The organism is Aeromonas sp. S2(2024) (assembly GCF_041402505.1).
Lineage (GTDB): Bacteria > Pseudomonadota > Gammaproteobacteria > Enterobacterales > Aeromonadaceae > Aeromonas > Aeromonas media.
Window position 1 is genome coordinate 1 of record NZ_JBGLRL010000005.1, and the last position, 230686, is coordinate 230686.

At 60.9% G+C, this 230686-nt stretch carries 199 protein-coding genes, 2 tRNA genes, 2 other RNA genes and 1 riboswitch (1 of these 204 cut by a window edge); of the genes, 134 read left to right on the forward strand and 69 right to left on the reverse strand.

From position 1 onward, the window contains the following. The 3 genes from ACB039_RS07020 to ACB039_RS07030 form a co-directional block, all read left to right on the forward strand. The coding region (locus ACB039_RS07020; RefSeq protein WP_371165375.1) for a type I secretion C-terminal target domain-containing protein at positions 1 to 1651 on the forward strand (1651 nt) is incomplete at its 5' end. Positions 1652 to 1740: 89 nt separating this feature from the next. Next, positions 1741 to 2298, forward strand: a complete 558-nt coding sequence (locus tag ACB039_RS07025; protein WP_371165376.1) for a hypothetical protein — start codon at positions 1741 to 1743, stop codon at positions 2296 to 2298. Positions 2299 to 2353: 55 nt separating this feature from the next. Then, positions 2354 to 3055, forward strand: a complete 702-nt coding sequence (locus ACB039_RS07030; protein ID WP_005332865.1) for an SIMPL domain-containing protein — start codon at positions 2354 to 2356, stop codon at positions 3053 to 3055. Positions 3056 to 3283: 228 nt separating this feature from the next. On the opposite strand, the gene ACB039_RS07035 is transcribed toward ACB039_RS07030, so the two are convergent. Continuing rightward, complete coding sequence (locus tag ACB039_RS07035) at positions 3284 to 4660, reverse strand: amino acid permease (RefSeq protein WP_005332864.1); 1377 nt, start codon at positions 4658 to 4660, stop codon at positions 3284 to 3286. A 356-nt stretch (positions 4661 to 5016) separates the two neighbouring features. On the opposite strand from ACB039_RS07035, the gene ACB039_RS07040 reads away from it, so the two are divergent. Continuing rightward, positions 5017 to 5310: a hypothetical protein gene (locus ACB039_RS07040; protein WP_317842399.1), complete on the forward strand. Its 294-nt coding sequence runs from the start codon at positions 5017 to 5019 to the stop codon at positions 5308 to 5310. Between the two features lie 110 nt (positions 5311 to 5420). Here ACB039_RS07040 and ACB039_RS07045 read toward each other — a convergent pair whose 3' ends face one another. Then, the gene (locus ACB039_RS07045; RefSeq protein WP_139751838.1) at positions 5421 to 6233 is read right to left on the reverse strand and encodes a pyruvate, water dikinase regulatory protein; all 813 of its coding nucleotides are present in this window, start codon (positions 6231 to 6233) and stop codon (positions 5421 to 5423) included. Positions 6234 to 6541: 308 nt separating this feature from the next. Here ACB039_RS07045 and ppsA point away from each other — a divergent pair, with 308 nt between their 5' ends. Together ppsA and modF are read left to right on the forward strand one after the other, a co-directional pair. Further along, positions 6542 to 8914 (forward strand): phosphoenolpyruvate synthase, encoded by a 2373-nt coding sequence (ppsA, locus tag ACB039_RS07050; RefSeq protein ID WP_371165377.1) that lies wholly within the window; start codon positions 6542 to 6544, stop codon positions 8912 to 8914. Between the two features lie 118 nt (positions 8915 to 9032). Further along, positions 9033 to 10499, forward strand: a complete 1467-nt coding sequence (gene modF / locus ACB039_RS07055; protein WP_371165378.1) for a molybdate ABC transporter ATP-binding protein ModF — start codon at positions 9033 to 9035, stop codon at positions 10497 to 10499. Here the strand turns inward: modF and ACB039_RS07060 are convergent. From ACB039_RS07060 to ACB039_RS07070, 3 genes are all read right to left on the reverse strand, one after another. Next, complete coding sequence (locus ACB039_RS07060) at positions 10491 to 10691, reverse strand: hypothetical protein (RefSeq protein WP_232534670.1); 201 nt, start codon at positions 10689 to 10691, stop codon at positions 10491 to 10493. The genes modF and ACB039_RS07060 overlap by 9 nt on opposite strands. 5 nt (positions 10692 to 10696) lie before the next feature. Next, positions 10697 to 11236, reverse strand: coding sequence for an isochorismatase family protein (locus ACB039_RS07065; protein WP_371165379.1), 540 nt, complete (start codon positions 11234 to 11236; stop codon positions 10697 to 10699). 84 nt (positions 11237 to 11320) lie between these two features. Continuing rightward, the gene (locus tag ACB039_RS07070; protein ID WP_043129389.1) at positions 11321 to 11707 is read right to left on the reverse strand and encodes a VOC family protein; all 387 of its coding nucleotides are present in this window, start codon (positions 11705 to 11707) and stop codon (positions 11321 to 11323) included. A 342-nt stretch (positions 11708 to 12049) separates the two neighbouring features. On the opposite strand from ACB039_RS07070, the gene ACB039_RS07075 reads away from it, so the two are divergent. Continuing rightward, positions 12050 to 12871, forward strand: coding sequence for a MetQ/NlpA family ABC transporter substrate-binding protein (locus tag ACB039_RS07075; protein WP_182310105.1), 822 nt, complete (start codon positions 12050 to 12052; stop codon positions 12869 to 12871). A gap of 74 nt (positions 12872 to 12945) precedes the next feature. On the opposite strand, the gene ACB039_RS07080 is transcribed toward ACB039_RS07075, so the two are convergent. Further along, entirely contained in the window at positions 12946 to 13668 is a 723-nt protein-coding gene (locus tag ACB039_RS07080; RefSeq protein WP_371165380.1) for a phosphatase PAP2 family protein, read from the reverse strand. Positions 13669 to 13961: 293 nt separating this feature from the next. Here ACB039_RS07080 and ACB039_RS07085 point away from each other — a divergent pair, with 293 nt between their 5' ends. The 7 genes from ACB039_RS07085 (at position 13962) to dedD (ending at position 22729) form a co-directional block, all read left to right on the forward strand. Then, positions 13962 to 15083, forward strand: coding sequence for a 4-phosphoerythronate dehydrogenase (locus ACB039_RS07085; RefSeq protein WP_371165381.1), 1122 nt, complete (start codon positions 13962 to 13964; stop codon positions 15081 to 15083). A 154-nt stretch (positions 15084 to 15237) separates the two neighbouring features. Further along, complete coding sequence (locus ACB039_RS07090; RefSeq protein WP_371165382.1) at positions 15238 to 16254, forward strand: aspartate-semialdehyde dehydrogenase; 1017 nt, start codon at positions 15238 to 15240, stop codon at positions 16252 to 16254. A gap of 315 nt (positions 16255 to 16569) precedes the next feature. Then, positions 16570 to 18657 carry a FimV/HubP family polar landmark protein gene (locus ACB039_RS07095; RefSeq protein ID WP_371165383.1) on the forward strand — a complete coding sequence of 696 codons (2088 nt, stop codon included), beginning with the start codon at positions 16570 to 16572 and terminating at the stop codon, positions 18655 to 18657. 160 nt (positions 18658 to 18817) lie between these two features. Then, positions 18818 to 19627 carry a tRNA pseudouridine(38-40) synthase TruA gene (truA, locus tag ACB039_RS07100; protein WP_042648411.1) on the forward strand — a complete coding sequence of 270 codons (810 nt, stop codon included), beginning with the start codon at positions 18818 to 18820 and terminating at the stop codon, positions 19625 to 19627. 118 nt (positions 19628 to 19745) lie between these two features. Continuing rightward, on the forward strand, positions 19746 to 20609 hold the full coding sequence (accD, locus tag ACB039_RS07105) for an acetyl-CoA carboxylase, carboxyltransferase subunit beta (RefSeq protein WP_005329453.1): 864 nt from the start codon (positions 19746 to 19748) through the stop codon (positions 20607 to 20609). A 2-nt stretch (positions 20610 to 20611) separates the two neighbouring features. Continuing rightward, positions 20612 to 21871 (forward strand): bifunctional tetrahydrofolate synthase/dihydrofolate synthase, encoded by a 1260-nt coding sequence (gene folC / locus ACB039_RS07110; protein WP_371165384.1) that lies wholly within the window; start codon positions 20612 to 20614, stop codon positions 21869 to 21871. A 66-nt stretch (positions 21872 to 21937) separates the two neighbouring features. After that, entirely contained in the window at positions 21938 to 22729 is a 792-nt protein-coding gene (gene dedD / locus ACB039_RS07115; RefSeq protein WP_371165385.1) for a cell division protein DedD, read from the forward strand. A gap of 98 nt (positions 22730 to 22827) precedes the next feature. Here the strand turns inward: dedD and ACB039_RS07120 are convergent, their stop codons facing one another. The 3 genes from ACB039_RS07120 to ACB039_RS07130 form a co-directional block, all read right to left on the reverse strand. Then, positions 22828 to 23184, reverse strand: coding sequence for a TusE/DsrC/DsvC family sulfur relay protein (locus ACB039_RS07120; protein ID WP_139751578.1), 357 nt, complete (start codon positions 23182 to 23184; stop codon positions 22828 to 22830). Positions 23185 to 23338: 154 nt separating this feature from the next. Further along, positions 23339 to 25474: a YccS family putative transporter gene (yccS, locus tag ACB039_RS07125; RefSeq protein WP_041205973.1), complete on the reverse strand. Its 2136-nt coding sequence runs from the start codon at positions 25472 to 25474 to the stop codon at positions 23339 to 23341. A gap of 268 nt (positions 25475 to 25742) precedes the next feature. Beyond that, complete coding sequence (locus ACB039_RS07130) at positions 25743 to 26399, reverse strand: Bax inhibitor-1/YccA family protein (RefSeq protein ID WP_005329464.1); 657 nt, start codon at positions 26397 to 26399, stop codon at positions 25743 to 25745. 347 nt (positions 26400 to 26746) lie between these two features. Between ACB039_RS07130 and ACB039_RS07135 the strand changes: the two genes are divergently transcribed. Further along, the gene (locus tag ACB039_RS07135) at positions 26747 to 27058 is read left to right on the forward strand and encodes a DUF6719 family protein (protein ID WP_139751579.1); all 312 of its coding nucleotides are present in this window, start codon (positions 26747 to 26749) and stop codon (positions 27056 to 27058) included. Between the two features lie 66 nt (positions 27059 to 27124). Here ACB039_RS07135 and prpF read toward each other — a convergent pair whose 3' ends face one another. From prpF to prpB, 4 genes are all read right to left on the reverse strand, one after another. Continuing rightward, complete coding sequence (gene prpF, locus ACB039_RS07140) at positions 27125 to 28327, reverse strand: 2-methylaconitate cis-trans isomerase PrpF (RefSeq protein WP_005329468.1); 1203 nt, start codon at positions 28325 to 28327, stop codon at positions 27125 to 27127. A 65-nt stretch (positions 28328 to 28392) separates the two neighbouring features. Further along, positions 28393 to 31017 carry a Fe/S-dependent 2-methylisocitrate dehydratase AcnD gene (gene acnD, locus ACB039_RS07145; RefSeq protein ID WP_371165386.1) on the reverse strand — a complete coding sequence of 875 codons (2625 nt, stop codon included), beginning with the start codon at positions 31015 to 31017 and terminating at the stop codon, positions 28393 to 28395. Further along, the gene (gene prpC / locus ACB039_RS07150; RefSeq protein ID WP_042648406.1) at positions 31017 to 32174 is read right to left on the reverse strand and encodes a 2-methylcitrate synthase; all 1158 of its coding nucleotides are present in this window, start codon (positions 32172 to 32174) and stop codon (positions 31017 to 31019) included. The genes acnD and prpC overlap by 1 nt, the downstream gene beginning before the upstream one ends. 64 nt (positions 32175 to 32238) lie before the next feature. Beyond that, a complete protein-coding gene (gene prpB / locus ACB039_RS07155; RefSeq protein WP_042648405.1) occupies positions 32239 to 33138 on the reverse strand; it encodes a methylisocitrate lyase in 900 nt (299 codons plus the stop codon). 369 nt (positions 33139 to 33507) lie between these two features. On the opposite strand from prpB, the gene ACB039_RS07160 reads away from it, so the two are divergent. From ACB039_RS07160 to ACB039_RS07215, 12 genes are all read left to right on the forward strand, one after another. Next, positions 33508 to 34488, forward strand: a complete 981-nt coding sequence (locus ACB039_RS07160; RefSeq protein WP_182788548.1) for a quinone oxidoreductase — start codon at positions 33508 to 33510, stop codon at positions 34486 to 34488. Positions 34489 to 34562: 74 nt separating this feature from the next. Further along, a complete protein-coding gene (locus tag ACB039_RS07165; protein WP_371165387.1) occupies positions 34563 to 35411 on the forward strand; it encodes a TauD/TfdA dioxygenase family protein in 849 nt (282 codons plus the stop codon). Between the two features lie 74 nt (positions 35412 to 35485). Then, on the forward strand, positions 35486 to 36535 hold the full coding sequence (locus tag ACB039_RS07170; RefSeq protein ID WP_042648403.1) for a 3-keto-5-aminohexanoate cleavage protein: 1050 nt from the start codon (positions 35486 to 35488) through the stop codon (positions 36533 to 36535). Between the two features lie 189 nt (positions 36536 to 36724). After that, positions 36725 to 38047 carry an MFS transporter gene (locus tag ACB039_RS07175; protein ID WP_371165388.1) on the forward strand — a complete coding sequence of 441 codons (1323 nt, stop codon included), beginning with the start codon at positions 36725 to 36727 and terminating at the stop codon, positions 38045 to 38047. Then, positions 38044 to 39024 carry a DsbA family protein gene (locus ACB039_RS07180; RefSeq protein WP_371165389.1) on the forward strand — a complete coding sequence of 327 codons (981 nt, stop codon included), beginning with the start codon at positions 38044 to 38046 and terminating at the stop codon, positions 39022 to 39024. The genes ACB039_RS07175 and ACB039_RS07180 overlap by 4 nt, the downstream gene beginning before the upstream one ends. After that, positions 39012 to 40037, forward strand: coding sequence for a YeiH family protein (locus tag ACB039_RS07185; protein ID WP_171268889.1), 1026 nt, complete (start codon positions 39012 to 39014; stop codon positions 40035 to 40037). Before ACB039_RS07180 ends, ACB039_RS07185 begins: the two co-directional genes overlap by 13 nt. 144 nt (positions 40038 to 40181) lie before the next feature. Continuing rightward, positions 40182 to 40877, forward strand: coding sequence for a CoA transferase subunit A (locus tag ACB039_RS07190; protein ID WP_005329499.1), 696 nt, complete (start codon positions 40182 to 40184; stop codon positions 40875 to 40877). Positions 40878 to 40879: 2 nt separating this feature from the next. Then, on the forward strand, positions 40880 to 41509 hold the full coding sequence (locus ACB039_RS07195; protein WP_182788552.1) for a CoA transferase subunit B: 630 nt from the start codon (positions 40880 to 40882) through the stop codon (positions 41507 to 41509). 463 nt (positions 41510 to 41972) lie between these two features. Beyond that, the gene (locus tag ACB039_RS07200; protein ID WP_317842424.1) at positions 41973 to 43868 is read left to right on the forward strand and encodes a DUF1302 domain-containing protein; all 1896 of its coding nucleotides are present in this window, start codon (positions 41973 to 41975) and stop codon (positions 43866 to 43868) included. A 28-nt stretch (positions 43869 to 43896) separates the two neighbouring features. After that, a complete protein-coding gene (locus tag ACB039_RS07205) occupies positions 43897 to 45255 on the forward strand; it encodes a DUF1329 domain-containing protein (RefSeq protein ID WP_268421589.1) in 1359 nt (452 codons plus the stop codon). An 87-nt stretch (positions 45256 to 45342) separates the two neighbouring features. After that, positions 45343 to 46404, forward strand: a complete 1062-nt coding sequence (locus tag ACB039_RS07210) for a YCF48-related protein (RefSeq protein WP_317842425.1) — start codon at positions 45343 to 45345, stop codon at positions 46402 to 46404. 69 nt (positions 46405 to 46473) lie between these two features. After that, positions 46474 to 48972 carry an MMPL family transporter gene (locus ACB039_RS07215; RefSeq protein ID WP_317842426.1) on the forward strand — a complete coding sequence of 833 codons (2499 nt, stop codon included), beginning with the start codon at positions 46474 to 46476 and terminating at the stop codon, positions 48970 to 48972. Positions 48973 to 49056: 84 nt separating this feature from the next. On the opposite strand, the gene ACB039_RS07220 is transcribed toward ACB039_RS07215, so the two are convergent. Then, the gene (locus ACB039_RS07220) at positions 49057 to 50103 is read right to left on the reverse strand and encodes an AraC family transcriptional regulator (RefSeq protein ID WP_005329527.1); all 1047 of its coding nucleotides are present in this window, start codon (positions 50101 to 50103) and stop codon (positions 49057 to 49059) included. Positions 50104 to 50419: 316 nt separating this feature from the next. Here ACB039_RS07220 and ACB039_RS07225 point away from each other — a divergent pair, with 316 nt between their 5' ends. The 3 genes from ACB039_RS07225 (at position 50420) to ACB039_RS07235 (ending at position 54397) form a co-directional block, all read left to right on the forward strand. Next, on the forward strand, positions 50420 to 51004 hold the full coding sequence (locus ACB039_RS07225) for an alpha/beta hydrolase (RefSeq protein WP_226172458.1): 585 nt from the start codon (positions 50420 to 50422) through the stop codon (positions 51002 to 51004). A gap of 59 nt (positions 51005 to 51063) precedes the next feature. Next, positions 51064 to 52722 carry a fatty acid--CoA ligase gene (locus tag ACB039_RS07230; RefSeq protein WP_226172459.1) on the forward strand — a complete coding sequence of 553 codons (1659 nt, stop codon included), beginning with the start codon at positions 51064 to 51066 and terminating at the stop codon, positions 52720 to 52722. A 121-nt stretch (positions 52723 to 52843) separates the two neighbouring features. Further along, complete coding sequence (locus ACB039_RS07235; RefSeq protein ID WP_371165390.1) at positions 52844 to 54397, forward strand: methyl-accepting chemotaxis protein; 1554 nt, start codon at positions 52844 to 52846, stop codon at positions 54395 to 54397. A gap of 95 nt (positions 54398 to 54492) precedes the next feature. Here ACB039_RS07235 and ACB039_RS07240 read toward each other — a convergent pair whose 3' ends face one another. Continuing rightward, positions 54493 to 56085 (reverse strand): ABC transporter substrate-binding protein, encoded by a 1593-nt coding sequence (locus ACB039_RS07240; protein WP_371165391.1) that lies wholly within the window; start codon positions 56083 to 56085, stop codon positions 54493 to 54495. Between the two features lie 87 nt (positions 56086 to 56172). Here ACB039_RS07240 and ACB039_RS07245 point away from each other — a divergent pair, with 87 nt between their 5' ends. The 6 genes from ACB039_RS07245 (at position 56173) to maiA (ending at position 61756) form a co-directional block, all read left to right on the forward strand. Further along, positions 56173 to 56817, forward strand: a complete 645-nt coding sequence (locus ACB039_RS07245) for a TIGR01621 family pseudouridine synthase (RefSeq protein ID WP_371165392.1) — start codon at positions 56173 to 56175, stop codon at positions 56815 to 56817. Beyond that, a complete protein-coding gene (locus tag ACB039_RS07250; RefSeq protein ID WP_371165458.1) occupies positions 56817 to 57464 on the forward strand; it encodes an HAD family hydrolase in 648 nt (215 codons plus the stop codon). The genes ACB039_RS07245 and ACB039_RS07250 overlap by 1 nt, the downstream gene beginning before the upstream one ends. Before the next feature lie 238 nt (positions 57465 to 57702). Continuing rightward, the gene (gene hppD, locus ACB039_RS07255) at positions 57703 to 58833 is read left to right on the forward strand and encodes a 4-hydroxyphenylpyruvate dioxygenase (RefSeq protein ID WP_371165393.1); all 1131 of its coding nucleotides are present in this window, start codon (positions 57703 to 57705) and stop codon (positions 58831 to 58833) included. 50 nt (positions 58834 to 58883) lie between these two features. Beyond that, on the forward strand, positions 58884 to 60035 hold the full coding sequence (locus ACB039_RS07260) for a homogentisate 1,2-dioxygenase (protein ID WP_226172467.1): 1152 nt from the start codon (positions 58884 to 58886) through the stop codon (positions 60033 to 60035). A 10-nt stretch (positions 60036 to 60045) separates the two neighbouring features. Then, positions 60046 to 61044 (forward strand): fumarylacetoacetate hydrolase family protein, encoded by a 999-nt coding sequence (locus ACB039_RS07265; protein ID WP_371165394.1) that lies wholly within the window; start codon positions 60046 to 60048, stop codon positions 61042 to 61044. Between the two features lie 73 nt (positions 61045 to 61117). Continuing rightward, positions 61118 to 61756, forward strand: a complete 639-nt coding sequence (maiA, locus tag ACB039_RS07270) for a maleylacetoacetate isomerase (RefSeq protein ID WP_371165395.1) — start codon at positions 61118 to 61120, stop codon at positions 61754 to 61756. A gap of 78 nt (positions 61757 to 61834) precedes the next feature. Here maiA and ACB039_RS07275 read toward each other — a convergent pair whose 3' ends face one another. The 4 genes from ACB039_RS07275 to ACB039_RS07290 all read right to left on the reverse strand — a co-directional run bounded on the left by ACB039_RS07275 (position 61835) and on the right by ACB039_RS07290 (position 65605). Next, the gene (locus ACB039_RS07275; protein ID WP_226172472.1) at positions 61835 to 62335 is read right to left on the reverse strand and encodes a thioredoxin family protein; all 501 of its coding nucleotides are present in this window, start codon (positions 62333 to 62335) and stop codon (positions 61835 to 61837) included. Between the two features lie 178 nt (positions 62336 to 62513). After that, positions 62514 to 64178: an asparagine synthase B gene (gene asnB / locus ACB039_RS07280; protein ID WP_371165396.1), complete on the reverse strand. Its 1665-nt coding sequence runs from the start codon at positions 64176 to 64178 to the stop codon at positions 62514 to 62516. A 193-nt stretch (positions 64179 to 64371) separates the two neighbouring features. Next, complete coding sequence (locus ACB039_RS07285) at positions 64372 to 64740, reverse strand: cupin domain-containing protein (RefSeq protein WP_205641951.1); 369 nt, start codon at positions 64738 to 64740, stop codon at positions 64372 to 64374. 115 nt (positions 64741 to 64855) lie between these two features. Beyond that, positions 64856 to 65605: an HAD-IIA family hydrolase gene (locus ACB039_RS07290; RefSeq protein WP_005302324.1), complete on the reverse strand. Its 750-nt coding sequence runs from the start codon at positions 65603 to 65605 to the stop codon at positions 64856 to 64858. Between the two features lie 201 nt (positions 65606 to 65806). Between ACB039_RS07290 and ACB039_RS07295 the strand changes: the two genes are divergently transcribed. After that, positions 65807 to 66826: an adenosine deaminase gene (locus ACB039_RS07295; RefSeq protein ID WP_371165397.1), complete on the forward strand. Its 1020-nt coding sequence runs from the start codon at positions 65807 to 65809 to the stop codon at positions 66824 to 66826. Between the two features lie 70 nt (positions 66827 to 66896). Here ACB039_RS07295 and ACB039_RS07300 read toward each other — a convergent pair whose 3' ends face one another. The 3 genes from ACB039_RS07300 to ACB039_RS07310 all read right to left on the reverse strand — a co-directional run bounded on the left by ACB039_RS07300 (position 66897) and on the right by ACB039_RS07310 (position 70969). Next, the gene (locus tag ACB039_RS07300; protein WP_371165398.1) at positions 66897 to 68018 is read right to left on the reverse strand and encodes an alkene reductase; all 1122 of its coding nucleotides are present in this window, start codon (positions 68016 to 68018) and stop codon (positions 66897 to 66899) included. A 156-nt stretch (positions 68019 to 68174) separates the two neighbouring features. Beyond that, positions 68175 to 69725: a TerC family protein gene (locus ACB039_RS07305; protein ID WP_106886532.1), complete on the reverse strand. Its 1551-nt coding sequence runs from the start codon at positions 69723 to 69725 to the stop codon at positions 68175 to 68177. A gap of 317 nt (positions 69726 to 70042) precedes the next feature. Continuing rightward, positions 70043 to 70969 (reverse strand): cation diffusion facilitator family transporter, encoded by a 927-nt coding sequence (locus ACB039_RS07310; RefSeq protein WP_371165399.1) that lies wholly within the window; start codon positions 70967 to 70969, stop codon positions 70043 to 70045. Between the two features lie 169 nt (positions 70970 to 71138). Between ACB039_RS07310 and ACB039_RS07315 the strand changes: the two genes are divergently transcribed. From ACB039_RS07315 to ACB039_RS07340, 6 genes are all read left to right on the forward strand, one after another. Continuing rightward, entirely contained in the window at positions 71139 to 74201 is a 3063-nt protein-coding gene (locus ACB039_RS07315) for an FAD-binding and (Fe-S)-binding domain-containing protein (protein ID WP_371165400.1), read from the forward strand. After that, positions 74201 to 74689, forward strand: a complete 489-nt coding sequence (locus ACB039_RS07320; protein WP_042649317.1) for a hypothetical protein — start codon at positions 74201 to 74203, stop codon at positions 74687 to 74689. Before ACB039_RS07315 ends, ACB039_RS07320 begins: the two co-directional genes overlap by 1 nt. Positions 74690 to 74785: 96 nt before the next feature. Further along, positions 74786 to 75247, forward strand: coding sequence for a hotdog fold thioesterase (locus tag ACB039_RS07325; protein WP_042649316.1), 462 nt, complete (start codon positions 74786 to 74788; stop codon positions 75245 to 75247). Between the two features lie 181 nt (positions 75248 to 75428). After that, a complete protein-coding gene (locus ACB039_RS07330; protein ID WP_041205964.1) occupies positions 75429 to 77315 on the forward strand; it encodes a DEAD/DEAH box helicase in 1887 nt (628 codons plus the stop codon). Positions 77316 to 77524: 209 nt separating this feature from the next. Next, positions 77525 to 78442 (forward strand): LysR family transcriptional regulator, encoded by a 918-nt coding sequence (locus ACB039_RS07335; protein ID WP_005330213.1) that lies wholly within the window; start codon positions 77525 to 77527, stop codon positions 78440 to 78442. Positions 78443 to 78546: 104 nt separating this feature from the next. Continuing rightward, on the forward strand, positions 78547 to 79752 hold the full coding sequence (locus tag ACB039_RS07340; RefSeq protein ID WP_049832188.1) for an MFS transporter: 1206 nt from the start codon (positions 78547 to 78549) through the stop codon (positions 79750 to 79752). A 65-nt stretch (positions 79753 to 79817) separates the two neighbouring features. On the opposite strand, the gene ACB039_RS07345 is transcribed toward ACB039_RS07340, so the two are convergent. After that, positions 79818 to 81140, reverse strand: coding sequence for a Na+/H+ antiporter family protein (locus ACB039_RS07345; protein ID WP_041205963.1), 1323 nt, complete (start codon positions 81138 to 81140; stop codon positions 79818 to 79820). A gap of 272 nt (positions 81141 to 81412) precedes the next feature. Further along, positions 81413 to 82075, reverse strand: a complete 663-nt coding sequence (rnt, locus tag ACB039_RS07350; RefSeq protein WP_005330208.1) for a ribonuclease T — start codon at positions 82073 to 82075, stop codon at positions 81413 to 81415. A 146-nt stretch (positions 82076 to 82221) separates the two neighbouring features. On the opposite strand from rnt, the gene ACB039_RS07355 reads away from it, so the two are divergent. Both ACB039_RS07355 and ACB039_RS07360 read left to right on the forward strand, forming a co-directional pair. Further along, a complete protein-coding gene (locus tag ACB039_RS07355; protein ID WP_042649310.1) occupies positions 82222 to 84195 on the forward strand; it encodes a methyl-accepting chemotaxis protein in 1974 nt (657 codons plus the stop codon). 67 nt (positions 84196 to 84262) lie between these two features. Beyond that, on the forward strand, positions 84263 to 85138 hold the full coding sequence (locus ACB039_RS07360) for an OmpA family protein (RefSeq protein ID WP_041205962.1): 876 nt from the start codon (positions 84263 to 84265) through the stop codon (positions 85136 to 85138). A 180-nt stretch (positions 85139 to 85318) separates the two neighbouring features. On the opposite strand, the gene suhB is transcribed toward ACB039_RS07360, so the two are convergent. Next, positions 85319 to 86122 (reverse strand): inositol-1-monophosphatase, encoded by an 804-nt coding sequence (gene suhB, locus ACB039_RS07365; protein ID WP_005326757.1) that lies wholly within the window; start codon positions 86120 to 86122, stop codon positions 85319 to 85321. Positions 86123 to 86322: 200 nt separating this feature from the next. On the opposite strand from suhB, the gene ACB039_RS07370 reads away from it, so the two are divergent. From ACB039_RS07370 to emrD, 8 genes are all read left to right on the forward strand, one after another. Next, a complete protein-coding gene (locus ACB039_RS07370; protein ID WP_182310071.1) occupies positions 86323 to 86778 on the forward strand; it encodes a hypothetical protein in 456 nt (151 codons plus the stop codon). 129 nt (positions 86779 to 86907) lie between these two features. Then, a complete protein-coding gene (locus ACB039_RS07375) occupies positions 86908 to 87090 on the forward strand; it encodes a glutathione S-transferase N-terminal domain-containing protein (protein WP_005326753.1) in 183 nt (60 codons plus the stop codon). A gap of 186 nt (positions 87091 to 87276) precedes the next feature. Beyond that, positions 87277 to 87939, forward strand: coding sequence for a glutathione S-transferase family protein (locus tag ACB039_RS07380; protein WP_005326750.1), 663 nt, complete (start codon positions 87277 to 87279; stop codon positions 87937 to 87939). A 200-nt stretch (positions 87940 to 88139) separates the two neighbouring features. Next, complete coding sequence (locus tag ACB039_RS07385) at positions 88140 to 89666, forward strand: ABC transporter substrate-binding protein (RefSeq protein WP_371165401.1); 1527 nt, start codon at positions 88140 to 88142, stop codon at positions 89664 to 89666. Beyond that, positions 89663 to 90625, forward strand: coding sequence for an ABC transporter permease (locus tag ACB039_RS07390; protein ID WP_371165402.1), 963 nt, complete (start codon positions 89663 to 89665; stop codon positions 90623 to 90625). Before ACB039_RS07385 ends, ACB039_RS07390 begins: the two co-directional genes overlap by 4 nt. 2 nt (positions 90626 to 90627) lie before the next feature. Beyond that, positions 90628 to 91434 carry an ABC transporter permease gene (locus ACB039_RS07395; RefSeq protein WP_371165403.1) on the forward strand — a complete coding sequence of 269 codons (807 nt, stop codon included), beginning with the start codon at positions 90628 to 90630 and terminating at the stop codon, positions 91432 to 91434. Then, on the forward strand, positions 91431 to 92861 hold the full coding sequence (locus ACB039_RS07400) for an ABC transporter ATP-binding protein (RefSeq protein ID WP_371165404.1): 1431 nt from the start codon (positions 91431 to 91433) through the stop codon (positions 92859 to 92861). The genes ACB039_RS07395 and ACB039_RS07400 overlap by 4 nt, the downstream gene beginning before the upstream one ends. A 288-nt stretch (positions 92862 to 93149) precedes the next feature. Then, positions 93150 to 94349, forward strand: a complete 1200-nt coding sequence (gene emrD / locus ACB039_RS07405; protein ID WP_371165405.1) for a multidrug efflux MFS transporter EmrD — start codon at positions 93150 to 93152, stop codon at positions 94347 to 94349. A 133-nt stretch (positions 94350 to 94482) separates the two neighbouring features. On the opposite strand, the gene ssrS is transcribed toward emrD, so the two are convergent. Further along, positions 94483 to 94665: non-coding RNA, 6S RNA (ssrS, locus tag ACB039_RS07410), on the reverse strand. Positions 94666 to 94681: 16 nt separating this feature from the next. Further along, positions 94682 to 95014: a cell division protein ZapA gene (zapA, locus tag ACB039_RS07415; RefSeq protein ID WP_041205956.1), complete on the reverse strand. Its 333-nt coding sequence runs from the start codon at positions 95012 to 95014 to the stop codon at positions 94682 to 94684. A gap of 173 nt (positions 95015 to 95187) precedes the next feature. Here zapA and ACB039_RS07420 point away from each other — a divergent pair, with 173 nt between their 5' ends. From ACB039_RS07420 to ACB039_RS07505, 18 genes are all read left to right on the forward strand, one after another. Continuing rightward, complete coding sequence (locus tag ACB039_RS07420) at positions 95188 to 95757, forward strand: UPF0149 family protein (RefSeq protein ID WP_005329276.1); 570 nt, start codon at positions 95188 to 95190, stop codon at positions 95755 to 95757. A gap of 208 nt (positions 95758 to 95965) precedes the next feature. Further along, positions 95966 to 97189, forward strand: coding sequence for a 2-octaprenyl-6-methoxyphenyl hydroxylase (ubiH, locus tag ACB039_RS07425; RefSeq protein WP_371165406.1), 1224 nt, complete (start codon positions 95966 to 95968; stop codon positions 97187 to 97189). Between the two features lie 99 nt (positions 97190 to 97288). Next, positions 97289 to 98509: an FAD-dependent 2-octaprenylphenol hydroxylase gene (locus ACB039_RS07430; protein WP_371165407.1), complete on the forward strand. Its 1221-nt coding sequence runs from the start codon at positions 97289 to 97291 to the stop codon at positions 98507 to 98509. 387 nt (positions 98510 to 98896) lie between these two features. Further along, positions 98897 to 99994, forward strand: a complete 1098-nt coding sequence (gene gcvT, locus ACB039_RS07435) for a glycine cleavage system aminomethyltransferase GcvT (protein ID WP_371165408.1) — start codon at positions 98897 to 98899, stop codon at positions 99992 to 99994. A 78-nt stretch (positions 99995 to 100072) separates the two neighbouring features. Then, positions 100073 to 100462 carry a glycine cleavage system protein GcvH gene (gene gcvH, locus ACB039_RS07440; protein ID WP_005329287.1) on the forward strand — a complete coding sequence of 130 codons (390 nt, stop codon included), beginning with the start codon at positions 100073 to 100075 and terminating at the stop codon, positions 100460 to 100462. Positions 100463 to 100681: 219 nt separating this feature from the next. Further along, positions 100682 to 103558: an aminomethyl-transferring glycine dehydrogenase gene (gcvP, locus tag ACB039_RS07445; RefSeq protein WP_371165409.1), complete on the forward strand. Its 2877-nt coding sequence runs from the start codon at positions 100682 to 100684 to the stop codon at positions 103556 to 103558. 335 nt (positions 103559 to 103893) lie between these two features. Further along, positions 103894 to 104508 carry a restriction endonuclease subunit S gene (locus ACB039_RS07450; RefSeq protein WP_371165410.1) on the forward strand — a complete coding sequence of 205 codons (615 nt, stop codon included), beginning with the start codon at positions 103894 to 103896 and terminating at the stop codon, positions 104506 to 104508. Between the two features lie 13 nt (positions 104509 to 104521). After that, a complete protein-coding gene (locus ACB039_RS07455; RefSeq protein ID WP_371165411.1) occupies positions 104522 to 106045 on the forward strand; it encodes a type I restriction-modification system subunit M in 1524 nt (507 codons plus the stop codon). Further along, a complete protein-coding gene (locus ACB039_RS07460) occupies positions 106035 to 107294 on the forward strand; it encodes a restriction endonuclease subunit S (protein WP_371165412.1) in 1260 nt (419 codons plus the stop codon). Before ACB039_RS07455 ends, ACB039_RS07460 begins: the two co-directional genes overlap by 11 nt. A 13-nt stretch (positions 107295 to 107307) precedes the next feature. Then, on the forward strand, positions 107308 to 108846 hold the full coding sequence (locus ACB039_RS07465) for a hypothetical protein (protein ID WP_371165413.1): 1539 nt from the start codon (positions 107308 to 107310) through the stop codon (positions 108844 to 108846). A 2-nt stretch (positions 108847 to 108848) separates the two neighbouring features. Then, positions 108849 to 112154: a type I restriction endonuclease subunit R gene (locus ACB039_RS07470; protein WP_371165414.1), complete on the forward strand. Its 3306-nt coding sequence runs from the start codon at positions 108849 to 108851 to the stop codon at positions 112152 to 112154. A gap of 4 nt (positions 112155 to 112158) precedes the next feature. Beyond that, a complete protein-coding gene (locus ACB039_RS07475) occupies positions 112159 to 112950 on the forward strand; it encodes a M48 family metallopeptidase (RefSeq protein ID WP_041999433.1) in 792 nt (263 codons plus the stop codon). A gap of 440 nt (positions 112951 to 113390) precedes the next feature. Further along, positions 113391 to 114263, forward strand: a complete 873-nt coding sequence (locus tag ACB039_RS07480) for a TnsA endonuclease N-terminal domain-containing protein (RefSeq protein WP_041999436.1) — start codon at positions 113391 to 113393, stop codon at positions 114261 to 114263. A 10-nt stretch (positions 114264 to 114273) separates the two neighbouring features. Next, positions 114274 to 116442 (forward strand): transposase, encoded by a 2169-nt coding sequence (locus ACB039_RS07485; protein ID WP_371165415.1) that lies wholly within the window; start codon positions 114274 to 114276, stop codon positions 116440 to 116442. Further along, complete coding sequence (locus ACB039_RS07490; RefSeq protein ID WP_041999445.1) at positions 116439 to 117887, forward strand: ATP-binding protein; 1449 nt, start codon at positions 116439 to 116441, stop codon at positions 117885 to 117887. Before ACB039_RS07485 ends, ACB039_RS07490 begins: the two co-directional genes overlap by 4 nt. Further along, positions 117884 to 118843 carry a TniQ family protein gene (locus tag ACB039_RS07495; RefSeq protein ID WP_024946122.1) on the forward strand — a complete coding sequence of 320 codons (960 nt, stop codon included), beginning with the start codon at positions 117884 to 117886 and terminating at the stop codon, positions 118841 to 118843. The genes ACB039_RS07490 and ACB039_RS07495 overlap by 4 nt, the downstream gene beginning before the upstream one ends. A gap of 4 nt (positions 118844 to 118847) precedes the next feature. Beyond that, positions 118848 to 120464 carry a TnsD family Tn7-like transposition protein gene (locus ACB039_RS07500; RefSeq protein WP_324042550.1) on the forward strand — a complete coding sequence of 539 codons (1617 nt, stop codon included), beginning with the start codon at positions 118848 to 118850 and terminating at the stop codon, positions 120462 to 120464. Positions 120465 to 120518: 54 nt separating this feature from the next. Further along, positions 120519 to 120818, forward strand: a complete 300-nt coding sequence (locus ACB039_RS07505) for a hypothetical protein (RefSeq protein WP_024946124.1) — start codon at positions 120519 to 120521, stop codon at positions 120816 to 120818. Positions 120819 to 121068: 250 nt separating this feature from the next. On the opposite strand, the gene ACB039_RS07510 is transcribed toward ACB039_RS07505, so the two are convergent. Beyond that, positions 121069 to 121566: an antitoxin Xre/MbcA/ParS toxin-binding domain-containing protein gene (locus ACB039_RS07510; protein ID WP_333563458.1), complete on the reverse strand. Its 498-nt coding sequence runs from the start codon at positions 121564 to 121566 to the stop codon at positions 121069 to 121071. Positions 121567 to 121763: 197 nt separating this feature from the next. Between ACB039_RS07510 and zorA1 the strand changes: the two genes are divergently transcribed. The 5 genes from zorA1 to ACB039_RS07535 all read left to right on the forward strand — a co-directional run bounded on the left by zorA1 (position 121764) and on the right by ACB039_RS07535 (position 134637). Further along, entirely contained in the window at positions 121764 to 123965 is a 2202-nt protein-coding gene (gene zorA1 / locus ACB039_RS07515) for a type I Zorya anti-phage system protein ZorA1 (RefSeq protein WP_371165416.1), read from the forward strand. A gap of 11 nt (positions 123966 to 123976) precedes the next feature. Next, positions 123977 to 124720, forward strand: coding sequence for a type I Zorya anti-phage system protein ZorB1 (zorB1, locus tag ACB039_RS07520; protein ID WP_024946483.1), 744 nt, complete (start codon positions 123977 to 123979; stop codon positions 124718 to 124720). Beyond that, positions 124720 to 126480: a type I Zorya anti-phage system protein ZorC gene (zorC, locus tag ACB039_RS07525; RefSeq protein ID WP_041999544.1), complete on the forward strand. Its 1761-nt coding sequence runs from the start codon at positions 124720 to 124722 to the stop codon at positions 126478 to 126480. The genes zorB1 and zorC overlap by 1 nt, the downstream gene beginning before the upstream one ends. Further along, entirely contained in the window at positions 126480 to 129716 is a 3237-nt protein-coding gene (gene zorD / locus ACB039_RS07530) for a type I Zorya anti-phage system protein ZorD (protein ID WP_041999541.1), read from the forward strand. Before zorC ends, zorD begins: the two co-directional genes overlap by 1 nt. Before the next feature lie 574 nt (positions 129717 to 130290). Then, complete coding sequence (locus ACB039_RS07535) at positions 130291 to 134637, forward strand: NACHT domain-containing NTPase (protein ID WP_371165417.1); 4347 nt, start codon at positions 130291 to 130293, stop codon at positions 134635 to 134637. A 145-nt stretch (positions 134638 to 134782) separates the two neighbouring features. Here the strand turns inward: ACB039_RS07535 and ACB039_RS07540 are convergent, their stop codons facing one another. Further along, positions 134783 to 135268 (reverse strand): VOC family protein, encoded by a 486-nt coding sequence (locus ACB039_RS07540; RefSeq protein WP_371165418.1) that lies wholly within the window; start codon positions 135266 to 135268, stop codon positions 134783 to 134785. 219 nt (positions 135269 to 135487) lie between these two features. Here ACB039_RS07540 and ACB039_RS07545 point away from each other — a divergent pair, with 219 nt between their 5' ends. Further along, positions 135488 to 136243, forward strand: a complete 756-nt coding sequence (locus ACB039_RS07545) for a class I SAM-dependent methyltransferase (protein ID WP_371165419.1) — start codon at positions 135488 to 135490, stop codon at positions 136241 to 136243. A 121-nt stretch (positions 136244 to 136364) separates the two neighbouring features. Here ACB039_RS07545 and ACB039_RS07550 read toward each other — a convergent pair whose 3' ends face one another. After that, the gene (locus ACB039_RS07550) at positions 136365 to 136610 is read right to left on the reverse strand and encodes a hypothetical protein (RefSeq protein WP_005324333.1); all 246 of its coding nucleotides are present in this window, start codon (positions 136608 to 136610) and stop codon (positions 136365 to 136367) included. 116 nt (positions 136611 to 136726) lie between these two features. Between ACB039_RS07550 and ACB039_RS07555 the strand changes: the two genes are divergently transcribed. Further along, positions 136727 to 138028, forward strand: coding sequence for an MFS transporter (locus tag ACB039_RS07555; protein ID WP_371165420.1), 1302 nt, complete (start codon positions 136727 to 136729; stop codon positions 138026 to 138028). Between the two features lie 75 nt (positions 138029 to 138103). Here the strand turns inward: ACB039_RS07555 and ahpF are convergent, their stop codons facing one another. The 3 genes from ahpF to ACB039_RS07570 form a co-directional block, all read right to left on the reverse strand. After that, the gene (gene ahpF, locus ACB039_RS07560; protein ID WP_371165421.1) at positions 138104 to 139690 is read right to left on the reverse strand and encodes an alkyl hydroperoxide reductase subunit F; all 1587 of its coding nucleotides are present in this window, start codon (positions 139688 to 139690) and stop codon (positions 138104 to 138106) included. A 141-nt stretch (positions 139691 to 139831) separates the two neighbouring features. Continuing rightward, entirely contained in the window at positions 139832 to 140398 is a 567-nt protein-coding gene (gene ahpC / locus ACB039_RS07565; protein ID WP_218409939.1) for an alkyl hydroperoxide reductase subunit C, read from the reverse strand. Between the two features lie 642 nt (positions 140399 to 141040). Continuing rightward, positions 141041 to 141487, reverse strand: coding sequence for a CBS domain-containing protein (locus tag ACB039_RS07570; RefSeq protein WP_005324325.1), 447 nt, complete (start codon positions 141485 to 141487; stop codon positions 141041 to 141043). A 274-nt stretch (positions 141488 to 141761) separates the two neighbouring features. Here ACB039_RS07570 and queA point away from each other — a divergent pair, with 274 nt between their 5' ends. The 7 genes from queA (at position 141762) to nlpI (ending at position 148797) form a co-directional block, all read left to right on the forward strand. Then, positions 141762 to 142829 (forward strand): tRNA preQ1(34) S-adenosylmethionine ribosyltransferase-isomerase QueA, encoded by a 1068-nt coding sequence (queA, locus tag ACB039_RS07575; RefSeq protein WP_283941054.1) that lies wholly within the window; start codon positions 141762 to 141764, stop codon positions 142827 to 142829. Positions 142830 to 142947: 118 nt separating this feature from the next. After that, positions 142948 to 144084, forward strand: a complete 1137-nt coding sequence (gene tgt, locus ACB039_RS07580; protein WP_005324320.1) for a tRNA guanosine(34) transglycosylase Tgt — start codon at positions 142948 to 142950, stop codon at positions 144082 to 144084. Between the two features lie 50 nt (positions 144085 to 144134). After that, positions 144135 to 144470, forward strand: coding sequence for a preprotein translocase subunit YajC (gene yajC / locus ACB039_RS07585; RefSeq protein ID WP_041205953.1), 336 nt, complete (start codon positions 144135 to 144137; stop codon positions 144468 to 144470). An 18-nt stretch (positions 144471 to 144488) separates the two neighbouring features. Beyond that, positions 144489 to 146342 carry a protein translocase subunit SecD gene (gene secD / locus ACB039_RS07590; RefSeq protein ID WP_371165422.1) on the forward strand — a complete coding sequence of 618 codons (1854 nt, stop codon included), beginning with the start codon at positions 144489 to 144491 and terminating at the stop codon, positions 146340 to 146342. A 9-nt stretch (positions 146343 to 146351) separates the two neighbouring features. Continuing rightward, entirely contained in the window at positions 146352 to 147299 is a 948-nt protein-coding gene (secF, locus tag ACB039_RS07595; RefSeq protein WP_182310057.1) for a protein translocase subunit SecF, read from the forward strand. 106 nt (positions 147300 to 147405) lie between these two features. After that, on the forward strand, positions 147406 to 147774 hold the full coding sequence (locus ACB039_RS07600; protein WP_371165423.1) for a rhodanese-like domain-containing protein: 369 nt from the start codon (positions 147406 to 147408) through the stop codon (positions 147772 to 147774). Positions 147775 to 147864: 90 nt separating this feature from the next. Further along, positions 147865 to 148797: a lipoprotein NlpI gene (nlpI, locus tag ACB039_RS07605; RefSeq protein WP_284069885.1), complete on the forward strand. Its 933-nt coding sequence runs from the start codon at positions 147865 to 147867 to the stop codon at positions 148795 to 148797. A 76-nt stretch (positions 148798 to 148873) separates the two neighbouring features. On the opposite strand, the gene ACB039_RS07610 is transcribed toward nlpI, so the two are convergent. Both ACB039_RS07610 and ACB039_RS07615 read right to left on the reverse strand, forming a co-directional pair. Next, positions 148874 to 149746: a U32 family peptidase gene (locus ACB039_RS07610; protein WP_371165424.1), complete on the reverse strand. Its 873-nt coding sequence runs from the start codon at positions 149744 to 149746 to the stop codon at positions 148874 to 148876. A gap of 12 nt (positions 149747 to 149758) precedes the next feature. Then, positions 149759 to 150754 (reverse strand): peptidase U32 family protein, encoded by a 996-nt coding sequence (locus tag ACB039_RS07615; RefSeq protein ID WP_371165425.1) that lies wholly within the window; start codon positions 150752 to 150754, stop codon positions 149759 to 149761. Between the two features lie 190 nt (positions 150755 to 150944). On the opposite strand from ACB039_RS07615, the gene ACB039_RS07620 reads away from it, so the two are divergent. Beyond that, positions 150945 to 151460: an SCP2 sterol-binding domain-containing protein gene (locus ACB039_RS07620; protein ID WP_218409935.1), complete on the forward strand. Its 516-nt coding sequence runs from the start codon at positions 150945 to 150947 to the stop codon at positions 151458 to 151460. On the opposite strand, the gene ACB039_RS07625 is transcribed toward ACB039_RS07620, so the two are convergent. Further along, positions 151425 to 151841, reverse strand: coding sequence for a hypothetical protein (locus tag ACB039_RS07625; RefSeq protein ID WP_371165426.1), 417 nt, complete (start codon positions 151839 to 151841; stop codon positions 151425 to 151427). The two genes, ACB039_RS07620 and ACB039_RS07625, sit on opposite strands and share 36 nt — an antisense overlap. Before the next feature lie 184 nt (positions 151842 to 152025). Here ACB039_RS07625 and trmJ point away from each other — a divergent pair, with 184 nt between their 5' ends. From trmJ to ACB039_RS07725, 20 genes are all read left to right on the forward strand, one after another. Next, positions 152026 to 152760: a tRNA (cytosine(32)/uridine(32)-2'-O)-methyltransferase TrmJ gene (gene trmJ / locus ACB039_RS07630; RefSeq protein ID WP_182788629.1), complete on the forward strand. Its 735-nt coding sequence runs from the start codon at positions 152026 to 152028 to the stop codon at positions 152758 to 152760. Positions 152761 to 152853: 93 nt separating this feature from the next. Next, positions 152854 to 153357: a Fe-S cluster assembly transcriptional regulator IscR gene (iscR, locus tag ACB039_RS07635; RefSeq protein ID WP_025327241.1), complete on the forward strand. Its 504-nt coding sequence runs from the start codon at positions 152854 to 152856 to the stop codon at positions 153355 to 153357. A 52-nt stretch (positions 153358 to 153409) separates the two neighbouring features. Further along, the gene (locus ACB039_RS07640) at positions 153410 to 154624 is read left to right on the forward strand and encodes an IscS subfamily cysteine desulfurase (protein WP_041205949.1); all 1215 of its coding nucleotides are present in this window, start codon (positions 153410 to 153412) and stop codon (positions 154622 to 154624) included. A 54-nt stretch (positions 154625 to 154678) separates the two neighbouring features. Continuing rightward, a complete protein-coding gene (gene iscU / locus ACB039_RS07645) occupies positions 154679 to 155062 on the forward strand; it encodes a Fe-S cluster assembly scaffold IscU (RefSeq protein WP_005299770.1) in 384 nt (127 codons plus the stop codon). A gap of 15 nt (positions 155063 to 155077) precedes the next feature. Beyond that, positions 155078 to 155401 carry an iron-sulfur cluster assembly protein IscA gene (gene iscA, locus ACB039_RS07650; RefSeq protein WP_005324290.1) on the forward strand — a complete coding sequence of 108 codons (324 nt, stop codon included), beginning with the start codon at positions 155078 to 155080 and terminating at the stop codon, positions 155399 to 155401. An 86-nt stretch (positions 155402 to 155487) separates the two neighbouring features. Beyond that, on the forward strand, positions 155488 to 156006 hold the full coding sequence (hscB, locus tag ACB039_RS07655) for a co-chaperone HscB (protein WP_005324288.1): 519 nt from the start codon (positions 155488 to 155490) through the stop codon (positions 156004 to 156006). 28 nt (positions 156007 to 156034) lie between these two features. Continuing rightward, on the forward strand, positions 156035 to 157891 hold the full coding sequence (gene hscA / locus ACB039_RS07660; protein ID WP_182788631.1) for a Fe-S protein assembly chaperone HscA: 1857 nt from the start codon (positions 156035 to 156037) through the stop codon (positions 157889 to 157891). A 1-nt stretch (position 157892) separates the two neighbouring features. Next, a complete protein-coding gene (gene fdx / locus ACB039_RS07665; protein ID WP_005324284.1) occupies positions 157893 to 158231 on the forward strand; it encodes an ISC system 2Fe-2S type ferredoxin in 339 nt (112 codons plus the stop codon). Between the two features lie 159 nt (positions 158232 to 158390). Next, a complete protein-coding gene (gene pepB, locus ACB039_RS07670) occupies positions 158391 to 159695 on the forward strand; it encodes an aminopeptidase PepB (protein ID WP_182788633.1) in 1305 nt (434 codons plus the stop codon). Next, a complete protein-coding gene (gene pepB / locus ACB039_RS07675) occupies positions 159692 to 160984 on the forward strand; it encodes an aminopeptidase PepB (RefSeq protein WP_005324282.1) in 1293 nt (430 codons plus the stop codon). The genes pepB (ACB039_RS07670) and pepB (ACB039_RS07675) overlap by 4 nt, the downstream gene beginning before the upstream one ends. 270 nt (positions 160985 to 161254) lie before the next feature. Beyond that, the gene (gene ndk, locus ACB039_RS07680; protein ID WP_005324280.1) at positions 161255 to 161683 is read left to right on the forward strand and encodes a nucleoside-diphosphate kinase; all 429 of its coding nucleotides are present in this window, start codon (positions 161255 to 161257) and stop codon (positions 161681 to 161683) included. A gap of 168 nt (positions 161684 to 161851) precedes the next feature. Then, the gene (locus tag ACB039_RS07685) at positions 161852 to 162955 is read left to right on the forward strand and encodes a bifunctional tRNA (adenosine(37)-C2)-methyltransferase TrmG/ribosomal RNA large subunit methyltransferase RlmN (protein WP_041205947.1); all 1104 of its coding nucleotides are present in this window, start codon (positions 161852 to 161854) and stop codon (positions 162953 to 162955) included. A 12-nt stretch (positions 162956 to 162967) separates the two neighbouring features. Beyond that, a complete protein-coding gene (gene tapF, locus ACB039_RS07690) occupies positions 162968 to 163759 on the forward strand; it encodes a PilW family type IVa pilus biogenesis/stability lipoprotein TapF (protein ID WP_081805703.1) in 792 nt (263 codons plus the stop codon). Beyond that, complete coding sequence (gene rodZ / locus ACB039_RS07695; protein WP_371165427.1) at positions 163749 to 164678, forward strand: cytoskeleton protein RodZ; 930 nt, start codon at positions 163749 to 163751, stop codon at positions 164676 to 164678. The genes tapF and rodZ overlap by 11 nt, the downstream gene beginning before the upstream one ends. Before the next feature lie 10 nt (positions 164679 to 164688). After that, positions 164689 to 165804 (forward strand): flavodoxin-dependent (E)-4-hydroxy-3-methylbut-2-enyl-diphosphate synthase, encoded by a 1116-nt coding sequence (gene ispG / locus ACB039_RS07700; protein ID WP_005324272.1) that lies wholly within the window; start codon positions 164689 to 164691, stop codon positions 165802 to 165804. Positions 165805 to 165943: 139 nt separating this feature from the next. Further along, positions 165944 to 167221: a histidine--tRNA ligase gene (hisS, locus tag ACB039_RS07705; protein WP_043131699.1), complete on the forward strand. Its 1278-nt coding sequence runs from the start codon at positions 165944 to 165946 to the stop codon at positions 167219 to 167221. 3 nt (positions 167222 to 167224) lie between these two features. Next, positions 167225 to 167875, forward strand: a complete 651-nt coding sequence (locus ACB039_RS07710; protein ID WP_270823429.1) for a tetratricopeptide repeat protein — start codon at positions 167225 to 167227, stop codon at positions 167873 to 167875. Further along, positions 167868 to 169052 carry an outer membrane protein assembly factor BamB gene (gene bamB / locus ACB039_RS07715; protein WP_270823430.1) on the forward strand — a complete coding sequence of 395 codons (1185 nt, stop codon included), beginning with the start codon at positions 167868 to 167870 and terminating at the stop codon, positions 169050 to 169052. Before ACB039_RS07710 ends, bamB begins: the two co-directional genes overlap by 8 nt. A 74-nt stretch (positions 169053 to 169126) precedes the next feature. After that, on the forward strand, positions 169127 to 170623 hold the full coding sequence (gene der / locus ACB039_RS07720) for a ribosome biogenesis GTPase Der (protein ID WP_041205938.1): 1497 nt from the start codon (positions 169127 to 169129) through the stop codon (positions 170621 to 170623). Between the two features lie 86 nt (positions 170624 to 170709). Then, positions 170710 to 170940, forward strand: coding sequence for a zinc ribbon domain-containing protein (locus tag ACB039_RS07725; RefSeq protein ID WP_042650463.1), 231 nt, complete (start codon positions 170710 to 170712; stop codon positions 170938 to 170940). A 343-nt stretch (positions 170941 to 171283) separates the two neighbouring features. On the opposite strand, the gene mltF is transcribed toward ACB039_RS07725, so the two are convergent. Beyond that, positions 171284 to 172777: a membrane-bound lytic murein transglycosylase MltF gene (mltF, locus tag ACB039_RS07730; protein WP_268434663.1), complete on the reverse strand. Its 1494-nt coding sequence runs from the start codon at positions 172775 to 172777 to the stop codon at positions 171284 to 171286. 149 nt (positions 172778 to 172926) lie between these two features. On the opposite strand from mltF, the gene purL reads away from it, so the two are divergent. Further along, positions 172927 to 176820: a phosphoribosylformylglycinamidine synthase gene (purL, locus tag ACB039_RS07735; RefSeq protein WP_371165428.1), complete on the forward strand. Its 3894-nt coding sequence runs from the start codon at positions 172927 to 172929 to the stop codon at positions 176818 to 176820. Between the two features lie 260 nt (positions 176821 to 177080). Here purL and nuoN read toward each other — a convergent pair whose 3' ends face one another. The 15 genes from nuoN to ACB039_RS07810 form a co-directional block, all read right to left on the reverse strand. Continuing rightward, a complete protein-coding gene (nuoN, locus tag ACB039_RS07740; protein WP_042650465.1) occupies positions 177081 to 178544 on the reverse strand; it encodes an NADH-quinone oxidoreductase subunit NuoN in 1464 nt (487 codons plus the stop codon). A gap of 49 nt (positions 178545 to 178593) precedes the next feature. Then, positions 178594 to 180111, reverse strand: a complete 1518-nt coding sequence (gene nuoM, locus ACB039_RS07745; protein WP_270823433.1) for an NADH-quinone oxidoreductase subunit M — start codon at positions 180109 to 180111, stop codon at positions 178594 to 178596. A gap of 68 nt (positions 180112 to 180179) precedes the next feature. Next, entirely contained in the window at positions 180180 to 182027 is a 1848-nt protein-coding gene (nuoL, locus tag ACB039_RS07750) for an NADH-quinone oxidoreductase subunit L (protein ID WP_171268900.1), read from the reverse strand. Next, positions 182024 to 182332 carry an NADH-quinone oxidoreductase subunit NuoK gene (gene nuoK, locus ACB039_RS07755; RefSeq protein ID WP_005314891.1) on the reverse strand — a complete coding sequence of 103 codons (309 nt, stop codon included), beginning with the start codon at positions 182330 to 182332 and terminating at the stop codon, positions 182024 to 182026. Before nuoK ends, nuoL begins: the two co-directional genes overlap by 4 nt. Then, positions 182329 to 182880, reverse strand: a complete 552-nt coding sequence (gene nuoJ, locus ACB039_RS07760; RefSeq protein ID WP_171268901.1) for an NADH-quinone oxidoreductase subunit J — start codon at positions 182878 to 182880, stop codon at positions 182329 to 182331. The genes nuoK and nuoJ overlap by 4 nt, the downstream gene beginning before the upstream one ends. A 9-nt stretch (positions 182881 to 182889) precedes the next feature. Further along, positions 182890 to 183432 carry an NADH-quinone oxidoreductase subunit NuoI gene (gene nuoI / locus ACB039_RS07765; protein ID WP_371165429.1) on the reverse strand — a complete coding sequence of 181 codons (543 nt, stop codon included), beginning with the start codon at positions 183430 to 183432 and terminating at the stop codon, positions 182890 to 182892. Positions 183433 to 183439: 7 nt separating this feature from the next. Further along, positions 183440 to 184408, reverse strand: coding sequence for an NADH-quinone oxidoreductase subunit NuoH (nuoH, locus tag ACB039_RS07770; protein WP_025327220.1), 969 nt, complete (start codon positions 184406 to 184408; stop codon positions 183440 to 183442). Then, positions 184405 to 187134 carry an NADH-quinone oxidoreductase subunit NuoG gene (nuoG, locus tag ACB039_RS07775; RefSeq protein ID WP_371165430.1) on the reverse strand — a complete coding sequence of 910 codons (2730 nt, stop codon included), beginning with the start codon at positions 187132 to 187134 and terminating at the stop codon, positions 184405 to 184407. Before nuoG ends, nuoH begins: the two co-directional genes overlap by 4 nt. Before the next feature lie 58 nt (positions 187135 to 187192). Next, positions 187193 to 188578: an NADH-quinone oxidoreductase subunit NuoF gene (gene nuoF, locus ACB039_RS07780; protein ID WP_171268903.1), complete on the reverse strand. Its 1386-nt coding sequence runs from the start codon at positions 188576 to 188578 to the stop codon at positions 187193 to 187195. Then, a complete protein-coding gene (gene nuoE / locus ACB039_RS07785) occupies positions 188575 to 189114 on the reverse strand; it encodes an NADH-quinone oxidoreductase subunit NuoE (RefSeq protein ID WP_371165431.1) in 540 nt (179 codons plus the stop codon). Before nuoE ends, nuoF begins: the two co-directional genes overlap by 4 nt. Before the next feature lie 72 nt (positions 189115 to 189186). Further along, on the reverse strand, positions 189187 to 190992 hold the full coding sequence (gene nuoC / locus ACB039_RS07790; RefSeq protein WP_171268904.1) for an NADH-quinone oxidoreductase subunit C/D: 1806 nt from the start codon (positions 190990 to 190992) through the stop codon (positions 189187 to 189189). Positions 190993 to 190994: 2 nt separating this feature from the next. Further along, a complete protein-coding gene (locus tag ACB039_RS07795; RefSeq protein WP_005324228.1) occupies positions 190995 to 191669 on the reverse strand; it encodes an NADH-quinone oxidoreductase subunit B family protein in 675 nt (224 codons plus the stop codon). 29 nt (positions 191670 to 191698) lie between these two features. Further along, positions 191699 to 192103: an NADH-quinone oxidoreductase subunit A gene (locus ACB039_RS07800; RefSeq protein WP_025327214.1), complete on the reverse strand. Its 405-nt coding sequence runs from the start codon at positions 192101 to 192103 to the stop codon at positions 191699 to 191701. 258 nt (positions 192104 to 192361) lie between these two features. Next, the gene (locus tag ACB039_RS07805) at positions 192362 to 193240 is read right to left on the reverse strand and encodes a flagellar motor protein MotB (RefSeq protein WP_041205921.1); all 879 of its coding nucleotides are present in this window, start codon (positions 193238 to 193240) and stop codon (positions 192362 to 192364) included. Next, complete coding sequence (locus ACB039_RS07810; RefSeq protein ID WP_041205919.1) at positions 193215 to 193973, reverse strand: flagellar motor protein; 759 nt, start codon at positions 193971 to 193973, stop codon at positions 193215 to 193217. Before ACB039_RS07810 ends, ACB039_RS07805 begins: the two co-directional genes overlap by 26 nt. Before the next feature lie 103 nt (positions 193974 to 194076). Between ACB039_RS07810 and ACB039_RS07815 the strand changes: the two genes are divergently transcribed. Next, positions 194077 to 194340, forward strand: a complete 264-nt coding sequence (locus ACB039_RS07815; RefSeq protein ID WP_041205916.1) for a hypothetical protein — start codon at positions 194077 to 194079, stop codon at positions 194338 to 194340. Here ACB039_RS07815 and ACB039_RS07820 read toward each other — a convergent pair. The 6 genes from ACB039_RS07820 to mepA form a co-directional block, all read right to left on the reverse strand. Then, positions 194332 to 194460: non-coding RNA, RtT sRNA (locus ACB039_RS07820), on the reverse strand. The genes ACB039_RS07815 and ACB039_RS07820 overlap by 9 nt on opposite strands. 56 nt (positions 194461 to 194516) lie before the next feature. After that, positions 194517 to 194604 (reverse strand) — tRNA-Ser (locus ACB039_RS07825). 177 nt (positions 194605 to 194781) lie between these two features. Further along, a complete protein-coding gene (locus ACB039_RS07830; RefSeq protein ID WP_041205604.1) occupies positions 194782 to 195399 on the reverse strand; it encodes a TPM domain-containing protein in 618 nt (205 codons plus the stop codon). A gap of 22 nt (positions 195400 to 195421) precedes the next feature. Further along, positions 195422 to 196156: a YgcG family protein gene (locus ACB039_RS07835; RefSeq protein WP_041205605.1), complete on the reverse strand. Its 735-nt coding sequence runs from the start codon at positions 196154 to 196156 to the stop codon at positions 195422 to 195424. Beyond that, positions 196153 to 196758, reverse strand: a complete 606-nt coding sequence (locus tag ACB039_RS07840) for a LemA family protein (RefSeq protein WP_005327761.1) — start codon at positions 196756 to 196758, stop codon at positions 196153 to 196155. The genes ACB039_RS07835 and ACB039_RS07840 overlap by 4 nt, the downstream gene beginning before the upstream one ends. 42 nt (positions 196759 to 196800) lie before the next feature. Then, on the reverse strand, positions 196801 to 197544 hold the full coding sequence (gene mepA, locus ACB039_RS07845; RefSeq protein WP_005327763.1) for a penicillin-insensitive murein endopeptidase: 744 nt from the start codon (positions 197542 to 197544) through the stop codon (positions 196801 to 196803). A gap of 164 nt (positions 197545 to 197708) precedes the next feature. Between mepA and ACB039_RS07850 the strand changes: the two genes are divergently transcribed. Both ACB039_RS07850 and ACB039_RS07855 read left to right on the forward strand, forming a co-directional pair. Continuing rightward, complete coding sequence (locus ACB039_RS07850; RefSeq protein WP_041205606.1) at positions 197709 to 198251, forward strand: hypothetical protein; 543 nt, start codon at positions 197709 to 197711, stop codon at positions 198249 to 198251. A 211-nt stretch (positions 198252 to 198462) separates the two neighbouring features. After that, a complete protein-coding gene (locus ACB039_RS07855; protein ID WP_081805676.1) occupies positions 198463 to 198741 on the forward strand; it encodes an RNA-binding protein in 279 nt (92 codons plus the stop codon). A 76-nt stretch (positions 198742 to 198817) separates the two neighbouring features. Here the strand turns inward: ACB039_RS07855 and ACB039_RS07860 are convergent, their stop codons facing one another. Beyond that, positions 198818 to 199717, reverse strand: coding sequence for an aldo/keto reductase family oxidoreductase (locus ACB039_RS07860; RefSeq protein ID WP_041205607.1), 900 nt, complete (start codon positions 199715 to 199717; stop codon positions 198818 to 198820). 170 nt (positions 199718 to 199887) lie between these two features. On the opposite strand from ACB039_RS07860, the gene ACB039_RS07865 reads away from it, so the two are divergent. The 3 genes from ACB039_RS07865 to ltaE all read left to right on the forward strand — a co-directional run bounded on the left by ACB039_RS07865 (position 199888) and on the right by ltaE (position 202178). Continuing rightward, entirely contained in the window at positions 199888 to 200295 is a 408-nt protein-coding gene (locus ACB039_RS07865; protein WP_041205608.1) for a hypothetical protein, read from the forward strand. A 72-nt stretch (positions 200296 to 200367) separates the two neighbouring features. Further along, the gene (locus ACB039_RS07870) at positions 200368 to 201075 is read left to right on the forward strand and encodes a hypothetical protein (protein WP_005327776.1); all 708 of its coding nucleotides are present in this window, start codon (positions 200368 to 200370) and stop codon (positions 201073 to 201075) included. A gap of 86 nt (positions 201076 to 201161) precedes the next feature. Continuing rightward, positions 201162 to 202178 carry a low-specificity L-threonine aldolase gene (gene ltaE / locus ACB039_RS07875; RefSeq protein WP_005327779.1) on the forward strand — a complete coding sequence of 339 codons (1017 nt, stop codon included), beginning with the start codon at positions 201162 to 201164 and terminating at the stop codon, positions 202176 to 202178. A gap of 67 nt (positions 202179 to 202245) precedes the next feature. Here ltaE and ACB039_RS07880 read toward each other — a convergent pair whose 3' ends face one another. From ACB039_RS07880 to ACB039_RS07895, 4 genes are all read right to left on the reverse strand, one after another. Continuing rightward, the gene (locus ACB039_RS07880) at positions 202246 to 202677 is read right to left on the reverse strand and encodes a PAS domain-containing protein (RefSeq protein WP_371165432.1); all 432 of its coding nucleotides are present in this window, start codon (positions 202675 to 202677) and stop codon (positions 202246 to 202248) included. Between the two features lie 106 nt (positions 202678 to 202783). After that, positions 202784 to 203800: a response regulator gene (locus ACB039_RS07885; RefSeq protein WP_005327786.1), complete on the reverse strand. Its 1017-nt coding sequence runs from the start codon at positions 203798 to 203800 to the stop codon at positions 202784 to 202786. A gap of 46 nt (positions 203801 to 203846) precedes the next feature. Next, positions 203847 to 204791, reverse strand: coding sequence for a LysR family transcriptional regulator (locus ACB039_RS07890; protein WP_182788659.1), 945 nt, complete (start codon positions 204789 to 204791; stop codon positions 203847 to 203849). Between the two features lie 77 nt (positions 204792 to 204868). After that, positions 204869 to 205570 carry a DUF2982 domain-containing protein gene (locus ACB039_RS07895; RefSeq protein WP_041206904.1) on the reverse strand — a complete coding sequence of 234 codons (702 nt, stop codon included), beginning with the start codon at positions 205568 to 205570 and terminating at the stop codon, positions 204869 to 204871. 168 nt (positions 205571 to 205738) lie between these two features. Between ACB039_RS07895 and ACB039_RS07900 the strand changes: the two genes are divergently transcribed. The 5 genes from ACB039_RS07900 to ACB039_RS07920 all read left to right on the forward strand — a co-directional run bounded on the left by ACB039_RS07900 (position 205739) and on the right by ACB039_RS07920 (position 211660). Further along, positions 205739 to 207679 (forward strand): bifunctional diguanylate cyclase/phosphodiesterase, encoded by a 1941-nt coding sequence (locus ACB039_RS07900; RefSeq protein WP_005327794.1) that lies wholly within the window; start codon positions 205739 to 205741, stop codon positions 207677 to 207679. A 153-nt stretch (positions 207680 to 207832) separates the two neighbouring features. Next, positions 207833 to 209395 (forward strand): AbgT family transporter, encoded by a 1563-nt coding sequence (locus ACB039_RS07905; protein WP_041205609.1) that lies wholly within the window; start codon positions 207833 to 207835, stop codon positions 209393 to 209395. Positions 209396 to 209462: 67 nt separating this feature from the next. Continuing rightward, positions 209463 to 210188, forward strand: a complete 726-nt coding sequence (nfsA, locus tag ACB039_RS07910; protein WP_005327800.1) for an oxygen-insensitive NADPH nitroreductase — start codon at positions 209463 to 209465, stop codon at positions 210186 to 210188. A gap of 159 nt (positions 210189 to 210347) precedes the next feature. Further along, a complete protein-coding gene (locus tag ACB039_RS07915) occupies positions 210348 to 211112 on the forward strand; it encodes a hypothetical protein (RefSeq protein WP_042650272.1) in 765 nt (254 codons plus the stop codon). Next, positions 211106 to 211660 carry a VOC family protein gene (locus ACB039_RS07920; RefSeq protein WP_041205611.1) on the forward strand — a complete coding sequence of 185 codons (555 nt, stop codon included), beginning with the start codon at positions 211106 to 211108 and terminating at the stop codon, positions 211658 to 211660. Before ACB039_RS07915 ends, ACB039_RS07920 begins: the two co-directional genes overlap by 7 nt. Positions 211661 to 211675: 15 nt before the next feature. Here the strand turns inward: ACB039_RS07920 and ACB039_RS07925 are convergent, their stop codons facing one another. Beyond that, on the reverse strand, positions 211676 to 212893 hold the full coding sequence (locus tag ACB039_RS07925; protein ID WP_182788663.1) for an MFS transporter: 1218 nt from the start codon (positions 212891 to 212893) through the stop codon (positions 211676 to 211678). Between the two features lie 93 nt (positions 212894 to 212986). Here ACB039_RS07925 and ACB039_RS07930 point away from each other — a divergent pair, with 93 nt between their 5' ends. After that, positions 212987 to 213913: a LysR family transcriptional regulator gene (locus ACB039_RS07930; RefSeq protein ID WP_005327813.1), complete on the forward strand. Its 927-nt coding sequence runs from the start codon at positions 212987 to 212989 to the stop codon at positions 213911 to 213913. Between the two features lie 71 nt (positions 213914 to 213984). On the opposite strand, the gene ribA is transcribed toward ACB039_RS07930, so the two are convergent. Continuing rightward, positions 213985 to 214578: a GTP cyclohydrolase II gene (gene ribA, locus ACB039_RS07935; RefSeq protein ID WP_005327814.1), complete on the reverse strand. Its 594-nt coding sequence runs from the start codon at positions 214576 to 214578 to the stop codon at positions 213985 to 213987. A gap of 262 nt (positions 214579 to 214840) precedes the next feature. On the opposite strand from ribA, the gene cmk reads away from it, so the two are divergent. The 6 genes from cmk (at position 214841) to pyrF (ending at position 220141) form a co-directional block, all read left to right on the forward strand. Continuing rightward, positions 214841 to 215533, forward strand: coding sequence for a (d)CMP kinase (gene cmk / locus ACB039_RS07940; RefSeq protein WP_005327815.1), 693 nt, complete (start codon positions 214841 to 214843; stop codon positions 215531 to 215533). A gap of 93 nt (positions 215534 to 215626) precedes the next feature. Continuing rightward, complete coding sequence (rpsA, locus tag ACB039_RS07945) at positions 215627 to 217297, forward strand: 30S ribosomal protein S1 (protein ID WP_005327816.1); 1671 nt, start codon at positions 215627 to 215629, stop codon at positions 217295 to 217297. A gap of 92 nt (positions 217298 to 217389) precedes the next feature. Then, entirely contained in the window at positions 217390 to 217674 is a 285-nt protein-coding gene (gene ihfB, locus ACB039_RS07950) for an integration host factor subunit beta (RefSeq protein WP_005299934.1), read from the forward strand. A 156-nt stretch (positions 217675 to 217830) separates the two neighbouring features. Beyond that, entirely contained in the window at positions 217831 to 218115 is a 285-nt protein-coding gene (locus tag ACB039_RS07955) for a LapA family protein (protein WP_042652349.1), read from the forward strand. Positions 218116 to 218124: 9 nt separating this feature from the next. Then, complete coding sequence (gene lapB, locus ACB039_RS07960) at positions 218125 to 219291, forward strand: lipopolysaccharide assembly protein LapB (RefSeq protein ID WP_371165433.1); 1167 nt, start codon at positions 218125 to 218127, stop codon at positions 219289 to 219291. A 151-nt stretch (positions 219292 to 219442) separates the two neighbouring features. Continuing rightward, a complete protein-coding gene (pyrF, locus tag ACB039_RS07965; protein ID WP_005327821.1) occupies positions 219443 to 220141 on the forward strand; it encodes an orotidine-5'-phosphate decarboxylase in 699 nt (232 codons plus the stop codon). A gap of 111 nt (positions 220142 to 220252) precedes the next feature. On the opposite strand, the gene rrtA is transcribed toward pyrF, so the two are convergent. Next, positions 220253 to 220831: a rhombosortase gene (gene rrtA, locus ACB039_RS07970; RefSeq protein WP_232092377.1), complete on the reverse strand. Its 579-nt coding sequence runs from the start codon at positions 220829 to 220831 to the stop codon at positions 220253 to 220255. Here rrtA and ACB039_RS07975 point away from each other — a divergent pair. From ACB039_RS07975 to ACB039_RS07995, 5 genes are all read left to right on the forward strand, one after another. Beyond that, on the forward strand, positions 220797 to 221441 hold the full coding sequence (locus ACB039_RS07975) for a tRNA-uridine aminocarboxypropyltransferase (protein WP_371165434.1): 645 nt from the start codon (positions 220797 to 220799) through the stop codon (positions 221439 to 221441). The two genes, rrtA and ACB039_RS07975, sit on opposite strands and share 35 nt — an antisense overlap. Positions 221442 to 221469: 28 nt before the next feature. After that, positions 221470 to 222159, forward strand: coding sequence for a 7-cyano-7-deazaguanine synthase QueC (gene queC, locus ACB039_RS07980; protein WP_041206906.1), 690 nt, complete (start codon positions 221470 to 221472; stop codon positions 222157 to 222159). Between the two features lie 61 nt (positions 222160 to 222220). Further along, positions 222221 to 222892, forward strand: a complete 672-nt coding sequence (gene queE / locus ACB039_RS07985; RefSeq protein ID WP_371165435.1) for a 7-carboxy-7-deazaguanine synthase QueE — start codon at positions 222221 to 222223, stop codon at positions 222890 to 222892. Position 222893: 1 nt separating this feature from the next. After that, entirely contained in the window at positions 222894 to 223124 is a 231-nt protein-coding gene (locus tag ACB039_RS07990; RefSeq protein ID WP_371165436.1) for a DUF3820 family protein, read from the forward strand. After that, positions 223121 to 223684: a cob(I)yrinic acid a,c-diamide adenosyltransferase gene (locus tag ACB039_RS07995; RefSeq protein WP_226172594.1), complete on the forward strand. Its 564-nt coding sequence runs from the start codon at positions 223121 to 223123 to the stop codon at positions 223682 to 223684. The genes ACB039_RS07990 and ACB039_RS07995 overlap by 4 nt, the downstream gene beginning before the upstream one ends. 71 nt (positions 223685 to 223755) lie before the next feature. On the opposite strand, the gene ACB039_RS08000 is transcribed toward ACB039_RS07995, so the two are convergent. Beyond that, positions 223756 to 224160, reverse strand: a complete 405-nt coding sequence (locus ACB039_RS08000) for an H-NS family nucleoid-associated regulatory protein (RefSeq protein ID WP_025327182.1) — start codon at positions 224158 to 224160, stop codon at positions 223756 to 223758. A gap of 320 nt (positions 224161 to 224480) precedes the next feature. After that, positions 224481 to 224652: riboswitch (Lysine riboswitch) on the forward strand. Between the two features lie 85 nt (positions 224653 to 224737). Between ACB039_RS08000 and ACB039_RS08005 the strand changes: the two genes are divergently transcribed. Further along, the gene (locus ACB039_RS08005; RefSeq protein WP_371165437.1) at positions 224738 to 226318 is read left to right on the forward strand and encodes a Na+/H+ antiporter NhaC family protein; all 1581 of its coding nucleotides are present in this window, start codon (positions 224738 to 224740) and stop codon (positions 226316 to 226318) included. An 87-nt stretch (positions 226319 to 226405) separates the two neighbouring features. After that, entirely contained in the window at positions 226406 to 226987 is a 582-nt protein-coding gene (locus tag ACB039_RS08010) for a thymidine kinase (protein WP_371165438.1), read from the forward strand. A gap of 54 nt (positions 226988 to 227041) precedes the next feature. On the opposite strand, the gene ACB039_RS08015 is transcribed toward ACB039_RS08010, so the two are convergent. Next, complete coding sequence (locus tag ACB039_RS08015) at positions 227042 to 228379, reverse strand: flavohemoglobin expression-modulating QEGLA motif protein (RefSeq protein WP_371165439.1); 1338 nt, start codon at positions 228377 to 228379, stop codon at positions 227042 to 227044. Positions 228380 to 228538: 159 nt separating this feature from the next. Between ACB039_RS08015 and ACB039_RS08020 the strand changes: the two genes are divergently transcribed. Then, a complete protein-coding gene (locus ACB039_RS08020) occupies positions 228539 to 228994 on the forward strand; it encodes a YbjN domain-containing protein (protein ID WP_171268927.1) in 456 nt (151 codons plus the stop codon). Positions 228995 to 229140: 146 nt separating this feature from the next. Further along, a tRNA-Ser gene (locus ACB039_RS08025) sits at positions 229141 to 229228 on the forward strand. 225 nt (positions 229229 to 229453) lie between these two features. Here ACB039_RS08025 and katG read toward each other — a convergent pair. Beyond that, on the reverse strand, positions 229454 to 230686 hold the 3' portion of the coding sequence (gene katG / locus ACB039_RS08030; RefSeq protein ID WP_317842479.1) for a catalase/peroxidase HPI. It continues 942 nt past the right edge of the window; 1233 of the gene's 2175 nt are visible here — the last part of the coding sequence; its start codon lies off the right edge, out of view — the gene reads right to left on this strand; the stop codon is at positions 229454 to 229456.

Here is a 230686-nt window from a genome sequence, read left to right on the forward strand (position 1 = left end):
CTACACCCTGAGCGGGACCATCGACAACGACAGCAAGGCGGGTGCAACGGGCACCGGGTTTGACGACAGCATCACCATCGGGGTGAACGGGGTGGGCGGCACCAGTGCCAGCGACCAGTTAATTGTGCGCATCGTGGACGACGTGCCGACGCTGGGCAGCTTTATGTCAGGTTTCATGGCAAATGAACCACTGACATCCCTCAAGGGGTTCTTTGATGTAGAGCCGGGAGCTGATGGCCTGTCTGCCTTCAACATCACTGGGCCAGCCATAACTGGTGTGAGTTATAGCTCATCCAGTGCATACAATCTGGATGGCAGTTTGCTGAGTACCACCTTGTTGGCAAGCGCCAGTGGGAGTGGCTTGTTCTCCTTGACCGTGTTTGCTGACGGGCATTATCAGTTCAATCTGATCAACTCGGAGGTCGCCCGTGACGAGACGTTCTCGTTGTTGAATCTCACGGCAGGAGGGCCGCAGCCATGGGTACAAACGGCGGATGGGCGGATAGAGTTTACGGGTACCAGTAATGGTGTGAACTCTTCTACCCAGGGTTTTGGTGTCGACAACCAGTTCCTGGGCAATGGTGAGAGTGTCACCATGGAGTTTCATAATGTGGGGGCGGCTGGTGACAACCCTTCTACATCCGATCCCAAGTTGATCGATAAATTGACGCTGACCAATAACAGTATCAATGGTTCTTTGACCATACAGTGGACTGCTGTAAACACCCTACTGGATCCGTCCGACCCTCTCTATACCCAAACGGGCACCATGGTGGTGAGTGGTACGAGTACGGTGATTGATCCTTCGATCAGCTTCAACGTAGTAACTATTACAGGTATCAGTGGATCAGGACAAGGTGTGCGTTTTACGGAAGCAATTGTCTCGACACGGATTTTGCCTGCTGATCAGGATCTGTCTTTTGGCATTCAAGGAACGGATGGAGACGGTGATACAACGGCCACTTCGACTCTCCACATTGGCGTCGTATCGGGGGATGGGAGTTATACCCTGACAGGCACTGGCGGTGATGATGTTCTCGCGGGCAGCTCACAAGATGATGTGATCTCCGGCGGTGGGGGACATGACTTGGTGGATTACAGCGACGACGGCGCTGCGCATACCATCAATCTGCTCACTGGTACCGGTTCTGGGGGCGATGCAGAAGGAGATACCTATAGCTCCATCGAAGGTGCGATTGGTGGATCTGGCAGTGATACTCTGATCGGCAACACAGCAGATAATTTACTGATTGGCGGGTTGGGCAACGATATCCTGACAGGAGGAGATGGCAAGGATACCTTCAAGTGGCTAGCAGGGGAGGCCGATGGCAGTGTGGACAAGATAACCGACTTCACCTTGGGTTCGGGCAGTAATGGTGATGTGCTGGATCTGTCGCAATTACTGGACAATGTGCCGGGCAGTGCCAGCAATAGTGAGTTAGCCAGTACCCTCAACAGCTATCTGACGTTTGATACGGTCAATAACAAGTTGACTATCGATACCAATGGCAGCACTGCAGGTGGTGGGCAATTGACGGTTATGTTCCAGGGGGGGCCGGATCTGACCCATGGTGGCACCATCACCACAAACCAGGCCATTATTGAGCAATTGCTTAACGATGGTAACCTCAAGATAGATCCGCACCCCTGATGACGCAGATGGAGGGCAGGCTTGCCTGCCCTCTGTTGCTTGTGAATGAAGGGCGTTAAGATAGGCAGGATCGAAGATGTGAGGGAAATATGGAACCATTCAACTGGGTCGACATCGATGGTATTCGCTACAGCTGGGACGGACAGGACAACATCGTCTGTTCGGGCCGGTTTGGCTATCAGGCCACGATGACGGGGAACAAGATAAACGCCCTGGATCTGGAGAGCGAGGATGGTGAGGTCGCGGGAGCGCTCAATGTGGATTTCGCTGCATCGAGCATCAGCTTCACGCCAGCAGAGGACGCACCCTTGCCCCACATGGTGGTGCTGGTTGGCCACGAGCTGGGGCAACAGGAGTATTCACTGCAGAGTCTGAGCGACAGTTCCTTGCAGGATCTGCTTGGTCATGGGGATGACTTTGACTGGAGCTCGCTGGCGGTTGTCACGGCATCAGACCCGGTATTGCCATCCCAAGGTCATGTTCTGTCGTGGGACTCCTTTCATTTCGAAGAAGACTCGCTGCTGGGTGCCCAGGGGCCAGGCCCCGTGCTTGCGAGCCATGGTAGCCCGCTGGCAGGCGAGATCAGCATCAACATTGACATGACCAATCAGGTGCTGGATCAGATTCCCCCATTGCACGATATATGAATCCCAATCGACGACGGGCATAATGGCCTCCATCTAATCGACGGAGGTTTTTTCTATGTGGCGTCCCCTTCTTACCCTGTCTGCGCTCGTTATCAGTGCTCCGCTGCTTGCCATCGAGGTCCCCGAAGCCCCTCATCTGGTAGTCAGTGGCTATGCGGAGCAGAAGGCCGAGCCCGATATGCTGACGCTCAATGTTGCCGTCACCGCGCTGGAAAAACAGGGCATCAAGGCCAAGCAGCAGGTCGATACCAAGGTGGCCGCATTCTTTGGTCAACTGGAGAACCTCGGCATCAAGCGCAGCGATGTGGAGGCCGGCAATCTGGTGATCTCCCCCGAATACCAGTACCCGCAGAACAAGCAGCCCGAGATGGTGGGTTACCGAGCCCAGCGCCAGTTGGCCGTCAAACTCTACCAGCTCGACAAGCTGAGCCAGTTGATGGACACCGCCCTCAAGGCAGGCCTGGAATCTGTCTCCCAGATTGAGTACGGCCTCAAGTCGCCTCAGGTCATCAAGGAGCAGGCGCGTCTTGGTGCGGTGGCAGACGCTACCAGCAAGGCAGAATCTCTGGCCAAGGCCTTTGGCATGAAACTTGGCAAGGTGTACAGCGTGGAGTACCGCAACAGCTCTCCCATGCCGATATATAGCCGTGCCATGAAGGCTGCCGCTGCACCCGCCGCCGACATGGCGGAGAATAGCTACCAACAGCAGCAGATCAGCATCACAGATAACGTGGAAGCCGTCTTCCTGCTGGAATGATGGACTGCAAAACTAATCCTGATCTCCCCAAACCCGAGGCTCCTGTCTCGGGTTTGTCGTTATGGAGTCCCTGCTCATGGAAGTTAAATGGCAATGCCCGGTGGCGTCCCTCAGCTGTGCATGCCAGAGGCAGGGGAGTGATGGACCGCTTCGCTGTTGCCGGGGGGATGGAGCACATAAAAAAATGCCGGTCAGTGACCGGCATTTTCGTAAGAGAAGCGGAGAGACTTAGCCCAGATTGGTGGCTATCCGTTCTTGGCGCTTCTGCTTGAACAGATAGCCCAGGCCCAGCACCAGTACCCAGGCCGGGATCAGCTCGACCGAGATGCGGGTGCCATCGTTCATGTACATGATCACCAGAATGGCGGCCATGAAGGCGAGGCAGAGATAGTTGCCAAACGGACTCCACAGTGCCTTGAACTTGGTAGTCACCCCTTCGGCAGCCTTGACCTTGCGGAACTTGAGGTGGGCGAGGCTGATCATGGCCCAGTTGATGACCAGGGCGGAGACCACCAGCGACATCAATAGGCCGAAAGCCTTGCCCGGGATCAGGTAGTTGATCAGCACGCACAGCAAGGTGGCTGCTGCCGAGATGGTGATGGCGGTCAGGGGAACACCGCTCTTGTTGGTCTTGAGCAGTGCCTTGGGGCCGTTGCCCTGCTTGGCCAGGCCAAACAGCATGCGGCTGTTGCAGTAGACACAGCTGTTGTAGACGGAGAGCGCGGCAGTCAGCACCACCAGGTTCAGCACGTTGGCCACCAGGTTGCTGTCCAGGGCATGGAAAATCATCACGAACGGACTGCCGCCTTCGACCACCTTGCCCCAGGGGTAGAGGGAGAGCAGCACGGTCAGGGCGCCAATGTAGAAGATCAGGATGCGGTAGATCACCTGATTGGTGGCCTTGGGAATGCTCTTCTCGGGATTATCCGCTTCCGCCGCCGTGATGCCGACCAGCTCCAGACCGCCGAAGGAGAACATGATGAAGGCCATGGCCATTACCAGGCCGCCCACGCCGTTGGGGAAGAAGCCTCCCTGAGCCCACAGGTTGCTGACCGTGGCCTCGGGACCGCCGGTGCCGGAGAACAGCAGGTAACCGCCGAAGCCTATCATGCCGAGGATAGCCACGACCTTGATGATGGCAAACCAGAACTCCATCTCGCCGAACGCCTTGACGTTGGAGAGGTTGATGGCGTTGATCAGCACGAAGAAGAAGGCCGCCGACATCCAGGTCGGGATCTCGGGCCACCAATACTGCACGTAGATGCCGACCGCCGTCAGCTCCGCCATGCTCACCAGCACATAGAGCACCCAGTAGTTCCAGCCGGAGGCGAAGCCAGCGAAGTCACCCCAATACTTGTAGGCGAAGTGGCTAAATGAACCGGCCACCGGCTCTTCCACCACCATCTCGCCGAGCTGGCGCATGATGAGGAAGGCGATGAAGCCGCCGATGGCATAGCCAAGCAGCACCGAGGGGCCTGCCATCTTGATGGTGTCGGCAATGCCGAGGAACAGGCCGGTACCGATGGCACCGCCCAGTGCGATGAGCTGGATGTGGCGGTTTTTCAGGCCGCGCTTCAGCTCTTCGCCGTCTTGTTGAAGATCCATTCTTCCTTCCTTACGTCGCTGAATTCACTCGTCTCGCGCCCCGTCTGCCATGGCACCTCCTGTGCCAGGCGCGGCATCTTGTGCCGAAAACGTGACGAAATCCGTATTAATATCGTTACGGTTTGCCGCGCACTGTTTTTTGTAGCGGCTACCAACCCGAGCAGAATAGTGATAATCGACCGTTTGTGCACCTGTTTTCCTCATCATTGGTTTGCTTTGTGGGCAATGTTCAGGTTTTTCATGATCTGGAAAGGGGTTTTGGAAGTGATTGCTGGTTTTGTAGTCGGTTGGTCTTGGGGTTATTGACCTGCTGGGGATTTGATGCACTAGTAGCCGTTTTTCAAGGAAGGACTCATATGATCGAAGGTATTGTCGGTGGCTTGCTGCTCGCAGCGCTCTGGCTGGGAGTCTGGCTATCCCCCATGTTGCTGACCATGGCGGCGGCCTGTCTCATGGTCTGGGGATGGCAGGGGGCGGATTATCTGGTGAACAGCATCGCCATGGTGCTGACGCTCGCCGCCGTGCTGGGCCTGCTTCCCGCCTGCTGGTTGAGCGAACGGGTACGCAAACGCCATGGTTTGCTGCGCTTTCATGGCATGTTGATGAACAATCGGGAGCTCAACAAGCCAGCTTCCCGCCCTCGCCCCTGAGCCTCATGACGCCGACGGACCCGCTGGCGTCATTTCTCCCTGTCTTTCTGTTTCGTTATCTTGCCACTGGGCTGTCGATACGCGCGTTTATCCTGCCTTTTTTATGTTATCTAGCAGAGCTGGCGACGAAGGCCGGTTGCTTCCAGGATCTTGGCGCTGATCTCTTCCACCGAGTGGGAGCTGGTGTCGAGGAAGCGGATCGCCTCCTGGCGAAACAGCCGCTCCACGCTCGCCAGCTCCTGTTCGCACTGCTCAAGAGAGGAGTAGCGACTGTTGGCGCGGCGCTGATTGCGGATCTCGTGCAGTCGCTGGGGAGCGATGGTGAGGCCGAACAGTTTGTGGCGGTTGGCCTTGAGGGGGGTTGGCAGTACCAGCGAACCCATGTCCTGCTCGATGAAAGGGTAGTTGGCGGCGCGAATGCCAAACTGCAGCGCCAGATAGAGGCTGGTCGGCGTCTTGCCGCAGCGGGAGACCCCAATGAGGATGATGTCCGCCTCGTCATACTCCTTGGTGGTGATGCCATCATCGTTGCTCAAGGCAAAGTTCACCGCCTCGATGCGATCGTCGTAGAGCTTGCGGTTCTCCATACCATGGGTGCGGTGCAGCCTGGGCTCGGCCTTGATACCGAGCTCCTGCTCGAGGGGGCTCACGAAGGTATTGAGAAAATCGTGACTGCTGGTCTGGGCCTTGAGTACCTCTTCCCGTACCAGGGGGTCGACTATGGTGTGAAACAGAATGGGGCGCACCCCGGTCTGGCGAAACTGCTCATCGATGCGAGCCCGCACCTGGCGCGCCTTTTCCAGGGTCTCCACGAAGGGAATAGTGACCTGTTCGAAGACCAGCGGAAACTGGCTCAACACTGCATGGCCGAACACCTCGGCGGTGATGGCGGTGCCATCGGATACATAGAATACGGTGTGCACAGCGGACTCCTGTGGTGTGCTCCTGGGGGGTTGAGAGCATTAAGTATCTCTCGAAACCATATCTCTTTTGTCAACAGGTCTGCCATTCCCAAGTTGTGAACTCGCTTGCAAACCTGAGTCGTTACCTTTTTGTGTCGGTATTGTAGAATGCCTGTGTCAAACGGCCATCCTCAACTCTTGCTCGGGGATTTTTTTGACAATAAGTAGAAAACGTTTTCATGGTCGTTGGCAACAGACACTAACAAAAACACACGACTTGGCACAGCAGGTGCGTTGACACCCTGGCCCACCAACCTGGAGACATGCAAATGCAACAGTACGTACTTTGGTACGAACAGCTCGGTATGCAGGACGTAGAGCGCGTCGGCGGCAAGAATGCATCCCTTGGCGAGATGATCAGCAACCTCTCCGGTGCCGGCGTGTCCGTACCGGGCGGTTTTGCGACCACCGCCTTTGCGTTTAACGAGTTTCTGGAGTTAAGCGGCCTCAACGGCAAGATCCACGACCTGCTCGACAGCCTGGACGTGGACGACATCGCCGCCCTCAACAAGGCCGGCCAGCAGATCCGTGACTGGGTGGTGGATGCCCCCTTCCAGCCCGCGCTGGAGCAGGCCGTGCGTGCTGCCTACGATAAGCTGAGCGCCGGGCTTGAAGCCTCCTTTGCGGTCCGCTCCTCCGCCACCGCCGAGGACATGCCGGATGCCTCCTTCGCCGGTCAGCAGGAGACCTTCCTCAACGTGCGCGGCATTGATGCCGTCATGACCGCCATCAAGCATGTGTTTGCCTCCCTGTTCAACGATCGCGCTATCTCCTACCGGGTGCATCAGGGGTACGATCACAAAGGGGTGGCGCTCTCCGCCGGGGTGCAGCGCATGGTGCGCTCTGATCTCGCCGCTTCCGGCGTCATGTTCACCCTGGATACCGAGTCCGGCTTCAACGACGTGGTCTTCATCACCGGTGCTCAGGGCCTGGGGGAGATGGTGGTGCAGGGGGCCGTCAACCCGGACGAGTTCTATGTGCACAAGCCGACCCTCAAGGCTGGTCGCCCCGCGGTGGTGCGCAAGACGCTGGGCTCCAAGCTCATCAAGATGACCTATTCCGAGGACGCCGGTCACGGCCGTCAGGTGAAGATCGTCGACACCGTGGAGGCCGAGCGCAACCGCTTCTGCATCACGGACGAGGAGGTGATGGCGCTGGCCAAGCAAGCCCTCATCATCGAACAGCACTACGGCCGCCCGATGGACATCGAGTGGGCCAAGGATGGTCAGGACGGTCAGCTCTACATCGTCCAGGCGCGCCCGGAGACCGTACGCAGCCGCCAGGAGGCGAACACGCTCGAACGCTTTGCCCTGAAGCAATCTGGCAAGGTGTTGATCGAGGGGCGCGCCATCGGCCACAAGATTGGGTCGGGCCCGGCGCGGGTCATCAGCTCCATCAGCCAGATGGACGAGGTACAGCCCGGCGATGTCTTGGTCACCGACATGACCGACCCGGACTGGGAGCCCATCATGAAACGGGCCTCCGCCATCGTCACCAATCGGGGTGGGCGTACCTGTCACGCCGCCATCATCGCCCGTGAGCTGGGCATCCCGGCCGTGGTCGGCTGTGGCGATGCCACCGACCGCATCGAGGCAGGTCAGCTCATCACGGTTTCTTGCGCGGAAGGGGACACCGGCTTCATCTACGACGGCGAGCTCGACTTCGACGTAGCGGTGACCGAAGTGGGCAATATGCCGCCCTTGCCCATCAAGATCATGATGAACGTCGGCAATCCGGACAGGGCATTTGATTTTGCCCAGTTGCCCAATGCCGGTGTGGGGCTGGCGCGGCTCGAGTTCATCATCAACCGTATGATAGGTGTGCACCCCAAGGCCCTGCTGGAATTCGACCAACAGACCCCCGAGCTCAAGGCCACCATCACCAAGATGATCGCGGGTTACGACAGCCCCCGTGAATACTATGTGGCCAAGCTGAGTGAAGGCATTGCCACCCTGGCCGCCGCCTTCTGGCCGGAGCGGGTCATCGTGCGGATGTCGGACTTCAAGTCCAACGAATACGCCAACCTGGTGGGGGGGCGCGGCTACGAGCCCCACGAAGAGAACCCCATGATCGGCTTCCGTGGCGCTTCCCGCTACATCGCCGACAGCTTCCGTCCCTGCTTCGCCCTCGAATGCGAGGCGATGAAACGGGTGCGCGACGTCATGGGCCTGACCAACGTCGAGGTGATGATCCCCTTCGTACGCACCGTCGGTGAGGCTGAGCAGGTGGTGGAGATCCTGGCCGAGAACGGCCTGCGCCGCGGCGAGCGGGGCCTGAAAGTCATCATGATGTGCGAACTGCCCTCCAATGCCCTGCTGGCGGACAAGTTCCTCGAGCACTTCGACGGCTTCTCCATCGGTTCTAACGACATGACCCAGTTGACCCTGGGGCTGGATCGGGATTCGGGCCTCATCGCCCACCTGTTCGATGAGCGCAACGAGGCGGTCAAGGCACTGCTGGCCATGGCCATCACCGCCGCCCGCAAGGCGGGCAAGTACGTGGGTATCTGCGGCCAGGGGCCGTCCGATCACCCGGACTTCGCCGCCTGGCTGGTCGAGCAGGGGATCGACTCTGTGTCCCTCAACCCGGATACCGTGGTCGACACCTGGCTCTATCTGGCCGAACAACACAAGGCTGGCTAAGCCCGTCCCCCGCTTTTCAATGACACGGCGCCGCAAGGGCGCCGTTTTTTTGATAGCGCAATTTTCTGGTACAAGGGAGAGGGAGCAAGGTGCTCCGCACGAATCACAGGACGACCCCATGACCTCATTGCAGTGGCAATCCGCCGCCCTGGCCCTTCATGGCCATCACACTCTGGTTATTCCAGAACTTTGTCTCACCCCGCAGGACTGCTGGGCCTTCGTCGGCAGCAATGGCAGCGGCAAGACGGCGCTGGCCTACGCCCTGTGCGGCGAGCTGGCCGTCCGTGCAGGGGAGGTGACTGGCCGGGTGAGGGCCGTGCGCCTCTCCTTCGAGTCGCAGCAGCAGTTGGGGGAGCTGGACTGGCAGCGGCGCAACACCGACATGCTGGGGGAAGAGGAGGAAGCGGGCTATCGGGTGTCGACCCTGATGCTGGAGACGGGGGGAGAGGAGGTGCAAGCCCGATCGCTGCTGGCGCGCTTCGGCATCGAGTCCCTGTGGGAGCGCCCCTATCGCTATCTTTCGAGCGGGGAGGGGCGCAAGTTGCTGCTGGCCCGCGCCCTGCTGGGGCGACCCGAGCTGCTGGTGCTGGACGAGCCCTTTGATGGGCTGGATCAGGGGGCCAGGGTCTCCCTGATGTCGCTGCTGGCGCACCTGGTGAGCGAGGGGCAGCGCCTGGTGGTGATCGTCAACCGTTTCGACGAGATCCCGCCCTTCGCCACTCACCTCGGCCTGCTCGGCGAACGCCGCCTGCTGCTGGCGGAGGAGCGCGATGCCGTGCTCTGCAGCCGGGAGGTGGCCCAGCTGGCGCGCGCCGAGGGGCAGAGCCCGCAGCTGCCCCCTCCGCTTGTGGTGCCCACGCCCCTGCCCGCCGGCCCCCGGGTACAGATGCGCGCCTTGCGCGTCGCCTACGGGGAGCAGGTCATCATCGACGGGCTCGACTGGACCATAGAGGAGGGAGAGCACTGGCAACTGGTGGGGCCCAACGGTGCCGGCAAGTCGACCCTGCTCGCCCTCATCACAGGGGATCATCCGCAGGGGTACAGCAATGATCTGCGCCTGTTCGGAGTGCGCCGGGGCAGTGGCGAGAGCATCTGGGAGATCAAGCGCCACATCGGCCTGGTGAGCCCGGCCCTGCATCTGGACTATCGCGTCAATTGCTCGGTGCAGGCGGTGGTCCTCTCCGGCTTTTATGACTCCATCGGCCTCTATACCCACCCGGGGGATCGCCAGCTGGCGCTCGCCGACCAGTGGCTGCTCCTGCTGGGGCTAAAGGAGCAGGGGGCGCAGCCCTTTCACTCCCTCTCCTTCGGCCAGCAGCGCCTGGTGCTCATCGCCCGGGCCCTGGTCAAGCATCCGCCGTTGCTCATCCTGGACGAGCCCCTGCAGGGGCTGGATCCCTTGAACCGCCACCTGGTGCGGGAGATGGTGGTGCGCCTCATAGGGGAAGGTACCCAGTTGCTGTTCGTCTCCCATCACCCCGAGGATGCGCCCCCCGGCCTCACCCACCGGCTGAGCTTCGTGTCAAACGGCGTGGGGGGTTATCGCTATCTGCAGGAGCGGCTGGGGGGAAGGGAGCTAGTTTGAGTAGTCTGACCAATCCAGGGGTACGAGTGGGGGATAGCCGAGCAGCAGCCACCAGATCGCATAGAAGAGAACTGCGCCCATACAGAGCCAACCCAGGTAGCGGCGCGTCACCACGATGCCGAGTATGGTCACGGCAAGTGCGATCTGGAGGGCGTACAGACCAAACATAAAGGGCGCCATATTGTCCATCATGACGGTCACTTCACCAGGGAGAGGATCTGGCGAAACGCCGGATGGCGGCAATCCCCCATCAGCTCGTAGAGACACATCTCCACCGAGGTGAGGGATGCGCCCCGGGCCGCCAGCTGGCCGATGGCGAGCTCCCGGTTGGCGGCAGTGCGGGATGACACCGCATCCACCACCAGAGAGACCCGGGCGCCGCTCGCCAAGAGCCCCAGCACGCTCTGGTAGACGCAGATATGGGCCTCAATGCCGCACACCAGCCAGTGGCCGACCCCGCTCTCGGCCAGCGTGGTCGCCACGGCGGGCTCCCCCAGGGCGCCGAAGCTGTATTTGGCCAGCACAAGGGTGCCCGCCTGCAGCGGCTGCAACTCGGGCACTGTGGCGCCGAGCTTGTCCGGGTTCTGCTCCAGCCAGATGACCGGCAGGTCCAGCGCCTTGGCTCCCTGCACCAGCCGGGCCGTGTTGGCGATGAGCGACTCGCTCCCCTCCACCAGGCGGGCCAGCTTGCCCTGGATATCGACCACCAGCAGGCCGGTGTCGCGGTTTTCAAGCATGATTTTCTCCTTTGTTTGTGGCGAGCTTCCCGGCCCCGAGCTCAAAGACGCCGGGCTCCTGCTGACAAGCTGCACGGCGCCTCTTCACGCGCTCGCCATACCAGGGGGGTCAAGGTAGGCCAGGGCCTCTATGTTGTTGCCGTCCGGATCGCGCAGGAAGGCGGCGTAGTAATTGGGGGCATAGTGGGGGCGCAGCCCCGGCTGCCCGTTGCAGACAAAGCCGGCCCTGACGCCAGCCTGATGAAACTCATCCACCTGCGCTGCGCTGCTTGCCGCGAAGGCGAGATGGCAGGGGGCACCCTGTTCGCCCCGCTCTATCAGGAAGCCCACCTTGTCGTGACCAACGCGGCCGAAACCTGCGGCGTCTTTGTCTGCCCATTTGAGTGCTATCAAGAGGGGCGCCAGCACGGTTGCATAGAAGCGTCGGCAGTCGTCGACGCGCACCACCTTGATTTCAACATGATCGAACACTGTCACTCCTTGTTCTGTCTGTGGGCTGAGCAGGCTCTTGGCACCCTGATCGGATCCCGTGATGATGGGTATCGAATGACCACAATAAGCCGGTTTTGCGTCAAGCGGGGAGAGTGCAAGCAGCATAACTGCGTGCTCTGTCAAAGATTTCTCATCCAGGGGCCGGATGGGTTTTGCCTCTCTTTGGCCAAGCTTGCCCGGTTTTGTTGCTTGGCGAAGGGAAAAAGCTCTGTTATGGTGTCTCTATATAGCCGTTTGGATGGCTAGATGGTTGTGGTGTCGGCCTTCATGATGACACCCGCGGCCCCACCATTTTGATGATCATTTCGACAGGGAGTTTCTATGCAGCGTCGTTCCTTCTTCACCCTCTCCGCCCTCGCGCTGCTCGCCAGCAGCCTGCCGCTGTCCGCCTTTGCCATCGATGAGGCGAAGAAAGAGATAGTGATAGGCACCACGGTCGGGGACTTCGCCGACATGGTAACCGACTCCATCAAGCCGCAGCTGGAAGCCAAGGGTTACAAGGTCAAACTGGTGGAGTTCACCGACTACGTGACCCCCAACATCGCCCTGGCGGACGGGTCGCTGGACGTCAACTGCTTCCAGCACAAGCCCTATCTGGAGAGCTTCTCCAAAGACAGGGGCCTCTCCCTGGCACCCATTACCCAGGTACCGACCGGCCCAATGGGGCTCTACGCCGGCAAGCTGGGGGATCTCAAGGCCCTGAAAGAGGGCAGCACCGTCGCCATTCCCAACGACCCCACCAACCAGGCGCGGGCCCTGCTGATGCTGCAGGACCTGGGCTGGCTGACCCTCAAAGAGGGGATCAACCCCCTCAAGGCGAGTGAATTCGATGTGGTGAAGAACCCCCACGACATCAAGCTGGTGTTGCTGGAGGCGGCGCAACTGCCCCGCTCCCGTGAAGACGTGGACTTCTCCGTCATCAACGGCAACTTCGCCGCCTCGAGCGGGATCCCGTTCAGCACGGGTCTTTTCCTGGAACGCAGCTATGACTTCATCAACTGGGTGGTGGTCAAAGGGGCCGATGCGGACAAACCGTTCGCCAAGGATGTGGCGGCGGCCTACAACTCCCCCGAGTTCAAGGCCTATGCCGCCAAACGCTTCGTCGGCTACAAATACCCCCAGGGCTGGCAGAGCCAGAGCTGAGAGCAGAGCCAGGGCTGAGGGCAGCACCTGCGATAAAAAAAGGGCACCAGGGTGCCCGTTTTTTATTTGGGAGGTCAGTAATGGCGCAACCACCAGCGGGCGGCCACGAGGGCGGTGAGGCTGCCAAGCAGGGCGCTCGCCAGCACGTCCAGGGGCCAGTGCATGCCGATCAGGGTGCGCGACAGGCCGATGCCGATGGCCCAGAGCGGCAGCAGCCAGACCCCGGCGGGGGCCCGGGCCAGCCAGATCAGCCCGAAGAACTGGGCCAGACTCATGGCGGCGATGCTGTGGCCGGAGGGGAAGGCGTAGTTCACCTCCGTCTGCCAGTGGTGGCCGAGCCAGGCGGGCAGCGCCAGCAACTGGGTCGCGGCATGGATCTGTTCGCTGCGAAGCGCGCTGCTGCCAGAATAAAACTGGCGGATGGCGGGGATAAGCTCCTGGCTCTCCAGCCAGAGCAGATAGGGCCTTGGCTCCTCGGTCAGCTGCTTGATCAGGCTCTTGATGATCCAGTCGCTCGCCAGCGTAGTAAAGAAGGCGCCCGCGAGGGCCAGCAGGGCGGTGTGGCCGAGCGTCAGCTTGTGTCGGGTCAGCAGCAGCAGGGCGGCGATGGTGATGGCAAGGCCGGGCAGGTCCACCATGCGGGTGAGGGCGTAGGGCCACCAGAGCCAGTCCGATTGCAGGGCACTCGTCATGAAGGGCTGCCAGGGCAGGCAGACGAGCAGCAGCAGCGGCAGCAGCAGTATGGCGTTGAAACCAAGCACCAGGCTGCGTGGCAACGAAGAGGCATGAGTCGGCATGGGAGGGCTCATAACAGGTGCGCATGACAGGGGCGGATGATAAAGAGGCGTCATTGTGCCAGCATGGCCCCCCTGGTCAAGGCAGGGAAGGCGAGGGCAACATGTTGTTACATATGAGTGCCGCGCCTCATCCATGGATGCCCGGGAGCCCGCTTCGATACTCTGGCTTCCTGTGGCTCCAAGAGAGCGGCGCACTCTTTGTCCATGACAACCCGAGAACAAGCCTCTGAAAATTCGATGCGTTTGGGCTAGAATGGCGCGCCTGTGGCCGGTTGTGGATGAGAAGAGAGCGGATGAAGATCGTCGTTGATGAAAATATGCCCCATGCCTGCGAGCTGTTTGCCGAATTTGGCGAAGTCGTGCCCCTGCCCGGGCGGCAGATAGGGGCGGCGGATCTGCAGGATGCCGACGTGCTGCTGGTGCGCTCGGTGACCCGGGTCGATGCCGGGCTGCTCGCCAGCTGCCCGCGGCTCGGCTTCGTCGGCACCGCCACCATAGGCACGGATCACATCGACACCGCTCTCCTGGCCGAACGGGGCATCCCCTTCTTCAGTGCCCCCGGCTGCAACAAGTATTCGGTGGGCGACTATGTGCTCTCGGCCCTGCTGGTGCTGGCGGAGCGCCATGAGCTCAGCCTCGATCAGATGAGCCTCGCCGTCATCGGCGCCGGCAACACAGGGGAGTGCGTGGCGGGCAAGGCAGAGGCGCTCGGCATGCGGGTGCTGCGCTGCGATCCGCCGCGGGCGTGCACTGAGGGCGGTGCAGGTTTTGTCGATTATCAGACGGCGCTTGGGGCCGACATCGTCAGCTTCCATGTGCCACTGACCCGCTCCGGGGACGATGTCACCTTCCACCTGCTGGGGCAGCGGGAGATAGCCGCCCGTCCGGCCGGGCAGATCCTCATCAATGCCTCCCGAGGCGAGGTGTGGGACAACCAGGCCCTGCTCGCCCGCCAGCAGAGCCAGGCGCCGCTCAAGCTGGTGATGGATGTGTGGGAAGGGGAGCCCGAGCCGCTCGCCGCCCTGGTGCCCCATACCGAACTCGCGACCCCGCACATCGCCGGCTACAGCCTGGAGGGCAAGGCTCGCGGCACCTGGATGCTCTATCAGGCGCTCTGCCAGCAGCTGGGGCGCACGGCGCGCCAGGATCTGCAATCCCTGCTGCCCGCCCCCGAGGTGCGCGAGCTGACGCCGGGTCAGCCCGCCGATCAGGGGTTGATCAAGCAGCTGGTGCATCTGATTTATGACGTGCGCCGGGACGATGCCCGCTTTCGCAACCGGATCGGGTTGCCCGGCAGCTTCGATGGGCAGCGCAAGGACTACCCGGAGCGGCGCGAGCTCTCCTCCTTGCACCTGAAGGGCCCCTTTGCCTGCGACAGGCTGGCCCGACTGGGTTTTGCCATCTCGCCAAAATAAACCGGAATTCATGCGGGGGCTCCGATCATCGGATCGGGGCCCTCCGTTTCGGCCCGGCACCCTGCCGGCCGACCATCAGACAGATCACGCCTGCCACCCCTGATGCCGACCCGGTCGGCCTCATCGGCGGGCAATATCACAGGAGAGAACATCAGTGAGTCAACAATTCAACGTAGCTGTACTGGGCGCGAGCGGCGCCGTAGGTCAGGCCATGATCGAGATCCTGGAGGAGCGCGCCTTCCCGGTCGCCACCCTCTACCCCCTGGCCTCCAGCCGCAGCGCTGGCGATACCGTGCGCTTTGGCGGCAAGAACATCGAGATCAAGGATGTCGAGGAGTTTGACTGGAGCCAGGTGCAGATCGCGCTCTTCTCCGCCGGTGCCGAGGTCTCGGCCAGGTGGGCGCCCATCGCGGCCGAGCAGGGCTGCATCGTCATCGACAACACCTCCTGCTTCCGTTATGACGAAGACATTCCCCTGGTGATCCCGGAAGTGAACCCGGAGGCCCTGGCGGATTTTCGCAACCGCAACATCATCGCCAACCCCAACTGCTCCACCATCCAGATGCTGGTTGCCCTCAAGCCCCTGCAGGACGAGGTGGGCATAGCCCGCATCAACGTGGCGACCTACCAGTCCGTTTCCGGCTCTGGCAAGGAAGGGGTGAGCGAACTGGCCGGCCAGACCGCCCATCTGCTCAACGGCCGTCCGGTGGAGCCGACTATCTATCCGCAGCAGATCGCCTTTAACCTGATCCCGCAGATCGACAGCTTCACCGACAACGGTTACACCCGTGAAGAGATGAAGATGGTGTGGGAGACCCAGAAGATCCTGGGGGATGCCAGCATCGCCGTGAACCCCACTTGCGTGCGCGTGCCGGTGTTCTACGGTCACGCCGAGGCGGTCCACGTCGAGCTGCACCAGCCGCTGGACGCAGAGCAAGTCAAGGAGCTGCTGCGCAATGCCCCCGGCGTCACCCTGTTTGACGACGATGCCGACTACCCGACCCCGGTGCGCGACGCCACCGGCAAGGACGAGGTACTGGTCGGCCGGGTACGCCAGGATATTTCTCATCCGAGCGGTATCAATATGTGGATCGTGGCCGATAACGTTCGTAAGGGCGCGGCGACCAACAGCGTGCAGATCGCCGAGCTGCTGGTGCGCGACTACCTCTGAGGCCGTTTTGCGGCCAGTGGCGGGGAGGGAACCCCGCCCGAGGAGGTGAGCCAGGGTTCCGGGATGTGACCGGGGGCGCACTCTCCGGTTTTAAGAATGTCGCGTGATATCAGTGGACTAGGTTTTTTTCTACACTCGGGTTCACGTCTGGGACTCACATCTGGTGTGGATCGGGTTCGCGCCTGATAGACGCCGGACGCAAAATGTGTCGGATCGCTGGCTTGAGACCGGCGGCTGATTTATATTGAGCCGATTGTTTTGGGGTAACTATCCAGATTTTTCAATGTGATAGGGCCATCATACGAAGGAACGAATATGGGACATTCCCGCATAACGCTGGCAACGCTACTCGCATTGGGTCTTCTGGGCACGGCTCATGCCGACGAGGCGGGGCGAGAGCCTTTCTTTGTCGAGCTCAAGGGCCCGGACGGTGCCGCGCCTCCTGTCGTTCAACCTCAGGCCCAGCCCGTGGCGCCGGCCCAGCCTGTTGCCAGGGCTCAGCCCATAGTGCGTCAGGCGCCCAGCGCGGCGGCGGGCAGCTATGGCCCTGTTCGTTCTACCGATACCCTCTGGAGCCTGGCGAGCAAGCATCGCCCCTCCAACCGGGTGACCGTCTACCAGACCATGGTGGCGATCTATGACAAGAATCCCCGCAGTTTTGCCGACGGCAACATCAACCACATCCTGGTGGGATCCCGCATTCTGCTGCCAAGCGCCGCCGAGGCGGGCCGCATCACGGACGCCGAGGCCCGCCGCCGCTTCAACAGCGACAACGCCAGCTGGAAGGGGCTGAGCCCCAAATACCTGGCCGAGAAGCAGATCCATCCGGTGGCGACCAAGCCGGCCGCCAGCGCGCCGGTCAAGGCCGTGGCCAAGGCGGCCCCCCTTCCGACGGCCGCCCCTAAGGTGAGTGCACCCCAGGCGGCGACCGAGGTGACGGCGATCGCCAAGGCAGCAGTCCCGGTGGCGAGTACCGCCGCGCCGACCGCTGCCCCGGCCCCCTTGCCGATCAGTGCCGCGACCGTGGTGGGCAAACCCTCCACCGAGATGGCGCTGGCGCTGGAAGATGCCAACGCCCAGCTCGGTCAGGTTACCGAGATGAACCACAGGCTCAAGCTGCGCCTGCAAGCCCTGACAGAAGAGGTGGAGACCCTCAAGGCCCAGTTGCAGGATCAGACTGCACTGCAAAAAGAGGTGGCAGAACTCAAGGCCAAGCCGGTACCGCCCGTGGTGGCCCCCGAGCCCAAGCAGAACTGGGTAATGGAACTGCTCGCCTCGCCGCTGAACCTCGCCATGATCATCCTGCTGCCCGTGCTGCTGGTGTTGGCGCTGGTGACGCTCTGGCTGCGTGCCCGCGCCCGCCGCGAATTGGAAGAGCAGGAAAAGAGCCTGTCCGAGTCCACCTCCATGGTGATGGGGGAGGAGAGCAGCGAGTTTGACCAGTTGATGACGGTCGGCATCGCCGATGACGAACCCATGCACCCCATGGCGGATCTCAATGGGCCGGCTGGCAATGGCAGCCAGGAGGGGGTAAATGCCTCCACTGACGTCATCTTCAGCGATGACGAGGTGGCCCTGTCCGCCTTCGATGTGGAGCCTGCGGTGACGACGGCCAACCGCGATCCGGATCTGGTGCCCGAGCTCGATCTGGCTCTCGACGGAGACTTTGATCTGCCTTCGGCCCCTGAGCTTGATCTCTCCGGCGAGTCCGATGCCAGAGCCCGGGCCAGCGACGAGATCATGAGCGAGGAGGAGCTGCAAGCGGCCCTGTTTGCCGAGCTGGACGCCGATCTCGAGGCCGATCTGAGCCTGGCGCAGGAGCAGAGCCGAAGCCAGCGGGATACGGAACTCGCCAACTTTGATCTCAGCGATCTCGAGACCGGCTTCCAGGAGCCTGCCACCGACACCGCTGCCCGAGGCGACGACGCCTATGGCAAGGATGATATCGATGACATGCTGGCTGAACTCGGGCTGGAGCCCACCAAGCCGGCGGCGCCGGCCTGGGATCCCAACGAGCTGGCCCTGGCGGACTTCGAGGATGCCTTCACCGAGGTGGAGCACCATCAGGGCGATCTGACGCCTCGTGAGCAGGCGCAGGCGAACGACTACGTGGAGATAGACAAGCTGCTGGCCGAGGCCAACGCCAGCAGCTCGGAGCAGGAGCCCTACCAGGGCTTCTCCCTGGACGTGGGGCTGGATGGCTTCCCCGAGGTGTTGCCGGAATCCACCGGGTTCGATGTGGATGCCGATGACGGCGGCGTGGGGGCCAAGCTGGATCTGGCCCGCGCCTACCTCGAGATCGACGACAAGGAGAGTGCCCGCGAACTGCTGCAAGAGGCGGCGGCCCAAGGCAGCGAGCACCAGCGCAGCGAAGCCGAGAAGCTCCTCAGGCGCCTGGGGTGATCCCCTTTGCCGGTGATCAACACAGAGGGCAGCCCGCGGGCTGCCCTTTTTCATGTTGGCCACTGGCACGGGATGCCTGCCCGGTCTGGGACTTTTGGGCCCAAGGGCGTATAATCCGGCCCGTTTCTTTCATCCTTTCCCCACAAGACAAGATTCATCCATGCGAATTGCCCTAGGTATTGAATACGACGGCAGCCGGTATTTCGGCTGGCAGCGTCAGCGCGAAGTGATCAGCGTGCAGGCCGAACTGGAAAAAGCCCTCAGCCGCATCGCCAACCACCCCGTCTCCATCCAGTGCGCCGGTCGTACCGATGCCGGGGTGCACGCCACCGGTCAGGTGATCCATTTCGATACCGAGGCGAACCGCGCCGAGGGCGCCTGGACCCTGGGGCTCAACTCCAACCTGCCGCCGGACATTGCCGTGCGCTGGGTCAAGGAGGTGGACGAGAGCTTCCACGCCCGCTTCAGCGCCACCGCCCGTCGCTACCGTTATGTCATCTACAACCACAACTTCCGCCCGGCCATCCTCGGCAGCGGCGTCAGCCACTATCACGAGACCATAGATGCCGACCTGATGCACCAGGCGGGCCAGAGCCTGCTGGGTGAGCATGACTTCAGCACCTTCCGCGCCATCGCCTGCCAGTCCAACACCCCCTGGCGCAACGTGACCCACCTGTGCGTCAGCCGCTCCGGCCCCTACATAGTGCTCGATATCAAGGCCAACGCCTTCCTGCACCACATGGTGCGCAACATCACCGGCTCCCTGCTGCTGGTGGGGCAGGGACTCAAACCCGTGGAGTGGATAGCCGAGGTGCTGGCGGCCAGGGATCGTAACCTGGCGGGGCCGACCGCCAAGGCGGGGGGGCTTTATCTGGTGGACGTGGACTACCCGGCAGAGTTTGCCCTGCCGCAGTTGCCGCTTGGCCCGCTGTGGCTGCCGGACTCGGCACCGGGTACGACCAGTTTTTAGTAACTGGGCCCGAAAATTTGTGGTTTAATGATCCGTCATTTATTGCCATCGAGCCGTAAGTCATTGAACAATCAAGGCCCGATGCGTTTTGTCAGGCACAAAAGCATTAAGGAATTCCATGAGCTGGCTTGAGAAGATCCTTCCCAAGAGCAAGATCACTACACCGCGTCGTCACAACATTCCGGAAGGGGTGTGGACCAAGTGTACCGCTTGCGAACAGGTGCTCTACCGGGCAGAACTGGAGCGCAATCTCGAAGTGTGCCCCAAGTGTGATCATCATATGCGGATCAGCGCCCGCGCCCGCCTCGAGAGCTTCCTCGACGAGCAGGGCCGCACCGAGATCGGTGCCGAGCTGGAGCCGCAGGACATCTTGAAATTCAAGGATTCCAAGCGCTACAAGGATCGTTTGTCTGCCGCTCAGAAAGAGACGGGAGAAAAAGATGCGCTGGTGGTGATGAAGGGGACCCTCAAGGGGGTACCGGTCGTCGCCTGTTCATTCGAGTTCTCCTTCATCGGTGGCTCCATGTCCTCCGTGGTCGGTGCCCGCTTCGTGCGCGCCGTCGAGGAGAGCATCAAGGAAGGTCGCGGCCTGGTCTGCTTCTCCACCTCCGGTGGGGCGCGGATGCAGGAGGCGCTGTTCTCCCTGATGCAGATGGCCAAGACCAGTGCGGCGCTCGACAGGCTCACCAAGGCGGGTTTGCCCTTCATCTCCGTGCTGACCGACCCCACCATGGGGGGCGTCTCCGCCAGTCTGGCGATGCTGGGTGACATCAACGTGGGCGAGCCCAAGGCGCTGATCGGCTTCGCCGGTCCCCGCGTCATCGAGCAGACAGTGCGCGAGAAGCTGCCGGAAGGCTTCCAGCGCTCTGAGTTTCTGCTGGAGAAGGGCGCCATCGATCTCATCATCGACCGCCGCGAAATGCGCAACCGTCTGGCCGGCCTGCTGGCCAAACTGATGAACACTCAGGTCATCGAAGACTGAACATGAGTTCGCACATGCAACAATCTCAAAGCCGGTCGCTGGTCGACTGGCTTTCTTATTTGGAACAGATCCACCCGGTCAACATCGACATGGGTCTGGATCGGGTCGGCGCCGTTGCCCGGCGCATGGGTCTTACCCAGTTGCCGTTCAAGGTGATCACGGTGGCGGGCACCAACGGCAAGGGCTCCTCCTGCGCCATGGCCGCCAGCATACTGATGGCCGCAGGTTACAAGGTGGGGGTCTACTCTTCGCCGCACCTGCTGCGCTTTACCGAACGGGTGCGCATCGACGGGGCCGAGCTTTCTGACAACGAGCACTGCGCCGCCTTTGCCGAGGTGGAAGCGGCCCGCGGCGAGATAGCGCTGACCTTCTTCGAGTTCGCCACCCTGGCGGGCCTGTGGCTCTTCTGTCGCGCCGCCCCCGACGTGCTGCTGCTGGAAGTGGGGCTGGGCGGTCGGCTGGATGCCACCAATGTGGTGGAATCCGATGTGTCCATGATCACCTCTATTGCGCTGGATCACTGCGACTGGCTCGGCGATACCCGCGAAGCGGTAGCGGTGGAGAAGGCCGGGGTGTATCGGGCGGGCAAACCCGCCATCAGCGGGGAGCCCAATCCGCCGACCACCATCGCCAGCGAAGCGGCGCGCCTCGGCGCCTGCCTGCGCCAGGTCGGCCGCGACTTCCACGGCGATGAGCAGGATTCCGGCTGGGATTACCACGGCCTGAACCACTGGCTGGGGCTGCCCAAACCGGCCCTGCCGCTGATGAACGCGGTCACCGTGCTGGCGGCGCTGGAATCCCTCGGCTTGCCACTGCCTGAGTCTGCCATCCGTGACGGGCTGGCCAATGCCCGGCTGGCGGGGCGGATGCAGCAGTTGCAAAACGACCCCCTGGTTATCGTCGATGTGGCCCACAATCCCCATTCGGCGGCTTATCTGGCGAGCCAGCTGCGCCAGATCCCCTGCAAGGGCAAGCGCCGCGCCGTGGTCGGCATGCTCAAGGACAAGGACATGGCAGGGTCGCTGGCCGAACTCGACGGCCTCATCGACCAGTGGTTCCTGGCGAGCCTCACCGGCCCGCGCGCCGCCACTGCAGAGCAGCTTGCCGCTGCCCTCGGGGACGGACAGGGATCGGCGGCGACCTTTGACGGCGTGAGTGCGGCTTATGGTGCCGCCATGGCCGCATCGAGTCCTGATGATATGGTTATCGTCTTTGGTTCGTTTTACACTGTCGCCGATGTGCTGGCCGGGCAGCCGGCCTGATGAATCCGGCCATCATCGTTGTCCATAAAAAGCAGCAGGTTCTAAGCAACATGGGTGGAAATTAACTTGGCTTCGAAGTTTCAAAATAGATTGGTGGGGACCGTCATCCTGGTCGCCCTGGTTGTCATCTTTCTGCCGGATCTGATGGACGGCAACAAGCTGGAGCAGAAGGAGGAGGCGTTTGCCAAGATCCCGCTGCGCCCTGAGCTCGAGCCCGCCAAGCCCGCCTTGCAGGTCTCTGCCGCCAGTACCCTGCCGGCTGATCACCTGGCGAGCCAGCAGCAGGCCTCTGCCGCCACCCAATGGCAGGTGGAAGAGATCGGGGATACGGTGACTCTGGCTGCCAATCAGGCCTCTGCTGCCGCCCAGGCACAGCCAGCGACCCAGACTGCGGCCAAGCCTGAGCCCAAACCCGTGCCCAAGCCCAAGCCCGAGGTAGTGGCCAAGAAACCGGTGGAGCAACCCAAGCCCAAGCCGGTGCCGCCCAAGCCGGTCGAGGTGAAGAAGCCGGTGGAGAGCAAGCCGCAGGCGGGCCAGATCAAGTCTATGGACGATCTCATCGCGAGCAAGATGACGACCCAGGCGGTCACGCCGGCACCTGCGGCGGCAGCCCCGGCACAGGGCAGCTGGATCCTGCAGCTCGGCGCCTTCAAGAATGCTGACAGCGTCAATGCCCTGGTGGGCAAGCTGAGGGCGGCCGGCTACTCGGCCCAGACCTCGCCGAGAACGCCGGTGCAGGGGCAGATCAACCGGGTCTTTATCGGGCCGGATGTCTCCAAGGCCAAGCTGCAGGGCATGCAGAGCAGGATAAGCCAGATGACAGGGCTGAGCGGCTCCGTGGTGGCCTACAACCCCTGATGCAGGTTTGACGAACGCCGAACACAAAAATACCGCGCCTCGCGCGGTATTTTTTTGGCTCCCATTGATGGTCGCTCAGCGAGGCGCGGGGCAGCTCTTTAGATGCACTTCACCGGCTTGGGCAGGCCGGCGATCTTGGTGGCCTGCTTGGCGGGCCCCTCGGGGAACAGCTTGTAGAGGTAGCGGCTGTTGCCCTTCTCCGGGCCGTACTGTTTCTCCATCGCCTTGACCAGGGCGCGGATGGCGGGGGAGGTGTTGAACTCCAGATAGAAGGCCCGCACGAAGCGCACCACTTCCCAGTGCGGCTCCTCCAGCACTATGCCCTCCTGCTCGGCCAATACCAGCGCCAACCCCTCGCTCCACTCTTCGCTATGGCGCAGATAGCCTTTGGCATCGGTCTCGATGAGTTGGCCGTTGAAATGCAGCTGATGGTGTTCGGACGGGTGCTCGGACATGGAGGCTCCTCGGGCTGTCGGGATTGGGCGGGCATGGTAGCGCCTTGATCTTCGGCGAGCAACCGGCGCAGACGCGCCAGGGGGCATAATTCACCGGGCAGGGCCGTCGCCCCGCCCGGTGTGCGTTCTCTGGACTGGTGGCTTTCTTCGCCCGTCAGACGTTGCCTTGCCGGGTGAGCAGCTGGCCGTCGTTGGCCAGCATCAGCAACTCGTCCGCCAGTTGACTGATGAGGGTGAGCTGCTGCGTCAGCATCAGCTGCTCCTCGCTGCTGTCCGGGGTGATGGCCGGGCATGGTCCCTCGAGTCGGGCCGGTATCTCACCCGCCAGATGGCCGGCGGCCCGCTCCAGGGTATGGCTGATGTGGCGGCTGATGTCGTCAAGGCCCTCGATGGGCTCCAGCCTGTCCCGATGGGCCCCGAGCGCCGAGATGTAGGAGAGCAGGGCGTGGTTGCGCCAGGTGAGGGTGAAGCAGAGATCGAGGAAGCGGCGGCGCTTGCTCGGCTCCACCAGCATGCTCTGCCAGGCCATTGCCAGCTCGCTGTCGGCCAGGTGGGCACACTTGCGGGCCACCCGGTAGTCGAGGGACTCGTCGCGCTGGCGGTGCAGGCTGGTGAGTACCGCCGACAGATAGCGCGCGTTGGCCGAGAGGGAGTTGGCAATCAGGGTCGGCAGCCGCTTGTATTGCCAGTCCGGCCAGAGCCAGGCCACCAGGGCGTAGGAGAGCAGGCAGCCGAGCAGGGTATCGAGCAGGCGCGGCCCCAGGATGGCGAAGCCGATGCCGTCCAGCAGGTTGAACGCCATCAGCACGTAGAGGGTGATGAAGCAGACGGCGGCGCTGTAGTTGCTGCGCACCTGGGTGAAGAACAGGAAGGCGGCCAGCCCCATGATCCCCAGTTGCAGGTGCAGCTCGGGGAAGAGCCAGAGCACGGGCACGCCTATCAAGATGCCGGCGAAGGTGCCGAGCATCCGCTGCACCAGCCGGCGCCGGGTGGCACTGTAGCTCGGCTGGCAGACGAACAGCACCGTCAGCAGTATCCAGTAGCCCTTGTCCAGGTTGAAGGCCTGCAGTATGCCGTAACCCACCACCAGCCCCAGCGACAGTCGCAGGGCGTGGCGAAACACCATGGAGTTCGGGGTCAGGTGCTGCTTGAGCAGGGTCAGCAGCGGCAAGGAGGCTGGCCTTGCGAGCGGCGGCAGGCTGGCAGGAGGGGCAGCGGGGTTTTGCAGCTCCTCGGCGCTGGCCAGCAGCTCGTTGATGCTGGCCAGGTTGCGGCGCAGGAACTTCATCGGCGTCAGCAGTGTCTTGGGATAGTGCTGCTTGAGATGGGTGAACTCCAGCTGATCGCCGAGGGCCTCCAGCGTCCAGTGGATGCGCTTGTGATGGGCATAGGGCTTGTGCACCAGGATGGCGTAACCGAGTCGCTGGCACGCCTCCGAGAGCTGCAGGAACACCTCCTGGAAGCCGTCGAGGACGATGCCCTGCTTGAGCTCCGCTTCCAGCTTGCTGTAGGGGTAGTGGCTGGAGGTGGCCCGCTCCTGGATCTCCAGCGCCAGCAGGTAGAGCCGCAGCAGGCCGGCGAGCTCGGGCGCCGCCTGATGGCGGGTACTGAGACGGGCATTGAGCGCCGTCTTGGTCAGATTCAGGGCATTGACCAGGTTGATGTTGAGCTGGGCCAGGTTGTGGCGAATGGCCTGGGCGCCGTGCTCGTCAGCCGGGAAGAAGCGGGATTTTTCCAGCAGGTAGCGGCCGAGGGCGAAATAGCTCTGGGCGAGCTGCTCGTGCAGCGTCTTGTAGGGCAGCAGCCAGAGCCAGACCAGCGACACCAGGCCATACCAGAGGGCGCCCGCGCCGAGCGCCAGCGGCTGGTAGAAGAGATCCGGCGCCTTGGCGGCCCCCAGCATGGTGTAGATGGCGATGAGCAGGGAGCCGAAGCTGATGGTGGCGTAACGTTGCCCGAGCGCCCCCACCATCACGAAGAGGAAGGTGGATCCCGCGAGCCCAAGGGCAAACAGCCAGGGGGTGGGGAAGAGGTACTGCACGCACAGGGAGGCGAACAGGAAGCAGACCAGCGTCATGGCGAGGTTCTTGACCCGGCCCCAGAGGCTGTCGTCGGTCTCGGCGATGGCGCCCGCCACGACCCCGAGGGAGAGCAGCACGGTGAGCTGGATGTCGCCGGTGGCCAGGGCGAAGGCGAGCAGCCCCAGGATGGCCAGCAGCACCTTGAGGGCGAAGTAGATATGGCTGTCAGACAGCAGGCGGCGCAGCAGGCCCGCGAGATCAATGGGCATGGGGAACACTGTCCTTGTGTGCAGGGGCATCGGCAGCGTGAGCAATCAGTAAGCGGTGCCGCAGATCGGCAGAAACCATGGGCATGGGATAGATGCAACCCTTGAGCGAATCGAAAGCGAGAGAATAGCCGGTTGGCTACGAAAGAGCCCTGATCCAAATCAGGGCCGGGTTCTTCATACCGGTTTTGTACTGACGCCTTCACCCTAGCAGGGGAGGAGGACAATAAAAACCCCGCCGTAGCGGGGTTTTGTTCATCAGAAACAGCGCTTAGTTGCGGTTGCCGCCAAGCAGGCTCAGCAGACTCAGGAAGATGTTGTAGATGGAGACATACAGGGTCACGGTGGCGGAGATGTAGTTGGTCTCGCCGCCGCGCACTATCTGCTGGGTGGTCAGCAGGATGGCGCCGGAGGAGAACAGCATGAACATGGCGGACAGGGCCAGGCTCAGGGCGCTCATCTGCAGGAAGATGTTGGCGACCATGGCCACCAGCAGCACCCAGAAACCGACGAACAGCATGCCGCCGATGAAGGAGAGGTCACGCTTGGTGGTCAGGGCGTAGGCCGACAGACCGAAGAAGGTGAGCGCGGTGCCGCCAAGGGCCGTCATCACTATCTCGCCGCCGCCATTGTTCATGTACATGTTGATGATGGGGCCCAGGCTGTAGCCCATCAGGCCGGTCAGGGCGAAGGTGAACACCAGCCCCATGCCGTTGTCACGGTTCTTCTCGGTCAGGAACATCAGTCCGTAGACACCGATGAGGAAGATGGCCCAGTGCAGGGGCGGCATGTTCATGACGGTGGCGACCCCGGCAACCACGGCAGAGAAGCCAAGAGTGAGGGAGAGCAGCATATAGGTATTGCGCAGCACCTTGTTGGTGTCGCGCACGGCACCCTGGGTGCCAGTGTAGATAGAACGGGTATCCATCTTGATGTCCTCTTGATTTCCGGGGTGAGGCGGCAGATTCCGCTTCGTTAACGCATTGTATGCACTGAATGTGTGGATGACGAGCGCTGATTTCAAGCGCCCCCCAACTGTGTCGGCTCCTACTATTCCAGAGCAAAGATGTATTGCGCATGAACAAGGGGGCGAAGGTGCTCCGTCAGCCAGGCCTGGGCCCTGTGATTGTGCCGGTCCTTGCTGTGTCTGGAATCGTCACAGCGCCGCCCTGGATGGCTGTCGGCCCGGGGGGATGGCTGGCACACTGCCGGTGTCAGGGGCGCATGGGTGCAGGCGTGCCGATGCATGTAACAGATCATGACAGGGAGTGGCAGATGGTTGTCATATGGAAGAGAGTGGTGTTGTCAGGGGCGCTGTTGCTGGTGGGTCTGGTGTCGGGTTGCAGTGTCCTTGCCCCGACCCCCATCACCTATCTGAGTCAGGATCCTGCACCGGGCATCCTCCCTTATGGGAAGGTCGCCTATGTGGACGATGGCAAGTGCCCGGCTGGCCAGGTGAAGAGGTTGATCGGTGGCGATGCGAAGAAGAGTATCCCGCGCCGTGTGGAGTGCGTGGCGCGTCCGCAACCACAGGCGGATGAGTGGTGGAGCAGCCCCGTCAGCGGCCAGGGGGAGATCACTCCTTGAAGTGAACATCATCACAAAGAGGCCCAGGCAATCGCTTGGGCCTCTTTCATGCCGGTGGCGAAAGGGCTAGAAGGCATCCCCCGGCACCCGCACCCAGCCTTCCATCAGGATGCGGGCGGAGCGCGACATCACCGCCTTGGTGACCGTCCACTGTCCCTCTATCTGCCGCGCCTCAGCCCCCACCCGCAAGGTGCCGGAGGGATGGCCGAAGCGCACCGCCTCGCGCTCGCCGCCACCGGCCGCCAGGTTGACGAGGGTGCCGGGAATGGCCGCCGCGGCGCCGATGGCCACGGCGCAGGTGCCCATCATGGCGTGATGCAGCTTGCCCATGGAGAGCGCCCGCACCAGCAGATCGATCTCATCGTCCTTCACCTCCTTGCCGCTGGCGGTGCGGTAATCCTTCGCCGGCGCGACGAAGGCAATTTTCGGCGTGTGCTGGCGGGTCGCTGCCTCTTCTGCAGTCTTGATTAGCCCCATGCGCAGGGCCCCGGCGATGCGGATCTGCTCGAAGCGGGCCAGTGCCTCGGGGTCGCCGTTGATCTGCTCGCGTAGCTCAGTGCCTTCATAGCCAATATCTTCGGCGTTGACGAACACCGTCGGGATACCTGCGCTGATCAGGGTGGCTTTTAATGTGCCTATGCCCGGCACCTCCAGTTCATCGATCAGATTGCCGGTGGGGAAGAGGGCGCCGCCGTCCTCGCCATCCTCGGAGGGGTCAAGAAACTCCAGCACGATTTCGGCGGCGGGGAAGGTGACCCCGTCCAGCTCGAACGCGCCTGTCTCCTGAACCTGACGGTTCGTCACCGGCACATGGGCAACGATGGTCTTGCCAATGTTGGCCTGCCAGATCCGCACCACGCAGGTGCCGTTGTCGGGGATGCGGACCGGATCCACCAGCCCGGCGTGGATGGCGAAGGCGCCCGCGGCGGTGGAGAGGTTGCCGCAGTTGCCGCTCCAGTCCACGAACGCCTTGTCGATGGCTATCTGGCCGTATAAATAGTCCACGTCGTGATCCGGTTGGCTGCTCTTGGAGAGGATCACGCACTTGCTGGTGGAGGAGGTGGCGCCCCCCATGCCGTCCATGTGGGCCGAATAGGGGTCGGGGCTGCCGATCACCCGCAGGAAGAGCGCATCGCGGGCCGGGCCGGGCACCTGGCAGCGCTCGGGCAGATCAGATAAGCGGAAGAAGACGCCCTTGCTGGTGCCGCCGCGAATATAGGTGGCCGGGATTCTGACTTGAGGTGCGTGAGTCGAAGAGAGTGGGGCCATAGAAGTTGTCCTGATCGTGCTTGTTCGGGATAGAAGACGGCAGCCAGGGGGCTGCCGTCTTGACGTTAGGCCTGGCTTGCCGCCTGTTGCGCCGTCGACGCCAGGAAGTCCTGGGCGAAGCGTTGCAGCACACCGCCAGCCTCGTAGACCGAGACCTCCTCGGCGGTGTCGAGGCGGCAGGTCATGGGCACCTCGACCACCTCGCCGCTGCGACGGCGGACAACGAGGGTGAGATCGGCGCGAGGCTGGCGCTCCCCCACCACATCGTAGGTCTCGGTGCCGTCCAGCCCAAGAGTGAGGCGGCTGGTGCCCGGCTTGAACTCCAGCGGCAGCACCCCCATGCCGATGAGGTTGGTGCGATGAATGCGCTCGAAACCTTCCGCCGCGATGGCCTCCACCCCGGCCAGCCGCACCCCCTTGGCCGCCCAGTCACGGGACGAGCCCTGACCGTAGTCGGCGCCGGCGACGATGATCAACGGCTGCTTGCGCGCCATGTAGGTTTCGATGGCTTCCCACATCCGCATCACCCGGCCTTCCGGCTCGACCCGGGCGAGCGACCCCTTCTTCACCGCGCCGTTCACCACCGCCATCTCGTTGACCAGCTGGGGGTTGGCGAAGGTGGCGCGCTGGGCGGTCAGGTGATCGCCGCGGTGGGTGGCGTAGGAGTTGAAGTCTTCCTCCGGCAGGCCCATCTTCGCCAGGTACTCACCCGCCGCGCTGCTGCGCAGTATGGCATTGGAGGGGGAGAGGTGGTCTGTGGTGATGTTGTCCGGCAGCAGCGCCAGCGGCCGCATCCCCTTGAGGGTGCGCTCACCCGCCAAGGCACCCTCCCAATAGGGCGGGCGGCGGATATAGGTGCTTTGGGGGCGCCAGTCGTACAGGGGCGCCACCTTGGGGCCGTTCTCTTCCTCGAGGGTGAACATGGGAATGTAGACCTGACGGAACTGGGCCGGCTTCACCGAGGACTTGACCACGGCGTCGATCTCTTCGTCCGACGGCCAGATGTCTTTGAGGCGAACGTCCTTGCCGTCCACCACCCCGAGCACGTCCTTCTCGATGTCGAAGCGGATGGTGCCGGCGATGGCGTAGGCCACCACCAGCGGCGGGGAGGCGAGGAATGCCTGCTTGGCATAGGGGTGGATGCGGCCGTCGAAGTTGCGGTTGCCCGACAGCACGGCGGTGGCGTAAAGGTCGCGATCGATGATCTCCTGCTGGATGGCAGGATCCAAGGCGCCGGACATGCCGTTGCAGGTGGTGCAGGCGAAGGCCACCACGCCGAAGCCGAGTGCGGCAAGCTCGTCGTCCAGCCCCGCCTCTTTGAGGTAAAGCGCGATTGTCTTGGAGCCGGGGGCCAGGGAGGATTTGACCCAGGGCTTACGGGTGAGGCCGAGCCTGTTGGCGTTGCGCGCCAAGAGGCCTGCGGCAATCACGTTGCGCGGGTTGCTGGTGTTGGTGCAACTGGTGATGGCGGCGATGACGACGGCGCCATCCGGCAGCAGGCCGTCCGCCTCCTGGGCGCGGGCGCGGTCCAGATCCACCGCGATGCCGCGCGTGGCCAGCTCGGCCACCGGCAGGCGGCGATGGGGGTTGGAGGGGCCGGCCAGGGTACGTACCACGGTCGACAAGTCGAAGTGCAGCACGCGCTCGTACTGGGCATCCACCAGGGCATCGGCCCAGAGGCCGGCCTCCTTGGCGTAGGTCTCCACCAGCCTGACCTGCTCGTCATCACGACCGGTGAGTTTGAGGTAGTCGAGGGTCTGCTGGTCGATGAAGAACATGGCCGCGGTGGCGCCATATTCCGGCGCCATGTTGGAGATGGTGGCGCGATCGCCGAGGGTCAGGGCGGCGGCGCCCTCGCCACGGAACTCCAGGTAGGCGCCGACCACCTTCTGCTGGCGCAGGAATTCGGTGAGCGACAGCACCAGATCCGTGGCGGTGATGCCGGGTTGCGGCTTGCCGGTCAGCTCCACACCGACGATCTCCGGCAGCCGCATCCAGGAGGCGCGGCCCAGCATCACGTTCTCGGCCTCTAACCCACCGACCCCGACGGCTATGACGCCGAGGGCATCCACGTGGGGGGTGTGGCTGTCGGTGCCGACGCAGGTATCCGGATAGGCCAGGCCGCGATCGGCGTGGATGACAGGGGACATCTTCTCCAGGTTGATCTGGTGCATGATGCCGTTGCCTGGCGGGATCACCTCGATGTTCTTGAACGCCTGCTTGGTCCAGTTGATGAAGTGGAAGCGATCCTCGTTGCGGCGATCCTCGATGGCGCGGTTCTTCTCGAATGCCTGCGGGTCGAAGCCGCCGCACTCCACGGCGAGGGAATGGTCGACGATGAGCTGCACCGGCACCACGGGATTGACCTGGGCGGGATCCCCCCCCTGATCGGCGATGGCGTCACGCAGCCCGGCCAAGTCCACCAGGGCGGTCTGGCCCAGGATGTCGTGGCACACCACGCGCGCCGGGAACCAGGGGAAGTCGCGCTCGCGCTTGCCATGGACTATCTGGCCGAGGCACTCGCCGAGGATGGCCGGATCGCACCGACGCACCAGGTTCTCGGCATGGACGCGGGCGGTGTAGGAGAGCCTGTCCCAGGCGCCGGGGGTGATGGCGTTCACCGCCTCCCTGGCATCGAAGTAGTCAAGCACCGTGCCTGGCAGGGGCTTGCGGTATTGAGTGTTGATCATCACTTGCGCTCCTTGAGCGGCACGAACACCAGGTCTTCCGGGCCGACGTAGTTGGCGCTCGGGCGGATGATCTTGCCGTCGATGCGCTGCTCGATGACGTGAGCGGACCAGCCGGAGGTGCGGGCGATGACGAACAGCGGGGTGAACATGGCGGTGGGCACCCCCATCATGTGGTAGCTGACGGCGCTGAACCAGTCGAGGTTCGGGAACATCTTCTTGGCCTCCCACATGGTGGACTCCAGCCGCTCGGCGATGTCGAACATCTTGGTGTTGTGCTGCTCCAGGCTGAGCGCGCGGGCCACCTCCTTGATCACCTTGTTGCGGGGATCGGAGACGGTGTAGACCGGGTGGCCGAAACCGATGACCACCTCTTTCTTCTCGATGCGGGCACGGATGTCGGCCTCGGCCTCGTCCGGATTCTCGTAGCGTTTCTGGATCTCGAAGGCCACCTCGTTGGCGCCGCCGTGTTTGGGCCCGCGCAGGGCACCGATGGCGCCGGTGATGCAGGAGAACATGTCGGAGCCGGTGCCGGCGATGACGCGGCCGGTGAAGGTGGAGGCGTTGAACTCGTGCTCGGCATAGAGGATGAGGGAGGTGTGCATGGCGCGCACCCAGGAGTCACGGGGCTTTTCGCCGTGCAGCAGGTGCAGGAAGTGGCCGCCGATGGAGTCGTCGTCGGTCTCCACATGGATGCGCTTGCCGTTGTGGCTGAAGTGGTACCAGTAGAGCAGCACGGACCCCAGGCAGGCCATCAGCTTGTCGGCGATGTCCCGGGCACCCGGGTGGTTGTGATCGTCCTTCTCCGGCGAGAGGCAGCCCAGCACCGAGACGGCGGTGCGCATCACGTCCATGGGGTGGGCGGAGGGGGGCAGCTGCTCCAGGGCGGTCCTGACCCCGGTGGGCAGGCCGCGCAGAGCCTTGAGCTTGGCCTTGTAGGCGGCCAGCTCGGCCACATTGGGCAAATGGCCGTGCACCAGCAGGTGGGCGATCTCTTCAAATTCGCAGCTGGTGGCCACATCCAGGATGTCGTAGCCACGGTAGTGCAGGTCGTTGCCGGAGAGGCCCACGGTACACAGGGCGGTATTGCCGGCGGCGGTGCCGGAGAGGGCGACGGATTTCTTCGGCTTGAAGCCGGTGGTTTCGGGAATGGCGCTCATCACATGTTTCCTCATTCAGTCCGTTGAAGCGCCGGCCGCCAGCATGAGACGGCCGGTCGCCGTGTTATTCCTTGGTAGACAGGTCCTGGGTAAACAGCCTGTCCAGGGTCTGCTCGTAGTGGTGGTAGCCGAGGAAGTCGTAGAGGGACTCCCGGGTCTGCATGGTGTCGACCACGGCGCGCTGGTGGCCATCGCGGCGCAACTGCTGATAGACGTTGAGGGCGGCCTGGTTGGCGGCGCGGGTGGCGCTCAGGGGGTAGAGCACCATGTCGACGCCGTGGGCGGCGAGCGCTTCCTTGTCAAACAGCTCGGTCTTGCCGAACTCGGTCATGTTGGCGAGGATCGGCACCCCGGCTGCCTGCTTGAAGCGGTCGTACTGGCCCAGTTCGGTGACCGCCTCGGCGAAGATCATGTCGGCGCCTGCTTCCACATAGGCGGCGGCGCGCTCCAGCGCCGAGCCCAGCCCTTCCACCGCCAGGGCGTCGGTGCGGGCCATGATGACGAAGTGTTCATCTCGGCGGGCATCCACCGCCGCCTTGATCCTGTCCACCATCTCGGCGATGGAGACCACCGCCTTGTTCGGCCTGTGGCCACAGCGTTTCTGGGCCACCTGATCCTCCATGTGGACGGCGGCCACCCCACCGCGCTCGAAGGCGCGGACGGTACGGGCGATGTTGAAGGCGCCGCCCCAGCCGGTGTCGATGTCTACCAGCAGGGGGATCTCGGTGGCAGCGGTGATGCGCTCGGCATCGATGAGCACGTCGTTCATGGAGGTCATGCCCAGATCCGGCAGGCCATAAGAGGCGTTGGCCACCCCGGCGCCGGAGAGGTAGAGGGCCTTGAAGCCGCTGCGTTCGGCCATCAGCGCCATATAGGCGTTGATGGTGCCAACGATCTGCAGGGGTTTCTCATTGGCCAGCGCGGTGCGAAAACGCGCCCCGGCCGAGGGGGACAAGTTAGACATAGTGACTCCTTTCATGCTGCTCATGTTTCGCTGTGAATAGAACCATCTCACACTACGTTGACGTTAACGTCAATTATGCTTAGGTCCAAGGCCCGTCAATCTGCGGGTACAGGTGGCCCCTCTTTTGATAACTACTTGCCATTCAATTGGATAGCTCTTGATGCCCCAGGTGCGCCGGGTCAATGGCATGACGCTGCCATGGGGAGCAGGGCCGATTCTGTCGTCTTCCACGAGGGGGGGCAACGAATTCGAAGGGGGGTGTCATGAGATGAAAAGTGGCTGTCGCCCGATGCAAAGCGGACGTTTACGTAAACCCCTAGATTCACTCTGGACGATGTTTTCACCCATGAATGAATCTGGAGAACAGCCATGGCCAACGCCATTCGCTTTTATGAAACCGGGGGGCCCGAGGTCCTGCGTTATGAAGAGGTCAGTGTTGGCGAGCCCGGGCCGGGCCAGGTGCGCCTGCGCCACGCGGCGGTCGGTCTGAACTATGCCGACACCTATTTTCGCAACGGCACCTACCCCATCCCCATGCCAAACGGCCTCGGCGTCGAGGCGGCCGGTGTCGTGGAAGCGCTGGGCGAGGGGGTGACCAACGTCGCCGTCGGGGATCGCGTCACCTACACCGGCTTCATCAATACCCTTGGCGCCTATGCCACCCAGCGCCTGATCCCGGCCGCGCCGCTCATCCGCCTGCCAGACAGCATCTCCTGCGAGACCGCCGCCGCCATGACCATGCGCGGCCTCACCTCCGCCTACCTGATGCGCCGCATCCACGCCTTCAAGCCCGGTGACAGCATCTTGCTGCACGCCGCGGCGGGCGGGGTCGGCCTCATCGTCGCCCAGTGGGCCAAGCTGCTGGGGCTGACGGTGATCGGCACCGTCTCGAGCGACGCCAAGGCCGACGTGGCCCGGGCCCATGGCTGCGACTTCACCATCGACTACAGCCGGGAAGACGTGGCGACCCGGGTGCGTGCCCTGACCGGCGGCGCCGGAGTCGACGTGGTGTTTGACAGCGTCGGCAAGAGCACCTTCATCGGGTCGCTCGATTCCCTCAAGCGCCGTGGCCTCATGGTCTGCGTCGGCACCGCCTCCGGCCCCATCGAGGGTTTCAACCCCCAGTTGCTGGCCATGAAGGGATCCCTCTATCTGACCCGTCCGGCCCTGGCGGACTACATCGCCGACCCGGCCGAGAAGGAGGCGCTGGCCGGCGAGCTGTTCGATCACGTGGCCAGCGGCCGGATCAAGATCGAGGTCAACCAGAAGTACGAGCTGCAGGACGCGGCGCAGGCCCACCGGGATCTGGAGTCGCGCCAGACCACGGGCTCCTCCGTCTTCATCATCTAGGCCACGGATCTCAGGCCAGCCCGCACTCAAGGGCGGCGCCTGAGCGCACCGACTTGTCATTCAGGGAGAGAGACATGCGTGTAGAACAACTGACCTGCCATATCGGCGCCGAACTGAGCGGCGTGCGCCTGGCGGACGCCGTTCATGATGAAGGGCTGTTCGCCGAGCTCCACACCCTCCTGCTCAGGCACAGAGTGCTGTTTTTGCGTCAGCAGGAGATCAGCCGGGCCGATCACGTGGCCTTCGCCCGCCGCTTCGGCGAGCTGGAGGATCACCCGGTGGCGGGCAGCGATCCAGATCACCCCGGCCTGGTGCGTATCTACAAGTCGCCGGATGTGCCGAGTGATCGCTACGAGAACGCCTGGCACACCGATGCCACCTGGCGTGCCCAACCCCCCATGGGATGCGTGCTGCGCTGCGTGGAGTGCCCACCCGTGGGGGGCGACACCCTCTGGGCCAACATGGTGGTGGCCTACGAGCAGCTGCCTGACGAGATCAAGCAGAAGATCGCTGGTCTGCGTGCCCGTCACAGCATAGAGGCGAGCTTCGGGGCGGCCATGCCCCCCCCGAAGCGGCTCGCCTTGAAGGCGCAGTTTCCGGATGCGGAGCACCCCGTGGTGCGCACCCACCCGGAGACGGACGAGAAGATCCTGTTCGTCAACGCCTTCGCGACCCATTTCACCAACTACCACACGCCGGCCCACGTGCGGGTCGGCCAGGACTACAGCATGGGAGGCAGCGATCTGCTGCGTTACCTCATCAGTCAGGCCTATATCCCGGAATATCAGGTGCGCTGGCGCTGGCAGCCGGGCAGCGTGGCCATCTGGGACAACCGCAGCACCCAGCATTATGCCGCCATGGACTACCCCCCCAGCCATCGCAAGATGGAGCGGGCCGGGATCATGGGTGACACCCCCTTCTGATAGACAGGCTCTGATCAACGATGCCCGGGCGAGTGGATCGTCCGGGCACAGCTTCACCTCAAGGAGAGAAACAGATGCAATTTTTTGACGATTCCCTGCACCCGGAAAACATGGAGAAGGTGGTCATCACCGTGGCCCCCTATGGCCCTGAGTGGGCGCCGGGCGACTTCCCGGAAGACATCCCGGTGACCATGGAGGAGCAAGTCCAGAAGGCGGTGGAGTGCTACGAGGCCGGTGCCACCGTGCTGCACCTGCACGTGCGCGAGCTGGACGGCACCGGCTCCAAGCGCCTGTCCAAATTCAACGAGCTGATCGCTGGGGTACGCAAGGCGGTGCCGGACATGATCATCCAGGTCGGCGGCTCCATCTCCTTCGCCCCGGAAGGCGAGGGGGAGGCGGCCAAGTGGCTCTCCGATGACACCCGCCACATGCTGGCGGAGCTGACCCCGAAACCGGATCAGGTCACGGTGGCCATCAACACCACCCAGATGAACATTATGGAGCTGCTCTATCCGGAGTACCTGGCAGGCACGTCGCTGGCGAACCCGGCCTACCAGGCCGCCTACAGCGAGATGACGGTGCCGGCCGGCCCGGCCTGGGTGGCGGAGCACCTCAAGCGCCTGATGGCCAGCGGCATCCAGCCTCACTTCCAGCTGACCGGCATGCACGCCCTCGAGACCCTGGAGCGCCTGGTGCGCAAGGGGGTCTACATGGGCCCGCTGAACCTCACCTGGATCGGCATCGGCGGCGGCTTCGACGGCCCCAACCCGTTCAACTTCATGAACTTCGTCCATCGTGCGCCGGACGGTGCCTGCGTCACCGCCGAGTCTCTGCTGAAAAACGTGCTGCCGTTCAACATGATGGCCATGGCCATGGGGTTGCACCCCCGCTGCGGCATCGAGGACACCATCATAGGCCAGCACGGTCAGCGCATGAGCTCGGTGGAGCAGATCCGCCAGTGCGTGCGCGTCGCCCACGAGCTGGGGCGCGAGGTGGCCAATGGCAAGGAGGCCCGCGCCATCTACCGCATCGGCGTGCAGTACGACAGCATCGAGGAGACCCTGCTGGCCAATGGCATGGCGCCGAACCGCGTCCCTGGCCAGCTCGGTGTGCCGCAGCGCTGAGCCAGATGGGTCGCGGTATGAAAAACCCGCACCGCGACCCGTCAACTCTGTTTGCCAAAGGGCGGCAGCCCTTGCACTATGCAGCACCCAGCAAAACTGAGCGATGCATCAGTAGTGGGTGCCCGGTGGCTCCGGCCACCGGTGCCCTGACCGGGATCCTGCCCAACTTGAAGTAGCACGAGGGATTGTATGGCTACGTATCATATCGATGACGACCCCCAGGCCGGCAAGGTTGCCGTGCCCCGTCGTTATGCCTGGATAGTGTTTGCGCTGACCTTCGGTCTGCTCATCTCAGATTACATGTCGCGCCAGGTGCTCAACGCCGTCTTCCCCATGCTCAAGGGGGAGTGGGCGCTCTCCGACACCCAACTGGGGCTGCTCAGTGGCATAGTGGCGCTGATGGTCGGCCTCTTGACCTTTCCGCTCTCCCTGCTCGCCGACAGGTTCGGCCGGGTCAAGAGCCTGGCCATGATGGCCGCGCTCTGGAGCCTGGCGACCCTGGGCTGCGCCCTGGCTCAGGACTATGAGCAGATGTTCATCGCCCGCTTCCTGGTGGGGGTGGGGGAGGCCGCCTACGGCAGCGTCGGCATCGCCGTGGTGGTCTCGGTGTTCCCGCGGGAGATGCGGGCCACCCTCTCCGGCGCCTTCATCTCCGGCGGCATGTTCGGCTCCGTGCTCGGCATGGCCACCGGGGGCGTGCTGGCGCATTTCCTCGGCTGGCGCTGGGCCTTCGCCGGCATGGCGCTGTTCGGTCTGGTGCTGGCGGCCCTCTATCCCCTCATCGTCAAGGAGGCGCGGATCTCCCAGACCAGCCGGGCGGCACGGGGGAACACGGAGGCGGGTCGCAATCCCCTGCGCAGCCTCTACTCCAGCCGCTCGGTGATCTCGGCCTATGTGGGCAGTGGTCTGCAACTGTTCGTCGGTGGCACCGTCATCGTCTGGATGCCGAGCTATTTCAACCGTTACTACGGACTGGACACGGACAAGGCGGGGCTCATGGCCGCCATCATAGTGCTGTGCAGCGGGGCCGGCATGATCCTCTGCGGCATGCTGAGCGATCGGCTGTGCCGCAACCGGCCGGATCGCAAGATAAGCCTCGCCATCGCCTACTGCCTCGGCAGCTGTGCCCTGCTCTCCCTGGCGTTTGCCCTGCCGGCCGGGTTGCCCCAGCTGCTGCTGATCGGTCTGGGAATGTTCATCGCCACCGGCACCTCCGGCCCCGCCGGTGCCATGGTGGCGAACCTGACCCACGCCAGCATCCACGGCACCGCCTTCGCGACCCTGACGCTGGCCAACAACCTGCTTGGCCTCGCGCCCGGTCCCTTCATCACCGGCAAGGTGTCAGACCACATCGGTCTGGACAACGCCTTCCAGCTGGTGCCCCTCATCAGTGTCGCGGCGGCGGTGGTCTTCTTCTACGGCAAGCGCCACTACCACAAGGATGTGGCCAGGCTCGAAGGTGACGCCCGCCTGGTCACCACCGGCCCCCAGGGCAGCGAGGTGAGGGCATGACGCTCAGCATCGAGGTCTATTTCGATTTCATCTGTCCCTGGTGTCTCATCGGCAAGCGTCAGCTGGATCAGGCGCTGGCCCAGTTGCGGGTGGCGCAGCCCGAGGTGCAGGTTGCCGTGAGCTGGCGCGGGGTGCAGCTGCTGCCCGCGCTGCCGGTGCAGGGGGAGGCGTTTCACGATTTCTATCTGCGGCGCCTTGGCAGCGAGCAGGGGATGAGCCTGCGTCAGGCCCAGGTGCGACAGGCGGCGGCCAGCGTCGGCGTAGAGCTGGACTTTGGCAAGATCCCCCGCATGCCGAACACCGCCGATGCCCACCGCCTGTGGCAACGGGCCTGCCAGCTCGGCAGCCCGTCCCAGTGCGAGGCGTTGCTGGAGTCCCTGTTCGCCAGCCACTTCCTGCACGGTGGGGATCTGGGGGATGGCAGTACCCTGCTGGGGCTGGCCGAGGCGGCCGGTTTCTCGTCCGCCGAGCTGGTGAGCAGCCTGCAGGGGGATGGTACCCCCTTCCTTGGCACCGCCGAGGGGGCCGCCAGCCAGGGGGTTCCGAGCTTCGTGCTGGGAGGACGGGTCCTCTCCGGAGCCCAGCCGGTGGAGCGCCTGCTCGCCAGCCTGCGCCAGGCCGTCGCGGCGGCGGCCCGGACGTCGGCGACACGGATTGCGGTGCCTGCCGAACGGGTGCCTGCGCCGGGCAAGCGGATCCTCATCGAGGCTGAGGGCAAGAGCCTGGTGCTGTTCAACGTCGATGGCCGTTTCCACGCCATCGATGACGGCTGTCCCCATCAGGGGGCGTCCCTGTGCGGCGGCCGGCTGGAGGGGGAGGTGATCCAGTGCTGTGCCCACGGCCTGCGCTTCAACCTGAACACCGGCTATCTGCTGGGCTCCACCCAGCTCAGAGTCAACTGTTACCCGGTCGAGCGGGCGGGTGACCAGCTCCATATCGTCATTCCACAAGAGGACGCCGCTTCATGCACGCGTTGAACCCCACCGCCACTGCCCGTTTCTCGCGGGTACGCGAGCTGGCCCCCGGCATGGCGGTCAGCATCACGGTGGCGGCCGCCGCCACCTTCCTGTCCGAACACTACGGGGCTCCCGTGCTGCTGTTCGCCCTGCTGCTCGGCATGGGGTTGAACTTCCTCAGCGCCGAGGGGACCTGCAAGGCCGGCATCGAATTCACCGCGCGCAGCGTGCTACGCATCGGGGTCGCCCTGCTCGGCATGCGCATCACCCTGGGCCAGATCGCCGAGCTGGGCTGGATGCCGGTGTTGCTGGTGGTCACCCTGGTGGTGGTCACCATAGGCCTGTCGGTGGTCGCCGCCAAGGCGATGGGCTTCCAGCGCCTGTTTGGCATGCTGACCGGCGGGGCTACCGCCATCTGTGGCGCCTCCGCCGCCCTGGCCCTGGCCGCCTCCCTGCCGAGCCATCCCCAGAAGGAGCGAGCCACCCTGTTCACCGTGATCGGGGTCTCGGTGCTCTCGACCCTGGCGATGATCCTCTACCCCATGATCGCCCGCTATTTCGAGCTGACACCGGTGGAGGCCGGGGTCTTCCTCGGCGCCACCATCCACGACGTTGCCCAGGTGGTGGGAGCCGGCTACAGCATGTCCACCGAGACCGGGGATGTGGCCACCGTGGTCAAGCTGATGCGGGTCGCCATGCTGCTGCCGGTGATCGTCGTCGCCGCCATGATCACCCGCAGGCAGGGGGCGGATCCTGCCTCCGGCAAGCGTCCGCCCCTGCTGCCGCTGTTCGCCGTCGGCTTCCTGGTGCTGGCCTGCATCAACAGCACAGGCCTGGTGCCCGCCATGGTTCAGGGAGGGGTCAACGAGCTGTCGCGCTGGTGCCTGGTGATCGCCATCGCCGCCATCGGCATGAAAACCCAGCTGAAAGAGCTGGCGGCCGTCGGCATCAAGCCCATCCTGCTGATGGTGGGGGAGACCGCCTTCCTGGTCGCCCTGGTGCTGACCCTGATGCATTGGGGCATCAAGCCATAACGTACGGAGAAACCCCGACCCTGGTCCTCCTCTCACAGGGGGCTGGGAGGGGCGGGGAGACAGGTCCAATCAAGACGCCCCGTCATTGAAGAAGAGCAAACGCCCCCGTGGCCAACGGACTAGCCAGAGAGCAGAGAGGTATTTATGAACAAGGTTTATCCCAGCGCCCAGGCCGCCCTTGGCGATCTGGTGCAGGACGATATCACCATCGCCTCGGGGGGCTTCGGCCTGTGCGGCATTCCCGAACAGCTTATCGAGGCGCTGCGCCAGAGCGGCAAGCGCGGCTTCACCATCATCAGCAACAATTGCGGGGTGGATGAGTTCGGCCTCGGGCCGCTGCTCCATAGCCGCCAGATCAGGAAGATGATCTCCTCCTACGTGGGGGGCAACAAGGAGTTCGAGCGCCAGTACCTCGCGGGGGAGCTTGAGCTGGAGTTCACCCCCCAGGGGACGCTGGCGGAGAAGCTGCGGGCCGGCGGCGCCGGCATCCCCGCCTTCTTCACCCGCACCGGTTACGGCACCCTGATTGCGGAAGGCAAGGAGACCCGCCAGTTCGACGGCGAGTGGTATGTGATGGAGCACGCCCTGACGGCGGACCTGGCCCTCATCAAGGGGGCCAGAGCGGATCGGGCGGGCAACCTGATGTTCAACAAGACCGCGCGTAACTTCAACCCGCTCTGCGCCAAGGCGGGACGGATCTGCGTGGCCGAGGTGGAGGAGATAGTCGAGGTCGGCGAGCTGGGCCCCGACGAGATCCACCTGCCCGGCATCTATGTGCAGCGGCTGGTGCTGAACCCCCATCCCGAGAAACGCATCGAAGTGCGGACAGTGAGGAGCTGACGATGGCCTGGACCCGTGAAGAGATGGCGCAGCGCGCCGCAAAGGAGCTGCAGGACGGCTTCTACGTCAACCTGGGGATCGGCCTGCCGACCCTGGTGGCCAACTACATCCCGGACGGCATGGAGGTGTGGCTGCAGAGCGAGAACGGCCTGCTCGGCATCGGCCCCTTCCCCGGCGAAGAGGAGCTCGATCCCGATCTCATCAACGCCGGCAAGCAGACCATCACCACATTGCCCGGCAGCAGCTTCTTCGACAGCGCCGAGAGTTTTGCCATGATCCGCGGCGGCCACATCAACCTGGCCCTGCTCGGGGCCATGCAGGTCTCAGAGCGCGGCGATCTCGCGAACTGGATGATCCCGGGCAAGATGGTCAAGGGCATGGGGGGCGCCATGGATCTGGTGGCCGGCGTCAAGCGGGTGGTGGTGCTGATGGAGCACTGCGCCAAGAACGGAGAGCACAAGATACTGGAGTGGTGCTCCCTGCCGCTGACCGGGGTCGGCGTGGTGGATCGCATCATCAGCGATCTCGCCGTGCTGGACGTGACCCCCACCGGCCTTCGCCTGGTGGAGCTGGCCCCCGGCATCGAGTTCGAGGCGCTGCAGGCCGCCACCGGCTGCGCCATCGCGCGCTGATCGTCGGACTGTCGGTGGGGAGGGGGCCTGGCCTTTCCCCGCCGTTTTTATGTCTGACACCCGTCTCCCCTTCGTCCTGACTCTTCCCCACGCATCCTGCCCATCCCGCCAGACAGGCAAACAGGCCCGTAATCGGGGTTGTCTGGCACCGCTTTGGGCGCCCTTTGCCATCCTCCGCCGGCGCTGTCATCAAATGAAAAGTGGCTGACGTTCAATGGCAAGCGTGGCCCCGGGGGGAGGCCTTACAGTCGGCACACAAGAGAGAAAAACCGAGCTCATCAGCGTGAGCGACACCCCGGGGCCGATGCAAAAACAGAGCTGCATCCTCGAGTGCCAAACAAGGTGGTGCGCCATCAGCCAGGTCATCTCGCTTGCATCAATGCAAAGCCAACGGAAACGGCGAGCAAACAGATAACAACAACTAAATCAGATGACGACACTCGGAGAGACTGTAATGGATTACATGCACACGAGTCATGGTTGCGGCGTCCTGCGCCTCAGCCTGCTGGCGACGGCCATTGCGGCCGTCCTCATGCCCACCGTTCAGGCGGTCGAAGTCGATACCGGAAGCGAAGAGTGGTCCGTTCGCTTCGACAACACCGGCAAGTTCAACTACGGCGTGCGCACCGAGAGTGCCGACGAGCGGATGCTCGCCACCCCGAACAACAACGATGGGGATTACAACTTCAAGGATGCCGGCGATACCGTCACCACCCGCTTCGATCTGCTGACCGAGCTGGACGTGGTGAACAAGGGCAACACTGGCTTTCGCATCAGCGCCGCCAGCTGGTATGACTACGCCTATCGTGACGTCGGCGCTGACGAGAACCCCTTCATCAACGGCAACAGCGCCAGCTCCGGCATCGTCGGGCAGCCCCCGGTGGCGGGCAACCGTCATCTGAGCGACTATGCCGACCGCTATTACCATGGCCCCTCCGGCGAGCTGCTCGACGCCTTCGTGTTCCACAACATGGAGCTGGGTGACGAGTCCCTGCTCGGGGTCAAGATAGGGCAGCACAACCTCTACTGGGGAGAAACCCTGCTGAGCCCGGTACACGCCCTCAGCTATGGCCAGTCGGGGCTCGATCTCGCGAAGCTGGCGGCCTCCCCGGGGACGGAAGCGAAAGAGCTGTTCGTGCCCCGCAACCAGGTTTCCGCCTCCTTCACCCTGAACCCGGAATGGACCTTCGCCGCCCAGTATTTCCTGGACTGGAACGCCGCCCGCCTGCCGGAAGCCGGCACCTATTATGGCAGCTCCGATCTGGTGGGCTTCGGTGCCCAGTCCTTCCTGCTGGGCCACACCGGCGGGCAGGGCCTCGCCGGACCGAGCGGCACCCTCAGCAACATTCGCCGGGGGGATGACATCGAGCCGGGCAAGCACGGCGACTGGGGCATCATGGCCAAGTGGTCCCCCGAGGTGCTGGATGCGACCCTGGGGGCCTTCTACCGCCGCACCGCCGACATCCTGCCCCAGGCGGTGCTCGATGCCCGTGGCCTCAGTGTCCGTGGTGCCACCGCCAACCCGATCCTCAACCTGCGCAATTCGATCTCGACCACCAGCTACTCCATGGCCTATGGCGACGACATCGACATCTTCGGCCTGAGCCTCTCCAAGGACGTGGCCGGGGTCAGCGTCGGCAGCGATCTGAACTACCGCCACAAGATGCCGCTCTCCAGCATCCCGGCCCTGCTCAGCGCCCCGGGCCCGGGCGGGCTGGCCGCCGGCCTGGGCGCCCTGCCTCCCCGCAATGCCGACACCGGGGTGATCACCGATGACTCCGATGGCTATGGCGCCACCGGCGATACCCTGCACTGGACCCTCAACGGCCTGATGACCATCGCCGACACGGCGCTGTTCGACGGGGCCGCCCTGCTCGGCGAGCTCTACTACAGCAACCTGCTGAGCCTGGATGACCACAACAAGGCGCTCTACAAGGGGGAGGACAGCTACACCGGCATCGACAAGCCGACCCGCGATAACTGGGGGCTGGCGGTCAACTTCACGCCGATCTGGTACCAGGTCTTGCCGGGTGTCGACATGAGCATGCCGCTCTCGGTGAACTGGGGGCTGGCGGGGATCTCTCCGGTCCAGGCGGGCGGGGCGAAAGATACCGGGAGTTACGCGGTGGGCCTCGGCGCCACCCTCTACAACCAGTACTTCGTCGATCTGAAATACGTGGACTCCTTTGGCGAGTCTGCCGAGTGCAATGACGGTGCCGAGGATGGCACCACGCCCAACGCCCTCGATGGCGCCCAGCGCAACACCTGTTATGCCGGTGGTTACGCCTCTTTCTCCGGTGGCGGTGCCACTACGGAAGACAGAGGTGCCCTCTACCTGACCCTGAAGACCACTTACTGAGTCAAGCGACCGAGTCGGAGAACGAGATATGACATTCAACAAGACCATGCTGACCGCCGCCCTCACCCTGGCCCTCGCAGGCCAGGCGCTGGCCGCCGTCTCCAGCAGTGAAGCACAGCAGCTCGGCACCAGCCTGACCCAGGTGGGTGCCGACGCGGCCGCCAATGCCGACGGCAGCATCCCTGCCTACAGCGGGGGGCTGACCACGCCCCCCGCCGGCTTCAAGGCCGGTGACAGCATGCGCCCGGATCCTTATGCGGGCGAGCAGCCGCTGCAGGTGATCACCGGCAAGAACGCGGCGCAATACCAGGGGGCGCTGACCGCCACTACGGCGGAGCTGCTCAAGCGCTTCCCGGACTTCCGGGTGGACGTTTATCCGACCCATCGCAGCGTGGCGCTGCCCCAGGCGGTGCTGGATAACACCAAGCAGAACGCGCTGAACGCCACCACCCTGGCGGGGGGCATGGCGGTGGACAAGGTGTTGCCGGGCATTCCCTTCCCGATCCCCAAGAGCGGGGCCGAGGCGATGTGGAACTTCCTGCTGCGCTACCAGGGGGTGAACATCGCCACCAAGTACGACTCCTGGAACGTCGATTCTGCCGGGGTCGCGGCCCTCTCCACCACGGGGCAGGCCTTCATCAACTACGCCATCTACGAGGACATGACCAAGCCCATCTCGGCCAAAGACACCTACTACCAGATGAAGCTCCATTACACGGGGCCGGCCCGGCGCGCCGGCGAGGCCATCATGCTGCGCGATGCCGCCAACCCCCTGGAGCAGCCGCGCAAGGCCTGGCAGTACCTGCCGGGGCAGCGCCGGGTCAAGCTGGCGCCGAACCTGGCCTATGACACCCCGAACCCGGGCACCTCGGGGGCGGGCACCTATGACGATGTGTTCGTGTTCAACGGCGCGCTGGACCGCTTCGACTGGAAGCTGGTGGGCAAGCAGGAGATGATCGTGCCCTACAACACCTATCGACTGACCTATCAGCCCGATGCCAGTGCCCTGACCACCCCGAACTTCCTGTCACCGGATCACGTGCGCTGGGAGAAACACAGGGTCTGGGTGGTGGAGGGCAGCCTCAAGGCCGGGGAGCGCCACATCTATGCCAAGCGTCGCTTCTACCTGGACGAAGACAGCTGGGTGGCGCTGGCCTCCGATCAGTACGACGCCCGTGGTCAGCTCTATCGTGGCTCCTTTGCCTTCCTGAGCCAGAGCTACGACAAGGAGACTCCGGATGCGACGCCCTTCATGATCTATGACTTGGTGGCGGGCAGCTACAACATCAACGGCGTGGTGGGTCCCTACGGCGGCATCAAGTACGGCACCTCCCTGTCGAAGGCGAAGTGGTCGCCGGAGTCTCTGGCCGGGGCGGGGATCCGCTGACGCTGACGGGAACCAGGCTCGCCGCAGGCGAGCCCGGCTCCCGGCTGTTCGTGCCGGCGTCCCCGGCGCATGTGGAGACAAGGACGTATGGGTTCATTCAACAAGTTGGTGCTGTGCTGCGCCCTGCTGATGCAGGGTGCCGTGCTGGCGTCTGAATACATCGACGTGCTGGATCTGCCAGCCAAGCCGAGCGCCCTGGCCCGGCACAGCCCTCTGCTGGATCTGACCCGTGCCGGGTCGCGGCTGGTGGCGGTGGGGCAGCGGGGTCACATCCTCTACTCCGACGACGAAGGCAAGGGCTGGCAGCAGGCCAGGGTGCCGGTGAGTTCGGATCTGAACGCCGTCGTCTTCCCCACTCCCGAGCAGGGCTGGGCGGTGGGGGGGGATGGCGTGGTGCTGCACAGCCAGGATGGCGGCACCAGCTGGCAAAAACAGCTGGATGGCCGCCAGATCGGGGAACTGGTCTTGCGTCATTACACGGCGCTGGCCCGTACCGAGCCGGACAGCGCGCAGTGGCCGCAATGGGTGGCGGAGGGCCAGCGCCTGGTGGAGGAGGGGGCCGACAAGCCGCTGCTCGACGTCTGGTTCCAGGATGACAGGGTCGGCTACGTGGTCGGGGTCTTCAACCTGATACTGCGCACCCAGGATGGTGGCCAAAGCTGGACGCCGCTGCAGGATCGCACCGACAACCCCCAGGGGCTGCACCTCAATGCCATCGCCCGGGCCGGTGACGACCTCTATCTCGTGGGTGAGCAGGGCCTGCTGCGCAAGTGGGACTCGGGGACGCAGCGCTTCGTCTCCTTGCCAAGTCCCTATGACGGTAGCTTCTTCGGCCTCATCGGCCGACCCGGCGAGCTGCTGATCTACGGGCTGCGCGGCCATGCCTATCGCAGCACGGATGACGGCCAGCACTGGGTACGGCTGGCCAGTCCGCTGCCCATCAGCATCAGCACCGCGATGCAGGGGGCCGATGGCCAGTTCCGCCTGTTTACCCAGGCCGGTCACATGCTGCTCCAGCGTGGCAACGAGCCGCTCACGCTGCTGCCCCAGGCCGAGCCATCGCCGGTGGCGGGCGCCGCCCTGACCGCCGATGGCACCCTGGCGCTGGTGGGCAGCCGCGGGGTGCGCATGCCGACTGCGGCCAAATAACGTGTGTGAAAGCAGGTCGTCACCGGATGACGGCCCCATAACGATAACGAGGATCCAGAGATGGGCCATGTGAAGCAAGATGCAATGCCGGTGATCCGCGAGTTGGCACAGTTCGACAGGCACTCCGGCAACCTGCTGGAGCGGCTGGTGTTCAATCATAGAGCCCTGTTCATGTTATTGATGACACTGGCGACCCTGGTGTTTGGCTACATGGGGACGACCCGCCTGGCGCTGGCACCCAGCTTCGAGAAGATGATCCCCCAGAGCCAGCCCTACATCAAAAACTTCCTGGAGAACCGGGACTCCCTGCGTGGCCTCGGCAACTCGGTGCGGGTGGTGGTGGAGAATACCCGGGGGGACATCTTCGACCCCGACTATCTCGGCGTACTTAAACGGGTCAATGACGAGCTGTTCCTGACGGAAGGGGTCGACCGGGCCTGGATGAAGTCCCTGTGGAGCCCGGCGGTGCGCTGGACCGAGGTGACCGAGGAGGGGTTCCAGGGCGGGCCCGTGATGCCGGATGCCTATCAGGGCAAGCCAGCCGACATCGAGCAACTGCGCCAGAACATCAACCGGGCCGGCATCGTCGGCAGCCTGGTGGCGAGCGACTTCAAGTCCAGCATGCTGATCGTGCCCCTGCTGGACAAGGCATCGGCCACCGGCAAGCCCCTCGATTACCATGCCTTTTCCCAGCGCATCGAGCAGCTGCGCAGCCAGATTGAATTTGACGGCAAGCCGCACCAGGCGGGGGAGGAGGGGACGGGTCAGTACAAGATCCGGGTGATCGGTTTTGCCAAGCTGGTGGGGGATCTCATCGATGGCCTCATTCAGGTGATCCTCTTCTTCGCCCTGGCGGTAGTCACCTCGCTCGTCATCATCTTCCTCTACACCCGCTGCGTGCGCAGTACCCTGCTGGTGGTGGGCTGCTCGCTCATCGCCGTGGTGTGGCAGCTTGGGCTGGTCGCCTGGCTGGGGTACGCCATCGATCCCTACTCGGTGCTGGTGCCCTTCCTCATCTTCGCCATCGGGGTCTCCCACGCGGCCCAGAAGATGAACGGCATCATGCAGGACATCGCCCGTGGCACCCACCGCCAGATAGCGGCGCGCTATACCTTCCGCCGCCTCTTCCTGGCCGGGGTCACGGCGCTGCTCGCCGACGCGGTGGGCTTCGCCGTGCTGATGCTGATCGACATCCCGGTCATTCAGGATCTCGCCATCACCGCCAGCATCGGGGTGGCCGTGCTCATCTTCACCTCCCTGCTGCTGATGCCGGTAGCCCTCTCCTATGTGGGGGTGGGCCGCAAGGCGGCCGAGCGAGCGCTCAGGATAGAGACCCACGCCGCCGCCAACCAGGGGTTCGGCAGACTCTGGGCGCTGCTGGATCGCTGCACCGAGCGCAAGTGGGCCACCGTTGTGGTTCTGCTGGGTCTGGCCATGGGAATAGGCGGCTACCTGGTGAGCCTGAACCTGAAAGTGGGCGATCTGGACAGCGGGGCCCCCGAGCTGCGCGCGGATTCCCGCTACAACAGGGACAACGCCTACATCACCGGCCACTACGCCCTCTCGAGCGATCTCTTTGCCGTCATGATCAAGACGGCGCCGGAGGGGTGCCTCGACTACCGGACCCTGATCCTGGCCGATCGCCTGGGGTGGGAGCTGCAGCAGCATCCCGGCGTACAGGCCACCAGCTCGCTGGTCAACGCGGTGCGTCAGATCACCGCCGGCACCTATGAGGGCAACCCCAGGCTCGCCAGCCTCCAGCGTAACCAGAACGTGCTGAACTATGCCGCCCAGCAGGCCTCGGTGAACACCCCGGAGTTGTTCAACACCGACTGCTCCCTGATGCCGGTGATCGCGTACTTGAAGGATCACAAGGCCGAGACCCTGAGCGGCGTGGTGGCCATCGCCGAGCGGTTTGCCGAGGAGAACGGCACCGCGGATCGCCAGTTCCTGCTCGCCGCGGGCAGTGCCGGCATCGAGGCCGCCACCAACATGGTGGTGCATGAGGCCAACCGCACCATGTTACTTTACGTCTATCTGGCGGTGACCCTGTTCTGCCTCATCACCTTTCGCAGCTGGCGGGCGACCGTGGTGGCGCTGGTGCCCCTCATGCTTACCTCGGTGCTGTGCGAGGCGCTGATGGTATTCATGGGGATCGGCGTCAAGGTGGCGACCCTGCCGGTTATTGCGCTCGGGGTCGGCATCGGAGTGGACTACGCGCTCTACCTGCTGAGCGTGCAACTGCACCATCAGCGCCAGGGCATGTCACTGGTGGACGCTTATCGCCAGGCCGTGGCCTTCACCGGCCGGGTGGTGGGGCTGGTGGGGATCACCCTGGCCGCCGGTGTGGTGGGCTGGATCTGGTCTCCCATCAAGTTCCAGGCCGACATGGGCATACTGCTCACCTTCATGTTCCTGTGGAACATGCTGGGGGCCCTGATCGGGGTGCCGGCGCTCTCCTACTTCCTGCTGTCCGGTACCGGGGCGGCAGCGACCCGTGCATACCGGGAGGGGGATGTTCAAGAGGGCGGCAAGCCCTGCACCCCGGTGGGCGCCGACGCCAGCTAGCAAGACGACAGAACATGCAGAAGGAGAAAAAGAGCAGGGAGGCTGGATGCCTCCCTGCTCTCGTCTGGCCAATGCTCAGCAGTCTCAGCCGTAGGCGAGGCCGGCGCGTGCGGGTTGCGCCACCACGCCCTTGTGGCGGGAGCGCCAGGTGGCCGGCGGCATGCCGAACTGGGCGTTGAACCAGCGGGTGAAGGAGCTGGGCATGGAGTAGCCCAGCATGTCGGCGATGTGGCCGAGGGAGTAGCCGGAGTTTTGCAGATAACGCATCACCAGATCCCGGCGAACGTCGTTGACCAGTTCGCTGAAGGTGGCGCCGCTCTCTTCCAGATGGCGCTGCAGGGTGCGCACGTTCATCCCCAGGGTGCGGGCGATCTGCTCTATGGTGGCGCGCCCCATGGGCAGCAGCAGGTAGACGGCCTTGCGTACGTCGGTCAGCAGGGATTGCTGGGTCTCCACCAGCAGGGTGTCGAGGTACTGGCGGGCATGGCGGGCCATGGCCTGGTTGGCCAGGGGATTCGGAATGTCCAGATCGGCGGCGTGACAGACGATGCCGTTGAACTCGCTGCCAAACTCCAGCTTGCAGCCGAACAGTCGCTTGTGGATGGCGAGGTCCGCCGGCGCATCATGGGTGAAGTTGACGCTGATGGGATGCCAGTTGGCGCCGACCCCGACCTGGGCCGCACAGAAGCGATACATGACGCCGACCGCGAGCTCGGTGGCCTGGCGCGACGGCATGGGGGCGTCGGTGATGATCTCCTCGCGAATGATCACCGCCTTGCCCGCCTCCTCGATGAAGATGGCCAGGGCATTATTGAACAGGTGAATGTACTGGACTATGACCTGCAAGGCCTCGCGCAGGTTGGGCTGGTAGCTCAGCAGCAGGCTTACCTCGCCAAAGTCCGACAGCTGACGATGCTCCGCCATGCGCAGGCCCAGGCTCTGGCAGTTCCCGGTCCGGGCGGACAGCTCGAGCAGGTTGACGATGGTGGAGACGGGGATGCGCTGGTTGGGCACATCCAGAATGGAGGCGCTGAGGCCGGCTTGCGACAACAGGTTGGGGGTATTGAGGCCCAGCTGGCGGGCGATGTCGAGATAATTGGTGAGGGTGGCGGCTCTGGCAAGGAGGGTCATGATGCAATTTCCATGGCGACAGCTCATCTGCTGGTTGCTTGTTGTTAACTGGTTTTTATCATTTCATTTACAAGTTGGAAAGTGCTTATTAACTGATCTGTTAGTCTCGGGTGTCATGTGATGACCCTGTCCGTCAACCAACTTCATGGTCTTTCGAGTCCCGTTCTGCACAGACCTCTGATCCTCAGGTCACCCGGCTCCTGTCATATAAAGACAACTTCATGGCATCCAAGGTAAAGCAGCCGGGGAGCTGGCACCTTACTGTGGTCTTGATGTCATCCGGCCGTCGCCGGAGCGCCTGAACAGGGGAAGAGAGATGAAGGCATTTCAACCCGAGGCCACCGTATTGATCGTGCCCGGCCTGCGTGGGCATGTGGCAGACCATTGGCAGACTCTGCTCGCCGAGGGGCTTGAGAAGGTGGTGACAGTGCCGCCTTTAGGCTCTGACACGCTGAGCTGCCAGGCCAGGGTCGAGGCCATCGCACAGACGCTGGAGCGCATCGACGGCCCGGTGATCCTGGTGGCTCACAGCGCCGGGGTGCTGATGGTGGCTCACTGGGTGGCGCAACAGGGCGCAACCCGGTGTCGCCATTCCATCCGTGGCGCCCTGCTGGTAACGCCACCGGATCTGGACGCCAGCTGGCCATCCCATTATCCGAGTTCCCACGCCATGCAGGCCGGGGGCTGGCACCCGCTACCGCGCATGAAGCTGCCGTTCCCGAGCCTGGTGGTGATGAGCCACAACGACCCCCTGGCGAGCCCGGAGGCGGTGCGTGCCCTGGCCCTGGACTGGGGCAGCGAGCTGGTGGATGCCGGGGCGGTGGGACACCTCAACCCGGCGAGCGGATTTGGTCCCTGGCCCCAGGCCGAAGCCTTGCTCGGGCGTCTCGACGCCCGCTAACCCCATTGCGAGGGGAGGGATGCCTCCCTGCGCCCAAACACGAATCGGAAGGAGTCCGTATGGTGAAGACAAGGATCATACCGCCAGCCCAGGGAGCCCATGCTTATCCGCTGCTGATCAAGAGCCTGCTGCTATCCGGGGTGCGCCAACACCCGGACCGGGAGATCGTCTACGCAGATCGGCTGCGCTATGACTATCGCACCCTCAATCAGCGGATCCACCGTCTCGCCAACCTGCTGACGGCCTCGGGCATAGGGCCGGGGGACACGGTCGCCCTGCTGGACTGGGACAGTCATCGCTCCCTCGAGTGCTTCTTCGCCGTGCCCATGACAGGCGCCGTGCTGCACACGGTGAATGTGCGTCTCTCGCCGGAGCAGATCGCCTTCACCATGCACCACGCCGAGGATCATCTGGTGCTGGTCCATGACGACTTTCTGCCCATGATGGACAGCATCAAGGACAAGCTGCCCACGGTGCGCGGCTATATCCGGCTGACCGATGGGGAGTCGCCTTCCACCGGTCTGCCGCTGCTCGGAGAGTACGAGACCCTGTTGGCGGGGGCGGACGACCAGTTCGACTTCCCCGACTTCGATGAAAATTCGGTGGCGACCCTGTTCTACACCACGGGTACCACGGGGGATCCCAAGGGGGTCTACTTCAGCCACCGTCAGCTGGTGCTGCACACCCTGAATGAACTGGGCACCCTGGCGGCCCATGCGGGCCAGTCGTTGCTGCGCTCCGACGACGTCTACATGCCGATCACCCCCATGTTTCACGTCCATGCCTGGGGCGTCCCTTATGTGGCGACCATGCTGGGGGTGAAGCAGGTCTATCCGGGACGTTACGAGCCAGACAAGCTGGTGCGGCTCTACCGCGACGAGGGGGTGAGTTTCTCCCACTGTGTGCCGACCATCTTGCAGATGATCCTCGACTGCGAGGAGGCCAGACAGACCTCGTTCGAGGGGTGGAAGATGCTGCTGGGGGGCAGTGCGCTGCCGCTCGGACTGGCGACCCAGGCCCATCGACAGGGGATCCTGGTGCACGCCGGTTACGGCATGTCGGAGACCTGCCCGCTGCTGTGCGTGGTGCACCTGACCGAGGCGGAGCTGGCGCTGCCCATGGCCGAGCAACTGCCGCTGCGGATCCGCACCGGCAAGCCCATCGGGCTGGTGGACTTGCGCATCATCGATGAGGAGGGCCGGGCGCTGGCTCACGATGGCCAGACCATGGGGGAGATAGTGGTGCGTGCTCCCTGGCTGGCCCAGGGCTACCTGAAAGAGCCGGACAAGGGGGCAGAGCTCTGGCAGGGGGGCTGGCTGCACACGGGGGACATGGCCTCGATCACCCCGAACGGCACGGTCGAGATCAAGGATCGCATCAAGGATGTGATCAAGACCGGGGGAGAGTGGATAAGCTCCCTCGCGCTGGAGAGTCTCATCAGCGCCCATGCCGCCGTCCATGCGGTGGCCGTGATCGGGGTGCCGGATGCGCAGTGGGGAGAGCGGCCCCTGGCCCTGGTGGTCGGCAAGGAGGGATCGCATCTGGATGCGCAGGCCATCAAGACCCACCTGCAGGGGTTCGTCGACAGCGGCCGCATCAATCGCTGGGCCATTCCACGCCAGATCCGCATCGTGCAGGAGATCCCCAAGACCAGTGTCGGCAAGGTGAACAAGAAGCTGATCCGGGAGCGTGAATGCCGTCCGGTGGCTGAGAACTGAGGGCGCCGTCATAGATTCAGAGGAAGGCCTCTCAGCCATCCCCACTGCCTGAGGGGCCGCGTTGGCCTGGCCGCCATGGCTTGACTACGCTCACTGAGTTATCACACAAGAGGCGTGCGCCATGAACAGAACCCAGATTCATCTCGTTGATGAAGAGGTGGATTTTCCGTCCAATGAACAGTTGGTCTCCACCACGGATCTGCAGGGGGTCATTACTTATGCCAATGATCACTTCTGCCGGGTTGCGGGATACAGCAGGGCCGAGATGATAGGTCAGCACCACAACATGGTGCGTCATCCCGACATGCCCAAGGCAGCCTTTGCCGATCTCTGGGGCAAGCTCAAGCAGGGCAAACCCTGGCGCGGCATGGTGAAGAACCGCTGCAAGGATGGTCGCTACTACTGGGTCGACGCCTATGTCACCCCCATCTTCGAGCAGGGGCGGATAAGCGGTTATCAGTCGGTACGCAATCGGGCCGAGCCCGCGATGAAGGCCGTCGCCGCCGCAACCTACGGGAGATTGAGGGCGGTGGAGCAGGGGGATCGCAAGGCGGGCCTGAGCCTGCGCCCCGTGCGCCATGGGCTGGCCATCGCCGGGCTCCTGTCGATGCTGGCGGCGGGTGCCTATCTGACCGGGCCCTTGGGGGCCTTGTTTATGCTGCTGCCCCTTTTGTGGCTTGGCCTCCTCTATCGCCACGCCATCATCACCACCCCCCGCTATCTGCAACAGCTGGCCGAGGAGTACGACAGCCTGACCCGGCTCATCTACTCGGGGGATGAACCCAGCGCCATCGCCGATTTCCACATCAAGCTGCTGCAGGCCAGGATCCGCACAGTGCTCGGGCGGGTGGACGATGCGACCCTCTCCCTGCAGGATCTGGCGGTCCATCTCAAGACGGCCTCCAGCGAGGCGAGCGCCGACATCGCCGAGCAGGACATCCAGACCCAGCAGGTGGCGACCGCCATCACCGAGATGGCGGCGACGGCCCATGAGATAGCCCGCAACATCCAGGAGACCGACAACCAGATTGCCCAAGCCAAGGTGCACTGCCAGCATACCGATCAGCAGCTGAAGGATACCCAGCACAGGGTCACCGAGCTGGCTACCCAGGCCGAACACGCCTTCACGGCGGCGGTGGCGCTGGCGGAGGAGTCGGATCGCATCGGGGTGCTGATGAGCGAGATCCAGGGCATCGCGGATCAGACCAATCTGCTGGCCCTCAACGCCGCCATCGAGGCGGCCCGGGCAGGGGAGCAGGGGCGTGGTTTCGCCGTGGTGGCTGACGAGGTGCGTACCCTCTCTACCCGTACCCACAAGGCGACCGAGCAGATCCAGGGCAGCATAGGGCAGATCCAGCGTACCCTGAATGGCTGGAAGGGGATGATGCAACAGAATCTGGAGCAGACCCAGTCCTGTGTGACCCTGACCCGGCAGGGGTCACAGAGCCTGCATCAGGTGTTGACGGAGATAGAGCGGGTAGTGGATCTGTCGACCCAGATCTCGGCGGCGGCCGAGCAGCAGCAGGCGGTGGTGGAGGACATCAGCCGAAACGTCAACGCCATCTCCCAGCACTCCCACACCAACAGCAACAAGATGCACGACATGGATGCCTCAAGCGACATTCTGCTCACCAAGGCGCGCCAGCTCAAATCCCTGGGGCAGACCTTCGGCTGACGTCCGCCTCGAGCAAACACAAGATGACAATAAGGCCACCCTGGGGTGGCCTTATTGCATGGGCGCTGTGGGTGGCCCCGCCGTTGATGGCACTGTCAGCTGGATTGCTCCGCCAGCGCAATGAAGCCGCCGTTCTTGTCGCAATACATGGCCCTGTCCGCCTGGATGAGCCATTGCTCCGGGCTCCAGCCGCTCTGGTAGTGACTGACCCCGATGCTGATCCCGACCTGCATGGGCTGGCCATTGACCACGAACGGGGCCTCCATGGCCTGCCGGATCACCTCGGTGACCTCCTCTGCCTGATGGGTGTTGTAGCCGGGTAACAGCAGAATGAACTCATCTCCCGCCAGGCGAGCGAAAAAACGGTGATGGCCGATGGCATCGTTGATCCGCTGAGCCAGCTGGCAGAGGAGCGCATCCCCCTGGCTGTGGCCAAAGTTGTCATTGATGCGCTTGAAGTCATCGAGATCACAGAACAGCAGGCAGCCGGGGCTGTCGCTCTTTACCTGTGCTTTCAACTGCTCCATCAGGTTCAGGCGATTGGGCAATCCGGTGAGGGGATCGCGCCTGGCCAACAGCAGTATCTCCTGCTCCCGCTGCTTGCGCAGGGCCACCTCCCGGTAGAGTCGCTTGTTGTTGGCGAGCAGATAGAGAGCGAGCAGCAGTATGATGCTGCCGACCCCCAGGCTCAGCAAGAACCAGGGGCGCCAGAAGATCCACTGCTCGGAGGGGGCCTGATAGAGAAAACGGGTCAGTGGCACCGGCTTTGGAACCAGCCCTATTTCGACCAGTTGCTGCATGATGTGGGCGAAGCGATCCGGATTCATATACCCGATCTCCACATAGAGCGGCTGTATCATCTCCTTGCTCATCTGCAGCTCGTACTCCATGTGGGCCTGGCTGCGGTTGACGCCATACTCCTTGCGCAGCAGGTCGATGGCCTCGGCCGGGTGGGCGAGGGCGTAGCGCCACCCCTTGAGGCTCGCGGCCCGAAACCGCGCCACCCGATCCGGGTTGGTGTGCTCCTCGTCCTGAGTGGTGAACAGGATGTCGCTGTAAAAATCGATGCCGTAGTTGCGGGGATTGATGACGGAGACCGAGACGCCGCGCTCTTCCAGGTAGAAAGGCTCGTTGCTCAGGTAGGCGTTGAAGATGTCTATCTTGCCGGCGATCAGATCGTCGACGTTGACCGAGGTCGGCACCGGGATGAGCTGGCGTTCGTGCAGCCCCTGATAGTAGAGGGTGGCGAGCAGCTCGGCGTCCTGGTGGCCGGGGAACATCATGATCCGTTTGCCACGCATGTCCGCAACGGTGAGAATGCCGCTGTCGCGACGGGCCAGGAAGATGGACGGGGAGTGCTGATAGACGCTGGCAAGGGCCAGCAGGGGTTCGCCATTGGCGTAGCCGGTCAGCACCTCGGTGTTGCCGACGCCAAAGTCGGCGCGACCGCTGAGTACTTCCTGGACCGGGCTTATGCCCTTGCCGCCGGGTCTTATCTCGACGTCCAGTCCGGCCTCGGCGTAAAACCCCTTGGCCTTGGCCATGTGGTAGCCGACGAACTGGGGTTGATGCAGCCAGCGCAATTGCAAGACGACCCGATCCGGAGGTTCATGGGGACGGTCACTTGCCTGGACAGGGAAAGCGTAACTGGCGCCAAGCAATAGCAGCCAAAACAGGTATCTCGTCATCCGTGCGATTCTTGTGCTGAGGATCCATGGGGTGGCCAGCAGGCCCGCATTCAACTTGTTAACAAATCACATTCTAAAGGGTTATAGATGTACCGGATACAGTTGCAGCACAAAGATTTCATGGTGATCAACAAGGGTCCAGGCCTTGGCATGCATGACGAGGGCGGTGAGCCCGGGCTCGTCAATCGGGTCAAGATGGATACCGGCCTCGAACTCTATCCTGTCCATCGCCTCGACAAAATGACCTCGGGGCTGGTGCTGCTGGCGCGCACCCCGGAGGCTAACCGGGCCCTCAGCATGGCCTTTGCCGCCCGGGAGGTGAGCAAGCAGTATCTGGCCCTCTCCGATCGCAAGCCGAAGAAGAAGCAGGGCTGGGTCAAGGGAGACATGGAAAAAGGGCGTGGCGGCAGCTGGATGCTGGCCCGCACCCAGCAGAACCCGGCCATCAGCTGGTTCGATTCGGTGGCGGTGCGGGAGGGGCTGCGGCTCTATCGCATCAAGCCCCAGACCGGCAAGACCCACCAGATCCGGGTCGCCCTCAAGAGCATTGGTGCCCCCATCCTCGGGGACACGCGCTACGGTGGCACGGTCGCCGATCGCGGCTACCTGCACGCCTGGCGCCTGCAGTTTACCCTGGCAGGGGAGGTTTTCGATCTCGTCTGCCCACCGGATGAGGGGGCGCTGTTCCTCCTGCCCGAGTTGCACGCCGCCATCGCTGGATTGAGCGAGTGATGGCCTCCCGCGCGGCGCCCGGCTCGGGCTGGATCCTGGCCGACTTTGACGACACCCTGGCGCCGGGGGACAGTCACGCCGGCCTGCTGCGCTTCATCCTGCGCCGCCGGCTTTGGCCACTGCTGCTGCTGCCGGTGATCGCACTGGGTGGCCTGGTGTATCTGGTGCCCAGCCTGCGGCGTCAGGGGATCTCGCTTATCTGGTGGGCCATCACCCTGGGGCTCTCGCCGCTCGGCTGGCGCCAGCTGGTACGGGCCTATTGCCACACCCGGCCGGGGTTGTTTCGGGAGGCACGCGCCCTGCTGCTGGCCGAAGGGCACCGTTGCTGGGTGCTTTCCGCCAGCCCCCGCGCCCTGGTCCGGGCACAGCTCCATCGGCAACTGCCAAGGCTGCCCCATCGCATCATCGGTTCGCGAATGCACTATCGTCTCGGCGGCCTGGTGCCGCGCTTTTACTGCCACGGCCGGCACAAGATCCTGCCCGGGATCCGCGCCCTCGGCGCCACGCTGGCCTTGAGTGACAGCCTGCATGATCTGCCGCTGCTGGCACTGGGGGAGGAGGCCTGGCTCATCAATCCCAGCGCCCGCCGGCTGCAACAGGCCAGGGTCAGCCTGCCCCATCTCGAGGTGAAAAACTGGCAGCTGTAAGGCAAAGCTGACAGCCTTGCGGTGCGCCGTGGGGCTGTCCGCAAGGCTCAGGCTGCAATGTCACAATCTATTTACATCTTATGGCGGTGGCTCTCGCCAAACTATCTGAAACCCGCCTCTTCTCTTCTGCTCCGCCCCTGCTTCTAATGAAACAAGTTGTTAACAATGCCGGTGGCGACTGCCTGTCGTGGTCCCGGTGTGACCCGTTTCGTTATCAATCCATCGCAAGGAGCGCATCATGACGACCTCTTCTTCCCGTTCCCATACCATCAATCCCCTCGGCACCGATGGGTTCGAATTCGTCGAGTACACTGCCCCGGATCTCAAGGGCATTGCCGCCCTCAAGGCGCTGTTCGTCTCCCTGGGGTTTGCGGAGGTGGCCAGACACAAGCACAAGCAGTGCTGGCTCTACCGCCAGGGGGACATCAATTTTGTGGTCAACGCCGAGCCCCACTCCCAGGCGGAGCAGTTTGCCAGCCTGCACGGGCCCAGCGTCTGCGGCATGGCATTTCGGGTGGCGGATGCGGGCCGTGCTCAGCAGTACGCCATCGCCAAGGGGGCCAAACCCTTCGTCGGCAAGATAGGGCCCATGGAGCTCAACATCCCCGCCATCTACGGCATCGGCGAGAGCACCCTCTCCTTTGTCGACCGCTACGGCGAGCAGGGCTCCATCTATGACGTGGATTTCGTCTTTTATCCCGACTGGCAGGTGCGCATGGCCGAGGTGGATGCGGGGCTCTACGAGATCGATCACCTGACCCACAACGTCCATCGCGGCAACATGGACGTCTGGTCCAACTTCTACGAGCGGATCGGCAACTTCCGGGAAATTCGCTACTTCGACATCGAAGGCAAGCTGACCGGGCTACATTCCCGCGCCATGACGGCCCCCTGCGGCAAGATCCGCATCCCCATCAACGAATCCTCCGACGACAAGTCCCAGATCGAGGAGTACCTGCGCCAGTACAAGGGGGAGGGGATCCAGCACATAGCGCTCGCCTCCAGCGACATCTACCAGACCATCCGTACCCTGCGTGGTCGCGGCACCGGCTTTATGCCGACCCCGGACACCTACTACGAGAAGGTCAACAGCCGGGTGGAGGGGCATCAGGAGGATCTGGAGGCGCTCAAGGCGCTGCGCATCCTCATCGACGGCTCCCCCACCAAAGACGGCATCCTGCTGCAGATCTTCACCGACACCGTCATCGGCCCGGTCTTCTTCGAGATCATCCAGCGCAAGGGCAACGAGGGGTTCGGCGAGGGCAACTTCCAGGCACTGTTCGAATCCATTGAACTGGATCAGATCCGCCGTGGGGTGCTGAGCGGAACCGAGCAGGGCGAGAAGAAGGGGGAGCCGAGCGATGCGTAACGGGATGCTAGCTCGTCGGCCGGTATTCATTTCATGGGAGGTACACAGCCATGCGTAACTGGATAAGTTTCCCCCACCGGGAGGGGACCCACTCCCGCCAGGCCCACGCCGACCTGCCCGAGCAGGCCATCTACGAGCGCGAGCTCGGGCGCAGCGGCTTCTTCGGCCCCGCCACCCACATGCACCACAAGCATGCCCCCACCGACTGGAGCAGCTGGGAGGGGCCGCTGCGACCGCGGCTGTTTGATCTCAATGCCCTCGGCGAGGCGGTGAGCTCCCTCTCCCCCTGGGTGATGCCGGATCTGCTCAGCAACCCCCACTGCCGCTACCGGATGTGGCGCCTGACCGAGTCGATGCCGTTTCTGGTGCGCAACGCCGATGGCGACGAGCTCTTGTTCATTCACGAGGGGAGCGGCGACTTCTTCTGCGACTACGGCCATCTGACCCTGCGAGAGGGGGACTACGTGGTGATCCCCCGCGGCACCATGTGGCGCATCGAGCCGACCGCGCCGCTGTTCATCCTGATGATAGAGGCGACGGAGGACAGCTATCAGCTGCCGGACAAGGGGCTGGTGGGCAACCACGCCATCTTCGATCCGGCGGCGCTGGACGTGCCCGCCATCGATGAGTGTTTCCTGGCCCAGCAGGACGAAAACCCCTGGTCGCTGCAGGTCAAGCGCCACGATCAGGTGTCGGTCATCACCTGGCCCTTCAACCCCCTGGATGCCCAGGGCTGGCACGGGGATCTCTGCGTGGTACGACTCAACTGGCGGGATATCCGCCCGCTGATGAGCCACCGCTACCATCTGCCGCCGTCGGCCCACTCCACCTTCGTGGCGAGCCGCTTCGTCATCTGCACCTTCGTGCCGCGCCCCATCGAGAGCGATCCCGGGGCGCTGCGGGTGCCCTTCTACCACAGCAACGATGACTTTGACGAGGTGCTCTTCTACCACGCCGGGGACTTCTTCAGCCGGGACAACATCGAGCGGGGCATGGTCACCTTCCACCCCGCCGGCTTCACTCACGGCCCCCATCCCAAGGCCTTTGCGGCGGGGCAGGCCCATGCCAAAAAGTTCACCGACGAGGTGGCGGTGATGCTCGACACCCGGGATGCCCTGGGGGTCGGCCAGATCTGCGAAGGGATAGAGGATCCCCACTATGTCTCCAGCTGGCAGCGACCAGACGGCACCATCGGCAAATAAGGAATTCGATATGAAATTGGCAACCTTGAACAATGGCAAGCGCGATGGCGCCCTGGTGGTGGTGAGCCGGGATCTGACCCGGGCGGTGGCCGTGGCCGACATAGCCCCCACCCTGCAAGGGGCGCTGGACGAGTGGAGCGATCTCGCCCCCCGGCTGACCGCCGTCTATCAGGCCCTCAACGACGGCGCCTGCCCCGATGCCTTCCCCTTCGATGAGACGGCCTGCCTCTCCCCGCTGCCCCGTGCCTACCAGTGGGCCGACGGCAGCGCCTACGTCAACCACGTGGAGCTAGTGCGCAAGGCGCGTGGCGCCGAGATGCCTTCGAGCTTCTGGCACGATCCCCTGATGTACCAGGGGGGCTCGGACAGCTTCCTCGCCCCCCGCGGCCCCATCGTCATGGGGTCGGAGGAGTGGGGCATCGACTTTGAATCGGAAGTGGCCGTCATCACCGACGACGTGCCCATGGGCACCAGCGCGCAGAAGGCCGAGGAGCACGTCAAGCTGCTGATGCTGGTCAACGACGTGAGCCTGCGCAACCTCATTCCCGGGGAGCTCGCCAAGGGCTTTGGCTTCTTCCAGTCCAAACCCTCCAGCAGCTTCTCGCCGGTGGCCATCACCCCGGACGAGCTCGGCAGCGACTGGCAGCAGGGCAAGGTGCATCTGCCCCTGGTGACCCAGCTCAACGGCGCCCTGTTCGGGGAGCCGGATGCGGGGCTCGACATGACCTTCAACTTCTTCGAGCTGATTGCCCACGCGGCCAAGACCAGGCCCCTTGGCGCGGGCTGCATCATAGGCTCGGGCACCGTCTCCAACTACGACAGAAGCCGGGGATCCTCCTGCCTCGCCGAGCAGCGGATGCTGGAAATTATCGAGTCAGGTCAAGCCACTACACCCTTTCTGCGCTTTGGTGATACAGTGTCCATCGCGATGCAGGATCGCAACGGGATGAGTCTGTTTGGCACCATTTTGCAACGGGTCACGCAAGGGGGCGCCAGTCAGACGAGCTAGTAAGGCCTGGGCCGGCCAAGGTCGGCCAGGCGACACGGCAGGTGGCACACACCTGCCACCATAGGGACATAATATGCTGCAGTTGTTTGGATATTGGCGTTCATCGGCCAGCTTTCGCGTGCGTCTGGTGCTGCAACTCAAGGGACTTGGTTATGAGCAACACCCGGTCAATCTGAGACAGGGTGAGCAGAAAGAGAAGGCCTATCGCCGGGTCAATCCCCAGGGGCTGGTGCCTTTTCTCATCGACGGGGATGTGCAGCTGGGTCAGTCGGTGGCCATCATGGAGTATCTCGACGAGACCTATCCGGCCTACCCCCTGATGCCCTCCGCCCCCGAGGAGCGGGCCCGGGTGCGCCAGATAGTCAACATGATCACCTGCGACACTCACCCCCTCAACAACCTGAGGGTGCTGAACTACCTGGAGCAGGAGCTGGGGCAGAGCAAGGCGGCGCGCGATGCCTGGTATCGCCACTGGATTGACGAGACCTTCACCGCCCTGGAGCAGTTGTTGATGACCACGGCCGGCGTCTATTGCGTGGGCAACGAGGTGACCCTGGCGGACTGCATGCTGGTGCCCCAGGTCTATAACGCCCACCGCTTCAACATGACGTTGGACGACTACCCCACCATCGCGCGCATCGTTGCCAACTGCGAGCAGTTGCAGGCCTTTGTCAAGGCGGCCCCCGCCAATCAGCCGGATGCGCAAGCCTGATTCTTCCCCGTGATAAACAACAAACACCCCGCACCGTCAGCCGACCGTGCGGGGTGTTTGCATCATTGTCAGGGCTTGTCAGCTACGAGCATCCTGGCGCTCAAAGTAGCGGATAAACTTGCCAAACTTGGCCTCATCGTAACTTTTCCCCTTCTCCAGCAATCCGGTGTTGAAGGACTCCAGCAGCTTGCCTCTGGCGTCCAGCACGTAGAAGTGGGGCACCCCCAGATATTCTGGATAGGCCTTGAGGAAGGGGGCGTTTTTGTTCGCCTTGCTGACGTTCACCTTGACCACCACGAAGGTCTGGTTGAACTGACTGGCAAGGGCTGGCTCCCGGTCCAGGAAGCGGTTCATCTCCTGACACCAACTGCACCACTCGCCCCCCACCAGCAGCAATACCTGCTTGTCCTCTTGTTGCGCCCTGATGGTGGCAGCGGCGAGATCTTTCGCCGGATCCCGCTGCTCGTCATAGCCCTGACTGTAATCGGGCAAGCCCCTGGCCCAGAGGTGGTCACCCGCGCGGGCGGCGCCGTTGAACAGCAGGGTGCCCAGCATCAGGGGCAGTAACAGTCGTTTCATCGTCTCTTCCTTGTATTGTCGTTGCTTCCAAGCCGGAATAATGTGACACGAGCGAACCCCTTCGCCAAGCCGCAAACAGGGAAGGAGATAAGCAAAAAAGCGGGAGTGAAATGGCAGAAAACAACAAAGCCCCTCGAGAGGGGCCTTGTTGTTTGGTCGGGCTCTGTCCGCTTGCGGATCAGTAGCTCTGCTGGTGGACGTCCATCACGGCGCGACCGGAGGGGTCGGCCATCTCCTTGAACTTGGCATCCCACTCCAGCGCGGTCGGGGTGGAGCAGGCGACCGACTTGCCGTAGGGCACGGTGCGGGCGGCGGACTCCAGCGGGAAGTGCTCGTCGAAGATGGCGCGGTAGAAGTAGGCCTCCTTGGTGAGCGGAGTGTTGACGGGGAAGCGGAACGCCGCCGCCTCGAACATCTGATCCGTCACTTCGGTCTCGACCATGGCCTTCAGGCTGTCAATCCAGGAGTAGCCCACGCCGTCGGAGAACTGCTCCTTCTGGCGCCATGCCACCTCGTGGGGCAGCAGCTCCTCGAAGGCTTCCCGCAGGATGTGCTTCTCGATCTTGCCGTTGCCACACATCTTGTCGGCGGGCTGCAGGCGCATCGCCACGTCCATGAACTCCTTGTCGAGGAAGGGCACGCGGCCCTCCACGCCCCAGGCGGCCATGGACTTGTTGGCCCGCAGGCAGTCATACAGATGCAGGGAGGCCAGCTTGCGCACGTTCTCCTCGTGGAACTCCCGGGCGTTGGGGGCCTTGTGGAAGTAGAGGTAGCCGCCGAACAGCTCGTCGGAGCCTTCGCCGGAGAGCACCATCTTGATCCCCATCGCCTTGATGTAGCGCGCCATCAGATACATGGGGGTGGAGGCGCGGATGGTGGTGACGTCATAGGTCTCGAGGTGATAGATGACGTCCCGCAGGGCATCCAGCCCTTCCTGCACGGTGAAGTGGATCTGGTGGTGTATGGTGCCGAGGTGATCGGCCACCTTGCGGGCGGCGGCCAAGTCCGGCGAGCCTTCCAGGCCGACGGCGAAGGAGTGCAGCTGGGGCCACCAGGCTTCGCTCTTGCCATCGTCTTCTACCCGACGAGCGGCATAGAGCTTGGTGATGGCGGAGATGACGGACGAATCCAGACCGCCGGAGAGCAGCACGCCGTAGGGCACGTCGCACATCAGCTGGCGTTTGACCGCCGCTTCCAGCGCGGCTTTCAGCTCGGCCTTGTCACTGACGTTGTGCTCGACTGCCTGATATTCCATCCAGTCGCGTTTGTACCATTGTTTGAGCTCGCCATCCTTGCTCCAGAGGTAGTGTCCCGGCGGGAAGGTCTCGACGCTCTTGCACACCGGTACCAGGGCCTTCATCTCGGAGGCGACATAGAAGTTGCCGTGCTCGTCGCGGCCGGTATAGAGGGGGATGATCCCCATGTGGTCGCGGCCAATCAGGTAGGCATCCTGCTCGGCATCATAGAGGATGAAGGCGAAGATGCCGTTGAGATCGTCCAGGAAGGCGGGGCCCTTCTCCTTGTAGAGGGCGAGCAGCACCTCGCAGTCGGAGTGGGTCTGGAACTGGAAGTCGACCTTGAGGTGCTTCTCGAGTTCCTTGTGGTTGTAGATCTCGCCGTTGACGGCCAATACGTGAGTGCGCTCGGGGTTGTAGAGCGGCTGGGCGCCATTGCCCGGATCGACGATGGCCAGGCGCTCGTGCACCAGGATGGCCTTGTCGGAGCTGTAGACGCCGGACCAGTCAGGCCCGCGGTGACGCAGTCGCTTGGACATCTCCAGGGCCGATTTGCGCAAGGTGGCGGAGTCGGTCTTGATGTCCAGAATGCCGAAAATAGAACACATTGGCGGTAATCCTCTTGATTTTTATATGAGCCCCCCACGTTCGGGCTCGAAATTCCATTTACATTCCTCGCCAATCACAATGCCTAGCGCAAAAACCTTTTGCAAGCGGGAAAACCGCACAAAATCATGCCGCCAACGTCAAGTCGGCGGGTGAGAATGGTGTCGACAACGAGGGGCTTGCTTGACGTGCGCGTCAGGTCGCGGCGGGTTCGAAGATCACATAGAGCTTGCGGCAGGCCACCAGGGTCTCCCACTCGCCGACGAAGCCCGCCGGGATGACGAACTGATCCCCCGGCTTGAGGTGCAGCTCGCCCCCCTGGCCGTCGTGGATCCGCGCCTCGCCCTCCAGCAACTGGCAGTATTCGTGCTCTGTGTAGTGCACGGCCCAGCGCCCCGGCTCGCAGGCCCAGAAGCCCACGTGAAACTGCTGGCTGGGGTCCGAATAGTGGTTCCAGAGGGTCTGGCTCGGGTTGCCGGCCCGGATCCGCTCGGGGGCGGGCATCAGCGGGGTGGGGGAGACGGGGTGCTGGTCCAGCAGGATCCAGTCGTTCAGGCTCTTCATGGTGCGTCCTTGGGGTGGCGAGGGGAGCGTCCTGCTCCCGTTTAGTTTGTTTAACAATGTTGCGTTTACGTTAAACGATGTGCGCCACCTTGCCAAGGGGGTCCAAGGAAGGGGATCAGACGATATCGATGTCCACCACGGAGTCGAAGATGTGATTCGGTCTGAACGGCATGCGGTCGATGTCCGCCACCTTGCTCACCCCTGAGAGCACCAGCACCGTCTCGAGGCCGGCCTGGAAGCCCGCCAGTATGTCGGTGCGCAGGTTGTCGCCGATGATGATGGTGTCGTCGGAGTGGGCCTCCATCCGGTTGAGCGCCGCGCGAATGATCCAGGCGCTCGGCTTGCCGACGTAGAACGGCTTCTTGCCGGTCATCCGCTCTATGGGGGCGCAGAGGGCGCCGCAGGCCGGGTGCATCATGGGGCCGTGGGTGTCGGGGTTGGTGGCGATGAAGCGGGCCCCCTGATCCACGAACTTGGCCCCCAGCTGCATCATGGTCCAGTTGTAGTTGCGGGTCTCCCCCACCACCACGAAGTCGGGATCGATGTCGGTGATGGTGAAGCCGGCCTTGTAGAGCTCGTGGGTCAGGGCCCCTTCACCAATCACATAGGCCTTCTTGCCATCCTGGCGCTTGAGAAAGTCGGCGGTGCCCATGGCGGAGGTATAGAAGCACTCCTCCGGCACCTCTATCCCGGCGGAGCGGAAGCGGTTTTGCAGATCTTTCTGGGTCTGGGCCGGGTAGTTGGTGAGGAACAGGAGCTTGCTGCCCTGCTCCAGCAGACGATGAACGAAACGGTCGGCGCCGGGCACCAGATCGTTGTTGTGCAGGATGACGCCGTCGATATCACAGATGACGCTTTTCTTCATGGAAACTCCTTGTAGGGGGAGGTGGTTGCCAACCTCGAATGTCTTCAATCACTTATGGCTTTTTTGTGCCGCCATTATAAGGCGCTTTGATGACAAGTCTCCCCCGGCGCGCCAGATGGGTGCACAATGACTGCAGAGGGAGGGCGCCGTCGGCGCCTGGACTTGCCTTAACCATCAGGCGCTGACGATGGAGCCGTCATCATGGAGAACTTTATTGCCGGCTTGCCCAAGCTGGAGCTGCACCTGCATATCGAGGGCACCCTCGAGCCCGAGCTGATGTTTGCCCTGGCCAGACGCAACGGGGTGACCCTGCCCTGGCCCGATGTGGAGAGCCTGCGGGCTGCCTATGAGTTCGACTGCCTGCAATCCTTTCTCGATCTCTACTACCTGGGGGCCAGCGTGCTGGTCACAGATCAGGACTTCTTCGACCTCACCTGGGCCTATCTTGAACGCTGCGCCGCCGACAAGGTGGTGCACGTGGAGATCTTCTTCGATCCCCAGACCCACAGTGCCCGCGGCATTCCCTTCGAGACGGTGCTCGGCGGCATAGAGCGGGCATTGCAGCAGGGGGAGCGGCAGCTTGGCATCAGCTGGCGACTCATCATGAGCTTCTTGCGCCACCTGAGCGAAGAGGATGCCTTCGCCACCTTGCGCGAGGCCGAGCCTTATCTGGCCCGGCTGCACGGGGTCGGCCTGGATTCGAGCGAGCTCGGCAATCCGCCAGGCAAGTTTGCCCGTGTCTTCGCCCGGGCGAGGGAGCTGGGGTTGCCTGTGGTAGCCCATGCGGGGGAGGAGGGACCGGCGGCCTACATCTGGCAGACCATCCAGGAGCTGCAGGTCAGACGCATCGATCACGGGGTGCACTGCGCCGAGGATCCCGAGCTGGTGCGCTACCTGGCCGATACCCGGCTGCCGCTCACCGTCTGCCCCCTCTCCAACGTACGGCTCAGAGTGTTTGACACCATGGCGGATCACAATGTGCTGACCCTGCTGGAGCAGGGGCTCTGCGTCACCATCAACTCCGACGATCCCGCCTATTTTGGCGGCTACATGGGGGCCAACTTCCAGGCCCTGGCTGACGGGCTCGGCGCCACGCGGGAGCAGCTCTGCCGCCTCTCCCTCAATGGGGTGGAGGCGAGCTGGCTGAGCCTGGCCGACAAGGTGAGGCTGACCCAGGAGATCAGGGGCTATGGTGCCTGCCACGGGGTGGCCCTCTACTAGGCACCGGAGGTGCAAATAGCGCGCGCCCGCCGATAAGGGCGGGCGCGCTGGGCTATGCCGGTTGCCAGTCTCAGGCAGGCTGCGACGCTGTCTCGGCCTGATAGACGGAGTAGTCGATGAGCCCCTGCTCGCCGCCGCCAAACAGGGTGGCGGGATCATGGGGGGCAAAGGGATAGCCGTGGCGCAGCCGGTTCGGCAGATCCGGGTTCGCCACGAAGGGGCGACCGAAGCCAATCAAGTCGGCCCAGCCCGTCTGCAGCGCGGCTCTGGCCCGCTCACCGTCATATTTTCCCGCATAGATGAGGGTGTTGGGGAAGGCATCCCGCAGCCCTTGCTTGAAGCCCTCCGCCATCAGGGGGGCATCGTCCCAGTCCGCCTCGGCGATATGCAGATAGACGATGCCCATTTCCCCCAGCAGCTTCGCGGCAGCCAGATAGGTCTCCTGCGGCTTCGCATCCACGGTACCGTTGAGGGTGGTCAGCGGCGCGAGACGCACCCCGACCCGGTCCGGCCCGATCTCGTCACTGACCGCTTGTGTCACCTCTTTCAAGAAGCGCAACCGGTTCTCCAGGGAGCCGCCGTAGTTGTCGGTGCGGGCGTTGGATTCTGAGTCGAGGAACTGGTTGATGAGGTAGCCGTTGGCGGCGTGCAGCTCTATGCCGTCAAAACCGGCCTCCATGGCATTGCGGGCGGCCTGGCGGAACTGACCCACCACGGCATCTATGTCGGCCTGGGTCATGGCACGGGGAGTGACTGTCTCCACAAAACCGGGGGCGTCGCTGCCGTTGTCGACAAACACCTTCACCCCTTGCGCCTTGATGGCGGAGGAAGATATGGGCTGGGCGCCGCCTATGTTATCCGCGTGGGTGACCCGACCCACGTGCCAGAGCTGGGCAAACATGATGCCCCCCTTGGCGTGCACCGCATCGGTCACCCCTTTCCAGCCAGCCACCTGTTCGGCGCTGTGGATGCCCGGGGTCCAGGCATAGCCCTTGCCAAGGGGATCTATCTGGGTGCCCTCGCCTATGATGAGACCGGCGCCCGCGCGCTGGGCGTAGTAGGTGGCCATCATGGCGTTGGCCACGTCACCGGGCTGGCTGGCGCGGGAGCGGGTCATGGGCGGCATGACGATGCGATTGGAGAGGTGCAACTGGCCGAGGCGAAGGGGGCAGAACAGGGGATCGTGGTTCATGGTGAATTCCTCGTGTTGGGATGGAGGCGACTCTAGAGGGGATTGTCATTGTGAAAAAGAGGGGTAATTGCAGAAGAGAATTGCCATTGGCACAGCAATGGGCCCGAGGCCATGAAAAAGAGGGCCTTTTGGCCCTCTTTTCAGTGTCGCGGCAGATCAGGCGGCGCTGGCGCCTATCGGGGTGACCCGCACCCGCTCTATCCGGCGCTCGCTCACCGCCAGCACCTCGAAGCAGAGTTGACCCAGGCGCAGTTGCTGGCCACAGGTGGGCAGGCTGCCGAAGTGGGAGAGCAGCATGCCCGCTAGGGTCACGTACTCATCGCTCTCGCTCACCAGGCCGTCATGGCCCAGGGTCTGCTCTATCTGGTGGATGTTGGTGCTGCCGTTGATGAGCCAGCTCTCCCCCTCCTGAACTATGTCCGGGGTCTCATCCTCATCCGGCAGCTCGCCGACTATGGCCTCCAGCAGATCGTGGTTGGTGACCAGCCCCTGGATGATGCCGAACTCGTCCGCCACCAGAATGAGGCTGCCCCTGGCCTTGCGCAGCTCCGCCAGCAGCCGGATCACGTTGATGGTCTGGGGCACTATGATGGGGTCGTTCTGCTTGGCGAGCTCGGCCAGGGACTGCCCCTCGTTGAGGGCAAACAGCAGATCCCGCGCCTTCACCACGCCGATGATCTCGTCCAGCTCCCCGTCGCAGACCGGGAACAGGCTGTGGGGGGCCCGCTGTAGCAGGGCACGGATCTCGTCCGGGGAGTCATTGACGTCGATCCACTCCATCTCGGCACGGGGTGTCATTATGGTGCGGATGGAGCGCTCGGCGAGCGACAGTACCCCGGTCACCATGTAGCGCTCCTCTTCCCCGAAGCTGATGGGGCGGGGGGCATCCTGCTCCTCTTCCTCATCCTGCTGTGGGTGCTGGTTGGCCCGGCTGCCCCCCATCAGCTTGAAGATGGCGGCCGTGGTGCGCTCGCGCAGGGGCTGCCTGGATTCGTGGCGCTGGGCACTGCGCTGGGCGAGCTGGTTGAAGAACTCTATGAGCACGGAGAAGCCGATGGCCGCATAGAGATAGCCCTTGGGAATGTGGAAGCCGAAGCCCTCAGCCACCAGGCTGAAGCCTATCATCAGCAGGAAGCTCAGGCAGAGCACCACCACTGTGGGATGGGCGTTGACGAAGCGGGTCAGGGGCTTGGAGGCGATCACCATCACCACCATGGCGATGGTCACGGCCGCCATCATGACGCCCAGGTGTTCCACCATGCCGACCGCTGTGATGATGGAGTCCAGAGAGAAGACGGCATCCAGCACCAGGATCTGGGCGATCACCACCCCGAATCCGGCATAGACACCGGCCGGGCCCTGCTCCTCCGGCTTGGCCTCCAGCCGCTCATGCAGCTCTGAGGTGGCCTTGAACAGCAGGAAGAGGCCGCCGCCCATCAGGATGAGATCCCGACCCGAGAAGGGGTGATCCCAGATGTGCAGTATGGGGGTCGTGAGAGTCACGAGCCAGGACATGACGCTCAGCAGGGCGAGGCGCATGATCAGGGCCAGTGAGAGGCCGATGAGCCGCGCCTTGTCCCGCTGGGCGGGGGGCAGCTTCTTCACCAGGATGGCGATGAAGACCAGGTTGTCTATCCCGAGCACTATCTCGAGGATGATCAGGGTGAACAGACCGACCCAGATAGACGGGTCCAGCAAGAATTCCATTAGGATGACCTCAATAAAAACAGACGCAGTGGATGTCGGTCACGGCAAGGGGCCGTGGCAGGGCAAGGCTCGGGTGTTTTCAGAGGCGCTGGTTGAGCAGGTACAGATAGGTTTTGATGGGGAAAAACGAAGGGCTACTTCGGGGGTTGTCCATGATGGGCAATAAAACCTCGGGTCAAAAGTGAGCCCTGATGATAACGGGAATCCCGCGTTTGGCAAGAGGACACCCAAGGAAGCGCGAGGGGGAGAGGCATGCCGCCCACTGTGGGGGACAGGGGCGGGCGGAGCTTACCGGGCAGGCTCCGCCTTGCTGCTTACTACAGCCAGCGCTTCTCGCGGGTGAAGCATACCGAGAGCCAGGCATCTCCCAGGGTATCGCCGAGGCGGGACCAGAGCTCCTGGCGCAGGGCATCCTGGCGCTCTATGGGCCACTCCTGATCCGGGGCCACCAGTATGTTCAATTCCAGATCGAAGCGGCGGCCGCTTTTCGCCAGATGGCTGTAGCACTCGATGCCATGGCGCTGGCGCAGGGCGTCTATCTCGCTCTCGACCCGCGCCGAAACATCCCCCTTGGGAGCGATTTTCAACACTTCCCGCAGGTTTCGGCCGAGTACCTTGATGGGGATCAGGGTGGCGCACAAGGCGAGCAGGGTGACCAGCACGGGGTCTATGTAGCGGTTGTAGTGGCCGTAGCCGAGGGCGTCGAGGCCGATGGCGACCACGAAGCCGATGAGCAGGGTGGCGCTGAGCAGGGTGTCGACCAACCATTCCTTGGCGTCGACCCGCACCAGCTCGGAGTTGAGCCGCTCGGCAACGCCCGCCTCGATCCGGTAGATGATGGCGCAGAAGAAGGTACAGACGGCGGCGTAGATGAGAGCGTGGCCGAGGTCTATCTCCCGTCCCCCTTCGAGCAGGGAGGTGATGCCGCTATAGAGGGCGCCGAGGCAGAGCAGCAGGATGACGGTGCCGTTGATGACGTTGGTGATGGGCTCGAAGTGGGCATAGCCGTACTGGAAGCGTGCGTCGGAGGGGCGAGTCACCAGGTAGGCGGTGATGAGTCCGAGTCCCGTCATGCCCATGCTGAACAGGGTGAAGATGCCATCGAGCATGATGGCGTTGGAACCGACGAACAGGCCGTAGCCGATCCCGAAGATGGCGAAGCTGATGCAGCCGAACAGCGACAGGGTCAGCGCCTGTTTCTCGGTGCGAACCAGCGTACTGATAACATGGCTGTGATGAGCCATAAAAGTCCTCCTTTCAAATGGTGAAGATTGCACGCGCAAGCGGTTTTCTAGCTGATATACTGCCCGCTCACATGTGAGCGGACTGGTTCGGGGGCCCGCGAAGAGGCTGGCCCGAACGGTCGTTGTCGCCGGAGTTCCGGCATCAAGCAAAGGATGGGAACAAGGATTCATGATCCCGAGACTCGATTACCAGGACAGTTTGTCACCTACAACCCTGCAGTTTCTTGAGTTGCTGGCGCGCTCAGCATTTCGTGGTGATATCGAAAAGTCTTATGCAAGCCGGTTGGCGATGGCGACGGATAACAGCGTCTATCAGGTCGTACCTCAGGCGGTGCTCTATCCGCGTAGCGCGGATGACATAGCGGTGATGCTCAAGCTGGCCCAGGGGCCCGAGTACGCGGCCTTGAGTTTCTTCCCTCGCGGCGGCGGTACCGGCACCAATGGTCAATCCTTGGGCGGCGGCATTATCGTCGATCTCTCGCGCCATATGAACCAGATCCTGGAAATTAATCTGGAGCAGGGCTGGGTGCGGGCCCAGGCCGGGGTGGTGAAAGACCAGCTCAACGCCTACCTCAAACCCCACGGCTACTTCTTCTCGCCGGATCTCTCCACCTCCAACCGCGCCACCCTGGGCGGCATGGTCAACACCGACGCCTCGGGGCAGGGGTCGCTGGTGTACGGCAAGACCTCGGATCACGTGCTGGGGCTCAAAGCGGTGCTGGAGAACGGTGACATCATGGCGACCGAGCCGGTTAATGGCGCGCGTCTCGCCGACAAGCTGGCGCTGGAGAGCCGGGAGGGGGAGATCTATCGCACCCTCTATCGCATAGGCCGCGAGCGACGCGCCGACATCGAGGCCACCTTCCCCAAGCTCAACCGCTTCCTGACCGGTTACGATCTCAAACACCTTTATACCCCTGAGACCGACACCCTGGATGTGAGCCGGGTGCTGTGCGGATCTGAAGGATCCCTGGGTTTCATCACCGAGGCGCGCCTCAACATCACCCCCATTCCGCGCTACCGGACGCTCGTCAACGTCAAGTACGACAGCTTCCCGTCGGCGCTCAGAAACGCCCCCTTTATGGTGGAGGCTCACGCCCTGTCGGTGGAGACGGTGGACTCCCGGGTGCTGGGGCTGGCTCGCGCCGACATCATCTGGCATTCGGTCAAAGAGTTCATTCAGGACGTGCCCGGCAAGGATCTGCAGGGGCTCAACATCGTCGAATTCGCCGACACCGACGAGGCTGAACACCAGGCCAAGGTGGCCGAGCTGTGCTGCCGCATCGATGCCCTGCTGGCCAAGGAGGAGGCGGGGATCATCGGCTATCAGGTGTGCAGTCACTTGCCGAGCATCGAGACCATCTACGGTATGCGCAAGAAGTCGGTGGGGCTGCTCGGCAATGCCGAGGGGCGAAAGAAGCCGGTAGCCTTCACCGAAGACACCGCCGTGCCACCGGAGTCCCTGGCCGATTTCATCATGGAATTTCGCGCCCTGCTCGATGGCCATGGCCTCGACTACGGCATGTTCGGCCACGTCGATGCGGGTGTGCTGCACGTGCGCCCGGCACTGGACTTGTGCGACCCCGAACAGGAGGTGCTGCTGCGGCGCATCTCGGATCAGGTGGTGGCCCTCACCGCCAAATATGGCGGTCTGATGTGGGGGGAGCACGGCAAGGGCTTTCGCTCCGAATACAGCCCCGCCTTCTTCGGCGAGCTGTGGGAGGAGCTGCAGCGGGTCAAGGGGGCGTTCGACCCGGCCAACCGCATCAACCCGGGCAAGATCTGTATGCCTTATGGCAGCGGTGCCGAACTGGTGTCGGTGGACGGCCCCAAGCGCGGCAAGTTTGACCGCCAGATCCCGATTGTGGTGCGCGAAAGCTACACCCGCGCCATGGATTGCAACGGCAACGGCCTCTGCTTCACCTTCGAGACCGACTCCCCCATGTGTCCCTCGGTCAAGATAAGCCGCGACCGCCGCCACTCCCCCAAGGGGCGGGCCGGGTTGATGCGCGAATGGCTGCGTCAGTTGTCGGAGCAGGGCTTCGATCCCCTGGCCGAAGAAGTTGCGCTGCAAAGCGGCGGTCTGCGCTTCAAGGCGATCGTCGACAAGTTTCGCAACACCCTGGCCCGCGCTCGCGGCCAGTACGACTTCTCCCACGAGGTGATGGAGGCGATGGAGGGGTGCCTGGCCTGCAAGGCCTGCACCAGCCAGTGCCCCATCAAGGTGGACGTGCCCACCTTCCGCGCCCGCTTCATGCAGCTCTACCACAGCCGTTATCTGCGCGGCCCCAAGGATTACTTCGTCGGCACCGTCGAAGCTTACGCGCCGCTGCTCGCCAGGGCGCCCAAGCTGGTCAACTTCTTCCTGGAAAAAGAGTGGGCCCAGAAGGCGACCGAGAAGAGCATCGGCATGGTGGATGTGCCGCTCTTGAGTATTCCCACCCTGGCCGAGGAGCTGCGTGATCACAAGGCCCGCTACTTCGACCTGCCGGGGCTGGAGGCCATGAGCCCCGAGCAGCGCAAGAAGGTCGTGCTCATCGTGCAGGATCCCTTCACCAGCTATTACGACGCCCCCGTGGTGCGCGATCTGGTGAAGCTCGCCAGCAAGCTGGGCTATCAGCCCTACCTGCTGCCGTTCAAACCCAACGGCAAGCCCCAGCACGTGAAGGGCTTCCTGCGCGCCTTCGCCCGCACCGCAGCCAGCAGTGCCCAGTTCCTCAACAGGATGGCGGCGCTGGGCATCCCCATGGTGGGAGTCGATCCCTCCCTGGTACTCTGCTATCGCGATGAATACGTGAAGGCGCTGGGCCCTGCCCGCGGCGACTTCCAGGTGCTGCTGCCCCAGGAGTGGCTGCTCTCTCTTCCTGCCCCGCAAGTCAGTGCCGCAGCGAAAGAGCCGGGAGAAGCCGAGCCCTGGTATCTGTTTGCCCACTGCACCGAGAAGACTGCCAAGCCCTCGACTCACGGTGACTGGGGTACCCTGTTTGGCCGCTTCGGCGCCACGTTGCAGCCGGTGTCGGTCGGCTGCTGCGGCATGGCCGGCACCTATGGTCACGACGCCAAGCAAGTGGACAACTCCAAGGGGATCTACTCCTTGAGCTGGGCCGAGCCGCTCGCTCGCCTGCCCAAGGATCGCTGTCTGGCCACGGGTTATTCGTGCCGCAGCCAGGTCAAGCGGATGGAGGGGGAGAAACTCAAGCATCCGCTGCAGGCGCTGCTGGAACTGCTCTGATGCTGCGCTTCCCCAAGCGGTTTCGGGTGCCGCAAGCCTATCGGCACCCGAGCTTTCTGCTGCTGCCTGCCAGCCCGACTCAGGCGGTGGTGGAGTTCGTCGCCATGCTGCGCGAGCGGGAGCAGCTTCATCAGCTGTTTCGCCCGGATGACGTCTGGCCCTCGGCTCAGTTCAGCCTGAGCCAGCACGAGGCCGATCTGGAGTGGCAGCGCTCGGAGTTTCTCGCCAAGCGCTCCTTCGCCTATGGCCTCTGGAGCCCGGAGCGGGAGCCCGAGTTCTGGGGCGGGGTCTATCTCTACCCCTCGGTGTTGCCGGAGGTGGAGGTGGAGCTCTTCTTCTGGAAGGTGGCCGAGGCCCCCCTTGATGACGTCGTGCTGGAGGCCGAACTCCGTGCCTGGCTGGGCAAGGTGTGGCACTGGCATCACCCGCGCCTGCCGGGGCGCGAGCTCCCCTGGGCCGAGTGGCCCGGGGTGACCTATCCCTGGTGACGCAAGGTACTTGTCAAGATGCCCCGGATCGGGGCATCTTTTTTCGCCGGCACTGATCGTGTCCAACTCATTGATCACATAAGGAGTCTGCTCGCCATGAGTCAAGAAAGCGCCCCCATCTGGCGCAAACCCATGAGCCTCGAAGGGCTCAATGCCAGCTCCCGCAACACCCTGATGGCCCACCTTGGCATCCTCTATACCGCCTTTGGGCCCGACTGGCTCGAGGCCAGCATGCCGGTGGATCACCGTACCCATCAGCCCCTTGGCATGCTGCACGGTGGTGCCTCCGTGGTGTTGGCGGAGACGTTGGGGTCGCTGGCCGCCAACATGGCGGTAGGGGAGGAGAGCTACTGCGTGGGACTGGAGGTGAACGCCAACCACCTGCGTGCCAAACGGGAAGGGGTGGTGACAGGGCGTTGCTCGCCACTGCATCTGGGGGCGACGACCCAGGTGTGGCAGATTGACATTCGGGATGAACGTGGGCGTTTATTGTGCACCAGTCGATTGACCATGGCGGTGCTCAAACACAAGCGGGACAAGGACTCCAGCGGGGCGTGACAAGCAATAACGCACCAGTAGTGCAAAATAAGCAAGCCATAGTCGCAAGATCCCTCTATAATTGCCAACGTCTTGAGACGCTTATCACATTTTTCAAGACAGCAGAACAAAGTGGCGCTATAATCGCCGCCTTTTTGCTATTCCGCGGTGCTTAGCCGCCTGCCTTACTCTGGAAGAATCTATGTCTGATACCCATACCGAACAAATGCCCCTTTTTAGTGAGCTTGGACTGGCCGCGCCTGTATTGAAAGCGCTGCAAGACGTGGGCTATGAGCGCCCGTCACCGATCCAGGCCGCAGCAATTCCCCACCTGATGGCGGGACACGATCTGCTGGGGCAGGCGCAAACCGGTACGGGGAAGACCGCTGCTTTTGCCTTGCCTCTGTTGTCTCGTCTGGAAGCTGGTAACCGTAACACCCAAATTTTGGTGCTGGCACCGACCCGTGAGCTGGCGCTGCAAGTTGCCGAGGCGTGCCAACGTTACGCCAAGCACATGCCTGACTTCCATGTCCTGCCCATCTACGGTGGCTCCTCTTACGAAACCCAGACCCGCGCCCTGCGCCGTGGTGCCCAGGTGGTCGTCGGTACCCCTGGCCGCGTGATGGATCTGATCCGTCGCAAGAACCTGGACCTCTCCGGCCTGAAAGCCCTGGTACTGGACGAAGCCGATGAAATGCTGCGTATGGGCTTCATCGACGACGTGGACTGGATCATGGAACAGTGCCCGGCCACCCGTCAGGTTGCCCTGTTCTCTGCCACCATGCCGGACCAGATCCGTCGTGTTGCCCAGAAACACCTGAAGCAGCCGAAAGAGATCAAGATCATCACCAAGACGTCCACCGCACCGACCATCCGCCAGCGCTACTGGCAGGTAACCGGTCTGCACAAGCTGGACGCCATGACCCGTCTGCTGGAAGTCGAGCCGTACGAAGCCGTACTGGTCTTCGTGCGCACCAAGAACGCCGCCGAAGAGCTGGCGGGCAAGCTGGCCGCCCGTGGTCACGCCTGTGAAGCGCTGCACGGTGACATTCCGCAGAAGCTGCGTGAGCGTACCGTCGACAAGCTGCGTCAAGGCCAGCTGGACATCCTGATCGCCACCGACGTCGTCGCCCGTGGTCTGGACGTCGAGCGCATCACCCACGTGGTGAACTACGACATTCCGTACGATACCGAATCCTACGTTCACCGTATCGGCCGTACCGGCCGTGCCGGTCGCAAGGGCGAGGCCATCCTGTTTGTGGCTCCCCGCGAGCGCCGCATGCTGCGCGCCATCGAGCACGCCACTCGTCAGGCCATCGAGCCGATGAAGATGCCGAGCACCGAGGACATCAACCAGCACCGCATGACCAAGTTCAAGGAGCGCATCCGGGAAACCATGATGGGCGAAGAGCTTGAGATCTACGTGAACCTGGTGAACGAGCTGATCGAAGAAGATTCTGCCGATCCGCTGGAGCTGGCTGCCGCCCTGGCCAAGCTGGTGCAGGGTGACCAACCGCTGCTGCTGGATGACTCCGTCACTGAACCGGCAAGCGACCGTGCTGGCCGTGAGTTCGAGCGCCGTGACTTCGGTGATCGTGCTCCCCGTGATTTCGGTGACCGTGGCGATCGTCCTGCCCGTCGCATGCCGTCCCTCGAGCCGCGTCCGCTGAAAGACAATCCTGACGTGGAGATGGAGCGTTACCGCGTAGACGTGGGTGCCCATCACGGTGTCAAGCCGGGCCAGATCGTCGGCGCCATCGCCAACGAAGCGAACATCGAGAGCCGTTTCATCGGCAACATCGACATCGCCGATGACTTCTCCACCGTCGACCTGCCCAAGGGCATGACTGCCGACGTGCTGGAAGTGATCAAGAAGGCCCGTGTCTGTCAGCGTCCGCTGATGATCACCCGCTACACCGAAGTGCCGGCCGGCAGCAACACTGCTCCCCGTCCTCCGCGCAGCGATCGTCCCTTCAACAAGGATCGCCGCCCCAGCGGTGACCGTCCGTTCAACAAGAGCGGGGAGCGCCGTGAAGGTGGTTTCAACAAAGATCGCAAGTTCGGTGGCAACAAGCGCCGCGACAGCTGAGTCCAGATCTGATTGATAAAAGGCCGCTCCATGAGCGGCCTTTTTTGTGCGCCTCGTTCGGGCAGGCCAATCGCACAAAACACCGGGGAGGATGGCATGCTGCCAACCCGCGGAGTGCGGCCGAGGGGACGGGATGCTACCTTGTGCCACGGGATGGCGGTGACGCAAGATGACACGCCGCCAGGCGGTGACGGACAGGAGAGAGACGGATGGATCGATTGGGGATGATGGAAGTCTTCGTGCTGGCGGTGGAGACAGGGTCTTTCTCTGCGGTGGGGCGTCGGCTGGGGCTGGGTCAACCCACTGTCTCCAGGCTGATTGCCCAGCTGGAGGAGCGTCTTGGCAGCCGCCTGCTGCTGCGCTCGACCCGTGGCCTGGCCCCCACCGAGGCGGGGGAGGCCTATTATCGGCGTGCCAGGGAGATATTGGCGCAAGTCAACGAGGCTGACGCCATGGTGCAGCAGTGCCGGGCCGGTCTGAGTGGTCGCTTGCGGGTGAGCGCCCCCGTCACCTTCGCCCGGTTGCACATCATCCCGCACCTGTCGGATTTTCTCAGGGATCACCCAGGGCTGGATCTCGAGATCCTGCTGGACGATGGCAACGTCGATCTCATCTCGGCCGGCATCGATGTCGCCTTGCGGCTCGGGGAGCAGGCGGATTCGGCGCTGGTGGCCCGCCGCCTCTCCCGCTGCGAGATGCGGGTGCTGGGCACCCCGGCCTACTTCGCGGCCAGGGGCATGCCGGCCACCCCCCAGGAGTTGCAGGATCACGCTCTGGTGCTCTACAGTCCCAAGCCCGGCATGGGGCAGCAGTGGCTGTTTTGCCGCGAAGACGAACGGGTTGCGGTGCGAGGGCGGGGACGGCTGATGGTCTCGGCCGCCGAGGGGATGCGGGCCGCTGTGCTGGCGGGGCTCGGGCTCGGCATCGCCTCCGAGTGGATGTTCGCCCCCGAGCTTGCCCGGGGGGAGGTGGTGGTGGCGCTGCCGGGGTGGCAATTGCCGACGCTGGAGCTCTGGACCCTGCTGCCGGCAGGTCGCGAACTCAGCGCCAAGGCGCGCGCCTTCCTGACCTTCGTTGCCGGGCTGCCTGGCGTGAAGCAAGGGCCGGAGCATGCCGGGGTGGAATAGGTGTTATGGCGGGGCGCCTGCTACTGCCGCCCCGTGTCCATGGGTAGTCTGTGCTCATCCAGCCCGTGCCTGCACGGGGTTCATTCATCTATGAGGATGACATCATGAGTTCATCAGTCTCCACCGAGCGGGCCGCCATGGCGAGCCGCAGCCCGGGCCCCGCCCTTGTCTTTGCCATGGCCCTCTCCTGCGGTCTGGCGGTCGCCAACATCTATTACAACCAGCCCATGCTGGCGGTGATGGCACAGGACTTTCCCGGTCAATCCGCCATCCCCCTGATCGCCATGCTGACCCAGCTCGGTTATGCGGCCGGCCTGTTGTTGCTGGTGCCGCTTGGGGATGTGGTCGAGCGTCGCTGGCTCATTCTGGGGCAGTTCGTGCTGATTGCGCTGGCCTCTACGATGGCAGCCATGGCCACGGGGGCGACCATGCTGATGCTGGCCTCCGTCCTGCTCGGTATAGGCGCCACGGCGGCCCAGCAGATAGTGCCGGTGGCGGCCACCCTGGCCGATCCCGCCAGGCGAGGGGCCGTGGTCGGCAGCGTGATGAGCGGTTTGCTCGGCGGCATCCTGCTCAGCCGCACTCTGGCAGGCCTTGTCACCGCTTATGGAAGCTGGCGGGCCATGTTCTGGTGCGGGGTGCCACTGGCCCTGCTGGGAGGGCTGCTGATGGCCAGTATGATCCCGCTGGGGATGCCCCGCTCCAAACTGAGTTATGTCCGCCTGCTGCACTCCCTCATCGGCTTGTGGCGAGAAGAGCCCGCCTTGCGCCGCGCCACCTTAACCCAGGCCTTGCTGTTTGCCTCCTTCAGTGCTTTCTGGACTGTGCTGGCCTTCTACCTCGCCGATCCCGCCTACGGGCTCGGGGCTGAGGTCGCCGGTCTGTTCGGGGTGATCGGCGTGGCGGGTGTGGTGGCTGCCCCGCTGGCGGGACGGATGGCCGACAGGCGGGGGGCGAGATCCGTGGTGCTGGTGGGCGCCCTGCTGGTGGTGCTGGCCTGGATCCTGTTCGAGACATGGCTCTCTCTGGTCGGGCTGGCGCTCGGGGTCATCTTGCTGGATCTGGGGGTACAGAGTGCGCTCGTCGCCCATCAGCAGCTCATCTATGGTCTCAGAGCCGAGGCGAGGGGACGGATCAATACCCTCTTCATGACCGGCATGTTCCTGGGGGGAACGCTCGGCTCGAGCCTGGCCATGCTGGCCTGGCAGCAGGGGAGCTGGGTCAGTGTGGGCTGGGTGGGCCTCGCGCTGGCGCTGACGGCCTGCTTGGCCGCCCTCGCCGGGAAGCGGAGTCTGCAACCGGCCTCCTGAGACTAGTGCCAGAGACAACAAAGGCGACCCTGGGGTCGCCTTTCGTCTGCCTGCGTGGCGCCCTGTCAGAGCACCATGGCGGCTATCCAGCCGAAGATAATGAGCGGGATGTTGTAGTGGATGAAGGTGGGCACCACGCTGTCCCAGATGTGGTCGTGCTGACCGTCGGCGTTGAGGCCAGAGGTGGGACCGAGCGTCGAGTCGGAGGCGGGGGAGCCCGCATCCCCCAGGGCACCAGCCGTTCCCACCAGGGCGATGGTCGCCATGGGGGAGAAGCCGAGGTGGATGCACAGGGGCACATAGATGGTGGCGATGATGGGCACGGTGGAGAAGGAGGAGCCTATCCCCATGGTGATGAGCAGGCCCACCAGCAGCATCAGGAAGGCGGCCAGCCCCTTGTGGCCTGCCATCATGCCGGAGACGGACTGCACCAGGCTCTCCACCCCATGGGTCTCCTTCATCACGGCGGCGAAGCCGGCGGCGGAGATCATGATGAAGCCGATGAGGGACATCATGCGCACGCCCTGGGTGAAGGCATCCTGGCTCTCGCGAAACTTGATGACGCCGCCACAGGTGAAGATGATGAAACCGGCGAGGGCCCCCAGCACTATGCTGTTGGTCATCAGCTGCAGCCCCAGGGCCACGGCGATGGCCAGCAGGGCAACCCAGATATGGTTGAAGTTCAGCTCGACGGTTTCCGGCTCGGCGGCCAGGATCTTCTCCAGATCATACTGGCGCGGCTTGCGATAGCTGAAGAAGACCGCCACCAGCAGCCCGATGAACATGCCGAGCACCGGTATGGCCATCGCCAGCGGCAGCTGGCTGAACTCGACCGCCACCCCGTTGTCGATCAGGTTCTTGGCCAGGATATTGTTGAGGAAGATGCCACCAAAGCCTACCGGCAGCAGCATGTAGGTCGCAGTCAGGCCGAAGGTGATGACGCAGGCCACCTGGCGGCGATCGATCTGCATCTGGGCCATGACGTGCAACAGCGGCGGGATCAGGATGGGAATGAAGGCGATGTGGACCGGGATCAGGTTCTGGGAGGAGATGGAGACGCCCAGCACCGAGGTAAGCAGCAGGCTCTTGACCCAGAGGATGCGGGACGAGCTGGCATCCTTGCCGAGCTGGCTGATGACCTTGCGGGCCAGCAAGTCGGTGATCCCTGAGCGGGAGATGGCCACCGCGAAGGCCCCCAGCATGGCGTAGGAGAGGGCGATTTCGGCGCCGCCACCCAGCCCGCCAGTGAAGGTGCCGAGGGTCTGTTCGAGGGAGAGGCCACCGAGCAGGCCGCCTACGATGGCGCCGATGGCGAGAGAGACCACCACATTGATCCGCAGCAGGCTGAGCACCAGCATCAGCGCCACCGCGATAACAACAGGATTCATTTGATTTCCTTATATATTGTGTTGCTGTCTGTCGGGGGAAAGTCAGCTAGTTTGCGAAAAACGTGACAAAAGTCGAGAAAAAAAACGGCAAAATGGCCTCTTCACGGCATTCCTGCCGAGCAAATTCGGATCAACCGGGATGGAATGCTGAAAACGGTGCTGTATGACCCTGTTTATGCCACTCTGGTCAAACCAGCTGCCAGGCGTCGAGTCCCCAGCAACCTCATGGAAAGAGGCTGCCAAGGCAGCCTCTTTCTCATGCCCAGGTGGAACTACTGGGGGTTGTCATCGGCGGGCGTTTCGTCCGGTGTGGCCAGTGGCCAACCCCCCAGGCTCTTCCAACGGTTGACGATATGGCAGAACAACTCGGTGGTGCGCTCGGTGTCGTAGAGGGCGGAGTGGGCCTCTTTATTGTCAAAGGGGATGTTCGCGCTCTGACAGGCCTTGGCCAGCACCGTCTGCCCCAGTGCCAGGCCGGAGAGGGCCGCGGTGTCGAAGGTGGCGAAGGGATGGAACGGATTGCGCTTGAGGCCTGCTCGCTCGGCGGCGGCCATCACGAAGCCGTGATCGAAGGTGGCGTTGTGGGCCACTATGATGGCCCGGCCGCAGTCGCTCTCCTTCATGCCCTTGCGCACCCCCTTGAAGATCTCGGTGAGCGCCTCCTTTTCGTCCACGGCACCGCGCAGTGGATTGAAGGGGTCTATGCCGGTGAACTCCAGCGCGGCTTTCTCCAGATTGGCCCCTTCGAATGGCGCCACATGAAAATGGAAGATCTGATCGGGCATGAGCCAGCCCTGCTCATCCATCTTGAGGGTATAGGCGGCGATCTCCAGCAGGGCATCGGTCTTGGCATTGAATCCGGCGGTTTCAACATCGATGACGACGGGGTAAAAGCCACGAAAACGGCCCTTGAGGGTGTGAACGGCGTCGGTCATGGTATCTCGGTCGGCGTGAAAGAAGGCGGCATTATGGCAAAAAAGCCGGCCCTTGTCCCTCCTGGGCCGCCATGCGCACGCCAACTGGTTCTATTAAAAGCAGTTGCGCTTATAATTGGCCACTTCAACCATGGAGGGGAGAGGCGATGAAGAAGCTGGGATTGGCGCACAAGATGTTGCTGGTGGTCTGTCTGCCACTGTTGGCCCTGCTGTTTTTTTCCGGTCGATACGTCTATGAGCGTTATCGGGTCGAGCAGGAGATGAGTCAGGCACAGGCTGCACTTGGAGTGGTGCGGGAGGCGGCGCAGCTCGCCCATGAGCTGCAAAAGGAGCGTGGCATGTCGGCCGGCTTCCTCGGCTCCGGTGGCAACAAGTTTCGTGATGCCCTGCCTGCCCAGCGCAAGGTGGTCGACACCCTGCTGGCGGGTTTTCATCAGGATCCTGCCTTGCTGGCCTTGTCCGAGGTGCAGCAGGAGCTGGTGGGGCTCACCGCCATGCGCGAGCGGGTCAGTGCGCTGGGAGTCGAGGTGGCGGAGCAGGTTGGCTTCTATACCCGTCTCATCACCCAGCTGCTGGCCGTGGTGGATCAGGTCAGCATCCGCAGTCAGGATGCCACCATAGCGCTGCAGACCAATGCCTACGCCGCCTTCTTGCAGAGCAAGGAACGCATGGGGTTGGAGCGGGCGACCCTGAGCAACGTGTTCGCACGAGACAGCTTCACCCCGGCGCTGTTGCAGCAGTTCATCTCCCTCCTTGCCGCCCAGAACACCTATCTCGAGCGTTTCCAGGCGGTGGCGAGTCCGTCCCAGCGCCAGTTGCTGGCCGAGAGCCTGGCTTCTCCCGTGGTGGCCGACGTGGCCGCCATGGAAAAACTGGCGTTGGACAAGGCGTCCAGCGGCGGTTTTGGTGTCGATCCCGAAGCCTGGTTTGCCTTGAGTACCGACAAGATAGGCCTGCTCAAGGAGAGCGAGGATCGCCTCTATCAACAGTTGGATGATCGGGTTGAGCAGATGCGGGCCCGCAGTGCCAGCGACTTCTGGTGGGCCGCCGTCGGTGTACTGTTGTGCGTGGTCCTGACCAGTGCCATCTGCTGGCGGGTGGTGCGCGACCTGCATCTGGGGTTCCTGGCGCTGCATCAGACCTTCAAACGGCTGGTGCAGGAGAACGACCTGACGGTGCGGGTCAACTGGCGATCCGGCGATGAGCTGGGTGCGTTGGCGCAGGATCTGAACCGCTTCCTCGAACATCTGGAAGGGCTGTTGCTGGCGGTACGCCGCTCCTGTGACGTGCTGGCTCGCAGCGCCGCAGCCTCGGCAGAGGTGATTGCCCAGGTCAACGCCGGTGTGGTCAAGGGGGTTGGTCAGGTGGATCTGGTGGCGACTGCCGCGACCGAGATGGCCTCGACGGTGGCGGAGATTGCCCGCAATGCCACCCAGACCTCGCTGGCGACCCAGCAGGCCATCGGACGTGCCCATCAGGGTGACAAGGAGGTAGACCAGACCATAGACGCCATCCAGCAGGTGGCGGGTACCCTGGTCGATACCCAGCAGTTGGTGGACAACCTGCATCGGGAAACGGAGTCGGTCGGCGAGGCGCTCAACCTCATCAAGCAGATCTCGGACAGAACCAATCTGCTGGCCCTCAACGCCGCCATTGAGGCGGCCCGCGCCGGTGAGTCCGGTCGCGGTTTTGCGGTGGTGGCGGAGGAGGTGAGGGCGCTGGCCTCGCGCACTCAGCAGGCGGCGGATGACATCGCGCAGATGCTGGCCCGTCTGCGCCAGGGCGCCAGTCAGGCGGTGACGGCCATGCACCTGGGCACCGAGCAGGCGGGGCTGAGTGTGACCGAAGCCAAACGGGCAGGCAGCGAGCTGACCGATATCGTCAAGGAGGTGCGCAAGGTGAACGACATGACCGCTCAGGTGGCGACCGCCACCGAGGAGCAACGTTATGTGACCGACGACATCCAGCACAACGTGCTGACCATTCGGGAGGTCTATGAGGCCCACCGCCTGCACTCGGAGACCCTGCAACAAAACAGTGTCGAGCTGGATCAGCTGGCCCGGGATCTGACGGCCCGCATCGCCAGCTTCAAACTGATGGAGCGCCCCGCTCCCCATTGAGGTTTTGCCCTAAAGCTTGGCTTGCCGCTGCCGATAGTTAATCCGAGATCGTGTGGAGGGCAAGCCGTTGAATGCTTGGGTGTTAGGGTTGATCAGCATATCCGTGAGTATGCAGTTGCAGGCGGGAGTGACCGAGTTCGGTGCCGGCCTGGATCAATCCGTCTGGCGGTTGACCTCGGATACTCAGGTGGAGTGCCGTCTCGAACACCCTATTCCCCGCTGGGGCACGGGCGCCTTCGTCAGCCGGGCCGGTCGCAAGATCAACCTGGACTTCGAGCTGAAGGGACAACGGCCGCAGGCCAGGACCCAGACGGTGAGCCTCGGGATCATGCCTCCCAGCTGGCGCCCCGGTGTCTCCGGACGCCAGATAAGCCAGCTGCAGTTCTATCAGCAGTTCGACGGCCTGGTGGCGGGGCAAACCGCCTGGACCATGCTGGACGAGCTGGAGGGGGGGCGTATGCCCACCTTCCAGTACAGAGACTGGTATCGCCAGGACAGGCCGGTGCGGGTGTCGCTCTCCTCGGTCAACTTCAGGGTCAAATACCAGGCCTTCATGGATTGCCTGAGCGGCCTGCTGCCCTACAGCTTCAACGACATCGCCTTCAGCGTGCTCTCCTATGACAAGAACAGCGATCAGCTGTCGCCCGCCTCCAAGCGGCGGCTGGCGCTGATCGGCGACTATGTGAAGGCGGACAAGAGCATAGACGTGGTGGTGATCGACGCCTACAGCGACAGCTACGGCGGGCGTTGGCCCAATCAGAAGCTCTCCGAGAAGCGGGCAGATGCCATCAAGCAGGTGTTTGTAGATCTCGGCATCGAGGAGGGCAAGATCTCGGTGGAGGGGCATGGCGAGAAACAGCACGTGGCCTCCAACGAGACGGATGCGGGCAGAGCCAAGAACCGGCGGGTCGTGATCAACATGGGGCGCAACGGCACCATCTGATCGAGCTGATCGAGGAAACCCAGCTCTGGCTTGTGCCCGACCGCTTATTCTGATCATCTGGAACGGGGCAGGGTCAGTTCCACGCTTCAGCGGCTTAGTTTCCCGATATCAGAGATAAAAAATGCCAGTCGGCTGGGCCGACTGGCATTTTTTCAAGGGTTCGCGATTTACTTGGCCAGCTTATTTAGCCAAAGAATCCGGCAGGTTTTCGCGGATCTTGCCGAGCATCTCTTTCAGGACGCGCGGGTTGGCGACCACGATGTTGCCGGAGTTTTCGTAGTTGTGACCACCCACGAAGTCGGTGACGATGGCGCCAGCTTCCTTGGCCAGCAGCTCACCGGCGGCCGTTTCCCAGGGCTTCAGGCCGATTTCCCAGTAGCCGTCGATGCGACCGGCGGCCACATAGGCCAGGTCCAGCGCAGGGGCGCCAGCACGGCGGATGTCGGCACACTCGATGAACATGCTCTGGAACATCTTCAGGTAGGGTTCGATGTGGTGCTTCTGCTTGAACGGGAAACCGGTCGCCAGCACGGTGCCAGCCATCTCTTTGGCCTTGCCGACGCGGATGCGGTAGCCGTTCAGCTGGGCGCCGTTACCACGGGTGCTGGTAAACAGCTCGTCACGAATGGGATCGTAGACAACGGCTTGTTCGGTCTTGCCCTTGACGCGCAGGGCGATGGAGACGGCAAAGTGCGGAATGCCCTTGACCAGGTTGGTCGTGCCATCCAGTGGGTCGATGATCCATTGGTAATCCGGATTGGTACCGGCAATCTCACCAGACTCTTCAGCCACGATGCTGTGTTCCGGGTAAGACTTCTTGATGGTGTGAATGATGGCCGCTTCGGCTTCACGGTCAACGTTGGTCACGAAGTCGTGGCTGCCTTTTTGGATAGCCTCGATGTTCTCGGGCTGGGAGAAGGCTTTTACTACAACTTGACCGGCGTTGCGCGCAGCGCGCACGGCGATATTCAGCATCGGATGCATAGGTTCACCACTGGATGTTAAAGAACGGGGGATAAAAGGACGCGGTATCTTACCAAGATATTCTGGAATGGCAACCGTTATCCGCGGGCGCTGTCACGGCATTGACTGCCAGATCTGACGGCTCCAATAAAGGCCTGTTATCGGCTAGTCTTATCGCGACAGCCGGCTAACAGGCTGTGGTGAGCATAGGGACATGAGCCATGAATCTGTCATTAGTCAGTCAAAAACCGTCGGCAGCGACGACATTGGGTGTGCTGGCCGCACTGCGTGCCGCCAGTGGTGATGGGCATTACTTCACCGAGATCAGGGTCGCACAACCGGATAGGTGGCAACCGTCGAAGGAGGAGGCGGCCATCCTGCTGCTGGAAGACGATGATGCACCATGGCCGGAGTCGCGCTGGTCCGCCAGCGGCACTACGTTGGGATTGCCCGTTTTGCCACTGTTGGTTCATCGGCAATATGACTGTGCTCCCCAGGGACCGGATATCAGGGACCCGCGCTTTTACTTTGTCTCCAATGGCATAGTGCTGGATGAGACTGAGCTTGCTGATCCCGCCTGCAGCCTGGTCTTGCAGAGCAAACTCGAGTCCTATTTTCCGCTCCTCTCCCGCCTCATCCTGCTGCGTCAACGTCAACCCCTCACTCTGTGCGGCTAACTGTTTCCCCTGTATTCGGGCTGTTCAAGCGGTGCAATATTTGTCATAACAGACCGATGTTGTGCCGCTGGCCATGGTTCCCCGTGGGGATGGGAAGCGGCCAGCGGTCTTCATTCCCACGCAGGCGAGATGAAGATCTATGAGTTGAAGCGTGTCCCCAATGCCCGCCGGTTCAGGATGTTTCTGGCGGGGAAGGGCATCGAGATGACTTATCAGCAGGTAGATCTGGGAGCAGGAGAGAACCTCGAGCTCGCGTTTCTGGTCAAGAACCCGGCAGGGCACACCCCGGTGCTTGAGCTCGATGCTCAGTGAGACGATGACTATCTAGCGTTACGGTGAAGAGCTAAGCCTCTTTGCTGTACACCATCGACTTTGGCAAGGTCGTCGGTCTTCGCATCGCCCCGCACCAGCATCACTTGCAGGCTTGGCATGAGCGGGTGAGTGCCCGTCCCTGCGCCCAGGCCTGATCATTACGTTTGAACGACCAAGGAGTCCAAGATGATAGATTTGTACACTGCCGCCACGCCCAATGGGTTCAAGGTGTCGATCGCCCTCGAGGAGCTGGGGTTGCCTTACAGGGTGATCCCGCTGGATTTCTCGACCATGGAGCAGAAGAAGCCCGAGTTTCTGGCCATCAACCCCAATGGCCGCATTCCGGCGATCGTCGATCGGGATAACGATGATTTCGCCGTGTTCGAATCCGGCGCTATCCTGCTCTATCTGGCGGAGAAAACCGGCAAGCTGTTGCCGCAAGATCCCAAGCGCCGCTCCCAGGCCATCCAGTGGCTGATGTTCCAGATGGGCGGCGTCGGCCCCATGATGGGGCAGGCCAACGTCTTCTACCGCTACTTCCCCGAGAAGATCCCGGCGGCCATAGAGCGCTACCAGAAGGAGGGGCGCCGTCTGTTCGAGGTGCTCGACGGTCACCTGGCGCACCATGAGTACCTGGCCGACGAGTACAGCATTGCCGACATCGCCACCTGGCCCTGGGTGCGGATCCATGACTGGAGCGGCATCTCCATCGAGGGTCTGCCCCATCTGCAGGCCTGGATGGCGCGCATGGAGGCCAAACCCGCCTGCCAGAAGGGCATCACCATTCCGCCCCGCAACGAGAGCCCTGAGGATCAGGTCAAGCGGGCGCAGCAGATGGTGACCCGCTAGGATGATGACGATGGCCCGATGACGGGCCATCTCTTTTTATGATTGCCGCCCCATTGCCGGCCTGCTGGGCCGCTCACTAGCTCCCCCTTTCCCGCTGCAAATAAGCCATCTATCAAAAATGAAAAGTCATTCATCTTGATTAATTGTTATGTTATAACGCCAGTTATTGGTTGGTAATCATTATCGTTTGGATGGGATGGATGACAAAAATACACGCCTGTTCGGGGTGGTGCGCCCTGGTGTTGATGGCCGGAATGAATGTTGCTCACGGCAAGCCGCTGGCCATGGTGGGGCCCTGGGAGATCCACAGTGTCGACCCTGCCAGCAACGGGGTCTTCTTTACCCGCATGCAGGTGGCGGAGACCCTGGTCGAGGTCGACAGCCAGGGCAATCTGCAACCCGGGCTCGCGAGCCAGTGGTCTCACTCCGGGGATGGCCTGCAATGGCGATTCACCCTGCGCCCCGGTGCCCGCTTTCACGATGGCAGCGAGGTGAGCGCCGAGCAGGTCGCCTTTGCCCTGCAGCAGGCATGGCGCAAGCCCGGTGTCATGACCAGCGCCCCCATCGCCTCCATCGAGGCCCATGAGGGGGCCCTGCTGGTCACCCTCACGGGCCCCTTCGCGCCCCTGGCCGCCGTGCTGGCTCACCCCAGCACCCAGATCCTGGCGAAGGGGGCCTATGATGCCAAGGGGGAGGTGACCCAGGTCATCGGCTCAGGCCCCTATCGCATCACCCGGTTGCAGCAGCCCCAGCGAGTCGAGACCGAGCGCTTCGATGGCTGGCAAGGCCCCCGGCCTGCCATCTCGCAGGTGAGCTACCTGACGGTGGGCCGCGCCGAGAGCCGCACCCTGATGGCCGAGAGCGGTCAGGCCGACATTGCCTGGGGGCTGGATCCGATCAGCATCCGCCGCTTGCAGCAGGCGTCCCGGGTCTCCATCGTCTCCGTTACCCTGCCGCGCACCATACAGCTCAAGCTCAATGGGGCCGATCCTCTTCTGAAGGATCCGGCGGTGCGCCGCGCGCTCAGCCTCGCCATCGATCGCCGTGGCATGGCGGCGGCCCTGCTGCGGGATCCCGAGATGGCGGCGACCCAGCTCTTCCCTCCCACCCTGGGGGAGTGGCATCAACCCGGGCTGACCCCGCTCGCCTATGACGTCAAGGCGGCTCAGGCGGCCTTGGCGGCGGCAGGCTGGCTGTTGGGGGCGGATGGCGTGCTGCACAAGGGGGAGGAGCGTTTCGCCCTGACCCTGCGCACCTTCCCGGATCGCCCGGAATTGCCCCTGCTGGCCACGGCACTGCAGGCGCAGTGGAAGGCGGTGGGGGTGGACCTCAAGGTGGCGGTGGGCAACTCGAGCGAGATCCCGGCCGGTCATCAGGATGGCTCGCTCCAGCTCGGCCTCTATGCCCGCAACTATGCCCTAGTGCCGGATCCCCTGGTCACCCTGCTGGGGGATCTGGCTCCCGCCGGTGCCGACTGGGGGGTAATGAACTGGCAATCCCCGGCCATGGAGCAAACACTGGCCCGCCTTGGCAAGGAGACCCTGCCCGCAGGAGAGGCCGCGGCACTGCGCCGTGAGATCGCCACCACCCTACAGCAGGAGTTGCCCCTCCTGCCCATCGCCTGGTATCGCCAGAGCGCGGCGGTCAGCCGTGAGCTGAAGGGCTTTGAGCTGGATCCCCAGGAGCGCAGCTATCGTTTGGACAAACTCACATGGAGCACACAATGACAGCGGCGCCCTTCTCTGCCGTCATGGGAATACTGGGCCAGCGGCTGGTACAGGCGCTGATGGTGGCCCTGCTGGTGGCCGGGCTCTGCTTTCTGATGGTGCAATCCCTGCCCGGGGACATCGCCTTTCGTATCGCCGCGGGCCGCTACGGCTATGACTATGTCACCGCCGAGGCCGCCAACGCGGTGCGAAGCGAACTGGGGCTGGCCGGCTCGGCCCTCTCCCGCTTCGGTGACTGGCTGGGCGCCCTGCTGCAGGGGGATCTCGGCAGCTCCCTGGTGACGGGCGCACCTGTGGCAAGCGAGGTGGGCCACCACCTGGGGGCCACCCTGTCCCTGGCGGTGGCCGCCGTGGCCCTGGCCCTGCTGCTGGCGCTGCCGCTCGGCAGCCTGAGCGCCCTGCGTCCGGGGGGATGGTGCGATCGCCTGACCCTGGGCTGGAGCGTGCTGATGCGCGCGCTGCCTCCCTTCCTGCTCGGCCTGGTGCTCATGGTGCTGCTCTCGGTGGAGCTGGGCTGGGTCAGCGCCGCCGGTCACGGGGAGGGGAGCAACCTGCTGTTGCCCGCCCTCACCCTGGGGCTGGGGCTCTCGGGTGTGCTCTCCCGGGTGGTGCGCGAGAGCGTGCTCACCGTGGTGCAGTCCGGTTATTACCGCTTCGCCCTGACCAAGGGGCTCTCGCCCGCCCGGGTCTTCAGGCGTCATGGCCTGCGCAACACCGGGGTCAGCGTCATCGCCTATACCGGGGTTCAACTGGTGCTGCTTATCGAAGGGGTCGTGGTGGTCGAGAGCCTGTTCGCCTGGCCCGGCATCGGCCATGCCCTGGTGCATGCCCTCTTCTGGCGCGACATCCCCATGGTACAGGGAACCGTGCTGGTGCTGGCGGCGCTCTTCGTGCTGCTCAATACCCTGACGGATCTGCTCTGTCTCGCCATCGATCCCCGCGGTCCCAAGGAGTCCTGATCATGTCTTTCTCTGTCAAGGCGGGAGCAAGCCTGCTCCTGCTGGTGGTGCTGTTTGCCCTGCTGGGCCCAATGCTCTGGCCCGATCCCGCCGCCCAGGATCTGGTGCAGTTCCTGGCCGAGCCTTCCTGGCAGGAGCCGTTCGGGCGGGATCAGATGGGCCGCAGCCTGATGGCGCGGCTCGCGGCGGCGACCCGGCTCTCCCTGCTGCTGGGGATGCTGTGCGTCATCACCGCAGCCCTGCTGGGATCGCTGTTGGGCTGGCTCTCAGCCTGGCGCGGTGGCTGGGTCGACGGCCTGCTGCGCAGCCTGGCCGACGGCGTGCTGGCCCTGCCGAGCCTGCTGTTGGTGCTGCTCTTCTCCGCCATGGCCCAGGGGGGCTTCACCATCCTCTATCTCGGGCTGGCCATGGCCCAGTGGGTGGAGTACTACCGGGTGGTGCGGGCCCGCAGCCGGGCGCTGCTCGCCTCGCCCCAGGTGGAGGCGTCCCGGCTGTTGGGCTTTGGCAACGCCCACATAGTGCGTCGCCACCTCTGGCCCGAGCTGGCCCCCCAGCTGCTGACCATGATGGCCTTTGGCCTCGCCGGGGCCATCCTGACCCTCTCGACCCTGGGCTTCGCCGGGGTGGGCATCCAGCCGCCCACCCCGGAGCTCGGCCTGATGATGACGGAGGCGCTGCCCCACTATCAGGAGGCGCCCCGCCTGCTGCTGGCTCCCATCTTGGTGATGGGAATGATGCTGCTGGCCCTGGTGCTGCTCAATCAGAAGGGCACATATCATCCTGGACCCGCACAAGGAGTCACCCCATGACGACCATTCATATCAAGGGCCTGCAGGTGGATGACGGCCGGCAGACCCTGTTGCAGGCGCTGGATCTCACCCTGCTCCCCGGCTCCGCCTTGACCCTGATAGGGGAGAGCGGCTCGGGCAAATCCCTGCTGGCCCATGCCCTGATGGGGACCCTGCCTGCCCCCCTGCACGGCCGGGGTGAGTTGGTGATGGGCGGCCGGCGCCACAGCCTGGCGGCCCCCCAGGCCCTGCGCGCCCTCTGGGGGCGGGAGCTGGCCATGCTGCCCCAGGAGCCGGTGCTGGCGCTGGATCCCACCATGGGGTTGCTGTCCCAGGTGGAGGAGGGCTGGCTGGCGGGGGGCAAGGAGGCGCGCTCGCGGGCGCGGGACGCCCTCGAGCGGCTCGGGCTCGCCGGGCGGGAGCGCCACTTCCCGCACCAGCTCTCCGGGGGCATGGCCCAGCGCGCCGCCTTTGCTGCCGCCACCCTGGGACAGGCCCGTTTGCTCATCGCCGACGAACCCACCAAGGGGCTCGACAGCCGGGCCAGCGCCAGGCTGCAGACATTGCTGCAGGGCTATCTGACCGAGGGGCGCCACCTGCTGACCATCACCCACGATCTGGCCCTGGCCCGGGCGCTGGGGGGCTGGGTGCTGGTGGTCAAGGGGGGCGAGATAGTGGAGCAGGGGCCCGCCGAGCAGGTGCTGCACACCCCTTCCCATGCCTACAGCCGCGCCCTGCTGGCGGCAGAGCCGTCCGCCTGGCCCGAGGCCGTGAATCCCCCGACCGGCGACTGGCTGCTCAGGGGGGAGGGGCTCGCCATGGGCTACGGGGAACAGACCCTGTTCGAGGGGCTGGATCTGCCACTGGCCCGAGGGGAGCGGCTCGCCATCATGGCGCCAAGCGGTGCGGGCAAGAGCACCCTCGGCAATGTGCTGCTGGGGTTGCAGCGCCCGCTGCGGGGGCGGGTGCTGCGCCAGGGGGGCATAGCCCCCCACCGCTGGCAGAAGCTCTATCAGGATCCGGTGCAGGCCTTCGCCAGCCGGGTGCGCCTCGCCACCCAGTTTGACGATCTGCTGCGTCTGCACAGGCTGCCCCGCCAGCCCCTCATCGACTATCTGGCGAGGCTAGGCCTCGATGAGCGGCTGCTGAGCCGGCTGCCGAGCCAGGTGTCGGGGGGAGAGCTGCAACGGCTGTCGCTGATCCGGGCCCTGCTGCTGCGCCCCGTGCTGTTGTTTGCCGATGAGCCCAGCTCCCGGCTCGATCCCCTTAGCCAGCAGCAGACCATCGCCTGCCTGCTAGGGGCGCTGGGGGAGATAGGATGCGCCCTGCTGCTGGTGACCCATGACGAGGCGCTGGCAGGCAAGGTCGCCAGCCGCTGCCTGCGACTGGGGGCGGCTGGCACACCCGAGCAGGGGCTGGCGCCAGCCGAGTTGAGGCGAGTGGGCTAGGGGGAGCGAGACGCCGAAGCATAGGCGCCCCGTTCCCTTTCGATGTCAGTTCGACGGGGCCGCTGGCCCCGTCACATTAGAAAAACTTGGGAAAGCAGATTATAAAGATTCGTTCGTTTTTTGTGACATGAATCACTAAGATCACCGCAAGCCAAAGAGCGTCCTGCTCCTGGCGGGTGCGGGTCCTCCGCCTTGCGTTTCACCTTTGATCGACCCTGTTTATTGGATCCCCTCTGCGGTTTTCTGCCAGAGGCGGGCAGCTTTTCGATGATTTTTCGGGACTGAGATATGTATCGGCACAGTTTTTATCCGCTGTTTTTCCTGACCATTCTGATGGTCGCCGTGGGCCAGATGACCCAGACCCTCTATGTGCCCTCCATTCCCATGATGGCGGGGGACTTTCATGTGGCCTCCGGCCAGTTGCAGGCGGTGATGGCCTGCTACCTGATCCCGTACGGCCTCTCCCAGTTCGTCTACGGTCCGCTGTCTGATCGCATCGGCCGCCGCCCCGTGCTGCTCATCGGCATGATGGTGTTTCTGGTGGGTACCCTGACCATTCAGCTGATCCCGCACTTTGCCGCCCTGCTGGCCGGCAGCTTCATCCAGGGGCTGGGCACGGGAGCCGGTGGCGCCATGAGCCGGACCGTGATGCGGGATCGCTACAGCGGCGCCGAGCTCAACCGCGCCAACAGCCTGGTGAGCATGGGGGTGATCTTCTCCCCATTGCTGGCCCCCGTGCTGGGGGGCTGGCTGACCGAGCTGTTCAACTGGCGTGCCGGTTACTGGTTCCTGTTCGGCTTCGGCGCCCTGACCACTTTGGCCCTGCTGGCCTGGTTTGGCGAGACCCTGCCCGAGGCGGCTCGCCAACAGCCGCTGCGGGTCGGCGCCGCCTACCGCCACGTGCTCGGCAATCCGCGCTTTCAGGGCAACCTGCTCTGCCTGATGGCGACCTTCGCCGGACTCGCGGTATTCGAGGCGGCGGCCGGGGTACTGCTCGGCGACGTGCTCAAGCTGAGTGCCCGCACAGTGAGCGTGCTGTTCGTGCTGCCGCTGCCCGGCTACCTGTTCGGCGCCTGGCTCTCCGCCCGCTTGAGCTTCCGGCTGAGTCAGGGCAAGCTGATGCGCCTTGGCATCGCCTTCCTGGGGCTGGGAGCCCTCATCATACTGGTGCCCGGCCTGTTCGGGGTGGTGAGTGCGGCCTCCCTGGTGGGCGGCGCGGCGGTCTACTTTATCGGCAGCGGCATCCTCTATCCGACCGCCACCTCCTGCGCCATCGAGCCCTTCCCGGGTCAGGCGGGCACAGCCGGGGCCATCCTGGGTGGCATGCAGAACCTGGGGGCCGGAGTGGTCACCCTGCTGGCTGCCAGCTTCCCGATGGAAGGGCAGCTGACCCTGGGGGCCATCATGGTGGTGATGGTGCTGATCGTGGCTTTGAGCTTCCTCTGGCTGCGCCACCATGGCTCCCCCCACGAGCAGATGGCCGTCTGAGTGCATCCAGGTCAGGTACAGAGCCCGCCCTCGTCGGCGGGCTTTTTATTGCGCTTGGTTCATGGACGATGGGCCCCTGGGCTGCACGCAGAAAAAGAAAGAGCCCGTCATATCAATGACGGGCTCTTGTGTTAGGTACCCCGGAGATGCCGTTGCCGGTTTGGGCCCTTGAACCGTGAGTTCAAGGCGGAGTTCTAAACTGGCCGCAGGCTTCTCGGTCGGGCCGAGCATGCGCAATAGTCAGAAGATAGAACTCCTGTTGGGTATGATTATCGGCTCGGGGACTTGAACCGGCTGACGCACACCCCAGGGAATTTTAAAACGGGTCGCGCTTAGGGCTGACGGCCCTCTTCGCTGGAATCACCATATTGACCGTGCTCGATCAAGGCCGCTTCTATGGTGCGCTGCAGCATCTTGATCCGCTTGTCCATGGTCTCAGAGTATTGGTGGTTCTTCTCTTTTTCAAGGCAGAGCTCATGACAGAAGTTGAGCGCGGCCATGATGGCAAGCTGTTCATTGCTGGAGACCTTGGAGCGTTGACGCAGCTCGATAAGCTTGTCACTCAGCTGGTCGGCGGCCTGGCGCAGGGCATCCTGTTGTCCCAAGGGACAGGATACCTTGTAGGGACGTCCCAAAATGACGATTTCTACGGCCTCTATGCTCATGCCTTCCTCAATACGGCGGGGCTGATTCCCGCTTTTATCCACGTGGACAACTGGGCGGGACTATATAGCGCAGATGCAGAAGTTTCAAGGCCTTGCTGGCTCTGGGAGGGGGAGAATGCTAGGATCTCGGCCATAATTTTTGCATATTTGCCTGAACTTTGAGCGGATCTTCGATGAGTAAAACGAACCCCCTGAAATACGCGGCCGTGGCCGACCTGATGGAGCAGCACGAGCTGATGGCGACGGCTGTCGAGGCCCATGGCGTGATCTGCGGCCTGGTGTGCGGTGGCGTGGTACTGGACGACAAGAGCTGGCTGCCTCCTTTCAACGATCTGATCAACGATGGTTTCGGCTTGCCGGCGCCGGTGCGCCAGGTGATGACCGACCTCTATCAGGGCGTCATCGAGAGCCTGATGGCACAAAAAGGGGTCGAGCTGCTGTTGCCAAGTGATGAGGCGCCGCTCGACGAGCGCATCGATGCCCTGGTGGACTGGTCCCAGGCCTTCCTTGCCGGTTTCGGTGTGGTGCAGCAGGAGCTCTCCAGGGCTTCCGAGGAGCTGCAGGAGATGATCCAGGACATCGCCAGCATCACCCAGGTCTCTGCGGAGTTCGATCAGGAGGATGACGAGAACGAAGCCTCCTTCCTGGTGCTCTACGAACACGTGCGCCTCGGGGTCATGATGGCGTTCGAGGAGTTCGGCAAGCGCCCGGATGCCCCGAGCACCCCGCCGACCCTGCACTGAATCCCGCAAGAGTGCCCGAACGGAGATAGAAAAGAGCGCCTGATGGCGCTCTTTTTCCGTGATGGTTCTGCGCGGAGGAGGGGAGTGCCGGGCGGGCTCTGGCGAGCCAACTGTCGGTGCCAAATCGGTTTTTTGCCCGTGGCCTCGCATCCCGCCCCCCGCCTTTGTGATAACATTGGCCCACGTTTTTAGCCTATGCCCTCTTCTCATGTCTCATTCTGATCCGGTTCACGTCGACGTGGCTATCGTCGGCGGTGGTATGAGCGGCGCCGTGCTGGCCCTCTCCCTCGCCGCCCTGAAAGGGCCGAGCGGTGCCCCCCTGCAGATCCTGCTGCTGGAGGCGAGCGCCCCCGAACTCAATGCCCACCCCGGCTTCGATGCCCGCGCCATCGCGCTCTCCGCCGGCACCTGCGAGGCGCTTACCCGTCACGGGCTCTGGTCCCGCTTCGCTCCTCACTGTGCCCCCATCACCCATATCCATGTCTCGGATCGGGGCCACTGTGGCCAGACCCGGCTCACTGCGGCGCAGTTTGGTCTGCCCGCCCTCGGCCAGGTGATCGAACTCTCCGCCGCCGGCATAGCGCTGCAGCAGGGGATGGACGCCACCGCGAACATCAGGCTGTGCTGTCCGGCCCAGCTCTCCACCATAGCACCGCTGGAGGAGGGGGTGACGCTGACGCTTGTCAGCGGCGAGCGCTACCAGACCCGGCTGCTGGTGGCGGCCGATGGGGGCAACTCCTTCGTGCGCCAGCACTTCAAGCTGCCGGTCAGTCGCCATGACTATGAACAGAGTGCCATCATCGCCACGGTCAAGACCGCCGAGGATCCCGCCGGTCTGGCCTTCGAGCGCTTCACCGAAGGGGGGCCGCTGGCGCTGCTGCCCATGCAGGAGGGGCTCTCCTCCCTGGTGTGGAGCGTCCCGCGGGACGAGGCGCAGGCCCTGATGGCGCTGGATGATGCCGCCTTCCTGGCCCGCCTGCAGCAGGCCTTTGGCTGGCGGCTCGGGCGCTTCGTGCGCACAGGGGCGCGCCACCTCTACCCCCTGGTGCTGACAGTGGCCGACTATCCCCTGGCCCAGCGCACCGTGCTGGTGGGCAATGCAGCACACCTGTTGCACCCCATCGCCGGCCAGGGCTTCAATCTCGGCATGCGCGACCTGGACTTGCTCACCCAGGCAGTGGCCCGGGCCCTCGCGGCCGGGGAGGACATCGGCAGTTTCGAGGTGCTGAGCGCTTACTGGCAGCGGCGCAAGGGGGATCAGGAGCAGACCATCTGGCTCACCTCCTCCCTGGCCCAGCTCTTCTCCAACGGCCATGCCCCCCTGGTGGCCGGTCGCAATCTGGCGCTCTCCCTGATGGGGCGACTGCCCTGGCTGCAGGCGCCGCTCGCCTCCCGCACTCTGGGGTTTGTCGCCGACCTGTGCCGTGAATGAGGTGTGCCGAGAAGAGGCCACACCGAACAACTTGATGAGGGGATGCCAGCGGGCGTCCCCCTGCTGATCCTGGCGATCAGCCACGAAAGGATAGAGATGATGCAGATGCAAAATGTGGATGTGGTGATCGTGGGGGGCGGTATGGTGGGCCTGGGGCTCGCCGCCGCCCTCAAGAACAGTGCGCTCACGATCGCCATCGTCGAGGGGCAGCTGCCCGACACCCAACTCGGGGAGGCACCGGACAACAGGGTCAGCGCCCTGAGCCTCGCCAGTCAGCGCATCTTGCAGGGGGTCGGCGCCTGGGACGGCATAGTGGCGCGGCGCCTGCAAGCCTACGACAGCATGGCGGTGTGGGAGCAGGACAGCTTCGGTCATATCGGCTTTGATGCCGCCAGCCTGCGCCAACCGGCGCTCGGCCACATCGTCGAGAACCGGGTCATCCAGCTGGCGCTGCTCGATGCCATCGCGGGAGCGAACAACATCAGCCTGCTCACCCCGGCCCGGGCCCAGAGCCTGCAAGTGAGCGATGCGGGCGCCCTGTTGCTGGTGGAGGATGGCCGTGCCCTCTCGGCCAAGGTAGTGGTGGCCGCCGACGGGGCCCACTCCTGGGTGCGCCGCCAGGCGGACATCCCGCTCACCAGCTGGGATTATGGCCACCACGCCCTAGTGGCGACGGTGCGCAGTGCCGAGCCCCACGAGGCGGTGGCCCGCCAGATCTTCACCCCCGAAGGCCCGCTCGCCTTCCTGCCCCTGTGGGAGCCCAACCTCTGCTCCATCGTCTGGTCGGTGCCCGCCACGCGGGCCGAGGCACTGTGCGCCCTGGATGACGAAGGCTTCAATCGCCAACTCACCACCGCCTTTGATGGACGGCTGGGGCTGTGCAAGGTGGAGGGGGCCCGCAGCGCCATTCCGCTCACCGCCCGCTACGCCCGGGACTTTGCCCGCGAGCGGCTGGTGCTGGTGGGGGACGCGGCCCACACCATACACCCGCTGGCGGGGCAGGGGGTCAATCTCGGCCTGCTGGATGCGGCGGCCCTGGCCGAACAGCTCCTCAAGAGCCAGAACGCAGGGGCGGATATCGGCCTGCTGGCCAACCTGCGCGGCTATGAGCGCTGGCGCAAGAGCGAGGCCGCCCGCATGCTGGCGGCGATGGAAGGGCTCAAGCGACTATTTGGTGGTAACCACCCCCTCAAGAAGCTGGTGCGCGGGGTGGGATTGCGGGTCGTCGATGGCCTGGCGCCGCTCAAGCAAAGCGTGATCCGGGTCGCCATGGGGCTGGACGGTGAGCTGCCTGCCCTTGCCAAGGGTGAAAAAATCTAATCTTACTCGCTAGTTTTAACAATAAAACTAATCTGACAAGGCTGAATGCCCCTCCGGGGTGTCAGCCTTTAATGTTGGCGGGAAGCGAAACGTTTTTCTGTAAATTGTGACGTAACGGTAAAAATCAACATTAAATCTCGCACATCCCGGGTTTGTACTGTTTTTATCACTGTTTTTGTCTTAGTGTCTGGTGTCAGTTTGTCGGGGCGGGATTAGTTTTTTTTGAGCGGCACACCGGCGCTCTTGTCATATAATCCGCTCCGTTCAAGGAATCACTCCTGCCCCACGGGTGGGAACGAGCACAGACCTTGCGGTTCGCCCTCCCGCTGTGCAAGGGAGCCGGAGCGGATTGCGAGCGTTGTCGCGAACGCTTAAGGAAACACAGCGATGATCCAGACTACTGTACTGCATCCCAAACACCTGGAAGCTGGCGCCAAGATGGTGGACTTCCACGGTTGGGAAATGCCCATCAACTACGGCTCCCAGCTGGAAGAGCACCACGCGGTGCGCAGCGATGCGGGCATGTTCGATGTCTCCCACATGACCATCGTCGATTTGACCGGCGAGCGAGTCAAAGCCTTCCTGCAACACCTGCTGGCCAACGACGTGGCCAAGCTCACCGTCCCCGGCAAGGCCCTCTACAGCGGCATGCTGAACCCGGAAGGCGGCGTCATCGACGACCTCATTACCTATTACCTGACCGATACCTTCTACCGCCTGGTGGTGAACTCCGCCACCCGCGAGAAGGATCTGGCCTGGATCCGCCATCACGCCATCGACTTCTCTGTGAGCGTGACCGAGCGCCCGGAGCTTGCCATGATCGCGGTGCAGGGGCCCCACGCCAAGGCCAAGGCGGCCAAGGTGTTCACCCCTGAGCAAAATGCAGCGGTCGAGGGCATGAAGCCCTTCTTCGGCGTGCAGGCCGGGGATCTCTTCATCGCCACCACTGGCTACACCGGCGAAGACGGTTATGAAATCGTGGTGCCCGAGCCCCAGGCCTGCGCCCTGTGGCAGTCCCTGCTGGACAACGGCGTGGCCCCTTGCGGCCTCGGTGCCCGTGACACCCTGCGCCTGGAAGCGGGCATGAACCTCTACGGTCAGGACATGGACGAGTCAATCTCGCCCCTGGCCGCCAACATGGCCTGGACTCTGGCCTGGGAGCCCAGCGATCGCCAGTTTATCGGTCGCGCCGCCCTGGAAGCCCAGAAGGCCGCCGGCACCCAACCCAAGCTGGTGGGTCTGGTGATGGAAGAGAAAGGGGTGCTGCGTGCCGGCATGCCGGTTACCTTCACCAGCGAGAGCGGTGAGCAGCGCGAAGGGGTGATCACCTCCGGCTCCTTCTCGCCGACTCTGGGTTGCAGCATCGCTCTGGCGCGGGTACCCCGTGACATCGGACCTGAAGCCCAGGTCGAGATCCGCAAGAAGCTGGTCACCGTGAAGGTCACCAAGCCGGCCTTCGTGCGCAACGGCCAGCCCCTGGTGTAATGATTGATTGCGGCGAAGGGGAGCCCCTTCGCCGACCCATTTTTGTTGAAGCGATCCAAGAGCATAAAGGAAGCACAAATGAGCCATATCCCGAGCGAACTGAAATATGCCACCTCCCACGAGTGGGTCCGTGTTGAAGCCAACGGCGAAGCCGTGGTCGGCATCACCGAGCACGCCCAGGATCTGCTGGGAGACATGGTGTTCGTCGACCTGCCGGAAGTGGGCAAACAAGTGAGCGCCGGCGAAGATTGCGCCGTGGCCGAGTCGGTCAAGGCCGCCTCCGACATCTACAGCCCGGTGAGCGGCGAGATCCTGGCCATCAACGAAGAGCTGGAAGGCAGCCCCGAGCTGGTCAACTCCGACCCCTACGGTGCCGGCTGGCTGTTCCGCATCAAGCTGGACGATGCGGGCGAGCTCGCCAACCTGCTGGATGCCGAAGGCTACCAGAACGTGGTGGACGAAGAGTAATGCCCCCGGGCCCTGCCAACACAGCAGGGCCCTCTTGTATGACTGCCATCCTGCGGCCATGGCGGTTGCAGGAAGGGCGCAGCCTTTGCGCCTTCGGGATGCCCTTGCCGCATTCCCCGTCTGCCTGCAGCGGACACAGAACATGAGTGGAGCCGGTATTCGCCGGCTATCAGGAACATCAGGTCTTGGTTATCAGGACTTAATACCAGGAATAGGGAAATGACCCAGTCACTGTTTGAACTCGAGCAAAAAACCGATTTCATCCGCCGTCACATCGGCCCGGGTGAGGAAGAAGTGCGGGCCCTGCTCGCCACCGTGGGGGCCGAGAGCCTGGACGATCTGATTGAGCAGACTGTCCCCGCCGCCATCCGTCGCCCGGGCCCGCTCGGCATCGGCGCCCCCATGACCGAAGTGGAAGCCCTGGCCAAGCTCAAGGGCTATGCGGCCAAGAACCAGGTCGCCAAGAGCTACATCGGCATGGGCTATCACGACACCCACGTGCCCCACGTCATCTTGCGCAACGTCTTGGAAAACCCGGGCTGGTATACCGCCTATACCCCCTATCAGCCGGAGCTGGCCCAGGGCCGCCTCGAAGCTCTGCTGAACTTCCAGCAGCTGACGTTGGATCTCACGGGCATGGATCTGGCAAGCGCCTCCCTGCTCGATGAAGCGACCGCCGCCGCCGAAGCCATGGCGCTGGCCAAGCGCATGGCCAAGTCCAAGTCCAACCTCTTCTTCGTGGCCGACGACGTTCACCCCCAGGTGATCGACGTGGTCAAGGAGCGCGCGGTGCACTTTGGTTTCGACGTGGCCGTGGGCCCCGCCTCTGACGCGGTGAGCGAAGAGGTGTTCGGTGCCATGTTCCAGTACCCGGGCACCACCGGCAACGTGACCGATCTGCGTTCCCTGATCGCTGCGGTCCAGGCCCAGAAGGGGCTGGCCTGCGTCGGGACCGACATGCTCTCCCTGCTGCTGCTCAAATCCCCGGGTGAACTGGGGGCCGACGTGGTGTTTGGCTCTGCCCAGCGCTTCGGCGTGCCCATGGGTTACGGTGGCCCCCACGCGGCCTTCTTCGCCACCCGCGATGCCTACAAGCGCTCCATGCCGGGCCGCATCATCGGCGTCTCCAAGGATACCCGTGGCAAGAATGCCCTGCGCATGGCGATGCAGACCCGCGAGCAGCACATCCGCCGCGAGAAGGCGAACTCCAACATCTGTACCGCCCAGGTGCTGCTGGCCAACATGGCGAGCTTCTACGCCGTCTACCACGGCCCGGTGGGGCTCAAGACCATCGCCTCCCGCGTCCATCGCCTGACCAGCATCCTGGCGCTCGGCCTCAAGGCCAAGGGCGTGACCCTCAAGCACGATAGCTGGTTCGACACCCTCACCGTGCTGACCGCAGGCAAATCAGCGCTGGTCGCCAAGGCCGAAGGGCTGGGCATCAACCTGCGTGCGGATCTGGACGGCGCCGTCGGTGTGTCCCTCTCCGAGACCACCACCCGCGAGGACGTGGCCGAGCTGTTTGATCTGTTCCTCGGCCAAGGCCACGGGCTCGATGTCGCGGCCCTGGATGCCAAGGCCCAGGCTCACCACGCCATCCCGCAGGATCTGCTGCGCACCGACGCCGTGCTGACCCACGAGGTGTTCAACAAGTACCACTCCGAGACCGAGATGCTGCGCTACATCCACCGTCTCGAAGCGAAAGATCTGGCCCTGAACTACGCCATGATCTCTTTGGGCTCCTGCACCATGAAGCTCAACGCCACCGCCGAGATGATCCCGGTGACCTGGCCCGAGTTCGGCAAGCTGCACCCCTTCGCCCCGCTGGCCCAGACTCAGGGTTACCAGCTGCTGCTGGCAGATCTCGAAGACTGGCTGGTGAAGGTGACAGGTTATGACGCCGTCTGCATGCAGCCGAACTCCGGCGCTCAGGGGGAATACGCGGGCCTCTTGGCCATCAAGAAGTACCACGAGTCCCGCGGCGAGGGGCATCGCGACGTCTGCCTGATCCCGGCCTCGGCCCACGGCACCAACCCGGCCTCCGCCCAGATGGCGGGCCTCAAGGTGATCGTCACCGCCTGCGACAAGTCCGGCAACGTGGATCTGGACGATCTGCGCGCCAAGGCTGCCGAGGTGGGGGAGAAGCTTAGCTGCCTGATGGTGACCTATCCCTCCACCCACGGGGTGTACGAGGAGACCATCAAGGAGGTGTGCGACATCGTTCACCAGTATGGCGGTCAGGTCTATCTGGACGGTGCCAACATGAACGCCCAGGTCGGGCTGACGGCGCCTGGCTTTATCGGTGCTGACGTCTCTCACCTCAACCTGCACAAGACCTTCGCCATTCCTCATGGCGGTGGTGGCCCGGGCATGGGGCCCATCGGCGTGAAGAAACACCTGGCGCCCTTCGTGGCCGGTCACGCCGTGGTCAAGACAGAGAAAGAGAGCCGTGACAACGGCGCCGTGTCTGCCGCGCCGTTCGGCTCGGCCAGCATACTGCCCATCAGCTGGATGTACATCGCCATGCTGGGGGACGAGGGGCTCAAGAAATCCACTCAGGTCGCCATCCTCAACGCCAACTACCTGGCCAAGAAGCTCGGCGAGTCCTTCCCCGTGCTCTACACCGGACGCAACGGCCGGGTGGCCCACGAGTGCATCCTGGACATCCGTCCGCTCAAAGAGGCCTCCGGCATCAGCGAGATGGACGTGGCCAAGCGCCTGATGGACTACGGCTTCCACGCGCCGACCATGAGCTTCCCGGTAGCGGGTACCCTGATGGTCGAGCCGACCGAATCTGAATCCAAGCGCGAGCTGGATCGCTTCGTCGAGGCCATGACCGCCATCCGCGCCGAGATTGCCCGGGTGCAGGACGGCCACTGGAGCCTGACCGACAACCCCCTGGTCAATGCACCGCACACCCAGGATGACGTGATGGACGAGCAGTGGAGCCGAGGTTACACCCGCGCTGAGGCGGCCTTCCCGTCCGACGCCGTGCGCGCCAGCAAGCTGTGGCCGTCGGTCAACCGCATCGACGACGTTTACGGGGATCGCAACCTGTTCTGCTCCTGCGTTCCGACCGAGGATTACGCCAAGTAAAGGCGTGCTTGATCACGGCCATTTAAGTTGGAAACCGTGACATTGAAGTTGGAAACCGACCATTTAAGTTGGAAACTCAAAGGCCCTGCAAATGCAGGGTCTTTTTATTTTCCACCCGGTAATCTTGTAATTAAATTACAAATTGGTTGTGTTTTGATCTTTTTCGAATTGAGCAAGATTGTGCAGTTTGACAATGAAGCACGCCAATGACGCTCAATAAATGCATTAAAGCATCATTCGAGTTGATGCAAAAACATCGTCAAACAGTATTGACGTAGCAGCGTCAGATGCGACACACTGTTGATAATGCATCATTATCGATGAAGAGATTTTTTGTGAACTTAAACCAAATTGCAACAATCAGCGCTGGACACCCCTTTCGCGGCAAGATCCCGGAGTTCGACTCCGGCAGTATGGCCGTGGTGCAGATGAGAGACGCCTCGCCAGAAGCGGGAGTTGACTGGTCTGCCTGCCTTCGCACCGAGCCTACGAGCAAGAAGGAACCTGACTGGTTGCAAACGGGCGATATCTTGGTGGCCGCCCGTGGCAGCACCAACTATGCCGTGCTGGTCGATATCCGCCATGCGCCGCTTCCTGCGGTGGCTGCCCCGCACTTCTATGTGGTTCGGCTGCAAAGTGAAGCACACAGTCCCGAATTCCTGGCTTGGCAGCTCAACCAGATACCCTGTCAGCGTTACTTCGAGCTACACGCCGAAGGCAGCATGTCCAAAAGTATTCGCCGTCAGGTGCTGGAGGAGACCCCCATCGGTATTCCGTCCCTGACAAGGCAGCAGGCCATCATGAACATGGTCAACACCCTGCGCGAAGAGCGGCGCCTGATGCAGCAACTGCAACGCAACGGCGAACAGATGATGCACGCCATCGCCGCCAGCCTTCTCGAACAACCCGACCAGCCAGCAGTCAGGCTCGCTGGCAATTCTCAAGCTTAAGGAATAACGACTCATGACCAACCCGATAAGCCAGGAAGATATCAACAAGGCCCTCTGGTCTGCCTGCGATACCTTCCGGGGCACTGTCAGCCCAGACACTTACAAGGACTTCGTCCTCACCATGCTGTTCCTCAAGTACATCTCCGATGTCTGGCAGGATCACTACGACGGCTATCAGGCCGAATACGGCGACGAGCCGGAGCTGATCGAAGAGATGCTCAAGAACGAACGCTTCGTGCTGCCGAAACAGGCCAGTTTCTACGCCCTCCATGCACGTCGCCATGAGCCGGGCAACGGCGAGCGGATCGATCAGGCGCTGCACGCCATCGAAGAGGCCAACGGCACCAAGCTTAAAGATGCGGGCAAGAGCGTGTTCCAGGACATCAGCTTCAACACCGACCGCCTCGGCGAAGAGAAGCAGAAGAACACCATACTGCGCCACCTGATGGAAGACTTTGCCAAGGATGAGCTCAACCTCAAACCCAGCCGGGTCGGCACGCTGGATGTGATCGGCAACGCCTACGAGTATCTCATCAAGAACTTCGCCGCCAGCGGCGGCCAGAAGGCGGGGGAGTTCTATACCCCGCCCGAGGTGTCCGACCTGATTGCCGAACTACTGGAGCCGCAGTTGGGCGATACCATCTGCGATCCGGCTTGTGGCTCTGGGTCACTGTTGATGAAGTGCGGTCGCAAGGTGGTGGATAACCACGGCGAGAAGCACTACGCCCTCTATGGGCAGGAGGCCATCGGTTCCACCTGGTCGCTGGCCAAGATGAACATGTTCCTGCACGGGGAAGACAACCACAAGATTGAGTGGGGCGACACCATTCGCAACCCCAAGCTGCTGGATCAACACGGCCAGCTGATGCGCTTCGATATAGTCACCGCCAACCCGCCGTTCTCGCTCGACAAGTGGGGCCATGACGAAGCCGAGCACGATAAATACGGTCGCTTCAAGCGCGGCATCCCGCCCAAGACCAAGGGGGATTACGCCTTTATCCTCCATATGATCGAGACCCTCAAACCCAAGACGGGTCGTATGGGGGTAGTGGTGCCCCACGGCGTGTTGTTTAGGGGCTCATCTGAGGGCAAGATCCGCCAGCAACTGATCGACGAAAACCTGCTCGATGCGGTGATCGGCCTGCCGGAGAAGCTGTTCTACGGCACCGGCATTCCCGCCGCCATCTTGATCTTCAAGAAAGAGAAGGTGGACGACAATGTGCTGTTTATCGATGCCAGCCGCGACTGTAAGGCAGGCAAAAACCAGAACATCCTGACGCCCGACAATATCGCCAAGATCAAAGCCACCTACCGCAATGGCGGCAATGTGGATAAATACGCCTACCTCGCCTCCTTGCAAGAGATCAAGGACAACGACTACAACCTCAATATCCCCCGCTATGTGGATACCTTCGAGGAGGAAGAGGAGATCGATCTGCTGGCGGTGCGGGCCGAGCGGGAGCAGCTTAAAGTCCAACTGGCCGAGCTGGAAACCGAGATGGCCAACTATCTGGAGGAACTCGGCTATGGTGCCTAAGGAGTGGGTCACTAAAGATCTGCGTAGCATATCGCTATTAATTACTAAAGGTTCAACGCCAACGACATATGGGCATGAGTTCGTAGAGCAGTCGGAAAACTCGATTCGATTCGTCGGTGCTTATAATTGCTCTTTCGACGGAAAATTCAAATCAGACTCAGAGAAGTGGATATCAAAAGAAGCTGATGAACTATTGAAAAGATCAAAGCTAAATGACAAAGACTGCATAATTTGTATTGTTGGGAATACTATTGGGTCCAACTTCCTTGTTTCCAAAGAGATAATTCCTGCGAATATAAATCAAAATGTGGCTATCATTCGCGCTGATGAAGGAAAAGTTAATTCAAGATATCTACATTATTGGATTATGTCTCAATATATCCAAGATCAAGTACAACAAGAAGCATCTACACAGGCACAACCTAGCCTTAGCCTCAAACAGGTTGGTGATTTTACCATCGCCTTGCCACCTCTTAATGAACAAAATAGGATTGCCAAAATACTTTCCACTTGGGATAAGGCGATCAACACTACCGAGCAACTGCTAGCCAATAGCCAGCAGCAGAAAAAGGCGCTGATGCAGCAACTACTCACCGGCAAAAAACGCCTGCTGGATAACAATGGTGTGAGGTTTAGTGGGGAGTGGAAGAAAAGCACGCTCGGAAATTTAGGTAACACATTCAATGGGCTAACTGGCAAGACTAAAGATGATTTTGGTTTTGGGAAAAAATATATTCCATATATCAATATATTTAAAAACAGCCGCATTGATTTGGAAGCGCTAGACCTAGTTGACGTGAAAGAAGGCGAATCCCAATCACTGACTCAATTTGGTGATATTTTCTTCACTACATCATCAGAAACTCCAGACGAAGTTGGCATGTCTTCTGTGTTGCTTGATCAGGCTGATGAGGTATACCTAAACTCATTTTGCTTTGGGTTCCGCCTATTTGATTTTAAGTCACTACTGCCCGAATTCGCCCGCTATCTTCTTCGAAGTGAAAATATCCGGAGTGAGATTGCAGTACTTGGTCAGGGAGCTACGCGATACAACCTATCCAAAAAGCAGTTAATGAAACTTGAACTTGTGTTGCCAAATATCAATGAACAGAAAAAGATTGCCACAATCCTTTCCACTGCCGATCAAGAAATTGCAGCCCTGCAACAAAAACTCGATGCCTTAAAGCTGGAGAAAAAGGCCCTGATGCAGCAACTGCTGACCGGTAAGCGTAGAGTTAAAATCAACTAAATAGGTGATAAGTATGAAGCTGGGATTCTTTTTTGGTGCTGGAGCAGAAATCGGATACGGTCTGCCTAGTGGTGGAAAATTTGCCATCGACCTTTTTCGTCAAGATCCAAGTCAATATAAGACCGAACTACGTGACCAGCTTCGTACATTGGATTCACGTTCACCTTATGCCAATGACTGGCTACCACAAGGATATGTTGGCAAGAGTATTTATGCTTTTGGACGTAACGAGTTTACCAGCATTATCGAGTCATCTATCGAATACAAGCGGGACGAAATAATTCGCCGTCTAAATCGTTTCGATCAAGAGTGTGATGATGCTATTTTGGCCTTGGGTATCAATAAGGCAACACTAGAACAGGTTTTTTTAGAACTGACAGGCACCACCATAGGTGAGCGTTTATACACACACGATATTCGCCTTAACGAATTATTGGCGAGAGATGTAAGATTATTTGAATCTGAGTATTACTCAGCCATGTTGGATGTGGTTCGTGCATCAGCTCACAACGATGATTTGAAAAGGTATGTTTCATCCTTTTTACAATTATTAGTCGGGGCTCATGGTCAAGCTCTTGTGCAACGTCTGAACCAAGAACTGTTTGAGGCGGCACCGGATGATTTGCCCATCTTTGATGACATTGCTGGTCTGTTCCGCTTGGAGTTCAATCGCATTGGCTCAACAGCTTTGGAACTGTTGCTGGAAGAGAACCGAAATTTCGATATTGGCGAGGAGGCGACAGCACTAACACTCTTTTGTGCAATAGCACAAAAGGTACTGGAAAACCTATTTACGACGGTACTCGACTATCAGAAGCTGATAGATGATCATTTCCGCTACCTATTTTCTCCATCCACTGAGTGGGCCAAGTTCACTCGCATGGTTATTTTCCTCAAGATTGCCCGCGATTACATTAGTGCTCAAGCGCCAGCAGCAGAAGATCTCCCGGCTCAAGGTTATTACCACGACCTGGCTACATTCGATGGAGTTCTCACATTCTCGGCCATTGGTACGGCCAACTACAACAGTCTGCTAGCCGAGGTTTTCCGTGGCATGGACATAGCACTGCCGGAAATAATTCATCTGAATGGCAGTGTGCATGACTATTACAACCCTTATAAAAATGCTGTCATTACCTGTGATAACCCAGATGATGTAGATAACAGTCAGATCCATGTTCCTTTCATCCTGACGCAAAGCGGTCTTAAACCACTCACCTCTGTGGCCATGTCACGGCGGTACGTCAGGCTCTTCGATGCTTATGCAGGATCTGATGCAATCGTTGTTGTAGGCTTCGGATTTAATAAGGACGACAGCCATATAAATGGGCTTTTCCGCGAGCTGGTCGAGAACCGAGAGCGAAAATTGATCCTTATTGCAAGGAACAGAGATGGTACAGCAGAGGAACAAAAACGGCGGCTACGCAACAAGTTGCGTATTTCCCACACATTTAGCCACTTACTAACGGTAATCCCCGTAGACGATCAAACAAGGCTGCAAGATGGTCATCTTTGGCTGGATCAAGTCTTTGCTGCTCTGCAAGAGGAATAATCGTGGCTAACACTTCTGTATCAGCGATGACCCAGTCAACACCGAAATTTCAGGAAGAGTACAGTGCTAAGATCCCGGCTCTGACCCTGCTGACCCAGCTGGGCTGGTCTTTCCTCTCCCCTGAACAGGCGCTGGCGGCACGGGATAACAAGTTCGATCAGGTGGTGCTGCGCCAACAACTGCGCAGCGTGCTGGCCGAGCGCACCTTTGTGTTTGCGGGCAAAACCTATCCGCTGTCGCCCAAGTCAGTGGATAATCTGGTGAGTGAGCTGTGCAGCCCGGCCCTGAATGAAGGGTTGCAGGCGGCCAACGAGCGGCTCTATAACCACCTGCTCTATGGCATGTCGGTCACCGAGTTTGTTGATGGCAAGAAGGTGAGCCCAACCATCCCCCTTATTGACTGGCACAACCCGCACAATAACCGCTTCACCTTCACCGAAGAGTTTCGGGTTACCCGCGCAGGCGGCATCGAGTCGCGTCGCCCGGATATCGTCTGCTTCGTCAATGGCTTGCCCTTGGTGGTGATTGAGGCCAAGCGCCCGGATGGCAACGCCAAAAAAGGACCAACCATTAAGGAGGGGATCTCCCAAAGCCTGCGTAACCAGCGCCCCGACGAGATCCCGCTGCTGTTTGCCTACAGCCAGTTACTGCTCTCCATCAATGGCATCGAAGGGCGATATGGCACCTGCGGTACGCCAGAGAAGTTCTGGGCCGCCTGGCGTGAGGAGGACATCAGTGATGGCGAGATGACGGCCATCAAGAATCAGCCGCTTTCACCTGAGCAGATTACGGCCCTGTTTGGCCACCGACCCGCCGCCGATCTGGACTGGTATCAGTCCCTGGTTGCGGCGGGCGAGCTGGCTGTCAGTGATCAGGATCGGCTGCTCATCAGCCTGCTCTCCCCGGAGCGGCTGCTGGAGATGACCCGACTGTTCACCCTGTTTGACAAGAAGGCGGGCAAGATAGTCGCCCGTTACCAGCAGGTGTTTGGCATCAAGCGGTTGATCGAGCGTATAAACCAGAAACGCCCAGATGGCGGGAGAGAAGGTGGGGTGATCTGGCACACCACTGGTTCGGGCAAGTCGTTCACCATGGTGTTCCTCAGCAAGGCGCTGATCCTGCACGACAGTTTGAAACAGTGTCGCCTGTTGGTGGTGACCGACCGGGTGGATCTGGAGAGCCAGCTCAGCAAGACCTTTGCCTCCAGCGGTGAACTCGCGGGCAAGAAAGATAAAGAAGCGGCCATGGCCACTTCGGGCAAGCGGTTGGCCGAGCAGATCGGTAAGGGCAGCGAGCGGATCATCTTCTCGCTTATTCAGAAGTTCAACTCAGCCACCAAGTTGCCTGAGTGCATCAACAAGAGCCCGGATCTCATCGTGTTGATCGATGAGGGCCACCGCAGCCAGGGGGGCGAGAACCATATCCGCATGAAGCAGGTGCTGCCCAATGCCGCCTTTGTCGCCTTTACCGGCACACCGCTGCTCAAGGATGACAAGACCACCAACAAGTTCGGTCCCATCGTCCATGCCTACACCATGCAGCGGGCGGTTGAGGACAAGACGGTGACGCCGCTGCTCTATGAGGAGCGCATCCCCGATCTGGAGGTCAACGAGCGGGCTATCGACAGCTGGTTTGAGCGTATCACCCTGGGGTTAAACGAGCAGCAGCAGGCCGATCTGAAACGCAAATTTGCCCGCAAGGGCGAGATCTACAGCGCGGAGGATCGCCTCAAGCTAATCGCATTCGACATCGCCAACCACTTTGCCACCAACATCGATGAGGGGCTTAAGGGCCAGCTGGCCTGCGATAGCAAGGCCTCGGCGGTGCTCTATAAAAAATACCTCGACGAGGCGGGGCTGTTCGAGTCGGCGGTAGTGATGAGTCCGCCCGATAGCCGTGAAGGCAACACCGAGGTCGATGAATCAACCGCACCGCTGGTTACCCAGTGGTGGAAGGAGAATGTTGGCACTCAGGATGAGCAGGTGTATTCCAAAGCGCTTATCGAACGCTTTGCTGATGAGAATGATCCCCTCAAGTTGCTGGTCGTGGTGGACAAGCTGTTGACCGGCTTCGATGAACCAAAGAACACAGTGCTCTATATCGACAAGCCACTCAAAGAGCACAACCTGATCCAGGCGATTGCACGGGTCAACCGGCTGCACCCAAAGAAGCAGTTCGGCCTGCTTATCGACTATCGCGGCATCTTATCCGAGCTGGATACCACCATCGGTAAGTATCAGGATCTCGCTTCCCGCACCCAGGGCGGCTATGACGTTGACGACCTCAAAGGCCTCTACAACCAGATGGGCACCGAGTACAAGCGGCTGCCACAGCTCTATCAGGCCCTGTGGGGTATCTTCGCCGGGGTAAAGAACAAGCAGGATATCGAGCAATTGCGCCAAGTGCTGGTGCCCAAGATGGAGGAACTGGACGGCGAACTGGTGGATGTGAACCTCAAGGTGCGCGAAGACTTCTACGAGGCGCTCACGGCGTTTGCCAGTTGCCTGAAAGTGGCGTTGCAGTCAGCTTCCTTCTTCGAGGACAGCGCCTTTAGCGAGGCGGATCGTCGCCACTACAAGGAGACTGTGAAACAGCTCTCCAGCCTGCGCCAACTGGTGCAGCAGGATGCAGGTGAGAAGATTGACTACGACGAATATGCCGAGCAGGTGAAGAAGCTGTTGGATAAGCATGTGGTCGGTGTAGAGGTCAAAGAGCCGGGTGGCTTCTATGAAGTCGGCAAGATGGGCCAAAAACAGCCAGAAGAGTGGAACGAGAACAAGACCCGTAACGAGACCGACATCATCAAGACTCGGGTCACCCGCATGATTGAGCAGGAGCTACGCGACGACCCTTACGCCCAGGAAGCCTTCTCCAAGCTGCTGCGCCAGGCCATCCTTGATGCCGAGAAGCTGTTCGAGCACCCGCTCAAGCAGTACATGCTGTTTCGTGAGTTCGAAGAGCAGGTGCATGAGCGCCGCCTGAGTGACATTCCTGACGCTTTTGCTGGGCATCGCCACGCTCAGGCCTACTTTGGGGTGTTCAAGAAGGTGCTGCCTGAGGTGTTCGCCATCACCGACAGCCAGGTACAGGAGAAGTGGATAAAGCTGGCCTTCGAGATCGATACGGTCGTGGATGCGTCGGTGGCCGAGCACTCCATCAACCCGCAGAACATCGAGGCGGGTATTCGCAAGCAGTTGCTGCCACGCATGTTCCAGGAGTGCAAAGCAATCGGCAGTGGTATGGAGCAGGCCAAGAAGATCGTCGAGATGGTGGTGCAGATCACCCGAGTCGGCTTGAGCGGAGTCTGATCAGATGAATGTGCCTATTCGGGTCAAGGGCGATGCTCAGCCCCAGGCTCCAGCTCCATCCTTTAGCTTTCGCTACGGCGATGAGCGGATCGCCTTCGAGCGGGTGCAACGGAGACAGGCTAGCGGCAAGGTGCTTATCAAGGTGCATCCCGATTGCCGCGTCGTGGTCTCGGCCCCGCGTGAGGCGGCTGATGATGCGGTTATCGCAGCGGTCAAGCAGCGCGGACGCTGGATCTACCAGCAGTTACGCGATTTTCGTGAGCAGTTGGAACACGTCACCCCGCGCCAGTACATCAGCGGTGAGAGCCACTATTACCTAGGCAAACAGTACCTGCTCAAGGTGTTCGAAGCCCCTGATTCGGTGCAGGGGGTCAAAATGCTGCGTGGCAAACTGGAGGTGTCGGTCAGGAGCCTAGTCACTGATAGCGCAAAGAGAGCCGAGAAAGTCCAGGCACTGCTCGCTGACTGGTACAAGGCTCGTGCCAGGGAGGTGTTTGCCAGACGACTCAATGCCATGCTCGAGCAGGCCATCTGGGTCACCGAGCGTCCGCCACTGCGCATCCTGACCATGCAGACCCAGTGGGGCAGTTGTTCCCCCAATGGCCGGATCACGCTCAACCCGCATTTGGTCAAAGCGTCCCGCGAGTGTATCGATTACGTGATCCTGCACGAGCTCTGCCATATTGCCGAGCACAACCACAGCGAGCACTTTTACCGGCTGATGGGTCAGGTGATGCCCGGTTGGGAAAAGACCAAAGCGAAGCTGGATGGCATGGCTAACCGCTTGTTGACGTGAGTTATCAGCTCGTCAGTCACCCACAGCCCGGCAGGCCACCCTTGCCGAGCTGAATTTTTTGGTGTGGATGCATTGATTGCTCTTCGCATGGAGCCTTTTGTAGCCAAAAACGGACATTTTTTCTGAGCGGAATCATCAATCGCTTCAGAATAATGTTCTATATCCGCCACCCTCTTATGTCAAAAAAGGAATAAAAAACATTTACTTATTATTTATAAAAATAAATATTCGTGATTATGTATGCTTATGTGATTTTTATAACTATATGTTTTTTAATATAAAAAATGAAATTTTGTTGAGTGTGGCATTTTTGCCATGATAGCGTCGATAGTTATTATTTATAAAAATAAATAAGTAAAAACAACGCCTTACGTGCACTATTGCGGTTGACGACCCCCTGCCCAGTTACTAGGTTGTATGCAGGTCAGGTAGGAGTAGTCATGCAGCAAAAAACGGTTCAGCAGCCCATCGTCACCGATGCGGAGATCGCAAAAACAGCACGGTATAACCGAGACATCAAAGCTTCGGGGTATCGCCCCTGGGTCACGGTGCGGCAGTCCCATACCTATGGTCAGGGGCAGATTGTGTATAGTCACAAAACGAGACGTGAGCATCATCTGCTGAGTCGTGGCGAGAGGGCACCATTTTTCTATTTCGAACGCGATCCAACTGTTATCGACATTCTCGAACAGTATCCGTTACCACTGCATCAAACTCTAGAAATTGCTGCCTCTCTGAACGTTGTCCATCCAGGTAATTATAAAGAACGAGGTAATCATGGTGGCCGCATCCCAGCCAAAACTATGACTCAGGATTTTGTCATTATTCGGCAAACGGAGGCAGGGAAGCATATATTGAGTCCATATAGCTTCAAATATTCTGATGCGCTGGATCCAGAAATAACATCCCCCCGTGTTGTTAATCGTACATTGGCAAAAGAGCGAATTTCCCTTGAGTATTGGCGTACTCAAAATATTGATCATGTGTTGATAACAGAGAAGAGTTTTGACGCCACCATTATTTACAATTTAGAGTTTCTACGAGAATGTTTTGATGAGGCTGAACTGATTCAGGTTTCGGCAGAATTTTATGCCAATGTTATTGTTCGGTTTAGGCACCACATGATAGCAACCCCTTTATCCACGCTGCTGATGTTAATTCATCAGGTAGCCTATGAACTTAATATTGATAAATTTCAGGTGCAGTGTTTGTTCCAGCACGCGGTTTATACCGGTCGTTTGAATATCGATTTGACACAACGAATCGAGTTATACCGTCCTCTGCCAGTAATACGGAGGTCTAATGCGGGTTAACCAAAAGATCGTGTCTGATACCAAAAATAGTTCCGAGTTGCTGATCATTGATATTTGCTGGGATACAATGCGGCTAGCTGTAACTGAATTGCTACTCGTTTCACCGAAACGGCCATTTACCTTGTCGCTTGACGAAGTTGAAAATGATATTTCTCAAGGGCGTAGACATATAGCAGATCATGATTTTCCAAAAATCATCTATGAAGCAGATAATAACTTAAATCCAAACTGGATAAAAAAACGTGATGAAGGACTTGCTGCGCTTGAACCCCTAATAAGCGCTCACGAACTGAGGCATCGTTATCTATATGGTGACTCAAGCGGGATTTTGAAACTACTCATTGATCGTTCAGGAAAAAGTAAAAAGTATGTCACTGGTCAGTTGAATCGCTACTTCCGATGTGGTGGAATGCCCAATGCGCTATTACCTAATTATTTCGCATGTGGCAAAAATCACCAGTTGCCCACTACATACTTGGAGCTTGAAAAGGGGAAAGTTTGTCTTGCATCAAAACGAGGGCGCGAAACGCTTTATGGTAAATCTTACCGTGGTATTACCCAACAAGACATTAAGAATATAGTATTATTCTCCAAGAAAATCCGCTCAGGGACAGAAGTCCAGCTTTCTAGGTTGTATTTGGATTTTTGTATGGAGTATGCCTCGGCAGAGTTGCGCCCCATGGGAGCCCCGGACGAGGATATTGCTGAACCATTCAAAATGTTACTATCCAGAAATTATCTTATTTCTCCCAAATCATTCAAGCGCCAGCTTACTAAATATGTTGATCAGTTGACGTTTTTGAAAAAGCGGGTGGGCAGTATAAATTATTCTCGAGATTTCGCCGGCAAACCTGGGCTCGCCAGAGCGGGGCTACGAGGGCCGGCATCGCGCTACGAAATTGATAGTACTATTGCAGATATATATATTCGATATTCCTACAGCAAAGATGAACTAGTCAGTATAGGACGACCTGTAATCTATAGTGTTGTCGATAGTTTCAGTGGAATGATTGTGGGGCTTCATGTTGGTTTTGATAGTCCTTGTTGGCACGGTGCCAGTCAGGCATTGTTTAATGCTATGAGTAATAAGGTCGAATTTTGTAGACAGTATGGCTATGAAATAGATGAGTCTGATTGGCCCTGCCAAGAAGTTTGTCGTGAATTAACGTTAGACCGAGGTTCAGAGAATACTGATAGCAATATAACCTCCCTCCTTCGTGGTCAAATTGGTATCACTGTAGGAAATTTTAATGCATATCATCGTGGTGATATGAAAGGCACGGTTGAGAAGAGTTTTGATATTATTCAGTCTCTAGCGATCCCCTTTGACTCTGGCAAGGTTGTAAAATCTCCAAAAAAAGAAGACCAACATGCGTCCCGTAATTCTTTGTATACCTATGAACAGTTTATGGTTCGACTGATAAAATGTATCATATTTACCAATAATAATAGGGAGCGAGTCCTATCTCATAATTTTGAGATGTCGCGAGATGGTGTGCTTTTTACATCTCGCAGTGTTTGGGATTGGGGGCTGGAGCAGGCGATTCTGAAACCAAGAGTGTCAACAGATCGCCTGCGATATGCATTGTTGCCGGAAGCAGAGGCAACAGTTAGGTCTCAGGGAGTGTACTTCAAAGGCCTATATTATAATTGTAATGAAATCGTGCGTAGGGGCTATCTGGACCGAGCCAAAAATATTGGTCGTTTCAAAATAAAGGTTCGATACACCGATATCAGTACCAATCATATCTGGTATGGGGATGACGAAAGTGGAGAGCTCCTCCAACTGGATTTGACTGATCGTAGCGAAGCCTATAAAAACCAAATTTGGGCAAATGTCATGCGTCGCCAAGAGATTGTCAAAGAACAACTGGCTATTCTGGATGAAAGTAGATTTGATGCCCGTGCATTATTGGAAATGGATTTAAAGCAATGTGATGATGCTATTAGAGCAGAAAGTCGCCACCTTAAAAAATCCAACGCTAAAGGCATTCAGCCAGGGATGAAAACCCTCAAGCATGTTGAGGCTGTACAGCAGCGATATAATGAAATGCAAGCCATTTATGCCGATCTGTCTGGGGCCGACAACCGGGAGCAAGCCCATCGGCCCGCACCACAGCAATCCAAACAAAATTTGAATGATCCGACAGTAATATCCTTTCAGGAAGACGAACAATGAGCCAGCCAAATTATTATATGCATCCTAATCGACAGTATCGAGACAACCCATTCATTGAGGCGCTGGGTCAGCCGTTAACAATGCAACAGTTTTATGCAGTCAGCGAGTTTCCTTTTATTAACAATGTTGATTTGACTGGTGTTGATGCATCGCTTCATGGCTATTATATCCGCACTCAGATCGATCAGTTGAACGATGTTTATGCCGTTCAAGACGAGGCATTTCGATTATATGATGTCATGCGACGCATGATTGAAGCGGGATATGATAAACGCAATCCTCTGCGAACTGATATACGGCGAATACTGACGGCTATCGATAGAGATAAGACCAATCCCAATCAGGTTGCATATTTATCAGGGTTGGATCTCTATTCTGTGTTGCAGAGTTATTTGTTGGTTGGGCTGAGTGGTCGTGGAAAATCATTCATGGTAAGACGCATCCTGAAACTATTTGATCAAGTTATTGAACATCTCAATTATACCGACCACAAAGGGCAGGAACATACGCTTGATCAATCTCAGGTAACGTACCTGTATGTAGAAATTCACGAGCGTCGTGGTCAAAAAGCGCTGCTGTTAAATATGCTGGAGGCGCTGGATGAGGTGACCGGACAGGCATACACTTATGAACACCGTAATAGGTCTGTCAATGAGTTAATTACCATAGTGCGCAAACTCCTTATCGGTCATAGTGTTGGGTTGGTGGTCGTTGATGAGGCCCAAAATTTAGCCAAATCCTCCCGTAATGAAGTTTTAAGTATCAATGAAAAAACGTCGATAAAATTCGTCGAGGAATTGTTCAACCGAGTCGGTGTGCCGATCATGCTGGTAGGAACATTTGCAACGCTAGCATTATTTGAGCGTGAAACAACTATCGGTCGGCGAGTGACCAAAAATGGATCTATGTTATTGGCGAGTTGCGATTCTAATAGCTCATTTTGGAACCGCTTTATCCGCCTGCTATGCCAGACTCAATTACTAAAAAATCAATCAACATCGGTAGATATATTGTGTAGGCATATTCATTATCTGAGTGCGGGCATTCCGGCAATTGCCAGTAGCCTGGTTAGGGCCACGCTCGCCTATCTCACGTTCCTGGCACCTCAGGATCAAGATCTTTCGATAGCCGCGCTGGACTTAGTTTTTAATCGTGAATTTAGAGTGTTGACCCCGGCGTTAACTGCACTGAGAAAAGGTGATTACCACAAATTTGAGGATTTTGAGCCGATGCTGATGCTGGAGTCGGTGGCGAGTCATTCTGATGTCATGACACAGATAGCTCCGCCGCCCGCCATGAACCTGATTCAAGGGGAAGTCGAGCTGAGCGACAAACCCGTATCATCGCAGATTGAGGTACAGAAACGTAAAAAACTGGATCAGTTATCGCCGTCAGTATTGTTAGGACAACTCGGCTACAACCTAGATAAGGCGCAGCCGAAATGATCCTCCATCGTTTAGAGTTGCTGCCGGGCGAACATCTGGGAGCCGTGGCTGGTCGAATGCATGTGCTGAGCATCCATGGGACGTTCACCGCTACGGTAAAAGCGCTGGGTCTGGGTAGTCCACCTATTCGCCCCCAACGATTATCTCATGCCGATGACATGGCCCTCGATGCCATTTTTCGGGCGAAGGGGATAGCGCAGCCCTGGCAGACACATGGCTACGGCCATTATCTTACCCCGTTTTTAAGCCTGCCTGAGCAGGGTATGTTGATGTCTGCGTTGACGGGCCACACGCCGCTCCGGTTGAGGGTGACCGGTCAGAACAATGTACAGCATCGATACTGGCGTTGGTGTACAGACTGTATTGCCGAGGATCAGGATACTCAGGGCATGCCCTATTACCACCGCGACCATCAATTGCCAGGGGTGTTTCATTGCCATCGGCATCAACGTGGCCTATCCGGACGCTGTGTTGGCTGTGGTTTTGTAGCCATGGTGTTGTCGGCGCTGCCCATTCCTCCCTATGACAACCTCTGCCCGCACTGCGGCCACTGGATGGGGGGATACGATGGTCATTTTACCGAGCGGATGCGTGAAATCGAGTTGGCATCGCTGGCATTGGCCCAGTCGGGTTGCAGCCTCACTCTGTCAACGCTCACAGGTTATGTGAGAGAGGCTATGGGGATCTCGGGCGAGGCGATGCGCACGGTCAAGAGCATCAAAGCGATCAATGCGTGGTTTCAGCAGATGGACGCGCAGTGTGATCCCCTGGCGCTCACTGCGTATTTCACCAATTCAGAGGGGGACGGTCAGGGATGGCAATTACCTCCTCAGCTGCGTAATGCACGGGGCTACCATGAGCAGTCAGCCCGAGATCCGTTGCACCCCTTGGTCCACCTTCTCATGTTGCAGCATGCAGGCGTCGATCTGATGGGGCTCCTGAGGTCTGAGGGCTGACCTTGTGTTGGGCTCGGTAATCCCGGCGTACATCCCTGGTGAGTCGGCCTACAGTTGGGTCTCGCAGTATTTCGTGCAGTCGGCCTACAGTGACCGCAACCGCGTCTGTGACCGTTTGTTCCATCATCCGGCCATTCGTCTGCATCCGTCATTACCTGGTCATATTGAGGCAACGGCCCAGGCAGCGGGAGTGGATCCACAATACCTGCTGCACCATGGCACGGGTTTCCCGCTTTATGCCCTTACGTTGAGAGACAAGCTGCAAGTCGACACCCTGGCATCTGCGATGTTGGGTGAAGGGCAGGGGCTGATGGCCCTGTCAGGACAAGCGGCCAGCAAGCTGGCTTTTGGCGGTGTCTGCCTTAAATGGTGTCCCGCCTGCTTGCGAGAGGATGAACAGGACGTAGGATGTGGATATTGGCATACGGCGCATCAACTGTACGGGGTCACGGCCTGTACCAAGCATGCGCTGCGATTGCAAACTCTGGCGGCCAGTGCAGGAGGCATTGATCGGCAACTGCTTCTACCGGATCCCGAGATACCCTGTGAACCATCGCGTCCATATGAACAGGAAATAAACCTTTCTACATATATCACCGCTCTGCATCGGTATCTGTGCGTCCAGTCGCCAACGGAGTCGCTAGCGGAGCTGTACCAGCGATGGCTCGGGCAACAGGGCTATCTGACGGCCCGAGGCCATCTGCGTAGCCAGCCCCTGTTGCAGGCCATGACGGAGTTCTGGCAGGGGTTGTTTGCCGATATAACGCCAATAGTGCCGCCGGGGCTGGCCAACTATCGATACGTCTCGGGGCTGGTGCACGGTGACCGCAGTCACCACTACCTGAAACATGTGATGCTGATGGCGTTTGTCAGTCGCAGCCCAGCGGAGTTCTTCTCCATCGAGGTGCAGCAGGTGTTGCCTGTGCCGCCAGCGCGTGACGCGCAAGCCGTCGAGCGAGCAGTGCTAAGGTGGTTGGCAGAGCCGCTCTCCATGCGTCAGGTCGCCCGCCAGACCGGTTACAGTGTCGGTTATATCAAGCAACTCGCGTTGCGACACAACCACCCCGTCGAACACCGAGCCCAGCGCATCACTGCGGCGGTGGCGCGGGGAATATGGCGGCAGGCGTTCATGGGGGTAAGCCGACAGCAGATCGCCCATTGCCATGGCGTCTCAGTCGGTGCGGTCGAAGCCATCATTCAGAGCCATCAGGGGTTGTCTGATTGGCGGCGGCATCTGGGCAGCGTGCGTAAGCTGCGTGAGCACCGAGATACATTGACGACATACCTGGCACAGCATGTCGATGCCAGTCGCGGTGGCATCGAACAGGCGTGCCGAACGGCATTCAGCTGGCTCTATCGGCATGATCGCTCCTGGCTGTATCAGCAGTTGCCCGCTCCCAAACAGTCTGTCTACCACCCCTCCGTGGATTGGGCACAACGTGACCGGGCACTGGTGGCCCAACTCGAACAGTTGGACGGGGAGGCAAGGTCACTGTCCGCGCTGGAGAGAGCGCTTGGCAGACCGGATTGGCTCAGGAAATACAAAGCTAGATTACCGCTCAGCTATGCGCTGGCTGTGCGACTTGTCGCTGCTTACGCAGCCCAGCATCCCAAACCCTGATGGCCACCGGTGATATCGGCACGGCTGTCAGGGGTCAACACGAGGAGTATTGCCATGAAAGTCGAAGCCATCTTCCCCACCACCCAAGTCGTCGATATTCTCTGCGATGTCTGTGGCAGCAGCACGACAACCACCATTGGTACGCAGGAGTTCGGCACGCTGGCTGCGCGCTGGGGGTATGGTTCGCAGCACGATGGTGAACGATATCAGGTACACCTATGTGAAGGCTGCTTTTTTGGGGCGCTGGCCAACCTGAGACAGGAGCATCGGTTGATGAATATGTTTTCGGATGATTATCAACCCGCAGACCCTGATCAATTTGGGAAAATTGAAGGCAATCGAGAGCTTATCTAACCACGATTTGAGTGGTTGTGTTGATCGGCTCATCAAGTGAGCCGATTGGTCGAGGTGATCGGCTCATCAAATGAGTCGATTGGTCGAGGTCATCGGCTCATCAAGTGAGTCGGTTGGTCGAGGTGATCGGCTCATCAAGTGAGCCGATTGGTCGAGGTGATCGGCTCATCAAATGAGCCGATTGGTCGGGGTGATCGGCTCACCAAATGAGCCTATTGTTGGTGCTTTATGGTCACGTATGAACTGTTAATCAACAGGGGATGCCATGCCTAATCCGGCCGACAAGATCGATAACTGCCTGCGCTCCCATAGGCGTAGTAATCACATCGGCCGGTTTTTCACCACCTAATCCCCACGCAGAGCGGGTGAGCCATCTCATCGTTTTAGCAGTATCTCCCCGGTGTAGGGATATGGCTGCGTCCACTGCTAAGGCTGCCCAGTAAACGCGATCTCCCTGAGCTGTCGATAAGCGATTGCCCCGTTTGATTTGGCGATTCAGTGTGTCTCGGCTAATGCCAATCATCTGGCAAATTGTTCGGGTATTAGACCCCAATAGCTTGCTCAGTTTGACGACGATCTCAGGAGATACACCAGACACTATGTGCTGATGGGCGGCTAGCCAGTTACGTGGTAGACCGAGCGACTCCAGAACAGATAGATTGCTGGTTGGGGGAGATTGCTCTACATGAGTCATCATGAGTCTGCGCCTCCGTCTGGGGGTTGTTGATGGCAGCCCAATGCGAATCATCACTCAGGAGTTCATTGGGTCATCATCTAGTTTGGGGTATTCGTGAGCGGGTGACCACAAGAACGATAAATATATTAAATCCTTTTAAATCAGTCTCTTAAGTTGTTTGTGTCGATTGGGCCCAATTGCATGATTTCGATTAAAAAAGTGTTCATTGGAATTGGTATACTGCATCACTTCAAAATCGGGAGTGATGCATGAATTTCACCTTGTTGTTCGACTGGCTTAAGCACCTTGAGCCCAGCTCTGTCCCTACCATCGTGTTCTGTCTGGTAGTTTTGTTTTCCGCATTTTTTTGTGTGTTTTATCTTGGGCCATCATTTTTGGTGGCGAACAAGTTAAAGCAGGCTAGCAAGGGATTAGAAATACAGCATGAACTACCTGCTTCTGAAAAGTTAGAACAGGCTACAGCCATGTTTGCTGAGCCCAAATATCAGGCCATGAATCATGCATGGAAAGAATACGCTGACACTCTGCACAGACAGAGTGAATTGGTTGAGGGAGAGAGTCGATTAGTTGCTGTGCGAGCAACCTCCCTATCTGCCACTTTCTTCTCAGTGCCTAGTATTGTAGAGACGCCTCTCCGCACCGAGGTTTTCAAACACCTGCCAGGTGTACTGACAGGGTTAGGTATCGTAGGCACCTTCCTGGGTTTGATGTCGGGTTTGATGCATTTTGATGTGTCGGATCCTGCCAAGGTTACCGAAAGTGTCTCTCGCTTGCTCAATGACGTGCTTTTTGCTTTTGTTGGGTCTTCGATCGCAATCTTTGCATCCATCGTAGTGACTGGATTGGAAAAATGGCGTTGGGGACGTTGCCTCCAGTTACTGGAAAAGTTGACCGAGTCCATTGATGAACTCTTCAAGGGTGGTGTGGGTGAGGAATATTTAGCTGACTTGGTTAAGGCCAGCAATGAAAGTGCAGTTAATGCACGACAACTGAAAGACAGCTTGGTCAGTGATCTACGCACCATGATGCAAAATCTGGTTGATACCCAGGTTCAGGAAAATCTCAAACTGGCCAATACCCTCTCAACCTCTTATCAAGAGGTTGGCACATCTTTGGCTACCCAGATCGGTCGCTCCATCGAAGATAGTCTTAAAGATCCCTTGGAAAAAATTGCTGGTTCAGTGAAGCAGGCAAGTGGCGATCAGTCAGGCCAAGTTCAGCATCTATTGACGGATGTACTGAGTGCCTTCATGAGCAAACTAGATGCATCTTTCGGTCAACAGTTCAGCGGTTTGCATGAAATGCTCGGTCAGTCAGTAACTGCAATGCAGTCCATGCAGCAAGGCTTTGTGGCATTGGTGGACGATATGCGGCGAGCTGGCGAGTCCTCTTCTCAGCAAAGTGCCACAGTCATCGCGCAACTGCTTACAGACATGCAGGCTGGTCAAGCCAGTATGCAGAATGGCATGAACGAGATGTTGTCAAAAATGCAGGCGGCGGTAGAGCGAATGGGAAGCTCGGGCGAGGATGCCAGTGAACGCATAGCTCACCAATTGGAGAGATTGTTTGCCGAGAGTGAGGCCCGTCAGCAACAGATAGCCGAACACCTGAATAGCTTTATTGAACAGAGCCAGCGGAGTATTGGCCAAGGGCAAGAAGAGGTCATGACCAACATGTCCACAAACTTGACTCAGCTGGGCTCACAACTTAATCAGATGTTCCAGACCTTTAACGCTAACCAAGAAGGAATGGATGCACAGCATCGCTTGGCACAGGCGGATATCAGGAATACAACTGAAACGGTTATTGGTGGGTTGGATAAGCAGCTTAGAGAGACGCTGCAATTGGTCGAGCAGCAGCGCAAAGAGGCACAGGAAGTCATTGACCTTCTTGGCTTGCAAACTAGAGAGCACTTGCAGCAAATGGCACAAGGGGCAGACAAGATGCGCCTTGCTGCGGATCGATTCGACACCGCGGGCAGCAGTGTGGTGCAAGCGGGTGAGACCACTGCCAAAGTATTGGGGTCGGTGCAGCAAGTCGGTGGAGAGCTGGCGGTAGCTTCCCGTGAGCTCACAACCATTATTGGTGAATACCGCAATCATCGAGAGTCTGCGGCCAAAGTTTTGGCCACCATCGAGTCCGTAGTCGCCGGAGCGCAGAGCGAACAAAGCCAGCGAGCACAACTAATTAACGATCTCAGGCAACACGGTGAGCGGATGCGTGACCTTAATCGTGAGGCCACAGAATATTTGGACCAGATTGGCAATGCCCTAGCGAAAGGGTTCAATGAGTTTGCCGATGGGTTGAATCGTAATCTGGTCAAGACCATGGGAAGTCTCGATAGTGAGCTAGACAAAGCGGTGAAGGGGCTTGCTGGTGGTATCGTTGATATGAAGGAAGGAATTGAGGATCTTTCCGAGTTGTTTGAGTCTATCAAGGTGCGGCGCTAAGGGGCTAACTTATGTTCGGGATGAAAGGCGCTCCGGCCTCGCGTCGCAACGATGAGGCGGAAAAGCCGTTTTGGATATCTTATGCCGATCTGATGACTGCCATGATGGTGTTGTTCTTGGTTGTCATGGTTGCTTCACTTGCGTCTGTGACCCAGCGTATTCGCGAAGTTGAGGCTGGAGAAAAGCAAAGAGGGCAGGATATTGCCCGTATCTGTCAAAGCTTGGAGATACTGGCGCGAAAGAAGAGCAACATCATTAAAGTTGACTGTCGTGACAACCGGATTAGCTTTGGGGAGGCCGGTCGCTTTGGTCACAACCAATATTTTCTAGACCCACAGGGTCAGCAGGCATTGCAGGACGTGGTGCCGTTGATCCTGGATGTTACCGATAGCCCAGAGGGGCAACGTTGGATGAAACAGGTGGTGGTTGAAGGTTTTACCGATACGGATGGTTCTTACCTCTATAACCTCCACTTGTCGCTACAGCGTTCCGAGTGGGTAATGTGTGCACTGCTTGACGGACGGAGCCAGTTGCAGCAATCCCTTTCTGCCGAACACCAGCAGCAGATCCGTAGCCTGTTTTTGGCTGGCGGTGTTTCTTTTAACAATGCCAAGGACAGCAAAGAGGCAAGTCGTCGAGTGGAGCTGCGCATGCAGTTTTATGGGCTCAAGGAAGACAAGCAGCAGGCGGCGGAGAGCGCACCTCAGTTTTCTGGTCTGATGACGGCTGAACGTTGTCAGTTGGAGATGCGCTGATGGTGGATGCAATTTCCCGTCTTACGGCGATCTTGGAGTCCAGTGTGGAGCGGGTCAATGGTCGCTATCAGGAGAGGACTCTGCATTCCTTTTCGGCTTTGAAGCGAGCTAGATCTGAGGTTGAGGCTAGGTTTGACCAAGCGGAGGCAGCTCCAGAACCACCGAAGGAGAAGCGTCATGCCGCTCTGGCGGCCTTCCTACGTAATGAACCGCTCACCCGGCGGCAGTGGCGGTTGGTATATGCAGGGCTTGTTGACTGCGTTGAAGCAGGCAAGCAGTTGCTAGATGATGAAAAGGTCTTTCCACGAGTGAGTAGGCATGTATCTGCTCACATCGATAGCCGTGAGTTGGTTCGCCGGGATTGGACTGCTCTCTGCTTCAGCTATTTTGGCTATGAGGCAATAGAGCCTGAGAAGAGCCAAAACTGGCAACAACTGCGCACTTATATCCGGGATGGTTATCGTGTACTACGGAATCCGGAGAAGCTTAAAGCTTGGATGCGGGTAGTTGATGAGCATCAAGAACTTTTTCAGAGTGAAGCAGGTTTACGGTTAGGACAGCAGGTATTTGAGGGGACAGTAACAGATCTTACTCAGCTACAGACTCTTGCCCAAATCCCAGCAGAAAGTTGGCTTTGGCATCAAGTTATCGCGGTCGTGCAGAAAAAAATTGCCGAACTTGATGAAGCTACGTTTTTAGACCGGTTATCAGAGTTGTTAGCGCTGATGGCTATCAATAATCGGCGTTATTCCGACGAGATCATGGCTGCTTGTCTCACTCGATATCATGGTTGTAGCTGTCATGTGCAGCCACAAGCCAACTTGATACAAGCTGGTCTGGAGATCTGGGGGAACCCCCAGTTGAAATCCGATCAAAATCGCTGGCGTCACCATGTGGATAAACCGGTATGTGACATGGTGGGGGCATGGCTTGCCAAGCAGGATTTACAGCACTTTTTTAGTTTGCTGAAAGGTGAAGGCGAGGTTGATCAGGCGCGTCTCTTCTATTGGCTCCGTTTTGCCGATCAGATGAGTTATACCCGTATCGTGATGGGACGTGATGCTCAATTAAACCGAGATGGAGAGTTTGTCCGTTTTCGTGATCAAAATAAGGGCCGCCTAGGAGATTTATCTGGGGGCTCGCCAGCTGATAACGCAGTAATCATGCAGATTGGCGATTACATCTTTGTCGAGTTTTCGCACACAGGAAACGCCTGTTATGTATATCGAGCTAACTCCTGCGGATTTAATCCTGATGCCAGTACATTGCACTTAACTCATGATTTGAAACAAAAAAACCTCGCGAAGGGGCGTTGGATACATGTTCCCAAACCATTAAAGCCCGATGCGATGGAGGGGTGGCAGCAAAAATATGATGATGAGTTACGGTTGCTTGGTATTGTTCCAAACCCACAGGGAGCCAATCAATTATGGAATCGTGTAGTTAAACCAAAAATTGTCAAACCAAGCGTTCCATCATTTCAAGCTCCCCTTGGCAACAATTCTGAATCAAAGAGCCAAGTTGTGAACACACCTGCTGATCGGACCGTTGTGATTCATTCAGGCGGTAAGGGGAAAGTTGATTTTGCTCTGTTGCTCGAACAGTTAGGCGAAAACCTGCGACATTATACGGATCATCGTGAAAAGGGCGGTGCTTTCCATATAGAGATCAAGCAGCGCAATACAGATGACATTTTGCTTCTGAGGCGCAATGGTTTTGTGGTCAAAACTGGCAGCCCGTTTATGTTTTGGAAAAAATGATGCTTGGACGTTGGTTTAGCAAATTTGGGAAAAATAAGCATGATCCGGTTGATCTCAGCCCATGTTGGCAGGCGGATGAGAGAGGGATCGTGTTTGCCGAACGTATACAGAGCGAGCCTGAGCGATGGGCCTTGGTTGCCTATCTGGAGCAGCTTGCCGAGGAGGAGTACGTTGCGGTGCTTAGCGACCGCTGGCTCCTGACATGGCGTGATATGTATCGATTAATGGCCGACGCCGATCATGAAAGTAGTCTGGCGTTGTTGTCGCTGCCTCACTGTACTGATCTACGCCCCAAATTGGAATGCAGAGGCAGCTTGGTCGATCCTCAGTTCACCGTTGCGATTACTCACTGGAGTGATGAAGTAACGGGAGAACATGTCGAGTTAAAACGTCAGGGGGCGTTGGTAACAACGAAGAAGGGACAACGTCTACTGAACGAAGCCAGCTGGCAGCTCTGTGAGTCTCTGCGTGACCTTGCTCGTTGTCAGAGGGATGAGCCGGGTGAGGCGACCAACTATGAAGGGTGGGCCGTTATTCGCAGTGTTGCCAAAGCGGCTAATGCCGACATGGATGGTTTTCTTGCCAAGACAGTGGTAGTTAAACCTCAGCGACTGGCTTTGCGACCACGTAAGGCAGAGATCGACTCTTGTCCTGTCATTGAGGTTGGCGTTGATTTTCCTGAACAACCAGTTGGGTTCCTTTCCTCATTTGATGCTACCCAACGGGTACAGGACAGATACCGTATCACGCAACCAGATGGCACCATCGCTCATGTGTTGATAGAGCCTGAGATCAAGCAAGTACTCGAAGCCATCAAGGCGATACCGGGGAGAAGGGTGGCTGGGGATTCGGCGTTGTCCCTGTTGCGCAATCCCTATGCCCTGCTGGGAGAAGTGACCAGCGTGGTACTCGATCCAGAGCAGCACGAGCAATCGCTTGTCGATGCGGGGATCTATTTTCATCATTTTCGTCTGGAACCTAAATGCGAGGCCGAAAGTGGGAAGATCGCCACCGTATTGCTGCATCTCTCCCCTATAAGCCGAGAGCCACTCCCTGATGAAACACTGAGTTTCAATTCACCTGGAATATTTGCGCCTTTTGTACAGGAGCTGCGCTTTAAGCTGGCTGCTGGTATGAGCGCAGGTTTCTGGCAGGGTTTTGAGCTGGAGTTAGGCGACTTTGACGAGCAGCAATTGTTGGACATCGAAAAGTTGCTAGATCGCTGGCAACGAGAGGTGTCCGGAGAGTTGTTCGATTCTTTGTTTGAACTCTCTCGCTATGGTGATCGCATTATCGGTCTCGGCGAGGTAGTGCCAGTATCATCTCCTTTCCTGACCCGAACAACCGGTCAGGATTGGCTTTCGAGCGAATCGAATGGAATTGAGGAGTCAGTGGGTGATGTTGTCGCACAGATCAATTTTGACGATGCAGCGGCGCTGGATGAGTTATCAAAGCGTATTGACGAGGCGTTTGCAGAGGGAGCAGGGCATCTTTGTTTGCCAGGATCTGAGCAACCCGTGCCATTGCGCTTGGCTGAGCAGATACAAAAGGAATGGCGAAAGCAGATCCGGAGCGAAGAGCCAACAGTTCAAGAATCCATGAGGAAAAACAGCATTGGTTTGCTGGTGGAAGAAAATATCGACGAGGTGGGTTATGCCAAGTGGCGACAAGATGCGATTCAACAGGCGCGTCTTTCCTCCCCGTCATTACCGGAGAGGCTTAAGCCAGAAATCTCGCTGCGTGAGCACCAATTACACGGTGTGGCATGGTTACAGCATCTGTTCGAGCTGTCACCAGAACATGTATCGGGTTGCCTCTTAGCTGATGACATGGGTTTAGGAAAAACGATCCAATTGCTTACCTTTGTGGTTGATTATCTGGAACGTCAACCAAGTGGTGATCCTGTACTTATCGTAGCCCCGGTTTCGTTATTGGATAACTGGGAAGCAGAATTGCGAAAATTCTTCTATGCCGATGACATTGCAGTCATGCGGCTCTACGGTGATGCTCTATCAGAGGCAAAGTTTCGCAGCTATGAAATCCCAGAATCATTGCGTCAGCAGGGTGTAACAAATCTGTTGCGTCCCGGTTGGTTACAGGAGGCTCGTATCGTGTTAACCACATACGAGACGCTGCGTTCCCAAGAGATCTCCTTGGGTCGTCAGTCATGGGCCATGGTGATCTGTGATGAAGCCCAAAAAATCAAAAATCCAGCAGCTATGGTGACTAGGGCTATTAAAGCCATGAAGTCCAGGTTTCGCATTGCTTGTACTGGTACTCCAGTAGAAAACACCTTGATCGATCTCTGGAGCCTGTTTGATTTTGTCCAGCCAGGTTTGCTTGGGGCCTTAAACCAGTTTGGTCGTGAATACCAAAAACCAATTGAAGAGGGGGAGTGCAAGGATCTAGAAGCTCTGGCTCGATTACGTTCCTTGATTGAGCCCCAGACCTTGCGGCGGACCAAGCAGGATGTGGCTAAGGATTTGCCTTCCAAGATAGAAGATCGCACTTGCCGCAATCTGACCATGGTTAGTCGGCAGCGTTCCCTCTATAACCAGCAGATTGGTGAATATCGACAGCGACAATTGGTGCAGGAGGCCGCAGGGAGTAAAGAGAGTTTCATCCTTCCTGTGTTGCATAAACTCAAGCTGGTCTGTGCTCACCCCTATTGTGTGGAGCCTGACCTTTGGTTACGTGAACATTCCCCTAAGATGAGGTGGCTGCTAGAACAACTGGATAACATCCGTTGCAGCGGGGATAAAGTTATCATCTTCACCGAACTACGGGATGTTCAGCGTGAAGTACAGCACGCGGTTAAGGTCCGTTTCGATATATCCCCAACAATCATTAATGGGGACACCAGTACAAGTAGCGATAGCCTGAATAGTCGCCAACGTCTGATTGATCGTTTCCAGGCAGTGTCCGGCTTTAATGTGATTATTCTTTCCACCGTGGCGGTGGGGTTTGGTGTCAATGTGCAGGGAGCAAACCATGTGATCCATTTCACCCGGTGCTGGAATCCGGCCAAAGAAGATCAGGCGACCGATCGAGCATACCGTATCGGCCAGACCAAGGATGTATTTGTCTATTATCCAACTATACGCGATGCTGACATTCAGACCTTCGAGGCAACGCTCGATGATTTACTGGACCAGCGTAGATCGTTAGCGAGCGATATGTTGCAGGGGAAAAATGACTTACAACTGTCGGAGTTTGATGGTGTGCTTAACAAATGATGTCATTACAAGGGGAGCTGCTAGGCTGACTTCCCGTGGTGTCATATACCTACAGCCACACCTTTCAACACCAGCATGTAGCCTCTCTGCTAACTGCGGACAAATGACATGCGTCTGCCTGCCACTGCTCATAAGAGGTAATTAGCTGTTTTGTAATTTAGTTACATGGTCACTATCATGGCAAACAGAGCTTGGTTTCCAACTTCAATGTCCTGCTTGTTCGTTGAGCTGGTGGAGGATTGCTATTGAGTTTCCAACTTAAATGTCACATGTGGTGTCGCTAAGTTACTGAATCGTTTGATCTGCTAGTTTCCAACTTAAATGGTTATGATCAGTGCTGCAGAATCGCGCAATAAACAACAGGGCCACCCAAACGGGTGGCCTTTTTCTCAATACAAAGAACTCATTGCTTAAGTTGTTGCTTTAAATCAACAGGTTATTGATTTAGCTACCGGTTAATCGAGATTTATTGCCCCCATCTTTCGTAAGATACGCTTGGTACCGCCAGCGGCAGTTTGAAGCTCTCTTCTCTGGTTATTACTGTCATCCATCTAGCAGCACTCAGCGAGCAGTCATGATCAAACGCACTTTCAAAGATATTGATGAAAAACAAATATTTGATGCTGATAAACAGCATTTTCTGACTCAGCTAGGTTGGTTAGATGGTCTCACTTGGGAAACGTTATTACGCTCAAAGCGTATCCTGCTTATTTCCGAGGCGGGGTCAGGCAAGACACATGAATGTCGCGAGCAAGCCCGTCGTTTGGCTGCAAATGGTGAAGCCGCATTCTTTGTTGAGTTGGCCAGTCTGGCATCCACACATTTGCGGGATCTGCTTGGTTATGAGGAGGAGACGCGTTTTGATCTATGGCTGGCTTCTGAGTCTGAGATAGCCACATTTTTTCTGGACTCTTATGACGAACTCCAGTTGACCAAGGGATCATTCAAACAAGCGTTGGATCGTTTCGTTAAAGGTATTCAAAGTAACTTGAACAGGGTACGAGTGGTGGTGACGACCCGCCCGATCCCTTTTGATGGGCAACTCGTTCGCAGCAAACTGCCGGTACCACCACAGATTAAGCTCCAGTCGACTGAAGAAAAGGAAAGAGAATTTGCCAGCATGGCGTTGGGCGAGCATATGCCCATCTCCTCTGGCCAATCGAATGAAGAGTCCATTCCTGAGTGGCGCACCGTTGCTCTGATGCCGCTGTCTAATCCTCAGATCGCTGAGTTTGCCGAATTACAGGGTGTCAAAAATACAGCCGAATTACTCAGTGACATTGAGAGGCAAAACGCCTTTGAGTTTGCCAGACGTCCTCAAGATCTCATTGAGCTATGCGCTGATTGGCGTGCGGGATTTCAGCTTCGAACCCATCGCCAGCAAGTTGAAGCCAGTATTCGTATCAAACTCAAACCTCGGGATAGGGAAGATAGAGGTGAGCTTACCGAACTCTCAATAGATAAGGCAATCGAGGGGGCGAGCAGGCTGGCTCTGGCCATGTGGCTGACCCGTCGCCTGACGATCAGACACAGTGCTAAAGCTGATAATGTTCAGCAGGGTGAGGCTGCCCTTGACCCGACGATAATCTTGTCAGATTGGACACAAGATGAACGGAAAACGTTGTTGGAGCGCCCTTTGTTTGGGTTCGCATCTTATGGCCGGGTGCGTTTTCACCATCGTTCAGTGTCAGAATTTCTTGCCGCAAAAAGATTGCATGAGATGAGGAATAATGGGATGTCGCTTCGGGCGCTCAAGCGGCTGCTCTTTATTGAAACGAAGGGTAATACCATTGTACTTCCTTCCAAGCGTGCGCTTGCAGGTTGGCTGGCATCATTTAATGACGATATTTATCAAGCAATTCGTGACTATGAGCCGACGCTGCTGCTGGATGAAGGCGACCCTGCATCATTGACTTTTGCTCAGCGTAAACAAGCTCTTGGTGCATATGTTCAGCGTTATGGAAGAGGAGGGAGGCGTGGTTTACACACTCCATCTATCCAAATTAAACGCTTTGCGACTCCTGAGTTGACTGATGAGATTAATCTGCAGTGGCAGCAAGGTATCGAGAATCATGAGGTGCGATGTGTTTTGCTGGAACTCATTGAGCGAGGAGTGATTTTTGGCTCTTCTGATCTTGTATATTCAGTTGCCACGGATTCAATGCTTGTTGAGGTGGAGCGTATTTATGCAATTCATGCACTGCAAGCGCTGAACGACCCAAGATTGGGTGAAATAGCTGCACTTATGGTTTCTCAACATCCTGACTGGCCTGACGAAATAGTGCGTGAAGCAATTCTTGCACTGTTTCCAAGCTATCTTTCTGTAGCGCAGCTCTGTCAGTCATTAGGCTGGCTGCAATGGAAAAAGCGGTCAGTTAGCAACCTAAGTTGGCGACTGCCATCGCTAATCAAAAATGCACCACTTGTCATGTCACAACTGGAGGAGCTGCGGGAAAAATTAGTAACCCTCATCTCGGATGGGTTGCAATGGCGGCAAGAGCAATGGCCACATATGGTGTCTCCTCGCCAGTATCTGAGCAGTACATTAGCTGCTGTTTGCATTCGCGGACTCGATCACCAGTGTTCCGAACAATGGATTCATGCTTGCGTACTTGCATTGCGTCTGCGTCAACATGAATACGATGATGAAAAAATTCATAAGGAATTGTCACAGCGAATAAATGAACTTGATAGCAAAAATAGAAAGCAGGTTTTTTGGGCAATTGATGCTTTGGTGCAATCCCTATGTCCGACCGATGATATATGGAAACGGGTGGTTGAAATTATCCCTTATGATTCGCTTATTAACTTCACGGTACAGCTGGATCGGGCTTGGGTAGTCAGTGACCTTCAAGATAAAGATAAGCCATTTTTTGAGCGTCAGATGCTTATGCATGTTGCTCTTTATCTATTGCGTATCTCGCCAATAGACTTACGCCCCTTGGTGATAGATTGTCCGGATTTGATTTTATATCTCGATGAGATAATGAAGCCCTCTACCTTTGATATAAAGCATGAAAGAGCCCGGCGTGAAGAAGCCATTCGAGATAAAAGAAGAGAGCGAAAAGCAGCAAAGAACCGTGCTAGTTGGGTGATGCTACATCGTGAAATATTAGAATGTCCTGACAATAATTTTTCGGATGAACGTTGTAAAAATTTGGCTTGGGATTTATTCAGAGTGATGATAAGTGGCTCGGATGATAGTAATTTATCCGGTTGGAATCGCTCTTTTCTCGAATCTCATTTTGGAGAAACAGTTACAGACTGGCTGCGTACGATTTTTATGGAGTGCTGGCGAGAGCATCTCCCAACTCTCATTTGTGAGAGACCAGAAGATCAACGAAGTACATATTTCGACTTATGGCGATTCGGTTTGGCTGGGCTCTATGCTGAAGCTGAGGGGCCCAATTGGGCAAGCCAGCTGACCTATGAAGAGGCAATGCGTGCCGCTCGCTATTCATTACTTGAGCTGAATGAATTACCAAGTTGGATTTATGACTTGGTTAAGCAACATCCATCTGCTATCAGTGAGGTTTTTGGTAAAGAGCTTGATTGGGTACTCTCTACCTCTGCCAATGAAATTCATCATTCCATGTTGTTGCAACGCCTCCATAATGCCCCTGATCCAGTGACCATACTTTTTATCCCTCGTATGATTGCATGGTTGAGTGAAATTAAGCCCATAGTCGCTGATGAATCTCAATTATCATCATTGATATCTCGCTACTCCAGAGTGATTGAGTTGATTTTAAAGTATGGCGATATTGATCAGAAAGCTCAGCTATGTTCTATGGCTCAGGAATATATAAGCAAAAAACTGCTGGAACCAGCTATGCTACTCTGGCTATCAACCTTGATTCGTTTAAACCCTGGGCTGGGTGTTGATGTACTTGAAGAAAAATTACGAGAGATTGAACCTGAGCCATTAAGCAAGGCCGTGGAATGGTTTACAAAATTGTTTAATGAACGCCATGATGGCATTAATATAAGAAATAATGATTTCACACCTGATTTATTGCTCAGGCTTGCCCGTCTGGCGTACCAGCATATAAGACGTCAGGATGATGCTGAACATGAAGGCTGTTATACACCCGATATGCGTGATAATGCCGAATATGCACGCAATGCAATTCTGACTGCATTGTTGGAGTCACAAGGAGAAGAAGGATGGCAAGTTAAACATGATATGGCCATTGACCCCCTATTTTCTCATTTTAAAGATCGGATTCTGGCATTAGCTCAGGAAGCATGGGCCAAAGAAATTGATTCGGTACTCTTGGATGAACAGCAATGTCGTGAACTCGAACATAAAGGTGAACTTCCACTGACTACTAATGCGGCTATGTTCACCTTGCTGCGTGATCGCTTGGCTGATCTTGATGAATTATTAAATAGCGATGAGTCGCCACGTGAACTGTGGGCTGAAATACATCAAGAAAAGTTAATGCGGCGTGCAATCGCACAAGAATTACAGCATTCTGCCAATGGGCTTTATAAGGTTGTTCAAGAAGCAGTAACTGCAGATGAAAAAGAGACCGATATTCGTCTTTGCTCACTTGAATCCAAATATGAAGCTGTAATCGAGTTAAAAATTGAGGATGGTAACAGGTGGTCAGCCAACGTCTTACGAGAAACTATTGGGGAGCAGTTGGCAATTAAATACCTTTCTCTGGAGACCCGCTGCTCAGGTGCCTTAGTTATAACTATATCCAAGAACCGGTATTGGCAGCATCCTGATAGTGGGGAAAGAATCGGCTTAGAAGAGCTCAAGGAGCTGTTGGATGATGAAGCCAGACGTGTAGAGCGGGAAATGGGAGGTGCAGTTTCATTGACCATACATGTGCTGGATCTTAGACCGAGGCTGCTGACAGAAAAGCAGTCTCGGTCTGGGGTGATGAAGAAAAGGGTTAATCCTGCGTAAAGTTGCCAGTCTTTCGAACAGGATTTATCTCAGGCTGCAGTGAGAAATAGCTTCCAACCAGTACCTTTGGTAGGGTCTTTTCAGCACAATCTCCCACGGTGTTAGCTTTTGATCAATTAGCGAGATGTCGAGGGTTATGGTCACTTCAACCACGCCGCGCCGCCTCGATGGCGGCGATCTCTATCTTGCCCATCTGCATCATGGCCTCGAAGGCGCGCTTGGCAGCCTCGGGGTCGGGATCGGTGATCGCCTCGGTGAGGGCGAGGGGGGTGATCTGCCAGGAGATGCCCCACCTGTCCTGGCACCAGCCGCACTCGCTCGCCCGGCCGCCGTTCTCGATGATGGCGTGCCAGTAGCGATCCGTCTCGGCCTGGGTTGTCGTTGCGACTTGAAACGAGAAGGCCCAGTTGTGGCTGACCCCGGGCCCGCCGTTGAGGCCGAGGCAGGGGATCCCCATCACGCTGAACTCGACCGTCAGCACATCCCCCCGCTTGCCGGCGGGGTAGTCGGCCGGGGCGCGGTGCACGGTGTCGACGGCAGAGTCGGGGAAGAGGCTTGCGTAAAACCGTGCCGCCTCCTCGGCATCCCCGTCATACCAGAGGCAGATCCTGTTCTTTGCGGTTGTCATCATCTCGTGGCTCCTGCCGGTTGCTGTCATCCTGTGCCCCTCCCTTTCTCTTGCCCCATTGGTTGCTACCTGGCGCCCTCTGTTGCCAGCCGGGGAGTTGCATGATGTCGTCAAGTGTAGTGGCATAGGGATCCGGCCCGCCCGGTCTGGCGTGCAAAGCGGCAGGAAGGGAAACGGGATGCGAGCAGATGGTGCCCGTCACTGACAAGAGAGGTGTGCGCGATGGACAGTACCCAGCGATTCTCGACCCGGGTCGAGGCTTATGTGAAGTTCCGCCCCGGTTATCCGGCGGCCATGCTGGACTTCCTGGCTGACGAGCTTGCCATGGTGCCCGAGGCCCAGGTGGCCGACATAGGGGCGGGCACCGGCATTCTGACTACCCTGCTCGCCCCCCGGGTGGCGCGGGTCTGGGCGGTAGAGCCCAACGATGAGATGCGTGGCGCCGCCAGGCGGCTGCTGGCGGATATGGGCAACATAGGCTGGTCCCACGGCAGTGCGGAGGCCACCGGCCTGCCGACGGGCTCGGTGGATCTGATCACGGTTGCCCAGGCGTTTCACTGGTTCGATCGCGCGGCCTTTCGGCTGGAGTGCCAGCGCCTGCTCAGACCCGGTGGCCGGGTCGCCCTGATCTGGAACGATCGGCTGACGAACACCGATTTTCTCAAGGCTTACGAGGAGGGGCTGCACGCCTATTCGAGGGATTACGAGGAGGTCAATCATCGCAACCTCGGCGAGCACGATTTTCGTGCCTTCTTCGAAGGGGAGTATCGGCTCGATCGCTTCGAGAACCGCCAGCTATTCGATCTGGACGGCGTGCTGGGGCGGCTCAACTCCTCCTCCTATGCGCCCGCCGTCGGCACCCCGGCCCATGAGCAGATGACGGCGCTGATCCGCCGTGAATTTGGCCGAAATGCGGTGGGCGGCAGGGTTTCTTTCAACTATTGCACCCTGGTTTACAGTGGTCGGGTGTCGGCCTGACCGAGGCCGGCTTCCCGACATGACAAGGCCCTCGTCATCCACGGCGAGGGCCTTTGTTATTTCCCGGGTACCTCGTTTGGCTGTGCTGCGAAGCAGACCGTCGCGAGGGGGTACCATGACCTTACTCCATGTCGATGCCCAGGATGGCCATGGCTTTAGCCAGGGTATCGACGGATTCCTGATGTTTGCCTGCCTTGTGCAGGGTCTCTCCTTCTGCTCTCAACTGTTTTACCTCGGCCAGTTGCTCGGCGCTGAGGGCGGGGTTCGTGGCCAGGGCATCATCAATCTTCTTCATGTCCATGGGGCAGTGGAAGGCGATGGCGCTCCCGGCGAAGAGCAGGGTTGCCAACAACAGCATGAGTCTCATCTCTATGACCTCCTTGATGGGATCCCGTTAAGAATAGCCCGGGAGGGCCTGGGCCATTGGGTTGAACCGGGCAAGAAACAAAGGCTACCATGACCCTTTCGTCACGAGGAGGCGCCATGACACTCACAAGATTGCTGTCACCCCTGACCAGCCTGGTGATCTTCATTCTGGGCCACGGCATGTTCAACACCCTGCTGACGGTGCGCCTCTTTGCCGAGCAGGTGTCGGTGAAGGCCATCGGCCTGGTGTCGGCCGCCTATTTTGGCGGCCTGGTGCTGGGGGCCTTCGTCAATGCTCGCCTCATCATCCGGGTGGGCCATATCCGGGCCTATGCGGCCTATGCCTCCCTGCTCTGCTTCCTGTTCCTGCTGCACGGCATGGTGGTGGACCCTATCGCTTGGGCGGCGCTGCGGCTGCTGGGAGGCTTTGCCACCGGCGGCCTGTTCGTGGTGCTGGAGTCCTGGATGCTGGTCTCAAGCACCCCGGCGAACCGGGGGCGGCTGATGTCCCTCTACATGATCCTGCTCTATGGATCCCTGGCCATGGGCCAGTTGTTGCTCAAGTGGGTGGATCCCATGGTGTTGACCCCCTTTGCCCTGTGCGCCATGGCCGCCACCCTGTCGGTGGTGCCGCTCGCCCTCTCCCGGGTGCCCACCCCTGCCATGGTGGCACCCCAGCCGGTCGGGGTGCTGGAGCTTGTCCGGCTCACCCCGGCGGGCATGGGCAGCAGCTTCACCTCGGGCCTCATCCTCGGGGCCATCTACGGCCTGCTGCCGCTCTACTTTACCGACAGCGGCGCCTCGCTCTCGCGGGTGGCGGACATGATGGCGCTGGTGATCCTGGGGGGCATGTGCCTGCAATACCCCATAGGCCGGATGTCAGATCGTTATGACAGGCGGCTGGTGATCCTGCTGCTGTGCGGGGCGCTGACTCTGCTCGCCCTGCTGATGGTGCTGCTGCCCGAGGCGTGGCGCGAACCGATCGCGGGTGCCCTGGTGTTCCTGCTGGGGGGCATGGCGTTCTCCATCTACCCCCTGAGTCTCAGCCACGCCTGCGACGAGTTGCGCCCGGATCAGGTGCTGGGGGCCAATCAGGGGCTGCTGCTCGCTTACAGTCTGGGGGCCATGACGGGGCCGCTGCTGGCGCCCTTCGTCATGGTGCAGTTCGGGCCAGAGGGGCTGTTTATCTACTTCGCCCTGTGTGGTGCCCTGCTAGCGGGCTATCTGGGCTGGCGCAGGCGGCTGCGGGCGCCCATTCCCCTGGCCGAGCACCAGGTGTTCATGCCGGTGCCGCCCAATACCCCTATGACGGCCGAGCTGGAGCCGAGAACGGATCTGGAGGGGGAGGCGGTGCCCGCGAGTTATGCCGCGCCCGAGGTTGAGGATGTGGAGGGGATGGAGGAGTCGCAGGTTCGCTGAGGGCAAGCCAGCCCGAAGACGCGCATAAAAAAAGCCGACTCCAGGGAGTCGGCTTTTTGTCGGGCGTGGGGCCCGTCAGGCGGTCACGGTATCGGCCTTGGCGGCAGCGGCTTCCGGCGCCGCATTGCGGATGAGGTAATCGAAGGCCCCCAGGGCGGCGGTGGCGCCAGCGCCCATGGAGATGATGATCTGCTTGAAGGGCACAGTGGTGGCATCCCCTGCGGCGTAAACGCCGGGCAGGGAAGTTGCCCCCTTGGTGTCGATCTCGATCTCGCCGAAGCGGGTCAGGGCGACCTCGCTCCCCTTGAGGAACTCGGTGTTCGGTACCAGACCTATCTGCACGAAGATGCCGGCCACCGCCAGGTGCTTGATCTCGCCCGTGGTGCGATCCTCGTAGTCCATGCCCACCACCTTGCTGCCGTCACCGATCACTTCGGTGGTGCGGGCGCTCATGATGATGTCGATGTTGCCCATGGAGCGGGCCTTCTTCTGCAACACCTCGTCGGCGCGCAGGGTATCGGCAAACTCCACCACGGTGACGTGCTCGACGATGCCAGCCAGGTCGATGGCTGCCTCGATGCCGGAGTTACCACCACCTATCACCGCGACCCGCTTGCCCTTGAAGAAGGGGCCGTCACAGTGGGGGCAGTAGGCCACGCCCTTGGTGCGGTACTCGAGCTCGCCCGGCACGTTCAGGTCGCGCCAGCGGGCACCGGTCGCCAGGATCACGGCGCGGCTCTTCAAGGTGGCGCCAGAGGCGAGATCCACGTTCACATAGCCATCCTTGCTGATGGCGGCGGCACGCTGCTCGGTGATCACTTCCACGCCGTACTGCTTGACGTGCTGCTCCAGGCTGGCGGCCAGCTTGGGGCCTTCGGTGTAGGGCACGGAGATGAAGTTCTCGATGCCGACGGTATCCATCACCTGACCACCGAAGCGCTCGGCGACGATGGCGGTGCGAATGCCTTTACGAGCTGCATAGATGGCCGCTGCGGCGCCAGCCGGGCCACCGCCCACTACCAGCACGTCGTAGGGGGCCTTTTCGCTCAGCTCTTGCGTCTTGCGCTCTGCCGCGCCTGTGTCGAGCTTGGCGACGATCTCTTCCAGGGAGGTGCGACCCTGGCTGAACGGCTGGCCGTTCAGGTAGACGTTCGGGACCGCCATGATCTGGCGCTCGTTCACCTCGTCCTGGAACAGGGCACCGTCGATCATGGTGTGGGTGATGCCGGGGTTCAGGGTGGCCATCAGGTTCAGGGCCTGTACCACGTCCGGGCAGTTGTGGCAGGAGAGGGAGATATAGGTCTCGAAGTGGAACTCGCCCTTGAGGTTCTTGACCTGCTCCAGCACGGCCGGATCGGCCTTGGAGGGGTGGCCGCCGCTTTGCAGCAGGGCGAGCACCAGGGAGGTAAATTCATGACCCATGGGGATGCCGGCAAAATGCACGCGCGGTGCCTGGCCTTGTGGCGCCACGCTCATGGAAGGCTTGCGAGTAGCAGTGCCATCGGTCATGGAAATCTTGGGGGACATCTCGGCTATCTCGTTGGCCAATGCCAGGAGCTCTGCGGATTTGTCGCTGTCATTGCCGGACACGCTGATCTCGATGGGATTGACGATGTACTGCAAGTAACCGTTGAGTTGTTGTTTGAGGTTGGTATCTAACATGGTCGAATTCCTTCTTGTTATGGCGGTCGGCACTATTGATGAATACAGAAAGCACTGGATGCAAAAAACAGTGAATGCAGGAAGCACTGGGCCAGAAAGCAGACCGGCCCTTGAGTGGGCCGGTCTTGGAGAGCAGGAGGCTTAGATTTTGCCTACCAGATCCAGGGACGGGGCCAGGGTGGCATCGCCTTCTTGCCATTTGGCCGGGCATACTTCACCCGGGTGAGCGGCAACGTACTGGGCAGCCTTGACCTTGCGCAGCAGCTCCAGAGCGTCACGACCGATGCCACCAGCGTTGATTTCAACGATCTGGATGACACCTTGCGGGTCGATGACGAAGGTACCACGGTCAGCCAGGCCAGCTTCTTCGATCATCACGCCGAAGTTGCGGGTGATGGTGCCGGTCGGGTCGCCGATCATCGGGTACTGGATCTTCTTGATGGTGTCAGAAGTGTCGTGCCAGGCCTTGTGAGTGAAGTGGGTGTCGGTAGAAACGGCGTAGATCTCGACGCCCAGCTTCTTGAAGGAAGCGTAGTTGTCAGCCAGGTCGCCCAGCTCGGTCGGGCAAACGAAGGTGAAGTCAGCCGGGTAGAAGAACACCACGGACCACTTGCCTTTCAGGTCAGCGTCAGACACCTGAACGAATTTGCCATTGTGGTAGGCGGTAGCGTTGAACGGCTTGATTTCAGTGTTGATATAGGTAGACATGTATTTGCTCCTTGGTGATGTACATATGCCCGTCTGGTCGTGAAGTGCTTGGCCAGGCGAGGCGCTTAACTTTCGATGGAGGCATCATAGGGCTTTTCGCTAATCGGTCAAAGCCACAATTTTGAATCACTTAAATCTATTTATTAGATAGCCCATCGCAACTGTACCTAACATGAATATCTCAGGCCTTCAGAGATAACTCATTGTCGAAGTTCAATTTCTGTCCGCCATGTCACATTTTCAAGTCCCGGATGGGAACTTGTTTTATGCCGGAGGTGATGAGAGGAGTGTTGAAGGTGCGTCGGGCAGAGGGGGAGGGCGTGAGAGACGGGCAAAAAAATCCCGGCGCCGTCGCACAGACAGGGCCGGGTCATCAAACAAGGAATGGCGATATAAAAATGCTTTACAGCAAAGACTAACTACGGGGTGTGCAAACTTGCAGACATATGAAGAGAAGACATCGGGTGCACAATCCTCATCTCCTCTTCGGCAACCATTGCATGGACGGCATCATAGTGTGATTAAGATCACAAAGCAAGTTTGTGGTGTAATTTTTCAATCAAACTGAAAGTGTTTCAGCTATTTAGGCGATTAACTAGGCTGAAAACGCTTTTATTGTAATTTTATTACGGTTTTTTGTGATCAGAAATCGGAGGGCGGCTCCTGCTCCTCCATCAGTTCCAGCAGATTGATGGCGACAGTGATGAAATCCGACTCCGTGACTATGCCCACCAGCTTGCGTCCCCGCACCACCGGCAGGCAGCCATATTTGTGGCGCTGCAGGTAGAGGGCCGCCTCCTTGATGCCGGCATGGGGATCCACGCTCGCCACCTGGCGGGTCATGATCTCGTCGAGCTGGACGCTGTCTGTGAACTCCGCCTCCCGCTCCGGGTTGATGAGCAGCAGCTTGGACTCGCGGGTGGCCAGGATGTCGGAGAGGGTCACCAGCCCCAGCAGATGCAGGTGCTCGTCGACGATGGGGATGTGGCGGATCTGCTCCTGCTGCATCAGCTCCATCGCCTGCTTGACGCTGTTCTGTGGCCCCAGGGTGAAGGGGTGTTCGGTCATGATTTCAGTCAGGGTCATCATGGTGGGCCTCCTCGTGTCTCTGTTCTCACCCTAGCTCAGCTCCTGGCGGTGGAACCTGATCAGGGTCAATACAGATCATTAAAGAATCATTAACCCAGGGTTGTTGGCACTGCGGGGCACAAATTGGCGCCCAAGTGCCCGTGTCGGTGCGCCAAGGGGCCCCCAGGCTCGCAAAAAGAGCGCTATCCCTTGCCGGCCTTGGGTTTTTGGTCTTTTGGGTTGCCTTGGAAGAGGGGGATAACTAGACTAGCCGCCGATTCCCCCGAGGTGAAAGATGCAAGTATCCGATTTTCATTTTGATCTGCCAGACGAGCTGATTGCCCGCTATCCGATGGCAGAGCGCACCGCCAGCCGCCTGTTGCAGCTCGATGGTCAAAGCGGCGCCCTGCGCCACGGTCAATTTGTGGATGTGCTGGACCAGCTCAACCCGGGCGACCTGCTGGTGTTCAACAACACCAGGGTCATTCCGGCGCGCATGTTTGGCCAGAAGGCCAGCGGCGGCAAGCTGGAGGTGCTGGTGGAGCGCATCCTGGACGAGCACAGCGTGCTGGCCCATGTCCGCTCTTCCAAGTCTCCCAAGCCCGGCACCCGCCTCATCCTCGATGGCGGCCCCGATGGGGAGACGGTGGAGGCCGAGATGCGCGCCCGCCACGATGCCCTGTTCGAGATCCACTTCCTGGACCCACGCCCTGTGCTTGAGATCCTGGAAGCCATAGGCCACATGCCGCTGCCCCCCTATATCGACCGTCCCGACGAGGATGCCGACAAGGAGCGCTACCAGACCGTCTACAACCAGAAGCCGGGCGCCGTGGCGGCGCCGACCGCGGGTCTGCACTTCGACGAGCCGCTGCTCGAGAAAATTCGTGCCAAGGGCGTGGAAACGGCCTTCGTCACTCTGCACGTGGGGGCGGGCACCTTCCAGCCGGTACGGGTGGAGAAGATTGAAGATCACCACATGCATTCGGAATATGCCGAAGTGCCGCAGGAGGTGGTGGACGCCATCGCCGCGACCCGTGCCCGCGGTGGTCGCGTGGTTGCGGTGGGCACCACTTCGGTGCGATCGCTCGAGAGCGCGGCCAAGGTGACCCTGGCCCAGGGCAAGCCGCTGGCGCCCTTCTTCAGCGACACCGACATCTTCATCTTCCCGGGCTACGAGTTCCAGGTGGTCGATGCCATGGTCACCAACTTCCACCTGCCTGAATCCACCCTGATCATGCTGGTCAGCGCCTTCGCGGGGTATGACAACGTGATGGCGGCCTACCAGGCAGCCGTGGCCGAGCAGTACCGTTTCTTCAGCTACGGGGACGCCATGTTCGTCACCCGTCGCCAGGTTGAGGCATAAGCCTCCGCCTTCAGAAGCCGTTCAGGGAGGCCTTGTCAGGATCCTGGCCGGTTTCTTGTATCGGGCCCCATGGGGCCCTCCGTTGTCAGACTGTTTCTCTGACTGAATCGAGGTAACAATGAAATTTGAACTGAAAACCACAGATGGTCGCGCCCGTCGCGGTCAGCTGGTATTCGAGCGCGGTGTGGTCCAGACCCCGGCCTTCATGCCGGTCGGTACCTACGGCACCGTCAAGGGGATGACCCCGGAAGAGGTGCGCGAGACCGGCGCCCAGATCCTGCTTGGCAACACCTTCCACCTCTGGCTGCGGCCGGGTCAGGCGGTGATGCGCGCCCACGGGGATCTGCATGATTTCATGAACTGGCAGGGCCCCATCCTGACCGACTCCGGTGGTTTCCAGGTGTTCAGCCTGGGGCACATTCGCAAGATCACCGAGGCCGGTGTGCACTTCCGCCATCCCATCAACGGCGAGAAGATCTTCCTCGACCCCGAGAAATCCATGGAGATCCAGTACGATCTGGGCTCCGACATCGTGATGATCTTCGACGAGTGCACGCCCTATCCGGCGACCTACGAAGAGGCGCGCAAGTCCATGGAGATGTCCCTGCGCTGGGCCAAGCGCTCCCGCGAGAAGTTTGATGCACTGGGTAACAAGAACGCCCTGTTCGGCATCATTCAGGGCTCCGTCTACGAGCCGCTGCGGGATGTCTCCCTCGACGGTCTGCTGGAGATCGGCTTCGACGGCTATGCGGTCGGCGGTCTGGCGGTGGGTGAGCCCAAGGAAGACATGCACCGCATCCTGGATCACGTCTGCCCGAAGATCCCGGCCGACAAGCCGCGCTACCTGATGGGGGTGGGCAAGCCGGAGGATCTGGTGGAAGGGGTGCGCCGCGGCATCGACATGTTCGATTGCGTGATGCCGACCCGCAACGCCCGCAACGGCCATCTGTTCACCACGGACGGGGTGGTCAAGATCCGCAACGCCAAGTATCGCGAGGATACCAGCACCCTGGATGCGGACTGCGACTGCTACACCTGCAAGAACTACACCCGCAGCTATCTGTACCATCTGGACAAGTGCAACGAGATCCTCGGTGCCCGTCTGAATACCATTCATAACCTGCGTTATTACCAGCGTGTGATGCAGGGTTTGCGGGACGCGATCGAGCAGGGTAAATTAGACGACTTTGTAACTGAGTTTTACCGTCGGCAAGGGAAGCCCGTGCCTCCGTTAACTGAAAATGACGTGAAATAACAACGACATATAAGTTAGTTTTCAAATCTACATCAATAAGAGGTTGTTAAATGAGCATTATCTCCAAGGCGTATGCAGAAGGCGCAGCTCCGGGTGCACAGGGTGGTGGCATGGAAATGATCATCATGCTGGCCGTGTTTGGCCTCATCTTCTATTTCATGATCTACCGTCCCCAGGCCAAGCGCGCCAAGACTCATCGCGATCTGATGAGCTCCCTGGCCAAGGGTGACGAAGTGCTCACCTCCGGTGGCCTGGTTGGCAAGATTGCCAAGGTATCCGCCGATAGCGACTACATCGTGCTGGCCCTGAACGATCAGACTCAAGTCACCATCAAGCGTGATTTCGTCTCTGCTGTTCTGCCCAAGGGTTCTATCCAGTCCCTTTAATCTCCCGAGGAGCACAGCGTGTTAAATCGCTATCCGCTGTGGAAATACCTGATGGTGATCGTCGTGATCGCCATCGGTTTTCTATATGCAGCCCCCAATCTTTACGGCGAAGACCCGGCCTTGCAGGTCTCTGCCAGCCGTGGTGCCGAAGTCAAACTAGAGACGCTCGATCAGGTGAAGGAGACGCTCGAAGCGGCTCAGATCCCGGTCAAACATGCTGCGTTCGAACACGGTTTCATCCTGATCCGGTTCACCAATACCGAAGACCAGCTGAAGGCACGTGACGTTGTCGCCAACAAGCTGGGCGACAACTTCATCACTGCCCTCAACCTGGCACCTTCCACCCCTGCCTGGCTCGAAGCCATCGGCGCTGCTCCCCTCAAGCTGGGCCTGGACCTGCGAGGTGGCGTGCACTTCCTGATGGAAGTGGACATGGCCGAGGCGCTGACCAAGCAGCAAGAGCAGATGGTGCAGGATTTCCGCTCCGAGCTGCGCACCCAGAAGATCCGTTACTCCGGCGTGCGCCGGGTGGGTGATCAGGTGCAGGCGGTGTTCCGCGAGGAGGCTGATCAGTCCAAGGCCGCCGCCTTCCTGCGTCGGCAGAATCCAGATCTCACCTTCACCACAGAGCAGAAAGGGGATGACTTCATCCTGCTGGCTGGCCTGAGTGAAGCCAAGATCAAGGAAGTGAAGAAGTACGCCCTCGAGCAGAACATCACCATCATCCGTAACCGGGTGAACGAGCTGGGTGTGGCCGAGCCGCTGGTACAACAGCAGGGTGCCGAGCGCATCGTGGTGGAGCTGCCCGGTATCCAGGACACTGCCCGTGCCAAGGAGATCCTGGGGGCTACTGCGACCCTGGAGTTCCACATGGTCGATGAGGCCGCCGACATCCAGGCCGCGGCCGCAGGTCGGGTGCCGCCGAGCTCCAAGGTCTACAACGATCGCAACGGTCGTCCCGTGGTGCTGCAAAAGCGCGTGATCCTGACCGGTGACCACATCGTGGGTGCCCAGTCCGGTTTCGACGAATACAGCCGTCCCCAGGTCAACATCAAGCTCGATGGCCAGGGTGGCAACAAGATGGCCAACTTTACCAAAGACAACGTTGGTAAGGGCATGGCCACCGTCTTCATCGAGTACAAGCCTGTCGGTCAACCCGGTCCGGACGGCAAGCGCAAGTTCCGCAAGCAGGAGGAGGTGATCAACGTCGCCACCATCCAGTCGCGCCTTGGCAGCCAGTTCCGCATCACAGGTATCGACAACGCCAACGAAGCCCACAACCTGGCGCTGCTGCTGCGTGCCGGTGCCCTGATAGCCCCCATCCAGATCGTCGAAGAGCGCACCATAGGCCCGAGCCTGGGTCAGCAGAACATCGACAGCGGGATGGAAGCCATCGGCTGGGCCATGCTGGTGATCGTGTTGTTCATGGGGATCTACTACCGTGCGTTCGGTTGGGTGGCCAACCTGGCTCTCTCCATGAACCTGGTGCTGATCGTCGGCATCATGTCGATGATACCGGGGGCCACCATGACCCTGCCGGGTATCGCCGGTATCGTGCTGACGTTGGGTATGGCAGTGGATGCGAACGTGCTGATCTACGAGCGTATTCGTGAAGAGATCCGTAACGGCCGCGGTGTGCAGCAAGCCATCCACATGGGCTTTGACCGCGCCTTCTCGACCATCGCCGACTCGAACGTCACCTCGCTCATCACCTGTGTGATCCTGTTTGGCATCGGCACCGGCGCCATCAAGGGCTTCGCCCTGACGCTGGGCATCGGTCTGACCGCCTCCATGTTTACGGCCATCACGGTATCCCGCGCCATCATCAACCTGGCCTGGGGCGGACGGCGCATCGACAAGCTGCCGATCTAAGGAAGAGACATGTTTCAGATTCTACATTTTGAAAAGCCCATCCCCTTCATGCGCTTCGCCAAGTCGGGAATGGTGTTCTCTGCCTTGCTGACGATGCTCGCCCTGTTCTGCCTGTTCGATCGCGGTTTGAACTGGGGTCTGGACTTCACCGGGGGGACCACCATCGAGGTGGGCTTCCAGCAATCGGTGAGCCTGGACAAGATGCACGAGGCGCTGGACGAGCAGAAAATTGAAGGGGCGACCCTGCAATTCTTCGGCTCCAGCCGCGACGTGCTGGTGCGTATGGCTCCGAAAGAGGGGGTCAAGGTCGAGCAGCAGGGCAACGAGGTGCTGGCGGCCGCCAAGCTGATCGATGAAAGCGCCGTGCTCAAGCGGGTCGAGTTCGTCGGTCCTTCGGTCGGTGACGAGCTGGCGACAGACGGTGCCCTGGCCATGCTGGCCTCCATCCTCTGCATCCTGGCCTATGTGGCGGTGCGCTTCGAGTGGCGTCTGGCGATGGGGGGTATCCTCTCTCTGGCGCACGACGTCATCATCACCCTCGGCATCTTCGCCTACTTCCAGTACGAGTTCGACCTGACCGTGCTGGCGGCGCTGATGACGCTGGTGGGTTACTCCCTGAACGATACCATCGTCGTGTTCGACCGGGTGCGGGAGAACTTCCGCAAGGTGCGCCGGGGTGATACCGCCGAGATCATGGATCTCTCCATGACCGAGACCCTGAGCCGGACCATCATCACCTCGGGGTTGACCTTCGTGGTGGTGGTGGCGCTGCTGCTCAAGGGCGGCCCGCTGATCCACGGCTTCGCCATCGCCATGGTGATAGGGGTGGCCTTCGGGACCTACTCCTCCATCTATGTGGCGAGTGCCTCTGCCATGTTCTTCGGGGTCAAGCGGGAGCACATGCTGCCGACCCAGGTGGAAAAAGAGGGGGCGGATCAGCAAGAGATCCTGCCGTAACAGACAAGGGCGCCACAAGGCGCCCTTTCTCTTGGGATGTGGCTGAGTCATTATGCTCCCTACAACCCATCCTCATTACCCATTGCAAAAATGCAAGGAGCAAGCCATGCAACACAATCCCCGTTTTCTGGCCCTGGTAGAGGGCATTCGCCCGCAGGTACGGGAAACCGACGTGCACCAGATCAGGCGCTGGCAGGAAGAAGGCCGTGATTTTCACCTGATCGACGTGCGGGAAGATAACGAGTGGGCGAAAGGGCACCTGCCGGGGGCGGAACACTTGGGCCGCGGAGTGATGGAGCGGGACATCGAGACCCGTTATCCCGATCCCGACACCGAGCTCTACCTCTATTGTGGTGGGGGTTTTCGCTCCATCCTGGTGGCGGATAACCTGCAAAAGATGGGGTATTCCCGGGTGGTCAGCGTCGATGGAGGCTTTCGTGGTTGGAGTGATGCCGGATACCCTGTCGAATCCTGATTTATTTGAGGGATAGGGGTTGCGCCACATGACAAAAGGCCGGTTGACCTTTACCATATGCGGGGTCAAGCGTAAGCGTCGGAGTGTTCATTGAACGTCAGGAAAGGGATTGGATACCTCACCGGTATTCTGTTGTTGCTCCCCATGTGGGGATGCAGCAGTAGCAGTCAGGTTACAGCGCCTCAAGTTCCCAAGCCGCAACCCGCTTCATTGGTATTGGCGACCCCCTTGCAGGTCTCCTACCAGAGCGAGTTGGCGTTGGCGCGACTCGGGCAGATGCTCAGTGAAATGGAATTGACGACCGAACAGCGGGCGGAGCTCTTCTATGAGCGTGCCGTGGTGTTTGACCGGGTTGGCTTGCGTTCCCTCGCTCGGCTCGACTTCAACCGTGCCCTGCGGGAGAAGCCCGACTTTGCCGAGGCTTACAACTTCATCGGTGTTTATCTGGTTCAGCAACAGAACTATGACGAGGCCTATGAGGCGTTCGATTCGGCACTCGAGCTCGCCCCGGATTACGATTACGCCTATCTCAACCGTGGCATCGCGCTCTATTACGGCAACAGGCCAGAGCTGGCTACCGCCGATATGAAGCGTTTCTACGAGGCGCAACCGGAAGATCCCTACCGGGTGATCTGGCTCTATCTGGCCGAGCAGAAGCTCAACGGGCCGGCGGCCATGAGCCGGATGCGCGAACGCCTCAACAAGTACGACGACGACGCCTGGAACTGGGATCTGGTCCGCCTCTATACCGGCGAGATCAACGCCACCCAGCTGATGGGCAACGTGGTGAAAGGGGTGAAAGACAACCGGGAGCTCGCCGAACGTCTGTGCGAAACTTACTTCTACCTCGGCAAGTTCGAGCTGGCCAAGGGCAACCGCAAGGAAGCCATCAGTTACTTCAAGCTGGCGCTGGCCAACAACGTCTATGACTTCATCGAGCATCGCTATGCCCTGCTCGAGCTGGAGCTGATGGCGCGCAAACCCTTGCCGCCGGGTGCTCAGGGCAAAAGCAGCAAAGCGTGAGAAGGGCGTCAGCCCTCAGTAAAAAAGGCCTCTTGATGAGGCCTTTTTGCTGTCCGCTGCAGTCGTCCCTGCGTGATCACTCCACCAGGCTCATGCCGGGGATCTGTCGCCAGTAACCGTTGCAGTCCCATTCCTGCTGCAGGGGGAGGGGAGCCTGGCCCTGCTGGTTGGCTTTGAAACGCGCCAGCATGTCGAGTGTCTCCATCCCTTCGGGAGAGAGGCGCACTACATCCACCAGTCCCGCCATGCCTTTAAGCTCGTTGCCGAGGTTGTAGCAGTAGCCGGACTGGGTCTGGATGCCGTTGAGATTGAACACCTTCTGCCCCTCGCGGCTGCTGGCCAGCCGTCCGGTCGGGTAGTGGATGCAGGCGAGCTCGCAGTTGTCCTTGGGCTTGTCGAGGGAGCGGGCGGTGAAGCAGCGCGCCGAGTAGGCGAGCGGCAGGTGGCCGTAGGCGAACACCTCCACCTCGAACTGCTGGCGGAGCGGGCCAAGATCCTCATTGAGTTGCACCAGCCAGTCTCGGGAGAGCTCTACCGGCATCACCCAGCGCTGCATCCCCTGTTTGAGCAGCATGCGCAGCACGTCTGCGTTGTAGGCATTGATGGCCGGGCCACACACGAAGGGCAGCCCCGCCTCACAGGCGAGCTGGACGGTGCCGAGATCGTTGGCCTCGACCATGAGATCGCCGTTGTCCACCAGCCGCTTCACTTCCTTGAGCTCCGACGGCGCCGAGATCAGCGCCAGAGTGGAGAGTACGGTCTGTTTACCCGTGCTCGCCACCCGGCGGGCCAGGGCAATCCAGTCATCTACTTTCAGTTCCCGGCGTTTGCTGCACACCGTCTCACCCAGATAGATGATGTCTGCCTGGCTCTGCGCCGCCGCCTCATAAAAGGCCCGGGTGTCGGCCTTGGGCCAGTAGAAGAGCAGGGGCCCGAGAGAGAATTGCATGATGTGCTCCTTTTATTGCCACTGGCGATGATAGGCGCCGAGGGTGGTCTGACTTCCCTCGGAGACGCGGGCGAGCTGGGTATCCCACTCAGCTTTGACCTGATAGGCGTCGGGGTTGGCTTGATAGGTATCGATGGCGGCGCGCCAGACTCGGGTCACCTGCTCGACATAGGCAGGGCTGCGTTGGCGGCCCTCGATCTTGACCGACTGGATCCCGGTCTGGAACAGCTCGGGCAAGAGGCCAAGCGTGTTGAGACTGGTGGGCTCCTCCAGGGCGTGATAGGTCTGGCCGTCCACCTCGAAACGCCCCTTGCACAGGGTCGGGTAACCGGCGTTTTCCCCCGGGCCGTAGCGATCGATCAGCACCTCGTTGAGACGGGATTCGAGACCGCGGGGGGTCTCTTCCCAGCGCACGAACTTGGCGGGGGAGCAGGCGCCCACGGTATTGGGGCTTTCACCCGTCATGTAGGAGGAGAGATAGCAGCGCCCCTCCGCCATGATGCAGAGGCTGCCGAAGGCGAACACCTCGAGGCCGACATCGGTCTCGCGGGCCAGCTGCCTGACCTGGTGCATGGAGAGCACCCGTGGCAGCACCACCCGGCCGACGTTGAAGTGCTGCTGGTAGAAGCGGATGGCGGCGGCGTTGGTGGCGCTGGCCTGCACCGAGACATGGAGCTCCATGTCGGGATGATGGCGGCTGGCGTAATCCAGCACGGCGAGATCGGCGATGATCAGGGCATCGGCACCGAGCGCCACTCCCCTGTCCACGGCCTGCTTCCATCTGGCATCGGAGCCCGGGTGGGCGAAGGTGTTGATGGCGATGTGCAGCTTGCGGCCGTGCCGGTGCACATAGTCCACCGCCTTCTCCAGTTTGCTGTCCGTGAAGTTGAGCCCGGCGAAGTGGCGGGCGTTGGTGTCATCCTTGAAGCCGATATAGACGGCATCGGCCCCGTTATCCACGGCTGTCTTCAGTGCCGGCAGGCTACCTGCCGGGCAGAGTAATTCCATCGGGTACGCTCCGAGAGGGCAAAAATGCAAAAAGTGGCCCGATTGTATGCAGGCTTGACCCCCCGCTTTTTGACCTGAGGCAGCTTTGTGTGGCTTTACCCTTCTAGAGGTAAGTGGGCACAAGTTTGATTTTCAACAGGATCCTGATAATTGCACTGTGTTTGAATGCGCAAAAAACTGGGAGTTTATCGTGTTTCAACAACTGCAACGCCGCCTGGTCGAACAGGCTCCTCGTCTCTTGCGCCGTCCGCTCAAGCTGGTGCCCTTCACCCTGCAGCAAAACCTGATGGAAGCCTTGTTGGCACAGGCGTTCAAGGAGGCCATCCAGGACGGGGATTTCGCCTTCCTGGCCGGCAAGTGGCTCAAAGTTGAGGTGTCGGATCTCGAGCTCTGCTGGTTCGTCAGCGAGCGAGAGGGAAAACTGGTGGTGGCCCGTGACTGCGAGCGAGCCGATGTCTGCTTCAGCGGCAGCAGCCAGGATCTCATCCTGATTGCCGGTCGCAAGGAGGATCCGGACTCCCTCTTCTTCCAGCGCAGGCTGAAGATAGAAGGGGATACCGAGCTGGGCCTCGAGGTGAAGAACCTGATGGACAGCCTGGATTTCGATGGGCTGCCCGGGCTGATGAAATATCCCCTGATGGATCTGGCCACCCTGATAGCGCGGGTGCGATCAGCGCAGGATCCGCTGCCCGCGTCTATGGCCTGAGCCGCGTCTCAGCTGCATCGCCAGCCCCGGGGTATGATGGCGATGACGCCGCCGGGCCCACAGGCAGCGACCAGCCCAGAGACAGGGGAGCAGGGCGAGCAGGGCCGTAGTGTCAGGCAGGCGCAGCAGCACCAGCCCGAGCGCCAGCCACAGGAAAGGCAGGGCCTCATAGTACCACTCCGGTTGCAGCCAGCGTTTGGCGGGATAGATGACCAGATCGGTGCGCCTGTAGTTGGAGCGCATCATCCAGAGGAGAGCACCCACCACAAACAGCAGGATCGCCGCTAGCCAGAGCAGCGGTGAGTGGGCAAAGAACCACAACACGGCGGAGAGCAGCAGGTAAAGCAACGGCAATTGTTCATAGATCCAGGGGGGAAGCATGAGAGGAGTGCTCCGGGTAATGCAGCTTGACCCTCTAAGGTTAGCTCTCCCTTTTCCCGCCTTCAGGCCGGTTGGTTATACGAACCATCACTTTTGTTCTGAAATGCGGGGTCAGAAGCGGTGCCAAAATAGCGATTCGTTATGTTACTATTACGCGCCATTTTTGACTGAAGATTGACTGGGCATGTTGGATCAGATTCGTATCGTTTTGGTAAACACCTCTCACACCGGCAACATGGGCTCTGCGGCGAGAGCCATGAAGACCATGGGGCTGACTCAGCTGGTGTTGGTTGATCCGCAAGCCTTGCCCGATGACGATGCCATCGCCCTGGCGGCGGGAGCCAGCGATGTGCTGGTCAACGCCCGCATCGTGCCGACGCTCGATGAGGCCATCGCCGATTGTGGCCTGGTCATCGGCACCAGTGCCCGCTCTCGGACCCTGAGCTGGCCCATGCTGGATCCCCGCGAAGCGGGTGAGAAGCTGGTGACGGAGGGGGTGATGCATCCGGTCGCTCTGGTGTTTGGTCGTGAACGCACCGGCCTCACCAACGATGAGCTGCAAAAGTGTCACTACCACGTGGCCATCCCGGCCAACCCCGAATACAGCTCTCTCAATCTGGCCATGGCGGTGCAGACCCTCTGCTACGAGGTGCGGATGCGCTGGCTGGAGACTCAGGGAACTGCCACGGTGGAATCGGATGCGGAGCGGGTGGATTATCCCAGTGCCCAGCAGTTGGAAGGCTTCTATCTGCATCTGGAGCAGACCCTGCAGAAGACAGGCTTCATTGCCGATGATCACCCCGGTCATGTCATGAGCAAGCTGCGCCGTCTGTTCAACCGCGCCCGGCCGGAAGTGGTTGAATTGAATATCCTGCGGGGCATTCTCACCTCGGTGCAGAAAGCCCGGCCGCAGGATTAATCCCGACTGATTTACTCAAGCATATACTTGACTGTTTTAGTCGGGTATGTGACCATGTGCCCATATTGATTTGTTCGCAAGACGGTAAGGCATATGAGACTGACCTCAAAAGGACGTTACGCAGTGACAGCCATGCTCGACGTGGCGTTGCATGCAGAGCAGGGGCCCGTTCCTCTTGCTGATATTTCAGAGCGCCAGGGCATCTCCTTGTCCTATCTGGAACAACTGTTTGCCCGTCTGCGCAAGCATGGGCTGGTGAGCAGCGTGCGCGGCCCGGGCGGTGGTTATCGCCTCGGCCTGGCCCCTGGCGAGATCTCGGTAGGTCAGGTGATCACCGCGGTCGATGAATCGGTCGATGCGACCAAATGTCTCGGCAAGGGTGGCTGCCACGGTGGTACCCAGTGTCTGACCCACTCCCTGTGGCGTGACTTGAGTGAGCGCATTTCCAGTTTCCTGGGGGACATCACCCTGGCGGAGCTGGTCGGTCAGGCCGATGTGCGCCGCATCGCCGGTAAGCAAGATGAACAAATGAAGACCGTGTTGTCCCTGGTTGACCGGGCCGAACGCGGTGATGTGAGCTTGAAAGTCCAACTATAAACGTGCTTTCCACGACGAGTCGCTGTGTGGCCGCGTCGTAACGGAGAAAAACATGAAACTGCCTATTTACCTTGATTATTCGGCAACCTGTCCGGTGGACCCGCGTGTCGCAGAAAAAATGATGCAGTGCCTCACCATGGACGGCCTGTTTGGCAATCCTGCCTCCCGCTCTCACCGTTTCGGCTGGCAGGCCGAAGAGGCGGTGGACCTGGCCCGTAATCAAGTGGCAGAGCTGATTGGTGCAGATCCTCGCGAGATCGTCTTCACCTCCGGCGCGACCGAATCCAACAACCTGGCCATCAAGGGCATAGCCCACTTCTATGCTGGCAAGGGCAAGCACATCATCACCTCCAAGACTGAACACAAGGCGGTGCTCGACACTTGCCGCCAGCTGGAGCGTGAAGGCTATGAGGTGACCTACCTCGAACCGATGCCAAACGGCCTGTTCACTCTCGAGCAGATCGAAGGTGCCCTGCGCGATGACACCATCCTGGTCAGCATCATGCATGTGAACAACGAGATCGGTGTGGTGCAGGACATCGCCGCCATCGGCGAGCTGTGCCGCTCCCGCAAGATCCTGCTGCACGTGGACGCGGTCCAGAGCGTGGGCAAGATCCCGGTGGACGTGGAAGCGCTGAAAGTGGACCTGCTCTCCATGTCCGCCCACAAGGTATACGGCCCCAAGGGGATCGGTGCCCTGTACGTGCGCCGCAAGCCCCGCGTACGTCTGGAAGCCCAGATGCACGGTGGCGGTCATGAGCGCGGCATGCGTTCCGGCACCCTGGCGACCCACCAGATCGTTGGCATGGGTGAGGCTTTCCGCATCGCCAAGGAAGAGATGGCGAGCGAGAGCCAGCACATCATGGCCCTGCGTCAGCGTCTGTGGAATGGCATCAAGAACATCGAAGAAGTCTATATCAACGGCGATCTGGACCAGCGTGTCCCGGGTAACCTGAACGTCAGCTTCGCCTATGTGGAAGGGGAATCCCTCATCATGGCGCTGAAGGATCTGGCGGTCTCTTCCGGTTCGGCCTGTACTTCGGCCAGCCTGGAGCCTTCCTACGTGCTGCGCGCCCTGGGCCTGAACGACGAGCTGGCACACAGCTCCATCCGCTTCAGCATCGGTCGCTTCACCACAGAGGAAGAGATCGACTACGCAATCAAGCTCATCTGCGACTCCATCGGTCGTCTGCGCGAGATGTCCCCCCTGTGGGAGATGTTCAAGGACGGCGTCGATCTGAACACGGTCGAATGGGCACATCACTGATCCTTGCCAACGTGGCAAGTGTTTGGTGAACAACGGAATTAGCAGGAGTTAGATATGGCTTACAGTGAAAAAGTAATCGACCACTACGAGAATCCCCGCAACGTCGGCGGTTTTGACAAGAACGACCCCAGCATCGCGACCGGCATGGTCGGCGCCCCGGCCTGTGGCGACGTGATGAAGCTGCAATTGAAGATCAGCGACGACGGCATCATCGAAGACGCCAAGTTCAAGACCTATGGCTGTGGCTCCGCCATCGCCTCCAGCTCCCTGGTGACCGAATGGGTCAAGGGCAAGACCCTGGACGAAGCCGCCGGCATCAAGAACACCGACATCGCCGAAGAGCTGGCCCTGCCGCCGGTGAAGATCCACTGCTCCATTCTGGCGGAGGATGCCATCAAGGCCGCCATCGCCGATTACAAGCAGAAGAAAGGTCTCTAAGGTCCGGAGAGCAGTATGGCCATTACCATGACAGATGCCGCAGCGGCACGGGTTTCCTCTTTCATAACCAACCGGGGCAAGGGCATAGGCCTGCGCCTCGGCGTTAAGACCACCGGCTGTTCTGGCCTTGCCTATGTGCTCGAGTTTGTGGATGAGCTGGCCGCTGAGGATCAGGTGTTCGAGCAAAACGGTGTCAAGATCATCGTCGATGCCAAGAGCCTGATCCATCTGGATGGCACCGAGCTGGACTTCGTCAAGGAGGGCCTCAACGAGGGCTTCCAGTTCAACAACCCGAACGCCAAGGGCGAGTGCGGTTGTGGCGAGAGCTTCAGCGTCTAATCGATGAAGCCGGCAGCCTGCTGCCGGCTTTGCCGTTCAAGATGGATGGTGAGCAAGGCACTAGCCTTCGAGTCTGAGGACACAGAATGAATCATTTCGAGCTGTTCGGGCTGGCAGAGGGCTTCGAGCTCGATACCCGCCAGCTGGCAGACACCTACCGCCAGTTGCAAACCCGGTTTCACCCCGATCGTTTTGCCACCGCCCCCGAGCGGGAGCAGTTGGCCGCGGTGCAGCGTGCCGCCCAGATCAACGATGCCTTCACTACCCTCAAGTCCCCCCTGCGCCGAGCAGAATACCTGCTCTCCCTGCGCGGTACTGACATTCGAGGCGAGCAACAGACCCTGCAAGACACCTCTTTCCTGATGCAACAGCTGGAGTGGCGCGAGCGCCTGGCTGACCTGAAAGGGAATGCGAGTCCTGAGCGTGCCATCGAAGATTTTCGTTGCGAGATCAGGCATGATCACCAGTCTCTGATGCAACGGCTGACCGATGCCCTCACCGCGGGTGAAGATCTGGCGGCGGCCGATTGCGTGCGCAAACTCAAGTTTGTCGACAAGCTCCTCGAGGAGCTGGAACGATTCGAAGACTCGCTGTTCGAGTCTTGACCCTCTAACGCTGGAATTGTGATTACCCATGGCATTACTGCAAATCGCCGAGCCCGGCCAGAGCGCCGCGCCTCATCAGCACAAACGTGCCGTAGGCATCGATCTCGGCACCACCAACTCCCTGGTTGCCGCCGTACGCAGCGGCCAGGCCGATACCCTGAGTGACGAACAGGGGCGCGATCTGCTGCCCTCCGTGGTGCACTATCAAGCTGGTCAGGCCGACGCCATCAGGGTGGGCTTTGACGCCAAGCGCGAAGCCGCCCTCGATCCCCACAACACCATCGTCTCGGTCAAACGGATGATGGGCAAGGCGCTGGCCGACATGGATATCCGTCAGCAGCCTTACGAGTTCGTGGCCGCCGACAACGGCATGCCCCAGATCCAGACCCGCCAGGGGCTGGTCAATCCGGTGCAGGTCTCGGCGGAGATCCTCAAAAAACTGGCCGAGCGCGGCGCCGCCTCCCTCGGCGGTGATCTCGACGGTGTGGTCATCACAGTGCCCGCCTATTTTGATGACGCCCAACGCCAGGGCACCAAGGATGCGGCCCGTCTGGCTGGTCTACACGTGCTGCGCCTGCTCAACGAGCCCACCGCCGCCGCCATCGCCTACGGCCTCGACTCCGGTCAGGAAGGGGTGATCGCCGTCTATGACCTCGGTGGTGGCACCTTCGACATTTCCATCCTGCGTCTGCATCGCGGGGTGTTCGAGGTGATGGCTACCGGCGGCGACTCGGCGCTGGGTGGCGATGATTTCGATCATCTGCTGGCAGACTGGATCAAGGCGCAGGCCGGTTTGAGTGGCCAGCTCGATGCCCGCACCCAGCGGGAGTTGCTGGATGTGGCGGCGGCGGTCAAGCACGGCCTGACGGATGCAGACCGCGTTGCCTGCTCCTTTGCCGGCTGGCAGGGGGAGGTGAGCCGCAGCCAGTTCGACGAGCTCATCCTGCCGCTGGTCAAGCGCACTCTGCTGGCCTGCCGCCGCGCCCTGCGCGATGCGGGGCTCGAGCAGGTGGAGGTGCTGGAAGTGGTGATGGTGGGGGGCTCCACCCGGGTGCCGCTGGTGCGCGAGCAGGTGGGGGCGTTCTTCCAGCGTACGCCGCTCACCAGCATAGATCCGGACAAGGTGGTCGCCATCGGCGCTGCCATCCAGGCCGACATCCTGGTGGGCAACAAGCCCGATGCCGAGATGCTGCTGCTGGACGTGATCCCGCTCTCTCTGGGTCTTGAGACCATGGGGGGGCTTGCCGAGAAGGTGATCCCGCGCAACACCACCATACCGGTGGCCCGTGCCCAGGAGTTCACCACCTTCAAGGATGGCCAGACTGCCATGGCCATTCATGTGGTGCAGGGAGAACGCGAGCTGGTGGCGGATTGCCGCTCCCTGGCCCGCTTCACCCTGACCGGTATTCCGCCCATGGCGGCCGGTGCCGCCCACATTCGCGTCACCTTCCAGGTGGATGCGGACGGACTGCTGTCGGTCAGCGCCATGGAAAAATCCTCCGGCGTGCAGGCGGAGATCCAGGTCAAGCCCTCCTATGGCTTGGCGGAAGAGGACATCCTCAGCATGCTGAGCGCCTCCATCGCCAATGCCCAGCAGGACATGGATGCCCGCATGCTGGCGGAGCAGCAGGTGGAAGCCGATCGGGTGGTGGAGAGCCTCAATGCGGCGCTGGCCGCCGATGGCGAAGCGCTGCTCAATACTGCCGAACGTGCCGAGATCGACGCCGCGATCACTCATCTGCTGGCCATGCGTGCCACAGGCACAACCAATCAAATCAAAGATGCCATCGAGGCGGCGGATGCCGTCAGTGGCGAGTTTGCGGCCCGTCGCATGGATGCGTCCATTCGCAAGGTGCTGACCGGCCAAAACGTCAACAAGGTGTAATATGCCAAAACTGATCATTCTGCCTCACCCCGAACTCTGTCCGGACGGCGCAGCCCTCGAGGGCGCGACCGGTGAGACCATACTGGACATCGCCCTGCGCAACGGCATCGAGATCGAGCATGCCTGCGAGAAGTCTTGTGCCTGTACCACCTGCCACTGCGTGGTGCGGGAGGGGTTTGACTCCCTCGAGCCGAGCGATGAGCTGGAAGACGACATGCTGGACAAGGCATGGGGACTGGAGCCGGAATCCCGCCTGAGTTGCCAGGCCCGTCTGGCGGATGAGGATCTGGTGGTGGAGCTGCCCAAGTACACCATCAACCTCGCCTCCGAGCGTCACTGATTGACCCGCTAATTACACATGAGTGAATTGCGCGTGCAGCATCTCATGGTGCAGTAATGATATGGTGAAGGCCGTACCCCTCGGGGGAACGGCCTTTTTTGTCTCCGTTACCCCGCGTTGTTAATGAATCGTGCCAAGAAGAAAAGGAAGCAAGAGAAAATGGCTGACATGATGAAGGTACTGTTATCCGCCCAGGCTGCTGCCGCCCACTGGGGTGAAGGCGCACTGCTCAGTTTCAACGGTGAAGAGACCCTGATCCACCTGGGTTCCACCGTCCAGCAGCAGGATATCCTGCGCACAGTTCAGCGTGCGGCTCGTCGACTCGAATCGAGCGGCATCAAGCGGGTGAGCCTGGTCGGTGAGGGCTGGGATCTGGAGCGCCGTTACGCCTTCGCCCAGGGCTTCTATGCCGCCAAGGGGCAGCGTGAACTGGACTTCGGCGAGCAGAGCGCAGCGGATGCCCTCGAGCTGGAAGCGCTGGTCAAGGCGACCCGCTGGGTGCGCGAGGTGACCAACGGTTGCCCGGAAGAGATCTACCCCATGAGCCTGGCGGAGTCCGCCCTGCTGCTGATCCGCGGCCTGGGTGGCGATCAGGTCACCGCCCGCATCACCGCAGGCGAAGCTCTGCGCGAGGCCGGCCATATCGGGATCTGGTCGGTGGGCCGCGGCAGCGAGCGCGAGCCCGTGCTGCTGGAGCTGGACTACAACCCGACCGGGGATCGCAACGCCCCCGTGGTGGCGGCTCTGGTGGGCAAGGGCATCACCTTCGACTCCGGTGGCTACTCCATGAAGTCCTCTGACAACATGCTGCCGATGAAGTCCGACATGGGTGGGGCCGCCATGGTGACCGGCGCCCTGGCGCTCGCCATCAGCCGCGGCCTCGACAAGCGGGTGAAGCTCATTCTCTGCTGTGCCGAGAACCTGGTCTCCGGCCACGCCTTCAAGCTCGGTGACATCCTCACCTACAAGAACGGCATCTCGGTGGAGATCCAGAACACCGATGCGGAAGGGCGCCTGGTGCTGGCCGATGGCCTGCTGGCAGCCTCCGACAGCGGCGCCGCCCACATTCTCGATGCCGCCACCCTGACCGGCGCCGCCAAGACCGCGCTGGGCCGCGACTACAATGCCGTGTTTGCCTTAGACGATCGGGAGCAACAGCGCGCCCTGGCCGCCGCGAAAGCCGAGCAGGAGAAGGCCTGGCCGCTGCCGCTGGAACCCTGGCATGTGGGGCAGCTCACCTCGGCCTTCGCCGAGCTGGGTAACGTCGCCTCCGCCGAAGGCACCGCCGGGGCCACCACGGCCGCCGCGTTCTTGTCGCGCTTCGTGCGTGACGAGGGCAAGGGCTGGGTGCACCTGGATCTCGCCGCCTCCTATCAAAAGTCCGGCAACGAGCTGTGGGCGACCGGCGCCAAAGGGCACGGTCTGCGCACCATAGCGCGCTGGTTGCAGGAGGTGTGTGAATGAACGTCTGGCTGAGCCGTGAATTTGCCGCCCCCGATTGGGGCGAGGGGGCGCTGCTCTCCCACCGTGCCGATGGCATGGTGATCCACCTGGTGACGGCGTCCCCCTTGCTGGACATCCAGCAGGCGGCCCGCCGTCTCTGTGGTCAGGGGATCCAGAAGGTCGCCCTGTGCGGTCACTGGGAGCGCGAGCAGCAGTGGGCCTTCGCCCAGGGGCTGCAGACCCCGAAGGCCGAGGTGGAGCTGCAGTGGGCGACCTCGTCCGAAGAGGACAGGGAAGAGCTGGAGGCGCGCTGGCTGTGCGGGCGCTGGGTGCGTGAGATGACCAATGCCACCCCGGAGCAGCTGGGACCGCTGGAGCTGGCGGTGGAGGCGGCAGCCTTCATCACCGAGCTGGCACCGGACAGGATCAGCCATCGCATCCTCAAGGGCGAAGCCTTGCAGCAGGCGGGTTGGGTCGGTCTCTATCAGGTTGGCCGCGGCAGCGATCGCGAACCCGTGATGCTGGAGCTGGACTACAACCCCACCGGGGATCGCAACGCCCCCGTGGCGGCGGCCCTGGTGGGCAAGGGCATCACCTTCGACTCCGGCGGCTACTCCATGAAAACCTCCCAGGGCATGCTCACCATGAAGCATGACATGGGGGGGGCGGCCATCGTCACCGGCGCCCTGGCGCTGGCCATACTGCGCGGCCTCGACAAGCGGGTGAAGCTCATTCTCTGCTGCGCCGAGAACCTGGTCTCCGGTCACGCCTACAAGCTGGGTGATATCCTCACCTACAAGAACGGCACCACGGTCGAGATCGTCAACACCGACGCCGAGGGGCGCCTGGTGCTGGCCGACGGTCTGCAGCTCGCCGGGGAGTCCGGCGCACCGCTCATCATCGACGCCGCCACCCTGACCGGGGCCGCCGTGATGGCGCTGGGGGGGCGCTACAACGCCCTGTTCGGCCTCGACAAGGGATTGGTGAGCCGTGCTATGGCCTATTCGGATGCGGAGCAGGAGCCAGCCTGGCCGCTGCCGCTGGAACCCTGGCACCGCCAGCAGTGCCCGTCCCACTATGCCGATACGGCCAACAGCCGTCCGGTGCCGGGTGGTGGCCCGGGCGGTGCCTCCAACGCGGCGGGTTTCCTCTCCCGCTTCGTCGGCAATGAAGGGCGGGGCTGGCTGCACGTCGATCTCGCCGCCTGTTTCAGCGAGAACGGTGACAACCTCTGGGCCCCCGGGGCCAACACCCTGGGGATGCGCACCATCGCCCATACCCTGCTGGCGGAGACGCGCCGAGGGGCATGACAAGGCGAAAGGGCACCTCGGGGTGCCCTTTTCAACGGTGCTGGTTATATGAGCAATAGATAGGGTTTTAGCGGGTTAGCGTGACTATCGTGCACAAGCGCACATTTTTTCTCAGTGCCATGACACAAGATGAGTCACCATGTTGTTTCAAGGAATTTTTTGTTTAATAAAAAGTTGCTATTTTGTGTGTTATTTCGGTTTTTGTTTACGTATAATCGCCGCCGAACATGGATTCCTACAATAAAACTCTGTAGTTAAGGAAAGAACTCAATGGCTATCGAACGTACCTTCTCTATCGTCAAGCCGGACGCGGTCAGCAAGAACCTGATCGGTGCCATCTACAGCCGCTTCGAGAGCGCCGGCCTGAAAGTGGTCGCCGCCAAGATGCTGCACCTGAGCAGCGAGCAGGCCGCCGGTTTCTACGCCGAACACCAGGGCAAGCCTTTCTATGATGGACTGGTTGCTTTCATGACCTCAGGCCCCGTCATGGTACAGGTGCTGGAAGGGGAAGACGCCATTCGCCGTCATCGCGAAATCATGGGCGCCACCAACCCGAAAGAGGCCCTGGCCGGCACCCTGCGCTCCTGCTATGCCGAGAGCATCGATCGCAACGCTGTGCACGGTTCCGATGCCCCGGCCTCTGCCGCTCGTGAAATCGCCTACTTCTTCTCCGACGCCGAGATCTGCCCACGCGGCTGATTTTCGTCAGAAGATCATCAAGGGAGCCTCGGCTCCCTTTTGTTTTTTGGTCATTCGGTCAATATCCTCTTATTCTCCAGGTGGAAAGGCAGACCCATTATTTGTACAATGCCGCCCCCTGACGTAGGTCAGCCGATAATTTATGAAGTGTGTGAGCTGAGGCCCTTGATGAGCGAAACAAAAACCAACCTGCTGGATCTCGATCGGGATGCCATGCGTGCCTTCTTCGTCGAGCTGGGCGAGAAGCCGTTCCGGGCAGATCAGATAATGAAGTGGATCTACCACTCCGGTTGTGATGACTTCGATCAGATGAGCAACGTCAACAAGGCGTTGCGTGAGCGTCTCAAGGCCATTGCCGAGATCCGAGCCCCCGAGATCAGCCGTGAACAACGCTCCGCGGATGGCACCATCAAGTGGGCCCTGCAGGTCGGGGATCAGGAAGTCGAGACCGTCTACATCCCGGAGGCGGATCGGGCAACCCTCTGTGTCTCCTCCCAGGTCGGCTGCGCCCTGGCGTGCACCTTCTGCTCCACCGCCCAGCAAGGTTTCAACCGCAACCTGAAGGTCTCCGAGATCATCGGCCAGGTCTGGCGTGCCGCCAAGGTGGTGGGCGGCAAGCGCCCCATCACCAACGTGGTGATGATGGGCATGGGCGAGCCGCTGCTGAATCTCGCCAACGTGGTGCCGGCCATGAGCCTGATGATGGATGACTTTGGTTTTGGTATCTCCAAGCGCCGCGTCACCCTCTCCACCTCCGGCGTGGTGCCGGCGCTGGACATGCTGGGCGACCAGATCGACGTGGCGCTGGCCATCTCGTTGCATGCACCGAATGACAAGCTGCGCTCCGAGATCATGCCGATCAACGACAAGTACAACATCGAGGCCTTCCTGGCGGGGGTGCGCCGCTATCTGGCCAAGTCCAACGCCAATGGCGGCCGGGTGACGGTGGAATATGTGCTGCTCGATCATATCAATGACGACATGCAGCATGCCCACGAGCTGGCGCAGGTACTCAAAGATACCCCTTGCAAGGTCAACCTGATCCCGTTCAACCCCTTCCCGGGCAATCCGTTTGGCAAGCCGAGCAACAGTCGCATCGACCGCTTCTCCAAGGTGCTGATGGAATACGGTATGACCGTCATCGTCCGCAAGACCCGCGGGGATGACATCGATGCGGCCTGTGGCCAGCTGGTGGGGGAGGTGATCGACCGCACCAAGCGCACCATGAAAAATCGGATGCAACAGGATGGGATTTCCGTCAAAATGGTTTAACTCGCTAAGCCATTGTATAGACAGGAAATGGATATCCGTACATTGATCGTAGTGGCAGCGCTCTGCGCGCTGCCTGGCTGTGTCACCGAGACCACTTACGCTGGCCAGAATTCTACCCAGCGTGAAGTGGGTCCCGACTTCAAGGCGGCTGCCCAGACCCGCCTCGATCTGGGTATTCAATATCTGCGTCAGGGCAATGCCGAACAGGCCAAGTTCAACCTCGATCGGGCCCTCCAGTACGACCCCAGCAACCCTCAGGTGTATATCGGCTTCGCCTATTTCTACCAGCAGGTATCCGATTTCAAGGCGGCCGAAGAGAATTACAAGAAGGCACTGGCCATGGATCCGACCAACGCTGACGCGATGAACAACTACGGTGCCTTCCTGTGCAACCGTGGGCGCTTCGACGAGGCGGAGAAGGCATTCCTGCAGGCGGTCAGCCAGCCGGATTACATCAAGATCGCCGATACCTACGAGAATGCGGCGCTCTGCTCGATGCAAAATCACAGAAATGACAAGGCCAACGAGTACTATCGTCTGGCCTTGGGGTATAATCCCCGCAATCCAAGGTTATTGCTGGACATGGCCGAGCTTTCCATGAAAGATGGCAAGCTGCCTGATGTGCAGTCTTATCTCGTGCGTTTCGCCGACGTGGCAGACGAGAACGAGGAGAGCCTCTGGCTCCGGCTGAGGCTTGCCCAGGCCATGGACAAACCGGCATTACTTCACCAATTCGGGACTGAGCTGGTAAGGCAATATCCCACTTCGCAACAAGCCAAGCGTTACTTAGCCAATGACTACTGAACAGCCACACGATTTCCAAGACGACTCCCAGGCAGTTGGCCCAGGCCAGCTGCTGCGCAACGCCCGTGAACAGCTCGGCTGGACACGAGAGCAGGTTGCGTCCCGCATTCACCTTCGTCTGACCCTGATCGCCGCTATCGAATCGGATACCTACGACAAGCACACGTCCCACACCTTCATTCGGGGCTATCTGCGTACTTATGCCAAGCTGGTCGGCATTCCCGAGGAAACCATACTCGCGGCCTACGACAAGCTGGGGCTGACGCCGCCCGATAACATCGACATGCAGAGCTTCTCCCGCCGCTCCCGCCAGCAAGCCAACGACAGTCGGCTCAAGGTGGTGACCTGGCTGGTGATCCTGGTACTGATTGCGCTCTCCATCGCCTGGTGGTGGCAGAGTACAGCACGTCGCTCCGCCGGGGATGAAGCCCTTGCGGCGAGCGAGATGGGCACGGACCAGACCGCGTCGGTCGCCAACGTGACGCCTACGGTGGACGTGGCCGACCCCGTGTTGTCCGTGGCCTCCGATGCCGTGGCGACTGAGGCTGCGGTGAGTGACGCCGCCGCCACAGCACCGGATGTCGTTGCCGCGACCAGCGCCGCCCTGTCTACCGAGGCCTCGGCCGCAAAGGCGACCCTGGCGCCAGCAGAGACGGTCGCCACCGAACCTGGCAAGGCGCCCCAGCTCAAGATGAGCTTCACCGCCGACTGCTGGCTGGATGTCAAGGATGCCAACGGCAAGACCCTGTTCAGCGGTCTGAAGAAGGCGAACGACGAGCTTGTGCTGGAAGGACCCGAGCCACTCAGATTCATCATTGGCGCGCCCATGGCGGTCAATCTCGAATACCAGGGCAAGTCCTTCGACATGAGCCGTTACAACAACGGCCGGACTGCTCGCTTCTCACTGCCGCAGGAGTAATCTGTCCGCCATGTCCGCTCACGAATCCCCCATTATTCGTCGTCAATCCAGGCAGATCATGGTCGGCAACGTGCCGGTTGGGGGCAACGCCCCCATCACGGTGCAGACCATGACCAACACCAAGACTACCGATGTTGCCGCCACCGTCGAGCAGATCCAGCGGATCGAGCGGGTCGGTGCTGACATAGTCCGGGTCTCGGTGCCCACCATGGAAGCGGCGGAAGCCTTCCGGCTCATCAAGCAGCAGACCCGTATTCCCATCGTCGCCGATATCCACTTCGACTACCGCATCGCCCTGAAAGTGGCCGAGTACGGTGCCGATTGCCTGCGCATCAACCCGGGCAACATCGGCAACGAAGAACGGGTGCGCGCCGTGGTTGACTGTGCCCGTCATTACAACATTCCGATCCGCATCGGCGTCAACGGCGGCTCTCTGGAGCGTGACATCCAGGAAAAGTATGGCGAACCGACCCCGGAAGCCCTGCTCGAGTCGGCCATGCGCCACGTGGATTACCTGGATCGCCTCAACTTTGAGAACTTCAAGGTGAGCGTCAAGGCCTCCGATGTCTTCCTGGCGGTCGGTGCCTATCGCCTGCTGGCCAAGCAGATCGACCAGCCGCTGCACCTGGGGATCACCGAGGCGGGCGGATTCCGTGCCGGCGCGGTGAAATCCGCCATAGGGCTCGGCATGCTGCTGGCCGATGGCATAGGCGACACCATTCGCATCTCCCTGGCCGCCGATCCGGTGGAAGAGGTGAAGGTGGGCTTCGACATTCTCAAGTCCCTGCGCATCCGCTCCCGCGGCATCAACTTCATCGCCTGTCCCTCCTGCTCCCGTCAGGAGTTCGACGTGATAGGGACGGTGAACGCCCTGGAAGAGCGGCTGGAGGACATCATCACCCCGATGGACGTCTCCATCATCGGCTGCGTGGTGAATGGCCCGGGCGAGGCGCTGGTCTCTGACCTTGGTCTGGCGGGTGCCGCCAACAAGAGTGCCTTCTATGAAGGGGGCCAGCGGGTTGACAGGCTCGACAACAAGGATCTCATCCCGACCCTGGAGCGCCGTATCCGCGCCCGGGCGGCCATGCTGGATCCCGCCAACCAGATCCAGGTGGACAAAGGTTGAACCATTGAGGGGCCACCTGGGGTGGCCCCGGCTTTAGGTTGTTGATTTTACATCCCGCATCCGGGCACCCTGATTTTACCTCGGGGCCGAAAATCCCTATAATGCGGCCAAATTTTACCTCTTTTTCTCGAGTATCAACGTGGCAAAACAGATCCAAGCTATTCGCGGTATGAATGATTGCCTGCCGGAGCAGAGCCCGGTATGGCAGAAAGTGGAACAGATCCTGCGCCAGGTCGTCGCCAGCTACGGCTACAGCGAAGTGCGCATGCCCATCGTCGAGCAGACCCATCTGTTCAAGCGCGCCATCGGTGAAGTGACCGACGTGGTCGAAAAAGAGATGTACACCTTTGAAGACCGCAACGGCGACAGCCTGAGCCTGCGTCCGGAAGGGACAGCCAGCTGCGTGCGTGCCGGCATCGAGCACGGCCTGCTCTACAACCAGGAACGCCGGATGTGGTACATGGGCCCCATGTTCCGTCACGAGCGTCCCCAGAAGGGCCGTTATCGCCAGTTCCACCAGTTCGGAGTCGAGCTGTTTGGTATCAACGGGCCGGACATCGATGCTGAGCTGATCATGCTGACCCACCGTCTGTGGCGCCTGTTCGGCATCAGCGATCATGTCACCCTGCAGCTCAACACGCTCGGTCAGAGTGAAGAGCGCGCCGCCTACCGCGATGCGCTGGTCGCCTACTTGGAGCAGTACAAGAGCGAGCTGGACGAAGAGAGCCAGCGCCGCATGTACAGCAACCCGCTGCGGGTGCTCGACTCCAAGGACGAAAAAGTGCAAGCCATCCTGGTGGGTGCGCCCCGTCTGTTCGATCACCTGGGCGAAGAGAGCCTAGCCCACTTCGAGGGGCTCAAGCGCTTGCTCGAGTCCGCCGGTATCCAATACGAGGTGAATGAGCGTCTGGTGCGCGGCCTCGACTACTACAACCTCACCGTGTTCGAGTGGGTGACCAACAGCTTGGGTGCCCAGGGCACCGTCTGTGCCGGTGGTCGTTACGACGGCCTGGTGGAGCAGCTCGGCGGTCAGGCGACCCCGGCCGTGGGCTTTGCCATGGGCATGGAGCGTCTGGTGCTGATGCTCGAAACTCTCGAACTCAACGCCGATATCCGCCCGGCGGTGGATGTCTATCTGGCCATGGTGGGCGAGGGGACGGAACAGGCTGGTTTCCAGCTTGCCGAGCGGCTGCGCGATGCCCTGCCGGACTTGCGTCTGATGAGCCACTGCGGTGGCGGCAACTTCAAGAAACAACTCAAGCGTGCCGACAAGAGCGGCGCGGCCATTGCCCTGATCCTCGGCGAGACCGAGGTGCAAAGCGGGGAGATCACCATCAAATATCTGCGTGGCCAGGCCGAGCAACAGACCGTCTCGGTCGATGCCGCCATCGCCCTGCTGGCAGCTAAAGGAGAGTAAGCTGTGGAAGTGTATACCACTGAAGAACAACAGGTTGAGGTCATCAAGAGCTGGTGGAAAGAGAACGGCACCTCGGTACTCGCGGGGACCGTGATCGGTCTGGTCGGCCTCTTTGGCTGGCGTTACTACAACGAGCTGCAGCAGACCAACCAGGAAGCCGCCTCCCAGGCTTACAACGCCATGACAGCCCAGCTCGCCAAGGGTGACGATGCTGCCCTTGAGCAGGCCAAGAACTTCATCAGCGCCCATCAGGGCGACGCCTATGCGGAGCTGGCTGCCCTGCAACTTGCCGCGGCTGCGGTCAAGGCGGGCAAGCTGGATCTGGCTGCCGAGCAGCTGACCCAGGTGGCCGCGAATGGCGACGAGAGCATCAAGCCCATCGCCGCCCTGCGCCTGGCCCGGGTGCTCAAGGATCAGGGCAAGGCCGACGAAGCGCTGGCCCAGCTTGGCAAGATCAACAACGATGCCTTCAAGGCCCAGGTGGCGGAAGTGCGTGGTGATGTGCTGCTGGGTCAGGGCAAGCCCGAAGAGGCGCGCGATGCCTATCAGGTCGCGGCCGATGCCGGCGGCCTGCAGAGCAGCGCCGAGCTCAAGCTGAAGATGGACGATCTGGCGCTGCCAGCGGTGACAGCGGGTGAGGCTCCGGATGCGTAATCTGTACAAGAAAATGGCGCTGGGGGTGGCAGTTTCCCTGGCCCTGCAGGGCTGCTCCCTGTTCAGTTCCGAGGAAGACCTGACCCCGATGGCCCCCCTGCCCGTGGTCGAGTCCGCCTTCACGGCCGACACGGCCTGGTCTTCCTCCGTCGGCGATGGCATCGGTGATTTCTACTCCCAGTTGCAACCCGTGGTGGAAGAGGATCACATCTATGCCGCCGCCCGTGATGGCGACGTGACCGCCTTCGATCGCAGCAGTGGTGAGACCCTGTGGAGCGTGGATCTGGCGGACCTGCCCATCAACGCCGACAAACGCAGCGCCCGTCTCTCCGGCGGTCTGGTCTCCCGTTATGGCAAGTTGTTCCTCGGCTCCGAGAACGGGGTGGTCTACGCCCTGAACGAAGCGAACGGGGAAGTGCTGTGGCAGACCACGGTCCCCGGTGAAGTGGTGGCGAGCCCCGCCGTCGAAGATGGTCGCGTGGTGGTGCTGACCACCTCGGGTCGTCTGGTGGCGCTCGACACCGATGAGGGCAAGTTGCAGTGGACCCTGTCCGAAGAGCAGCCGCCCCTGACCCTGCGCAGTGCCGGGACCCCGGTCATCACCAACGGCGCCGTGCTCTATGGCCGTGCCGATGGCAAGGTGGGCATCGCCCTGCTGAGCAACGGCCAGCCGGTGCGCCAGTCCAAGGTGGCTGACCCGCGCGGCGCCACCGAGCTGGACCGCATGGTCGACGTGGACGCCAGCCCGCTGATTGCCGGTGATGAGCTCTACGCCATCGCCTACAATGGCCAGCTGATGGCCCGCAAGCTGATGACCGGTGACGAGGTGTGGAAGCGCAAGTATTCCGGCTACCGCGACATGGCTGTGACCGGCAATGCCATCGTGCTGACCGACAACCGCAGCCACCTGTTTGCGGTCGACAGGCGCAATGGTCTTGAGCTGTGGTCCAACACCCAGCTGGAAAACCGCACCGTGACCGCCCCCGTCGTCCTGGGTGACTATGTGGTGGTCGGTGATGTGGAAGGCTACCTGTATTGGCTGGATCGTACCGACGGGTCCATCAAGGCCATGCAGCAGCTCGACAGCAGTGGTCTCTATGCCGCGCCCCTGGTGGACGGTGACACCCTGTATGTGCAGAGCCGTGGCGGCAAGTTGTACGCAATCAAGCGTCCCTGATCGCCCGTCAATCTGAATATCCGGCTCCTGGTCTTCGGACCCGGAGCCTTTGTCGTCTTGAGAATGAGGCTTTTATGACTCCTGTAGTAGCCCTGGTGGGCCGCCCCAACGTGGGGAAATCCACCCTGTTTAACCGCCTGACCCGTACCCGGGATGCCCTGGTTGCCGATTTCCCCGGCCTGACCCGGGACCGCAAATACGGCCAGGCGAAGTTGGGCGAGCTGGAATTTATCGTGGTCGATACCGGCGGTATCGATGGCACCGAGGAGGGGATCGAGCTGAAGATGGCCGAGCAGTCCCTGTTGGCCATCGAGGAGGCCGATGTGGTGCTGTTCATGGTGGATGCCCGTGCCGGTTTGACCGCCGCGGATCAGGCCATCGCCGAGCACCTGCGCAAGACCCACAAGAAGGTGTTCCTGGTCGCCAACAAGACCGATGGCATCGACGGTGACTCCGCGGTCTCCGAGTTCTACGGTCTGGCGCTGGGGGAGGTCTACCAGATCGCCGCCGCCCACGGCCGTGGCGTGTTGAGCCTGCTGGAGCTGGCGCTGGCTCCCCACCTTGAGACCCTGGTCGAGGCCGCCGAAGAAGAGACGCAGGAAGAGGAGGACTTCGACGAAGAAGCCCTGCTGCGCATGGTGGCCGCCGGTGATCTCGATACCCGGGAAGACACCAAGGAGACCCCGTTTGCCGACCTGCCCATCAAGTTCGCCATCGTCGGTCGCCCCAACGTCGGCAAGTCGACCCTGACCAACCGCATGCTGGGTGAAGACCGGGTCATCGTCTATGACATGCCGGGCACCACCCGCGACTCCGTCTACATCCCCATGGAGCGTGACGAGCAGAAGTACGTGGTCATCGACACCGCCGGCGTGCGCCGTCGTGGCAAGGTGCACGAGACGGTGGAGAAGTTCTCCGTCATCAAGACGCTCAAGGCGATTGAAGATGCCAACGTCTGCCTGCTGGTGATCGACGCGCGCGAGACCATCACGGATCAGGACTTGAGCATCCTTGGCTTCGTCCTCCACAGCGGCCGCTCCGTGGTGCTGGTGGTGAACAAGTGGGACGGTCTGGATCAGAAGGTGAAAGAGGACGTCAAGAACGAGCTGGACCGTCGTCTGGGCTTCATCGATTTCGCCCGCGTCCACTTCATCTCCGCCCTGCACGGTAGCGGTGTCGGCCATCTGTTCGAGTCCATCAATGAGGCTTACCAGTCCGCCACCCGTCGTACCAGTACCGCCATGCTGACCCGCATCATGCAGATGGCGCAGGAAGACCACCAGCCGCCGATGGTGAATGGTCGCCGCGTCAAGCTCAAGTATGCCCACGCCGGTGGCTACAACCCGCCGCGTATCGTGATCCACGGCAACCAGCTGAACGACTTGCCGGACTCCTACAAGCGGTATCTCATCAACTACTTCCGCAAGTCCCTGAAGATCATGGGGACCCCGATCAGGGTCGAGTTCCAGGAATCGGTCAACCCGTTCGAGGGCAAGAAGAACACCCTGACCCTGAGCCAGGAGCGGCAACGGGATCGCCTGCTCAAGGCGAAGAACAAGAGCAAGAAATAAGCCCTGACGGCTGCCCCGGTGGCAGCCGTTTTTTTATCTGCAAGATGAGAGGTGAGCCCAGCGCTCATGCCTGAGAGGAGATGACCATGAGTCTCTTGACATGCCCGGCCTGCCACGCCGAGCTGGACAGCCGCAGTGCGGAGGCGAGCTGCGGCCAGTGCCATGCCAACTATCGGATCCGGGCGCTGTGCCCTACCTGCCAGCATGAGCTTGAACGGCTCAGGGCATGTGGCGCCGTGGATTACTTTTGCCACCACTGCAACAGCCTCATCTCCAAACGTACTGTCCAGTTTGAGCTGACGCCGGTCGAGGCATAAAAAGGCATTAAAAAAACCCGGCCTTGGCCGGGTTTATGCTGTGTGCTCCGCAATCAGCAAGGTGTAGGAGCGGTTTCGGTGCCATATCTTGCGTTTCATGTCGGCCAGTTTCAGCTTGCGTCTGGGGCTCCAGGCGCATCTGGTCTTTCTGGTCAACGTGGCTCTTCTGCGTGTTCGCATCTGGTTTTCCTCTCTGGTCATCCCGGCGACGCTGACAGCCCTGACATAGGGGGCCATCGGTGTCGCAAGTTGATGAATATATTGCAACAAGCCTCTCTCAGACAGGCTTGGGTCTGGGAGGATGGTAACAGAGAATTTCCCCAGACGACACACCCGGCAGGGCTCAGGGGGTGATGATCTGCTTGACCACTTCGGCGATGATGGCGGGGCGCTCTGCCGGGGCGGCCGGCTCGCTGCCGTCGTCCTCGTCCAGGGTTTCGCGGCGATGAGCCTTCTGTTGCTCGTTGTCGAGCCACAGCAGGCTCTGGTAGTACTGGCGTACGTTGTTGACATAGTTGCGCGCCTCGCCACCCCGGGCATAGCCATAGCGTACCTTGCGATGCCAGCGTGACTGCTGCAGCAGGGGCAGCACCTCTTTCACGTCCCCCCAGGCATCGGGGTTCTTGCCGAGCTCCTTGGTCAGGCGACGGGCATCCATCATGTGGCCATAGCCGATGTTGTAGGCGGTGAGGGCAAACCACACCTTCTCGTCGGCCGGTACCGAGTCGGGCACCTTCTCCATCATCTCCTGCAAGTAGCGGGCGCCCCCCTTGATGCTCTCCTCCGGGTGCAGCCTGTCATTCACTCCCATCGCCTTGGCGGTAGGGCCGGTGAGCATCATCATGCCGCGCACCCCTGTGTAGGAGCGTGCCTGAGGATCCCAGTGGGACTCCTGATAGCTGATGGCGGCCAGCAGGCGCCAGTCGATCTCCTTGGCGTGAGTCTGGAACAGATCCTGGTACTTGGGCAGCAGGCTCTTGGCCCGCTGCAGGAAGGTGCGGGTGTCGACGAAATCGAAGTTCTGCACGTGGCCAAAGTACTTCTCGTCGAGCTTGGCGATGGAGCCATCCATGAAGCGCTGACCGAAGAAGTCGATGATGCTGGCATAGAGGCTGTCATCGGGCAGCTTGGTCATGGCCCAGGCCACGGTCTGCTTGCTGGCGAGGGTCAGCCCCTCGGTGAGTTCGGGGTAGTAACGCTGGGTGCGGGCCAGTACGGTGTCCTGCACTACTGTGTAGTCGACCTCGCCGTCGGCGACCTGTTTGAGCAGCTCCTCCACGTCGGCATCGCGGTTGATGCGCCAGTTCAGATTGGGGTACTGACTGGCCATCTCCTTCATCAGGTCCTCACCGGTGGAGCCGGCAGGCACCACTATGGTGCCCTTGATGTCGCCGAGATCCTTGGGCCTGGGAGAGCCGTTGCGATAGACCAGCTTGGGGGATACCTGGTAGAAGCCCGGGCCGAAGCGAAACAGCTTGCGTCGCTCCGGAGTCACGACGATGGCGGCGGCGGCGAGATCCAGCTTGCCCTTTTGCAGTTGCTCGACCAGCTCGGCGGTGGAGTAGGCCGGGATTATGGTCAGCTTGACCCCCAGCCAGTCGGCATAGTGCTGCGCCAGCTCGTAATCGAACCCCTGGGCGGTGTCGTCGCGCTGGTAATAGGAGGTGGGACCATAGAGGGTGCCAACACGGATCTCGCCCCGTTGGCGGATCTGCTCCAGCTGGCTGGAGGGGGAATAGAAGTCACAGCCGGCCAGGGCCAGCGTCAGCAACATCCCGATAAACAGTCGAAAAATGCAGCGCAAGTAGGTGAGTACCCTTGTTGAAAAAATCGGCATTTGTCAAAAAAGAGGCACCTTTATACCAGAGACGGTGGAGGGAGTCACATCGTGGGAGATGAGAAAAACGTTTGTTCGCGATGGGCCTGATCCCTATAATACGCGCGTCTCAAATCCCCCCACACTCTAAAACTTGGTGAGAAAGGTATATGGAAATCTTGCGTGGTGCCCCAGCACTGTCTGAGTTTCGTGTCCACAAGCTGCTGCAGAGCTGCGCACAGAGAGGAGTAGAGATAGCAGACGTCTATGCCGAATATGTGCACTTTGCCGAGCTTTCGAGCCCGCTGTCGCCCCCTGAGCGAGCGACCTTGGGCCAGCTTCTGCGCTACGGCCCGACCATCCCGGAACACACCCCCAGCGGTCAGCTGTTTCTCGTTACCCCCCGCCCCGGCACTATCTCCCCCTGGTCTTCCAAAGCAACCGACATCGCCCACAACTGCGGCCTGCACCAGGTCAAGCGGCTGGAGCGCGGCATTGCCTATTACGTGCAGGCCAAGGGTGAGCTGACCGCAGCCCAGCGTGGCGAGGTCGCGGCCCTGCTGCACGATCGCATGATGGAGACGGTGTTCGATGAGCCGAGCCAGGCCGCCGCCCTGTTTGCCCATCACGAACCGCGCCCCTTCACCCAGGTGGACGTGCTGGGTGGTGGCCGCGCCGCCCTGGCCTCGGCCAACGTCGAACTGGGCCTGGCCCTGGCCGACGACGAAATCGACTACCTGGTGGAGAACTTCACCAAGCTTGGTCGCAACCCCAATGACATCGAGCTCTACATGTTCGCCCAGGCGAACTCCGAGCACTGCCGTCACAAGATCTTCAACGCCGACTGGACCATAGACGGCGAGGCGCAGCCCAAGTCGCTGTTCAAGATGATCAAGAACACCTTCGAGCAGACGCCGGATCATGTCCTGTCTGCCTATAAAGACAACGCTGCCGTGATGGAGGGCAGCCAGGGTGGCCGTTTCTTCCCGAGCCCCGCCAGCGGTGAGTACCAGTATCACCAGGAGCGCGTCGACATCCTGATGAAGGTGGAGACCCACAACCACCCGACCGCCATCTCCCCCTTCCCGGGGGCGGCCACCGGTTCCGGTGGCGAGATCCGCGACGAGGGTGCGACAGGCCGTGGCGCCAAGCCCAAGGCGGGCCTGGTGGGCTTCTCCGTCTCCAACCTGCGCATCCCCGGTTTCGAGCAGCCCTGGGAGCAGGATTTCGGCAAGCCGAGCCGCATCGTCAGCGCCTTTGACATCATGCAGGAGGGGCCCCTTGGTGGCGCCGCCTTCAACAACGAGTTCGGTCGTCCCGCCATCCTCGGCTACTTCCGTACCTTCGAAGAGCAGGTGCCGAGCCACAACGGCGTCGAGGTGCGTGGCTACCACAAGCCCATCATGCTGGCGGGCGGCATCGGCAACATCCGCAGTGAACACGTCCAGAAGGGAGAGATCCCGGTAGGGGCTGCCCTCATCGTGCTGGGCGGCCCGGCCATGAACATCGGCCTGGGGGGCGGCGCAGCCTCCTCCATGGCCTCTGGTCAGTCTGCCGAAGACCTCGATTTCGCCTCGGTGCAGCGGGACAACCCCGAGATGGAGCGCCGTTGCCAGGAGGTGATCGATCGCTGCTGGCAGCTCGGCGATGACAATCCCATCGTCTTTATCCACGACGTGGGGGCCGGTGGCCTCTCCAACGCCATGCCGGAGCTGGTGAACGACGGCGATCGGGGCGGCCGCTTCGACCTGCGAGCCATCGCCAGCGACGAGCCGGGCATGAGCCCGCTGGAGATCTGGTGCAACGAATCCCAGGAGCGTTACGTGCTGGCGGTCGCCCAGGACAAGCTGCCCCTGTTCAAGGCTCTGTGCGAGCGCGAGCGCGCTCCTTATGCCGTGATCGGCACCGCCACCGAAGAGAAGCATCTGACTCTCTCTGACAGCCACTTTGACAACCAGCCCATCGATTTGCCGCTGGACGTGCTGCTCGGCAAGGCGCCCAAGATGCACCGCGACGTGGTGACCCTGCCCGCCCAGGGCAAGGCGCTGCAACTGGATGGCATCACCCTGAACGAGGCGGCCGAGCGGGTACTGCGCCTGCCGACCGTGGCGGAGAAGTCCTTCCTCATCACCATCGGCGATCGCAGCGTGACCGGTCTGGTCAACCGTGACCAGATGGTCGGCCCCTGGCAGATCCCGGTGGCCGATTGCGCCGTCACCGCAGCGACCTACGACAGCTATCATGGCGAAGCCATGTCCATGGGGGAGCGTACCCCGGTGGCGCTGCTCTCCCACGCCGCTTCAGCCCGTATGGCGGTGGCCGAGGCCCTGACCAACCTGGCACCGGCCCACATCGGATCGCTGAAGCGGGTCAAGCTCTCCGCCAACTGGATGTCCGCCGCCGGTCACCCGGGGGAAGATGCCGGCCTCTACGAAGCCGTGAAAGCGGTGGGCGAGGAGCTCTGCCCGGCCCTTGGTATCACCATTCCGGTGGGCAAGGACTCCATGTCCATGAAGACCCGCTGGCAGCAGGACGGGGAGGAGCGCAGCGTCACCTCGCCGCTCTCCCTGCTCATCTCGGCGTTTGCCCGGGTCGAGGACGTGCGCAATACCGTCACCCCGCAACTGCGCACCGATCTTGGAGAAACCGATCTTATCCTGATTGACCTTGGCAACGGCAAGCAGCGCCTCGGCGCCTCTGCCCTGGCCCAGGTCTATCGCCAGCTTGGCGAGAGTGCCCCGGATCTGGACAACCCGGTCCAGCTCAAGGGCTTCTTCAACGCCATCCAGGCGCTGGTGGCAGATCGCAAGCTGATTGCCTACCACGACCGCTCCGACGGCGGCCTCTTCGTCACCCTGACCGAGATGGCCTTCGCCGGTCACTGTGGCCTCGACATCCAGCTCGACCGCGTGGGCGGCGACCTGCTGCCGGCCCTGTTCAACGAGGAGCTGGGCGCCGTCATCCAGGTGCGCCGCGACGACAAGGAAGCCGTGCTGACCCTGTTGGCCGGACACGGTCTGGCGGCCTGCTCCCACGTGCTGGGCACGGTACGTGAGGATGATCTCATCCTGTTCCAGCGCGCCGGCACCGAAGTGTACCGCGCCAGCCGCACCGCCCTGCGCACCCTTTGGGGTGAGACCAGCTGGCAGATGCAGCGCCTGCGGGACAACCCGGAGTGCGCGGATCAGGAACACGCCGCCCGTCAGGACGCCACCGATCCGGGTCTGCAGGCCAGGCTGACCTACAACCCGTCCGAGGACGTGGCCGCCCCCTATATCGCCCGCGGGGTCTCCCCCCGTCTGGCGGTGCTGCGCGAGCAGGGGGTCAACTCCCACGTGGAGATGGCCGCGGCGTTCGACCGAGCCGGGTTCGCGGCGGTGGATGTGCATATGAGTGACATCCTGTCCGGTCGCATCAAGCTGGAAGAGTTCCAGACCCTGGTGGCCTGTGGCGGCTTCTCCTACGGCGACGTGCTGGGGGCGGGGGAAGGCTGGGCCAAGTCCATCCTGTTCAACGACGGGGCCCGCGAGCAGTTCCAGCGCTTCTTCGAGCGTGGCGATACCCTCTCCTTGGGTGTGTGCAACGGTTGCCAGATGATGTCCAACCTGCGTGACCTCATCCCGGGGGCCGATCTCTGGCCGCGTTTCGTGCGCAACCGCTCCGAGCGTTTCGAGGCGCGCTTCAGCCTGGTGGAAGTGCAGGAGTCACCCTCCGCCTTCTTCGCCGGCATGGCGGGCTCCGTGATGCCGATTGCCGTCTCCCACGGGGAAGGGCGGGTGGAGGTGCGCGACGCCGCTCACCTTGCCGCGCTGCAACAGAGCGGCCTGGTGGGGCTGCGTTTCGTGGACAACCGGGGTCAGGTCACCGAGCAGTACCCGGCCAACCCGAACGGGGCGCCGGCGGGCATCACCGCGGTCACCACCACGGACGGCCGCGCCACCATCATGATGCCGCACCCGGAGCGGGTGTTCCGCACCGTGGCGAACTCCTGGCACCCGGACAACTGGGGCGAAGATGGCGCCTGGATGCGGATGTTCAGAAACGCTCGCGTGCGTCTGGGTTAATCCCGCGCTGACATGGTAGAAAATCATAAACCGGCCCCGTGGCCGGTTTTTTTATGGGCGCGGGAGAGGCTTTATGCCCCTTGGGGTGATGGCTGGTGAATGGTGACTGAGGGAGGGGAGAGCAAAGATGAGCGTTGAGGTGAGAGGCTGAACGGGAGGAGGGCATTGGCACGGCGAGCTTGACCCCGGGGCCCGGCAGTCTGGGGAGATAAAAAAACCGGCCACGTAGGCCGGTTTTGCTGTGTGGAGTGGAGCTGAGGCTAGCGCAGCACCACGTGCTGGAAGCCCTGCACCAGGCTGATGACCGGCTGGGGATAGATGCCGAGCGCCACCACCAGGATGGCGGAGAGCAGTACCACCAGCCCGCCGGAGGAGAAGGCCCAGTCGGCCCTGGCATCGCGCAGCTGCATGCCGGGTTCGCGCAGGTAGAGGGTGACCATGACGCGCAGGTAGTAGTAGAGACCCAGCGCACTGCCGAGCACGATGGCGCCGGAGAGCCACCACAGCTTGGCATCGACCGTCACCCCGATGAGGTAGAACTTGCCGATGAAGCCGAGCGTCATGGGGATGCCCGCCAAGGAGAGCATCATCACCGTCATGACGGCGGTCAGGTAAGGACGCTTCCAGAACAGGCCTCGGTAGCTGTGCAGGGAGTCCGCATCCTTGCCGCGATAGGGGCTCGACATCATGCTGATGACGCCGAAGGCCCCCAGGCTGGTGAACAGATACATCAGCAGGTAGACACCCGCCGCTTCCACCGGCATCTGGCCGAGGCGGCTTGCCACCACCACTGCCAGCAGATAGCCGAAGTGGGAGATGGAGGAGTAACCCATCATCCGCTTGATGTTGGTCTGGATCAGCGCCAGTAGGTTGCCGACCACGATGGAGATGACTGCCATGGCTGCCAGCAGCCAGTGGATCATGGGGTCCGAGGTGGCGGGCACCGCCAGGTAGAAGCGCAGCAGCACGCAGAACACGGCTATCTTGCTCACGGTGGCGAGGAAGGTGGCCACAGGCGCCGGGGCGCCCTCATAGACATCCGGGGTCCAGAGGTGGAAGGGGGCCAGGGAGAGCTTGAAGGCAAAGCCCACCAGCATCAGGCCAAAGCCCCCCATCAGCAGCGGGTGGTGAGCCGGGCTCTGGGCCAGGGTCAGGCCAAGATCGCTGAAGCTCAGGCTGCCCGCCTGGGCATAGAGCAGCGCCATGCCGAATAGCAGGAAGGCGGTGGCGGCGGCGGAGAGCACCATGTACTTGATGCTGGCCTCCAGGGAGTGGCGCTCGCGGTAGGCATAGCCCACCAGACCGAACATGGGCAGGGTCAGCATCTCGATCCCGATGAACAGCGACGCGAGGTGACGGGAGCCCGCCAGTACCAGGCCGCCTGCGGTGGCGATCAAGAGCAGCAGGTAGAACTCTTCCCGGTTATCCGGGTAGCCCTTGAGCCAGGAGCGACCGAAGGTACAGGTGGCCAGGGCGCCGATGAGCACCAGCCCCATGTAGAAGACCGCATAGCTGTCCACTTGCAGCAGGGGAGTGACCCCCTGATCCCCCTGGGCCATGACGATGGGCAGGGAAAACAGCGCCAGGTTGAGACCTGTGATGGTCACCACGAAGGCGGTGTCATCGCAGCGCTTCCAGGCGATGGCGAGCATCAGGGCGACCATGGCCCCCGTGGTCAGCAACAGGGGCAGCAGGGCCAATAGTTGGGCGGCGGTAAACGTCATGACAAGGCTCCCGGCGTGGACAAAGAAAGGGAGAGAGAAGGAGAGGGCATCATTGCAGTGCTCCTGTGACTGGCAGCGCGTACCAGTGCAGCACGCTCAGCAGACTGCTGCTGGCGGTGTCGAGCACGGGTTGCGGGTAGAGACCGAGCAGCACCAGCAGGCCGGCGATGGTCAGCATCATGGCCAGCTCCCGTCTGTCCAGGCCCTTGAGGACGCTCTCGTCCCTAGGGGCACCGAAGCAGGCGCGCTGCAGCATGATGAGGGAGTAGACCGAGGCCAGCACCAGGCCGAAGGTGGCGATGATGGTGATGATGGGGGCTACCTGGAAGCTGCCGATGAGGATCAGGAACTCACCGACGAAGTTGCCGGTACCCGGCATGCCAAGGGAGGCCACCGAGAAGAACAGCATGACGCCGGGCAGGTAGCGCAGCCGACCCCAGAGGCCGCCCATCAGGCGCAGATCCCGGGTGTGCAGCCGCTCGTAGAGCTGGCCGCACAGGATGAAGAGACCGGCGGCGGAGAGGCCGTGGGCGATCATCTGCACCACGGCCCCCTGCAGGGCCAGCTCACTGCCCGAATAGATGGCAATCATCACGAAGCCCATATGGGAGATGCTGGTGTAGGCCACCAGACGCTTGATATCGGTCTGGGCGAAGGCCAGCAGGGCGCCGTAGACGATGCCGAACAGGCCAAGGAGCATGGCGTAGGGGGCGAACTCGGCGGAGGCCTCTGGAAAGAGCGGCAGGGTGAAGCGCAGCAGGCCGTAGGCAGCGGTTTTCAGCAGGATCCCTGCCAAATCCACCGAGCCCGCGGTCGGCGCCTGGCTGTGGGCGTCCGGCAACCAGCCGTGCAGGGGCACCAGCGGCATCTTGACTGCGAAGGCGATGAAGAAGCCCAGCATCAGCAGCCACTGTACCGTGCTGCTCATGGGGGTGTTCAGCAGCTCCTGATAGTTGAAGGTGAAGACGCCTGTGCTGGCGTGGTGGGTCAGCACCAGGCCCAGGATGGCCACCAGCATGATGAGGCCGCTCGCCTGGGTGTAGATGAAGAACTTGGTGGCCGCGTTGATCCGGGATTTGCCGTCGGTGACCGAGTGACCCCATAGCGCGATCAGGAAGTACATGGGAACCAGCATCATCTCCCAGAAGAAGAAGAACAGGAACAGGTCCACCGCCATGAAGACGCCGAGCACGCCGCCCAAAATCCACAGCAGGTTGAGGTGGAAGAAGCCGATGCGCTGCACTATCTCCTTCCAGGAACAGAGGATGGCCAGCACCCCGATGAAGCTGGTGAGCATCACCATCAGGAGTGACAGGCCGTCTACCGCCAGGTGCAATGAGATGCCGAAGCGGGGGATCCAGGGTTGCTGCCACTCGGCCGCCCAGACGGGGAGGCCGGGGCTCGCGAGGGAGAAGTCACCCCCCAGCCAGATGGCACCGGAGAGCACCAGACAGGCGCTCATGGAGAGCAGGGCTACCCAGCGAACGAATTGTCCGCCGAGCCGCTCCATCTGCCAGCAGAGCAAGCCGCCGATAAAAGGAATTAACAAGATCCAGAGTAAGGTCACGATATCAGCTCTCGTCTAGGTTCTAGTCGGGCAGGCCCCGGGCCTGCCACACATATTGGGCTCATGGATCAGCCGAGCAGCAGCAGGGCCAGGATCAGGGCGGCGCCCATCCCCATGGAGGCGGCGTACCAGCGCAGCTTGCCGGAGACGGTCCAGGCCAGCAGCTGGTGGCCACCCTGGGCCAGCACGGCGGGCAGGTTCATCATCCGATCCAGCGGGTCCTTGCCGAGCAAGCGGGTTGTCAGCAGGTAGGGCTTGACCCAGAGCCAGTCATAGAGCCAGTCAAAGCCCCAGGCATTGAACCAGAGGGTGCTGAGGGCGCGGCCCGGCGCACTCTCGGCGATCCCCTTCGCCAGGCGACGTTCGCCGAGGAAGAGGAAGGCGGCGAGCGCAATGCCTGCCACGGCGATGACGCCGGAGAGGATCTCGAGGCTGTGGCGCCCCTCTTCGATATGATCCCCCGGGCCTGCCGGCAGTACCCCGGCGAGCGGCGGTACTATCAATGCACCCACACCAGTGGAGAGCACCAGTAGCACCAGCAGCGGCAGCTGGTGGGCCAGGCCGTGTCCGGCGTGGGCCTGGGTCTGCTCCTTGCCATGGAAGGCGATGAAGATGAGGCGGAAGGTGTAGAGGGAAGTCAGGAAGGCCCCACCCAGACCGGCCCACAGCAGGGCGCTCTGGCCACTGGCCTGCACCTGCCAGAGGATGGCGTCTTTACTGTAGAAGCCGGCGGTGACCAGCGGCAGCGCGGCCAGGGCCGAGCCTCCCACCAGGAAGCAGGCATAGACCAGCGGCAGACTCTTGCGCAGGCCTCCCATCTTGAAGATGTTCTGCTCGTGGTGGGTCGCGACTATGACGGCACCGGCGGAGAGGAACAGCAGCGCCTTGAAGAAGGCGTGGGTCATCAGGTGGAAGATGGCCCCTTCCCAGGCGCCGACCCCCAGGGCCAGGAACATGTAGCCAATCTGGCTCATGGTGGAGTAGGCCAAAATCCGCTTGATGTCGGTCTGGACCAGCGCCGCAAAGCCTGCCAGCACCAGCGTGATGGCACCGACCAGGGCCACCAGATGCAGGATCTCCGGGGCCAGCAGGAACAGACCATGGGTGCGGGCGATGAGGTAGACACCGGCGGTCACCATGGTGGCCGCGTGGATCAGCGCCGAGACCGGGGTCGGGCCCGCCATGGCGTCTGCCAGCCAGGTCTGCAGCGGCAGCTGGGCGGACTTGCCGACCGCGCCGCCGAGCAGCATCAGGCAGGCGAACGACAGGGCAGGGGAGCCCTCGGCAAACATCGCGGGGGCGCGCACCAGCAGCTCGTGGATGTTGAGGGTGCCGAGCTCGCGGTAGAGCACGAAGAGCCCGATGGCGAGGAAAACGTCGCCGACCCGGGTCACCACGAAGGCCTTGAGGGCGGCTGCCCCGTTGGCCGGGTTGCGGTAGTAGAAGCCGATCAGCAGGTAGCTGCACAGCCCCACCCCTTCCCAGCCGAGGTAGACGAACAGCAGATCATCGGCCAGCACCAGGAACACCATGCTGGCGATGAAGAGGTTGGTGTAGGTGAAGAAGCGGGAATAGCCCTCTTCCCCGCGCATGTACCAGGAGGCGAACAGGTGGATGAAGAAGCCCACCCCGGTCACCACCCCCAGCATGGTCAGCGATAGCCCATCCAGGGAGAGGCGGAAGGCGGGCTGGAATTCGCCCACCGACATCCACTGCCACAGGGTCTGGGTATAGACGCCGCCTTCCGGCATGTTGCCGAGAAAGTTGATGCCGACCCACAGGGTAGTGAGGGCCGACAGGCCTATGCTGCCGACACCGATGAGTGCCGCACTGCGCTCGCCGAGACGGCCGATGGAGAAGGCCAGCAGCAGCCACCCCAGCAGGGGGAACAGGAAAGTCAGGTATAGGAGGCTCATCCGCGCATCTCGCTCACAGTGTCCACGTTCAGGGTGTGGTAACGACGATAGAGCAGCAGTAACAGGGCGAGGCCGATACTGGCCTCCGCTGCCGCCAGAGAAATCACCAGTATGTACATGATCTGGCCGTCGGCCTGGGCCCAGCGGCTACCCGCCACCACGAACGCCAGCGCGGACGCATTCATCATGATCTCGATACTCATGAGGATAAACAGCAGGTTGCGGCGGATCAGCAGACCGCACAGCCCGATGCAGAACAGGATGGCCGCCAGCAGCAGACCGTGTTCCATTGGGATTCCATTCATGACTGACCTCCTTCCTGGGATGGGCGAGCTGTGGGTTTGGGGACGGAAAGCACTTCCCCGCTCTTGTCTTCACGGCCAAGGTGATAGGCGGTGACCAGACCCGCCAGCAGCAGGATGGAGGCGAGCTCCACCGCCAGCACATAGGGGCCGAACAGGGCGATGCCGACCTCCTTGGCGCTGACGTCGGTCAGCCCCAGCTCACCGCCGGTGACCCCGAGGATACCGTAGGCCAGAAAGCCAAGCAGGATGAGGGAGAGCAGGGCGGGCCCACCCCAGGTCATGGGGGTGAGCCAGTTGCGCTCCTGATCCTGGGCGGAACCCAGGTTCAGCATCATCACCACGAACACGAACAGCACCATGATGGCGCCGGCGTAGACGATCACCTGCAGGGCGCCTGCGAAGGAGGCCCCCAGGCAGAAGAAGATCATGGCCACGGCGATGAGGGAGATGATGAGATTGAGCAGCGCATGCATGGGGTTGCTGGTGCTGATGACCCGCAGCGTGCTGTAAACGGCGACCAGGGCCGCGGCATAAAATGCCAGTTCCATGATTGACTCCTAGGGCAGCAGGCTCTTGACATCGATGGGCTTGGCTTCGTTCTCGGCATCCCCTTTGGGCTTGCCGTCGATGGCCATCCCGCTCATGCGGTAGAAGTTGTAGTCCGGGTACTTGCCGGGGCCGCTGATCAGCAGATCTTCCTTCTCGTACACCAGATCCTGGCGGCGATACTCTCCCATCTCGAAATCCGGCGTCAGCTGGATGGCGGTGGTGGGGCAGGCCTCTTCACACAGGCCGCAGAAGATGCAGCGGGAGAAGTTGATGCGGAAGAACTCCGGGTACCAGCGACCGTCGTCCCGCTCCGCTTTTTGCAGCGAGATGCAGCCGACCGGGCAGGCCACGGCGCACAGGTTGCACGCCACGCAGCGCTCGTCACCGTCCGGATCCTGAGTCAGTACGATGCGGCCACGGAAACGGGGGGCGGCATAGACCTGCTGCTCCGGGTAGTTCAGGGTCTCGCGGGGGCGCCAGGCATGGGAGAAAACCATCCCCAGACTGCGCAGTTGGGTGCCAACACCCTTGATAATGCTCGTAATTTTCATTGGTGCCTCACTGCACGTTCATAAGCACGACGGCGCCGGTTACCAGCATGTTGAGCAAGGTAAGCGGTAAGCAGACTTTCCAGCCAAAGGACATCACCTGGTCAAAGCGCGGGCGGGGCAGGGAGGCCCGCAGCAGGATGAAGAACACCATGAAACAGGCGGTCTTCAGGGCAAACCAGATGAAGGGCGGCAGCCATGGGCCGTGCCAGCCACCGAAGAAGAGGGTCACGATGAGGGAGGAGATCAGCACTATGCCGATGTACTCGCCCACGAAGAAGAGACCCCATTTCATGCCCGCGTACTCGATGTGATAGCCGTCGGCGAGCTCCTGCTCGGCCTCCGGCTGGTCAAACGGGTGGCGGTGGGTGACGGCAACCCCGGCAAACAGGAAGGTGATGAAGCCCAGGAACTGGGGGATCACGTTCCACAAACCGGCTTGCGCTTCCACTATATCCCGCAGGTTGAAGCTGCCGGTCTGGATGACGATGCCCATGAGCGACAGGCCGAGGAACACCTCGTAGGAGAGGGTCTGGGCCGAGGCGCGCAGGCTGCCGAGCAGGGAGTACTTGTTGTTGCTCGACCAGCCGGCGAACAGCACGGCGTAGACCGCGAGCCCTGCGATGGCCAGGATGTAGAGCAGCCCCACGTTGAGATCCGCCACGCCCCAGGTGGGGGTGATGGGCACCACAGCAAACGCCAGGATGAAGGCGGTAAAGGCGATGATGGGGGCCAGCACGAAGATCCGGCGATCCGCGAACGGCGGGATCCAGTCCTCCTTGAAGAACATCTTGACCATGTCGGCCGCCAGTTGCAGCAGGCCGAAGGGGCCCACCCGGTTGGGGCCGTACCTGTCTTGCCAGAGCGCCAGCAGACGGCGCTCGATGAAGCTCATGAAGGCGCCTGCCCCCACGATCCCCACCAGCACGATCAAGGCTTTGCCTACCTCCAGCAACAGATCGATCAGCTCATTGCTCATGCGATGGCCTCCTGCAAGTCAGTCACATAGGCCTGGTGCAGCGCGGTCGGCAGACCATGGGCGCCCAGGGGCAGGCCGAGCAGGCCCGGTGCCAGCCGTTCGCTGAGCCGCAGTGTCAGCCGCCAGTGGTGGCCACCCCAGGAGAAGGCCACCAGATGGCCGGCATGAAGGGCCAAGCGGGCAGCGTCGGCCGGGTTCAGCACCAGCTCGGGTTCTCCCATGCGGGCCTGGATGACGGGGCTGCGCGCGGAGAGCTCGTCGCCACCGAACAGCTGGTCATAACTGACCACCTGCAGGGCTGCCTCTGCCCTGAAGGGCGCGGGAATGGTGTCGAACCAGCCGAGGGACTCGCTGCCTGGCTCCAGCAGGCGACGACCGGGATCGCCGGCCCGCAGGTTGCCACCCACCTCATCCTGGAACTTGTTCCAGGCAGAGGGGGAGTTCCAGCCCGGCGCCCAGGCGAACGGCACCTGTTGCAGGGGCTGGCGGGCACCTGCATAGCCTTCCATGGAGAAGTTGAAGGGGGAGTCGGGGTCTTGCGCCACACGGGGCTCGCTCACGTTCTGATCCGCCAGCATGGAGGTGCGGCCGCTGTAGCGGTGCGGCTCGCGGGCGAGCTTCATGCCACGGATGCGCAGACCCGCGTTGGGGGCGGCTTCGCGCATGGTGGCCAGTAGCGGAGCCGAGGCGGCGCAGGCCGCACTCACCTCGTCGAAGGTGCTCCAGCGCGGGGCCTTTCTGTCCAGCGTGCCTTGCAGCGCGGCCAGCCAGCGCCAGCCCTCGCGTACCTGGATGTCGGCGTCGTAGAAGGCGGGGGCATAGACCTGGAAGAAGCGCTGGGCGCGGCCTTCCATGTTGATCAGGGTGCCATCGGCCTCCGCGAAGCTGGCGGCAGGCAGCACCAGGTGGGCCTGCCGGGCAGTGCGGGTGTCCTGATGATCCACCACCAGCAGATACTGCAGGTGCTTGATGGCGGCATCGATCCGGTTGCGGGGAGCACGGCGGTAGAGATCGTTCTCCAGGGTGATCAGCGCAAGCCGATCGCTCCCTTCGATGCGCTCGAGGGCGGCTTCAAGCGGGGCGGCGTTGCCAGCCAGCATGGCCAGCCCCAGGCTGTTGGCCTCTTGGGCCACCAGCGCCAGTTCGACGGCCTGACCGCGACCCTTGAGGGCGTGGGCTATGTTGCTGGCCGCCTCGATCAGCGCCTGACTGCGGGCACCTGAGCCCGCGATGATGAGCGGCTTCTTGGCATTGCCGAGCAGCTCGGCCCAGCGGCTGGCTTGCGCCAGCTGATCGGCGTCCAGATCCTGCGGGGCAGGGGCCAAGCCGTCGAGCAGGTGGGCGATGGCAAAGCCGAGGCGGGCCTGATTGGCGTGGGGGGCGTGCAGTGTATCGGCGGCCACGTCGTCGAGACGGGTCTGATCCAGGCTGGTGATGAGCAAGGGGTAGCGCTCATTCTGAGCGAGCGTCTGCACCGCGGCGACCTGCCACAAGTCCACCTTCAGCTTGCGGGCGATCTCGCGTCCCTTGCCCTTGACCGCCTGACGCAGGGCCAGGGCGATGCGGGCGGCGGTCTGGGTGACATCTTCACCCAGCACCAGCACGGCGTCTGCCTCTTCCATATCGCGCAGGCTCGGGGTGCGTACCCCGCCCTGGTGCAGCACATGCAGCATCTTCTGTAGGCAGGCCCATTCGCTCTGCTCAACGCCTGCGTAGAAGTTGTCGGCGCCTACCAGCTCGCGCAGGGCGAAGTTGCTCTCGAGCGAGGCGCGGGGCGAGCCGATACCGATGATGCCGGAGGCGGTGCGCAGGGCATCGGCAGCGCGGTTCAGGGCACCATCCACCGTGATGGCCAGCTTGTCATTGCCATCGCGCAGCAGCGGCTGGCGCGGGCGGTCGGCCTGGTTGACATAGCCGTAACCGAAGCGGCCACGATCACAGAGGAAGTAGTGGTTCAGGGCGCCGTGGAAGCGGTTCTCGATGCGGCGCAGCTCGCCATAACGCTCCCCCGGGCTGATGTTGCAGCCGACCGAGCACTGCTGGCAGATGCTGGGCGCAAACTGCATGTCCCACTTGCGGTTGTAGCGCTCGGAGTGGGTCTTGTCGGTGAAGACGCCGGTGGGGCAGACCTCCACCAGGTTGCCGGAGAACTCGCTCTCCAGGGTGCCATCCTCGACCCGACCGAAGTAGACGTTGTCGTGGGCGCCATAGACCCCCAGATCCTCGCCGCCGGCGTAATCCTTGTAGTAGCGCACGCAGCGATAGCAGGCGATGCAGCGGTTCATCTCGTGGTTGATGAAGGGGCCGAGATCCTGATTCTGGTGGGTGCGCTTGGTGAAGCGGTAGCGGCGGCTGTTGTGGCCCGTCATCACCGTCATGTCCTGCAGGTGGCAGGCGCCGCCCTCTTCGCACACCGGGCAGTCGTGGGGGTGATTGGTCATCTGCCACTCCACCACCGTCTTGCGAAACTCCTTCGCCTCTTCGTCCTCGATGGAGATATAGGTGCCATCGGTGGAGGGGGTCATGCAGGACATGACCAGGCGGCCGCGCTTGTCGTCGGCATTCTGGTACTGTTTGACCGCGCACTGGCGGCAGGCGCCGACGCTGCCGAGCGCCGGGTGCCAGCAAAAATAGGGGACGTCCAGACCCAGAGACAGACAGGCTTGCAGCAGGTTGTCTGCCCCGTCTACCTCGAACTCTTTACCGTCTACATGAATGGTTGCCATACAACTTCCCTGAAACCTGTTTTGTGAAATCGGCTATTGCCCGATGCGTCCTGGCGTATTACCAGCGCTCGCCCAGCAGATTGGGCTGGATACCCTTGAACAGCTTGTGATTGTCATGGGGAGCCTTGACCCCGGCCTCGAACTCGGACCGGAAGTACTTCATGGCACTGCCAAGGGGCTCGACGGCGCCGGGAGCATGGGCACAGAAGGTCTTGCCTGGCCCCAGGAAGCTGACCAGCTGCTCCAGGGTGGCGAGATCCTCGGGTTGGCCTTCGCCTCGCTCCAGGGCCCGCAGGATCTTGACGCTCCAGGGCAGGCCGTCGCGGCAGGGGGTGCACCAGCCGCAGGATTCGCGGGCGAAGAACTCTTCCATGTTGCGCAAGAGGCCTACCATGTTGATGCTGTCATCCACCGCCATGGCGAGCCCGGTGCCCATGCGGGTGCCGACCTTGCCGATGCCGCCTGCGTACATCTGGGCATCCAGGTGCTCGGGCAGCAGGAAGCCGGTACCGGCGCCCCCCGGTTGCCACGCCTTGAGGCGATAGCCGGGCTTCATGCCGCCGGCGTACTCCTCGAACAGCTCGCGGGCTGTGATGCCGAACGGCAGCTCCCAGAGACCGGGGTTGTTCACCTTGCCGGAGAAGCCCATCAGCTTGGTGCCGTGATCCTCCGACCCCGGCAGCGCCAGCCCCTGATACCAGGCAACACCGTTGCCTATGATGGCGGGCACGTTGCACAGGGTCTCGACGTTGTTGACGCAGGTGGGCTTGCCCCAGACACCGGAAACGGCGGGGAAGGGGGGTTTGGCCCGCGGGTTGGCGCGCCGCCCTTCCAGGGAGTTGATGAGGGCCGTCTCTTCGCCACAGATGTAGCGGCCGGCGCCGGTGTGGACGAACAGCTCGAAGTCAAAGCCCGAGCCCAGGATGTTCTTGCCCAGCAGACCGGCCGCTTTGGCCTCTTCCACCGCGCGGCGCAGGTGGATGGCGGCATCCACGTATTCACCGCGCAGGAAGATGTAGCCGCGATAGGCTTTGAGGGCCCGGGCACTGATGATCATCCCCTCGATCAGCAGGTGGGGCAGTTGCTCCATCAGCAGCCGATCCTTGTAGGTGTTCGGCTCCATCTCGTCGGCGTTGCAGAGCAGGTAACGGATGTTCATGCTCTCGTCCTTGGGCATCAGGCCCCACTTCACCCCGGTGGAAAAGCCGGCGCCGCCGCGCCCCTTGAGGCCAGCGTCCTTGACGGTGCTGACGATATCATCCGGGCTCATCTGGCCCAGTGCCTTGCGGGCGGCTTCATAGCCCTGTTTGGCCTGATATTCCTCCAGCCACACCGGCTGGCCGTCATCACGCAGCCGCCAGGTGAGGGGATGGGTCTCGGGGGCGCGGGGGATGCGGTTGGCGGTGCCGAGGGAGGCGAGTGTCTTGCCTGGCTGGATGCTCATGGGTAAGCCTCCAGGGTTTTCAGCAACGTCACCGGATCGAGTCTGCCATAGGTATCGTCATCTATCATGATGGCCGGTCCCTTGTCGCAGTTGCCGAGGCAGCAGACCGGCAGCAGGGTGAAGCGGCCATCCGGGGAGGTCTGGCCGGGGACCAGATTGACGACCTCTTTCAGACCGGCCAGCAACTGCTCGTGACCGTTGATGTAGCAGACCATGCTGTCGCAGACGCGGATGATGTGGCGACCCACCGGTTGGCGGAAGATCTGGCTGTAGAAGGTGGCGACCCCCTCCACGTCGCTGGCGGGGATGCCGAGCTCGGCACCGATGGCGTGAATGGCGCCGTCGGGCACCCAGCCGCGGGCCTGCTGCACTATCTTGAGCGCTTCTATGCTGGCGGCACGGGGATCTTCGTAGTGGTGTTTCTCATGTTCGATGGCATCGCGCTCAGCCTGGCTCAGGACGAAATCGCCCTGTGTGCTGCTGCATGCCCCTTGCCCTTGGGGGGTCTGGTTATTGTGACACTGACATTGGCTCATGACTTGACCTTTTGTGGCTTTTCCCTTTACTGCGCGTCTTGCCCTTCGCCCCGTCGGCCGGGGCGAGAGGACTCAACGATCCACATCTGACATAACGAAATCGATACTGCCCAGGTAGACGATGAGGTCCGACACCATCTGGCCACGGATCACCGAGGGGATCTGCTGCAAGTGGGCAAAGCTCGGGGTCCGGATCCGGGTCCGGTAGCTCATGGTGGAGCCGTCGCTGGTCAGGTAGTAGCTGTTGACGCCCTTGGTCGCCTCTATCATCTGGAAGGACTCGGCGGCCGGCATCACCGGGCCCCATGACACTTGCAGGAAGTGGGTGATCAGGGTCTCGATGTCCTGCAGGGTGCGCTCTTTGGGGGGCGGCGTAGTGAGCGGGTGATCCGCCTTGAAGGGCCCCGCCGGCATGTTCTTCATGCACTGCTCTATGATGCGCATGCTCTGGCGGATCTCCTCGATGCGAACGGTGGCGCGATCGTAAGCATCCCCGTTGCTGCCCACCGGCACCTCGAACTCGAACTGATCGTAGCCGGAATAAGGGCGCCATTTGCGCACATCGAAGTTGAGGCCGGTGGCCCGCAGACCGCCCCCCGTGGTGCCCCAGGCGAGCGCCTGCGCCGTGTTGTAGGCGGCGACCCCGATGGTGCGGCCGCGCAGTATGCTGTTGCGCATGGCGGCTTTTTCATACTCCATCAACCGCTTGGGCAGCCAGCTCAGCAGATTGTCCTGGATGAGGCGGGCCCAGCCGGTGGGCAGATCGTGGGCCACACCGCCGATGCGGAACCAGGCCGGGTGCATGCGGGCGCCCGTGATGGCCTCGATGATGGTGTAGATCTTCTGCCGGTCGGTGAAGGTGAAGAAGACAGGGGTCATGGCCCCCACGTCCTGGATATAGGTGCCAAGGAACAGCAGGTGGCTCTGGATGCGGAACAGCTCCGCCATCATCACCCGGATCATGTCGACCCGGTTGGGTACTTTGATCCCCGCCAGCTTCTCGACCGCCAGCACATAGGGCAGGTTGTTCATCACCCCCCCCAGGTACTCGACCCGGTCGGTGTAGGGGATGTAGCTGTGCCAGGACTGGCGCTCGCCCATCTTCTCGGCACCGCGGTGGTGATAACCGATGTCGGGCACGCAGTCGCGGATCTCTTCCCCGTCGAGCTGCAACACCAGGCGGAAGGCACCGTGGGCCGAGGGGTGGTTGGGGCCGAGGTTAAGGAACATGTAGTCCTCGTTCTCGTTGCCACGGGCCATGCCCCACTCTTCGGGCTTGAACAGCAGGTTGTCCTGCTCCTGATCCTGCTTGACCGCATCGAGCATGAAGGGATCGAACTCGGTGGCGCGGGCCGGGTAGTCCTTGCGCAGCGGGTGTCCCTGCCAGCTCTTGGGCATCATGATGCGGGTCAGATGGGGGTGACCGTCGAAGGTGATGCCCATCAGATCCCAGACTTCCCGCTCGTACCAGTTGGCGTTGGGGAAGTGGCGGCTGATGGTGGGCAGGTGCAGATCGCTCTCCATCAGCGGCACCTTCAGCATCACATCGGCGTTACGGTCGATAGAGATGAGGTGATAGAAGACGGTGAAGTCGCTGTCCGGCAGGCCGTGACGATGGCTGCGCATCCGCTCGTCGGTGGCGCTGAGATCAAACAGCATCACGAAGGGGGAGGGGAGCTTTTGTAAAAAGCCCATCACGTCCAGCAGCAGATCGCGGGAGAGCCAGATCACCGGCACCCCGGTACGGGTGCTCTGCACCGTGAAGTGCTCGGCACCGAAGTGGGCGAACAGCTCGCCGACCACCTGGGCATCGACGTGATCCGCCGTCTGCCCCTGGGCCATGGTGTAGTTGCTTGGGAATTCTCGAGTCAGTTTCATGGTCAGATCTCATCCGGCGTGCGCAGGTTGGTGACTTGGATGCGCTCTTCCCGCTTGCGATCCTTCTCCGCCTGCATCTGGGGACGGTAGACCCCCTGATCGCCCACCACCCAGGAGAGGGGGCGGCGCTCCTTGCCGATGGAGTCTTGCAGCAGCATCAGGGCTTGCAGGAAGGCTTCGGGACGGGGCGGGCAGCCCGGGATGTAGACGTCGACCGGCAGGAACTTGTCCACCCCCTGCACCACGGAATAGATGTCATACATGCCGCCCGAGTTGGCACAGGCCCCCATGGAGATGACCCACTTGGGTTCGAGCAGTTGTTCATAGAGGCGCTGGATGACCGGCGCCATCTTGATGAAGGGAGTCCCTGCGATCACCATGAAATCCGCCTGACGGGGCGAAGCCCGGATGACTTCGGCGCCGAAGCGGGCCACGTCATGGGGGGAGGTGAAGGCGGTACACATCTCCACATAGCAGCAGGAGATGCCGAAGTTGTAGGGCCAGAGGGAATTCTTGCGGCCCCAGTTGACGGTGTCTTGCAGCACCTCTTCGAGGCGCCCGATCATGATGCCGCGGGTCGCCTGCTGCGCCAGCGGGTCATCGACGGTCTGGCGCTGTTCCTGGGGGTAGCGCTCAACGGGCGCATCCGGGTCAATCCGGGTCAGGGTGTACTTCATGGTGCAACCTCAAAGGGATAATCGGTAAATCAGTCTGGCTTCTTGTCAGTCAGGACGCGTTTCTTCGGGGCCCAGTCGAGAGCACCGATGCGCCACAGGTAGATGAGGCCTACCAGCAGCAGGGTGATGAAGATGGTGGCTTCGATGAAACCGACCCAGCCGCTCTCCCGAACGGAGACGGACCAGGCGAAGAGATAGAGCGCCTCGACGTCGAAGATGACGAAGAACATGGCGACCAGATAGAACTTGGCGGAGAAACGCAGACGGGCATTGCCGACGGAGTCGATGCCCGATTCGAAGGGCCTGTTTTTGGCACGGCCATAGGCTCGTCCCCCCAGCAAGGCGGCGACGCCTATCATGGTCAGACAGATGCAGATGGCCCCAATGACGTAGACAGCAAAGGCCCAATGCTGGACAGCAATATCAGCAAACATATAGGTTTTCCCTAACCGAATTAATCATGTGACTTAACAAGGATGCTACGTAGTATGCCACTTTCATACTGATTTACATGTCATTTCAAAGGATTAATTATTAATCAATAGGGGGAAAATCGCGTTTTGCTAGCGGGGTCAATTTTCTCATTTGAGAATCATTTTCAATTGCTTTTACGCGGTGGGAGAAATGGCGAAATGGTGCAAAAAACAAACTAATCGACAAAACGAAAGACCCCGCATGGCGGGGTCTTTTCATCAGGGGGCGAGGAGGGGAAGGGCTTGTTCCGCCGCCTTGCCCTGGGAGAGCACTATCTCCACCCGGCGATTGGCCTGGCGATGGGCCGGGGTGTCGTTGGCAAAGCGGGGCTGGGTGTCCGCCACGCCCTGGGCGATGACGCGGCGTGAATCCAGCTTGGGGTTGGTGAGCAGGGTATGGACTATGGTGGCGGCTCGCAGCACCGACAGCTCCCAGTTGTTGCGATAGAGCTCCACCGGGGCCTGGGAGTTGTCAGTATGGCCAGTGACCACCACCATGCCCGGAATATCGGCCAGCACGTCGGAGACCTTGTTGACCAGGGGGATGAACTGGGGCTGCAGGAAGGCCGAGTCGGCCGGGAATAGGGTCTTCTCGCCGATGCGGATCACCAGCTGGCTGCCGAGCTGTTCCACCTCGATCTCCTTGGATTCAATCTGGCTCTTGAGCTGCTGATCCAGTTTTTGCTTGGTGAGGGTGGCCCACTCCTGCTCCTTGGTCTTGTGGGGCCATGACTCGGTGGCGCTGGGTTTCTCCGAGGCGCCTATGGCCTCGTTGAAGGGATCGGCTGCGGCGGCCGGCGCCTGGTTGTCCAGCACTTCCTCTTTCTGAGAGGTGCCCGGTGTGGTCTTGGACTCCGGCTCCAGAATGCCGGTCCCCCCCTGCATCACGGGAGAGCCGGCAGGCAGAGAGATGAGGCCTATCTTGCCAAGCGACTCGATAAAGCCCTGGATCAGCACCCGGGTCTCCGATTGCTTGGCCATGGCGAAGGAGTAGAGCACCACGAACAGGGCAAACAGCAGGGTCATGAAGTCGGCATAGGAGACCAGCCAGCGCTCATGGTTCTCCGGTGCCTCAGCCTTTTTCTTTTTCGCCACCATGGCCTCCGAGGTAGGGTTCAAGGGTCACTTGCAGCCGCTGTTGTGACTCACCGTCCACTATGCAGAGGATGCCGGTCAGGGTCATCTCCTTGTAGTGGCGGATCTGGTGGGCGAAGCCCTTGTAGCGGTTGCCAAAGGGCAGGAAGATCAGGTTGGCGGCGCCGACCCCGTAGATGGTGGCGATGAAGGCCACCGCGATGGCACCACCGAGCTTGTCCGGTGCATCCAGCAGCCCCATGGCGTGAATGAGGCCGAACACGGCCCCGACTATCCCCATGGTCGGGCAGTAGCCCCCCATGGCCTCGTAGAATTTGACGGTCTGCTCGAGATCTTCCTGCTCGAATTCGATCTCGTTTTCCAGCACCTCGTGGATCTTGGTCTTCTCGTAGCCATCTACCATCATCTGCACCCCTTTTTGCAGGAAGGGATCCTTGATGTCATCGATCATCCCCTCCAGTGCCAGCATGCCGCTGCGCCGGGCGTTGCCTGCCAGGGTCTCCAGTAGCTGAGCCTGCTCCAGCATGTCGAGGCGCAGGGGAGAGATGAGCCACTTGAAGCGCTTGAAGGTCTTGCCGACCACGGAGAAGGGGAACTGGGTCAGTGCGGCTCCCACGGTTCCCCCGATCACGATGAGAAAGGCGGGGAGATCGAGCAGGGCGCTGGGATGCCCCCCCTCGATGAGGTTGCCGCCCAGGATGGCAGCCAGGGCCAGCAGCAAACCGATAAGACTCATTTGTCCATATCCCTATGCGATGTGTGTGGCTAGTGTAGCTATTTAACTATCAGTTTTTCAAAACGAAATACAATCGGTGAGCAATATCCGAGAGGATACCGACATGGCTCCACCTTCCTGTGTCGGCCCGAGTCGCGGGATCATGAGGGCTGGCGGACGTGAACATGGCTGCAAGGCTGCAACCGGGCAGGGTGACATCCTGATGAAATGGGAGAATGGCCCTGAAATATCGGTGATGAAAAAGGATGGAATGGTATGCGAGGGCTGGTGGTGGCGGTTGACCTTCTCCCCCTCGGCGCTTGCGTGTATCGGCGAAGACCAAAAGCAAAAAACCGACCCTGAGGTCGGTTTTTCAATTTGGCGGTGAGGAAGGGATGATTTGCCACTGCGTGGCTCACCCCTTCGGGGCGGCCTCTGGCCGTTCATCGCGGCAAGCCGCTCTGCTCGAACCCGGCGAGGGTTCTCACCCTCCCTCTATGCGCATCAGGGAACACGGTAACCCAGATGCAAAAAAACCGACCCTGAGGTCGGTTTTTTATAATTTGGCGGTGAGGGAGGGATTCGAACCCTCGATACGTTGCCGTATACACACTTTCCAGGCGTGCTCCTTCAGCCACTCGGACACCTCACCAAATTTTCGACTGCTGCTTCACGTGTTCAATCACCACGTCGTTCGCTGCGCCGTTGCGCTGGAACGGGGCGTAATTTAGGGGAAAGCTGACTCGGGGTCAAACACTTTTCCCCTTATTTTTCAGAATCTTTATCGAATGCCTATCCCTTGAACAGAATGCCGGTTTTTTAAGCCCGATCAAGGTTTGTCCAAAATGATCAGGCTGTCGGGCAACTCGTTTTGATCCCGGGTGGCCGGAAACGCATCGGTCAGGATGGCGCTGGTGCGATCCACGCACTCGAGGAAGCCTTGTTCCACCTCCTTGTTGCGCACCCGTACCACGAAGTCGTCGATGATCTGCTGCCACTGCGCGTTGTCTATGTGCTGGGCTATGCCGTCATCCACCAGGATCTCCACATAGTGCTCCGCCACCGAGACGAAGATCAGCACCCCGAGCCGGTCGCGGGTGCGGTGCAGCCCCTGCTCGACAAATTGCAGGCGGGCCATCAGTGCCGCCCTGTGCTGACGCACTTTTTTCGGGATCAGCCGCATCTTGATGGGGGTCCAGTGGAACAGCAGGCTCAGCAGCAACCAGACCGACCACTGCACCAGCAGGATCTCGTACCAGCCGAGCCAGAAGCCGAGCTGGAACACCAGCAGAGGAGTGAGCATGGCCAGCAGCGCGGCCCAGAGGGTCGGAATATAGCGATAGCCATCGCTGGCCGGGGCCAGCACTGTGACCAGTTCGGCGTCCGTGGCCTGCTCGGCCTGCCGTACCCTGGCCTGCAAGGTGTGATAGAACTGTTTCGAAATCATCTTGTTGTCTCTTGTTCCCTGATTACCAACCGCCGGAAGCACCGCCGCCACCAAAACTGCCACCGCCGCCACTGAAACCACCGCCGCCCCCAAAACCGCCGCCGGTGCGTCCGGCACCGAAACCGCCGACCAGATAGGCGGCGTTGCGCCGGCCGCGACCGCCGCCACCACCGCCCCCCCGCAGGTTATGCAGCACGATCATCACTATCACTACCAGGATGAAGAGCCAGGGGCCGCCTTGCTTCTCCTCCTTGCTGGCGTTGTCTACGGGCTGATACTCCCCGGCCAGGGCCTGCATGATGCCCTGGCTGCCGGCGACCACGCCGGCCACCATGTCGCCGCGCTTGAAGGCGGGCAGGATCCGGGTCTGGATGATGTTGGCGGCGATGGCATCGGGCAGAGCTCCTTCCAGGCCATAACCCACTTCGATGCGCACCTTGCGCTCATCCTGGGCGATCAGCAGCAGCACGCCGTTGTTCTTGCCCTTCTGGCCTATGCCCCAGTGGCGACCGAGCTGGTAGCCGTACTCCTCTATGGTCTCCCCATCGAGGCTGTCGATGGAGACCACCACCAGCTGGATGCCGCTGCGCTTCTCGAAGGCGGCCAGTTGCTGGGTCAGCTGGTGGGCCTGCTTGCGAGACATCAGGGCCGCCTCATCCACCACACGCCCACTTAACGGCGGAAAGGCGGGGGCGGCTTGCAGCGTTGTCGTCCAGAGCAGCAGCAAGGGGAGCAGCGCGCGCAACATCATCGTCATTGGAAGCTGACCTTGGGCGCCTCATCGGCACCGGGCTTGGCGCTGAACGTGGGCTTGGCCTCGAGATCCGAATAGAGCAGCTTGGACCAGATGACCCCCGGGAAGGTGCGGATCTCGGTATTGAACTGGCGCACCGCCTCTATGTAGTCGCGCCGCGCCACCGCAATGCGATTCTCGGTGCCTTCCAGCTGTGCCTGCAGGGTCAGGAACTGCTGATCCGCTTTCAGATCCGGGTAGCGCTCCACCACCACCATCAGGCGGGAGAGGGCGCTGGAGAGCTGATCCTGGGCCGCTTCAAAGGCCTTGAGCTGGGCGGGGTCGCTCACCTGCAGGCTGCCGACCCGGGCGCGGGCATCGGTCACCGCCTTCAAGGTCTCCTGCTCGTGGCTGGCGTACCCCTTGACGGTCGCCACCAGGTTGGGAATGAGATCGGTCCGGCGCTGGTACTGGTTCTCGACCTGGCCCCAACTCGCCTTGACCTGCTCATCCAGGGTGGGGATGTTGTTCATGCCGCACCCGGTCAATCCCAGCAGCAGGGTGAAAGTCAGCAGGCACTGGGTGGCCCTGTGCCGGAGTGAAATGGCCATCTTGTTGTTCTCCATTGAAATTTCTGACGGATATCGGCTCACCATAGCAGCTTGTGGTCAGCCCTCACAACGCCTCGGTAGGGCGGGGGCTCGGTAGCTCATGGAGACCTTGGGCAACTGGGGTTTGTCCTTGAGCCAGGAGGCCAGCTCGGCATCGCAGCCGTTGCCGGGGGGGATGGGGGCCTGGGGCTGGCAATCCGGGCTGTTCACCGGGCAGCGCAACCTGACGTGGAAGTGGCTGAAGTGGCCGACCCAGGGGCGCAGCTTGGCGACCCAGGGTTCATCGGCCGCCCGTTTGCACACCTCGGCCTTGATGACGGGGTTGACGAAGATGCGCGCCACCTCGGGCTTGTTGGCAGCGAGGCGCAGCAGGGTGAGTTGCTGGGAGCCGAAACGGCCGGGCAGCATACGGTAGCTGGGCTCGTCGATCAGCGCCCACTCCTTGGGGGCATCCTGCTCCCACTGGCTGATGGGTCTGTCGGCCATCCGGAACCAGATGTCGGCATCGAGGCCGGTCTGGTGGCTGCGATGACCAGAGGTGAAGGGGCCGCCCCGGGCCATGGCGAGATCGGCGATATAGAGATCCGGCATGCCGGCCAGCCTGGTCTGGTTGGCCAGGCCCTGCAGGTAGTGAATGAGGTCGGGGTGACCGTAATAGCGCAGCCGCTTGCTGCGGATCACCTGATAGCCGGGCCCTGTCAGCGGCAGGGCCACGGCATTTTTCAGGCAACCGGCAGCGTAGCCGCCGATGGCTTCTGCATAGAGGGCGCTGGTGGTGAGCAGCAGGGCAGTGGCGAACATGGGACTCCTGAAGATGGCGGGCTCAGACAGCCCCAAGCATACCAAGAGTTGCGGCTGGCCGTCATCCGTGCCGCCGCGCCGGTTGCAACCCATGGGTGGGCTCGCGCACAATGCGTGCCAACGCCAATGCGGCAGGGCCGTTTCCATCATGTGAGGAGGATGAAATGAGAGTCAGTGAACTGGCATTGCAGGGGGGCGTGAACTGGCTGATGCCACCGGCGCGGCGCTTCTACGGGGTCATGATCTGCCTGTTGCTGGCGAGCCTGGGGACTGTGGTGGCCGCGCTCTTGCTGGGGTATCCCGAGATGGGGCTGCTGCCCTGGGTCGGTCTGGTGTTTGGCGGCATAGTGCTAGTGATGGTGGTGTTGCCGCGCAACTGGCAGCGCTGGCGGTTGGCGGAGCTCGCCTGGGACGATCACCACCTCTATCTGCTCAACGGCGGCGAAGACCGGGCCCTGGCCCTGCCGAAGGCGGCGCTGGTGGGCATTGAGAGGGATCGCAAGGTGGGTCACGATGGTCAGTGGCTCGACTTCAGCCTGGATCTCGGGCTGGATGAAGAGACCCTGGCCGACGCCGCCAGCTTGCTGGGCCTGACCCGGGAAGGCACCCATGAGGTGGCCCCTGGGGTCTATCGCTTCGGTTTTAAACGGGCCTGGCACAGCCGCCGGGCCCTGAACAAGCTGTTGGCCGCGCTGCAGCCGGTCTGACTATTTTCTCGACAATTCACCGTAAAGCTCAGATACTCCCTCTGATTCGAATTGATCTTTCCTGCTCCGATAGTCCAAGAGATCAACGACTTGGGCTGTGAAGCAGGGAGTGCCACGGCATGATGCCATGGCTGGTCCGGCAGGGGGGTTGTGCCCTTACTCCAGGTCGGTGGATGCATAGATAAGGCACCTTGAATCGAGAGTAGATGGCATGAAGATTTACGTAGGTAATCTGTCGTACCGGATGACGGCCGACGAACTGACAAACGTGTTCAGCCAATTTGGGCAGGTAGACAAGGTCGATATCATCATCGATCGCGATACCGGTCAGTCCAAGGGGTTTGGCTTCATTGAAATGCCTGTCAACGGGGATGCCGAGAAGGCCATCGCCGAGTTGCATGGCACCGAAATAGGTGGCCGTACCATTACGGTCAACCAGGCCAAACCGAAGACAGATGCACCTCGTGGCCGCCCTCAGCGCCATCGTTGAATCGTCTCGATAACGAAAAACGGCATGGAGCAATCCATGCCGTTTTTGTTTGCCTCGCGATCAGGGGCAGGCGGGATCAGGGCACATCGTAACCCAGGGCGGCCTTGCGGATGCGGAACCACTGCTGGCGGCTGAGCTGGATGGATTCGGCCGCCACGGCGGCGGTGATCCGCTCCCGCTTGCCCGAGCCGATGAGCGGCAGCGGCTGGCTCGGCAGCATCATCACCCAGGCGTAGACCACCTGTTCCATGGTCTGGGCCCCCAGCTCCTGGCGGATCTGCTCGAGCTCGGCCCGCAGCGGGGCATAGGCAGGATCGTTGAACAACCGTCCGCCACCGAGGCAGGACCAGGCCATGGGCTTGATGCCCAGTTGCTGGCACTGATCCAGAGCGCCATCCAGCGTCCCTTCCTGATGCAGCGGCGAGATCTCCAGCTGGTTGGTGACCAGGGGGAAGGGCAGGCGGGATTGCAGCAGCGCGAACTGGTGGGGAGTGAAGTTGGAGACGCCGGCGTGCTTGATCTTGCCCGCCTGCTTGAGGCTGATGAAGGCCTCGGCCACCTCGTCGGCATTCATCAGAGGGTCGGGGCGGTGGATCAGCAGCAGATCCAGGTGATCGGTGCCGAGCTTTTGCAAGGAGGCCTCGGCGCTGGCGACGATGTGGCCCTTGCTGGTGTTGTAGTGATTGAGAGCGTGTTCCGGCTTGGCGGTGAGGGCGATGCCGCACTTGCTGACAATCTCCATCCGGCTGCGCAGGGAGGGCTCCAGACGCAGGGCCTGGCCGAAGGCCTCCTCGCACTGGTAACCGCCGTAGATATCGGCGTGATCTATGGTGGTGACCCCGAGATCCAGGTGGTATTTCATCAGATCCAGCAGGGCGGCCGGGGAGAGTTGCCACTCCATCAGGCGCCAGTAGCCCATGATGAGGCGGGAGAAGGTGGGGCCTTGATGGTGCAGGGCAAGACGGGATACGGACATGGTGACTCCTCTACGGATAAAGAGACGGAAAAATAAAGGCAGAATGAATGCTGCCAGCATCTTGGTCTCTTCTGGCGGACAAGGCAATAATACCCCCTTTGCGAATTCGAACTATGGTTCTGACCACCCCACTGACCGTGGCCAGCATGCCAGTGAGAGGAGAGAGTGTGATGGAAGGATTTGCCGCCAGGCTGCAGAGCCTGATCGGGGAGGGCAGCGTCAGCGCCTTTGCCCGCAAAGTGGGGCTGAGTGAGGCTCTGATCCGCAAGTATCTGAAAGGGGCCGGGCCCGGCCTTGGCAAGGCGAACCAGATCGCCATGGGGGCCAACTGCTCCCTGGAATGGCTCGCCACCGGCTGCGGCTATCTCTACCGCCAGGCCGAGGTGGTGGACAGGGACGCGCTGGCGGCGGCGGGGGCGCTGGTGCAGGAGACGCTCCCCGGCCAGCCGCTGCCGGACGAGCAGCATCTGGTGACCCTGCTCGCCTACTATCAGTTTTTGCGCAGCCACAAGCAGGCGGACGGTTTTCTGGATCTGGCGCGTGCGAGGGAGTTCGGACGTCACCTGGCAGAGGCCTGAGGCCGCAGGCCAGCGGCAGCCTGCCATTCTTCTGATACCCTCTAAGCAAAGGACAAAACCAAGGACACACAGATGAGTTATCTGATCCTGGGCAGTGGTGGATTGGGAGGGGCCCTGGCCCATGAGCTCGCCAGCCGTGGCGAAGAGTGGTTGCTGGCGGGCAGACAACTGCCCAAAGGGCTGGATCCGGCCTGCTATTTCCCGTTGCAGGAGGTGGACCCGCTCTCCTTCGACGCCCTGTTCACCCTCTATGACACCGCCACCCTGCCGAATGTGGTGATCAACACCATAGGTCTGCTGCACGATCTCAGCCACATGCCGGAGCGACGAGTGGAGGAGGTAACCCCCCAGTGGCTTGGCGAAAGCCTGCAGGCCAATGCCTGGCCCCACCTGGCTCTTGGCGCTAGCCTGAGCCGGCTGATGACGTTCGAGAGTCGGCTGTGGCTTTGTACCCTCTCCGATCTGGCGGGCAGCCTGGGAGAGGCTCATAGGGAGCCTGCTCGCCGTTACAGCTATCGGATGAGCAAGGCAGCCCTCAACATGGGATCCCGGATCCTGGCCGCCGAGTGGGCCGAGCGATTCCCCGGTGCCGGGGTCATCACGGTTCATCCTGGACTCATGGATACCCCCATGCAGCAACCCTTCCGACAGGAGATTGACCCGGCCCTGTTGCAGGATCCCGCCCTGGTGGCACCGTTGTTGCTGGATCTCCTGGCCTCGCTGAACCAGGCGCACTCTGGCCGCTTCGTGGACTTGCGCGGCCAGCCGCTGCCCTGGTGAGCCGCAGGGCTCACATTCCCGCCCCCCATCCCTTGCCAGCACAGTCCCGGCTGGTTAATGTCATCCTCCTGCATCAGGAGGATGACATGCGCTATATCGATTTACGAAGTGATACCGTGACCCAGCCCACGGAGGCCATGCGCCAGAGCATGCTGCACGCCGAGGTGGGTGATGATGTCTATGGGGAAGATCCCAGCATCAATGCCCTGGAGCGACGGGGTGCCGAGCTGCTGGGCAAGGAGGCGGCCCTATTCGTGCCATCCGGCACCATGTCCAACCTGCTGGCGATGATGAGCCACTGCCAGCGTGGAGAAGGGGCCGTGCTGGGCTCGGCCTCTCACATCTATCGCTACGAGGCGCAAGGATCCGCCGTGCTGGGCTCGGTGGCTCTGCAGTCTGTTCCCATGCAGGCCGACGGTACCCTGGCGCTTAAGGACGTGCGGGCCGCCATCGCCCCCGATGATGCCCACTTCGTCCAGACCCGGCTGGTGTGCCTTGAAAATACCCACAATGGCAAGGTGCTGCCGCTGCATTACCTGCGCGAGATGCGCGATTTTGTGGATGAGCACGGCTTGTTGCTGCACCTGGACGGGGCCCGCCTCTTCAATGCCGTGGTGGCGAGCGGTGAGCCGGTCGCGGCCATAGCGGCTCCTTTCGACAGCATCTCCGTCTGCCTCTCCAAGGGGCTGGGTGCGCCGGTCGGTTCACTGCTGGTGGGTTCCCATGGTTTCATCGCGCGGGCCAGACGGCTGCGCAAGATGCTGGGGGGCGGCATGCGCCAGGCTGGGATCCTGGCCCAGGCCGCACTTTTTGCCCTGGATCAGCACGTCACCCGGCTGGTGGACGATCATCGCCGCGCCCGGCGTCTGGCAGAGGGGCTGGCTTCCTTGCCAGGCGTCGCGCTCAATATGGAAGAGGTGCAGACCAACATGGTGTTCCTGCGCCTGACCCAGGGGGATCCTGCCACCTTGCTCGGCTTCATGAAGGAGCGCGGCATCCTCTTCTCCGGCTATGGGGAGCTGAGGCTGGTGACCCATCTGCAGATCACCGATGACGACATCGACGAGGTGATCGATGCCTTCACCGAGTTCCTGAACGGCTGAAGGTGATCGGCAAGTATGGAAAGAAGGGCGCCTGATGGCGCCCTTCTTGTGTCTCTGTGCCGAGGGCTCACCCCTGGCGCTGGCCCCTGATCAGCATGGCCTCGTCGGTGGTGTCGTAGATCATGATGGCCAGATGGGTGACCTCGCCGCCAAAATCGGCCAGGGGCACCAGGGTCAGGTTCTGGTACATGTGGGGAGCCGAGCCTGTAATGGGGCGATAGTTGGAGAAGCGCAGCAGATAGGGGCGCTGCTCCCAGGTGCTGAAGGCGCGGTTGTTGAGCTTGAACACCATGTTGGCCTTGCGCTCCAGCCAGGCGCGGTCCACGTCGGGGAAGAGGTCGAACAGCACCTGATCGCGCACCTCGCCGGCCAGTCGGCCGCTATGGCTCTCCATGAAGCCGTTCCATACCTGTACCCGGTAGCTCTTGTCGAGCACGACCAGCCCCACGTCCAGGTTCTGGACTATGTTCATCAGCCAATGAAATTCCCGGATTTCCATGGTCACTCCTGGTGCCTGAGTCTGTGTTGTTGATGCTGGCGATGGGATCACACCGCTAGCGCATATGCATGATCTTGTTATTGATGCTGGCGATGGGGTCACACCGCTAGAGCATATGCATGATCTTGTTGTTCATGGTGGCGATGGAGTCTTCGGTGAACAGCAGCAGCAGGTCACACTGTACCGCATAACCCTGCACCCGGTAGTTGATCTCGATGGCCAGGGTGCGGCGCCAGCGGCTCTGGTTGGTGCGAATGAGATCTCTAATGGGCCTGTGCTGACCGAGCACCACGGGATGGCCCTGGCTGAAGGGAGTGTCGAGCTGGTTGGCGTAGCCGCGCAGGAAGGCCCCGATCAAGACGTTGGCGGTATCCATCAGCAGCTCCAGCTCGGCGTTGTGATCCAGCACCCCCTGATGGTTCATCAGGCGTGCCAGATCCTGGAAGCTGGCATCGTGAAACAGCAGCAGCGCCTCGCCAGCGATGCCGGCCCCGATGAAACCCTGGCAGACGGCGGAGAGGGTGTCCGACTCCGCGGCGGCCGAGAGGGTCATGTGCAGCTCGGAGACCTCCAGCACGTTGACGTTCGGAATGGGCAGCAGCACGAAGGCGTCCAGCAGGCGGGCCAGCAGATTGGCTCCCTGGCCCATGGCGACGTTGGCGAGCTCCTGATAGACATCCCGCAGCTCGGGGGTGAGCAGGACGGGGGACTCGATGGGTTGTCGTTCGGCAAGGGCAGGGGAGGTGGCCGCGTGCGGTGCCGGTTGCCACAAGCCGTGCCGCTGGAGCAGGGCAAGCAGGGTTTCCGGAGACGCCGGTTTCTTGATGAAATCGAGGGCCCCGAGCGCCATGACGCGGGCATGGGCTTCCGGCTGGATATCGCCGGAGACCACGATCACCTTGTTGCGCAATCCCTCCCGCTTGAGGGTCTCCAGCACGCCATAGCCGTCCATTTCCGGCATGGTCAGATCGAGAAAGATCAGATCGCCGTGGCCCATCAGGATCTGCTCGACCCCTTCCAGGCCGTCAGCGGCCTGATGCAGGGTGACATTCCAGCCGGCAGGCAGGGCGCGCATCAACTGCTTGCGAGCGAACCCCGAGTCATCACATATCAATACATTCATAGTGTTAGCCGACCTGTGCAACGAGGATTGCGCTAAGTGTGGGCGATCAACCGTCAGATGCAACGGGCAGCGGCATGGCCGGCAAAAATTGATCGTCCCGTTGATGATGGCGATAGCGTACGGAGTATTTCTCGACGAAATTGGCAAACATCTTAACACGCAACGGCGTGAACCGGGGCTGGCAATGGAGCATGTAGAAGGGGCGTTTGCCCGACTGCCAGTCCGGCAGCACGGCGACCAGTTGCTCGTCTTGCAGGAAGGGGTGCACATAGTGCAGAGGGGCATTGACGATGCCGAGGTGGCGCCGGGCGGCCCGCACGGCGGCCTGGGTCTGGTTGACGCTCAGGCGCGGTGTCCGCTTGATCTGCACCGTCTGCTGATCCCGCCCGCTCAGCTGCCAGTGCTGGTGGGGCCAGCAATAGATGAGATCGTGCTCTTCCAGTTGCGCCGGATGGGAGGGGATGCCCATCTTCTCCAGATAAAGAGGGGAGGCAAACAGGCCGTACTCGATGTGGCCGAGGCAGAGGGCATTGGGCAGGGTCTGGGAAAGCTCGCCGTTGAAGAACACCAGATCCCTGTCCTGATCACAGAGGGGGGCCTGGTCATTGGTCTGGCTGATGTCGAACTGCACCCCGGGATAGCGCAGACCGAAGTCCGCCAGCATGTCGACCAGGATGGTGTTGGAGAGGGCGATGGGCGCGGCGAGGCGGATGAGGCCGCTGATGTCCGTCTCCTGACCCTGGATCTCGCCGGTTGCCTGCTCGATTTCGGCCAGCGGCGTGCACAGGCGCTCGTAATAGCGCAGCCCCTCGTCGGTGAGGCGCAGCTTGCGAGTGGATCGGTGCAGCAAGGCGCACCCGAGCTGTTCTTCCAGTTGGGAGATGCGTCGACTGATGGTGCCGGTCGGCATGCCCAACGCGGCGGCGGCGTGGGAGAAACCGCCCTCTTGCACCACCTTGACGAACAGATAGAACTCTTCGATGTACTTCATAAGCGGCTTGGGGGGTGTTTGTAACAAGCCCGTGACCTTATGAAGAGTCGCCAGGCTTGGCAAGCGCAATCCGGCGTTTAATTGATCTGGATTAGATTCGACTCGCGTTGGTACTGATTGAGCAAACGGACGAAGTCGACAGGGGATCTGTCCAGGCTGTTGTCCGGTACGAGAAGGTCATAACCCAGCAGGTCACGCAGCCGGGTCATGCGGTTGCCCAGCATTGCGATCACCCCCTCGTATTGCTGGCCCGAGGAGGAGCGAAAGCGGCTCTCTTCCAGCAGCCCCTCTCCCAACAAGCCGGCGCCGCAGCCTCCGGTGAGGCAGTCCGGGCGCTCGCTGCTCATTGCCTGCAACAGCACGGCGCGCTGCTCGGTCAACAGGCGAACGGCCAGCCTGGGTGTGATCAGCGTCAAAAAATCGTCGTAATCCTTTATCTTCAAACCAATGTAGGGCAGGGGCACCAGATCCCACCCTAAATGGATACGTGGCTGGTCAATTCGCTGAATATTTCTCCATTTCAGGATCCAACCGCCGTACTTATGGTGATATTGCAGGCAATCCTGACACAGAGAGAGACTAAAATGAGGCTCAGACAGTTTCAGTGCCCCGACAAGAATTGTCATCAGGCCAGCCAACAGGAGGAAAATGACGGGCATTAACAGTTGTTCGCGAAGGAAAAAAAGTATAAAAATCATAGTAATGGTTATGACCATGCCCAACAATATCAGTGTGAGTCCATTTCTCCTGACCATGGGGATCACATGTAGCGTTTTCATATGATTTCGGCCTTTTTCGCTCGCCTGTTTCCAGATTATGGGCCGGAACGGATTTTGTACCAGCACGGACGCGTTGACCAAACGCGGATCCAGGCCGGTTCTGCCATGAGCTTTCAGCATGAATCATCACTCAACATGAATACGCTAGACGAACGCCTGCTCACCGCGATGGATGTGCTCCATACGCCCATCTGGGTCTATGACATCCAGCGTCACCACATTTACTGGGCCAATGACTCCGCCCTGGGATTGTGGGAGGCGAGTTCCCTGTCCGAGCTGCAATCGCGCGATTTTTCGGCCGACATGGCCGCCGCCATCGATCTGCTGTTGCAGCGTTATCTCGGTGATTTTCAACAGGATCGCAGTTACAACGAGTGGTGGACCCTCTCCCCCAAGGGGGTCAAGAAACAGGTCTATCTGCGCCTCTCCGGTATCCAGCTCGCCGGACGGCAGATGATGATGACGGAGGCGGTCATCGATGCCGATACCCTCTATCAGGAATCCTCCCTCGCCACCGGTGACACCCTGGCCTGTCTGTTCGACAACGAGGGGTGCCTCGAGAGCGGCAACCACCATTTCGACATGTGCTTCGGCACCGGCATCAGCCAGCTGACCCAGGTTTTCTCCGGCTGCGATGAGGCTTTCTACACCCGGCTCTCCCGGGTGGGGGAGGTGGTGGCCGAGGGTGAGTGCCGGACCCAGAAGGGAATGCGCTGGTTCCAGTATCAGTTCCGCCACATCCAGCAGGGGGCCCGGATCCTGCTGACCATGCGGGACATCACGGATCGCAAGCTCGAGGAGCTCGAACACCGTCACCTAGCCTGGCACGACTCCCTCACCGGCCTGCTCAATCGCTACGGCCTGATGAAGTCCCTCGAGGCCTACTGCGGCCTGGGGGGGCGCTTCGCCCTGGTGTTCATGGATCTCGACAACTTCAAGCTGGTCAATGACAACTATGGCCACAAGGCGGGGGATCGCCTGTTGGAACGGGTGGCCGGTCGGCTCAAGCAGATCTGCCCGCGGGACGTGGAGCTGGCGCGGCTCGGTGGAGACGAGTTCACCGCCCTGGTGCCTCTCAACCAGGCGAGCGAGCGGGCGCAGGAAGTGGCGGATCTCATGCTCTCCCAGATGAGCAAGCCGCTGCAACTGAGCGGAGTGCCCGAGGTCACCATAGGCGGCAGTATCGGCATCGCCATCTACCCGGACGACGCCGATGATGGCGACAACCTCATCACCCGTGCCGACATGGCCATGTACCAGGCCAAGCAGATGGGGCGCCTGCGCTGGCAGCGCTTCACCCCCAGCATGCAGCAGAGCCTGCACCGCAAGCTGACCCTGAAGCAGTTTCTGGCCAAGGCCGTCGGCCGGGGGGAGCTGAGCCTGCGCTATCAACCTCAGGTGGACGTGGCCCAGGGGAAGCTCATCGGTTTCGAGGCCCTGCTGCGCTGGTACAACCCCGTGCTCGGGCACGTCTCGCCGGCGGAGTTCATCCCGCTGGCCGAAGAGATGGGGCTCATTCGTGAAATAGGGAGCTGGGTGCTCGCCACCGCCTTGGCCCAGATGGGGGAGTGGCAGCGCCAATGGCAGGTGCGGGTGCCGGTCTCGGTCAACCTCTCCGGCTTCCAGCTCTCCGCCTCCCTGCCGGGGCAGGTGGCGCAGCAGCTCAGGGAGTCCAATGTCGAGGCGGGCCTGTTGACGCTGGAGCTGACTGAAACCGTGCTGATGCTGGACATGAAGGGCTGCATCGAGATCCTCGACGCCCTGAGCGAGCAGGGGATCAAGATCGCCATCGACGATTTTGGCACCGGCTACTCGTCGCTCGCCTACCTCAACCGTCTGCCCATCGACACCATCAAGCTGGATCGCTCCTTCGTGGTCGGGCTGAACCTGCCGGTGATCCGGGCCACCGTGGCCATGGCCACCAGCCTGGGGCTCGGGATCCTGGCGGAAGGGGTGGAGGACGAGCACGAGCTGGCGGCCCTGCGGGCCCAGGGCTGTCACGTCTTCCAGGGATTCCTGTTCAGCACGCCCATGACCCCGGAGGAGGTGGCGGCGGCAGGCTTCGGGATCCGCTGCAAGCTTGGCCACTATCCGCTGATCGGCGCCTGATACCACAGCTGACAATGTGCGGCATGTCTCATTTCAGGAGCGCGACATGCCAAATTAAACATAATTAATCGAATTTTTGTCTCATATCATGGGATTCATTAGACGTTATCGCTAGTATGCGCGCTCATTCCTTGGTAATGGAGTATCACCATAATGAGTCAAGCAGCAGTGAACGAGCGTCCGGCCCCTCCCAATGGCTGGTTGAACCGCTTCCTCAACGGGGTCGAGAAGGCGGGCAACAAGCTGCCGGATCCCGCCATGTTGTTCCTCTATGCCTTGCTGATCGTCTGGGTCGGCTCCTGGATAGGCTCCCAGTTCTCCTTCGATCTGGTCAATCCCCGCACCGGGGAGGCCGTGGTGGTCAACAACCTGTTGACCGGGGCAGGGCTGGCCGAGTTTCTCGCCAGCATGGTCACCACCTTCACCGGCTTTGCGCCCCTTGGCATAGTGCTGGTGGCCATGCTGGGGGTCGGGGTGGCAGAGCAGTCCGGCTTCATCAACACCGGCCTGAAGAAGTTGCTCAAGGTCACCCCAGCGCGCTTCCTGACCCCCATGCTGATCCTGGTGGCCATTGTCAGCCATACGGCGGCAGATGCGGGCTATGTGCTGGTGATCCCCATCGGCGGCATCATCTTCCATGCGGCGGGCCGTCATCCGCTGGCGGGCATAGCCGCAGCCTTTGCCGGGGTCTCCGGTGGCTTCGCCGCCAACTTCCTGCCCTCCGGCGGGGATGCCCTGCTGCAGGGGTTCACCCAGTCGGCGGCCCAACTGCTCGACCCCGACTACATGGTCAACACCCTGTGCAACATCATCTTCACCGGCGCTTCCTCCCTGCTGATCATCTGCGTGGGCTGGTTTGTCACCGAGAAGATAGTGGAGCCGCGCCTCAAGCAGGTGCCCCTCAACGAGGATCTGGAGAGTGCCGACGAGATGGGGCGCTACAGCACGCAGGAGAGCCGGGCCTTCAACTGGGCCGGGTTTGCCATGCTGGCAGCCGTGGTGCTGCTGGGGCTGGCCCTGTCCCCGGACGACTCGCCGATGCGGGCACCGGATGGATCGCTCACCACCTTCGCGGCGCCCGTGATGAAGTCCATCGTGCCCCTCATCTTCCTGCTCTTCATCTTGCCCGGCATCGTCTACGGCTTCGTGGCGGGGAGCTTCAAGAGCGGCAAGGATGTGATCGATGCCATGTCGGCCACCATGAACAAGATGGGCTCCTACATGGTGATGGCCTTCTTCTGTGCCCTCTTCATCAAGGCGTTCGGTGATTCCAACCTGGGGACCCTGCTGGCCCTCTCCGGCGCCGAGGTGCTTCACGCCCTGGCGCTGCCGGGGGAGGTGACCATAGTCGGCATGATACTGCTCACCGCCAGCGTCAACCTGGTGGTGGGGTCGGCCTCGGCCAAGTGGGCGCTCATCAGCCCCATCCTGGTGCCCATGCTGATGGCGGTGGGGATTTCGCCCGAGCTGACCCAGGCCGCCTATCGGGTAGGGGATTCCGCCTCCAACATCATCACCCCGCTGATGGTCTTCTTCCCCCTGGTGGTGGTCTATTGCCAGCAGTATGTGAAGAGCACCGGGATTGGTACCCTGGTCTCCATGATGCTGCCCTACTCCCTGGCCTTCCTGGTGAGCTGGACCTGCTTCCTGCTGCTCTACTGGGCGCTGGGCTTCCCGCTCGGGCTGCAGGCCCCCTATGTCTATCCTGCCCCCTGAGGGTGACGAGGGGCCTTGGGCCCCTCGTTTTTTTTGGGTACAGTGTGACCTTCATTTTGGAGGCACCATGAACCCGACCATAGATCTCATTCTTTCCCATCGCTCCATTCGTCAGTTCACCCCAGAGCCCATCAGCGCCTCGCAACTCGATCAGATACTGAGCGCAGCCCAGAGCGCCTCCAGCTCCAGCTTCCTGCAGGCCAACAGCATTATCCGGGTGACGGACAAGGGGTTGCGCGCCACCCTGGCCGAGCTGGCCGGGCACCAGGCCTACGTGGCCGAGGCGGCGGAGTTCCTGCTGTTTTGCGCCGACTATCAGCGCCACAGCCAGATAGTGCCGGAGGCCCAGACCGGCTTCGTGGAGCAGCTCATGATCGGCGCCATCGACGGGGCCCTGATGGCCCAGAATGCCCTGCTGTCGGCCCAGTCCCTGGGCCTGGGCGGCGTCTACATCGGCGGCATTCGCAACAACCCGGCGGCGGTGAGCGAGCTGCTGGGGTTGCCCCATCAGGTGATCCCGCTGTTCGGCCTTTGTCTGGGCCATCCCGCCCAGCAGCCGGAGCAGAAGCCCAGGCTGCCCCGCGCGCTGGTGGTGCACGAGAATCGCTATCCAGAGACGCTCGATCGCGCCCTGCTGGCGCAATACGACAGCCAAATCCACGACTACTACCTGGCCCGCAGCAGCAACAACAAGGTGCAGACCTGGAGCGGACAGATCAAGGCGATCCTCGGCAAGGAGGCGCGTCCCTTCATGCTGGGCTTCCTCCAGTCGAAGGGGTTTTGCCTCAAGTAATGGGGGCGGCGGGCGATATGGAGCATGAGGCTCCGGGCATCGCCCTCGCCGCGACTCCCTTGCGTTGTTGTGAGGCAAGGTGCGATCTGGGCGCTACCCTATGCGGGTAAGCTGTTGTAGGATCACGCAATTGGATTGGGACAGGAGTGTGAATACCCTATGATTTTAACCTTGATATTGCTGTCGATTGGCGCACTCCTGTTTCTGGTCATCGCCTATAACGTGGTGCAGCAATACAAACAGAAGGCGGAAGCCGACAAGCGTCAGGCCATCGCCCGCCACAAGGCGGTGGCGGACGAGACCGAGGAGGTGCTGTTGAACGTCAACCTGGTGCCCTTCTCCAAGAACATGGTGCTGCTGCTGCAACACCGGATCCTGGATGCCTACCGCGCCATAGTGCAGGTCATGCCGAACCCCCAGGTCAAGCAGCGCATCATCGACGTCCAGACCCAGATCAAGAATGTGCAGGAGAACTACAGCAGTCAGGACGAGGGGCACTTCAAGACCCCGGAGTCTGACCGTCAGGCGATCCAGATGTTGCAACTGGCCAAGAAGATGCGGGCCGTGCTGCGGGTCGAGCACAACAAGGGCAAGATAGATCCCCAGGGGTTCGCCCAGGAGGATCGCCGCCTCGAGCTGATGCAGCTCAAGATCAACATCGCCAACCTGATCAAGCGGGCCATGGATGCCCAGATCCAGGGGCAGTACGGCACCTGTCGTCAGCTCTATACCAAGGGGCTCGGTGCTCTGGCCAATGTCTCCGACAAGGATCCCTACCTGCTGGCGCGGGAAGAGGACATGCGCCAGGGGATGCGCCAACTGGAAGAGCATCTGCAGCAGCACAGCGAGAAGGAGCTGCAAAACATCAAGGACAAAGAAGCGGACGAGCTCGATGTCCTGTTCCAACCCAAGAAGAAATGGTGATCATGTCTCATCCACTGGATACCACGCTGGGGCCCATGGCCCCATTCGTTTGCCAACTGCTCACTGAAATGCACGCCCTCATGGGGGAGTGCGAAGCCCCCCAGGTGGATCATCTCTGCTACCGCGCCGCCACCCTGCCGGAATACCTTGCCCTGAAAGAGACGCTGGCGCGCCATGGGGTGCTGCTGGTGGAGGGAATGATAGGGGGCCGCCCCATCGCCACCTATCGTCTGCATCAACCCGTCTGCTGGCAGCAGGTCACTGTCCCTTGCATTGAGCTGGCCGCCCCCAAGGCGGGCCGCGCCCATCGGGCGGGGCTGGAGCACATAGAGTTGGTGGTGCCCTCACTGCCGGCGCTGGTGGCCGCCCATCCCGGGCTTGCGTTCAAGACCGCCAACATGGGCGACGGGCGTAATCCTGATGTGGGACTGATGTTGCCCTCGGGGCAAATCAAGTTTCATCTGCGCCCCTTGAGCGAGGTGATCGACGAGGAGCTGCACACAGGCGCCGTGGTGCCGGTGCCGGCGGACTATTACGACGGCCTATGAGTTGAGGGCCCGTCACTAGCGTGACGAGGCGTGACAGGAGAGGGGCGGCGCCGCGCGCCCCTTGAGATGACCGAGCCAGAGGCTCAAGGCGGCGGTGACGCACAAGACCAGCTCGATGCCGAGCACCAATCCCCAGAGCCCCCCCCGCTCCCAGAAGGGATGCAAGTAAAGCCCCCCCAGACTGGCCCCCAGGTAATACCCCACCAGATAGAGCGATGAGGCCAATGCCCTGTTGTGCTCCACGTGCTGACCGACCCAGGCGCTGGCGCAGGCGTGGGCGAGGAAGAAGCCGAAACTCGAGATCAGCAGCCCCCCTATGATGGCGGCAAGAGTCCCCTGCAGCAGGGCGAGGCTGCCGAGCGCCATCAGGGCTATTCCCGCCAGCAGCAGGCGCTGCGCCCCAAAGCGATGGGCACAGCGGCCGCTCAGGGAGGAGGCGAGGGTGCCAGTGAGGTAGGTCAGAAACAGCATGCCGAGCCACTGGGTCGGCAGGGAGAAGGGGGCCTTGGCCAGCAGGAAGGTGAGGTAGCTGTACTGGTTCAGGAAGACCATGAAGTTGAGCCCGCCGATGAGATAGGCCCCCAGCAGCAAGGGATTGCCGAGGTGGCTCTGGATGGCGCGGCGCAACTGCCCCGGGGCGGCCTCGACGGCCACGAAGCGGGTCTGGGCCGGCAGCAGCCAGATGACCTGCGGCAGCAGGGCGAGACTGATGAGTCCGATACCGAGGAAGGTATGCTGCCAGTCGCCGAACCAGCCTGCCAGCAGGCCACCGACGACACGGCCGGCGATGCCGCCGAGGGAGTTGGCGGCGATATAGACCCCCACCGCCGAGAGCAGGGCGCGCTTGCTGAACTCTTCTCCCATGTAGGCGATGGCGGTGGCAGGCAGCCCGGCCAGAAGGGCGCCCTGCAGCACGCGCAGGCACACCAGCAGATCGAAGCGGGTCACCCAGGGAATGCACAGGGAGAGCAGGATGGCGCAGGTCAGCGTCCACAGCATGATCCGCCGGCGCCCGAACCTGTCCGCCATGCGGGCGCAGATGAGCAGGGATCCTGCTAGCCCCGCGGTGCAGCCCGCCAGGGTCCATCCCGCCGACAGGGAGCTGACGGAGAACACCTCCGCCAGCAGGGGCAGCAGGGGGTGGGTCTGATAGAGATTGAGAAATACCAGGAAGGATCCCAGGCTGAGGGCCAGGGTGGCGCGTATCCATTCGCGACTGCCGACTTCGATCATATGGAGTTGTCCCGACGACTTTTGTGCAGAGTAGTGGGTCGCCTTATATAAATATAATATATTTAAGTTATCAATCTGATAAATGGAATTGATATGGATCTGAAACAGCTCGGTTACCTGCTGGCGGTGCGAGACGCAGGCTCCTTTACCAAAGCCGCCCAGGGCCTGCACGTGGCGCAACCGGCCGTCAGCATGGCCATCGCCAAGCTGGAGCAACAACTCGATCTGCGCCTGTTCGACAGGCAGGATCGCAGCGTGCGACTCACCCCGGAGGGAGAGGTGCTCTGCCGTCATGCCGAGCGGCTGCTGCTGCAGATGCACCAGGCACAGGCGGAGATGGCCGAGCTCAAGGGATTGGAGCGTGGGGAGGTGCGCATCGGCATCCCCTACATGATGGGCTCCTATTACTTTCCGCCGATCCTGATGGCCTTCAAGCATCGCTATCCCGGTTTGAAGATCCGGGTGGAGGAGGCGGGCACCCGCGAGCTATTGAGTCGCATGGTGGACGGCAGCCTGGATCTCGCCATCCTCATCACCAGCGACTTGCCGCCTGCCCTCGAGGGGGCCCAGCTGCTGCGCGAAGAGATGCTGATGGTGGTGGGGGAGGAGCATCCTCTGCGGGGGGCCAGCGCTGTCTCGCTGCCCCAGTTCTTCAACCAGGAGCTCGCCATGTTCCGGCGGGGCTTCTACCACAGAGAGCACATGGAGGCGCTGGCACAGGGCTTGGGAATAGAACCCAACATCGGCTTCGAGAGCAACCTCATCCCCCTGCTCAAGGCGGTGGTGAGACAAGGGTTCGCCGTGACCACCTTCCTGCGTATGGCGCTGGAGGAGGAGACGACTCTCAGCGGGATCCCCTTTGCTCCGCCCATCTTCCTCGATCTCTGCGTGGCCTGGCGGCGGGGAGATCCCCTCTCCATGGCCAACCGGGCGCTGCGGGATTTTCTGTTGGCACAGGCCAAGCCAGAGCCAACCCCGGATGGTGCCCTGAGGGACAACAACTTTGGGGACAACAGATAGGGTAGCAAGATCGCCAACAAAAACGCCTCCCGATGGAGGCGTTTTTCATGCCGGTGCCAGGCTGCGAGCCATCACTTCTTGAACAGGTGATCCAGCTTGTTGGCCTTGGTGGAGAGATAGAACTCATTGTGGGGATTGCGCCCCTCCTGCAGGGGGACGCGCTCGGCCACCGGAATGCCAAAGGATTCCATCGCCTTCAGCTTGCGCGGGTTGTTGGTCATCAGGCGCAGGCTCTTGACCTCCAAGGCCTTCAGCATGTCGGCACAGATGGTGTAATCGCGCATGTCGGCGGCAAAGCCCAGCGCCACGTTGGCCTCAACGGTGTCGGCACCCTGATCCTGCAGATGATAGGCGCGGATCTTGTTGAGCAGGCCGATGCCACGGCCTTCCTGACGGACATACAGCAAGACGCCGCGACCGGCCTTGGCGATCTTCTCCATGGCGGCCTGCAGCTGGAAGCCGCAGTCGCAGCGCAGGCTGAACAGGGCATCCCCGGTCAGACACTCGGAATGAATTCTGCCCAGCACGGGCTCACCGTCCGCGATATCGCCCATCACCAGCGCGGCGTGATCCTTGCCTGTGCCGGTTTCCTGAAAGCCTACCAGCGTGAAGATACCCCAAGGGGTCGGCAACTTGGATTTGGCTACGAGAGTAATGCTGCTCATAGGGTTGCTCCTGACTACAGCTGCTTGAAAAAGGCAGCTAGTTTAACGTGCCTCATCCCTAACAACCATAAGAACAAAAGCTTGTATTCAGGAATGATCCACTCGACTGGTCATAATAGGCGCAATCGCGACGACTTTTGCGCAATTGTGCGCCTCGACAACTGCCAGTGCCGGTGCATTCGGGTATAATCGGCGCCCATTACCCCCTCCCGCCAGGGATGCGGGCAACCAGTCAACATGCCGAGTGCGCAGGAGAAAGATTATGCCTCAGATGGCCCCCGTGATGACAATTGATGGCCCGAGTGGCGCCGGTAAAGGCACCCTGTGCCAGCTGTTGGCAGAGAAACTGGGTTGGCACCTGCTCGACTCCGGTGCCATCTACCGGGTACTGGCGCTGGCGGCCTTGCACCACGATGTGGAGCTCGATGCCGAAGCTGCGCTGGTGCCCCTGGCCGCCAATCTGGACGTGCAGTTCCAGGTTGACGGCGGACAGGTCAAGGTGGTGCTGGAAGGGGAGGATGTTTCCCGTACCATCCGCTCCCAGGAAGTGAGCGATGCCGCCAGCAAGGTCGCCGTCTTCCCCCGCGTGCGTGAGGCGCTGCTGCGCCGCCAGCGTGCCTTCCGTCAGTTGCCTGGTCTCATTGCCGATGGCCGTGACATGGGGACTGTGGTTTTCCCCGAGGCCGAGGTGAAGATTTTCCTCGATGCCAGCGCTGAGGAGCGGGCACAGCGCCGCTATAAGCAGTTGCAAGATAAGGGCTTTGATGTTAACTTTGAGCGTCTTTTAACCGAGATTCGGGACCGTGACGATCGCGACAGAAATCGCGCCGTTGCACCCCTGAAACCCGCGGAAGATGCGCTTGTAGTAGACTCAACGTCTATGACCATAGATGACGTACTGGCAACGGTACTCGCCTATGCGGAGCAACAACTTGGTGATGTCAGCACCAGCTGATGTCAGTCGTCTGCACCATGGATGGCGCAGATAATTTAAAACAACCCCGCTTGTGCCGGATTGCGAGTGGATGTTTCATTTGTGACACAAACAATGATCGAATCTTTTGCTCAACTCTTTGAAGAGTCCCTGAACGCCGTTGAAACCCGTCAAGGTTCCATCGTCAAGGGCACCGTCGTTGCTATCGAGAACGGTTTCGTACTGGTTGATGCCGGTCTGAAATCCGAGTCTGCCATTCCTGCTGAAGAGTTCAAGAACGCCCTGGGCGAGCTGGAAATCAACGTAGGCGACACCGTTGACGTGGCTCTGGACTCTATCGAAGATGGTTTCGGCGAAACCAAGCTGTCCCGCGAAAAAGCCAAGCGCCACGAAGCCTGGCTGCAGCTTGAGAAGGCATACGAAGAGCAAGCTACCGTTATCGGTATCATCAACGGCAAGGTCAAGGGTGGTTTCACCGTTGAGCTGAACGGCATCCGTGCCTTCCTGCCGGGTTCTCTGGTTGACGTGCGTCCGATCCGTGACACCGCTCACCTGGAAAACAAAGAACTCGAGTTCAAAGTCATCAAGCTGGACCAGAAGCGCAACAACGTTGTTGTTTCCCGTCGTGCCGTGATCGAAACCGAGAACACCTCCGAGCGCGAAAGCCTGCTGGCCAACCTGCAAGAAGGTCAAGAAGTTAAGGGTATCGTCAAGAACCTGACCGACTACGGTGCATTCGTAGATCTGGGCGGCGTTGACGGCCTGCTGCACATCACCGACATGGCGTGGAAGCGCGTTAAGCATCCTTCCGAAATCGTCAACGTTGGCGACGAGATCGCAGTCAAGGTTCTGAAGTTCGACCGCGAGCGTACCCGTGTATCCCTGGGTCTGAAGCAGCTGGGCGAAGATCCCTGGGTTGCTATCGCCAAGCGTTACCCGGAGACCACCCGTCTGTCTGGCCGCGTGACCAACCTGACCGACTACGGCTGCTTCGTTGAAATCGAAGAAGGCGTTGAAGGCCTGGTACACGTATCCGAGATGGATTGGACCAACAAGAACATCCACCCGTCCAAGGTTGTTAACGTTGGCGACGTGGTTGACGTGATGGTTCTGGACATCGACGAAGAGCGTCGTCGTATCTCCCTGGGTCTGAAGCAGTGCAAATCCAACCCGTGGCAGCTGTTTGCCGAAACTCACGCCAAGGGCGACCGTGTTTCCGGCAAGATCAAGTCCATCACTGACTTCGGTATCTTCATCGGTCTGGACGGCGGCATCGACGGCCTGGTTCACCTGTCTGACATCTCCTGGAACAACCAGGGTGAAGAAGCAGTACGTGAATTCAAGAAGGGCGACGAAATCGAAGCCGTTGTTCTGCAAGTGGACCCGGAGCGCGAGCGCATCTCCCTGGGTGTCAAGCAGATCGAAGAAGACCCGTTCAACAAGTACCTGTCTGATAACAAGAAAGGTGCTATCGTGAAGGGTAAGGTTACCGAGGTTGATGCCAAGGGTGCCGTGATCGAACTGGCTGACGGCGTGGAAGGCTACCTGCGTGCCTCCGACGCTGCTCGTGACCGTGTAGAAGACGCCACTCTGGTGCTGTCTGTTGGTGACGAAGTTGAAGCCAAATTCATGGGTGTTGATCGCAAGAACCGCACCGTAAGCCTGTCTGTCCGTGCTAAGGACGAGGCTGACGAGCGTGTTGCCATCGACAGCCTGAACCAACAAGAAGAAGTTGTGTTCAGCAATGCCATGATGGAAGCGTTCAAAGCCGCCAAGGGTGAGTAATCCTTGATGCAAGAAAAGGGCGGCTTCACGCCGCCCTTTTTTATCTTGGCATAATGAAAATTGCATGTGATCGGGGAAGGAGATTTAACCTTATGACCAAATCAGATCTCATCGAACAATTGGCTGCCAGCCGCATGCATATGCCGGCCAAAGATGTCGAAGCCGCCATCAAGGAGATCCTTGAGCAGATGGCATCGACCTTGCAAAACGGCGACCGGATTGAAATCCGTGGATTTGGAAGTTTCTCGCTGCACTATCGTGCACCCCGCGTGGGTCGCAACCCCAAGACTGGGGACAAGGTTGAACTGACCGGGAAATATGTCCCGCACTTCAAGCCCGGCAAAGAGTTACGCGAGCGCGTGAATATCATCGAATAATGCAGAAAATGGCATACCTGGGTATGCCTTTTTTATTTTTGTGACTTGGATTATGCCAATAGTCCGGTTTCTCGAAGTCTTTTCCCATTCGCTCTAGAGTCTTCCCGTGATTTTAAGGATAATCAATCTCTCATTAGCCACAGACAGGGAGCTCCTATGAAGCGTATCTTGGCCCTCATCCCCTTGGTACTGGTGTTTGTTCTGACCCTCGCCATCGGTTCGCAAAACGGTCAACAGGTGCAGTTCAATTATCTGATAGCCCAGGGTGAGTTCTCGCTCTCCATGCTACTGGGATTCTTCCTCGCCGGCGGTTTCCTGCTGGGCTGGCTGGTATTCGGTCTGCTCTTCGTGCGTCTCAAACTGCAAAACCGCACCCTCAATCGCACCATGCGTCGTCAATCCCGCGAATTGGAGCTGGCCCGGTCGACAGCCAAGGAATAATGTCCCTCGATGCTTGAACTGCTTTTCCTGCTGTTGCCGATTGCCGCTGGTTATGGCTGGTACATGGGACGCAGGAGTGTTCGCCAGGACACCCAGCAACAGAGTAACCAATTCTCCCGCCAGTATGTGGCGGGTCTCAACTATTTGCTGTCTGACGAGTCAGACAAGGCAGTGGATCTGTTCATCCAGCTGCTGGAAGTGGACAGCGAAACCATCGAAACCCATCTCTCTCTCGGCAATCTGTTTCGCCAGCGTGGCGAAGTCGATCGCGCCATCAAGATCCACCAGAACCTCGTTACCCGCCAGCTGACCCGGGAGCAGCGTCAACTCGCGCTGCAGGAGCTGGCCCGTGACTTCCTCGCCGCCGGCTTGCTGGACAGGGCCGAGGCGCTCTGGAACGAGTTGTGCGAGGACGGTGACTATGAAGAGACGGCGCTGGCGCAACTGCTCGTCATCCATCAGCAGTTGCGTGACTGGGACAAGGCCATCGAGGTCGCGGTGCGTCTGCAGAAGTTCCAGGGCAAGAAGCTGGCCGACCCCATCTCCCATTTCTACTGCGAGCAGGCAGAGAGTGCCCTGCGTGAAGGGGACAAGGCGGCGGGACGCGCCAAGTTGAAGCGGGCGCTCGGCGTCAATCCCGCCTGTGCCCGTGCCAGTCTGCGGCTGGCCGAGCTGGCCATGGAGGAAGGCAAGCATGAAGAGGCCAGCAAGGATCTGCTGCGTGTGTTCGAACAGGACATGGATTTTGCCTCCGAGGCCATGCCCAGGCTGCTCGATTGCTATCAGCAGCTTGGCCGCACTCAGGAGCTGATCCCGCTGCTGGAGAAGGCGGTGGAGGATCATGCCGGTGTCAGCGTGACCCTGGCCCTGGCCAATCTGGTGGAGGCGCGCGACGGCTTGAGCCAGGCTCGCGCCCTGGTGCTGCGCCAGCTGCGGCGCCACCCCTCTATGAAGGGGTTTTACCAGCTGGTGGGCTTCCAGCTGGCGAGCGCCGAGGAGGGGCCCGCCAAGGAGAGTCTGGAGCTGCTGCAGCAGCTGGTCGACGAGCAGATCAAGATAAAATCGACCCACAAGTGCCGCCAGTGCGGCTTTGCCACCCATTCGCTGTTCTGGCAGTGTCCCTCCTGCCGGCAGTGGGGCTCCATCAAGCCTATCCGTGGCCTGGATGGTGAATAGCCCTTAGTGACAAAAAGTCCGCCCCCGCGCGTCTCGAGCGTGGGCGGCAAGCCGAAGCAGGCGCAAACCCGAGTGAGCAAGATGCCAGACTGCGACCGGCTCGCCGGCCGTGTCGAGACTGGATGTGGCATAACAACCCATAGGAAGTGACATGCAAGACCCCAAAGTACTGGTCGCGCTGGATTATCAGCACGAAGCCGATGCCTTCGCCTTCATTGGACAGATCTCCCCGGCCGAGTGCCGCCTCAAGGTGGGCAAGGAGATGTTTACCCTGTTTGGCCCCCAGTTCGTGCGCCAGCTGGTGGCCAAGGGCTTTGACGTGTTCCTGGATCTGAAGTTTCACGACATTCCCAACACGGTTGCCAAGGCGGTAGCCGCGAGTGCCGAGCTGGGGGTATGGATGGTGAACGTCCATGCCAGCGGCGGCGAGCGCATGATGCGCGCGGCCAGAGAGGCGCTGCTGCCCTATGGTGACAAGGCCCCCCTGCTGATAGGGGTGACCGTGTTGACCAGCATGGAGCAGTCCGACATGGCGCCTCTGGGTCTGGATGTGAGCCCGGCCGAGCAGGTGATCCGGTTGGCAACCCTCGCCAAGACGGCAGGGTTGGACGGCGTGGTCTGCTCCGCCGAGGAAGCCAGTGCGTTGAAAACCTTGCTCGGCTCTGACTTCAAGCTGGTGACTCCGGGCATTCGCCCGAGCGGAGCCGCTGCTGGGGATCAACGCCGGGTCATGACGCCGCTGGCGGCGGTGGAGGCGGGAGCCGACTATCTGGTGATTGGGCGCCCCATTACCCAGGCGGCGGATCCGGCCGCCGTGCTGGGGGCGATCAACGCCGAGCTCTGCCGATAAGGGGCCGACCTCTGAATGACAACAGGCCGGATTTCAGATCCGGCCTGTTGCGTTTTGATGGGTAGCTGAGCGCTGCTGCTAATGAGTGGCAGCCCTAAACCGCAGGGGATATCAGGACTTGACGGTCTGCACACCCAGGCCGATGGGGAAGAGGCCGAGCAGCAGGCCGGCGGCCGAGCCGATGAGGTGAGACTCTATGTGCACCCTGGCGCCAATGAGAGCAGAGACAGGGCTCTCTCCCGCACTGTAAAAATCCAGCCCGAGCTTGATGACGATGCCAAGCAGCATGAGCCAGCCCGAGTAGCGACGATAGCGGATATCCTGCATGGCCCCCCACACGAACAAGCCGTGCAGCAGGCCGGAGAGCCCCATGTACCATTGGGTCTGCGGGCACCACCACCAGATCCCGAGCCCGACGGCCGTCCCCAGCAGCAGGAGCAGCACGGGCAGGCGCCAGCCAGTCAGGTATTCACGAAACAGGCTGTAGAGCACCGCAAGTCCGCTCAGGTTGAGCAGCAGGTGCCATCCGTTGGTGTGGGCCAGATTGCCTGTTATGATGCGCCACCCTTCGCCTTGGGCGATCAGGTCGCGATCGAAGGAGAGCTGGTGGTTCGGTACGGTGAAGAAGAGCAAGGCAGTGACGAGCGAAAGCGTGATGACCCAGAGCAGACCCGATTTTTCTGACAACATGAAACAACCCAACGACAAAGAGAGCCGATACTGTACACGCTGTGCCCGAGCCCTCAAAGCCTGCCTGTGTGAATATATCCAACAGGTGCCCCACCTCGCACCGCTCCATATCCTGCAGCACCCCAACGAGGTCGCCCACCCCAAGGGAACGGCCGCCCTGTTGGCCGCCTCCCTCAGCCATGCCCGCATTCACGTGGGGGAGAACTTCGCCGATGCCGACTGGCTCAATGCCCTGCTCGCCGACCCCAAGGTGCAGTGCTATCTGCTGTGGCCCGATAATGAGGCTCTGACCCTGGCGCAGGTGCGCGAGGGTAGGGGGCAAGACAGAGAGGTGCACTTCATCCTGCTCGATGGCACTTGGCGCAAGGCCTATCGCATGTTGCACAGCAACCCGGCCCTGCTGGGGTTGCCGAGGATCACCCTCGGTGCCATGGCGGGGCAATATTCCATTCGCAAGAAGCCGTTTCCCGAGGCGCTGTCGACCCTGGAGGCGGGCTACCATCTGTTATCCCAGTGGGAAGGGGAGCCCGAGCGCTTCGCCCCGTTGATGAACCTCTTTACCGAGTTGAACCGGCAGTGGCATGACTTTGCCCAAGGTCGCCGCGCTTGAATCTGAATTGCAAACAGGAGTGATGAACGTGAAAAAAGCCGTCGTGGTATTCAGTGGTGGTCAGGACAGTACCACCTGCCTGGTACAGGCCCTGGCCCTCTATGATGAAGTGCACGCCATCACCTTCGACTATGGCCAGCGTCATCGGGAGGAGATCGAGACTGCTCGCCGCCTGGCCGGGCAGCTCGGGATTGCCGCCCACAAGGTGATGGATGTGACCATGCTGGGTGAGCTGGCCGTCTCGGCCCTGACTCGGGATGACATCCCGGTCAGCGGTGAGCTGCAGGACAACGGCCTGCCCAACACCTTCGTGCCGGGCCGCAACATATTGTTTCTGACTCTGGCGGCCATCTATGCCTATCAGGTCGGCGCCGACACCCTGATCACCGGGGTGTGCGAGACCGACTTCTCCGGTTATCCCGATTGCCGCGACGACTTCGTCAAGGCCCTCAATCAGGCGGTGTCGCTGGGGCTGGATCGTGCCATTCGCTTCGAGACCCCCCTGATGTGGCTCGACAAGGCGGAAACCTGGGCGCTGGCGGATCACTATGGCCATCTCGAGACGGTGCGCCAACAGACGCTCACCTGCTACAACGGCATTCAGGGGGATGGCTGTGGCACTTGCCCCGCCTGCGAGCTGCGAAGCCGCGGTCTGAATCAGTATCTGGCCGACAGGGTTGGCGTCATGGCCCGCTTGCACAAGAAAACCGGATTGTGAGCCTGTCTCTTCCCCGGGTTTGGGGTATAATCCGCGCCTTTTGCAGCAAGCCGTGACCGAGATGCACTACCCAATCAACGAGATCTTCCAGACCATCCAGGGGGAGGGCGTCTTCACCGGCGTGCCCGCCATCTTCGTTCGCCTGCAAGGCTGCCCTGTGGGCTGCCCCTGGTGCGACACCCGCCATACCTGGGTGGTGGATCCTGCTCGTGAGGTGGGCAGTCGCGAGGTGCTCGACCGCTCCAACGAGTCCGATGGCTGGAGCAAGATGAGTACGGAGGAGATCCTGGGGAGCTTCGAGACCCTGGGTTACCGGGCGCGCCATGTGGTGTTGACCGGTGGCGAGCCCTGTCTCTACGACCTGTACGAACTCTCGTCGGCCCTGCTGGCGGCGGGATATCAGGTGCAGATCGAAACCAGTGGGACCAGCGAGATCCTGACCCACGCACAGACCTGGGTCACCGTCTCCCCCAAGATCGGCATGAAGGGGGGCTTACCTGTGCTGGTATCGGCTCTGGAGAGGGCCAACGAGATCAAGCATCCGGTGGCCACCGAGCGCCACATCGAGGAGCTCGATGCCCTGCTGGCCACGGCCAGCCTGCGTCCCGACGTGGTGATCGCATTGCAGCCCATCAGTCAGAAGCCCAGGGCCACCGAGCTGGCCATGGCCACCTGCATCGCCCGTAATTGGCGGCTCTCCATCCAGACCCATAAATATCTGAATATCGATTGATATGGACAGACTCTCCGATGAGCGGGTATTGCTCACCCTGGCGGGCAAGATGCCCTACGGTAAATATCAGGGGCGACGCATCATAGATATTCCAGAGCCCTATCTGGTATGGATGGCGCGCAGCGGTTTTCCGACTGGTGCGCTGGGCCAAACCCTGGCACTGGCGTACGAGATAAAACTCAATGGACTGGAGTCCATGATTATTCCCATTATTAACAGGATGTCAGAATGAGAATATATACCCGGCAAGGGGACAAGGGCCTCACGCGGCTGGCTGATGGCTCCTCCCTTGCAAAAGATGACCGGCGGGTCGAGACCTATGGCGCCATTGACGAGCTCAATTCCCAGATAGGACTGCTGATGGCCGAAATACCCGAGAATGAGCCGGCATTATTGGCTCAACTCATATTGCTGCAGCAGGAGCTGTTTGATTTGGGCGGAGAGCTGGCGTTTTCCAGCGAGGCGCAGAATGCCTCTCTGTGGCAGGTCAATGAGGCCTGGACGGCGCGGCTGGAGCAACAGATTGACGCCTACAGCGTCCAGTTGCCGGTATTGCGCAATTTCATTCTGCCGAGCGGATCACGAGCGGCGGCGCAGGCCCATGTGGTGCGTACCTTGACCCGTCGCTGTGAGCGGTTGCTGCTCGGCTTGAGCCGGGAAGAGCAGGTGAACCCTGCGATCCTGCCCTATCTGAATCGGCTAAGTGACTGGTTTTTCACGGTGGCCAGATACTTGCTGGTCTCTGCCGGTACCCCGGAAGTGCTCTGGGTCAAGGCGGCAGACAGGCGCTGAGGTGCCCGGCATGGAAACAATAAAAAACCTCGCATGGCGAGGTTTTTTATTGGGCGGGACAGTGCTTCAGATCAGATGGCAAAGTCTTCCACGGATTTGCCTTCGGCCACGGCCTTGGCAATGGCGGAGGGCATGCGGCCCTGGCCGGTCCAGGTTTTTTCCACGCCATTGTCCAGATAACGATATTTGGCGGGGCGGGGAGCGCGTTTGCCTTTGCTGGCCTTGGTGCTTTCGGTGGCAACTGTGCCCACCAATTCAGCAGGATCTATCCCTGCGGCTTTCAACATTTCGGCGTATTCGGCAATTTTCTTCTGATGTTCTTCACGGGCCTGGCGTTCGGCAGATTCATCCTGCTGGCGCTCGGCGACCACTTCGGACAATTTCTGCAGTCCCTCTTCCAGTTGCTCCAGGGACAAATCGCGGCAGGCTGCGCGCAGACTACGGATATTCAGCAGAATTTTCAAAAATTCGTTCATATTGGCTACCACGCGAGCAGAAATATTAATGGGAAGGGCTGGTTTTTCGATAATTTATAGGGGGGTTTGGCATCAAGTCAAGTCTGCCAAAATAATTAATTAGGCAGATAAATAAAGTCCGGCAATTATTCACGACGCCCGGTTTATTCTCTTTGCAGCGGGCTCATTTCCGAATGAGTACTGAGTAGATGAAAATATCGACCATATCGTATTTTATGAACCATTTGACTACCATTTTTCCGCTTTTCGCCACACAAGCCTTGAAATTTAATCAAAAAACTTGCTATCACCCGGTGGCTCGATAAAATGTGCCGCGAATACCTTTAAGTAGAGGCGCGCTGCCTATGAGTAACCGAGCGGAGGGTGATGCCTGCGATGCTCGATGAAAGGAGTCGGCGCCGAAGTGACCAGGCCATCATACCGGGTTGCTGGTTCTGCATCGAACAGGTGCAGGACTGCCATAGTCATCCACTATGGAGCGCTACCTGAAGGGGCTGAGGAGTATGCCCGCCCTGGGTTTTGTTTCTTTGATCCTCTCGGTAGATCTCCACCTGTTGTCTTTAGGTGCAAAGAGATCATGGACATCGTTCATTACGCCGACTCCGGTTGGTCCGTCGTTCCCCCCTTGTTGGCCGTCGCCCTTGCGATCATCACCCGCCGCGTCCTGGTGTCGCTGGGGGTTGGTATTGTGGCCGGCAGTCTGCTGCTCAACCAGTTTTCCCCCCTCGATTCCCTGCATTACATGCTGAACACCGTGCTCAAGATCTTCTGGGTCGACGGTGCGCTCAACCGGGACAACGTCAACATGATCCTGTTCATGTTGCTGCTGGGGGGCCTCATCAGCCTGATGAGTGTCTCCGGGGCGACCCGGGCCTTCGCCGAGTGGGCGGCGCGCCGCGCCAAGACCCGCAAGGGGGCCAAGGCCCTCACCGGCATGATGGTCTTCGCCTTCTTCATCGACGACTTCTTCCACAGCCTGTCGGTGGGGGCCATCTGCCGTCCGGTCACCGATCGCTTCCAGATCTCCCGTGCCAAGCTGGCCTATCTGCTGGACTCCACCGCGGCGCCGGTCTGCGTGCTGATGCCCATCTCCTCCTGGGGCGCGTACATCATCGCCCTGGTGGGCGGCATAATGGCGGCCCACGGCCTGACCGATCAGAGCCCCATCTCCGCCTTCGTCGAGATGATCCCGATGAACCTCTATGCGGTCTTCACCCTGATCATGGTGCTGGTGGTGATCGCCTTCCAGCTCGACATCGGCTCCATGCGTCAACACGAGCAGTGGGCGCTGGAAGGCAAGCTGTGGGATGAGTCCAAGGGCCGTCCCATCGGGCTGGACATGGAGTCTCCGGAGGAGAGCAATGGCGGCATGATCGACATGGTGCTGCCGATCCTGACCCTGACCCTGGCAACCGTCTACTTCATGATAGATTCCGGCGCCGCCGTGCTGGCCGACAAAGGCCTGCCGTTCAGCGTGCTCGGCTCGTTCGAGAACACCAACGTCGGCTCCTCCCTGGTCTATGGCGCCCTGTGCAGCCTGGTGGTCTCCATCGGTCTGGCCATGCGCCTCAAGCTGGGTGCCAAGAACTGGATGAAGGCGGCCCCCCAGGGGATCATGGCCATGCTGCCCGCCATCAACATACTGCTGTTCGCCTGGACCATAGGTGCCGTGGTGCGCGACGTAGAGACCGGCAAGTACCTGGCCTCCCTGGCCAACGGCAACCTGCCGATCGAGGTGCTGCCGGCTGTGGTCTTCATCCTCTCCTGCGCCATGGCGTTCGCCACTGGCACCAGCTGGGGCACCTTCGGCATCATGCTGCCGCTGGCCGGTGACATGGCGGCTGCCAGCGACATCAGCCTGATGCTGCCGATGCTGGCCGCCGTGCTGGCGGGCTCGGTGTTCGGTGATCACAGCTCGCCCATCTCCAGCACCAGCATACTGTCGGCCACCGGCGCCGGCTGCCATCACATCGATCACGTGATGACCCAGCTGCCTTATGCGCTGGCCATCGCCTTCGGTGCCGCCCTCGGTTACCTGGTGATGGGGATGATGCACTCTGTGCTGGCAGGCTTCACGGTCAGCGCGCTCTGGTTCCTGATCTTCTCCGGTTACCATTTGCGCAAGGCTCGGGTGCAGCGCGCCCTGGCCGTCGCATAATAGAGAACAAGGGGCCCACGGGCCCCTTGGTTTTGGCAGGGGCTTTGGTTAGCATGCCCCCCATCAATCCCGTTTCGGAACCCCATCATGGCTTCACTGCACTACAAATTTGCCACCATGAACTCGGGCAAGTCGACCCAGCTCATCCAGGCCCACTTCAACTATCTGGAGCGTGGCATGTATCCGCTGGCCATGACCCCCGCCATCGACGATCGCTTCGGTCCGGGGATCATCAGCGCCAGGGTCGGGCTGGAGCTGAAGGTGGAGGTCTTCAGCGACAGCTGCGATCTGTTCGAGATGGTCAAGGCGCGCCACGCCGAGCGTCAGATCGATGTGTTCATCGTCGACGAGGCCCAGTTCTTGACCCGCGAGCAGGTGTATCAGCTCGCCCGCATCGTCGATGAGCAGGACATTCCGGTGATCGCCTACGGTCTCAAGACCGACTTTCGCGGCGAGTTGTTCCCCGGCTCCTACCACCTGCTCTGCCTGGCGGACAAGTTCGAGGAGCTCAAAAGCATCTGCTGGTGCGGCAACAAGGCGCACATGAACTCTCGCGTCAACGAGGCGGGACAGGTGATGCGCGATGGTGAGCAGGTGGAGATAGGGGGCAACGACCGCTATGTGTCGCTCTGCCGCAAGCACTATCTGGAAGGACGGGCTTACAGGTAAGCCACAGCATGAAGAAGGGCGCCTCAGGGGCGCCCTTTTTTGTCGACGAAGGGTTCAGTCTATCTCTATGTCCACCGGCGCTATGATGGGGTCGGCCACCGGCAGGCGGTGGAACAGCTGGCGAAAATGCTGCTGTACCCGGCCTATGTCCACCAGGGACATGCCGGAGGCGAAGCCGAACCAGACATAGAGACCGGTGAGATCGCGAAACATGGGGGGCAGGTAGCGGGGGGCATCGATCAGCCCCTCCAGATAGTGCTGATAGAGCACGGGGATGTCATCCAGGGTCACCTTGCCGACGAACAGCATGGGCAGGATCTCCGGCACCCCCTCCAGCACGGCGCTGCGGATGAAGTTGACCGTCTCCACATAGCCTCTCACGTAGGAGAGATCCTTGGTGAAGCAGGCGCCTCCCTCGACCATGCCGCCGCGAAACACCCGCTGGGTGATCTTGTAGGCATCGTGCTCGCTGGCCCCCTTCTCGACGAAGTGGCGGAACACCTCGATGAAGTCAGCGCCGCGCTCCGCCATGTCGATGGCCATCACCCTATCCGAGATGCGCTTGGCCCTGTCCGGAAAGGAGCTGAAGGTGAGGGTCTCGATGAGCACAGCCAGCCCCTCCTGGCAGGCGGTGATGCGCGGCGAGCCGGCCCCCAGCCAGGTGGCATAGGATTGCTGGCGGCCGTTGAGGGTGGTGCCGACGTGCACCCAGCCCTCGTGCACTTCCAATACCTGCAAGTCCAGCTCGGAGAAGCGGGCGTGGGAGCTGAGCTTGATGTAATCCCCCCCGGCGGCGGCATCGGAAACGATGCCATCGCTCAGCTTGACCTGCACTGTGCCGTCGCTGAAGTAGTTCGACAGCTTGCCCTGCAACCTGGCCACCGCCGCTTCACCTTCGAACTCCTTGGGGTAGGGGCGCACCAGATGGCGGGCACCGGGCAGGGAGAAGATGTCGCACAGCCGGGCACCCAGCTCTTTCAGGGTCTTGCGATCCCCGCGCAGGTGATCGCTCGCCGAGCCGTAGAGCAACTGGCTGTAGCGTTGAAAGTCCGGCTGCCCGCGCTGGCGCAGCATCTCGATGACCACCATGTACTGATCCACCGTCTCTTGCAGGATCCGGCCGAGATCATCCTGCGGCCCCAGCTTTCTGCGGATCCTGTCCCTCAGCTCCTTGAGCTCCAGGTATTTGTTGCGGGGATCGAAATCGAGGGGGAGGGCCTGATAGAAGTCGGCATCGATGGCGGGCAGCACGCGTCCGCCCTTGGCGAGAAACTCGGTCTGCAGGTGGCGGGGCCACTTGATGGCATCCAGGATGCGAATGGGTTTTTGCAGGGCGAGCAGTTCATCCGAGAGGGATTTGAGGTGCAGGCGATACTTTTCTTGGATGGTCATCGGGCCTTCTGTGGAGGCGAGTGTGGTGCGAGAATGGCTGAGTATATGCATAGCGCTTGCCAAAAAGAAGCGAGACCAGGGGTGATCCCACCTGTGCGCTTTTGGTTGTCGGAAAATTGGTTTAGACTGCGCCCCTTGATCCTTATTGTGTTCGTGAAAATGATGAATATCCCCAGCTCTGAAATGATAATGCGTTGGCTGCAGCAGGCTCGGATCGAGCACTATGTGTGCGATCAGTGCCACGGCATCCACATGGTCTCCCTGCAGTCCGTCGAGGGCATCCAGGAGAGCCGGATCTTCGTGGAAGAGGAAGGGTTGCTGTTTTCATCCGAACTGGAGGTGCGCCCCTCATCCCTGCTGCCCCTGGTGGCCGAGCTGGGTCGTCTCAACATGCAATACCCGTCCCTCAAGGTGTTCCTCGACATCATAGATGACAACCTGCCGCGCCTCGTCGTGGGCCATACCGTCTTTACCAAGGCCGGTCTCTCCGTCGAGCAGTTCTTGCTGTTTGTCGAAAGCACCACGTCGGCGACCCATGAAGTGGTTTCCGAATGTGAACGCCTCGGCTTCCTCAATCTGCCGGAGATCCAGGTCGCACCGGAATCTGTGCACTGAGTTGCGCGTTTAATGTGCGAACGGTTCGCAGCAGCCAAAAAGCCGTTGACGCCGGCGGGGCTTTCCCCTAAATTACGCCCCGTTCCGGCGCAACAGTGCAGAACATCACGTGGAGATTGAACACGTTAAACAGCGGTCGAAAATTTGGTGAGGTGTCCGAGTGGCTGAAGGAGCACGCCTGGAAAGTGTGTATACGGCAACGTATCGAGGGTTCGAATCCCTCCCTCACCGCCAAATAAAGTTAAAGGGCCTGTCGCAAGACAGGCCCTTTGACTTTATCCGCTGATGGGCGGCTCGGTTCTGACTCAGGCTCGACAAGGGGCAGGGCAGTCTGGGTCAATCCAGACCCGCCGCCAATATAAAAACCCGACCTTATGGTCGGGTTTCTGTTTTGTGGTGCCCGGTCATCCCTCACGCATGTCCCTTGAAGCAGGCCAGGCGACATGCAGGGGATGCGGGTCAGGCGAGATCGAAGCGATCCAGGTTCATCACCTTGGCCCAGGCCGCCACGAAGTCCTTCACAAACTTCTCTTTCCCGTCCGCACTGGCATAGACCTCCGCCAGGGCCCGCAACTGGGAGTTCGAGCCGAACACCAGATCGACGCGGGTACCGGTCCACTTGACCTTGCCTGTCTTGCGATCACTCCCCTCGTAGATGCCCTTGGCTCCTGCTGCCGGTTTCCACTCCGTGCCCATGTCGAGCAGGTTGACGAAGAAGTCGTTGGAGAGGGAGCCGGGGGTAGAGGTAAAGACCCCGTGGCAGTTGCCGACGTTGGTGCCGAGCATCCGCATGCCGCCCACCAGCACCGTCATCTCGGGGGCACTCAGGGTGAGCAACTGCGCCTTGTCGATCAGCATGGTCTCCGCGAAGGCGGCGCACTCGCCCCCGTAGTTGCGGAACCCGTCGGCGAGGGGCTCGAGCACAGCGAAGGAGCCCACATCCGTCTGGGCCTGGGAGGCGTCCATGCGACCCGGCGTGAAGGGCACAGTCACTGTGACCCCCGCCAGTTTGGCCGCCTGTTCGACACCGACGCCGCCGGCCAGCACGATCAGATCGGCGAGGGATACCCGTTTGCCGCCGGTGGCCGAGGCGTTGAACCCCTGCTGGATCCCTTCGAGGGTCTTGAGCACCTTGGCCAGCTGTGCCGGTTGGTTGGCTGCCCAATCCTTCTGCGGGGCCAGGCGGATGCGGGCACCGTTGGCGCCGCCGCGTTTGTCAGAGCCGCGGAAGGTGGATGCCGAAGCCCAGGCAGTGGATGCCAGCTCGGCGACGGTCAGGGAGGCCGCCAGGATCTTCTCCTTGAGGGCGGCTACGTCCTTGTCATCGACCAGGGGGTGATTGACGGCGGGGATGGGGTCCTGCCAGATCAGCTCTTCCTTGGGCACTTCTGGCCCCAGGTAGCGTGCGATGGGGCCCATGTCCCTGTGGGTCAGCTTGTACCAGGCGCGGGCAAAGGCATCGGCGAAGGCCTGGGGGTCCTCGTAGAAGTGGCGGGAGATCTTGCCAAACTCGGGGTCAAAGCGCAGGGTCAGGTCGGTGGTCAGCATGGTCGGCTTGTGGAACTTGCCCGGGATATGCGCATCGGGAATGATCTCGGGCGCATCCTTGGCCACCCACTGCTTGGCGCCCGCCGGTGACTTGGTCAGTTCCCACTCGAAGTTGAACAGGTTCTCGAAGAAGTTGTTGCTCCA

Coding starts and splice junctions, on each gene's coding strand:
- nfsA (WP_005327800.1), top strand. CDS start 209,463: ATGAACCCGACCATAGATCTCATTCTTTCCCATCGCTCCATTCGTCAG.
- ACB039_RS07890 (WP_182788659.1), bottom strand. CDS start 204,791: ATGAAGTACATCGAAGAGTTCTATCTGTTCGTCAAGGTGGTGCAAGAG.
- ACB039_RS08015 (WP_371165439.1), bottom strand. CDS start 228,379: ATGACCATCCAAGAAAAGTATCGCCTGCACCTCAAATCCCTCTCGGAT.
- ACB039_RS07040 (WP_317842399.1), top strand. CDS start 5,017: ATGATCGAAGGTATTGTCGGTGGCTTGCTGCTCGCAGCGCTCTGGCTG.
- ACB039_RS07030 (WP_005332865.1), top strand. CDS start 2,354: ATGTGGCGTCCCCTTCTTACCCTGTCTGCGCTCGTTATCAGTGCTCCG.
- ACB039_RS07920 (WP_041205611.1), top strand. CDS start 211,106: ATGGTGATCATGTCTCATCCACTGGATACCACGCTGGGGCCCATGGCC.
- iscA (WP_005324290.1), top strand. CDS start 155,078: ATGGCCATTACCATGACAGATGCCGCAGCGGCACGGGTTTCCTCTTTC.
- ACB039_RS07600 (WP_371165423.1), top strand. CDS start 147,406: ATGCAACACAATCCCCGTTTTCTGGCCCTGGTAGAGGGCATTCGCCCG.
- ACB039_RS07060 (WP_232534670.1), bottom strand. CDS start 10,691: ATGATGGACAATATGGCGCCCTTTATGTTTGGTCTGTACGCCCTCCAG.
- iscU (WP_005299770.1), top strand. CDS start 154,679: ATGGCTTACAGTGAAAAAGTAATCGACCACTACGAGAATCCCCGCAAC.
- ACB039_RS07880 (WP_371165432.1), bottom strand. CDS start 202,677: ATGGAAATCCGGGAATTTCATTGGCTGATGAACATAGTCCAGAACCTG.
- ACB039_RS07310 (WP_371165399.1), bottom strand. CDS start 70,969: ATGGCTCATCACAGCCATGTTATCAGTACGCTGGTTCGCACCGAGAAA.
- purL (WP_371165428.1), top strand. CDS start 172,927: ATGGAAATCTTGCGTGGTGCCCCAGCACTGTCTGAGTTTCGTGTCCAC.
- ihfB (WP_005299934.1), top strand. CDS start 217,390: ATGACCAAATCAGATCTCATCGAACAATTGGCTGCCAGCCGCATGCAT.
- ACB039_RS07535 (WP_371165417.1), top strand. CDS start 130,291: ATGATCAAACGCACTTTCAAAGATATTGATGAAAAACAAATATTTGAT.
- ACB039_RS07540 (WP_371165418.1), bottom strand. CDS start 135,268: ATGATGACAACCGCAAAGAACAGGATCTGCCTCTGGTATGACGGGGAT.
- queA (WP_283941054.1), top strand. CDS start 141,762: ATGCAAGTATCCGATTTTCATTTTGATCTGCCAGACGAGCTGATTGCC.
- ACB039_RS08000 (WP_025327182.1), bottom strand. CDS start 224,160: ATGAACGAATTTTTGAAAATTCTGCTGAATATCCGTAGTCTGCGCGCA.
- ACB039_RS07855 (WP_081805676.1), top strand. CDS start 198,463: ATGAAGATTTACGTAGGTAATCTGTCGTACCGGATGACGGCCGACGAA.
- zorA1 (WP_371165416.1), top strand. CDS start 121,764: ATGAATTTCACCTTGTTGTTCGACTGGCTTAAGCACCTTGAGCCCAGC.
- bamB (WP_270823430.1), top strand. CDS start 167,868: ATGCGTAATCTGTACAAGAAAATGGCGCTGGGGGTGGCAGTTTCCCTG.
- ACB039_RS07370 (WP_182310071.1), top strand. CDS start 86,323: ATGAATCTGTCATTAGTCAGTCAAAAACCGTCGGCAGCGACGACATTG.
- ACB039_RS07035 (WP_005332864.1), bottom strand. CDS start 4,660: ATGGATCTTCAACAAGACGGCGAAGAGCTGAAGCGCGGCCTGAAAAAC.
- ACB039_RS07265 (WP_371165394.1), top strand. CDS start 60,046: ATGAAATTGGCAACCTTGAACAATGGCAAGCGCGATGGCGCCCTGGTG.
- ribA (WP_005327814.1), bottom strand. CDS start 214,578: ATGAGCAGCATTACTCTCGTAGCCAAATCCAAGTTGCCGACCCCTTGG.
- tgt (WP_005324320.1), top strand. CDS start 142,948: ATGAAATTTGAACTGAAAACCACAGATGGTCGCGCCCGTCGCGGTCAG.
- mepA (WP_005327763.1), bottom strand. CDS start 197,544: ATGTTCGCCACTGCCCTGCTGCTCACCACCAGCGCCCTCTATGCAGAA.
- ACB039_RS07510 (WP_333563458.1), bottom strand. CDS start 121,566: ATGATTCGCATTGGGCTGCCATCAACAACCCCCAGACGGAGGCGCAGA.
- yccS (WP_041205973.1), bottom strand. CDS start 25,474: ATGCCCATTGATCTCGCGGGCCTGCTGCGCCGCCTGCTGTCTGACAGC.
- ACB039_RS07860 (WP_041205607.1), bottom strand. CDS start 199,717: ATGTCCGTATCCCGTCTTGCCCTGCACCATCAAGGCCCCACCTTCTCC.
- ACB039_RS07080 (WP_371165380.1), bottom strand. CDS start 13,668: ATGCCGACTCATGCCTCTTCGTTGCCACGCAGCCTGGTGCTTGGTTTC.
- mltF (WP_268434663.1), bottom strand. CDS start 172,777: ATGCCGATTTTTTCAACAAGGGTACTCACCTACTTGCGCTGCATTTTT.
- ACB039_RS07095 (WP_371165383.1), top strand. CDS start 16,570: ATGGGACATTCCCGCATAACGCTGGCAACGCTACTCGCATTGGGTCTT.
- ACB039_RS07505 (WP_024946124.1), top strand. CDS start 120,519: ATGAAAGTCGAAGCCATCTTCCCCACCACCCAAGTCGTCGATATTCTC.
- secF (WP_182310057.1), top strand. CDS start 146,352: ATGTTTCAGATTCTACATTTTGAAAAGCCCATCCCCTTCATGCGCTTC.
- ACB039_RS07955 (WP_042652349.1), top strand. CDS start 217,831: ATGAAGCGTATCTTGGCCCTCATCCCCTTGGTACTGGTGTTTGTTCTG.
- ACB039_RS07175 (WP_371165388.1), top strand. CDS start 36,725: ATGGCTACGTATCATATCGATGACGACCCCCAGGCCGGCAAGGTTGCC.
- gcvT (WP_371165408.1), top strand. CDS start 98,897: ATGATCCAGACTACTGTACTGCATCCCAAACACCTGGAAGCTGGCGCC.
- prpF (WP_005329468.1), bottom strand. CDS start 28,327: ATGGCCCCACTCTCTTCGACTCACGCACCTCAAGTCAGAATCCCGGCC.
- ahpF (WP_371165421.1), bottom strand. CDS start 139,690: ATGTTAGATACCAACCTCAAACAACAACTCAACGGTTACTTGCAGTAC.
- ACB039_RS07615 (WP_371165425.1), bottom strand. CDS start 150,754: ATGGAATTACTCTGCCCGGCAGGTAGCCTGCCGGCACTGAAGACAGCC.
- ACB039_RS07570 (WP_005324325.1), bottom strand. CDS start 141,487: ATGATGACCCTGACTGAAATCATGACCGAACACCCCTTCACCCTGGGG.
- ACB039_RS07975 (WP_371165434.1), top strand. CDS start 220,797: ATGACCCAGAGCAGACCCGATTTTTCTGACAACATGAAACAACCCAAC.
- ppsA (WP_371165377.1), top strand. CDS start 6,542: ATGCAACAGTACGTACTTTGGTACGAACAGCTCGGTATGCAGGACGTA.
- rrtA (WP_232092377.1), bottom strand. CDS start 220,831: ATGTTGTCAGAAAAATCGGGTCTGCTCTGGGTCATCACGCTTTCGCTC.
- ACB039_RS07315 (WP_371165400.1), top strand. CDS start 71,139: ATGATCCCGAGACTCGATTACCAGGACAGTTTGTCACCTACAACCCTG.
- nuoI (WP_371165429.1), bottom strand. CDS start 183,432: ATGAAAATTACGAGCATTATCAAGGGTGTTGGCACCCAACTGCGCAGT.
- ACB039_RS07330 (WP_041205964.1), top strand. CDS start 75,429: ATGTCTGATACCCATACCGAACAAATGCCCCTTTTTAGTGAGCTTGGA.
- ACB039_RS07685 (WP_041205947.1), top strand. CDS start 161,852: ATGAGCGAAACAAAAACCAACCTGCTGGATCTCGATCGGGATGCCATG.
- pepB (WP_005324282.1), top strand. CDS start 159,692: ATGAACGTCTGGCTGAGCCGTGAATTTGCCGCCCCCGATTGGGGCGAG.
- ACB039_RS07245 (WP_371165392.1), top strand. CDS start 56,173: ATGTACCGGATACAGTTGCAGCACAAAGATTTCATGGTGATCAACAAG.
- ACB039_RS07320 (WP_042649317.1), top strand. CDS start 74,201: ATGCTGCGCTTCCCCAAGCGGTTTCGGGTGCCGCAAGCCTATCGGCAC.
- ACB039_RS07610 (WP_371165424.1), bottom strand. CDS start 149,746: ATGCAATTCTCTCTCGGGCCCCTGCTCTTCTACTGGCCCAAGGCCGAC.
- ACB039_RS07260 (WP_226172467.1), top strand. CDS start 58,884: ATGCGTAACTGGATAAGTTTCCCCCACCGGGAGGGGACCCACTCCCGC.
- ACB039_RS07835 (WP_041205605.1), bottom strand. CDS start 196,156: ATGACGATGATGTTGCGCGCGCTGCTCCCCTTGCTGCTGCTCTGGACG.
- nuoJ (WP_171268901.1), bottom strand. CDS start 182,880: ATGGAACTGGCATTTTATGCCGCGGCCCTGGTCGCCGTTTACAGCACG.
- nuoE (WP_371165431.1), bottom strand. CDS start 189,114: ATGAGCCAATGTCAGTGTCACAATAACCAGACCCCCCAAGGGCAAGGG.
- ACB039_RS07465 (WP_371165413.1), top strand. CDS start 107,308: ATGAAGCTGGGATTCTTTTTTGGTGCTGGAGCAGAAATCGGATACGGT.
- der (WP_041205938.1), top strand. CDS start 169,127: ATGACTCCTGTAGTAGCCCTGGTGGGCCGCCCCAACGTGGGGAAATCC.
- hppD (WP_371165393.1), top strand. CDS start 57,703: ATGACGACCTCTTCTTCCCGTTCCCATACCATCAATCCCCTCGGCACC.
- ACB039_RS07455 (WP_371165411.1), top strand. CDS start 104,522: ATGACCAACCCGATAAGCCAGGAAGATATCAACAAGGCCCTCTGGTCT.
- ACB039_RS07065 (WP_371165379.1), bottom strand. CDS start 11,236: ATGCTTGAAAACCGCGACACCGGCCTGCTGGTGGTCGATATCCAGGGC.
- ltaE (WP_005327779.1), top strand. CDS start 201,162: ATGCGCTATATCGATTTACGAAGTGATACCGTGACCCAGCCCACGGAG.
- ACB039_RS07625 (WP_371165426.1), bottom strand. CDS start 151,841: ATGCTTCCCCCCTGGATCTATGAACAATTGCCGTTGCTTTACCTGCTG.
- ACB039_RS07550 (WP_005324333.1), bottom strand. CDS start 136,610: ATGAGACTCATGCTGTTGTTGGCAACCCTGCTCTTCGCCGGGAGCGCC.
- ACB039_RS07915 (WP_042650272.1), top strand. CDS start 210,348: ATGATTTTAACCTTGATATTGCTGTCGATTGGCGCACTCCTGTTTCTG.
- zorC (WP_041999544.1), top strand. CDS start 124,720: ATGGTGGATGCAATTTCCCGTCTTACGGCGATCTTGGAGTCCAGTGTG.
- maiA (WP_371165395.1), top strand. CDS start 61,118: ATGCTGCAGTTGTTTGGATATTGGCGTTCATCGGCCAGCTTTCGCGTG.
- yajC (WP_041205953.1), top strand. CDS start 144,135: ATGAGCATTATCTCCAAGGCGTATGCAGAAGGCGCAGCTCCGGGTGCA.
- ACB039_RS07340 (WP_049832188.1), top strand. CDS start 78,547: ATGAGTTCATCAGTCTCCACCGAGCGGGCCGCCATGGCGAGCCGCAGC.
- pepB (WP_182788633.1), top strand. CDS start 158,391: ATGGCTGACATGATGAAGGTACTGTTATCCGCCCAGGCTGCTGCCGCC.
- lapB (WP_371165433.1), top strand. CDS start 218,125: ATGCTTGAACTGCTTTTCCTGCTGTTGCCGATTGCCGCTGGTTATGGC.
- ACB039_RS07990 (WP_371165436.1), top strand. CDS start 222,894: ATGGACAGACTCTCCGATGAGCGGGTATTGCTCACCCTGGCGGGCAAG.
- ACB039_RS07480 (WP_041999436.1), top strand. CDS start 113,391: ATGCAGCAAAAAACGGTTCAGCAGCCCATCGTCACCGATGCGGAGATC.
- ACB039_RS07475 (WP_041999433.1), top strand. CDS start 112,159: ATGAATGTGCCTATTCGGGTCAAGGGCGATGCTCAGCCCCAGGCTCCA.
- ACB039_RS07460 (WP_371165412.1), top strand. CDS start 106,035: ATGGTGCCTAAGGAGTGGGTCACTAAAGATCTGCGTAGCATATCGCTA.
- ACB039_RS07385 (WP_371165401.1), top strand. CDS start 88,140: ATGACAAAAATACACGCCTGTTCGGGGTGGTGCGCCCTGGTGTTGATG.
- ACB039_RS07190 (WP_005329499.1), top strand. CDS start 40,182: ATGAACAAGGTTTATCCCAGCGCCCAGGCCGCCCTTGGCGATCTGGTG.
- ACB039_RS07850 (WP_041205606.1), top strand. CDS start 197,709: ATGAGAGTCAGTGAACTGGCATTGCAGGGGGGCGTGAACTGGCTGATG.
- ACB039_RS07120 (WP_139751578.1), bottom strand. CDS start 23,184: ATGTCCGAGCACCCGTCCGAACACCATCAGCTGCATTTCAACGGCCAA.
- ACB039_RS07235 (WP_371165390.1), top strand. CDS start 52,844: ATGAACAGAACCCAGATTCATCTCGTTGATGAAGAGGTGGATTTTCCG.
- ACB039_RS07290 (WP_005302324.1), bottom strand. CDS start 65,605: ATGAAGAAAAGCGTCATCTGTGATATCGACGGCGTCATCCTGCACAAC.
- ACB039_RS08020 (WP_171268927.1), top strand. CDS start 228,539: ATGATGAATATCCCCAGCTCTGAAATGATAATGCGTTGGCTGCAGCAG.
- ACB039_RS07800 (WP_025327214.1), bottom strand. CDS start 192,103: ATGTTTGCTGATATTGCTGTCCAGCATTGGGCCTTTGCTGTCTACGTC.
- ACB039_RS07230 (WP_226172459.1), top strand. CDS start 51,064: ATGGTGAAGACAAGGATCATACCGCCAGCCCAGGGAGCCCATGCTTAT.
- ACB039_RS07240 (WP_371165391.1), bottom strand. CDS start 56,085: ATGACGAGATACCTGTTTTGGCTGCTATTGCTTGGCGCCAGTTACGCT.
- ACB039_RS07555 (WP_371165420.1), top strand. CDS start 136,727: ATGACACTCACAAGATTGCTGTCACCCCTGACCAGCCTGGTGATCTTC.
- ACB039_RS07900 (WP_005327794.1), top strand. CDS start 205,739: ATGGATGTGCTCCATACGCCCATCTGGGTCTATGACATCCAGCGTCAC.
- ACB039_RS07135 (WP_139751579.1), top strand. CDS start 26,747: ATGGTTGTCATATGGAAGAGAGTGGTGTTGTCAGGGGCGCTGTTGCTG.
- ACB039_RS07205 (WP_268421589.1), top strand. CDS start 43,897: ATGACATTCAACAAGACCATGCTGACCGCCGCCCTCACCCTGGCCCTC.
- ACB039_RS07180 (WP_371165389.1), top strand. CDS start 38,044: ATGACGCTCAGCATCGAGGTCTATTTCGATTTCATCTGTCCCTGGTGT.
- asnB (WP_371165396.1), bottom strand. CDS start 64,178: ATGTGTTCTATTTTCGGCATTCTGGACATCAAGACCGACTCCGCCACC.
- iscR (WP_025327241.1), top strand. CDS start 152,854: ATGAGACTGACCTCAAAAGGACGTTACGCAGTGACAGCCATGCTCGAC.
- ACB039_RS07130 (WP_005329464.1), bottom strand. CDS start 26,399: ATGGATACCCGTTCTATCTACACTGGCACCCAGGGTGCCGTGCGCGAC.
- ACB039_RS07085 (WP_371165381.1), top strand. CDS start 13,962: ATGAAGATCGTCGTTGATGAAAATATGCCCCATGCCTGCGAGCTGTTT.
- ACB039_RS07355 (WP_042649310.1), top strand. CDS start 82,222: ATGAAGAAGCTGGGATTGGCGCACAAGATGTTGCTGGTGGTCTGTCTG.
- ACB039_RS07210 (WP_317842425.1), top strand. CDS start 45,343: ATGGGTTCATTCAACAAGTTGGTGCTGTGCTGCGCCCTGCTGATGCAG.
- trmJ (WP_182788629.1), top strand. CDS start 152,026: ATGTTGGATCAGATTCGTATCGTTTTGGTAAACACCTCTCACACCGGC.
- ACB039_RS07870 (WP_005327776.1), top strand. CDS start 200,368: ATGAGTTATCTGATCCTGGGCAGTGGTGGATTGGGAGGGGCCCTGGCC.
- rodZ (WP_371165427.1), top strand. CDS start 163,749: ATGACTACTGAACAGCCACACGATTTCCAAGACGACTCCCAGGCAGTT.
- nuoK (WP_005314891.1), bottom strand. CDS start 182,332: ATGAATGGAATCCCAATGGAACACGGTCTGCTGCTGGCGGCCATCCTG.
- ACB039_RS07345 (WP_041205963.1), bottom strand. CDS start 81,140: ATGAATCCTGTTGTTATCGCGGTGGCGCTGATGCTGGTGCTCAGCCTG.
- ACB039_RS07865 (WP_041205608.1), top strand. CDS start 199,888: ATGGAAGGATTTGCCGCCAGGCTGCAGAGCCTGATCGGGGAGGGCAGC.
- ACB039_RS07185 (WP_171268889.1), top strand. CDS start 39,012: ATGCACGCGTTGAACCCCACCGCCACTGCCCGTTTCTCGCGGGTACGC.
- ACB039_RS07930 (WP_005327813.1), top strand. CDS start 212,987: ATGGATCTGAAACAGCTCGGTTACCTGCTGGCGGTGCGAGACGCAGGC.
- emrD (WP_371165405.1), top strand. CDS start 93,150: ATGTATCGGCACAGTTTTTATCCGCTGTTTTTCCTGACCATTCTGATG.
- ACB039_RS07545 (WP_371165419.1), top strand. CDS start 135,488: ATGGACAGTACCCAGCGATTCTCGACCCGGGTCGAGGCTTATGTGAAG.
- ACB039_RS07815 (WP_041205916.1), top strand. CDS start 194,077: ATGGCTCCACCTTCCTGTGTCGGCCCGAGTCGCGGGATCATGAGGGCT.
- prpB (WP_042648405.1), bottom strand. CDS start 33,138: ATGTCTAACTTGTCCCCCTCGGCCGGGGCGCGTTTTCGCACCGCGCTG.
- ACB039_RS07905 (WP_041205609.1), top strand. CDS start 207,833: ATGAGTCAAGCAGCAGTGAACGAGCGTCCGGCCCCTCCCAATGGCTGG.
- ACB039_RS07400 (WP_371165404.1), top strand. CDS start 91,431: ATGACGACCATTCATATCAAGGGCCTGCAGGTGGATGACGGCCGGCAG.
- ACB039_RS07795 (WP_005324228.1), bottom strand. CDS start 191,669: ATGAAGTACACCCTGACCCGGATTGACCCGGATGCGCCCGTTGAGCGC.
- ACB039_RS07430 (WP_371165407.1), top strand. CDS start 97,289: ATGCAGATGCAAAATGTGGATGTGGTGATCGTGGGGGGCGGTATGGTG.
- gcvP (WP_371165409.1), top strand. CDS start 100,682: ATGACCCAGTCACTGTTTGAACTCGAGCAAAAAACCGATTTCATCCGC.
- ACB039_RS07395 (WP_371165403.1), top strand. CDS start 90,628: ATGTCTTTCTCTGTCAAGGCGGGAGCAAGCCTGCTCCTGCTGGTGGTG.
- hscA (WP_182788631.1), top strand. CDS start 156,035: ATGGCATTACTGCAAATCGCCGAGCCCGGCCAGAGCGCCGCGCCTCAT.
- ubiH (WP_371165406.1), top strand. CDS start 95,966: ATGTCTCATTCTGATCCGGTTCACGTCGACGTGGCTATCGTCGGCGGT.
- ACB039_RS07725 (WP_042650463.1), top strand. CDS start 170,710: ATGAGTCTCTTGACATGCCCGGCCTGCCACGCCGAGCTGGACAGCCGC.
- ACB039_RS07390 (WP_371165402.1), top strand. CDS start 89,663: ATGACAGCGGCGCCCTTCTCTGCCGTCATGGGAATACTGGGCCAGCGG.
- ACB039_RS07325 (WP_042649316.1), top strand. CDS start 74,786: ATGAGTCAAGAAAGCGCCCCCATCTGGCGCAAACCCATGAGCCTCGAA.
- ACB039_RS07380 (WP_005326750.1), top strand. CDS start 87,277: ATGATAGATTTGTACACTGCCGCCACGCCCAATGGGTTCAAGGTGTCG.
- hscB (WP_005324288.1), top strand. CDS start 155,488: ATGAATCATTTCGAGCTGTTCGGGCTGGCAGAGGGCTTCGAGCTCGAT.
- zapA (WP_041205956.1), bottom strand. CDS start 95,014: ATGAGCATAGAGGCCGTAGAAATCGTCATTTTGGGACGTCCCTACAAG.
- ACB039_RS07830 (WP_041205604.1), bottom strand. CDS start 195,399: ATGATTTCGAAACAGTTCTATCACACCTTGCAGGCCAGGGTACGGCAG.
- truA (WP_042648411.1), top strand. CDS start 18,818: ATGCGAATTGCCCTAGGTATTGAATACGACGGCAGCCGGTATTTCGGC.
- nuoL (WP_171268900.1), bottom strand. CDS start 182,027: ATGAGCCTCCTATACCTGACTTTCCTGTTCCCCCTGCTGGGGTGGCTG.
- ACB039_RS07810 (WP_041205919.1), bottom strand. CDS start 193,973: ATGAGTCTTATCGGTTTGCTGCTGGCCCTGGCTGCCATCCTGGGCGGC.
- zorB1 (WP_024946483.1), top strand. CDS start 123,977: ATGTTCGGGATGAAAGGCGCTCCGGCCTCGCGTCGCAACGATGAGGCG.
- gcvH (WP_005329287.1), top strand. CDS start 100,073: ATGAGCCATATCCCGAGCGAACTGAAATATGCCACCTCCCACGAGTGG.
- nuoC (WP_171268904.1), bottom strand. CDS start 190,992: ATGAAACTGACTCGAGAATTCCCAAGCAACTACACCATGGCCCAGGGG.
- ACB039_RS07200 (WP_317842424.1), top strand. CDS start 41,973: ATGCACACGAGTCATGGTTGCGGCGTCCTGCGCCTCAGCCTGCTGGCG.
- ACB039_RS07495 (WP_024946122.1), top strand. CDS start 117,884: ATGATCCTCCATCGTTTAGAGTTGCTGCCGGGCGAACATCTGGGAGCC.
- ACB039_RS07640 (WP_041205949.1), top strand. CDS start 153,410: ATGAAACTGCCTATTTACCTTGATTATTCGGCAACCTGTCCGGTGGAC.
- ACB039_RS07895 (WP_041206904.1), bottom strand. CDS start 205,570: ATGAAAACGCTACATGTGATCCCCATGGTCAGGAGAAATGGACTCACA.
- ACB039_RS08005 (WP_371165437.1), top strand. CDS start 224,738: ATGGACATCGTTCATTACGCCGACTCCGGTTGGTCCGTCGTTCCCCCC.
- ACB039_RS07075 (WP_182310105.1), top strand. CDS start 12,050: ATGCAGCGTCGTTCCTTCTTCACCCTCTCCGCCCTCGCGCTGCTCGCC.
- ahpC (WP_218409939.1), bottom strand. CDS start 140,398: ATGTCTACCTATATCAACACTGAAATCAAGCCGTTCAACGCTACCGCC.
- rnt (WP_005330208.1), bottom strand. CDS start 82,075: ATGACCGACGCCGTTCACACCCTCAAGGGCCGTTTTCGTGGCTTTTAC.
- modF (WP_371165378.1), top strand. CDS start 9,033: ATGACCTCATTGCAGTGGCAATCCGCCGCCCTGGCCCTTCATGGCCAT.
- acnD (WP_371165386.1), bottom strand. CDS start 31,017: ATGATCAACACTCAATACCGCAAGCCCCTGCCAGGCACGGTGCTTGAC.
- ACB039_RS07225 (WP_226172458.1), top strand. CDS start 50,420: ATGAAGGCATTTCAACCCGAGGCCACCGTATTGATCGTGCCCGGCCTG.
- nuoG (WP_371165430.1), bottom strand. CDS start 187,134: ATGGCAACCATTCATGTAGACGGTAAAGAGTTCGAGGTAGACGGGGCA.
- nuoH (WP_025327220.1), bottom strand. CDS start 184,408: ATGAGCAATGAGCTGATCGATCTGTTGCTGGAGGTAGGCAAAGCCTTG.
- ACB039_RS07275 (WP_226172472.1), bottom strand. CDS start 62,335: ATGAAACGACTGTTACTGCCCCTGATGCTGGGCACCCTGCTGTTCAAC.
- ACB039_RS07840 (WP_005327761.1), bottom strand. CDS start 196,758: ATGGAGAACAACAAGATGGCCATTTCACTCCGGCACAGGGCCACCCAG.
- ACB039_RS07420 (WP_005329276.1), top strand. CDS start 95,188: ATGAGTAAAACGAACCCCCTGAAATACGCGGCCGTGGCCGACCTGATG.
- ACB039_RS07250 (WP_371165458.1), top strand. CDS start 56,817: ATGGCCTCCCGCGCGGCGCCCGGCTCGGGCTGGATCCTGGCCGACTTT.
- ACB039_RS07305 (WP_106886532.1), bottom strand. CDS start 69,725: ATGGAATTCTTGCTGGACCCGTCTATCTGGGTCGGTCTGTTCACCCTG.
- ACB039_RS08010 (WP_371165438.1), top strand. CDS start 226,406: ATGGCTTCACTGCACTACAAATTTGCCACCATGAACTCGGGCAAGTCG.
- zorD (WP_041999541.1), top strand. CDS start 126,480: ATGCTTGGACGTTGGTTTAGCAAATTTGGGAAAAATAAGCATGATCCG.
- nuoN (WP_042650465.1), bottom strand. CDS start 178,544: ATGACGTTTACCGCCGCCCAACTATTGGCCCTGCTGCCCCTGTTGCTG.
- ACB039_RS07805 (WP_041205921.1), bottom strand. CDS start 193,240: ATGGTGGCGAAAAAGAAAAAGGCTGAGGCACCGGAGAACCATGAGCGC.
- prpC (WP_042648406.1), bottom strand. CDS start 32,174: ATGAGCGCCATTCCCGAAACCACCGGCTTCAAGCCGAAGAAATCCGTC.
- ACB039_RS07885 (WP_005327786.1), bottom strand. CDS start 203,800: ATGAATGTATTGATATGTGATGACTCGGGGTTCGCTCGCAAGCAGTTG.
- ACB039_RS07295 (WP_371165397.1), top strand. CDS start 65,807: ATGGAGAACTTTATTGCCGGCTTGCCCAAGCTGGAGCTGCACCTGCAT.
- ndk (WP_005324280.1), top strand. CDS start 161,255: ATGGCTATCGAACGTACCTTCTCTATCGTCAAGCCGGACGCGGTCAGC.
- ACB039_RS07925 (WP_182788663.1), bottom strand. CDS start 212,893: ATGATCGAAGTCGGCAGTCGCGAATGGATACGCGCCACCCTGGCCCTC.
- folC (WP_371165384.1), top strand. CDS start 20,612: ATGAGTTCGCACATGCAACAATCTCAAAGCCGGTCGCTGGTCGACTGG.
- suhB (WP_005326757.1), bottom strand. CDS start 86,122: ATGCATCCGATGCTGAATATCGCCGTGCGCGCTGCGCGCAACGCCGGT.
- ACB039_RS07285 (WP_205641951.1), bottom strand. CDS start 64,740: ATGAAGAGCCTGAACGACTGGATCCTGCTGGACCAGCACCCCGTCTCC.
- ACB039_RS07375 (WP_005326753.1), top strand. CDS start 86,908: ATGAAGATCTATGAGTTGAAGCGTGTCCCCAATGCCCGCCGGTTCAGG.
- ACB039_RS07160 (WP_182788548.1), top strand. CDS start 33,508: ATGGCCAACGCCATTCGCTTTTATGAAACCGGGGGGCCCGAGGTCCTG.
- nuoF (WP_171268903.1), bottom strand. CDS start 188,578: ATGAGCATCCAGCCAGGCAAGACACTCGCCTCCCTCGGCACCGCCAAC.
- rpsA (WP_005327816.1), top strand. CDS start 215,627: ATGATCGAATCTTTTGCTCAACTCTTTGAAGAGTCCCTGAACGCCGTT.
- queE (WP_371165435.1), top strand. CDS start 222,221: ATGCACTACCCAATCAACGAGATCTTCCAGACCATCCAGGGGGAGGGC.
- pyrF (WP_005327821.1), top strand. CDS start 219,443: ATGCAAGACCCCAAAGTACTGGTCGCGCTGGATTATCAGCACGAAGCC.
- ACB039_RS07170 (WP_042648403.1), top strand. CDS start 35,486: ATGCAATTTTTTGACGATTCCCTGCACCCGGAAAACATGGAGAAGGTG.
- ACB039_RS07995 (WP_226172594.1), top strand. CDS start 223,121: ATGAGAATATATACCCGGCAAGGGGACAAGGGCCTCACGCGGCTGGCT.
- accD (WP_005329453.1), top strand. CDS start 19,746: ATGAGCTGGCTTGAGAAGATCCTTCCCAAGAGCAAGATCACTACACCG.
- fdx (WP_005324284.1), top strand. CDS start 157,893: ATGCCAAAACTGATCATTCTGCCTCACCCCGAACTCTGTCCGGACGGC.
- ACB039_RS07165 (WP_371165387.1), top strand. CDS start 34,563: ATGCGTGTAGAACAACTGACCTGCCATATCGGCGCCGAACTGAGCGGC.
- ACB039_RS07300 (WP_371165398.1), bottom strand. CDS start 68,018: ATGAACCACGATCCCCTGTTCTGCCCCCTTCGCCTCGGCCAGTTGCAC.
- ispG (WP_005324272.1), top strand. CDS start 164,689: ATGTCCGCTCACGAATCCCCCATTATTCGTCGTCAATCCAGGCAGATC.
- ACB039_RS07025 (WP_371165376.1), top strand. CDS start 1,741: ATGGAACCATTCAACTGGGTCGACATCGATGGTATTCGCTACAGCTGG.
- cmk (WP_005327815.1), top strand. CDS start 214,841: ATGCCTCAGATGGCCCCCGTGATGACAATTGATGGCCCGAGTGGCGCC.
- ACB039_RS07490 (WP_041999445.1), top strand. CDS start 116,439: ATGAGCCAGCCAAATTATTATATGCATCCTAATCGACAGTATCGAGAC.
- ACB039_RS07220 (WP_005329527.1), bottom strand. CDS start 50,103: ATGACCCTCCTTGCCAGAGCCGCCACCCTCACCAATTATCTCGACATC.
- ACB039_RS07195 (WP_182788552.1), top strand. CDS start 40,880: ATGGCCTGGACCCGTGAAGAGATGGCGCAGCGCGCCGCAAAGGAGCTG.
- ACB039_RS07335 (WP_005330213.1), top strand. CDS start 77,525: ATGGATCGATTGGGGATGATGGAAGTCTTCGTGCTGGCGGTGGAGACA.